Below are 224,608 nucleotides of genomic sequence, written 5' to 3' on the forward strand. Positions count from 1 at the left end.
GGCCGTCGGCGCCGACGGCCGTGCTTGCACGCAGCGTCGCGGGCGCCCTACCGTGGCCGTGACCGCCACCACATCTGGGGGCGGACCCCGCGCACAGGCACTACCGGTGCCACGCCGGGGGCGCGGACAGGACGCCTGAGGAGCGACGGCACCGGTGCACTGCCCCTTCTGCCAGTTCCCCGACTCGCGCGTGGTCGACTCGCGCACCTCCGACGACGGCCAGTCGATCCGCCGCCGCCGCCAGTGCCCCGACTGCGGGCGCCGCTTCTCCACCTCCGAGACCGCCAGCCTCACCGTGGTCAAGCGCTCCGGGGTCGCTGAGCCGTTCAGCCGCGACAAGGTCATCACCGGCGTCCGCAAGGCCTGCCAGGGGCGCCCGGTCACCGGTGACCAGCTCGCGCGCCTCGCCCAGCAGGTCGAGGAGGCGGTGCGCACCGCCGGGCGCGCGGAGGTCGACGCGCACGACGTCGGCGTCGCCGTGCTCGCGCCGCTGCGCGAGCTCGACGAGGTCGCCTACCTGCGGTACGCCTCGGTCTACCAGGCGTTCGACTCCCTCGAGGACTTCGAGGCGGCCATCGCGCTGCTGCGCGCCGAGCACGACGTGCGCGGCACGACCGACGTCACCACCGGCACCACCACCGCCGCCGCCGGTGGCGCGGGTGACGCGGCGGGCGTGGCCCTCAGGCCTCGCTGACCAGCGCCTCGACCCGGTCGGCGCCCGGGGTCACCGGGGTCACCGGGGTCACCGCGCTGCTGCTGGGGCTGCTCCTGAGGTCGCGCCCGGCGAGCCACGCGGGCACCGACGCCGCGGGTGCGGGCCGGGCGTGCAGGTACCCCTGCGTCTCGTCCGCGCCCGCGGCGACGACGGCGGCCAGCGCCACCTCGTCCTCCACGCCCTCGACCACGAGGCGCAGGCCCAGGCGGTGCGCCAGGTCGACGGTGGTGGCCACGATCGCCTCGATGGCCGGGTCGCTCGCCACCCGCAGGGTGAAGGCCCTGTCGAGCTTGAGCTCGGTCGCCGGCAGGTCGCTGAGGTACGACAGCGAGGAGTACCCGGTGCCGTAGTCGTCGATCGAGAGCTGCACGCCCCGGGCGCGCAGCCGCCGCGCGGTGGCCAGCGCCTGGTGCGGCTCGGCCATCAGCACCGTCTCGGTGACCTCGACCACCAGCAGCGACGGCTCCACGCCGCTCTCCTCGAGCGCCGCGTCGACCATCGGCAGCAGCGCGGGGCTCGTCAGGCACGAGCTCGACACGTTGACCGCGATCCGCACCCGGTGCCCGGCGTCGTGCCACTGGCGCGCGTCGAGCAGCGCCGTGCGCAGCACCCGCTCGGTCAGGCTCGTCACCAGGCCCTGCTCCTCGACGATCTCGAGGAACACCTCCGGCGAGACGAGCCCGTGCCGCGGGTGGCGCCAGCGCACCAGCGCCTCCAGCCCGCCGACCTCGCCCGTCGAGGCCTCGACCTGCGGCTGGTAGTGCACGACCAGCTGCGCCGTGGCGCTGCGGTCCAGCTCGCCCCCCTCGGACAGGGCGGCGCGCAGCTCCTCGGCCAGCAGGGCGCGCTCGCGCGCCGCCAGGTCGTGCGCCGGGTCGTACAGGCGCACCCCGCCACCGGTGGCCTTCGCGCTGTACATCGCGACCTCGACGCGGCGCAGCAGGTCCTCGGCCGGGGTCAGCTCCACCTCGCGGGCGTCCGCGGGGGCGGCGGGCACGTCGGGCAGCTCGTCGAGGCCGTCCGCGAGGTCGCCCTCCGCCGCGCCGTCGCCCGGCTGGGCCGGGTCGACCCACAGCTCCTCGTCGTCGTCCAGCGGCCCGTCGTCGAAGGCGAGCCCGATGCTCGCGGTGGTGCGCCACCCCGCGCCGTCCTCCGGGGCGGGCGCGGAGATGGCGGCGGCGAGCTCGTCGGCGACGCGGCGCGCCTGGGCGGCCTCGCTGCCCCGCAGCAGGACGGCGAACTCGTCGCCACCGAGCCGCGCGACCAGCGCCGACTCGGGAGCGCAGGCGGCGATCCGGTCGGCGGTGCGCCGCAGGAGCACGTCACCGGCGCCGTGGCCGAACCTGTCGTTCAGCTCGCGGAAGGCGTCGAGGTCGACCAGCAGCAGCGCCACGAGCGACAGGTCGTCGGCCGGGAAGGCGTCCGCGCACGGTCCTTCGCCCGGGGTCAGGGCCGCGCTGAGCGCGCAGGTGAGCGCGGCGCGGTCCGCGAGGCCGGTGAGCTCGTCACGCGTGGTCATCGGGGTGGCGCGGACGACGGGCGCGCCGTCGGGCACCGCCTCCGCCTCGACGGCGTCCCCGCCCCCTCCGCCCTCCGCGACGTGTGCGCTCCCTGCGCTCCCTGCGCCCTCTGCGACGTGTGCGGTTCGTGCGGTGCTGGCGTCGAGGGGGGCAGCGGCACCCCGCGGCGCGCGGCGCAGCAGCGCGAGCGCGGCGAGGGCCGACAGCACCGCGGCCGCGCCCACGACGAGCGGCGCTCCGAGCGGGCGCAGCGCGTCGACGAGGACGAGCAGCAGCGCAGCGGCGGTGACCCCGGCGAGGAGCCGGCGCGTCCCGTCGGTGCTGGTGGTGGGGCTGGTGGTGGGGGTGGTGCTGGTGTCGGTGGTGCGGCCCGCGCGGGCCGGGCGGCTCACCAGTCCGAGGCCGCGACGGACTCGCGCAGCCGGGGCAGGAGCCCGGTCAGCCTGTCCTCCGTGACCACGCCGTCGGACAGCTCCAGGACGTCGGAGACCGGCCCGGTGGGGTCGACGAGCCGCGAGGCCGCCTCCAGGGCGGTGGCGAGGCAGCGCGACCACGGCGTGGAGCGCTCGGGAGACTCCCCGAGGCGCGCCAGCGCGTCGCTGAACTCGCGCGGGAACTGCCACACCGACAGCGCCTCGGCGGACACGTCGGTGTGGCGAAGGCCGAACACCTCCCGCTCGGCGTCCAGGAGCGCGGCGCGGCCGCCGGTGGTGACGTCGTCGCGGTCCAGCAGCGCCTGGTAGCCGTCGGCGTCGTGCTGCACGAGGATCGCCTGGCCGAGGCCGCTGAGCAGCCCCAGGCAGAACGCGTCGGCGGCGGGCACGCGGAACAGCGGCGCGAGGGCGCTGCTGGCCACCGCGGCGGCCTTGGAGCGGGGCCAGAAGTCGGCGGGCAGCACGTCGTCGGTGTCGAGGCCCGCGGCGGCGGCCGCGGCCATCGCGCGGATCGCCTGGAAGCCGACCACCGTGACGGCGAAGGTGACGGTGCGCACGCGGCCGCCCAGGCCGTAGTAGGCGCTGTTCGCGCGGCGCATCACGCGGGTGGTCAGGGCGACGTCGGCCGACAGGGTCCCCGCCAGCTCCTTGGCGCCGACGCCGTCGTCGCCGGTCATGGAGACCACGCGGGCGGCCACGGGGCGGCGGGCCGCCAGCTCGTCGATGAGCTCCAGCAGCTCGGCCATGGTGGCGCGGGCCTGCTCCTCGGCGTCCAGCACCTCGCCGTCCACCTCGGCGGCGGTCTCGGGGTCGACGGAGGTGGGGGTGTCCGGGCTCGCGGTGGTGGTCATGGGTGGCGCTCCGAGCTCAGGGTGGTGTCCTTGCCCCTGCTGCATCGGCCGCGGCGCCGCGGGCTGGACCCGCCCGCGCGGACCAGCACCCGTTCAGCCGCCCCGCTCCGCCTCCCCGTCCGGGAGACAGCGACGGGGTCGGGGCTAGCGTGGGTGCGGTGACGTGGGACCGGCACAGCTACGGGGACCCGGCCGCACCGCTGGTCGTGGTCGAGCACGCCGACTTCGAGTGCCCCTACTGCGCGGCGGCGGCGCCGGTGCTGCGCCGGGTGGTCGACGGCTCCGACGGGCGCGTCCGCCTCGTCTTCCGGCACTTCCCGCTCTTCACCAAGCACCCCTTCGCCCTCACCGCGGCGCTGGCGTCCGAGGCCGCCGCCGAGCAGGGGGTGTTCTGGGAGCTCCACGACGAGCTGTTCACCCACCAGAGCTCGCTGACCGACGCCGACCTCGTGGCGCACGCGGCGCGCGTCGGGGTGCCCCGGCCCGAGCTCGTGGCCGGCGAGGCCGCGCAGCAGCACCGCCCGGCGGTCGAGGCCGACTACGCCGACGCGGGCGCGGCCGGTGTCAGGGGCACGCCGACGCTGTTCGTCGACGGCCGCCTGTACACCGGCCGCGTGGAGGAGTCCGCGCTGCGGCGCGAGCTGGGCCTGCCCCGCCGGTGAGCGCCGGCGAGCCCGGCGACCCCGGCGGCTGGGTGCTGGAGGACCGGACCACCGCCGAGCCCCTCGCGCCCGAGGACGACGCCGCCCACCGCCTGGCGCTGCTCGACGACGTGGGGCGGGGCCGCGCCCCCCAGGTGGTGCGCCTGCTGCGCCCGGTGGCGACGGCGGCCTTCAGCCGCCGCGACGCGCTGCTGCCCGGCTTCGCCGCGGCGCAGGAGGCAGCGCGCGGGCACGGGTTCGCCCCCGTGGTCAGGCCCGTCGGCGGCCGCATGGCGCCGTACCACCGCGGCGTCCTGGTGGTCGACGTCGTCGGTCGCAGCGACGACCCGGTGGCCGGCACGACGGCGCGCTTCGAGCTGGTGGCCGACGCCGTGGTCGCGGTGCTGGGCGACCTCGGCCTCGACGCCCGCCGCGGTGAGCTGCCGCGCGAGTACTGCCCGGGCGAGCACTCGGTGCACGTGGTGAGCCCGTCCGGCACGAGCAAGGTCGCCGGCACCGCCCAGCGCCAGACCCGGCGCGCCCACCTCGTCTCGACGCTGCTCGTGCTCGACGGCTCGGACGCGCTGCGCGCCGTCACCACCGACGTCTACCGCGCCCTCGGGCTCGACCTCGACCCGTCGACCGTCGGCTCCGTCGCCGACCACGTCGCTCGAGGCTCCGGCGCCACCGGCGCGCCCGCGGGCGGGGCAGCCGTGGTGCAGGAGGTCGGCCGGGCGCTGGCCGACCGGCTGCTCGAGGCGCTGGCTGGCAGGGTGGAGCGGTGACGACGAGCGCAGGTCCGCTGGCCCAGACCCTCCAGCAGCACGTCGGCCGCTGGCCGGACCCCGCCGCCAGCGTCGCCGTCGCCAGCCCTGCGGGTGTCATCGCCTCCACCGGCGACCTCGACGTCGAGCGCCGCTGGGCCTCCGTGACCAAGCTGCTCTCGGCCCTGACGGTGCTGGTGCTGGTGCACGACGGCGAGGCCGACCTCGACGAGCCGCTCCCGAAGGGCTCCGCCCCTCCCGGGGCGACCCTGTCGCACCTGCTCGACCACACCTCGGGCCTCGACTTCGAGGCCGGCGGGCCCGGCACCTGGCGGATCCGCTCGCAGCCGGGGGCGCGCCGGACGTACAGCAACACCGGCATCGAGGTCGCCGCCGCCCGCGTCGAGCAGCTGACCGGCGCGCCGTTCGCCGAGCTGCTCCGCGAGCTCGTGGCCGCTCCGCTGGGCATGGCCCGCACCCGCCTGGAGGGCTCGGCCGCGCACGGGCTCGTCGCCCCGACGGGCGACCTGGCCCTGCTCGCCGGTGAGCTGCTGGCGCCGCGGGTGCTCCCGGCCGCCGTCGTCGACCTGCTGCGGACGCCGAGCCGCCCGGGGCTGCTCGGCGTGCTGCCGGGGTTCGGGCGCCAGCAGCACAACGACTGGGGCCTGGGCGCCGAGGTCCGGGCCGACAAGTCCCCGCACTGGACCAGCCCCGGGAACGACCCGGCGACCTTCGGCCACTTCGGTCAGAGCGGCACGTCGCTGTGGGTCGACAGGCGGCACTCGCTGGCGCTGGTCACGGCGTCGTCGGAGCCGTTCGGGGAGTGGGCGGCCGCGGCGTGGCCGGCGCTGTCGACGGCCGTGCTGGAGGGCGTCGGCTCGCAGCGCGACTAGGTGCGGGTGGGGTCGGTCCACGCGCCGGTGGGCAGCGCGGGCAGGCCGCCGTCGTCGTCCAGGTCGGGGGAGCACAGGGGGAGCCGCTCACCCAGCACCCGCAGCACCACGGCTCCCAGGACGGCCGCCACCAGCGACCCCGCGAGCACGCCGATCTTCGCCTCGGCCTGCAGCGCCGGGTCGTCGAAGGCGAGGTCGGTGATGAACAGGGCGATGGTGAAGCCGATGCCCGCCATGAACGCGCCCCCGACGAGGTGGCCGTAGCGCACCCTGCCGGGCAGGTCGCCCAGCCCGCCGCGCAGCGCCAGCCCGGCGAACAGCGAGATGCCGAGCGCCTTGCCGACCACCAGCGCCACGAGCACGCCCCACGTCAGCGACGACGTCGCCGCCGTCAGCAGCACGTCGCCCGACAGGGCCACGCCGGCGTTGGCGAGGCCGAACACGGGCACCACGAGGTAGGCGCTCAGCGGGTGCAGCGCGTCCTGCAGGCGGTCGTTGGCGGGGACGGCGGCGCGCACCGCCGACGTCGCGAGCCGTGCTCGGGTGGGGTCGGCGCGCTCCAGCAGCGCCCGGCCGAAGGCCCGCACCCGGTCGCGCTGCTCCGGCTCGACGGCGGTGGCCGGGACCACCAGGCCGACGAGCACCCCCGCCAGCGTCGCGTGCACCCCGGACGCCAGCACCGCGCCCCACAGCGCCAGCCCCACCAGCACGTACGGGGTCAGCCGCCACTCACCGGCCAGGCGCAGCCCGACCAGCACGGCGAACAGCCCCGCCGCCACCAGTAGCGCCGGCACCGAGACGCCGTGGCTGTAGAAGACGGCCATCACCAGCACCGCGCCGATGTCGTCGACGATGGCGAGGGTCAGCAGGAACAGCCGCAGCTGGTCGGGACAGCGCGGCCCGAACAGGGCGAGCACCCCCACCAGGAACGCCGTGTCGGTGGAGATCGGCACGCCCCAGCCGGCAGCCCCCGGGGTCCCCGCGGTGAAGGCGAAGAACACCAGCGCCGGCACGACCAGGCCGCCCAGCGCCCCCAGGGCGGGGACGACGACGGCGCGCGGGCTCCTCAGGTGGCCGACCGTCACCTCGCGGGAGATCTCCAGCCCCACCGTGCAGAAGAAGACCGCCATGAGCGCGTCGTCGACCCAGTGGCCCAGGTCCATGACCAGCCCGCCACCACCGAGGACCACCCCGGCGCTCGTGCCCCAGAACGCGGCGTACGTGCCGCCGGGCAGGTTCGCCCAGACCAGCGCGGCCGCCGTCGCCACCAGCAGCAGGACGGCGCCGCCCGACTCCGTGGACAGGAACCGCACCACGGGCGGTGACAGGTGGGGGACGGGGATGATCGTCCGCGATGCGGGTCCGGGGCGTCCCGGGAGGGGGACCGTGGTCCCGGGGGGAGAGCTCACCGCGGCAGCATGCCCCCTCCTGCCCGCCGGCGGGTGGGCGCTCAGGCGGCGCGGGGCTCCCGGAACGGGACGGGGCGGGGCTGGGATGCCGGGGTCGCGACCCTCAGGCCCCGACCGGCCGGCGGCCGCTGCGCCGCCCTCTCCAGCGCCGTCGCGTCACCGAAGCGGGCGCCGCGACCGGCGACCAGCGGCGGCCCCGCCAGCGGCTCCGGCTGCGCGCGCCCCGCGGCGGCGGCCCGGACCGAGGCCGCGACCAGCAGCAGCACGAGAGCACCTGCGCAGAACAGCGACACCACCAGCACGACCACGACCACCACGTCCTCTGCGAGCCCCGGAGCCGGATCGCCCCGGCGTGCTCCCAGGCTCGCGCTCGCGGCCGGGTCCTGGCATCCGCCTGCCGGTGCGTCCGCTGGGAACCGCCCGGACACCCAGGGGGACGAACAGGACGGATCGGTCATCCCTGCGGGGGAGGAGGCTCGCCCGTCCGGGTCAGGGGCGTCGCAGCACGTGGTCGATGAGCGACCGCAGCTCAGCCGGCACCGCGGTCTCGCCCACCTGCACCCGGTGGCCGTCGACCTCGACGTCGTAGCGGAAGCGGTCGGCGCGCCCGGGGCCCGGGGCGGCCGTCAGCGCCGCGAGGTCGACCCGGCCGGCGAGGTCGAGCAGCTGCGCCGCCTGCTCGTCGTCGAGGTCGGCGGTGTCGGCCTCGCCGTGCACCACCACGCCGGCGAACCCGCCGCTGCGCTCCACCCGTACCCGCACCCGGCCATCCTGTCCCACCCGAGGGCGGTCACGCAGACAGCCAGGTCTCCCGCCCCTCGAGCGCCTCGTCGACGAGGCGCTGGCCCCTGGCGCGGGTGGAGGAGCCGAGCCTGTCGACCGCTGCCCGGAGGACCCGCTGGTCCCCGTCGACGCGCTCCACGACCGCACGTCCCAGCCGGGCGCGGTAGCCGGCCGTGAGCTGGTGCCGGCCACCCAGCACCTCGTGCAGCCAGAGGTCGGTGTCCGCGAGCCGCAGCACCCCTTCGTCCAGCACCCGGGGCAGCAGCTGGGAGACGGCGGCCCACCGGACGGCGAGCTGGTCGTTCTCGAAGGGGTCGGTGGACGGCGGGGCGCAGACGGCCAGCCTCCGTTCGAGCAGCGCCTCCTCACTGATCGGCAGAGGCAGTCCCGCGACGGCGAGGGCGTCCAACCCGACCACCAGCGTGCCCGGAGGACACACGAGCAGCCCGCTGCGCGCCCTCAGCCGCGGGTCCCACCCGAGCGCCCGAGGCACCCTCACACCGCGGTAGGGCATCCACAGGTCTGCGCTGCGGAGCCGCTTGCGCGTCAGGCCCAGCTCGAGGGCCTCGGAGACCCTGAACGGGCGGCTCAGCAGCTCATCGGGCAGCGGGGTCGCGCGGTGCACGCACCCACCGTGCACCAGGAGGGCGCGGTGGCGCCGCGGCCGTCCACAGGCTCGGCGCCTCCCGGAGTCGCAGGGGACTGCTCCGCAGATGCGCCCCTTGGGTGTGATCGAACGGTCACGCTGATGGGGCGCATCTGCGGAGCGGCGCGGTGCGCTCTCTCCGGCCCCGGGAGCTGACGGCCCCGTGGCGCGGCGCGGGCTCGGTGAGCCGCTGTCGCGGTTCGTGGTGCTCCGCAGGTGCGCCCCTTGGGTGTGATCGAACGGTCACGCTGATGGGGCGCATCTGCGGAGCGACCTGGTCCGCCAGCGCCTCGCCACGACCCGAGGTGCCCGGCCGTCGACCCGGGTCACGGGAGGACGCCGACCTCCGACCAGGCCGACTCCACGGCCCGGTGCACCTCCGAGCCGCTGGCGTGCCCCAGCCGCTCCGCCGCCCGCAGCGTGGTCTGGGCGAACACCGCGAACGAGGCGGTGGCCGGCAGCGCGGCATCGCGCAGCGCCTCGTACCAGACGCGCCCGGCGACCTCCCAGGCCCGGCCGCCGATCCTGGTCGCCACCAGGTGGAACGCCTTGTTGGGGATGCCGGAGTTGGTGTGGACGCCGCCGTCGTCGGCGGTGGTCACGAGGTAGTCGTCGAGGTGGGCGGGCTGGGTGTCGCGCCCCAGCTCGGGGGTGTCGTAGGCGGTGCCGGGCGCGGCCATCGAGCGCAGCGCCATGTCGGGGTGGCCGAGGAGCAGCCCCTGGCCGATGAGCCAGTCGGCCTCGTCGGCGGTCTGCCCGAGCGCCCACTGCTTCACCAGCGAGCCGAACACGTCGGACACCGACTCGTTCAGCGCCCCCGACTGCTGGCTGTAGACCAGCTGCGCCTCGTTGTCGGTGACCCCGTGGGCCAGCTCGTGGCCGATGATGTCGACGGCGACGGTGAAGCGGGCGAACACCTCGCCGTCGCCGTCGCCGAAGACCATCTGGCGGCCGTCCCAGAAGGCGTTGTCGTAGCCCTTCCCGTAGTGCACGAAGCCCCGCAGCGGCAGGCCCTCGTCGTCGATGGAGTCGCGCCCGTACGCCTCGCGGAACAGGTCGAAGGTGGCGCCGAGGCCGTCGTGCGCCTCGTCGGCGGCCGCGTCACCGGTCGGCGGGGCGCCCTCGGACCGCACGACGACGGCGGTGGAGAGGTCCTCGCTGCCGCGGCAGTCGTAGATCGTGCGCGACGGCTGGGCCCCCGCGCGGGCGTGCGCCGCCAGGGGCCGCGGCCTGCCCCGGCGCAGCAGCGCGTTCTGGGCGCGGGAGGAGCGCAGCGAGGCGTCGAGCGACAGCGTGCGCAGCGCCATCTCGCGCTGCGGCTCGCTGCCGCGCAGCACGAGGTGCTCGAGCATCACCGGGGGGAGGAAGCAGGCCATGGGCCATCGTGGCGCCGACCACCGACAGCCCCCACCCGAGATCCCGCCGGAACGGGCGACGAGCCGCGCGGATCGCACGACACGCCTGCGCGAGGGGCCCCCCGGGCGCCACGATGTGCCCGTGCCCACGGCCGTCCGCGCCACCGCTCGCGCCACCGCTCGCCCCGCCCCCCGCGACGCCCTGCTGCGGGTGCTCGGCGACCCCGCGCTCGCGTGGGTCCGCCACCAGGTGCTGGCCCGGCTGGACGACGACGGCGCGGGCGAGGTCTCCGGCGTCCTGCTGCTGCTCACCGCGACCCCGTCCCAGCGCGCCGCCGCCGCCGGGCTGCTCGGGCCGGGAGCGGTGCGGGGCACGCGGGTGGCGGTGCCCGTGGCCGACCTGGAGCAGCTGCTGGCGGAGGTCGTGGGGTGGGACGGCGGCCTGGCCGCGGCCGTGCGGCTGGTCGAGGGCCCGCCCGCGCCCGAGCTGTCGCCCGGAGCCGAGGTGTCACCCGAGCCGGAGGCGGAGCTGTCGCCCGAGCCCGAGCCGTGGCACCGGCCGCCAGCACCCGTCGAGGCCGTCGAGGCGCCGGTGGTGGTGCTGCCCGCGACGCGGGGCGTCCCCCTCGCGGCCCCCGCCCCTCCCGCCCCGGCCCCTACGGCCCCTGCCCCTCCCGCCCCGGCGCTCGTCGCCCCGCCGGCGGCCAGGGCGCCTGCGCCCGTCCGCAGGGCTCCCGTGCGGGAGCTCGACGCCTCCGCCGCGGACGCCGCCGGGCTGGAGCTGGTCGACGTCGTCCTGGCCCTCGGGCTCCCCGTCGACCACCCCGACCACCCAGACCACCCCGACGTCCCCGGCCCGCGGGCGCCGGGCGCCGCGGCGCGCCCGGTGGTCCTGACGCTCCACGGGCTGCGGAGCACACCACCGACCTGGCGCCCCGCCCCGGCGGGCGGCGTGGTCTGGGTGTGCGCGACGCCGTCGGTCGTGGCCGCTGCGGCGGCGGGGCCCAGCGGTCCGGTGGTGTGCCTGGACGCGCTGGCCACCAGCGGCGCCTCCGACCCCGCGTGGCCGGGCGAGGCGGTCGTGCTGGTGCTCGACGGCCTGCGCGGCGCCGGGTGGCAGCTGCGCCTCAACGGCGGGGCCGGGCCCGAGGGCGCCGTGCTCACCGAGCTGCTGGTCAGCGAGCTGGGGGCGCTGCCGTGGCGCACGCCGGACGCCGGGCCCGCCCTCGCGGCAGCCGACCCCCTGGCCGCCGCCGAGCCCGGCACCCCGCTGCTGGCCCAGCTCGTCGCCGACGTCCGGCGGGCGGGTCGCCCCGCCTGAGCCCTCAGCCGGGGGCGACGGCGCGGAAGCGGACGACGGCCCCCGGGGGCAGCGCGCCCGCGGCGTCGAGGTGGTGCTCGGCCACGCACGCGACGACCGGGTAGCCGCCGGTGACGGGGTGGTCGGGCCCGAAGAGCACCGGCTGGCCGTCGGGCGGGACCTGCAGCGCACCGCGGACCGCCCCCTCGCTGGGCAGCTCGCGCGAGCTGCCGTCGACGCGTCGCAGCGGGACCGCCCCCTCCAGGCGGGCGCCCACGCGGTCGACCCGCGGGGTGACCCGCCACTCCTGCTCGAGCAGCAGCGGCACCGACGCGGCGTCGAACCAGTCGTCGCGCGGCCCGAGCACCACGTCAAGCACCACGTCCGCCACCCCGCCGAGCACGACGTCGAGCGCCCCGGGCGTGACGGGCTCCGGCGCCGCGAGGACGGCGGCGGACCCCTCGAGCCACCGGCCCCCGGGCCCGAGGCCGAGCACCGCGCCCGCCAGCAGCGGCTCCGGACCGAGGCCGGCCAGGACGTCGCGTGAGGCGCTGCCCAGGACCAGCGGCACGTCGAGGCCTCCGCGCACCGCCAGCACGGACGGTGCTCCGCCGGGGAGCACCAGCACGTCGCCGTCGTCGAGCGGCAGCGGAGCGCCCCGGGGGGTGGTCCGCTCGCCGGTGGAGGGGGAGCGGAGCACCGGGTCGGCACTGCCACCGGTGACGGCCACCAGCACCGGGCCGTGCGCCGCCACGACGAGGCCGCTGGCCGCTTCCAGCGCGGGGGCCCCCGCGGCGTTGCCGACGGCGCGGTTGGCGCGCCGCAGCGCTGCGCGGTCGCGGGCCCCGGACGCCGAGACGCCCAGGTCGGACAGGCCCGGGCGGCCCAGGTCCTGCACCAGGGTCGACGGGCCAGGGTCGAGCACCTCCAGCCCGCACCCGACCTCCGGCGCCCGGGAGCCCGGGGGCCGGGGCGGCTGCGCGCCGCCGACCGGTGCCGGGGGGGAGCCCGTGACGTCGACGAAGCGCACCCGCGCGCCGGGCCGCAGCAGCGCGGGCGGGTCGCGCTCGACGTCCCACACCGGCAGGTCCGTCTCGCCGAGCAGCTGCCACCCACCGGGGCTCGCCCGCGGGTAGATCCCGCTCAGCTCTCCGGCCAGGCCGACCGCCCCGGCCGGCACCCGGGTGCGCGGGGTGGCGCGCCGGGGGACCCGCAGCGCCGGGTCGCCGCCGGCGAGGTAGGCGAAGCCGGGCGCGAACCCCGTGAACGCCACCGTCCAGTCCGTGCCGGTGTGGGCGCGCACGACCTCCGCGGGGCGCAGGCCCGTGAGGCGGGCGACCTCGGTGAGGTCCTCCCCGTCGTACCGGACCGGCACCTCGACGACGCCGCCGACGTCGCTCACGTCGCCGCTGGCGCCCGCCCGCTCCGGCCCGCGGGCTGCGGCACCGGCGAGCCGGCGCTCCAGCTGCTCCTGCAGCTCCTGCAGCTCCTGCAGCCCGGCGGCCCGTCGGAGGTCCCGAGCGGACGCCCAGCGCAGCAGCACCGTGCGCGCCGCGGGCACCACCTCGACGACGCCGGGCAGCGGCTCACCGGCGAGCGCCGAGCCCAGGGCCAGCACGGCGTCGAGGTCGGGGAGCTCCACGAGCACCGCCGCGGAGCCGACCGGCGCCAGCCTCACCCGGCGGCGCTCGTGAAGGGCTCCACGGCGACGCCGGCCGCCTCCAGCGCGGCGCGCACGGCCCGCGCGGTGACGACGGCGCCGGGGGAGTCGCCGTGGACGCAGACGGACTCGACGGGGCCGGCTGCCGTCTCGCCGCGGGCGAGCGCCACGGCGCGGGCCGCCACCTCGTCGGGGTCGGTGAGGACGGCGCCGGGCAGGCGGCGGTCGAGCAGGGAGCCGTCGGGGGCGAGCCCGCGGTCCGGGAAGCCCTCGGCCACGGCCCGCAGCCCGGCCGACCGGGCCAGGTCCAGGAACGGCGACCCGGCCAGGCCGACCACGGGCAGCGAGGGGTCGAGGCGCAGCACGGCCTCGACCACCGCCTCGCCGTGCTCCCCGCCCTCGGCTGCGGCGCTGTACAGCGCGCCGTGGGGCTTGACGTAGCGGACGGCGGTGCCGGCGGCGCGGGCGATGCCCGTCAGGGCGCCCAGCTGGTAGAGCACGTCGCCGACGAGCTCGTCGCGGGTGGCGTCCAGGCGGCGCCGCCCGAAGCCGGCGAGGTCGCGGTAGGCCGGATGGGCACCCACGACCACCCCGCGGCGCGCGGCCGCGCTGCAGGTGGCGAGCATCGTGGAGGGGTCGCCGGCGTGGAAGCCGCACGCCGTGTTCGCGCTGGTGACGACGTCGAGCAGCGCGTCGTCGTCGGTCAGCGACCACCGGCCGAAGCCCTCGCCGAGGTCAGCGTTGAGGTCCACGCGCACCCCGGGATCCTCCCACCCTCCAGATCGCCCCTCCAGGTGCCGATGGAGCGGGGTGGGCTGGAACGGACGTACGCTCGGCGTGCTCGGTGTGCTGGGTGCTGCGGCCTACGTCGTCCTGGCCGGACCCGTGGGCTCGGTCGCCCTCTCGGGGATCCCGTACAGCGCGGTCGGCGTCTTCTGCGTCGTCGCGACGGTCGTGGGCATCCGCCGCCACCGGCCGCAGCACGCCGCGGCGTGGTGGTGGATCGCCGCCTCCCACGGCGTCTGGACCGCCGCCGACACCACGTACTACGTCCTCGCCGCCGTCGGGGACACCACCTTCCCCACCGCGGCCGACGCGCTGTACGTGCTCGGGTACGTCCCGCTCGTCGTGGGCGTCGCGCTGCTGGTGCGGCGCCGCCAGCCGCACGGCCAGCGGGGCGCGCTGGTCGACGGCGCGGTGGTCGCCACCGGCCTCGGGCTGCTCGGCTGGGTGCTCTTCGTGGGACCCGTCGTCGCCAGCCGCGGTGACGACCCGCTCGGCCACCTCACCGGCGGGACCTACCTCGGCGCCGACGTGGTGCTCGTGGCCCTCGCCGCCCACCTGGTCGCCAGCTCCGTGCGCATGACCCCCAGCGCCTGGCTGGCCCTGGTGGCCATCGCGCTGCTGCTGGTCGGCGACTCCACCTACGTGTGGGGCTCGGTCCTGCCCGACTGGGCCTTCACGGCCCTCGGCCTGGGCTGGCTGCTGAGCAACGTCGCCTGGAGCGCCGCGGCCCTGCACCCGAGCATGGCCGACCTGTCCGACCGCGACGCGCCGGCCGCCAGCGGGATGACCCCCCGCCGCACCGGCGTGCTGCTCGTGGCCGTGCTCCTCGCGCCCGCCACCCTGGCGGTGATGCAGGTGCTCGACCTGGAGGCCGACTACGCCGTCGCCGCCGCCTCGGCCGTGATGTCGGTGCTGGTCGTCATCCGGCTCGGCATCGCCCTGCGCGCCGCCGCCGCCAGCCTCCTGGCGCGGGAGGAGATGCGGCGGGCGCTGGAGCACCAGGCCACCCACGACGCGCTCACCGGGCTCGCCAACCGCGCGGCCAGCACGGCCCACCTCGCCCGGGCCCTCGACGCGGCGCGCGACGGCCGCGCCCACGTCGCGGTGCTGTTCGTGGACCTCGACGGCTTCAAGGGCGTCAACGACGCCCACGGCCACCGCGCCGGTGATGACGTGCTCCGCGAGGTGGCCCAGCGGCTCACCTCCGCGGTGCGCGACGGCGACGTCGCGGGCCGGCTCGGCGGCGACGAGTTCGTCGTCGTCCTGACGGACGTGCGCGACGTCGACGACGTGCTCGCCGTGGCGCAGCGGGTGGTCGAGGAGGTGGCCGAGCCGATCGTCGCCGACGGGCACCTGGTGACCGTGGGAGCGAGCGTCGGTGCTGCGGTGAGCGACGGCGGCTCCGAGCCCCTCGCGGGGCCGTCCGCCCTGCTCCACGAGGCCGACACCGCCGCCTACCGCGCGAAGGCCCGCGGTCGCGGCCGCGTCGAGCTGTACGACCACGCCCTGCGCGCCGCCGAGGCCGAGCGCGTCGACCTGGAGGCGGAGCTGCGCGCGTCGTGGCCGGTCTCGGGCCTCCACCTGGACCTCTTCCCGGTGGTGCCCCCGCCTCCCGCGGCCCCGTGGCCGGCGCCGGTCGCCCTCGACGCACGGGTGCGCTGGAGGCGCACGGGTGGGCTCGACGTCGGGCCTGGCGCCCTCACCGCCGCCTCCGAGCGTGCGGGGCGCACCGGTGACCTGGGGCGGTGGGCGCTCGACGAGGCGCTGCGCCAGCGCGCCGCCGCGGGCCCGTCCGCGCCCGTCGTCTGGGTCCCGCTGCCCGCGGCGCACGTCGCCGCCCGCCACGTGGTGGGTGACGTCGCCGAGGCCGTCGGGCTGCACGGCACCGCGCCCTCGGGCCTCGCGGTGCGGTCCTGCGGGCCGTCGGCCCTGGCGACGCCGGCCGCGCGCGAGCACCTCGGCGCGCTGCGGTCGACCGGCGTCGGGGTCGTCCTGGAGGGGCTGACCGCCCAGGACACGGGTCTGGGCGACCTGCGCTCCCTGCCGGCGACCGCGCTCCTCCTCCACGCCGCCGACCTCCCCGACGAGGCGCTGCTGGCGCTCTTCGTGCGCAGCGCCCGGTCGCTCGGGCTGGAGGTCGTCCTCGACGGGGCTCCCCGGGAGGAGCTGCTCGCCACCGCGCGGGCGCTCGGCCTGCCGGTGGTGCAGCCGAGCGCCGAGCTGGCGGCGGGGCAGGCGGCCGGGCTGGCGGCCGGGCTCAGGCCGCCCGCACCGCGCTGACCGCGCTGCCCACCAGCTCCACCGAGCGCACCCGCGCCGCGGGCGTGGGCGCGCCGTGGGCGGTGATGAGCTCGTCGGCCCCGACCCGGGCGGCGAACGCGTCGAGCTGGGCGACGACGTCGTCGGGCGTGCCGACCGCCGCGAGCCGCGTCATGCGGTCGACGTGCACCCCGGCGCCCGCCTCGAGCAGCGCGTCGGCGACGGCGTCGAACGCGTCGTCGTCAGCGGTCTCGGTGCCCGCCGGCACCCGGCCGCGGCCGAACAGGCCCACCGCGCGCTGGCGGCGGGCGGCGAGCACGTGCTCGCGGGCCGTGGCCTCGTCGTCGGCGGCGAAGACGTTGACCGCCGCGATGGCGTGCGGCGCGGTCAGCGCTCCGGGCCGACCGTTCGGGGTGAAGCCGCGGCGGTAGGCGTCCATCGCCTGCTCGAGGGCGTCGGGCGCGAAGTGCGACGCGAACGCGTAGGGCAGGCCCAGCTGGGCGGCCAGCCGCGCGCCGAAGGTCGAGGAGCCGAGGACGTACAGGGGCACCGGGAGCCCGTCGTCGTCGAGCGCGTGCGGCACCGCCTGGACGCCGTCGCGGCGAGGGGTGCCCGCGAGCAGGTCCTGCAGCTCCAGCACGTCCTGGGGGAAGGTGTCGGCGGCCGACGGGTCGCGGCGCAGCGCGGCGCTCGTGGCGCCGTCGGAGCCGGGCGCGCGGCCCAGGCCCAGGTCGATGCGGCCCGGGTGCGCGGCGGCCAGCGTGCCGAACTGCTCGGCGATGGTGAGCGGCGCGTGGTTGGGCAGCATCACCCCGCCCGCACCGAGGCGGATGGTGGCGGTGTGCGCCGCGACGTGCGCCACGAGCACGGCCGGCGCCGACGAGGCGATGCTCGGCATGCTGTGGTGCTCGGCGTACCAGACCCTCCGGTACCCGTGGCGCTCCGCGGCCCGCGCCAGCTCGACGCTGGCGGCGAGGGTGTCGCGGGCACCGCGCCCGGGGGCCGCGCGCCGCTCGACGGGGGCCAGGTCGAGGACGGACAGCGGGACGTGCACGGTCATGCCTCGGGCAACCACGTGCACGCCCCGCCTGTTCCTCCGGGGCCCCTCGTCAGCGGGTGCTGAAGCGGAACCTCGTCCAGCTGGTGAACTCCTCTCCGGGGCGCAGACGGTCGAGGGGTGGTCGGGCTGGTTGGGGGAGTCGGGGAAGTGCTTGGGTCTCGAGCGTGAAGCCCGCGCCCTGCCGGTAGGTGCGCCCGCCCTGCCCGACCAGCGAGCCCGTGAGGAAGTTGCCGCTGTAGAACTGCACGCCCGGCTGGTCGGTGAAGGTCTCGACCACCCGGCCGCTGTGCGGGTCGTGGGCGACGACGACGGGGGTGCGCTCCCTGTCGACGCCGTCGTCGAAGACCCAGTTGTGGTCGTAGCCGAGGGCGTTGAGCACCTGCTCGTCGGGGGTGGTGATGCGCTCGCCGATCCGGTGCGGCTCGCGGAAGTCGAAGGGCGTGCCCGCCACGTCGCGCTGCGGGCCGAACGGGATCGAGACGGCGTCGATGGGCGTGAACCGCGACGCCGCGATCTGCCGCTCCTGGTCGTGGACGTCGCCGGAGGACTCCCCGGCGAGGTTCAGGTAGACGTGGTTGGTGAGGTTCAGCACCGTCGGCGCCGTCGTGGTGGCCCGGTAGCGGATGACCAGCTGGCTGTCGGTGGTGACGGCCTGCTCGACCACCACCGTCAGCTCGCCGGGGAACCCCTGGTCGCCGTCGGGGCTGACCAGGGTGGACCGGACCCCTGCCTCGCCGTCGCCCTCGAGCACCTCCGCGTCCCAGACGCGCGTGCCGAAGCCCTCCGGGCCGCCGTGCAGGGCGTTCTGCGGGTCCGTGCCCGGGTCGTTCACGGGCACCTGGTAGGTCCGCCCGTCGAGGGTGAAGCGCCCCTTCGCGATGCGGTTGGCGTACCGCCCGATGGTCGCCCCGAAGAACGTGGTGAGCGCCTCGTACTCGGCGAGCGTCCTCTGCCCGAGGGAGACGTCGGCCACCTCGCCGCGGGCGTCGGGCACCAGGACGCTCTGGATGGTCGCGCCGTAGGTAAGCATCGTGACGCGCAGCCCGTCGTGGCCGAAGGTCCACCGCTCGACGGCCCGCCCGCCCTTCGTGGTGCCGAACGGCTCGGACGACGTGGTCGGCGTGCCGCCACCACCCCCTCCGGCGCTGCCGTTCGCGCGAGCCGGGCCGGCCCTGCCGACGGCGGTCGCCAGCAGGCCGCCTGCCGCGGCCGCGGTCAGCGCGGCCCTCCGGGTGAGCGGGGTCGGGTCGAGGCATGCGGTGCTCCCGTGCTCGGCGCCGAGGCACCGGTGCCTCGGCGAACGACCTCACCCTGGACCCGGGCGCCGGTGCCCGACAACCCGGCCGGGAGCTCAGCAGGGGGTTCAGGCGGGGTCTCAGACGGGGGCGACCAGGTAGCGGTACTCGTGGTGCGGGGCGAATCCCGCCCGCTCGTAGAGCGCGCGCGCCGCGGCGTTCGACGCCGCCACCTGCAGGAACGCCGCGGTGGCGCCCTGCTGCGCGCCCCAGGCCAGCAGCGCCCCGGTGAGGCGGCCGGCCAGGCCCCGGCGGCGGTGCGCCGGAGCCGTCTCCACCGCGGACAGCCCGAGCCAGCCGCCGGCCGACAGCGAGCCCCTGGCGACGGCGAGCACCTCGTCGTCCTCCCTCAGGCTGGCGAAGACCTGCCGGTCGGCGGAGAGCAGCACGGCACGGCCGGCGGGGCCGACCGGTCCGCGGCCCTGGTAGGCCGTCAGCCACCGCTCGTCGGGCTCGGCGTCGAAGCGGACGGTGGGCTCGGGGGCGCTCGCACCGGGAACGGGTGCCGTCATGACGAGGGTCGGCGTCCGGACCGTCCAGCCCCGCCGCTCCAGCTCCTCGGCGAGCGCGCCGGTGGGCGCAGCCACCACCGCCTCGAGGTCGCGCGCGGCGTAGAAGGCGCGCACCCGCTCGAGGGCGGTGTCGAGGTCGCAGCCCGGGTCGCCCACGGCCAGCGCCGAGTTGGCGCGGCCGGTGAAGCCGCCCGCCGCCCTCAGCCGCCAGGCGCCGAGGTCCTCGCGCTCCTGCGGTCGCCAGTGCTCAGCGGCCTCCAGCTCCAGCGCGTCGGTGCTGATCTGCGGGCGGGTCTCGGCGCCGGGGCGGCGCTTCCGGCGCTCGGGCGCCGGAGGCACGGCCTTCGCGGCGAGCACGGCGGTGCGCTGCACCACCACCTCGCCGCGGCGCGTGGCGACGACGAGGCGCTGCTCGTCCGCGGCGACGAGGTCTCCGAGGGCGTCGGACGCGGACCCGTCGGGGAGCCGGTGGCGGACGACGACGCGCCGCCCGACCACCAGCTCCCCGAGCCGCACGACGTGGCGCGTCAGGACCGCCCGCCGTGGTGGTGGTCGTGGCCGGAGTGGTCGTGCCCGGAGTGGTCGTGGCCCGCGTGGTCGTCGTCGTCCTCGTGGAGGGCGTGGACCAGGTCGTCGGCGACGTCGAGGAGGACGCCCCTCAGGTCCGGGTCGACCGACACGGCACCACCGGCACCCCCGGTGCCGTCGTCGGTGCGCGTGAAGAGCCCCGCCGCGGTGAGCAGGCGGACGTCGCGGAGCACCTGCTCGCGCGCCGTCGACTCGCCGACGACCTCGTCGAGGTCCACCCGTCCGGTGAGGGCGAGGCGGGCGATCAGGTCGATGACGACCTCGCCGCGCTCCAGGTCGAGCAGGGCGGCCTGCGCGGCGTCGACGTCGAGGTCGTCGGGGGCGGGGCCGGTCGCGCCGGCGCCCAGCCATGCCACGGTGCTGGCGGCGGCCGCGTCGGCCTCGTCGGTGGTGGGCTCACCCTCGACGACGGCCATGAGGTGCTGGGCGAGCGCGGCCCGGGCGGCCAGCAGCTGCGCCTCACCGCCTTCGCGCCACTCGTCGGCGAGCTCGTCGGCCTCGGTGCGGTCGTGCAGCAGCAGCGCCGCGCGGTTCCACCGGGCGAGGACGGCGGTCTCGTCGTCGTCCAGCGCCTCGCCGCCCGGTCCGCCCGACGGGGGCGCCACGACGGGGGTGGCGTCGTCGTCGGCGCCGCTCAGCAGCACCTCGCCCAGGTGCGCGACCAGGGGGTTGGCGAGCAGCGCGGCGGCCACCCGCTCCTCGGGGATGGCCTCGACCTCGGCCAGCAGGGCCAGTCGCGCCTCGCGCTCCTCGGCGGTCTCCGGGTCCTCGTCGTGGTCGAGGCGGCTGCCGGGACCGAGGTAGCGCTGGGCGGCGTGGTCGTGCGCGTGGACCTCCGGGTCGACCACAGGGCCGGACCCCCGGCCCAGCGGCCGCCGCCGCGGCTTCTGAGCGTTCGCCTTCTTCGGCCGGTGCACCTTCTTCTTCGCCACGGACGACGACCGTAGAGCAGGCGTGGGACTGCTGGCGGCGCGCCCCTCAGGGCGTCGCGCTGGGGCTGATGACCAGCTCGTCGACGCGCACCCGCGCCGGGGTGGCCACCACGAAGGCGACGGCGCGCGCGACGTCGTCGGGCGTGAGCATCACCGCTCGGGCGGCCTCGTCGGGCACCACCGGGCGGGCGTCGACGAACGACGTGGCGATGTCGCCCGGGCACAGGTGCGTGGCCCGGACGCCCTCGGCGTGCAGGTCGTCGTTGAGGCTGGCGACCAGCTGTCCCGCTCCGGTCTTGCTCATCCGGTAGGCGGCGCCGGCGCCGGGGGAGCGGACCACCGCGGCGCGCGACGAGACGACGACCACCTGCCCGTCACCGCGCTGTCGCATGCCCGGCAGCACGGCGGCGACGGTGTGCGCGAGCCCGGTGAGGTTGGCGCTGATGATGCCGTCGAGGGCGGCGAGGTCGAGGTCGTCCCAGTGGCGGCGTCGCGCGTTCAGCCCGGCGGCGGCCACGAGGACGTCGACGCCGCTGTCCTCCTCCAGCTGGGCGCCCGCTGCGGCGACGGCCGCGGGGTCGGCGACGTCGAGCGGCAGCGCGCGTGCGGCTCCGCCCGTGGCCCGCACCGCGGCGACCACGGCGTCGAGCCGGTCGGCGCGGCGCCCGGAGACCACCACCTCGTGGCCCCCCGTCGCCAGGACCAGCGCGCACGCCGCCCCCACGCCGGAGCCACCGCCGGTGACCCAGGCCCTCCGCCGCACGCGCACCACGTCCTGCTCCGGGCCGTGCTCCGGCACGCGCCCCACCCCGTCGTCCACGACGCCACCGTAGGCGCGCCGCGCCCGGGACACACGGGTACTGGGTGAGACCCAGTACCCGTCGCTACTGTGCGTCGCATGGCACCGGACGACCGCAGCGACCGGCGGACGCAGCTGCTGCGGGGAGCGCTCGACACCTGCCTGCTCGCGCTGCTCGCCCGTACCCCGACGCACGCCTACGACCTCGTCGTGCAGCTCGAGCGACACGGACTGCCCGGTGTCAGCTACGGCACCGTCTACCCGCTCATGGCGCGGCTGCGCCGCCAGGGCCTGGTGGGCGAGCGCATCGAGCCCAGCGACAGCGGACCACCGCGCAAGGTCTTCGACCTGACGCTCGAGGGCCGGTCGGCGCTCAGCGCCTGGAGCGCCCAGTGGGCCGAGACGACCACCACCATCACCCAGCTCCTCGCGACCGCGGGGGCCCTGCCCGAGCCGGAGGTCACCACCCGTGTCGACGCCTGAGCACCACGACCGCGCCCACGCCGCACCGGGCGGGCGTGCCCGCTCGGCCGAGGAGGTCGTCGCCGACGTCGACCGCCGCCTGAGGCGGTACGCGGGTCGTGCCGACCGTCGCGCCATCACCGAGGACCTCCTCGGCGACCTGCGCGCCGCCCAGGCCGCCGGGTGCGACCCTGCGACGCTCATCGGCCCCGACGTCGACGAGTTCGCCCGCCGCACCGTCGAGGAGGGCGGGTGCGCGAAGGTCGCCGGTGACACCCGGCGGGTCACCGCGCTCGGTGCTCTGTGGAGCCTGCCCGCGGTCGTCCTCGGCTACCTGGTGACCCCCTACGCGGTCTCGCCGGTCCTCGAGGCCGCAGGGAGCGCCGGCATCGACGTGCCGCTCGTCCGAGCAGGGGTGGCCTGGGCGGGACTCGGGGCCGTCTGCGCGCTGTCGGTCCTCGCCGTCATGGTCGTGCTGCTGCGGGGCCGGGCGGCCGCCCGCCCGACGCTGCAGGTGGCGGCGTTCACGGTGCCGTTCGCCGCCGCGGTGGCGGTCGCCGTGAACACCACCGTCCTCGCGGTGGGCCCGATCACCCATGGGAGCATCGCCGTCCAGGTCGCCGGGGTGGTGGTGCCGCTCGTCGGGGCGCTCGCTCTCGCACGCTCCTGGGGACTGCGGCGTGCGGGCGCCTCCTCGGGAGCGCTGCTGCCCGCCTAGCGTGGGGCGATGGACGCGACGACGCCTCCCACCTCCCTGCTGCGCTGGGCCACCGGTGACCTGCACCTGGTGCTGCGCACCGGTGACGACGCCCCGGTGGCGCTCGTCGGCCTCGGCGCGGGAGCGCCGCCGGAGCCGACGGGGGCGACCCAGCCGCTCGTCGAGGTGCTCCTCACCGGTGACGGGCGCGCCCGCACGGGCCCCCGCCACACCGACACCGGCGTGGGCCGCCGCCTCCGGTACGCCACCCACACCGAGGAGGTCGAGGACGACGGCGCGCGCGTGCTCGCCGTCGTCCAGCGGGACAGCACGTCGGGGCTGACCACCACCACGACGTTCACGGGGGCGCCCGCCGGGGAGGGGGCGGCAGCGGTGCGGGTGACGACGACCGTCACCAACGACGGTGTGGAGCCCGTGGTGCTGGAGGCCGTCTCGTCGGTGGCGACCGGCGCGGTGCTCGCCACCGGGCAGGACCCCCACGACCTCCACCTGCACCGGGGCCTGAGCCAGCAGCTCGCGGAGTTCCGCTGGTCGGCCGCGCCGCTCCACGGGAACACCGGGCTCGCCGACTCCACCTCCGACCTGCAGTCGCCGCTGGGACGCGGCGCCGTGGTCGCCACGTCGACCAGCACGTGGTCGACGGCGAGGCACCTGCCGACCGCCGTCCTCGAGCTGGTGCCCGGTGCCGGGGGTCCGCCGGGCAGGGCCTTCGCCTGGCAGGTGGAGCACCCCGGCGGGTGGCGCTGGGAGGTCGCCGACGTGCGCTCCGGCGACGACGCGCTCGGCGTCGTGCTGCTCGGGCCCACCGACGTCGACCACCACTGGTCGCGCGAGCTGTCGCCGGGGGAGTCGTTCACGAGCGTTCCGGTGTCGCTGGCGGTCGTGGAGACAGGGGGCTTCGACGCCGTCGTCGCCCAGCTCACCCACCACCGCCGCTGGCTGCGGGCGCGCGCCCAGCGGGCCGTCGGCGGCGCGCCGCGAGAGCCCGTGCCGCTGCTCGTCTTCAACGACTACATGAACACGCTGAACGGCGACCCGACCACGGAGCGGCTCCTGCCGCTGGTCGCCGCAGCCGCCAAGGCCGGCGCGGAGGCGTTCTGCATCGACGCCGGCTGGTACGACGACACCGGCCGCGGCTTCGAGGCGTGGTGGCGCAGCGTCGGTGCGTGGGAGCCGAGCACCACGCGGTTCCCCGACGGCGGGTTGGGCCGCGTCGTCGACGAGATCACCTCCCGCGGGATGCGCGCGGGGCTGTGGCTCGAGCCGGAGGTGGTCGGGGTGCAGAGCCCCGTGGCCCGGCCGGAGGCGGAGGGCGGCCTGCCGGAGGGCGCCTACCTGCGGCGCCACGGCCGCCGGGTGCACGACGACGGCCGGTACTTCCTCGACCTGCGCCACCCCGCGGCAGTGGCGCACCTCGACGCCGTCGTCGACAGGCTCGTGGCGCCCCGGCCGCAGGGCTTCGGGGTGAGCTTCTTCAAGCTCGACCACAACGTGGTCCCCGGACCGGGGACCGACGCCGACGCGCTGTCGGCCGGTGACGGACTGCTGGAGCACCAGCGGGCGCACCTCGCCTGGCTGCGCGGGGTGAAGCGGCGCCACCCGCACCTGGTGCTCGAGAACTGCGCCTCGGGGGCGATGCGCGCCGACTTCGGGATGCTCGAGGTGCTCGACCTGCAGTCGACCACCGACCAGGAGGACCACCGCCTGTACCCGCCAATCGCCGCGGGCGCGCCGGTGCAGGTGCTGCCCGAGCAGTGCGGCAACTGGGCCTACCCGCACGGGCGGATGACGCTGGAGGAGGTCGCGTTCACGCAGGTCACCGGGCTCGCGGGGCGGCTCTACCAGGCGGGGCTGCTCCACGAGCTCGACGCCGAGCACCGCGAGCTGGTCCACGCCGCGACGGCCCTGTGGCGCGACGACCTGCGCCACCACCTCGTGCGCGCCGTGCCGGTGCGCGCGTTGCTGGGAGGTCCGGGTGGCGGACCCGGTGGCGGACCCGGTGGCGGCGGAGCGGTCGAGCACCCGCAGTGGGACGGCGACGCCGTCGCCCTCGTCCTCGCCACCCCCGAGCGCCGGGTGCTCGCGGTGTGGCACCGCGGGGGTGCCGAGGCCGCGATCGCCCTGCACCTGCCGGGTGCGCGGGCCGCCGACCTGAGGGAGCTGTACCCGCTGCGGCTGCAGCCGTGGGCGGTGAAGGACGGCGAGGGCGGCGCTGCGGGGTCGGGTCGCCTCGTCCTGCGGCCGGGACTCGCGGGCCCGAGCGCCCGCGTCTACGAGGTCCTGACCCCCTGAGGTCCGTCCCCACAGCCGTGGTCGGGTGACGCGGTCCTGCCGGTTCAGGCGGCGTCGGTGGCGAGCTCGGGTAGCAGCGGGGTCACCGCCCGGTGGTAGACCCGCCCGGTGGCACTGGTCCACACGAACCGTCCCGGCTCCGGCTGGGCCAGGGCCCACCCGCCGTGGGTCTTGGCGGTGTGCACCGGCTGGCACACGCACCCCAGGTTCCCCGCCTCCGTCGTCCCGCCGCGGGTGCGGCCGGGCAGGGGGGAGCCGTAGGCGACGGTGTGGTCCAGCTGGATGCCCCCGGAGCGGGCGGCGTGGTGGCAGGCGGGGCCGATGCAGGTTGCGTCGCGGGCGCGCACGAACGCGGCTAGGGCTGAGCTGGGTCGGTACTGCACCTCCGGGCTCGGGGGCGGGTCCGGTGCCAGGGCGCGCAGCCGCTGGAGCCGTTCGTCGGAGCGTTCGGCGGGACTGTTGACGGGCTCGCGGCGCGGTGGGAGCAGGCGCCAGCGCGAGCGGACGCGCAGGGTGCCGGTGGTGGGGTCGGCGACCAGGCGCCGCCACGCTGCGCGGGCCAGGACGTCGCGCATCACCACCGGAGTGATGCGTCCGATGCCGGGGACCCATCCGAAGACCCCTGCGCCGCTGCGTCGGGAGGGCGTGTTCCGGCGCGGACGGCGCCGGCCCTGTGGTGGCTCAGGTGTCGGGCCACCGGTCGGGCCATCGACGGAGTCCCCTTCGGCAACACCGCTGGGGTCCCCAGGGTCCTCGCCCGGGTCGCCAGCCGGGTCGTCGTCAGGGCCGTCGTCAGGGCCGTCGTCCGGGTCGCCAGCCGGACCCTCGTCCGGGTCATCGGTGGGGTCCTCAGCGGGGTCGTCCTCGAGGTCGTCGGCCAGGACCACCACGTGCACCTCCGCCAGGTGCGCCCGCTGCGCCGGGGTCGGGATGTGCACCGGGCCGCGGGTGTCCTCCGGCAGATCGGCAGCCTGGCTGTCCTGGCCGGCGTCCTGGCCGGGGTCCTGGTCATCGGTGGCACCGGGCACCGTGCCCGGTGCCGCCACCCGCGCCGCCTGCTGCTGGGCCGCCGTGGGAGCGAAGGCCCCCACCGTCACCGAGACCAACGCATCCGCACGCAGCTGAGCCAGGTCGCGCTCCTCCTCAGAGGCGTCCGCATCCAGCGCGTCCAGCTCCGACCCGTCCAGGAGGTCCCCGAGGTCGGCGTCACCACCGCGAGCCTTGTCACCGGCCTTCGCACCGGGCTCCTTGTCGGCGTCCTTGCCGGCGTCCTTGGCGGTGCGGGCCACCGCGTTCAGCACCTGCCACACCGCCGCGGCGTCCAACCGCTCCAGGTCCGCCACGATCCGCGCGCACCCCGGCACCGGGGACGGCACGAGCCGCACGTCCCGCTCCTGCACCCCCTGAGCGGCGCGCCGCGCGGCGTAGGCGGGGTCGGCCTCCAGCGCGGCCTGGTCCACCGCCGCGGCAAGGCGCGCCCGCGTCATCGACGCAGCCTTGCGCACCGCCAACGCCTCGAGCGAGGCGTGGTGGATCTCGGGCAGGGCCCGCAGCGCGGTGATGAGGACCTTGACCTGGGCCAGGGTCATCGCTCCGGCAGCCAGGGCCTCCTCGGCCAGGGGCAGCTCTTCGAGGCGTCGGGCCAGGCCCACCAAGGCGGCGGCGGTGCCGGGGGCGATCCTGAAGGCGGGGGCGATCTCGTCGGCGGCGACCCTGCGGGTGTCGCGTCGGGACGCGGCCAGGGGCTTGGCGGCCAGGCCTGCTCTGTCCAGGGCGGCGACGGCGGCCAGCTGCAGGGCCTGGGCGTGGCTCAGGCAGCGGTCGGTGGCGGCGGCCAGCTCCAGCCACTCCCGCTGGGACAGCACCAGGTCCTCATCAGCGTTGCAGGCGGCCAGGACGGTGGTGATCTCGGTGAGCTGGGCCGGGTCGGGGGTCCGGTCGGTGAGGTCGGCGATGACGGGGCGCAGCAGGCGGCGCTGGGCGGTGGGGTCGGTGACCGGTTCGGCGGCGGCCGCGGCGGCCAGCGCGCGCAGCAGCGGGGTGCTGCTGGGGGCGCTGGCCGCGTCGCGCCCGCTGGTCGCTCCGGTGGTCATGGAGATGACGTTAGGGGTCACCTCTGACAGTCCGGTGGATCGTGTGTTCGCAGGTCAGGGGCGTGATCAGCGGTGTGCGGAACGTGACGACCGCCCCGGAGGGTCCCCCCTTCGGAGCAGCGCCGCGCCCCGGCAGCGTCGCCGGCTCGCCCCTGACCGCTCGTACCGGGACCACCGCCTCGGGGGCGGTGGTCCCGGACGCGCGGGGGGCAGGTCAGGCGGGGCCGTAGACGAGGTGCGCGACGCCGTTCTCGTACGTCGTCCCGGACAGCAGCGCGAGCTCCAGCCTGGTGCCGTCGGCGAAGAGTCGGAGCCCCTCGCCGAGGGCCAGCGGGTACGTCAGCAGGTGCAGCTCGTCGACCAGGCGGTCGGCGAGGAGCGCCTGCACCAGCTGCACGCTGCCGCTGACGTAGACGTCGCCCTCGGCGTCGTCCTTCAGCTGCTGCACCGCGGAGGCGGAGTACTCCAGCGCCCGCGAGGGACCCCACGTGAGGTCGTCGGCGCCGCGCGAGGTGACGACGTGCTTGATGGTGTCGTTGAAGAAGGGGGCGCCCGGGTCGTCCTCGGCGGTGCGGGTCGACCAGGCCGGCGCGAACATCTCGTACGTCGACCGGCCGAGCAGGATGTCCGAGCAGCTCGCCGTGATGGCGCCGACGCCGGCCAGCATCGCGTCGGTCCACGGGTAGGCGACCGTCCACACAGGGGCGTCCACCACGCCGTCGACCGTCATGAACTGCTGCACCTTGATGTTGCCCACTGCTGCCTCCAGGTCGTCGGGCCGGGCGCCGGCCCCTCGTCGAGCAGACGGCGCGGGTGCGCCGGACTCATCGGTCAGAGGTCGAGCAGGAGCCCGTCGGCCTCGGCAGCGGCGCGCTCAGCCGCCCGGTCAGCAGCCCGGTCGGCGTCGACCCGGGCCCGGTACTCGCGCGCGATCGACGGCGCGTGCTGCGAGAGCCAGGCCGTCAGCTGCTGGCGGCAGCCGTTCTTGCGGCACCACCGGGTCCACCGCTCGGGGACCGCGTCCTCGTGCTCGTGGGTGCTCAGGCGCCGGTCGCACAGGGAGCGACCGCTGAGCCGCGGGTCGGGCCAGTGCACGCGACGCTCGGCACCGGTGCCCGCGCCCCAGGTGAGCCGCACCTTCTCGTCCATCCGAGCATCCTGGCGGGTCGACGCCGCGCGCGGGGGCAGGTTGGCCCGCGCTGTGCCCTGATGCTCATCGGCTGGTGCCGGCCTTCCTGGCGGCGCCGGCGTCATCGGCCGGCCGAGACCCGGCGCCAGACGGCGTCTCAGCTGGTCAGACGCACATGCAGGTGCCGCTGGCCGAGCGCACCGTGAAGCAGTCGGGGCAGATGGCCGGCGGCGCCGCGGGCACCGGCGCGGCCTTCTTCACGGTGGTCGCACGGGTGGTCGTGCGGGTGCTCGCACGGGGCGCCGCGTCGGCGGGGGCCCCGGGCTCGCGCGGCGCCTTCGGCTCACGGGGGGCCCGCGGTGCGCTCGACGTCCGGGACGCCCCCGCGTGGCGGGTGGCCCGCTCGACGACGTCGAGCTCGTCCTGCGTCCCGGCGTCGACGGCGCCCTGCCCGCCGAAGTGCATCCAGGCCCTGCGGCGCCCGCCCCCGGCGGTGTCGGTGCCGTCGACCAGCGCCGACTCCTTGACCACCAGCGCGCCCAGGTCGGGCTCCCCGCGGCGGGCGCAGTCGGCGGAGATGACCTCGAGCGCCTTGCCCAGGCCGCGGGCCGTCACCGCGCCGTCGGTGGCCTCGGAGGCCTCCGCGGGCGGGACGACGCGCCCCTCCTCCGCGGCGGCCACGAGGGCCTCGCGCAGCAGCGGGATCGCCTTGAACAACCGCGCGGGAAGGGCCTCGGATCCGAGCGACGTCACGGGACCACTCTCGCACCCCCGGCCGCCGGCGGGTACCCGCTCCCGGGCGCTGCGGGCCCGCGGGGTGCGCGGGGCGCTGCCGCGGCAGCACCCCGGCCCCCGGAGCGGACGGCAGAGCGGACGGGCGAGCGGGCGGCTGAGCGGGCGGCGCTGTCGCCGCCGTCGTGCCAGGGGACCAGCAGCGCGGAGCGAGGTAGCGGGCGCGGCGTCGGAGCGCGGTGCCCGAGCACGGCGCCGGAGGAGCTCGACGACGACGGATACCGTCGTCGTCGAGCCGACCCTCTCCGCCGCTCGGAGGCACCGTGTCCGACCCCAGCGCACCCCCGCCGCAGTACACGCCCCCGCCGGGGTACGAGGAGTACGCGCCGCGCTCCCAGACCCCGCAGGCACCGCAGACCCCTTACGGGCCCGCGCACCAGCCCCCGGGGCCCTACGCCGGGCAGCCGCAGCGCCCCACGTCGGTCACCGCCGTCGTCGGGTTCGTCCTGGCGTTCCTGGTGAGCCCCGTCGGCGCCGTCGTGTCGGCCTTCGGCATCGGCGACACCCGGGGCGGGCGCAAGGGCGGTCGCGGCCTGGCGGTCGCGGGCGTCGTCGGCGGCGTCCTGGGCACGCTGGCCTGGGTGGCGGTGGTCCTCGCGGCCGTCGCCTTCTACCGAAGCGTCTCGCCGCAGGTGTCCGACACCCTCCGCCAGATCGAGCAGCTGCCCGCCCCCAGCGACCTGCCCAGCGGGTTCCCGACCGACCTGCCGTCAGGTCTGCCGTCGTCCCTGCCGTCAGACCTGCCCACCGACCTGCCGGGCAGCACCGGCGCCGCTGCCGACGTGCAGGTCACCAGCTGCACCTCCGGTCTCGGAGGCCTGGCCACCGCAGACCTGGTCGTCACCAACTCCGGTGACAGCCCGAGCACCTACCTCGTCACGCTGAGCGCGCTCGACGCGTCCGGGCAGGAGGTGGGCCAGCTCGTCGGCGGCACCGAGACCGTCGCCCCGGGAGCCACCGCGCAGGCGCAGGCCGTCGGCTTCGCCAGCTCCGACGGCGACGGCTCGGGGCTCGCCTCGTGCCGGGTCGACAGCGCGCTGCGGACGGAGGGCTGAGCGCCGTGGCGGTCCCCGGCCTGCGCGTGGTCGAGCACGAGCTCGACGTCCCCCTCGACCACGCCGCCCCCGACGGCGCGGCGATCACGCTGTTCGCCCGCGAGGTCTCGGCCGTGGGCGGTGAGGGCCGCCCCCACCTGCTGTTCCTGCAGGGCGGCCCCGGCCAGGAGGCCACGCGCCCGGTGGGCGCGCCGCTGACGAGCGGGTGGATGGCGCGGGCGCTGCGCGACTTCCGCCTCGTGCTGCTCGACCAGCGCGGCACCGGGCGCTCGACGCCCGTGGGCGACCTGCCGGGGATGACCCCGCAGCAGCAGGCCGACCACCTGGCGCACCTGCGCGCCGACAGCATCGTCCGCGACGCCGAGCTGCTCCGTGAGGCCCTGGGGGTCGAGCGCTGGGCCCTGCTCGGGCAGAGCTTCGGCGGGTTCTGCGCCACGACGTACCTGTCGCTGGCGCCGCAGTCGCTGAGCGCCGTCCACATCACCGGCGGCCTCCCCGCCGTGGGCGTGCACCCCGACGAGGTCTACGCCGCCACGTGGGCGCAGATGCGCCTGCTGTCGGCGCGCCACCACGAGCGGTACCCGCAGGACCTCGAGCGGCTGCGCGACCTGCACGCCCACCTCGCCACCCACGACCTGAGGACGACGGCGGGCGACCGCGTCACCGGGCGGACCCTGCGCGCCGCCGGGCACTCCCTGGGCATGAGCGACGGGTCGGACGTCCTGCACGCGCTGCTCGAGCGGCCGGTGGGCTCCCCGGCGTTCCGCGCCGACGCCGCCGACCCGCTGGGCCTGGCCCGCAACCCGCTCTACCTGCTCGTGCACGAGGCGTGCATGGCTGACGGCGCCACCACGGCGTGGTCGGCGGAGCGCACCCGCCCGGACGACTTCCGCGACGTCGCCGACGGCGGCGACCCGGCGCTGCTCTCCGGGGAGCACCTGGGCGACTGGCTGCTGGACCCCGAGCGCGGTGGCGTGGGGGCGCTGGCGCCGGTCGCCGAGGCGGCCCGGCTGCTGGCGCAGCGGGAGTGGCCGCGCCTGTACGACCCCTCCGCGCTCGACGGCGTGGCCCGCGGCTCGGACGGCGTGCCCGTGGCCGCGGCGGTCTACGTCGACGACCCCTACGTGCTCCTCGACCACTCCCGCGCCACGGCGTCGCTGATGGGCGCGCGCACGTGGGTCACCGACGAGCTGCTCCACAACGGCCTGCGGGCCGACGGCGACCGGGTGCTGTCGCGGCTGTTCGACATGACGTCCGGCCGCCTCTGACCCCTGCGCACCGCAGCCAGGCGCTCGGTTGCGGTTCGGACCCCCTCCTGGACCGCAGTCAGGCGCTCGGTTGCGGTTCGGACCCCCTCCTGGACCGCAGTCAGGCGCTCGGTTGCGGTTCGGCCCCCTCCCGGACCGCAACCGGGCGCTCGGCTGCGGTCCGGGAGGTCGCATCAGAGGGGGGCGCCCTCGCGGGGGAGCTCGACGACCCGGTGCTCCTCGGGCAGCGTGACCGCCGGGTCGGCGGGGAGCATCTCGTCGAACACCCGGACCCTGTCGAAGCGCAGCGCGTGCTCGCGGGCCCGCTGCTCCAGCTCCAGGCGCTCGACCTCGTCCATGTCGAGCACGGCCCTGTCGATCATCGCCGTGAGCCCGGCGACGTCGCCCGGCTCGATGATGAGCGCGGTGTCCCCGACCGCCTCCCCGGTGCCGCCCACGATCGTGGTGATGACCGGGCCGCCGCCGGCCAGCATCTTCTCGGTCAGGGCGATGCCGAAGGTCTCCACGAACTCGGGCACCGGCTTGGTGGGCAGCGCGTACGCGGCGCACCCGCGCATGAGCAGCGGCTTCTCGGCGTCGGAGACGTCGGTGAGCAGCAGGATCCGCTCGTCGTCGCCCTCGACCTCCGCGATCTGCGCCCGCGCCGCCTCGACGGCGTTGCCGGCCCCCGCGATGACCAGCTTCTTGGTGGCCTGCGTCCGGGAGGCGCGGTAGGCGCTGATGAGGTCGTCCACGCCCTTGGCGCGCGTGATGCGCGACAGGAACAGCACGTACCCGTCGCGCTCCAGCCCGCGGGCCGCGAGCGCGGCGTCGACGGCGGCCGGGTCGAGGTCGAGGAAGGCGGAGGTGTCGATCGGCGGGTAGCTGATCCGCACCCGCTCGGTGAGCTCGGCGGCGAAGCGGGTGCCGCTGCGGGCGTCGACCTGCTCGGCCCAGCGCACCACCTCCTCCTTGGTGAACTCCGACACCGCGAGCAGGTCGTCGTTCTGCAGGTAGGTGCTGAGCACCACCGCCGCCGCACCCCAGTTCCCGGTGCGCAGCGCGTTGGAGACCACGTTGGTGATGTCGGAGCCGACGGCCTTCGCCATCGTGCGCACGTCGGGGTGAAGCCCGCCGCGCGGGCACCCGCCACCGCCTGGACGACGACGTCGGTGTGCGGCGTCAGGTACATCGACAGCACGACCGTGGGCACGCCCTCGGCCAGCAGCTCCACCAGGCGCCCGGCGAGCCCGGCGATGTAGCGGCCGTCGGGCACGCGGTTGTCGCCGATGGGGTCCGGCCGCTCCACGGTGATGCCGGGGGAGTACGGCAGCAGCGCGTCGAGGGGCTTCAGCGGGAGCCCCGCCGCCTGCAGCGCCTCCAGCGGCCAGGTGAGGATGCGCACGTCGTCGAAGCCGCGCAGCAGCGCCGCCTCGGCGAGGTTGCGGGCCTCGCCGGAGTGGCCGCAGATCACCGGGTCCGCGCGGACCAGGATGACGAGGCGGCGGTCGGGGGTGCTCGTGCCGGTCATGGGTCCTCCTCGGCGTGGGTCAGACGGCCGGTCCCGGCGGGACCGGCTGGCACTGCGGGTGGTGCCGTCGGCGGGTCAGCGGGTCAGCGGGTCAGCGGGTCAGCGGGGGCGGGCCGCCGGCGAGGGCGGCCGCACCGCGCGCCCGTAGCCGTTCGGCTCGTCCCCGAGGTGGAGCACCAGGCGCCCGCCGCGGTGGACCCGCGCCATCGACAGGTGCGGTCCGGCCAGCGACTCGCCGTCGAGCGTCGCCGAGAGCAGGTGCTGGGGTCTGGACGCCGACGGGCCACGGGTGGCGCCGGCCTCGAAGCCCTCGTCGGAGCTGACGGGCTGCTCGCGGTGCCCGACCGCCTCGACCACGAGCTCGCCGTCGGGCACGGAGAGCACCGCCCGCTCGAAGGCGGGCGCCGACAGCAGGAACGTGTCGAGCCCGGCCACGGGGAACAGCCCCAGGGAGGCCCAGACGTACCAGGACGAGAGGCCGCCGGAGTCGTCGTTGCCCGGCAGCCCGCCGCGTCCGGTGCCGAACTGGTGGGACAGCGCCGCGTGCACGACCTCCGCGGTCCTGTCGGGCCGGCCCGCCCAGTGGTAGGCCCAGGGGGCCTCCATGTCGGGCTCGTTGTTGAGGCCCTCGAACCGGTTGAGCGCGTACCCCGCGGCCATCTCGGCGGTGCTGGGGCGCACCCCCGGCTGGCGCACCGGCGGCGCCCCGAACCCGAAGAAGCTGTCGAGCATCCCCGTGAACGCCTCGTCGCCCCCGGCCAGCGCGATCCGGCCGGCCATGTCGTGCAGCAGCCGGAACGAGTAGTTCCACCTGCCGCCCTCGTAGTACTCCGAGTCCTTGAGCAGCCCGGTGGCCGTGTCGAAGGCGTTCGTCCACCGCAGCGACCGCTCGGTGAGGTCGTCGGCGAGGCGGTGGTCGCCCACGGCCCGCGCCACCTGCGCCGTGCAGTGGTGGGCGAAGGCTAGGTCGAGGGTGTGCGAGATCGGGTGGACCACCCCGTGGTCGATGAACATCTCGCCGTACCCGCGGCGCAGGTCGTCGTCCATGTGCACGAGCGCCCACGACCAGTCGATCGGCGCCAGGTCCACCGCGTGCGCGTCGGCCAGGGCCGTGTGCGCCAGCGCGCTGGCCTGCCGGAAGAACCTGTCGGCCCCGCGCGCCATCCGGTAGCCGATCGGGAAGTTGCCCTCCTCCTCGCTGACCCTGATCAGCGACTCCAGCAGGTCGGCCGCCCGCTGCGGGGCGATCGCCGCGAGCAGCGGCACCTGCGTCTTGTAGATGTCCCACATCGTGGAGATGTCGAAGGCGAACGGGCCGTCCGAGGGCCAGAACGGGCTCTCGTCGTCGGCGATGCAGGGCTTGATCAGCGAGTGGTACGTCGCCGTCGCCATCACCGTGCGGCGCGCGGGCGTGCCGCCCTCCACCGCCACCCGGCCCACGTGGTCGGCCCAGCTCGCCCGCGTGCGCGCGGCGACGGCGTCGAAGGCCGGGGCGCCCGGGGCCCCGGGCAGGCGCGAGGCGTGCTCCGCCTCGAGGTTGGCCCGGGCCTGCTCCACCCCGCGCAGCGAGAACCCGATCCGCACCTCGACCGTCTGCCCCGCCCGGGCGGGGCCCATGAAGAGCAGGCCGAACGGGCGCAGCGTGGTCTGGCGGATCCTGTCGAAGTCGAGCCGGGTGCCGCCCTCGATGAGGCGCCGGTCGTGCCACAGCATCGGGCGCCACGGAGCCGAGTGCCGCGGCGGCCCCGAGGGGCCGGGGACGTCGGTGTCGACCTCGAGCGCGAACGACAGCGGCACGCCCTCCACCACGATCGTGCCCTGCGCCCGGCCCTGGCCGAGGTTCTCGACCTGGGCGCGCAGGGGCACGGTGCGCCCGTGCTCGATGGCCAGGCCGCCGCAGGAGGCGTCGACGACGACGCGCGCCGAGCGGTGCGCGGGGAACGTGTACCGGTGCACGGCCGTCTTGGGGCCGACGGTCAGCTCGCAGCGGATGCCCGAGCCGAGCGTGGCGGCGTAGTAGCCGGCCTCGGCGACCTCGTCGGTCAGCTCCCAGCTCTGCCCGAGGTCGTCCAGGGGCTGCACCATCGGCGTGACGCGCAGGTAGTTGTAGTACTTGCGGATGGCGCCGGTGCCGGACTGCTGGAAGTGCGTGAACCCCGACGCCTGCAGCCTGTCGAAGACCTCCACGGGCAGCCCGTCGAGCGACTTGTCGTACTGGCCGTACCCGGTGGGGTAGGCCCCGGAGTAGGCGCAGGCGCTGACCATGCCCAGCGGGCTGGTGGCGCCGGGGTGGGTGTTGCCGACCTGCGGCTTGGGGAACCACCACGCGGCGGCGAGACCGCGCGGCTCGGGCAACCCGGTCGCTGCGGTCCCGACGAAGGGATCGATCTCGGTGACGATGGCGCGAAGGTAGCGGCGACCGGGAGGCGCGCGGGTTTCCTCCGTGTGAACTGTGGACGGCTCGGGTCGGGCCGGGCCCTCAGCCCGTGGGGCCGCCCCGCAGCGACAGGCTGATCTCGTCGGCGTCGACGACGGCGAGGGCGTGGGTGAGGGCCTCGGCGTCGAAGGAGCCGTCGTCGCGGGCGTCGAGCAGCGCGTCGCGCTGGGCCCGCAGCTGCAGCAGCCGGGTCTCCTTCGCCGAGGCGCCCTCGGGCACCTCGGCGGCGCGCACGGCGTCGAGGACCAGCTGGTGCAGGGCGGCGCGCTGGGCGGCGTCCTCGGACTCGCTGCGCTGGCGCGTTGAGCCCACCGCGAGCACCACGCGGCGCAGCGTGAGCCCCTGGAGCAGCAGCGACCCGGCCGCCACCAGGTACGCCACGAGCACCAGCAGCTCGCGCTGCGGGGCGTCCTCCGGGAGGGTCTGGGCCGCCGCCACCGTCACCGCGCCGCGCATGCCCGCCCACACCACGACCACGCCCTCCCGCCAGCCCAGGGGCTCGTCGAGGAGGTAGTCGAGGTCGGCGCGCACCCGCCGGAGCCGGGTGGTGATCCTGCCGACGGCCTCCTCGGTGACCGGGCGCCGCTGCGCCGCCCGCCACGCACCGCGCAGCCCGCCGCGGCGCAGGCCGCCCTTGACGCGGCCGGCGGTGGAGTCGACGGCGCGCCGGGCCGTGATGGCCGCGGCGACCTCGGCGGGGGAGCGGTCCTCGAAGCGCTCGGCGAAGGCGCTGAACCTCCGGCGGGCCAGCTCGCGGCGGTCGCGGCGGCGGTGGGACAGGCCCAGCAGGCCCGCGACGAACAGGGCGCGGACCGCCAGCACCGCGACCAGGGCGGCCGCTGCCACGGCGACGGCGCTGCCCAGGCCGAGGCGCCCCACGCCGCCGGCGGTCTCGGGGTCGGCGGCCACGGCCGCGAGCACGGCGGGCAGCTCCAGCCCCATGAGCAGGAAGATCCCGCCCTCGAGCAGCAGGGACGCCGAGCGCCACGTCTGGGAGTCCGACAGCCGGGCCCGCGGGCCGAGCACCCGGGGTGCGTGGTGGTTGGTGACCAGCCCGGCGACGACGGCGGCGACCAGCCCCGATCCGCCAAGGTGCTCCACGGGCAGCGACGCCGCGAACGGCACCGCGAAGGAGATGAGGGTCCCGGCGGCGGGGTCGTCGACCCGGCGGCGCACCGCGAGGTCGAGGTGGCCCACCACGAGACCGACGACGACGGCCAGCGCGACGGCCCAGGCGAAGTCGCCCAGGGCCGAGCCGACGGACGGCCCTCCGCCCGGGCCGCCCGAGGTCATCGCGGTCCCCGCGGCGGCGACGGCGACCGCCGTCCGCAGGAGCACCAGGGCCGTGGCGTCGTTCAGGAGGCCCTCGCCCTCCAGCAGCGAGACCGCCCGCGGCGAGGCCCCCAGCCCCTTCACGATGGACGTGGCCACCGCGTCCGTGGGGGAGACCACCGCTCCCAGCGCCACGCCCCACCAGAACCCGACGCCGAGCAGCCAGCTCAGCAGCGCACCCACCGAGACGGCGCTGACCAGGACGAGCACGACCGACAGGCCGCTGATGGCGGAGGCGTCGCGGCGGAAGCCCATCGCGGGCAGCTGGACGGCCGCCGAGTACAGCAGCGGCGGGAGGATGCCGGCGAGCACCAGCTCGGGCGGCACCTCGACCGCGGGCACGCCGGGCAGGGCCGCCACCCCGGCTCCGAGCGCCACGAGGAGCAGCGGCGCGGCCACCTGGAGCCGCGCCGAGAGGACGGCCGACAGGCCCACGACCAGCAGCAGGAGCAGGAGCACGAGCTCCGGTGAGACCACGAGCACAGCACCCTAGGCGCGCTGCGCCGGTCGGCCCGTCGATCAGCCCGTCGATCGACCCCGAGCCGTCAGGACACCGGCGCACGATCACCGACAGGCCCCTCACAGCCCCGGCTGGGAGGATCTCGACGTGACCCTGCTCCTCGACGACCCGCCGGTGCAGGGGACCCCTCCCTCCCGAGCCCGCTGGCGACGCCCCGCCACCTGGCTGCCGGTGCTCCTGCCCGCCCTGCTCGCGGCGGCGCTGACCGCCTACCGCTACGACGGCAAGCCCCTGTGGCGCGACGAGGTCTACACGCTCAGCACCGCTGGTCGCCCCGTGGCCGACATGATGGGCCTGCTGTCCGAGCGCGACGCGGGCCTGGTCGGCTACTACCTGCTGATGCACCCCTGGCTGCGGGTGAGCGAGTCGCAGGACTGGATCCGGCTGCCCGGGGCCGTGGCCACCGTCGTCCTGGTGGCCCTCGTGGCGGTGCTGGGCCGGCGCTTCGCCGGCGGGCCCGGCGCGCTGGTGGCCGGGACCATCGCGGCGCTGGCCCCGGCGGTGTACCTGCACGGCCAGGAGGCCCGGCCGTACCCGATGGCGCTGACCGCCGTCGTCGTCACCGTGCTGCTCCTGCTGCGCCAGAGCGACCGCCCGCGGCGGTGGCTGTGGCCGGTGCTGGGGGCCGTGGCCCTGCTCGCGGTGCTGCTCCACCCGCTGGTGACGCTGCCGTCGGTGGGGGCGGCCTTCTTCGCGACGTGGCTGCGGCCCGGCCGCGCGCGCCGGTGGACCCTCGTCGCGGCGGCGCTGCCCGCGGGCCTGGTCGGTGTGGGCCTGGTGGCGGCGGGCTCGCTGCAGGCCGTCGAGCGCCCGCCCGCCCCGGCGACGCTGCCGGAGTTCTTCACGTTCTGGAAGCTCGCCAGCGACGTCCCGTGGCTGGGCTGGCCCGTGCTCGCCCTCGCCGCGGCGGGTGCCGTGGTGCTGCTCACCCGCCACCGGCGGGGACGCGCCCGCGAGCGGCACGCCCTGGTGCTGGCCCTGTGGGCGCCGATGCCGGTCCTCGCGGTCACCGTGCTGGGTCTCATCGGTGGGTACTTCAACCAGCGCTACGCCAGCGCCGCGCTGCCCGCCATCGCCGTCCTCGCCGCCGTGGCGCTCACTTCGCTGGTGGGCCTGGCGCGCCGCCGCGGTGGGCGCTGGGCGCAGCGGGCGACGGCGCTCGGCGTCGTCGTCCTGCTGGCCTGCCTGCTGCCGGCCTCGATCACCTTCCGCGACCGCGACGCGGGCTTCGACGACCCGCGCGGCGCCGCCGCCGAGATCGCCGCCGGTGCGCAGCCCGGCGACGCCGTGGTCTACGTCGGCAACGTGGTGCGGCCGATGGTCGAGGCGTACTACCCGGCCGGGCTGGCCAGCAGCGACCGCCTCGACGACGCGCTGCTGGTCGCCGGTCCCCTGGAGAGCGACACGCTCGGCGGGCTGGAGGTGCGCGGGGTCGGCCCCAAGGTGGAGGCCCTGGCGCCGCACCAGCGGGTGTGGCTGGTCGGGTCGGTCGCCACGGCCACCGGTGACCTCGGGCGCACCACCGGCAACGCCCGCGCGGTCATGGAGGGGCGCCGGCTGGTCTCGTCCACCGACCACAGCTGGCTCCGGGTCGAGCTCTGGGAGACCGACGACGCGCCGGTGGTCGCCGCACCGCCGCCGGGGAACCCCTCGTGATCACCACCTGAGCGCCGCTTACCCTTCCGGGATGGAGCCCAGCGACCACTCGGCCGCCCGAGCGGCGCAGGACCACCGGTTCAACGCCGGCTACGACGAGCAGCCGGAGCTCTACGACGACCTGCGCGCCGGCGGCCACATGACCCGGCGCCGCGTCGGCTACTTCGACCGCGTGCTCGCCGAGGTGCCCGGACGCGTCCTCGAGCTGGGCTCCGGCACCGGGACCCTGCTGCGCACGCTGGCCGCCTCGCACCCCGACCGCACCTTCACCGGCGTCGAGCCGCTGCCCAACTACGTCGACTTCGCCAACGAGCGCTCCGCCGCCCAGGGCCTGGGCAACGTGCGCTTCGAGGTGGGCACCGGCGAGGAGGTGCCCGCGGCCGTGGCCAGCGGCTCGGTCGACCTGATCCTCAGCGTCGACGCCCTCCACCACGTCACCGACCTCGACGCCGTGGTCACCGAGGCCGCGCGGGTCGCGGCGCCGGGGGCCCGCTGGCGCGCGATGGAGCCCAACCAGCAGCACCCCTACGTGTGGCTGTGGCACACCCTCACCCCGGGCGAGCGCGTCTTCCCCGCCGGTGACTTCGTGCGCCGCGCCCGCGCCGCCGGGTGGGAGCTCGTGGGCCGCGACCGGCTCTACCTCTACCCCTCCAGCGTCAAGCAGGTCCCGGCGTGGGCCGCCCGCGCGGAGCTGGCGCTGGAGCGCCTGCCGTTCATCTCCGGGGGCGTCGCGCTCGACCTCGTCAAGCGCTGACGAGGGCTCGCAGGCGCTCCAGGCCCGAGGGGTCGGCGCCGGTCCGCTCGGCCCAGGCGGCCAGCTCGACGACGGCGGGGCGGGGGAGCTGCCACGTGACGAGCCGGTGGCTCGCGGGGTGGGCGTGGAGCCAGACCTCGACGTCGTCCAGGTCGTCGACCGCGGCCGAGGCGTCGCCCGTGGCGATGACGACCCGGGTGCCGACGTCCGTCGACGTGCGGTCGGTGACGTCGACGACGGCGGGCGGCGCGGCGGGCTCCGCGCGCTCGCTGCGCCGGCTGCCGGTCAGGTCCCACGCCAGGGTCGACGACCCGGTGCCCGGCGGCAGGCCGGTGACCACCAGGGACGGGCCCGGGAAGCTCTCGGGCGCGTGCGTGACGAAGGCGTAGGAGATCTGCTCGCCGGCGTCGACCCGGGCCTGCAGCTCCGGGGGCAGCGGGGGAGGGGGTGGTGGCCACGCCGGGGCGTCGGGGTCGCCCGGCTCCCGGTGCGTGCGGCACCCCAACCGCGCGGTGACCTCCTCGCCGGCCAGGAGCGCGGCGAGGTCGACGTCGACGGTCCCGCCCGTGGCGAGCTCGGGAGCCGGCAGCACCGGTGTGCTGGCCGGGCCGTCGAGGGCTGCCAGCACGGCCGCCGTCCCGAAGCCGGGGACCCGCCGGTCGAGCGAGCCGGCATCGCCGAGCGCCAGGCCCAGGGGCACCGGCCCGCAGGTGCCGCGCTCGGCGTCGAGGGCGAGGCGTCCGAGGGGCGAGAGGCCGACGCGGGTGTGCTCCGGGTCGGCGGGGTCGTCGTCGGGGCTGCCCCAGTTGCCGTCGCACACCAGGAGCGGCTCGCGCGTCTGCCAGGCGGCACCGAGCCTGCCGAGCAGCGCGTACCCGTCATCAGCGCTGGCGGGTGACCGGCGGGTGAGGTGCTGCAGCGCGCGCGTCGTCGGGGCGGTCGCCGGACGGCGGCTGCCCCAGGTGCAGGCGGCGTCGACGGCGTCCAGGGCCGCCAGCACGGCGGGGTCGAGTCCGGTGCGCTCCACGGCCGATCTTCGCACGACACGCCGAGATCACTATTCACCAGATGACTACTCGTGGTGCAGAGTGCTCCCGTGGCGATCGGAGAGGTGCACCTGGCCCTGCTGCTGTCCGGGCCCCGGCACGGGTACGACATCAAGCGCGCCCACGACGCGTGGTTCCCCGCGGAGCGGCCGCTGGCGTTCGGCCAGGTCTACGCGACGCTGGGGCGCCTCGTCCGCGACGGTCACGCCGAGGTGGTCGGAACCCACAGCGAGGGCGGCCCCGAGCGGACCGTGTACGCCATCACCGGCTCCGGGCGCGAGCGGCTGCTGACCTGGCTCGACGAGCCGGCCCCACCGGCGGGCACGACGGGCGAGGAGATCATCCGGAAGACCGTCGTCGCCCTGCACTCGACGACGTCGGGCGCCGACGCCGAGCGGGTCCTCTCGGCGCAGCGCGCGGCCCACCTGCGCCGGATGCGCCAGCTGCAGCGCCGCTCCACCGAGCAGCCCGGCGGTGACGTCGACCTCGCCGTCCGCCTGGCCGACCGCCACGCCCTGCTCCACCTCGACGCCGACCTCCGCTGGCTCGAGGAGGCCGCCGAGGCGCTCCGGGCCCAGCCGCCAGCCGCCTCCACCACCTCCACGACCACCACCACGACCCCGACCACGACCCCGGACGACCAGGAGCCCCAGCCGTGAGCCCCGACCGCCCCTCCTCGCCCGACGTGCTGGCCGAGCCCGCCCACCCCCTCGTCAGGCTCGCCGGCCTCACCCACGCCCACGGGCGCACCCCGGCGCTGCGCGGCGTCGACCTCGAGGTCGGGGCGGGCACCGCGGTCGCCGTCACGGGGGCCAGCGGGAGCGGCAAGTCCACCCTGCTGCACGTCGCCGCGGGCCTGCTGCAGCCCGACGCCGGCTCCGTCCAGCTGCTGGGCCACGACCTCGCCCGGCTGGACGACGCCGAGCGCGCCCAGCTGCGGCGCCGCGACGTCGGCATCGTGCTGCAGTACGGCCAGCTGGTGCCCGACCTGCCCCTGCTCGACGGGGTCGCCCTGCCGCTCCTGCTCGACGGGTCCGCCCTCGGACCCGCTCGCGACGCCTCCCGCGCCGCGCTCGCCGGTGTCGGGCTGGCCGACGCCGAGGACGCCGTGCCCGCGGAGCTCTCGGGCGGCCAGGCCCAGCTCGCCGCCGTGGCCCGGGCGCTGGTCGCGCAGCCGCACCTGGTGCTCGCCGACGAGCCCGTCGCCAGCCTCGACCCCGCGGGGGCCGCCCTCGCGCTCGACCTGCTGTGGGGCGTGGTCGCCCGCGGAGGAGCCCTGGTGCTCGTGACCCACGACAACGTGCTCGCCGCGCGGTGCGACCGCGAGGTGCGGCTGGCCCACGGCGGCGTCCAGCACGACCTGGACCTGCGGTGAGCGCGCTCGACCGCGAGGTGGTGCGGCTCCTCGCCCGCCCCCGCACGGCCGCCGACCGGCTGCGCTCCCGGGCGACCACGGCCGCCTCCGCCGGGACCGGGGTGGTGCTCCTGCTGCTCGCGGCGGTCCTCGGGCTGGGTGACGACCCGGCCACGACCGGGGTCGAGGTGGTCACGCAGGCCGACGGCTCGACGCTCTGGACCGCCGTCACACCCACCGCCGGGCTCGTCCCGTTCATCGCGGAGCCCGGGCTGCGACCGGGCGTGCAGCTCGGTGCGCTCCTGCTGGTGCTGCCGTTCGCGGCGCTCGCGGTGCAGGCGCTGCGCGTCGGCGCGGTGGCGCGCCAGCAGCGCGAGGCGACGCTCGTGGTGGTCGGGGCCTCCCAGCGCGACCTGCGGCGGGTCCGGGTGCAGAGCACCGCCGCGGACGCCGCCCGCGGTGCGCTCTGGGCGGCGCCGGCCTACCTCGTCGCCTGGCTGCTCCTGGGCGTCGCGCTGCCGGTGGGCGCCCGGCTGGTACCGGTGCCCGAGCCGTGGCTCGCCCTCGTCTGGGTGGTGCTCGTCGGGCTCCTGACGGCGGCCGGAGCCGCCGCCGGCGCGCTGCTCGGGCGGCACGGGCGGCACGGGCCCGCACCCCGCCCCGCGCGGTCCGGGCGCTGGGCGTGGGCGTGGGGCGCAGGCGCCGTGGCGTGCCTCGGTCTGCTGGCCCTGGGCTTCGAGCTGCCGTGGGCCCTTCCGGCCGACCTCTCCGTCTTCCTCGCGTTCTCCCTGCTCCTGGGAGCGCTGCTCTGCCTGGCGGTGTGCGGCGGCGTCGTCCTCGCGCGCTCGGCGGTCGGCTCCCCGACCCGGCGCGTCGAGCGCGCTGCCAGGTCGGGCGCGGGGGCTGAGGCGGTGCTCGCCGCCGCCCAGCGGCGGGCGAACCCCGTGGCAGTCGGTGCCTCCGGCGCCGTGCTCGTGCTCGTCGGCATCTGCCTCGGGGTCTGCAGCGTCTTCGTCACCGCGCTGGCAGCCACCCGGGACCTCGCCACGGGGTACGCCGGCGACATCGCCTTCTACGGCGGTGGTGCGGTGCTCGCCTGCGGCGTCGGCCTGGTCGCCGCGGCGGTGGCCCTGGTGTCGCTGGCGCTGGCCCTCACCGACCAGCTCGCCCAGGCGCGCCGGGCCGTCGCCGCCACCGTCGCGATGGGGTGCGACGTCCCGCGCCTGGTCGAGGTCCAGGCCCGTGCCCTCGCCGCGACGGCCGTGCCGTCCGCGGTGGTCGGGACGCTCGTCGGCGGGCTCGCCTACGGGACGCTCCAGGCCTCCCTCGACGGGGAGTGGCTCGGGGCTCGCGCGCTCCTGCCCATGGCTGCGGTGCCCGTCGCGGCGGTCGTCGTCGGGGCCGCGGTGCGGCTCGTCTCCTGCGCCGTCGCGGAGCTGCTCACGGGCCGGGTCCGCCGCGCGGCTGCGCTCGAGAACCTGAGGACGCCGTGAGCCCCCGTGCGGCGTCCTTCCAGCTGCCCCGGCTCCCGAGCTGACGGACCGGCGCGCCCGTGGACACCGCCGTCCTCGCCCTGCTCGGGGGCGCGCTCCTGGTGGGGCTCGTCTCGGCCACCACGGCGCTGCTGCCCGTCGAGGTGTACGTGCTCGGGGCCGCGGCCACCCAGCCGACGGGCGTCGCGCTCGCCGTGGCCGTCGCGGCGGGGATGGGCCAGACGGTCGGCAAGGTGGCGCTGCTCCTCAGCGCGCGGGGTGCGGCGTCGCCAGGGGGCCTGGGCAGGTTCGTGCACCAGCGCTCCTCCCGCACCGGCGCCCACCTCGGCGGAGGTGTCCTCGTCGTTCCCCGGGCGGGCCCTCGCGCCGCCCTCGCCCGCGCCGCCTGCGACCTGACCGCGGCGGCCACCCGGTGGCTGCGCTCCCGGTGGGCGCCGCTGGTGGTGCTGGTCAGCGCCGTCGCCGGCGTCCCGCCGCTCATGCTGCTCTCGGTGGCGGCCGGGGTGGCGCGGGTGCCGGTGCGGCGGTTCGCCCCCGCGTGCTTCGTCGGCAGGACGGCGCGCTTCGTCGTCGTCGTCCTGGTCACGGGGGCCGTGGCGACCTGACCCACCGCCGCAGCGCGTCACCGGGACGTCACCGCGCAGGGGCGTCTGCGCGGAGCAGCGACAGGCGGCTCACCAGGCGCTCGCGGTCGCGGACCCCGGCGTCGAGCGCCTCCTCCGCGGCGACGGCGCTGCGGACCACGAGCCGGACGTCGCGGTCCCAGCAGACGTCGACGAGGTCGGCGAACCGCCGCCGCGCCTGCTCGCCCACCGACGACAGCGCGGGCACGCCGGCCAGCACCAGGGTGCGGAAGCGCTCGGACAGCTCCAGGGCGTCACCCGTGGAGGTCGGCGCGCCGCAGAGGTCGTCGAAGTGCAGGTGGACCGCCTCGCCCACGACCCCCAGCGCACGCAGGGGTCGGCCGCCCACCTGCAGCACCACCCGGTCTCCGGGCGCCGGTTCCGCGAGCCCGGCGGCGGCCAGCTGCGCGGCGCTCCCCGGCCCCAGCCAGGCCCCGCTCGACCAGCCCGGCCGCGCCCCGCCGTGGCCGAGCGCGCGGTGGTCGACGGGACCGGCGACCTCGACCACCGCGCAGGTCTCGCGCAGCGCACTGATCAGAGGCAGCACGAGGTGGTGGTGCTGCGGGCCGGGCAGCAGGCCCTCGGGCGCGAAGTTCGACGTCGCGACGAGCCGCACCCCGCGGGGCGGCAGCGCCCGCAGGAAGCGCGACAGCAGCATCGCGTCGCCGGGGTCGTGGGCGTGGAGCTCGTCGAGCAGCAGCACGGTCGCCCCGCCCACGACGTCGTCGATGGCCGCCTCGAGCCCGCCCCGCCCGCCCGAGCGCCGGGCGATGCCGCGGTGCAGCTGCCGCGCCGCGTCGTAGGCGTGGAGCCGGGTGGAGGTGCCCTCCGGCAGCTGGGAGAGCAGGACGTCGGCGAGCCACGTCTTGCCGCGCCCCACCGGGCCGTGGAGGTAGACCCCGGGCGTCGAGTCGTCCAGCCCCGCGCCCAGGTCGGCGAGCCGGTCCGCGGCGGTCCGCTGCTCGGGGTCGAGGTGGGAGCCCATCGCCGCCGCGGCGGCGTCGAAGGCGCCGCGGAGCTGGTCCCGACGGTGCTGCCCACCGCGACCCGCCGTCCGCTGCGCCACGGCGCTCACCCTGCCGCAGCGCCCGCGGTGACCGGCGTCACGCACCGGGGTGCTCCGCAGGTGCGCCCCTCGGGAGGGACCGAGCCGTCACTGCGAAGGGGCGCACCTGCGGAGCACGTGGAGACCGACGACCGGTGGCCCGAGCCGAGCGGGGCTCCGGTCCTAAGGTCTGCTTCAGCAGCAGCCTCCAGGCTCGTCCCATGACCACCCCGGTGCTCCTCGACCTCGCCGTCGCCCTGCTGGTGGTGGCGGTCGTCGTCCTCGGCGCCCGCGCGGGGTGGCGCACCGGCGCCAGCCGTTCGGTCCTCTCCCTCGCCGGGATGCTGGCGGGCCTCGTGCTCGGGCTGGCGGCGTCGACGTGGCTGGTCGGGGAGCAGCTGTCGGTGCTGCTGCGCCTGGTTCTCGTCGCCGTGTGCGCCGTCGGCGGCGCCCTCGTCGGGTCGGGCCTGGGCGGCGCCGTGGGCGACCTGCTCGGGCGGGCCCTGAGCCGACTCCACCTCGGGCTGGTCGACAGGGGAGCAGGCGCGGTGGTCCGCGGCCTCGTGGCGCTGGTGGTCTGCTCGCTGGTCGCGGGGCTGTCGCTGGCGCTCGCGCCGCCGTCGAGCGCGCTCGCCCGCAGCTCCGCCCTGGCGCGGCTGGCCGACGCCGTGCCGCCCGCCCGCTCGGTGGTCGACGACGTGCGCCAGGTGCTCCCCACCTCCGCCGGGGGCGACCTGCTGGCGCTGGTCCCGGCGTCGTCGTCCGCCTCCGACGCGCCCGACGAGGCCCAGCTGCGGGCGGTGGCGGCGCAGGCCGGACCGAGCGTGGTGCGCGTCCAGGCGCCCGTGTGCGGTACGTCCAGCCGGTACTCCCAGGGGACCGGGTTCACCGCTGCCGCGCAGGACGGCGAGCGGTTCGTCATCACGAACGCGCACGTCGTCGGCCAGGCGCGCGACGTCACCGTCTCCGGGGAGCAGGGCGAGAGCCGGGCGCGGGTGGTGGTGGCCGACAGCGCCGCCGACATCGCGGTGCTGGCGGTCGACGGTGACACCGGGCCCGCGCTCCCGCTGGCGAGCGGGACCGCCAGCAACGGGACGCCCGTCGTCGTGCTCGGACACCCCGAGGACGGGCCCCTCACCGCTACCGCCGGCGTGGTGGTGCAGCGGCTGCCCGTCTCGACGGTCGACGAGTCGACGGTCGTGTCGGGGAGCCTGCCCCTCGGGTCGGCCAGCGACCTGCGCGAGGTGTACCGCCTCGCCGCCGACGTGCGGCACGGCAACAGCGGCAGCCCGCTGCTGACCACCGACGGCACGGTCGTGGGTGTGGTGAACGCCGCCGGGCTCGGCGCCTCCGACACCGGGTACGCCCTCCTCCTCGACGCGGTGCGGGCCGACCTCGCGACCGCAGCCTCCTCCTCCTCCACCACGACGACGGGAGCAACCGGTGGCTGCTGACCCCCGCGACCAGATGCGGGCCGACCGCGAGCGTCACCGCGCCGAGGCCCGCGCCGACGCGCCTGACTCCGCCGGCCAGCGCGACTGGCGCCACGACACCCTCGACCTCGACCCCGTGGTCGGCCCCGCACCGGGCGGGGTCGCGGGCGGGGTCGTGGAGGGGGAGGTGGTGCGGGAGCGCACCCGGGGCGGGGCGCTGCACGCCGGTCGCCGGGTGCTCCGCTCCGCTGGTCGCTCAGCCGGCCGCTCGGTCAGGTCGGCTCCGCGCCGCGTGCCGGCGGGGGTGGTCGTCGGGGTGCTGCTGCTCGCGGGGGCCGGGGTGGTCAGCGCCGTCGCGGACGACGTGCCCCTGGGCTGGCCGTCCGGGGTGTCCCAGGCTCCGACGACCGGCTCCGACGGGACCGGGCCGAGCGTCGTCGTGGGGGACGGCGGCGGCACCTCTGTCGGAACCGATGGAGGAGACGTCGAGGCCGGGGGAGCAGGTGCCCCCCAGCCCGCGGCTCCGGGCGGCGACGCCCCGGCCGCCCCTGCTGGTCCTGGCACCGGCCCGGCTGCTGGCCCGGCTGCTGGTCCTGCTGCTGGCCCCGCAGGTGGACCGGCCGGAGCCCACCGCGCGACGGGGGAGTCCCGTCCTCAGGAGCGCCTCCCCTGAGGACGGGACCCGCGCTCGCGGGGCTCAGCCCCTGCGCTGCAGGCGCTCGGCGGCGTCCAGGGCCGCGTCCTCCCGGGCGGCCTGCGCCGCATCAGCGCGCGACCACCGCACGCAGGCGCTGAGCAGCAGCGGCGCGGCGACCACCTCGGCGACGGCGACGGCGAGCGTCCCGCCGAGCAGCTGGTCGTCGGCCGGGCTGAGCGCCCCGGCCAGGTGGTGGTGCGCGTACCAGCCACCGGCCAGGGCCACCCCGCCCACACCGACGACCAGCCCCGGGACGGCGTCGAGGAGCCCGTCGACGGACGCCAGCAGCACCCGCAGCCCCCACGCCCCGGCCTCGCCGTCCGCGGCCGTGCCCTGCGCCGCAGCGCTGCCGAAGGCGGGGACGGCGAACAGCGCTCCCACACCGACCAGCACGACGCCGGTGAGGGAGCGCACCGCGCCGGAGCGCAGGGAGGCCGTCATCCACGGCGTCAGGTAGTAGGCGAGCTGCACGGCGACCCCTGCCAGCGCCCCGACCACCGGCGCGTCGAGCACCCGGGCTGCAGCTCGGCCCAGGTGCCTCGGTCGAGGGCCGCTGGTGCTGGACACCGGGGAGGCCAGGCGGACGAGGCGCACCGGGTCACCCAGGGCGATCCCCGCCGGCACGACCACGAGCAGCAGCGTGGCCGCCAGCGCCACCGGCCAGAAGGCGACCCGGCCGTAGACCCCGGTGAACGAGCAGCTCACCAGCGCGAGCAGCACCGGGCCCAGCACCACCGAGACGGCCACCCGCCACCACGGCCAGCGGTGCCCGCGCCGCCGGACGCGCAGCACGAGCGCCACCTGACCGACGGCCAGCACGACGGCGAGCCCGACCGCCAGCGGGTCGAGCGTCCACGTGGTCAGCGCGCTCGCCGTCGTCAGCGGCGGCAGGGCTGCCAGCAGGGTCACGGCGGGCGAGGCTAAGCGCGCTCCCTGGGCGCCAGCCGTCAGCGCGTGGGCTGGCCCTCGGGCTCGTCGAGCAGCTGGTGCAGGTGGCAGTCCTGCCAGCGGCCGTCGATCTTCAGGTACCGCGGCGCGGTGCCGATGCGGGTGAACCCGTTGCGGGCGAGCACCCGCTGCGAGGCGGTGTTGTGGAGCAGCGTGTCGGCCTGCAGCCGGTGCAGTCCCAGCTCGCCGAAGGCGATCCGGGCGGCAGCGCCGACGGCGGCCGTGGCCACTCCGCGACCGCAGTGCTCCACGTCGACCCAGTAGCCGAGGAACGCCGACTGGAGCGCCCCGCGGACGATGCCGTTCACCGTCACGCGTCCCACGAGCTGACCCCCGGCGGAGATGACCAGGGGGAGCGCGGTCCCGTCGGCGTGCTGGTCGATCGACCCCGTGATGAGCTCGCGCTGCACGTCGACGGTGAAGAACGCGTCGTCGCGGGTGGGCTCCCACGGCCGCAGGTGCTCGCGGCTGCGGAGCAGCAGCGCAGTGAGCTCCTCGGCGTCGTCCTCGGTCACGAGCCGGAGCGCGACGTCCACCCCGGCAGCCTAGGAGCGCTCCGAGCCGTCAGCCGACGCCGTTGTCGACGATGCGCCGGGGGTCGCTGTCGACGTCCCGGGGGGGGCCAGGTAGCCGCAGCCTCCAGGACCGTTCCGCCGGATCCGTCCCCACCGCGGTGCGTCTCCGGTGTGCACCGGGTCTGCCTAGCAGGAACGCTGACGCCGTGGGGGCCGCACGCCTACGGTGACGGGACACCCCCAGCCGAGGAGCAGACGTGAGCGACAGGCAGCGCCCCACCGGTGACGACGTCGTCGGCCGCACCGTCGGCGCCACCGGAGGCTTCTGGGCGGGTGTCACGGGCGGCACCGACCTGCGCAGCCCCTTCCCGGAGCAGCCGGACCTCACCAGGCCGCGGTCGGGGTGGCGCATCGCCGCCCCGCTGCTCCTCGTGCTGGCGACGGGTGTCGGCGTCGTCGTCTGGGGCTCGCTCGGCTGACCCGCCCCGGCACGAGGCGCCGCAACCCCGGCGCGACGTGTCGGAACCCCGGCGCGACGCGTCGGAAGCAGGCCCGGGTTCCGACACCTGATGACGGGGCTCCGGCGGATCGAGGCGCGGCCACCCGAACGACAGACGGCGACGCGCCGACGACCGGCCGCGGTCTGTGCGTGGCTGCTTGCCCGGAGACACCGACTGGCGGACAGTGGAGGCTCCCCGCGGCGCGGACGCCTGGCGGGTCGACCTGGAGGCCGCTGTGAGCCGCTCCGCCCCCTGCCCGGCCTGGCTGCACCTGCGGCACCGCTGCGAGCTGCCCGCCAGCCACGGCGGTGACCACCGCGCCGGGTCGCGGACCTGGCCGCGCACCCCCGCCGAGCAGCGGCTGTTCGAGCGCACCGTGCTCGGCCACGTGCCCGTGGCTCCCGCCCGTCCCGCTCGTTGACGTGGTGCTGACCTCGAGCTGACGGGCCGAACCGCGGGAGCGCACGTACGCTGCCCGCTCGTGAGCCACCGCTGGGTCGAGCTGCTGGACGCCGAGCGCCTGACGGCGGTGGTCGACATCGGCGCCAACCCCATCGACGGCGACCCGCCGTACCTGCCGATGCTCCGCGAGGGCCTGTGCACGGTCACGGGGTTCGAGCCGCAGCCCGAGGCGCTGCAGCTGCTGCTCGACGCCGCCGGCCCGCACGAGCGGTACCTCCCGCACGCCGTCGGCGACGGCGGCGAGCACGAGCTCAAGGTCACCTGGATGAACGGGATGACCAGCCTGTTCGAGCCCGACGTCGCGCGGCTGTCGCTGCTCAACGAGTTCGCCCGCTACGGCGAGGTCCTCAGCCGCACGCGCCTCGCCACCACCCGCCTCGACGACGTCACCGACCTCGGCCCGGTGGACCTGCTGAAGATCGACGTCCAGGGCTCCGAGCTCACGATCTTCCAGAACGGCAGGCAGACCCTCGCGGGGGCGGTCGCCGTCCACACCGAGATGTCGTTCGCGCCGCTCTACGAGGGCCAGCCCCTGTTCGGGGAGGTCGACGCCGAGCTGCGCGCCCAGGGCTTCGTGCTCCACACCTTCGCGACGCTCAAGAGGTGGCCCATCGCCCCCGCCGTGCTCGACGGGCAGATCTTCGAGAACCACCAGCAGGTGATCGAGGCCGACGTCGCCTACGTCAAGGACTTCGGCCGCCTCGAGGAGCTCACCACCGCCCAGGTGCAGCACCTCGCGCTGCTGGCGCACTTCGTCTACGGCTCGACCGACCTCGCCGTCCGCTGCCTGGCCCACCTCACCAGCACCGGCGCCGCCGACGAGCGGGTGCTGCCCGCCTACGCGGAGTCGCTGGGCCGGTCCGTCGCGCTGAACGGCGTCCGCAGTGACCGCTAGGCGGGTGGGCGCGACCGGGAGCCGTTGATCTTGGCGTTCCTCCCCGCTGTGAGCGCTCACACGCGGAAGGAACGCCAAGATCAGGAATGCTCGGGACCGGCACGGGGTGTCAGCGCGAGAAGCGCGGCGTCCGCTGGTGGTCCTCGTGGCCGAACGCGCGCTGCAGGTCGGAGCCCCGGGCGGGCTCGGCGCTGACCCCGTCCGCCTCCAGCGAGAACACCGCCGCGCCGTCGTCGCGGTGGTCGTCGCGGGCGCGGCGCACCGCCAGGTGCGGCCCCACCCGGACCGGGGCGACCTCGGTCAGCTCCGCGAGGGTGGCGCCCTCGAGGAGCACGGGCACCTCCAGGTGCACGCGGTAGCGGCAGCGCCCGAGGACGGCGGCCGGGACCTCGCCGGCGTGCACCCGCGGGTCGTCCAGCGCCCCGACGACCGACCCGCCCGACCCACCGGTCAGCCACACCCCGGCGTCGCTGCCCGCCAGCAGCGAGCGCGCGCAGGCCACCGCGTCGGCGTCCTCCGCTCCGTCGGCGGCGCCCGACAGGTCCAGCTCGACGACGACGTCGGGGTGCTCCCACACCAGGCCCCGTGACGCCTCACCGCGCGTGGCCGGTCCGGCGACGAACCGCGCCAGCGCCAGGCCCTCGACGTTGCGGGAGCGCCGGGCCTCGTCCTCGTCCCGAGCCCGGCCGGCGAAGTCGGGCCCGTCGTGCCAGGCCACCGCGTCGCGGGCGTGCCGGAACGCCGCCCCGCGCAGCCAGCAGCGGTGGGCCAGCTCCCAGTCCTCCCCGCCGTAGGCGCTGAACGCCTCCTCGAAGCCGCCCACGGCCTCGAAGAGCGCGCGCGTGGTGCTGAGCACCGCCGAGATGACGAAGCGGTAGGCGTCGTCGCCGGCGGAGCGGAGGTCGTCGGTGCGGTCGTAGGCCTCGCTGAGCCACGCGGGCTCCTCGAAGACCTCGGGCTCCCAGCCACCGCCCTCGGCGGAGCCGGCCAGCCAGGAGCGCAGCTGCTCCGGGGAGGTCTGCGACAGGTCGGCGTGGCGGCGGCGTCCGACCACGAGGTCGGCTCCCGCCTCCACCGCCCGCACCACCGCCGAGACGTACCCCGGCTCGGGCACGGTGTCGGCGTCGAGGAAGCACAGCACCTCGCCCGTGGTCGCCGCGGCGCCGAGGTTGCGGGCGGCACCGGCGCGGAACCCCTCGTCGGCCTGCGCCACGACGCTCACGCGGTAGGGCCGCGGGCCCGGCTCGGGCCGGGTGGCGGAGCCGTCGTCGGCGACGACCACCTCGAGGAGGTCCAGCGGGTGGTCCTGCAGCTCCAGCGCGGTGAGCACCAGCTCGAGGTCGTGGGGGAGCTCGTAGTGCGGCACCACGACCGCCACCGTCGTGCGGCTGCTCGGGATCATGCGGCGGTCTCCAGGCGGTCCAGGACGCGGCGGACCAGCGCCGCGGCGTCGTCAGCGGTCGGGCTCGGGCGCGAGCCCTCCGGGGCCCACGTCGACGCCGGGTCGGCCCACGCCGCGGCCAGTGCCGCGGGCAGGTCGTCGTAGACGACCACGCAGCCGGGTGAGCGCTCCAGCAGCTCCTCGGCGTAGTCGCTGCGGGGCACCAGCGGCCGCCGTCCGGCCGCGACCCACAGGTTGATCGAGCCCGACGCCGACAGGTGGGCGTGCGGCGCCACGGGCACGACGGCCGAGCGCAGCAGCGCGGGCAGCGCCTCGTCGGGCACCCACCCGGTGACCTCGACGGTCCGCCCGAGCGCCGCGGCCTGCGCGGCGAGCGCGTCGACCAGGTCGTCGTGGCCCGACGACGGCGTGCCCCAGGCGAGCAGGCCGACGCCCGGCGGCAGGGCGTCGAGGGCGGCGACGACGTCGTCGTGCCCCTTGCCGGGGTAGAGGTACCCCAGCACCGCGACGGCCTCCGCGGGCCGGACCGCCCGGGGGCCGGCCGGCAGCACGGGGACGGGCAGGGGGACGACGGCGACCGGCACCTCCTCGGCGCTCACGCCGCACGCCGCGAGCAGGCGGGCCTCGTGGCGGCTCGCGACCAGGACCGCCGCCGCCGCGCGGGCGACCCGCACGTACCCCGTGGTGCGCCGCGCGTGGTTGGTCGCGCCGTCGCTCGCCTGGGGCAGGTCGTGCAGCGCCACCACGAGGCGCCGCTGCGCCGCGAGGGCCTCCAGCACGTCGGCCGCCTCGAGCGCCGACCGCCCGAAGAGCTTGTCGGTGACGTGGACGAGCACCGGTCCGGGAGGTGCCTCGCGCACCGCAGCGAGCAGCGCGTCGGCGGTGGGGCGCTCCGCCAGGCGCACGAGGCGGGCGTCCACCCCCGCGCCGGCTCCGACCCGGGACAGGGCGGCGTGCTGCCGCAGCGCCTCGACGACGACGCCGTGCTCGTCGGGGCCGACCACCAGGCAGACCACGGCAGAGCCCGTGCTCATGCGGCGAGGGCCCTGGCCGCCGCGGCGTGCCGGGCGAGGCCGGCCTCGGCCGTGCCGGGGTGCTCGGCGTACCAGCGGAGGTGGGCGTCGCGGACCTCGCCGTCGTCGAGCGGGCGGCCGTGGACGAGCCAGCCGTCGCGGCTGTCGCCCGTGTCGAGCCCGAGCGCGTCGAGGACCTGCGGGAGCACCGGCGCGTGGACGCTGTCGAGGAGCGTGCGGCCCGGGTCGCGGACCTCGCCCGGCAGCCCGACCGCCTCCAGGACCCGCCGCGCCAGTCCGAGCAGCACCTCGTTGCCGGGGTGGTTGACGGTGTGCGTGGCGTGCGCGCCGGCTCCGGCGAGCAGGTCGACGACGGGCAGCGAGCCGTGGCGCCGCTCGCGGGAGCGCAGCTCGGCCACCGACAGGTCGCGCACCGCGCGGACGGCGGCGGCGGAGGGGACCCTCTGCAGGGGGGAGGCGCCGGCGGCCACGGCCAGGGTGCGCAGGTCGTGGTACGGCACGAGCGGCGGCTCCCCGGCGCCCGGGGAGCGCACGATGACCTGGAACGGGTGCAGCGCCGCCCACCGGAGCACCGGCACGACGACGAGCTGGGCGCCGCCGCCACCACTGCCGCTGGACAGGCCGGTCCTCGCGGCGCGGGAGGCCACCTCGGTCGTCCCCAGCGGCAGGCCGCGGTAGCCGCCGGCGACGGGCTGCGACACGAGCACGTCGACCTGGGCGAGCAGCGCGTCGAGGTGCGGCAGGTCGTCGGCCTCCAGCTCGTGCACCGGGGGCACGCGCACCGTCCGCACCTGCGCGTCCGGGCCGTCTCCCAGGACCACGCGCAGCGACTCGGCCTGGCAGTTGCCGTGCACGACGACCAGGGGCCGCTCGTCCTGCGGCACCTCGCGCAGCCCGTAGAACTCGCCGTAGTGCCGGCGACGCCCCTCGTCCGCGGACGCCCCGACGCCCACCCCGTCGCCCGCCACGTCGCTCACGCCTCGATCACTGCTGGAACAGTAGGCGCGCGCCGCGTTCCGGCCAGTCGAGCGAGCCGTTCGGTGATCGGACGCGGAACCGCGTCAGAGGTGGTTCGATCAGGCAGTGATCCTCCGCTCCCCGGGGTCCGCCACCGCGCGCGGTGGCTTCGCCCCCGTGCTCACCAGCCGCCGCCTGACCGTGGCGGTGCTCGGCCCGAGCCGGTACCCGGTGGCCGAGCCGTACTCGGGGGGCCTGGAGTCGTTCGTGGGCGGGCTCGTCGCCGGGCTGCGCGCCCGCGGCCACCGCGTGCTGCTCTTCGCCGCGGAGGGCTCCACCGGGGCCCAGCCCGAGGTGCTCGCCGGGGGCGGGTGGCAGCCCGACGAGCTCTCCGCCCAGGACCCGTCCATGCCCGCCGCGGCCTTCCTGCGCGAGCACCACGCGCACCTGCGCGTGCTCGACGCCCTGCGCACCACCTACGCCGACGAGGTCGACGTCGTCCACAACAACTCCCTGCACTACCTGCCGCTCTCGCTGGCCGCCACGCTGCCGGCCCCGGTGGTCACCACGCTGCACACCCCGCCCATCCCGTGGCTGACCAGCTCGCTCGACGCCGGGGGCTCCTCGCACGCCTTCACCGCGGTGAGCCGCTTCACCGCCCGCCAGTGGACCCCGTGGGTGGGCCAGGCCGACGTCGTCCACAACGGCGTCGACCCCCGGCGCTGGCCGCTCGGACCCGGCGGCGGCGGCCTGCTGTGGTTCGGCCGGCTCGTCCCCGAGAAGGCCCCGCACCTGGCGCTCGCGGCCGCCGCGGCCGCGGGGCAGCACCTGCACCTCGTGGGGCCGGCGCTCGACCCCGACTACTTCGACGCCGAGATCGCCCCCCACCTGGGCGCGCGCGCCACTTGGCACGGCCACCTCGGCGGTGGCGAGCTCGCCCGCGCCGTCGGCCGCGCCAGCGCCATGCTGGTCACCCCCGCCTGGGACGAGCCCTTCGGCCTGGTCGCCGCGGAGGCCGCCATGTGCGGCACCCCGGTGGTGGCGTTCGACCGCGGGGGCCTCGGCGAGGTGCTGCGCCCCGGCGTCGGGCAGCAGGTCGGTGCGGTGGTCCCCGCCGACGACGTCGAGGCGATGGCCGCGGCCGTCGGTCCCGCCCTCGCCCTCGACCGCCGCTCGGTCCGGGAGGCGGCGCTGTCGCACCTGTCGGCGCAGGCGATGGTCCGCCGCTACGAGCAGGTGCTGCTGGCCGCCGCCTCGTCGCCGGCGCTGTCCGGTGCGCTCCCGGCTACCGCCATCGGCGCGGCGAGCGACCAGGTGTCGGCCGCGGCGTCGTAGTCGACCAGCCCGTCCTCGCGGAACCGCTCCAGCCACCCCGTCATCGGCCACCAGCCCCAGCGCCGGTGGAACACGGCGGCGTTCCTCACGACCGCCTCCAGGTGCCGCACCGGCGGTGACTCCACCGGGTGGTGCTGGTGGTGCGCGTCCGCCCCGCCCACCCAGAACAGCGAGCCGTCCAGCGCGCGGACGGTGGCGGCGACGTCGGTGTCCTCCCCGCCGTAGCCGCGGTAGTCCTCGCAGAACCCGCCCGCGCGCTGCCAGTCGCGGGCCGTGGTCGCGAACGAGAGCGACCAGAACAGCCACCACTGGTCGGGCCCCGCCAGCACCACCTCGCCGGGCTCCGGCGCCGGGCGCGCCCGGTGGGGCTCCGCGGCTCCGGGCAGCCGGGCCAGGTCCGCGGTGGACGCGACGCGCACCTCCGGTGGCAGGTACGCCACCGGACCGCACAGCAGCACCGGCCCGGCTGCAGCCCTGACGACGTCGGACGCCGCGGCCCGCGCGTAGGTGGCCACCAGCGCGGGGGAGGGCACGCAGTCGACGTCGAGCAGCACCAGCAGCTCCGCACCCCGCTCGACCGCCGCGGCGGCTGCGGCGTTGCGCGCCGCGGCCAGCGGCAGCTCGTCCTGCTCCGGCGGCGGGAACAGGGGGACGTCGACGACGACGCGGCGCGTCCCCGCCGCTGCCGGCACCTCGTCGAGCACGGCCCGGACGCCGGGGTCTCCCATCGCCGCGACGACGTGCCACGCGGGTGCCAGCTCCTGGGCGGCCAGCCCCAGCAGCTGCCCGCGCAGGTGGTCGTGCCGCCCGGCCACGATCGTCAGGACGGCGACGACCGGGCTGTTCGTCGGCTTGCTCGTCGGGCCGCTCATCGCGCACCCCCGGCGCGCTGCGCCGCCGCCAGGCGGTCGGCGGTCTCGTCGAGGAACGCCGCAGCGCGCCGGGCCCCGTCGCCGGGGGCCCACCGCTCCCAGGGCCCGGCGCCGACGGCCCGCGCCCGCTCCAGCAGCCCCGGCCACTCCTGCGCCGCCGGCCAGGCGTCCAGCGCCACCAGGCCCTCCGCGCGCAGCAGCTCCGCGCGGCGCACCTGCTCGTCGAAGGGCCGCTCCTGCGCGACGACGACGGCCGCCCGCCGGGCCGCGGCCACCTCGGCGACGGCGTTGTGCCCGCCGTGGACCACCACGACCTCCGCCCGCTGCAGCGCGTCCCACACGTCGGGGCGCGTGCCCGCGGCGTCCAGCGACGAGCCGGGCACGAGGTGCTCCCACGTCCACCCGGGGGTGGCGCCGACGGCGGCGCGCAGGTCGGCGTCGGTGACGTCGCGGCCACCGCTGCCCCACAGCACGAGCACCCGCCCGGGCTCGGAGGCCCCCGACGACGTCGGGCGCCCGTCGAAGCGGGAGAACGCCCCCACGTGCACCACCGGCGTCCTGCCCCGGTGGTCGTCCGGCTGGTCGTCCGGCTCCTCGCCCGGCTGGTCGTCGCGGTCGTCGACGGCAGAGGGCCGGGGCGCCGGCCAGGGGGCGAGCAGCGCCTCGGCGAGGTCGCGCCCCAGCCGGTGGGGGACGTCGTCGCGGTCGCCGAGCATCGCCGCGACCACCACCGGCACCCCGCACAGCCGCACCAGGGCCGTCGCCTCCACCGAGACGTCGGTGACGACCAGCGACGGCCGGGCCTCCTCGAGCCACCGCACCACGGCGGCGCTGCGGCCCAGCAGACCCGCGTGGTGGCGCGGCACCCAGTGGAGCGCGCCGCGGGCCGTGGCCGAGGGGCGGTCGACGGGCTCGGCGTCGTCGCGCTCCAGCTGCACCCAGCCCTGCGTCCACCCGGCGGGTCGCGGGGCGGAGCTGAGCGCGGTGACCGGGGTGCGCAGGTGCTCGGTGACGGCCACCAGGCGCTGCACGTGCCCGGCGCCGTGGTGGTGGACGTACCAGCCGATCACGCGGGCACCCCGTCTGCTCCGGCCCGACCAGCCGCCCGTCCAGCCGCCTGCGCTGCAGCGCGCTCGGCGGCCCGGCGGTAGAGCTCGCGGTGCGCCAGCGCGACGTCGTGCCGCTGCGCCCGGCGCTCCTCGGCGCTCGCCGCCGCTCCGGAGCACCCCGCCAGGGCCCGCTCGAGCCCGTCGGCCAGGGCTGCGGGGTCGAGCAGGTCGACCTCCACCAGCGCCTGCTGCTCCGCCAGGTGGCCCACCCGGCCGGCGACCACCGGCACCCCGAGGTCGTGGCACAGCTCCAGCCACCCCGAGTGCGTGCCGTGCCCGTAGGCCAGCACCGAGGCGTCGAGCTCGCGCAGGTAGGCGCGCAGCTCGGCGTCGTCGAACCTGCCGTGCACCCGCAGGTCGAGGGCGCCGTCGCGGTCGGCGCCCCGCAGCCACGCCACCAGCTCGGCGTCGTGGCGGGGGAAGGCCGGGTCGAGGGCCTCGTCGTGCACGTCGACGCGCAGCAGCACCCCCGGCAGCCGGCCGACGGCCTCGGCCAGGGACCGCAGCACGGGCAGCGCCACGAGGTTGGCCCGCAGCCCCTTCAGGTGCAGCCCGACCACCCGCTCCTGTCCGGGTCCCCGCACCGGCCGGGGGAGCCCGACCTCGTCGAGGGGCGCGATGTGAGGGTGCGGCACGACGACGGCGTCGCGCCCCCAGCGCTGCGCGATCTCGGCCGCGGCGCCCGGGGTGAGGGTGACCACCTCGTCGGCGCCGGGCACGAGCACGTCGAGCAGCGCGAGGTAGCCGGTCTGGTCGGTCAGGTGGGGGTTCTGCAGGTCGTGGACGGTGAGCACCAGCGCCCGCCCGGCGTCGTGCACGGCGGCGACCAGCTCGCGGAGCTGCTCGGGCGTGCGGCCCTCGAACCCGAAGTGCAGGTGCAGCACGTCGAAGCGGTCGGCGTGCGCCGCGACCCACGCCGCGTCGAGCGCGGGCGAGGGCCGCCAGCCCCCGCCGCCGTCGCCCTCGTCAGCGGCGTCGGACCTGTCGCTGACCACCTCCACGCCGGTGACCCGCTCGTCGCCGAGGTGGGCCACGTAGTCGTGGTCGCCGGGCACGTGGAGCACGGAGACCGGTGGGGCGATCGGGACGGGCACGACGGGCAGTGTGCTGCGCGGGTCCGACACCCGCCCGCTGGACCCCTCCCCGCCCCGCCGGCCGGTCGTTCGCCGAGGGTGGACGGCGGCGGCGCGGCGCCGGGCTCCGCGCCCGGCGGCGGCCGGACAGGGACCAGGGTGGGGGTGTGGGAGCACTCGGGACGTCCGCCGCCGGCGTCGACCGCCGGTTCGCCCGGCTGTGGGGGTCCACGGCCGCCTCGTCACTCGGCACGGGGCTGGTGACGATCGCGGCGCCGCTGCTCGTGGCCACCTGGTCCACCGACCCGCTCGTGGTCGCCTCGTCGTTCGCCGTCGCGTGGCTGCCCTGGCTCCTGTTCGCCCTGCCGGGCGGGGTGCTGGTCGACAGGGTCGACCGCCGCCGGCTGCTCGTGGTGCTCGACGTGGTGCGGGCTGCGGCGCTGCTGGCGCTCGCCGCCGCCGTGGTGGGCGGTGCGGAGCAGCGGGCTGGCACCGCCGTCCTGTTCGCGGTGCTGTTCGTCGTCAACGGCGCCGAGGTGGTCAGCCGCACGGCCGGGCAGACCGTCGTGCCCGACGTCGTCGGCTCGATGTCGCTGGAGCGCGCCAACGGCTGGCTGTTCGGCACGGCCGTGCTGATGAACGGGGTGCTCGCGGCGCCCCTGGCGGGGTTCCTCTTCGCCCTCGCCGCAGGGGCGCCCTTCGGGGTGGCCGCCGCCGCGATGGTGGTCGGCGCCCTGCTGCTGGCCGCGCTGCCCGGCACCTACCGCGCCGCGCGCCCCGCGCGCGGGACCAGCGGCTCCGGGGCCGGTACCGGGCCCGTGCGCACCGTCCTCGGCGAGGTCGGCGAGGCCTTCGCCTGGCTGGTGCGCCAGCGGGTGCTCCGCACGATGGCACTGCTCATCGGCCTGCTGAACCTCACCTTCACGGCGGCCCTGGCCCTGCTCGTGCTGGTCGCGCAGCAGCGGCTGGGGCTGGGGCCCGTCGGCTACGGCGTGCTGGTGAGTTGCATGGCGGTCGGCGGCATCGCGGGCGCTGCCGCCGGCGACCGCGTCATCGCCTGGGCCACCCCCACCTGGACCGTCCGGATCGGCCTCCTGGTCGAGGCGGGGATGCACCTCGCCCTCGCGTGGTCCACCAGCACCGTCGTCGTGGCCGTCGCGCTCGTCGCCTTCGGGGTGCACGGGTCGCTGTGGGGCATCGTCGGCACCACGCTGCGCCAGCGGCTCACCCCGCCGGAGATGCTCGGACGGGTCGGCAGCGCCACGCTCTTCACCTCCGCCGGCGGCAACTGCGTCGGGGCGCTCCTCGGCGGCCTGCTCGCCCAGGCCGCCGGCCTGACCGCCCCGTACTGGGTCGGCTTCGTGCTCGCGCTCGCGGTGACCGCCGCCACCTGGCACGTGTTCTCGCAGGCCTCGATGGCGCAGGCCCACGCCCCGTCCGCAGGTCGGGCGTGACGGCCCCGCCCTCCCGTGGACCCGCGCTCCGGAGGTGCGCCCCTTGGTCGTGACCGCTCGGTCACCCCGAAGGGGCGCATCTCCTGAGCACCGCGTCAGGAGCCAGCCCCGCCGGGCGGGCACCAGCCCCAGCGGGTCGTCCCAGCGGGTCGTCTCAGCGGGTCGTCTCAGCGGGTCGTCTCAGCAGGTCGGGCGTGACAGGGGCCCGTCACAGGCCACGATGCTCGCAGCCCACACGAGGTCGTCGGGGGTGACGACGCGCACGCGCACCGGCCCGCCGTCGCCGGCGAAGGTGTGCGCCACCGTCCCGTTGCGGCAGTCGACGGGTTCCAGCGCGCCGCGCGTGCCGCCGCCGTCCCGGCTCACCGCCACGTCGACGTCGACCCGCTGCTCCGGCGGCGGCAGGCACGCCACCACCACGGCGTACGGGGCTCCCGGGCTCGTGACCACCGCGGGCAGGTCGCTGCTGCCGCGGTGGGCCTCGGAGGGGACGACGACGACGCGCGTCGCCGTGCCGTCCACCGCGGACTCGACCAGGGCCGCCGCCGAGGGCCCGTCCAGCCAGAGGCCGGAGGCGACCTCGGCGTAGCCCCGGGCGCGCAGGGGCAGGCCGTCGAGGCCGGCGGGCAGCAGCACCGCGCTGACGGTCGAGCCGCCAGCGCCCGGCGTGCCGGGGTCGTCGGCGTCGAGCGTCAGCCCCTGCGCGGCGACCTCCGCGGTCGAGGCGCACCGGCCGCTGGTGCCCCCGGTGAGGCTGAGGTCGCGCACCAGCAGGCAGACCCCGCCGGGGTCGCGGGCCACCCAGAACACCGCTGCCGGCGTGACGGCCAGCAGCCGCTCGCTGCCCTCGACCACGCCCAGCTCGGCGGGCAGGTCGTCCCCGAGGAAGCCGGTCCCGGCCGACGGGGTCTCGCCGAGCACCGGGAACAGCTGCTCGGCGCTGGATGCGGCTCCCGTCGTCCCGCTCGGTGGGGCCTGTCCGGTGGGGGCGTCGGAGCCGTCGGGCCGCGCGAGCTGCTGCGCCACCAGCCCGACCGCCAGCACGAGCACGGCTCCGGCGGCCGCGCCCAGCAGCACGCGCCGCCTGCGGGCACCCCCGCCGGGTCGGGGCGAGGCAGCGGGGTCGCCGGGGACGTCGGGCGCGGCGGTGTCCAGGTCGGCGGCGTCAGCCGCGTCATCGCCGTCGCCGTCGTCGGCCCGGTCGTCGTCGTCCTCGGCTGGTCCCGTGCGTCGTTGCACCGGACGAAGGTCTCATGCCGCGCGACGTTCAGGTGCCCGAGCGCACTGCCGATGGGGGACCACCGGCCGAACCACGGCCGGACGCACCCGCGGCCACCAACCGGCGGGACACCCCGGGGGGACACCATCACCACCGCCGACGCACTGCTGAGCCTCCTGGGCGACGGCGGGCTCACCAGCCACTTCCAGCCGATCGTCGACCTCGCCACCGGCGAGGTGGTGGCCTGCGAGGCCCTGGCCCGCGGTCCGGTCGACTCCGAGCTCCACACGCCGGCCCAGCTGTTCGGCGCCGCGCGCGAGCACGACCTCCTCGGCGAGCTCGACGCCGCCTGTCGCGCCGCCGCCTTCCGGGGCGCCGTGGAGCACGGCCTCGTGGCGCCCCTGACGCTGTTCGTGAACGTGGAGCCGGAGGTGCTCGACAGCGCCCCGCTCGACGAGCTGCTCGCCATCGCGGCCGCGACCCCGGACCAGCTGCGCGTCGTCGTCGAGCTGACCGAGCGCGCCCTCGCCCACCGGCCCGCCGAGCTGCTGCGGACCGTCGACAGGATCCGCGAGGCCGGGTGGGCCGTGGCCCTGGACGACGTCGGCGCCGACGACGTGTCGCTGGCCTTCATGCCGCTGCTGCGCCCCGACGTGGTCAAGCTCGACCTCCGCCTGGTGCAGGACGCCCCCGGACCCGACGTCGCCCAGGTCATGAACGCCGTCAACGCCTACGCCGAGGAGAGCGGCGCCGTCGTCCTCGCCGAGGGCATCGAGGACGTCCGCCACCTGCGCCTGGCCCTGGCGCTCGGCGCGAGCCTGGGGCAGGGCTGGCACTTCGGACGCCCGGCACCCGGCCGCACCGCGCTCGAGGGCCGTCCGACGGGCAGGCTGCACCTCCCGCCGCCCCCGCCGCTCGTGGCTCCCTCGACGTCTGCGCCTACCGCCACCAGCCCGTTCGCCCTGCTGCCGCCCGGCACCGCCCTGCGCCAGGCGCCGAAGAAGCTGCTCGTGGAGCTCAGCAAGCAGCTGGAGCGCGAGGCGCTGCGCCTGGGCAGCACCTGCGTGGTCGCCTCGACCTTCCAGGAGGCCAAGCACTTCACCCCCGCCACCACCGGCCGCTACCGCGACCTGGTGGAGCGCACCGCGTTCGTGTGCGCCCTGGGCGAGGACCTGCCCGCCGAGCCGCTGCCCGGCGTCCGCGGGGCGCACCTGCCCGCTGATGACCCGGTGCGGGGGGAGTGGGACGTCGTCGTCCTGGCGCCCCACTTCAGCGCCGCCCTGCTGGCGCGCGACCTCGGCGACGAGGGTCCCGACGCCCACCGGCGCTTCGAGTACGCGCTGACCTACGAGCGCGGCACGGTCGCGGCGGCGGGCCGGTCGCTGCTGGCCCGCGTCAGCGCCCAGGCGCCCACCGCGCCGCCCGCCGCCCAGCACGCAGCCGCCCGTCCTGCAGCCGCCCGGCCCGATGCCGCGCCTGCCGCCACCCCGGCGGTCGTCCGCGAGCAGGTGCTGCCCGAGCTGCTCGCCCGCGGCGGCCCGGCCGTCGAGCAGCTGCTGCGCCGCGCCCTGGCGGCCAGCACGAGCGGGGTCTGCATCGCCGACCTCGCCCTGCCCGACCAGCCGATCGTCTACGTCAACCCCGCCTTCGAGAAGCTCAGCGGGCTGCCGGCCGAGGAGGTCCTGGGCCGCAACTGCCGGTTCCTGCAGGGCCCCGACACCGACGAGCACGTGGTCGGCTCCATCCGCGCCGCCATCAGGGCCGGCCGCGACTGGAGCGGCGTCCTCCTGAACCACCGCGGCCCGCACCGCGAGCCGTGGTGGAACGAGATCCACCTGGCCCCCGTGCACGACGACGCCGGCCGGCTGGTGCAGTACGTCGGGGTGCAGACCGACGTGTCCGAGCGGGTGGCCGCCCAGCGCGACCTCGCCGCCGAGCGCGACCGCAGCGCCGCCTACCTGGCGCGCATCGAGCAGCTCGCCTTCACCGACGCCCTCACCGGCCTGGCCAACCGCCGGCGCTTCGAGGAGCGGCTGGAGACGGCGCTGTGGGAGGCGCGGGCCGGAGACGCCGCCCTGGCGGTGGTGCTGCTCGACCTCGACGGCTTCAAGGCCGTCAACGACTCCCGCGGCCACGCCGCGGGCGACGAGCTGCTGGTCGCGGTGGCCCAGCGCCTGCGCAGGCGCCTGCGCCGCAGCGACCTGGTGTGCCGGCTGGGGGGCGACGAGTTCCTCCTCGCCCTGCCCGGCCTCACCCCGGAGGCGGCGCACGAGGAGGCGGCCGCCGTCGTCGCCTCCTTGCGCGCGGAGCTGCAGCGCCCGGTCCAGCTGCTCACCGGGGGCGAGGTGTCGGTGGGGGTGAGCGCCGGCGTCGCGCTGCACCCGGTCGACGGCGACGGCTTCGCCGCCCTCGCGCACGCCGCCGACCAGCGGATGTTCGCCGACAAGCGCTCCGAGGCCGCCACCCGCTGACCCCGGGGGCACCCGGGGTCAGCCGGGCGGTCAGCCGAGCTCGGTGTACTTGGCCGCGGTCCCGCGGGCCAGGTGCACCGGGTACTTCTCGGCGTTGGCCGCGAGCTTGGCGGTGAAGGCGGCGGCGACGTCGACGCCGACCGCGTCGGCCAGCAGCAGCAGATAGGCGAGGACGTCGGAGACCTCCTCGCCCACCCGCTGCCGCAGCTGCTCGTCGGGTGCGGCGGCCTCGGCGTCGGTGAGCCACTGGAACAGCTCGGCGACCTCCCCGACCTCGCCGACCACCGCCAGTGCCAGGTTGCGCGGGGTGTTGTACCGCTGCCACTCCCGCTCGGCGGAGAAGTCGCGGAGCAGCTGGGTCATCTCGGTGACGTCCACGCGCCGACCCTGCCCGACGCGCGGCGCGCTCAGCAGACGGGGCCCTGCAACGAGCTCGAGCAGCGGACGACCCCGGCGGCCCACAGCAGCCCCTCGGGCGCGGTGACGGTGACCCGGACCGGGCCGCCGGTGCCCTCGAACCTCACGAAGGCGGCGTCCTGGCCGCAGCCCACCGGCTGCGGCGCCCCGCGGGCGACGGCCACCTCGAGCTGCGCCGCCTGCAGGCAGGCCAGGACGACGGCGTGCGTGACGTCGCGCTGGGTGAGGAACACCGGCAGCGCCGAGCTGCCCTCCCGGGCATCCGAGGCGACGACGACGGACCGGTCCGACGCGGCGTCGACGAGGTCCTCCGCGGTGCGGCGGGCCGTGTCCCCGTCGACCCACAGGGAGTCACCGACGCGCTCGTAGCCCTCCTCGACCAGCGCGTCGGCGCTGTCCGACCCGTCAGCCGCCGCCGGCGGCAGCAGCACGGAGCTGACGCCCTCGCCGGCGGGCAGCCGCAGTCCCGCCGCGGCCTCCGCCACCGAGCCGCAGGTGCCGCCGAGCCCGTCGGCGTCCCGGGTGTCGCGCGCCAGCAGGCAGATGCGCCCGTCACCGGTGCGCGCCACCCAGAAGTCCGCCGTGGAGGTGCTGGCGATGCGCCTGGGCGTCGACGGGTCGACGCCGAGGCTGCTCACGAGCGTCGTGCCGGAGTAGCCGCTGCCCGGTGACGCCTCCTGGGCGAGCACGGGGAACAGCTCCTCGGGAGAGGCGGGACCCGCGAACAGCGGCCGGTGCTGGTCGGCCGCTCGGCCCGCCAGCGAGCCCACGCCCAGGGTCGCGGCGGTGAGCACGGCGGCCACCGCGGCGACGACCCCCACCCTGCGGCGGCGCGAGCGGCCAGCGGCCCCGGCGGTCTGGGCTGCCCGGTCCGCCCGGAGCCCCGGCCGGCCGGGCCGGCCGGGCTCCTCGTCGGGCTCCTGGTCGAGGTCGACGTCGACGTCGAGGTCGTCACCGAGGTCGTCGCCGCGGTCGTCGCCGGCCCCCTCGCCGCTCATCCAGCCATCGTCGCCACGCGGTCGACCCCGCGCCAGCCCGGCTCAGCCCGGCTCAGCCCGGCTCAATCCGGGTCAGACCGAGCGCGCGAGCACCTCGGTGCGCGGCAGGACCACGGGCGACGCGGGCGCCACGAGCGACCCGTACAGCTCGGGCCGCCGGTCGCCCCACAGGTGTCCTACCGCGCCGAGCCGGCGGTCGCGGGAGGCGCGCAGGTCGACGTCGGCCCACGCCGTGCCCACCCCGGTGACCGGCGCGCTCAGCACCCACCCGTCGGCACCGACCACCGCGCTGCCCTCAGTCCAGTCGAGCCCGCGCTCGCGACCCGACCTGTCGGCGCAGGCGATGGCCAGGTGGTTCGCCCGGGCCGCGCCCATCGCGGCGAGGTGCCCGATCGGGCGCTCCCCGGGCGGGCACGGCCCGAGCGCCCAGTTGGTGGGGACGGCGAGCAGGTCCGCCCCCGCCAGCGCCGCGGTGCGCACCCACTCGGGGAAGCCCAGGTCGTAGCAGATGACCGTGCTGATGCGGCCGTGCGCGGTCTCGACCACGGGCGGGGCCGCGTCACCGGGGGTGAAGAGCAGGCGCTCGACGTCCCACAGGTGCGCCTTGCGGTACACGGCCCGCACGCCGCTGGCGTCGACCACGGCCGAGCTGTTGTGGAGCCGGCCGTCCGGCCCCAGCTCGCAGAACCCGCCGACCACCACGGCCCCCGGCCGGGTCCGGCACGCCGCGGCCCACGCCGCGAGCAGGGGCGAGCCGGCGGGGACGGCCAGCGAGCGGGCCTCGGCCTCGTCGTCCAGCAGGTACCCGCTGGTGCACAGCTCGGGCAGGACGACGACGTCGGCGCCGGCGTCCAGCGCCCCCTGGATCCCCGCGGCGGCCCGCGCCGCGTTGCCGGCGAGGTCGCCGATGACGGGCGCCAGCTGGACCGCGGCGACGCGTGCGCTCCGCTCAGCGGGCGGGGTGGCGCCGGGCGCGGGGGCAGGGGTGGCGGGGGTGGTCACGGGGCGGCTCCGGGCGTGCTCAGGTGCTGGTGGGGGAGCCCGCGTCGTCGCGGGCGAGCGCCCGTCCCTGCTGCGGAGAGCGGGAACGTAGAGCCGCGCCGCCCCCGGCGACAAGCCACCTCGCCGGAACTGCCGCCGAACCTCGCGGAGACCGCGCGAGAACGGTGGGCGAACGGCCCGCGCCGCCGCACCGCCGGGTGTCCCGGTGCTGCTCGCTCCGCAGATGCGCCCCTTGGGTGTGACCGCCTGGTCACGCGGAAGGGGCGCATCTTCGGAGCACCCGCGGACGAGGGCGCCGGGCTCTCCGCCGCCCCTCCGCCGCCCCTCCGGCGCCCCTCCTCCGCCCCCCTCACGTCCTCACCAGGAGGTGTCTGCCGCAGGGCGAGACGGGGTCGCCCACCGGTGCTCCGCAGATGCGCCCCTTGGGTGTGAACGCCTGGTCACGCTGAAGGGGCGCATCCTCGGAGCACCCGCGGCGCCTCCCGTCAGCGCGTCGGGGTCCCTCCGCCCACGGCGAGCACCTCGCGGACCCCGTGGCCGGTCAGCCACGACGACGTCGTCGCGCCCCACCCCGAGGGGTGGACGAGCAGCGTGACCGAGCCGGCGGCGCCGGAGACCAGGGCGTCGGCGAGGCGGGCGTCGTCCCCGCTGGCCACCAGCACCCGCTCGGCGGCCACACCTTCGGCGACGGCGTGGTCGGCGACGGCCGCCGCGGTGGCGTACCGGTCGGCGCCCTGGACCCGCTCGTCGACGCCGAGGGCGGACGCCACGGCGTCGGGCACGGAGGCGGTCCCGCCCACGACGACGACCCGACGGTCCTCCGTCGCCGCCACCGCTGCCGCGGACACCTCGCCCGCCGTCGGCGGCGCCAGCAGCACCGGAGCTCCGAGCGCCGCGGCGGTGCCGCCGACGGCCACGGCGTCCGCGAGCGTGCCGGTGCCGCGGGCGACGTAGGCGGTCGGGCTGCCCGCGAGCTCGGGGCGGGCGGCGACGGCGAGCGCGGTGGCGTACCGGTCGGCGCCGCCGACCCGCTCCACCTGCAGGCCCAGCCCCCGCAGCGCCACCTCGACCTCGGGGGTCACGGCCTGCTCGCCGCCGACCAGCACGACCCGCGTCACCGACGGCGTGGCCCGCAGGTGCGCGGCCACCTCCGCAGACAGCGCGCCGCCGGTCGTGAGCAGCAGCGGTGCGCCCAGCTCCCGGGCCAGGGGAGCGGCGGGCACGCTGTCGACGAGCCGCTCCCCGGAGGCGAGGACCGCCGTCGTCGGCGCGGGGGCCACCACCTGCGCGAGGGCCACGCCGGTCGCGTAGCGGTCGGCGCCGACGACGGCGCGGGTCGGGACGGCGGGACCGGCTGCGGGACTGCTCGTCGGGCTCGCTGACGGGCTCGCCGACGGGCTCGCCGAGGGGGTGCCCGCCCACGGGCCGGCGAAGTAGTCGCCGAAGACGACGGTGCCCCACATGCGGCCCGCCGCGTCGTACGAGATGCCGTACCCGGCGGAGTCGAAGGCCCCGTTGTCGATGTTGGCGCGGTGCCCGGCCGAGCCCATCCACATCTGGTGCATGGCCGCCCCGCCGCCCCCGTTGTAGGCGATGTTCTCCGCGGCACCGCGCCAGCCGGCGGGCATCTTCTTCGCGTAGTCGTACTCGGCCTCGGCGGGGGAGTGCACCAGCGCGGCGCCTCCGGCCCCGGCGTCGGCCTTCGCGGCCATCCGGTCCGACCAGGCCTGGGCCACGGCGTCGAGGCGGGGGTCTCGGTGCAGGGGGTCGAGCCGCGCCGCGGTGCGCTCGGTGTCGTGACCGGCCTGGATCTTGCTGATCGCCCGCTGCTGCGCCGCGACCTGCGCCGGGCTGACGCCCGCGGCAGCCGGCGGGGCCGTGACGACGGCCGCGGCGCCCAGCGCCGGGACCAGCAGCGCCGCCGCCACCAGACCAGACGCCAGACCTCCCGCCAGACCGGCCGTCCGGGCGCCGGGGCGGGCGGTCGCGCAGGCGGTCGCGCGGGCGGGGCGGGAGCGTCGGGGCACGGGGTGACGGTAGGGACGCGAGCGCGGCGGCGAGGGCGTTTCGCCGGGATCGTCCCGGGCGCGAGAGCATGGGCCGCAGCGCCGCGCACCCGCCGGTGCTCCGCCGTGCCGCCGGGAGGTCCGCCCGTGTCCGTCGTCGTCATCAACGCCCTCGACGTCCCCGAGGGAGGGGGCGCCGAGATCGAGCGCCGCTTCGCGGCCCGCCGGCACTCCGTCGACGGCGCACCGGGCTTCGAGGGGTTCCAGCTGCTGCGGCCGGTGGCGGGCGAGAGCCGCTACTTCGTGGTGACCACGTGGGCGAGCCGCGAGGACTTCGAGCAGTGGCAGACGAGCGGGGCGCGGGTGGCGCACAGCGACGGCGACGGCGGGACCGCCGCGCGGCGCCCGGTGGCGACGGGCTCGACGCTGCTGGAGTTCGAGGTCGTCGACCTCGGCGCCTGAGCACCCCGTGCGCGTCCGGCCCGCCCGCGGTTCGTGGGCAGGGTCCAGCCGGATCCACCGCCGGTGGTTGCCATCGCCCAGATGCCCGATATCGTCACTGACTGTGCGGACGCGTCACTTCGAGTTCACCTCGATCACGGTCGGTGGAGTCCGGTGAGCGTCATCGACCTGCGCGACGGCAAGGACCTCGACGACCTCAGCGAGTTCGAGCTGCTCGACCTCTACGTGCGGGTCCGCTCCCTCCTCGCCGAGAAGCTCTCCCGCAAGGACGGCGGGGAGTCGATCGAGATGCTGTTCGCCCGCCTCGCCGACGTCGTCGAGCCCGCGGCGCCCAGGGTGCCGAAGACGCGGATCTCCCCGCGCGAGCGCGAGGTGCTGCACTTCCTGGCGCAGGAGAAGACCAACGCGGAGATCGCCACGACGCTGTTCATCAGCGAGAACACGGTCAAGAACCACGTGAGCAACATCCTCGGCAAGTACGAGGTGGCCACCCGTCACGGTGCCGTGATGTCCGCCATCCGCGAGGGCACGCTCACCGTCGACTGACCCCCGGTGCCCCCCCTGCTGCGTCAGGGGAACGCGACCCCGGCCAGGCGCTGCGACAGGTCCCAGACCCGCGCGGCGTCGTCCTCGCTGGTCAGCGGGCGGTAGAGCGACTGCTCCTCGGGCGGCCCACCCACACGGCCCGGTCCGCCGGGCCCGAACATGCGCCCGTCCTGCGCCGCCGGGGCGGTGGGCGTCGTGGCCGCCAGCAGCGCCGGCAGCCCCGCCGACTCCGGCGTCCCCACGAGCCACCCCCGCCGCGAGAGCCACCGGATCACCCGCACCTGCGGGGTGTCGGTGCTCCGGTCCACCTCCGGGCGGGCGGCCAGCAGGCTCGTGGGGGCGACCCCGGGGTGCGACAGCACGCTGGTGACGCCCCACCCGCCGGCGCGGCTGCGCCGGTCGAGCTCGAGCCCGAACAGTCCGAGCGCGATCTTGGAGGAGCGGTAGGCGAGCATCCCGCTGTAGGTGCGCTCCCAGTCGGGGTCCTCCCAGTGCACGCCGCCGCGCGCCGCCGCCACGCTGACCTGAGACACCACCCGCGCCCGCCCCGCGCGCAGCAGCGGCAGCAGGTGCGCCACCAGCGCCACGTGCCCGAGGTGGTTGGTCCCCAGCTGCAGCTCGTGGCCGTCGGCGGTGGTCTGCCGGGTCGGCGGCGTCATCACCCCGGCGTTGTTCACGAGCAGGTGCACCGGCGCGCCCTCGGCGCGCAGCTCCTCGCCGAGGGCGGCGACCGACGCCAGCGAGCCCAGGTCGAGCTCGCGCAGCTCCACGCGGGCCCCCGGCGCCGCCCGCCGGATGCCGGCCACCGCCGCCTCGCCCTTTGCGCGCGACCGCACCGGCAGCACCACCTCGGCCCCCGCCGCGGCCAGCCGGGTCGCGATCCCCAGCCCGATGCCGTCGCTACCACCCGTCACCACCGCCCGCCTGCCCGTGAGGTCGGGGACGACGACGCCCGCCGTCGTCGCCCGTGCTGTCCGTCCGGCTGCCCGTCCTGCTGCTCGGCCTGGTCCTGGTGCTCGTCCCGTCGTCATGCCACGAGCCTGCGGCTCCGACCGGCCGGGCTCCAGGGTCGGCGCATCCAGGGACCGGCAGTCCCTGGCTGGGCCGTGGCGCCGCCCGCCCCGCCTCGCGCACGATGGCTCCGTGGTGGTCGACAGGTCGGGGCTCGCGGCGTTCCTGCGACGACGTCGTGAGTCCCTCCAGCCGGAGGACGTGGGCCTGCCCCGCGGGGTGCGCCGCCGCACCGGCGGGCTGCGCCGCGAGGAGGTCGCGGTGCTGTGCCACATGTCGGCCGACTACTACTCGCGCATCGAGCAGGAGCGGGGCCCGCAGCCGTCGGAGGCGATGGTCGCGGCGATCGCCCAGGGGCTGCACCTGTCCCTCGACGAGCGCGACCACCTGTTCCGCCTGGCCGGACACGCGCCGCCGCTGCGCGGTGCGTCCGGCGAGCACGTCAGCCCCGGGCTGCTGCGGGTGCTCGACAGGCTCGACGACACCCCCGCCGAGGTCGTCACCGAGCTCGGCGAGACCCTGCGGCAGACCCGCCTCGGGGTCGCGCTCACCGGCGACGCCTCGCAGCGCACCGGGCTGATGCGGAGCCTGGGCTACCGCTGGTTCGCCGAGCCGGCCTCGCGCGCCGTGTACGCCGAGGACGACCACGCGCACCTCTCCCGGCTGTTCGCCTCCGGGCTGCGGGAGCTGGTCGCGCTCCGAGGAGCCGGGTCGCGCGCCGCGGCCCTCGCCGACGACCTGCGCACCCGCAGCGCGGAGTTCCGCACCCTGTGGGACGCGCATGAGGTGGGACTGCGCCCCCGCGACACCAAGCGCTTCGTGCACCCGGAGGTGGGCGTGGTGGAGCTGGCCTGCCAGACGCTGCTCGACCCCGACCAGAGCCACCGCCTGCTCGTGTACACCGCCGAGCCCGGCAGCGAGAGCGCCGAGAAGCTGCAGCTGCTCGGTGTCCTCGCGCCCGCCGGTCCGTGACCGAGGCGTCGGCGGACCGCCCGCACTCGCGGGACCCGGCGCGTCGCAGTCACCCTAGGTGATCGTCTCCCTACCGTGAGGCACGACTGCGCGGAGGTGCCCTCCCGCGGACGCACTCACCCCGGGAGGCCCTGTGGCCAGACGCCCCACCACGCCCACCTCAGCCCTCGCGCTCACCGCCGTCGCCGGCCTCGCGGCGCTCGCCGTCGCCCTGCCCGCGGCGGCGGGCGCCGCTCCGCCACCGGCGGCGACCGTCAAGACGGCGACCGCCACAGCGGTGACGCCGACGGCGGCCGCCACCGCGATGGCCAGCCAGCCCGTCCCGTCGGCGCAGCCCGCCCAGACGGCGCTCGCGGCGCTGGCCAGCGTGACGGTCAAGGGGCGCGCCCCGAAGATGGGGTAGACCCGCGTGCAGTTCGGGAAGGCCTGGGCCGACGTCGACCGCAACGGCTGCGACACCCGCAACGACGTCCTCACCCGCGACCTCGCGTCGCGGACCTACGTGAAGGGCACCCGGAACTGCGTCGTGTACAGCGGCACGCTCGCGGACGCCTACTCCGGCAGGTCCATCAGCTTCGTGCGCGGTGTGCGCACCAGCTCGGCGGTGCAGGTCGACCACGTGGTGGCGCTGTCCGACGCGTGGCAGAAGGGCGCCCAGTCCTGGGACACCACCCGCCGCACCGCCTTCGCCAACGACCCGCTCAACCTCGTCGCCGCGGACGGTCCCCTGAACGCGGCGAAGGGCGACGGCGACGCCGCCACCTGGCTGCCTCCGGCCAGGGCCTCGCGGTGCGCGTACGTGGCGCGGCAGGTGGCGGTGAAGGTCCGCTACGGCCTGTGGATGACGAAGGCGGAGCACGAGGCGAGCGGCGCGGTCCTGGCGACCTGCCCCTCCGAGCCGCTGCCCACCGGGGGCACCCTGCTCCCGGCCCTGTCGTCCAAGGCCGCGAAGGCGACCGCCAAGCCCACCAGCAAGCCGACCGCCAAGCCGACCGCGACGCCGTCGACCAGGTCGATCCGCTACGAGGACTGCGACGCGGTGCGCGCCGCCGGCAAGGCACCCATCCGCCAGGCCGACCCCGGCTTCCGCCCCGCCTTCGACCGGGACGGCGACGGCGTCGGCTGCGACCGCTGACCCACCGCGGAGGGCGGTGATCACTGTGGGTGATCGGTTCGCGTCCCCCGGACGGGTGCGGGAGCGTGGGACGCAGCCGAGCAGACGAGGTGGTCCTGATGAAGGCGATGGCGTACCGAGGCCCCTACAAGGTGAGGGTCGAGGAGAAGGCCAGACCAAGGATCGAGCACCCGAACGACGCTGTGATCAGGGTGACCCTGGCCGCGATCTGCGGGTCGGACCTCCACCTGTACCACGGGCTGATGCCCGACACCCGGATCGGCCACACCTTCGGCCACGAGTTCATCGGGGTCGTCGACGAGGTCGGGTCGTCCGTCCAGAACCTCACCGTCGGTGACCGCGTGATGGTGCCGTTCAACATCTACTGCGGCACGTGCTGGTTCTGCTCGCGGGGCCTGTCCTCCAACTGCCACAACGTCAACCCCAACGCGACGGCGGTCGGCGGCATCTACGGCTACTCCCACACCACGGGCGGGTACGACGGCGGGCAGTCGCAGTTCGTCCGCGTCCCCTTCGCCGACGTGGGCCCCTCGAAGATCCCCGACTGGATGTCCGACGAGGACGCGGTGCTCCTCACCGACATGACGGCCACCGGCTACTTCGGGGCGCAGCTGGCTGACGTCGTCGAGGGCGACACCGTGGTGGTGCTCGGCGCCGGCCCCGTGGGCCTGGTGGCCGCGAGGTCGGCGTGGCTGATGGGGGCGGGCCGCGTCATCGTCGTCGACCACCTCGACGAGCGCCTCGAGCGCGCCCGCACCTGGGCGCTGGCGGAGACCCTCAACTTCACGCACGTCGACGACGTGGTCCTGGAGATGAAGAAGCAGACCGACTTCCTCGGAGCCGACTCCGTGATCGACTGCGTGGGCGCCGAAGCCGACGGCAACCTGACCCAGCACCTGACCGGCGCCAAGCTCAAGCTGCAGGGCGGCTCGCCCGTGGCGCTGAACTGGGCCATCGACGGGGTGCGCAAGGGCGGCACCGTCTCGGTGATCGGGGCCTACGGCCCCGTCCCCAACGCGGTGAAGTTCGGCGACGCCATGAACAAGGGCCTCACGCTGCGGATGAACCAGGCGCCGGTGAAGCGCCAGTGGCCGCGGCTGTTCGAGCACGTCAAGGCCGGGCACCTCAGGCCGAGCGAGCTCGTGACCCACCGCTTCCCGCTGGAGCACATCGCCGAGGCGTACCACGTGTTCTCCAGCAAGCTCGACGGCTGCATCAAGCCGCTCGTGATCCCCGACGCCGCGTGAGAAGGGCAGGACGACGACGATGAGCGCTGACCAGCGGGCCGGCGGCCCGGCGACCCCGCACGTCGCTCACAAGCGGCGGCCCGCCCCCACCGCCGAGGAGCTGCGCGCGCGCATCCCCGGCTGGGGGGCCGACCTCGACCCCGCGGACCGGCCCTCGTTCCCGAGGCTCGTCTGGCAGGACGGCCGCTCGGGAGCCCACTGGGACTACCCGGCCGAGCAGCCCGGCGGGCAGCGGCGCGAGCGGTCCGTCGAGCACGCCCAGCTGACCCCGGTGTTCGGCACGGCGCAGCCCCTCCACGGGGTGTCCGGCGCGGTGAGGCGCCTCGCCTACAGCCGCTACAGCGAGGGCCGGCTGGCGCACTGGCTGCTCCTGATGGCCGGCGACCGCGTCGACGCCTGGGGGGCGCACGCCCGCTCCGTGCTCAGCGGACGGCCGGACCAGCCCCTGACCGAGACCGGTGTCGTCGGGGAGGTGACGCACCACGGGCTCGCGTCGCGACGGCGCGGCAACCGCACCGACGCCCGTCACCACCTGCTCGACCCGCTGGTCGTGGCCGGTCCGTGGGTCGCCGCGGCGGCTGGCGCGGTCCTCGGCGTCCGGGCCCTCGTCCGCACCGCTCGGTCCTGACCCCGCACCGCTCGGTCCTGACCCCCGCACCACTCGGTCCTGACCCCCGCGACGATCATGCGCCTCCGCGCCACACCGTGCTGCGCCACCGCTGCGGTGGTGGCGCTCAGGTGCGTGATCGTCGCGAGGGAGGGGGCCCTCGCGCGGAGCACCCCGGAGACTGGGCGGTGTGACACCGCACCGCCCCAGCGCCGTCCCCGCGCGGCGCCCCTCCCTGCTGGCGCTGGCGCTGGTCACCGGGATCGGCCCCTTCGCCACCGACACCTACCTCGCGGCGCTGCCCCAGGTCCGTGACGCGCTGGCCACCAGCTCCGCGGGTGCGCAGCTCACGATCACCGGGTTCATCGTGGGGCTCGCGGTGGGGCAGCTCGTCGCAGGACCGGTCAGCGACGGTCGGGGACGGCGCGGCGTCGTCCTGCTCAGCGCGGCGGCCTTCACCGCGGTGTCGCTGCTGTGCGTGGTCGCCCCGAGCGTCGAGCTGCTGGTGCTGCTGCGCGTGCTGCAGGGGCTGGTCGCCGGTGCCGGAGTGGCCGTGGGGCGTGCGGTGATCAGCGATTCCCACACCGGCGTCGCGGCGGCGCAGGCCTTCGGCACCCTCGCGGCGATCACCCTGCTCGCGCCGGTCATCGCCCCCGCGGTCGGCGGGCTGGTCCTCGCCGTCGCCGACTGGCGGGCGGTGTTCGGGCTGATGGCGGCCCTGGGCGTGCTGATGTTGGTGGCGGCGGTGGTCGGCGTCCCCGAGACCCTGCCGCCGGAGCGGCACCAGCGCGGTGGGCTGCGAGCGCTGGGGTCGCGGGTGGGCAACCTCGTCGTCGACCGGGCGTTCATGCACCCCGTGGCGGTGCAGTGCCTGGCCACGGCCGGGTTCTTCGTCTACATCGGCGGCTCGTCGCTGGTCCTCCAGGGCGCTCTCGGCCTGAGCAGCGGCACGTACTCGCTGGTCTTCGCGACCAACGCCGCGGCGATGGCGGCCGCCAGCCTCGCCTTCCGCCTCACCGTGGCCCGCTGGGGGGCGCGCCCCCTGCGGTGGGTCGGGCTGCTGACCTCGACCGCCGGCGCGGTGGCCCTGCTGGTGGTGGCCCTGGCTGAGGGGGCCGAGGTGCCGCTGGCGGCCGTCTGGCCGCTCCTGTGCCTGGTCGTGGCGGGCATGGGGCTCGTCCTGCCCGCCAACACCGTGCTCGGTCAGGAGGCAGGACGGCGCTCGGCGGGCACGGCGTCGTCGCTGCTGGGCGGCTCGGGCTTCCTGGTGGGCGCGGCGGTGACGCCGCTGACCGGGATCGTCGGCGACGAGTCGGTGCTCGCGATGGCGGCGCTCATGGTGCCGGGCTTCGTGGCGGCCGTGCTCGTGGCTGCGGCGCCGCACCTGCGGCGTCGCTGACCCAGCCCCTCGCGCCACCCCGGACGGACCGGCTCAGCCGGTGGGGGCGAACCGCCACCGCGCGTCGTCGGCCTGGTCGAGGAGGTCGTCGGGTGCGTCCTCGGGTGGCTCGTCCCAGGGGTCGCCGAAGAGCAGCTGCTGACCTCGCCGTCGTGCCCGTTCCCTGACCGCCCGCCTCGGGTTCACCAGCCAGCGCCGGAGCGGGTCGACCGCCGCCGGCGCCCGCAGCTGCGGCACCCCGTCGACCATGCGCACCTGCCAGTGACCGAGCGTCACCTGGAGGTGGTGCCGGGGGCAGAGCAGGACGCCGTTGTCGAGGTCCGTGTCACCGCCGAGGGCCCAGTCCTGCACGTGGTGCGCCTGGAGCCACCCGAGGTGTGCGTCGCACCCCGGCACCGCGCAGCCGCCGTCGCGCGCGTACAGCGCCCGGCGCTGGGGCGGGGTGAAGCACCGCACCGAGCGGCCGAGCGCCAGCACGGAGGCGTCGGCTCCCTCGGCGGAGAGCACGACCGCCTGGATGACCGCTCGCGACAGCAGGGTCCGGAGCACCGCCCGGGGGAGCGGGCCCGTCTGCTCGCACACCGCGCGCCCGGCACCCGGCTCGTCGCGGACCTGCGCCTCGGTCGCCGTGACGACGATGCGCGGGGGCTCCCCGCCGCGCGTCGTCGTCGGGTCGGCGCCCTGCAGGGCGACCAGGCCGAGCGCGTCGGCGCGCCGCTGGGTGGCGCTGCGCTCGTCGCGCACGGTGAGGCGCGGTCCGTCGGCGCCGTGGGGCGCGGGCGCGTCGTCGTAGGTGGTCTCGTCGCGGACCACGCGGCCGTCGTCGTCGTGCTCGACGGTCCGGACCCCGGCGCGACCGCCTCCGGCGGGCAGGTCGGGGCGAGAGGGGTCGTCGGGCGCCACCTCGGCCTCGACCTGCGCCTGCGGACGGCTGTAGTGGTCGATCACCGCGACCAGCTGCGCACCCGCCACGGGGTCGAGCAGCCCGCGGACCGCGACCCACCCGTCGGCGTGGACGGTCGTGTCGAAGCGCCGCCGGGTCAGCGCGTCGGGGTCGAGGTCGCCGTCGGCCCGGCTCGGGTCGAGCACGTCGAGCAGGTCGGTGCAGAGCTGGACGGCCTGCGCGTGGGTCAGCCCGGGCAGGTCCTCGGCGAGGGTCTCATCGAGGGAGGCCGCCACCTGGCGGCGCACGTCGCGCGGCAGCGCCCGCAGGGTGCGGGCCGCCAGCTCGAAGACCTCCGTGGACAGCCGCCCCTCGGCGTGCACCGCCGTCACCGCGGGCATCGGCGGCTGCCCCGTGTCACCGGCACCGGTGGCCCGCGCCACCTGCTCGAGGCGCTTCGCGGCCGCGGCGGGCAGCCCGCCCGCGCCGCCCAGCAGCTCGACCAGCGACGCCGCCCCCACCTCGTCGAGGTCGAGCCGGCCGAAGGAGTCGACGACGCGGAGCAGCGCTGAGTCGACGAGGCGCCGCAGCACCAGCAGGTCGGTCAGAGCGCCGTGCCGCTGCGGGGCCTCGAGCGACCCCAGGAAGCACGCCGCCTCCACCACCTCGCGCAGCGGCGCCTGGGCGGCGGCGAGCGCACCGGCGAGCCGGTCCTGCCCGTCCGCACCACCCGTCGAGGTCATGTGGATCACGCTAGAGGTGGCCCCCGACAGTCGAACACCTGCGCAAACCACCTGCACAGGGGGGCAATCTGCGCACGTCGAGGTTCACCCGTCCGGAGCAGCGGACGGACCTCTCGACCACCGCTGCGAGGACGTCACCGCAGCTCCGCGTGCGGCGGGGGCGACATGCTCGTCGTCGACAGGACCCGGTCCAGGAGCAGGGGGCTCCCGGGCTGGCAGGCCCCGGTGACTGCCGAGCGGGCGTGCCCGAGGCGCACGAGCTCGGTCAGCACGTCGACGTCGGCACCCCCGACCTCCCCTCCGAGGCGCCGGAGGTAGACGCAGCTCACCGCGGCCTCGTGCGGCCCGAGGCGAGCCAGCAGCTCCTCGGCGTCGGGCCCGCTGCGCAAGCCGTACACCGCCACTCGCGTGCCGCGCACGGCGAAGCCCACGGCCGGCCACTCGTGGGTGCGACCGCCCGACGTCGTCGTCGTGGTGCCGTACCCGACGATCGACCCCCACAGCACCGCGGTCTCCCCGGTGGCCCGGGCGAAGACGTCGGCCACCGCCCGCGCCAGCGGCTGGCGCGCCGGAGGCAGCGCGTCGAGGTGACCCGCCAGGTCGGTGCCGGTCCGCTGCGTCTTCGGGGTGGCCACGCCGTCGAGGGTCGTCCTGCGCGCTCCGGCGTGGCAACCCCTGCCGATCTCCGCCCCCTGCCACGGTGCAGGCAGTCGACTGGGGGGTCAACGATGAGCACGACGACGACGGCCGGAGCGCGCACGCCGCGGAGGGTCCGAGGGGCCCTGACCGCGACCCTGACCGCGGCGCTGGTGGCAGGGGGCCTGCTCGCAGCAGCCGCCCCGGCGCAGGCGCTGAGCACCGACCGCTGGTGGGGCGCCGACCGGCACGGCACCGCGGCGTCGGTCTCGGGCGCGGCGTTCGGCGGCGGGGCGAAGGGCGCCGTCGTCGTCAACGGCGGCAGCTTCGCCGACGCGCTCGCGGCGGCGCCGCTGGCCGCGTCGCTGCGGGTGCCGCTGCTGACCACCGCCCAGGGACAGCTCCCTGACAGCGCCCGGAGCGAGCTCCGACGCCTCGCGCCCGAGAGCGTCTGGGTGGTGGGAGGGGCCGCGGCCGTCAGCGACGACGTCGTCACCGAGCTCCGCGGCCTCACCAGCGGTGACGTCACGCGGCTCCAGGGTGCGAGCCGGTACGACACCGCGGCGCAGGTCGCGCAGACGCACTTCGCCTCGAGCCCGGACCGCGAGGTCTACGTGGCCTCGGGCGAGGGCTTCGCCGACGCGCTGTCCGCGGGCGCCGCCAGCGCCTCCCGCGGGGTGCCCCTCCTCCTCACCACCCGCGACGGCCTCCCCGCGGAGACGGTCACCGCGCTGCAGGCGCTCGCCCCGTCGCGCATCACCGTGGTCGGAGGCACCTCGGTGGTCTCGCCCGGCGTCCAGGGCCAGCTCGAGGCGGAGTGGCCCGGCAAGGTCCGCCGCATCGCCGGCGACGACCGCTACGACACCGCCGCGAAGGTCGTGAAGGACCTCACCGGCTCCGCACCCCGCGTGCTGCTCGCGAGCGGCGCCGACTTCCCCGACGCGCTCGCGGGCGCCGCGCTCGGCCAGCCGCTGCTGCTGAGCCGCCCCGACTGCCTGCCCCAGGTGACGGCCGACGCCTACGCGGCCCTCGGCACCGGCGGCGTGACCGGCCTCGGCGGCCCCGGTGTGCTCAGCGACACCGCGCTCGCGGGCGCGGTCTGCGCCCCGGCGCCCGCCCCCGCGCCGTCGTCGAGCGCGTCGGCCTCGGCGAGCGGGTCGGGGAGCGCGACGGCGAAGCCCGCCTCGACGCCCCGGCCGAGCACCACGACGTCGACCCCGAAGGCCACCTCCGGCGGCTCGGCGTACTACGCCAACTGCGACGCGGTCCGTCGGGCCGGCAAGGACCCCCTGTACCGCGGTCAGCCCGGGTACAGCTCGAAGCTCGACCGCGACGGCGACGGGGTCGCCTGCGAGCGCTGACCAGCCGCCGACCAGCCGCCGACCAGCCGCTGACGTGCCGCGCCCGGGGCGGCGGATCATGCTGGAGCGCGTGCACCGCCCCGGAGCCGCCAGGCTCGCCCGCCACCTCTTCGCCCGCAGCGGCTCGGTGGTCCACCGCCCCCTCGGCCCCGGTGACGACGGCGGCGGTGGCGGCGGTGGCGTCGGCGGCACGGTCGGCGTCACCTGGCTGCGGGACACCCCGCCGCACGCCCGCCGCGGGCTCCCGGTCCTCGTCATCCCGGGCGGTCCCGGCCTCGCCTCCGCCGTCCCCTACCGCCACTGGCGCTCGCGGGCGGCGGCGCTCGGCATCGACGCGGTCATGGTCGAGCACCGCGGGGTGGGCCTGTCGCGGCTCGACGACGGCGGCCGCGGCCTCCCGCGCAGCGCCGTCACCGTGGAGGCGGTGGTCGACGACCTCGCCGCCGCGCTCGACGACGCCGGGGTCGGGCGCGCCGTCGTCGACGGCGCCTCGTACGGCACGTACCTCGCGCAGGCCTTCGCCGCCCGGCACCCCGAGCGCGTGGCGGCGCTGGTGCTCGACTCCCCGATGCTCTCGGTGGTCGACGACCTCGCCGCCGTCCGCGCCCACCGGCGGCGCCTGCTGTGGGACGGCGGGGAGCCGTCGACGGCGAGGGCTGCGGCGGCCGTGCGGGAGCTCGGTCAGCGCGCGACCACGCGCGAGCTCCAGACCGAGCTGACCGCCGTCGTCGCGCTGGTCCACGAGTTCGCCGGGCCGGAGGTGCTGCGGCGGCTCGTCGTCGCCCGCGGGCGGGGGCGCCTGCGGTGGCTGTGGTCCCAGCTCGCGGCGCTGGGGGCGTCCGAGGCGTCGGAGTCGGTGCAGCGCTTCGTCAACGAGCCCGACCTCGTGGCGGGCATCGCCTACGGCCAGCTCGGCTTCGGCCAGCCGCCCGACGGCGGTCCGCTGGACCCCCAGCTCATCCACGCCGAGGCGGCGACGAGCCAGCCGGCGTTCGCGGGGGAGCCGTTCGACCTGGTGGCGGCGCTGCGGCGCACCGACGTGCCGGTCGTCGTCATCTCCGGTGACCGCGACCTGACCACGCCGCGCCCCGTCGCCGAGCGCGTCGTGTCCCTCGCCCGGAACGGCCTGCTCGTGCCGCTGCCGGGCACCGGCCACAGCGCGCTCGAGGTCCACCCCGAGGCGTCGCTGGTCGTCGCCCGCGCGGTGGCCGACGGCGACCTCGACCGCCTCCGCGACCCGGCGACCGTCGCGCGCCTGCCCCGCCGCGGCCTCGCGCACCTCGGAGGCACCGCCCTGCGCGCCGTCGTCGTGGCCGGCACCCCGTCGCGCTGACCGTCGCGATGGGCGCTGCGCTGGCGGCGCCGCCCGCGCCCTGTTCTCCTGGCCGAGGAGACCTGACCTCGAGCACAGGGGGACACGTGGAGCAGCAGGACCGGCACGTGGCGAGGGCCGTGGACCTCGCCCTGGAGAACGTCGAGGCCGGCGGCAAGCCCTTCGCGTGCGTCGTCGTCGAGCGGGGCAGCGGTGAGGTGCTGGTCGAGGCCGCGAACCAGGTCGCGCAGACCGGCGACCTGACGGCGCACGCCGAGATCACCGCCATCCGTCGCCTCGCCGAGCGGGGCCGCAGCGGGCTGGAGGGCTGCGACGTCTACGTCACGGCCTACCCCTGCCCGATGTGCCTGGGCGCGCTCTACTACGCGCAGCCGGAGCGGGTGGTCTACGTCGCGACGCGCGAGCAGGAGGACCGCCACTACGAGGACGGCAACCGCTACACCTCGCTGGCCACCTTCTACGACGAGTACGCCAAGCCCGTCGGCGAGCGGAACCTCCCCGCCGAGCAGGGCGGGCACCCCGACCCCGAGGCACCGTTCCGGGCCTGGTCGGCCGCGCACCCCGAGGGCTGACCGCTCCCAGGGCTGAGCGCTCCGCAGATGGGCCCCTGGGGAGTGACGGGGCGGTCACTCCCCAGGGGCCCATCTGCGGAGCACCCCGTTCAGACGGGCCGGACCGCCACGGTCTCGCCGGTCCGGTACGACTCCTGCGCCGCCAGCACCACGGACAGCGTCCGCGCGCCGACCTCGAGGTCGGGCTGGGGAGCCGACCCGCTGCGCACGGCGCCGAGGAAGGTGTCGAGCATCGCCTCGTCGAGGTCGGGCCCGTAGGCCAGCTCGACCGGCAGCCCGCTGGAGCTCTCGAGCCCGCGGACCTTGGAGCCGAAGACGTAGACGGAGACGGTCCCGCCCGTGCCGGCCGCGGTCAGCGACAGCCCGCCCCAGCTGGGCGCGCTCTCCGGCTTCGACCACGAGCAGTCGATGGTGACCACCAGCCCGTCCGGGTAGGTGATGGCCACGAGCCCGGCGGTCTCCGCCGCGGCGTCCGGGTGCAGCAGCTGGTTGCCCACCGCGCTGACCGTCAGCGCCTGCGCCCCGCCGGTGAGCACGTCGAGCAGGTCGGCCAGGTGGACGACGTGGTCGACCAGCGCCCCACCGCCGGCGAGCGCCGGGTCGGTGAACCACGACCGCGACGTCGGCAGCTTGCCGTTGTTGGCGCCGCGCACCGACAGCAGCTGGCCGAGGCGGCCACCAGCGACCTGGTCGCGCAGCTGCCCGAAGGCGCTGGAGAACCGCACCGGGTAGGCGACCATGAGGAACCGCCCGGAGCGCTCGACGGCCGCGCGCATCGCGGCGGCGTCGTCGCGGGACGTCGCCAGCGGCTTCTCGCAGAGCACGTGGCAGCCGGCGTCGAGCGCCTGCTCCACCAGCTCGCGGTGGCGGGCGTTCTCGCTGGCGACGACGACGGCGTCGAGCCCCCGCGCCAGCAGCTCCGCGACCGTGGCGACGTGCTCGACGCCCCAGGCCGCAGCCGCCTCGGCGCCGCGCAGCTCGCCGGGCGCGTGTGGCCCGGGGTCGCAGGTGACCAGCTCGACGTCGGCGCGGTCGCGCAGCAGCGCCGCGTACGTCTCGGCGTGGGTGTGGGCGAAGGAGAGCAGCCCGATCTTCAGGGTGTTCATGCGCGGGCTCCCTGCTCGGTCAGGTGGACGGTGGTGCCGGTGCGGGCCGCCTCGATCGCGGCGTTCGCGACGCGCACCGCCTCCGCGCCCTCGCGGGCGGTGATGCGGGGGGTGCGAGGGGTGGCGCCGTCACCCGGTGCGGAGCGCAGCGCCTCGACGAGCTCGCGCAGCTCGAGGAAGTACGGGTCGTCGAGGGGGTCGGTGTCGGGCACGAGGGCGCCCGCCCCGTCACCGGCGGCGGCGAGGTCGGTGACGACGGCGCGCTCGGCCGCCGAGGAGTGCTCGAGCGAGCCGGCGGTGCCGGTGACGGAGAACGACGTCGTGAACTGCAGGTGCGCCGGGCCCCAGAACCCGTTGACCTGGCTGACCGCGCCGCCGGCGTGGGTGAGCAGCACGTGCGCGGCGGCGGCGGGCTCGGCAGCGCCGTCGGCGCTGTGCGTCGACACCGCCGACACGCTCACGACCGGGCCCGCGAGCCAGGTCGCGATGTCGATGTCGTGGACCATCTGGTCGAGGATGATCCCGCCCGAGGCCTCGACGTCCGCGAACCACGGGGTGCGCGTGGGGTAGGCGCCGGAGCGGGTGAAGCGCAGCACGGCGAGGTCGCCCAGGTCACCGCGGGCGACCGCGGCGTGGAGGGCGGCGTACTCGGGGAAGTACCGCACCACGTGGGCGGGGTAGAGCCGCCGGCCGAGGCGCTCGGCGAGGTCGGCCAGCGCCGCGGCGTCGTCGGCGGTGCGGGCCATGGGCTTCTCGCAGATGACGTCCTTGCCCGCCTCGAGCGCCCGGGTGACCACGGCGGTGTGCGTGGGGGTGGGCGTGATGACGTCGACGACGTCGACCGCGTCGAGCAGCTCGTCCAGCGACCCGACGACCCGGCCGGTGCCGTGGCGGGCCACCAGCTCCTCGGCGCCCGCCTCGGAGAAGACGACGACCTCGGCGCCCAGGCGCGCCAGGTGGGGGAGGTGGCACTCGGCGATGCCGCCGGCGCCGACCAGCCCGATCCTCAGCGGTCGGGCGTCGGGAGTGGTGCTCATCTGCGTCCTCCGGTCGTGGCACGGGGTGCCGCTGCGTGCTGGAGCGCGCCGGCGCCGGAGCGGGCGCGCTGGTGGAAGTCGTCGGCGGCGGGGACCCCCGCCGCGTCCAGGGCCAGGAGGGCGGCGCCCACCAGGCCCGCCCCGGGGCCGACCCGCGAGAGGTCGAGCTGCGGCGGCTGCCGCCACGGGAGCGCGGTGCCCAGCGCCGCGGCGAGCGGGTCGGCCAGCGCCGGGCCGGCCTGGGAGAGCCCGCCCCCGACCACCACGAGCTGCGGGTCGACGATCGCCACCAGCGCCGCGACGGCCTGCGCCAGGCACGTGACGGCCTCGCCCCAGACGGTGTCGGCCGCGTCGTCGTGCCCGAGGCGCGCCGCCACGTCGGCGGCGGTGGCGCCGACGGGACCGCCGCGCGCGGTGTAGCGGCGGGCGATGCTGGCCGCGGAGGCGTACGCCTCGACGCAGCCGCGCTGCCCGCAGGCGCACCGCTCCCCGCCGGGGACGACGACGACGTGCCCGAGCTCACCGGCGGCGCCGGTGCCCCCGGCGAGCACCACGCCCCCCGTCGCCACCGCGGAGGCGACGCCGGTGCCGACGGGCACGAAGGCCATGTCGCGGGGGAGGTCCCCGGTCAGCGGGTCGCGGCGCGCGGACCGCTCGGCGAGCAGGGCCGCGCGGGCGTCGTGGTCGACGCGCGCCGGGAGGCCGAACCGCTCGCCCAGCTCCGCGACCAGCGGGTAGCTGCGCCAGCCGAGGTTGGCGGCGAACTCGACGGTGCCGCTCGCGGCGTCGACGAGCCCGGGGGAGGCCACGCCGACCCCCGCCACCTCGCTGCCGGCGGAGCGCGCGTCGGCGACGAGGCCCGCGACGAGCGCGTGGAGCGACGCCGCGGGGGCGCCAGGAGACGAGGTGCCCGGGGAGGTCTCCGGGGAGCGGGTGGGGACGACGCGCAGCGCGAGCACGGCACCGGTGGCGTCGACGACCGCCCCCTTGAGGGTGGTCCCGCCGACGTCGACCGCGACGACCGCCCTCATGCGACCTGGCCGGCGGCGGCCACCCTGGCCTGGACCCGCGCGGGGGCGAGGACCTCGTCGAGGGCCAGGTAGCAGGCCCCGCGCAGGCCGGCGTCGGCGCCGTCGACGGCGGTGCGCACGTCGAGGGCGCCGCTGGTCAGCGGCAGCGCCCGCTCGAACACCTCGGCGCGCAGGGCGGCGACCAGCGGGGCCGAGCTCGACATGACGCCGCCGAGCACCACGTCGCTGGGGTTGAAGAAGTTGGCGGCGGCGGCCAGCACGCTGCCGATGGCCCGGCCCGCGGCCCGCAGCTGGGCGACGACGACGGGGTCGCCCGCGTCACCGAGGCGCACCACGGCGGTGGCGTCGGCGACGTCGTAGCCGCGCTGGCGCAGGTCGGCCACCAGGGCGCCGCCGCTGGCCACCGACTCCAGGCACGCGGGCACCCCGCAGGTGCACGGGATGACGCCGGGGCCGGTGACACCGGTGTGGCTGATCTCGCCGGCGGAGCCGCTGGCGCCGCGGTGCAGGCGGCCCGCCGAGACGATGCCGCAGCCGATGCGGGTGCCGAGCTTGACGGCCATGAGGTGCTCGGGCCCGTCGGTGCCGGGGGAGGCGCCCGCGGCCCAGCCGGAGCCGTGCAGCTCGGCGTAGGCGAGCAGGTTGGCGTCGTTCTCGATGAAGACGGGGGCGCTGGTGTGCGCGGCGAAGAGCTCGGGCACCGACACCCCGTGCCAGGCGGGCATGAAGGAGGGCTGCACCACGCGGCCGCCGGGGTGCTCGATGGGGGCGGGCACGCTCACCGCGAGGCCGAGCAGCCCGGCCGGGTCGACGCCCGCCTCGGCGGCCATGCGCTGCAGGTGCGTCCACGCCTCGGCCGCGAACGCCTCGGGCGCCTGCGTGAGGTCGGTGCGGGGCTCCTCGACCGAGGCGATGCGCCGGCCGGTGAGGTCGGTGAGCGCGAGCTGCACGTGGTGCGCGCCGAGCGCGACGGCGCCGACGTGGCCGGCCGAGGCCTCCAGGCGCAGCACGCGGGCGCGCCGGCCACCGGTGGAGCTCGCGTCACCGCCCTCGGTGACCAGGCCGAGGCGCTGCAGGGCGTCGACCCGCAGGCCGACCGTCGAGGGCGCCAGCCCGGTGTGCTTGGCCAGGTCGGCGCGGGTCTGCGCCACCCCCGTGCGGATCAGGTGGAGCACGTCTCCTGCCGACCCGGGCGCTGCTGCCGCCTCGAGGTGCCGCCCCTCGCTCACCATGGCCGGAACGTAGCACGGACGTCGAACGTCCAAGTTCGGCGTTGGTACTTGTTCACTCGAAGAACGAGCGCTAGCGTCCGGAAATCGAACGAAGTACTCCACCGGTCCGGTGACGGGTCGGAGGTGCTCGATGCAGACGTCGTCGTCGAGAGGAACGAGCAGGTGCCGCGGACCAGCGCCCGACAGCCAGTGGCTGTGCAGCGGCGGTCGATGTACGAGAAGGAGGGCCGCGCGGGCTACGCGCTGGTCGCTCCGACCACGGTGCTGCTGGCGGTGTTCTACCTGTACCCGCTCGCGCAGACGGTGGCCTACAGCTTCACCGACTGGAACCCGGGCGTGCCGGGGGCCGTCAGCTTCGTGGGGCTGCAGAACTTCGCCGACCTGGCCGGTGCCAGCGGCTTCCTGCAGGCGCTCGGCACCACGGTGCTCATCGCCGTCGTGGTGGTGCCCGGCTCCATGGCCGTCGGCCTGGTGCTGGCGGCCCTGCTGGACGGGAGCTTCCGCGGCCGCACCGTGTACCGGACGCTGATCTTCGCGCCGCACATCGCGCCCACCGTCGGCAGCGCGCTGATCTTCAGCTACCTGCTCACGCCGCTCGGCGGCCTGGTGAACGCGGCGCTCAAGGGGGTCGGGATCCCCGCGATCCCGTTCCTCACCACCACGCCGTGGGCGCTGGTCGCGGTCATCATCTTCCTGCTCTGGCAGCAGGTGGGGTACTCGATGGTCATCTACTCGGCGGCCCTGTCGACCATCCCGCCGAGCTACCACGAGGCCGCCAAGCTCGACGGCGCCGGCGCGGTGCGCCGCTTCCTCTCCATCTCCCTGCCCCTGGTCTTCCCGACGAGCGGGTTCCTGGTGATCACCGGGCTGCTCAGCAGCCTGCAGGTGTTCACGCAGGTGTTCGTGCTCACCGGCGGCGGCCCGCTCGACAGCACCAAGACGGTCGTCTTCTGGATCTACGAGCAGGGCTTCCTGTTCTTCAACGGCGGCCTCGCCACGGCCGGGTCGGTGGTCCTGCTGCTCGTCGGCGTCGTGGTGACGCTGCTGCAGCTGCGCTTCCTCTCCCGCCGCGACCAGATCAAGATGGTGTGACACCGATGGCCACCACCGTCGAGAGCCCCGCGGCGCCCCTGCCGGCACCCCCCGTCGCGACGCGCCGCCGTCGTCGTCCCCTGTCCTCCGCGGCGCCCGGCCTGGGCCGGCACCTGGTGCTGGTGGTCGCCAGCGTCCTGTTCTTCGGGCCGTTCCTGTGGATGGTGCTCGTCAGCTTCAAGAGCTCCACCGAGGCGCTGTCGAGCCCGCCGACGTTCCTGCCCACCGTCTGGCACCCCGAGAACTACCTCGACGTCTTCAAGGTCGCGCCCTTCGGGCGCTTCTACCTGAACAGCGTCATCGTGGCGGTCGCGGCGACGGCGGGCCAGGTGCTCACCAGTCTCATGGCCGGCTTCGCGTTCGCCCGGCTGCGGTTCAAGGGCCGCAACCTGCTGTTCGTGGTGCTGCTCGCGGCGCTGATGGTGCCGTTCGAGCTGGTCTTCACGCCGCTGGTCAGCCTGCTGAGCTCCCTGAACTGGCTGAACAGCTACCAGGGCCTGATCGTGCCGAACATCCCCTCGATCCTCGGGGTGTTCCTCTTCCGCCAGTTCTTCGCGGGCTTCCCCGCGGAGATCGAGGACGCGAGCCGCATCGACGGCGCCGGGGTCTGGACCAGGTTCCGGCTGATCATGGCGCCGATGGCGCTGCCGATGATCGCGAGCTTCGCGATCCTGTCGTTCGTCTACAACTGGAACAACTTCTTCTTCCAGTTCGTGGTGGTCAACCGCACCGAGTTCTTCACGGTGCAGATCGGCCTCACGCTGCTGCAGGGCCAGGAGGCCAGCGACTTCAACCTCCTCATGGCCGGGTCGACGCTCGCCGTCCTGCCCGTGCTCCTGGTGTTCCTGCTCTTCCAGAACCAGATCGTCAAGGCGATCTCCGGCGGCCTGCGCTGACGCAGGGCTCCCGCCGACAGCACCACCGCTCCACCCGCCAGGCCCGTCCCGCCCGCTCCAGCCCTTCCAACCACGGAGGACCCGATGAGCTCCACGTCCCGCTCCCTGCGCCCGACCCGGCGCACCACCCTCGCCGCGTGCCTCGCCCTGGCCACCAGCCTCGCGCTGTCCGCCTGCGGCGGCGGCTCGGTCACGGGCAACTCCTCCGACGTCGCCTCCGAGGGCGGCAAGCAGGAGGTGCTGATCTGGTCGCAGGCGACCGGTGACGCCGGCACCAAGCTGAACGAGATGGTGAAGGCCTACAACGCGTCGCAGTCCGACTACACCGTCACCAACCAGTACATCCCCGCCGAGGCGTTCACCTCGCGCCTCGTCAGCGCCGTGAGCTCCGGCCAGGCGCCCGACCTGGTGCTGGGTGACGAGAACCCCTCCGCCCTCGGCCAGGTCATCGCCGCCGACGGCGTCGCGCCCCTGACCGACCTGTTCGGCACCGGCCCGAACCCGCTGGCGAAGGAGGACATCCCCGAGGGGCTGCTCTCCTCGGGCACCTTCGACGGCACCGTCTACTCCCTGCCGACCGAGGGCGGCGACTACGCGCTCTTCTACAACAAGAAGGCCTTCGCGGACGCCGGCGTCTCGGAGGACCTCGAGACCTGGGACGACGTCGCCGCCGCGGCGAAGACCCTCACCACGGACGGCACGTACGGCATCTACCTGCCCATCGGCTCGGGCGAGTGGCCCGTGTTCACCTACCAGTCGATGCTCTGGAGCGCCGGCGGCGAGTTCCTCAACGAGGACAACACGAAGGTCGAGTTCGGCTCCGACGCCGGCGTGAAGGCGCTGCAGACCTGGACCGACATGGTCAAGGACGGCGTGGCGTACCCGTCGAGCATGGCCGACAGCAACCAGAACCAGGGCTGGCCGGGCTTCAACGCCGGCCAGTACGACATGTTCATCGGCGGCGCGTACAACATCGGCTCGGTCTCCGAGGGCATCGGCGCCGAGAACGTGGGCGTCGTGCCCTTCCCGTCGCTGGGCGAGCCGGCGATGAACACCGGCACCAACAACTCCTACGTCATCAAGGGCGACGAGTCGTCCGAGGCGGCCGCCTGGCAGTTCCTCTCCTGGTTCATGCAGCCCGACCAGCAGGCCGAGTGGGACATCACCACCGGCTACCTGCCCACCAACCAGAAGACGCTCGACTCCGACACCTGGAAGCAGCACGTCGAGGAGAACCCGCTCCTGCAGCCGTTCGTCGACCAGCTGTCCTACGCCCGCTCGCGCCCCTCGATCCCGCAGTACGCCGAGGTGAGCGCCGCGCTCTCCACGCAGATCGAGGCCGCGATGCTCCAGAAGACGAGCGCCGCCGACGCGATCGCGACCGCGGCGACCGACGCCCAGGCCGCGCTCGACAAGGAGTAAGCAGCCCCACCGCCACAGAGGGGCGGGACGCCGACCGGCGTCCCGCCCCTCCTGCGTCTCGCCGCTCCGCCCCGACGGGGCGGAGCCTCCGGACCCGGAACCCCGTGGGGTGCGCGGCCCCGGTCGCCCGCCGCTGCTCAGGGGTGGCGCAGACGTGCATGATCGTCGCGGGAGAAGGGGGGAGGTCAGCGGCGGCGGCCGCCGCTCTTCTTCGCCGGGCGGGGGCTGCTCGGGCGGCCCGCCCACGCGCTGAACGAGCGGAGCGACCCCGAGCCGGGGCGCCGCAGCCAGGGCCACGGGTGCAGGGCGACGACGTCCAGCTGCGCCGAGCGGCGCCTGAACCCCGGGACGTACCCCCACGTCGTCGCCAGGCGCCGGCCCGCCAGCTCGGTGACCGGGTCGCCGAGGTGCACCTCCAGCTCACCCGCCTCCCCGATCTCGGCCAGCGCCTCGGCGAGGAACACCAGGCGCTTGCCCGACAGCTGGAGCTTCCGCAGCAGCGGCTCGTCGAAGACGAACACCGCCGGCAGCTCGGGGTGCGCCGAGAGCGCCGGGTCGGCGTCGCCGAGGGACTCCGCGGTCAGCCACACGGCCTCGGGGGCGCCGGTGACCAGCGGGTCCTCGGGGCCGGCGTCGGTGGGGCCGCCGCCGAGGGAGTCGGGGCCGTCGACCTTCGGGCCCGACTGCGCCTCGGGCCAGTCCTGCACGGGGCAGGCGTTCCGCAGCTCGCAGCCGGCGCACAGCTCGGGGGCGCGCTTCTCGACCTGCCAGCGGCTGAAGCCGTAGACCCGACCGGTCCCGGTGCCGATGGCCCACTGCCATCCCAGGCGGTTGGCGGCCCGGGACCCGTCGAGGAGGTTGCGGTACATCTCCTGCTCGCCGTCGCGCCAGTCGGCGCCGGCGCGGACCGCCCACTGCGAGGCCAGCCACATGCGGGTCTGGTTGACCAGCCAGCCGTCGTCGTGGAGCTCGGCGGTGGTGGCGGCCATGCACGCCATCTGCGTCGGCCACGGGTCCTGCGCGCTGACGGGTGCCGCCGGCGGGGGAGAGCCCGGCGAGGGGACCGGGGCGTCGAAGCGCAGCGGCGCTCCGTTGGCCTTGCCGACCCGCGCGTAGACGTGGCGGGCGTACTCCTGCCACATCAGCTCGTCGCGGAACTTCTGCCGGTCGCGGTAGGGCGCGTCGCCCGCCGCCTCCCACACCGCTGGCAAGGTCAGCAGACCGTGGCGGATGTACGGGGAGAGGCGGCTCGCGCCGCGGCTCGACTCCGGCAGGACGTTGCTGCGCCGGTTCGCGTACCCGGTGAGGTCGAGGGTGGCCAGCGCCGTGTCGGCGGCGGTCTGCCCGCCGCGCACGGGGGAGGCGCGCACCTCGTCGCTGGACAGGTGACCCAGGTGCTCGCGCACCCAGGCGACGACCCGCGACCTGTCCTCGCTGCGGTCGACAGGGGGCGTGGGGAGGCGCACCTGATCACCCTCGCCGAACACGCGTCCGACGGCGACCCGGCGGACGCTTGGGGGTGCTCAGCGCCAGGCGCGCAGCTGCGCCGCCCTCTCCTCGACCGCCCGCAGGTCGACGACGGCGGGGCCCGCCAGCGACAGCGGCTCGACCACAGGCAGCGCCTCGACGAGGGCGGCGGCGGTCTCGAGGTCCGCGACCGGCGTCCCGAGCTGCTGCGCGCGCCGCGCCTTCGTGGTGCCCGAGCGGGGGTCGTCGGTGACGAGCAGCCTCGTCCGGCCGGAGACGGCGCTGGTCACCCGCAGTCCGCGCTCGCGGGCCCGCAGCTCGAGCAGGCTGCGGACGTCGGGGTCGCCGCCGGTGAAGACGACGGCGTCGCCAGCGCGCAGCGGGCGGTCGAGCGGCTCCCCCGACCCACCACCTGATAACGGCACCAAGCGCGGTACCTCCACCGAGCGCCGGAACTCCGAAGGCGCACCCGAGACGGCCCCGGCGGGGGAGGGCGGCGGCGAGGCGACGACCCGGCCGCCGACGACCCGTCGCTGCCGCAGCTCGGGGAACCACCGCGGAGCCGGGACGGGCGGCCACGGCGTCGTCGTCGCCCGGTGCAGGAGGGCCGCGTGGGCGCTCGGGCCACCGGTGCGGATGTAGCAGCCGAGCAGCTCGGCGGTGGCCCGTGCGTCACCGAGGGCCGAGTGCGCTCCGCTGAGCGTGACGCCCGCCGCGGAGCAGCAGTCGGCCAGCTTGCGCTTCAGCAGGTCGGGCAGGTGCAGGCGGCTCTCGCGCAGGGTGCACAGCTCGGCGACCTCGGGCATCGCCACGCCGGCGCGCTCGAACTCGGCGCGCAGGAACGGCACGTCGAAGCTCGCGTTGTGCGCCACGAGCACCCGGCCGGCCAGCTGCTCGACCAGCGCGCCGGCGATGTCGGCGAAGCGCGGTGCGCCGCGGACGTCGGCGGGGCGGATGCCGTGGACGTGGGTCGCGCCGACGGTCGACCTGTCGGGGTGGACCAGCGTCGACCAGTCCGCGCCCGCTCGGCCGTCCGGCGAGACGTGAACGACGGCCACCTCGACGATGCGCTCCGTGCGCGGTGAGAAGCCGGTGGTCTCGAGGTCGAGCACGGCGTAGCCAGCGGTGGCGGGGAAGTCCACCCGGTCACGCTACGTGGTTCCGTCGCACGGGTGGAGCACTCACCTGTGGGGGTGGGACGCGACTGCGCGGGCCCGGGGGGCGGTGCGACTGGCGGGGTCTCTCGGGGTCCCTGATGGACGAGCCCGCCGGCGGGGGAGGATGCGTCCTGCCCGCTCGGCCGAGGACCAGGTGGAGCACCACCACCTGCGCATCGCCCCACCGCACCGGCCGGAGGCCAGAGGATGTCGAGGAACCGACCGCCGTCGCTCAAGGACGTCGCACGCGAGGCCGGGGTCTCCTTCCAGACCGTCTCCCGCGTCATCAACGACGGCCCCCGCGTGTCGAGCGCCACCCGCGCGCACGTCCTGGAGGTCATCGCGCGGCTCGGCTACCGCCGCAACGACGCGGCCCGGGCGCTCAAGACGAGCCGCTCCCGCACGATCGGCGTGATCGCCGATGCCTCGCCGCGCTTCGGGCCCGTGAGCACCCTCACCGCGGTGGAGTCCGCCGCGCGCGACGCGGGGTACACCGCGCTCGTCGTCACCATGAGCGGCCCGAGCCGTGACCTCGTGGCCGACACCTTCGGCGACTTCATGGAGCGCGGCGTCGAGGGGGTGGTGGTCATCGCCCCGCGCGTCGACCTCGCGCACGTGGCCCAGGAGACGTCGGCGGAGATCCCCGTGGTGGTGCTCGCCCCGGGCGAGACCAGCCAGGTCGGCGTCACCGTCTTCTACGAGGACCAGGAGCTGGGTGCTCGGCTCGCGGTCCGTCACCTCGTGGAGCTCGGGCACCGCGACGTCGCGCACCTGGCGGGCAGCCAGGAGTGGCTCGACGGGCGGGTCCGCCTGCGAGGGTGGGAGGCCGAGCTCCGGTCGCACGGCATCACCCCCGGTGCGGTGCGGCACGGCGACTGGTCCGGTGGCAGCGGCTACGAGATCGGGCGGGACATGGTCGCCCAGGGGCTGCCGGGGTCGATCTTCATCGCCTCTGACCTGATGGCCCTGGGGTTCCTGCGCGCCCTGTACGAGGCCGGCCTGTCCGTGCCGGGCGACATCTCGGTCGTGAGCTTCGACGACAACGAGTTCGCTCCGCAGGTCCACCCCCCGCTGACGACCGTCCGCCAGTCGTTCGAGGTGGTGGGTTCGCGCTGCATGGAGATCCTCCTCGCGCTGATCGGGGACGACGACGTCGACACGACGCCCGCGGTGCCCCGCCTGGTCGTCAGGCAGTCGGCCCGCCGGGTCTGACGCCGTCCGGCGCGCCACGGACAGATTGAGGCGAACGTTCGCCTGAAATGCTTGACGGGCTGCTGGGCGAACGTTCACACTCGTGAAGACGGTCCAGCTGACCAGCTGGGCGGACGAGGTTCCCGGTCGCGCAGGTGCGACAGCGGTGCCCTCTTCCGGCCGGGCAGGTCCGTCGTCGGCGCCACGGTGCAGTGGCGTCCCACCGGGTACGCAGGAGGACGCGATGCGCATCGGGCACCACACGATCACCTGGGGAGGCGTCGTCGGTCACCCGGCCGGCGTCACCAGCATCAAGGACCTGCACTACCTGTCTGCCGGGTCGGTCGTCGAGGCCGTGCAGCAGATCGGGGCCGTCGGCTACGAGGGCACCGAGGTCTTCGACGGCAACCTCGCCGCCCTCGCCAACACCCCGGAGGTGCTGCTCGACGCGCTGGCAGCGGCCCAGGTGGAGCTCGTGAGCGTCTACGCGGGGGCCAACTTCGTCTACGCGGACGTGCTGCCCGACGAGATGGCCCGCCTGCGCCGCTCCTGCGAGCTGGCGCAGCGCTTCGGCGCGTCGCGGCTGGTGGTCGGCGGGGGCGCCCGCCGCGCGTCGGGCACCACCGAGGCCGACTACGACAGCCTGGGCGCCGCCCTCGACCGGGTCGACGACCTCGCCGCCGACTTCGGCCTCGAGGCCAGCTACCACCCCCACCTGTCGACGATCGTGGAGTCGCCGGCGGAGCTGGAGCTCCTCATGGCCCGCACCCGCATCGGCTTCTGCCCCGACACCGCCCACCTCGCCGCCGGCGGGGGAGACCCGGCGGCCCTCGTCCGCCAGTACCCCGACCGCCTCAAGCACGTGCACCTCAAGGACATCGACCTCGCCACGGGGGCCTTCCTGCCCCTGGGCCAGGGCGACCTCGACCTCGCCGACGTCCTGGCCGCGGTCACCGAGACCGGCTACGACAGCTGGATCGTGGTCGAGCTCGACTCCGCCGAGGGCTCCCCGCAGGACGCGGCCGCCGCCAGCCTCTCCCACCTGCAGGACCTGCTCGCCCGCACCGCCGCCTGAAGCTCCCGGCCAGACGCCCCTCCACCTGAGCCCCCCCCCCGCTGCACCGCCGCAGCACACCACCCCCCACCGAAGGGTCCCTCCGCCATGCCCACGTCCGTCCTGCCCGCGTCGGTCGCTCCGACCCTCCACCGCCGCCTCGGCACCGCCGTCCGCCGCGCGGCCCTGCCCGCGGCGCTGTGCCTCCTGCTCACCTCCTGCAGCGCTGCCGGTACGAGCGCCTCCGCGCCCCAGGGCGAGGTCGACCAGGCGTTCCTCGCGCAGGTGGACGCCTCGCTCGCCGACGTCGAGTCGCAGGTGCTGAGCACCGGGCCCAACGGCGAGGAGCCCGCGAGCGCCGACAGCGCCAACCTCACCGACGCCCAGGTCGAGCAGGTGAAGGCGCTCGGGGCCACGGCCGCGATCGCCATGCACTACGCCGGCGACGACTGGTCGACCTCGCAGATCAAGGGCCTGCAGGACGAGTTCGGGCGCCTGGGCATCGAGGTCGTGTCCAGCACCGACGCGGACTTCGACCCTGCCCAGCAGGTCTCCGACATCGAGAACGCGATGACGCGCAAGCCCAGCGTCATGGTGTCCCTGCCCACCGACCCCGTGGCCACCGCTGGCGCGTACCGCGCCGCGGCCCAGGCGGGCACGAAGCTCGTGTTCATGGACAACGTGCCGCAGGGCTTCGTGGCCGGTCAGGACTACGTCTCGACCGTCTCTGCCGACAACTACGGCAACGGCGTCATCTCCGCGCACCTCATGGCCCGCGCCCTGGGCGGGAAGGGGACGATCGGCCTGGTCTTCCACGAGGCCGACTTCTTCGTGACCAAGCAGCGCTACCAGGGCTTCAAGGACACCATCGCCAAGGACTACCCCGACATCGAGGTGGTCGCCGAGCAGGGCATCGCCGGCCCCGACTTCGCCGGTGACGCCCAGACCGCGTCCGCGGCCATGCTCAGCCAGAACCCCGACCTCGACGGCATCTGGGCCGTGTGGGACGTGCCCGCCGAGGGCGTGCTCGCGGCGGCGCGCGCCGCCGGTCGTGACGACCTCAAGGTCGCCACGCAGGACCTCGGGCTCAACGTCGCCATCGGTCTGGCGCAGGACCGCAACGTCGTCGGGCTCGGTGCGCAGCGCCCCTACGAGCAGGGCGTCACCGAGGCGCGCCTCGCCGCGCTCAGCCTGCTCGGTGAGCAGGTGCCGGCCTACGTCGCGCTGCCCTCGCTGGGCGTGACGCACGAGAACGTCCTGGAGGCGTGGAAGACCGTCTACTCCGAGGACGCGCCCGCCCAGCTCAGCGACTCCTACGTCGACTGATGGCGCAGACGCCCGAGGTGTCCGAGGTCGCGCCCGCCGTGCGCATGCACGGCATCCACAAGGCCTTCGACGCGGTGCGCGTCCTCACCGACGTCGACTTCGAGGTCAGCCGGGGTGAGGTCCACGCGCTGGCCGGCGGCAACGGCGCCGGCAAGTCCACCCTGATGAAGATCCTGCAGGGGGTCTACAGCAAGGACGCCGGCGAGATCTCGGTGGACGGCCGCGTGGTCGACATCCGCAGCACGCACGACGCACGGGCCGCGGGCATCGGCATGGTCTTCCAGGAGTTCAGCCTGGTCCCGACCCTGACCGTGGCCCAGAACATCTTCCTCGGCGTCGAGCCCGTCTCGGGCGGTCTCATCCGCGACCGCGAGGCCGAGGCCCGGGCGCGGGAGGTCTTCGCGCAGATGGCCGTGGACGTCGACCCCCGAGCCGTCGTCGGCAGGCTCGGCACCGCGTACTGGCAGCTCACCGAGATCGCCAAGGCGCTCGCCCAGGACGCCCGCGTGCTGATCATGGACGAGCCGACGGCCAGCCTCGCGCGGCACGAGGCCGACGCGCTGTTCGAGCTGGTCGGGCGCCTCAAGGAGCGGGGCATCTCGGTCATCTACATCTCGCACCGGATGGACGAGGTGTTCCGCATCGCCGACCGCATCACGATCCTGCGCGACGGTCGCCGGCTGATGACCGAGCGTCTGGTCGACACGACGCCGGCCGAGGTCATCGAGGGCATCGTCGGTGGGGCCGTCGAGGGGGAGATGTCCTACCGGCGTCGCGCCGGCCACCCCGGCACCGAGACCGGTGCGCCGCCGGTGCTGGAGCTGCGCGAAGTGACCGCCGGTCCCCGCGTGCAGGGGGTCTCCTTCTCCGTGGCCGCCGGTGAGATCGTCGGCATCGCGGGACTGATGGGCAGCGGCCGCACCGAGCTCGCCAGGGCGCTATTCGGCATCGACCCGATCCGGTCGGGCGAGGTGCTCGTGAGGGGGCGCGCGGTCCGCCTGGGCGACCCCCGGCGCGCCATCGCCGCGGGGATCGCCATGATCCCGGAGGACCGTCGAGCCCAGGGCCTGGTCCTGGACCACTCCGTGCGCGACAACCTGCTCCTCCCGCTCCTCGGCCGCTTCCGCGCCGGGCCGCTGGTCGACGACCGGGCCGCCCGCGCCGAGGCCCGGAAGCTCGTGCAGCGCTTCCGCGTCAAGGTCGCCGACGACTCCAAGGCGGTGCGGCGGCTCTCCGGCGGCAACCAGCAGAAGGTCGTCATCGCCAAGTGGCTCGGGACCGACCCCTCGGTGCTGGTCATGGACGAGCCGACGGCGGGCGTCGACATCGGCACCAAGACCGAGATCCTCGAGACCATCCGCGACCTGGCCGACGCCGGGATGGGCGTGGTCGTCATCTCCTCCGAGTACCCGGAGCTGCTCGCCGTGAGCGACCGCGTGGTCGTGCTGCGCGAGGGCTCGGTGCACCGCGTCCTGGACCGGGACGCCATCCCCGACGAGAACTCCCTCCAACTCTCCGTGCAAGGAGCCTGAGCATGGCCACCACGTCGTCACCGCCCACCGCCGCGGGGCAGGCGGCCCCGACCCGGGGCGGCGGCCGCCTCCAGCAGCTCGACTGGCGCCGCTACATCATCTACATCGGGTTCGTCGTCGTCTTCGCCGCCTTCGCGATCACGCTGGGCGACGACGGCTTCCTGTCGACCAACAACCTCCTGAACATCGTGAGGCAGTCGGCGATCATCGCGATCATCGCGGTGGGCATGACCTACGTCATCGCCTGCGCCCAGATCGACCTGTCCGTGGGCTCCACCGCGGGCCTGGCCAGCGTGGTCACCGCGATGGCGATCTCCTCCTACGGCCTCGTGGCCGGCATCGCCGCCGGCCTGCTCGTGGGTCTGGTGGTGGGCTGCATCAACGGGGCCCTCGTGAGCATGCTCAACATCCCCTCGTTCCTCGTGACGCTGGGCATGCTCGGCATCGCCGTCGGCGTCGCGCAGTGGATCACCGACTCCGCGCCGCAGCCGATCCTCGACCCGACGTACAACCTGGTCTTCGGCGGCGGGAACTTCGGGCCGGTCCCGGGCCTGCTCGTGTGGATGGCGATCGTCGTCGCCGTCGGCGCCGTGGGCCTGAGCAAGACCCGCTTCGGCCGTCAGGTGCTGGCCACCGGCGGCAACCGGATGGCTGCTGACTTCACCGGCGTCAACACCCGCCGGGTCACCTTCTCGGTGCTCGTCATCTCCTCCGTGCTCGCGGCCCTGGCGGGCATGCTCTACGCGGGTCGTCTGGAGTCCGGCCGCTTCCAGTGGGGCAGCGGGGACGAGCTCTCCGCGATCGCCGCCGTCATCCTGGGCGGCACGAGCCTGTTCGGCGGGTCCGGTGCTGTGATCGGCACGTTCGTCGGCGCGCTGCTCATCGGGCTCATCAACAACGGGCTCGTGCTCGCGGGGCTCGACACCAGCCAGCAGCAGGTGGTGCGCGGCGTCATGATCATCCTCGCGGTGGCCCTGGCGAGGCGGAAGTGAGCGACACGTTCTTCGACCAGCACCAGCGCGCCACCATCGCCGCGGCGATGGCGCGCATGATCCCCACCGACGACACCCCCGGGGCGACCGAGGCCGGCACCATCGACTTCCTCGACAGGTACCTGTCCGGACCGGGGTCCATCTACGCAGCCCCCGACGGCGACGGCTTCGAGGTGCTCACCGGCCGCCGGCTGGACGCGTGGACCCAGCGCCTGGAGGTGGTGCGCGCCCGCTACGTGGCCGGCGTGCTCGCCCTGGACGCTGCCGCCCAGCGGCGTGGGGGTCGCTTCGTCGACCTCGACGACGACGAGCAGGACGAGGTCCTGCGCGAGGTCGAGCGCCCGCAGGGGCGCGAGCAGGAGGCAGACGCCGCTCGCGCCAAGGTCGCCCTCTACGGCGCGCCCGTCGAGGCGGCGCTGCAGCAGACCAGCGCGGAGGTGGACCTCGGCTTCGTGCCGCTCCTGGCGCTGCACACGCGCCAGGGGTTCTACGCCGACCCCGTCTACGGCGGCAACCGCGACCACGTGGGCTGGAAGGTCATCGGCTTCCCCGGCCCCGCGAGCCTCGCCGAGGTCCACCAGGGCCGCTACACGACCATCGACTACTTCGCCGAGGACCGCACGCACCCCGGCACGGAGGGGCTGTCATGACCAGCCAGACGAGCGCCGAGACCCGCCACGACCCGACCGACGTCCTCATCATCGGCGCCGGGGCCTCCGGTGCGACCGCCGCGAAGGTGCTGACCGAGCACGGCCTGCGGGTCGTGGCGCTGGAGAAGGGCCCGTGGCGCACCAAGGAGACCTTCAGCGGCGACGAGCTGGCCAGCATCAACCGCTACGACCTCTGGCCCGACCCGCTCCTCAACCCCCGCACGCACCGCACCGGCGTCGACGAGCCCGCCACCACGCAGCTGTTCTGCCCCGTCCCGCAGATGGTGGGCGGCGGCACCGTCCACTGGCAGGGCTGGCTGCCCCGCTTCACGGAGGAGGACTTCAGGTTCCACTCCGTGGTCGGTGACGTCGCGGGGGCGTCGCTCGCCGACTGGCCGATCAGCTACGCCGAGCTCGAGCCGTACTACACCGCGGTGGAGTGGGCCTTCGGCGTCTCGGGCCAGGCGGGCGCCAACAGGTACGAGTCGTTCAGGTCGAAGGGCTACCCGTGCCCACCGATGCCGATGTCTCGGTACGCGGAGAAGTACCACCAGGGTGCTGCGGCTCTCGGGTGGAACAGCTTCCCCACCCCCCAGGCGGCGCTCTCACAGCCCTTCGACGGGCGCCCGGCGACCGTCCTGAGCGCCTTCGCCCAGCAGCACGGAGACCCGTCGGGCACGCGGTCCAGCGCGCTCAACGTCTTCGTGCCGCAGGCGGTGGCCACCGGCAGGTACGACCTGCGGCCCGACTGCGTCGTGCGGGAGATCACCGTCGACGCGCGGGGGCGTGCCACGGGGGCGGTCTACGAGGACGCCGAGGGGCGCCTGCACGAGCAGCGGGCCGACGTCGTCGTCCTGGCGTGCGGGGCCGTCGAGACCGCGCGGCTCATGCTGCTGTCGCGCTCCGCCGCCCACCCCCACGGCCTCGGCAACGAGAACGACCTGGTCGGCCGGAACGTGACGTTCCACGAGTTCAGCTCCGCCGTCGCCACCTTCGACGACCCGATTTACGCCTGGGCAGGTGGCGGGTACGTCAGCGCGAGCTCGTTCGAGTTCTACGGGCACGACGACAGCCGCGGCTTCGCCGGCGGTGGGCACATGGCGACGTCGGGGGTGGGCATCCCGCTCCCCATCAACTGGTCGCTGCCCGACCGGCCCGCGTGGGGAGCGGAGGCCAAGCGCGTCGACAGGGAGCACTTCAACCACTCGATGGCCGCGTCGATGGTGGTCCACGACCTTCCGCAGCACGACAACCGCGTCGACCTGGACGACGAGGTGGTCGACGACTGGGGCATGCCCGTCGCGCGCATCACGCTGACCCCGCACGAGAACGACCTGGCCATGGGGCGCTTCCTCATCGACCGCAGCGCGGAGATCCTCGAGGCGGCGGGCGCCACGAGCATCCAGAAGGTCTACCCCGACCGCGTCACCGGCAACTGCTCCCACCAGCACGGCACCACGCGCATGGGGAACGACCCCTCCACGTCGGTATTGGACCGCGACTGCCGGTTGTACACCGCGGACAACGTGTTCGTGGTGGACGGCGGGTCGTTCCCCACGGGGACCGGCGCGAACCCGACGTTGACGATCATGGCCAACGCCTGGCGGGTGGCCGAGCGGATCGCCGCGGGCCGCGACGCGTCGACGAGGGGCTGACGGCGTAGGGACGGCGAGGGGCGCCCCCGGTCGGCTGCGGCCGGCCGGGGGCGCCGCTGTGCAGTCGTGGTGGTCAAGCGTCGTCGGCGAGGCGCTGGTCGACGTAGCAGAACCGGGCCCAGGCCAGGGCGAACTCCTCAGGGGTCGGCATGGTGGCTCCTCCTGGCACCACGGCGGACGGGGTCCATCGATGGTGGGAGGTGCGGCGCCGGTGTGGGGGAGGCGGGCCGCACGACAACGTGTGGTGACGCAGCCGTGACGCCGGGACGGCGTCCGCCGTCTGCGACAGTCCCTGGCGCACCTGGTGGAGCGCGGCGCTCGGCGCTGGGGCGTCCGACTCCGAGAAGTGGCCCCATGGGCGTGACCGTCTGATCACGCCCATGGGGCCACTTCCTGGAGCAGCGAGCGGTCACACCGTCGGCGCCACCGCCCCGTACAGCTCCGTCCGCCGGTCGTCCATGAGGTGCGCGTGCTCGGTGAGCCGCTTGTCCCGCGACGCCATCAGGTCGAGGTCCGCCTGCGCCGTCCCGGTGCCGGCACCCACCGCCGAGACCACCCAGCCGTCGGCGCTGACGATGCTCGTCCCCTCGTTCCAGTCGACCCCGCGCTCGGTGCGCGTCCGGTCGGCGCAGGCGATCGCCACGTGGTTGACGCGCGCCGCCGCCATCGCGATGACGACCTCGGGCGCGCGCTCGCCGTCCGGTCGCGGCACGAGCGGCCAGTTCGTCGGGACGGCGATGAGGTCCGCCCCTGCGAGCGCCGCGGTGCGCGTCCACTCGGGGAACTCCAGGTCGTAGCAGACCAGTACGGCGATGCGGCCGTGTGCGGTCTCGACCACGGGCGGTGCTGCGGAGCCCGGGGTGAAGACGAGCTTCTCGCGGTCCCACAGGTGGGCCTTGCGGTAGACGGCGCGCACGCCGCTGGCGTCGACGACGGCCGCGCTGTTGTAGAGCAGTCCGTCGTCGCCGAGCTCGCAGAACCCGCCGACCACCACGGGGCTGGCCCCGCCGCCGCGCGCGGCGCAGGCTGCGGCCCAGGCTCCGAAGATCCCGTGGTCCGGCTGCACCGCCAGTGACTTCGCCTCCTCGGGCGAGGCGAAGACGTACCCCGAGGTGACCAGCTCGGGCAGGACGACGACGTCTGCGCCGTCGTCCACCGCCGCCCTCACCGCGGCGGACGACAGCTCGGCGTTCGCGGCCAGGTCGCCGATCACCGGGGCGAGCTGGCACGCCACGACGCGCGTCATGACTGCGACCGCTCCAGGCTCGCCCGCACCCGGCCCGCGAGGCCGGGGGCGAAGGAGATGGCGACGCCGATGACCAGCCATGCGAGCACCACGTACGGGAACCAGCTGTAGGGGGCGTCGAGGCCGACGGCGTTGCGGTAGATCGTGTAGATGACGAGCGCGAGGCCCAGCACCGGGACCACGACCTGCCACGCCGGCGCCTTCTTGTCTGCACCGGTGAAGAGGAAGCGGATGGCGCCCGCCGTCGCCAGCACGTAGGCGACGAGCAGGGCGATGGTGCCGATGGTCAGCGCGTAGAAGGTGGCGTTGAGCGCGCCGGAGGTGACGGTCAGCCGCTCGATGACGACGACGAGCAGGGCGAGCCCGCCGGCGACGGCGAGCGCCGTCGTGGGAGCGCCAGCGGGGGAGAGGCGGGCGATGCCGCGCGAGCCGCCGGAGTCGCGGCCGAGGGCGTAGAGGATGCGGCCGGCTGCGGAGACGGTGCCGAGGAAGATGGCGAAGAGGCTGACGATCGCGGCGACGGTGAGCAGGTCGCCGAGCCACGCCCCGACGTAGGCGGTCCCGAGGTCGTTGTACGGCGCGGCGGCGCCGGTGAAGGTGGCGACGCTGGCCTCGTCCGTCCCGTAGCCGAGCGACTGCGCGACGATCGACAGCAGGTAGAACGCGCCGACGACGGCGATGGCGATCTTCAGGGCGCGGGGGATGTCGCGCTTGGGGTGCTGGGTCTCCTCACCCAGGGCGGCGGCGCCCTCGAAGCCGGCGAAGGCGAGGAAGCCGAAGACGGCGGCCGCGGCGATCACGGTGATGTCGGTGCCCTGCGGCAGGGCGAGGAAGTCCCAGCTGAGGGTGCGGCCCTCCGGGGCGGTGCCAGTGCCGAGGCGCACGAGGATGACGACGCTGAGCAGGGTCACCAGCGCCACACCGACCAGCTCGGCGATGAGCAGCGACCGGGTGATGACGTGCACCTCGCGCGTCGAGAGCAGCGCGACGACGGCGAGCACGGCGACGAAGACGATGGCGTAGTCGATGCTGAACCCGATGCCGAGGCTGGCCAGCAGCTGGTCGAGGAAGAAGCCGATCTCGATGCCCGAGCCAGCGCCGATGGTGACGTAGGCGAAGAACAGGGCCCACCCGGCGACGAAGCCTGCGCGCGGGCCGAGCGTCACACCGACGAGCGCGTACACCGAGCCGGTGTGGGAGATGTGGCGTGACAGCTTGACGAAGCCGTAGGCGACCAGCGACACCGCGATGAGCGCGAAGACGAACGCCCAGGTCGCACCCGGGCCGAGGATGTTCGCCGCGCCGGCGCCCAGGAGGGCCATCACGCCGACGGGTCCCATGAGGCCGATGGAGAAGGCCGCGGCGTCGGCGACCTTGAGCTCGCGCTTGAGGTTCGCGGACGACGCCGTGGGTGGGGTGCCCGTCGACGGGGTGCTGGTGCTCATGGCGCTCCTGGTGGTCCGAGTCGTGGTCTGTGTCGTGGTCTGGGGCGTGCGGTGCTGTGGCGGTGTCGCGTGCTGGGACCCCCGCCGTCGAGCTGTCGGTTCAACCGACGGCGGGGGCGTTCAGAGGTGGCTCCGAGGCTCAGGCGCCCCAGCGGGCCGAGCGCAGGGTGGCGGTGGCGCTGTGCGCGGCCATGCCCTCGGAGTCGGAGATGACCTGGACGGCCTTCGCCAGCAGCGTCGTCGCCTCCTTGGTCACGCGCTGGTAGGTCAGCGGCTTGAGGAAGCGCGACACCGACAGGCCCGCGCTGTGCTTCGCGCCGCCGGCGGTGGGGAGCACGTGGTTGGTGCCCGCCATGCCCTTGTCGGAGTAGGCGACCGTGGAGGCCTCCCCGATGAAGAGGGAGCCGTAGTTGCGCAGGCGGTCGTGGTACCAGCCGTCGTCGGCGGTGAGGACCTCGAGGTGCTCGGGGGCGAGGTCGTCCATGAGGGTGGCGGCGGTCTCGCGGTCGTCGGCGACGAGCACCGAGCCGAAGTCGCGCCAGGCCGGTCCGGCGATGTCGCGGGTGGCCAAGGTGGCGAGCTGGCGGTCGATCTCCGCGACGACGGCTCTGCCCACCGCCTCTGAGGTGGTGACCAGCGCGGCGGGGGAGGTGGGGCCGTGCTCGGCCTGGCCGAGCAGGTCGGCGGCCACGAGAACCGGGTCGGCGGTCTCGTCGGCGATGACGGCGACCTCGCTCGGGCCGGCGGGCAGGTCGATGGCGACGCGGCCGAACAGCTGGCGCTTCGCCTCGGCGACGTAGGCGTTGCCGGCGCCCACCAGCATGTCGACCGGGCCGTCGCCGACCAGTCCGAACGCCATCGCAGCGAGTGCCTGCACGCCACCGAGCACGAAGACCCTGTCGACGCCCGAGACGTGCGCGGCGTAGACGACCGCCGGGTTCGCGCGTCCGTCTGGCTGCGGCGGGGTGCACGCGACGACGTCGCCCACCCCGGCGACCTTGGAGACGCCGACGGTCATGAAGGCGCTGGCGGTCAGGGGGAAGCGACCGGCGGGCAGGTAGGCGCCGACGCGGCCGACGGGGATGTAGCGGTGGCCGACGACGAGGCCCGGCTCGAGCTCGGTCTCGACGTCGACGAGGTGGCTGCGCTGGACCTTGGCGAAGGCCTGGGTGCGGCGGGCGCCGAGCTCGATGGCCTCGCGGAGGTCATCAGGGAGCTGGTCGCCGCTGGCGGCGACCTCGGCGGGGGAGAGCTCGACGTCGCGGCCGTCCCAGCGGTCCAGCTCAGCGGCGTGCTTGAGCACGGCGTCCATGCCGCCGGCCTCGATGTCGAGCAGCATCTGGCGGACGCGGCTGGCGACGGCGGGGTCGTGCTGGGCGGGCGGAGCGTCGACCGCGGGGGCCTTCAGGGTGGTGAAGCGGCCGGCGAGGGAGGCGAGGACGGCGGGCGTGGAGAGCACGCCCTTGACGCTAGGGAGACGCGCATCACCAGGACAAGAGGGTGACGTCTTGTGCGAAGCACAGGGCCGCCCTGTGAATACTGGCTGACGTGACGTTGGTGCAGCTGCGGGCGTTCCTGGCTTCGCTGAGGACGGGGAGCTTCACTGGGGCGGCCCGGGAGCTCGGCATGACGCAGGCGTCGGTGTCGGAGCTGGTGCGCCGGCTGGAGGAGGAGTCGGGCGGGGAGCTCTTCGTCCGTGGGGCTCGCCGGCTGGTGGTGACGGCGGCGGGGCGCGAGCTGGCGCCGTACGCGGAGCAGGCAGTGACAGCTGCGGACGCCGGCGCACGGGCGGTGGCGGCGCTCGGTGCGCTGGGCGGGGGGACGGCGTCGTTCGGGCTGCTGCGCAACGCCGACCACTACGCCCTGGCCGGTCTGGTGGAGCAGTTTCACACCCGGTACCCGGCGGTGCGGGCGCGGTTCATCGGGCAGAACTCGGTGGAGGTGGCTGCCTCTGTCGTGTCGGGCGAGCTTGAGGCGGGGCTCGCGGTGCTGCCTGTCGACGACGACGGGCTCGACGTGGTGCCTCTGCTGCGCGACGAGGTGCTGTGGGTGTCGGCTTCTCCGGCGCGCGGCGCGGCGCCGGTGTCGATCGCCGATGTGGCCGCGGCGCGGCTGGTGCTCTACGACGCGCACTACGGATGGCGCGACCCCACTCGCCGCCAGCTGGCCGAGAGGGCGCAGCTGGCGGGGCTGTCGCTGGAGGCGAGCATCGAGGTGGAGCACGTGGAAACGGCGCTGCGGCTGGTGGAGCGGGGGCTGGGGGACACGTTCGTGGCGAAGGCGGTGACGCAGTCGGCGGTGTTCCCCAAGGGGCTGCACGTGGTGCCGTTCGCAGAGCCGCTGTACGACACGGTGGCGCTGGTCAGCCGGAGGGGCGCGGTGCTGTCCCCGGCGACGAGGGAGATCGCCCGCATGGCTAACGTAATGCTGGGTGCTTGACCACTGGTGTGTTAATGCGCTGGACTCATCTTCGCTCGAGGCTGTCGCGATAGGCCTGGGCAGTCCTTGCGATTGCGGGGGAAGTGTGTGCCATGGGGGCACTGCCAAGTAGCTATGCAGAATATCGATTATTCAAACCACGGTTGGGATCGCCCAATCTACAACACGCAGCGTTTCATCTTGTTGCACAATTAGCTCAAAGGGCACCTTTTCTGCGCAGGCCGCGGCCATCAAGGCAGAGATATCCCCATCCTTTCGCACTCGCTTTGCAATGTCCTTGCCCTCTCGGTATTCCGCGACATCTTTCTTGCGTTGACGAATGAATCGAATTGATATCTTTGAACTCTCGATCCACTTCTCATCTGAAAGAAAATCTGCATCTGCGACGTGAATCTGGTGGATCGCAATTGAGGCAAAAGCCTCGAAACAGATGGCGTGGCGGAGCAGTCTTTCAGGAGCGGCTCGGAGCCAGAGACTTGTTACATTGGACGAGGCATCGTGAGCGCACCGATGCCTCTCCTGTGCTAACTCATGAAGGTCTTCTTTCGGGTCGTATGTAGCACCCGACGGCAGTGAGGGTAAAAGATTCAAGCGCCTCAATAAGTCTCGTATATGCTGCGCTAGAGGGCTGACGTGGAATAACCTGAGTGTTGTCATGTAATCGTCGGCGGACATGTTGCTTCCAGTCCAGAGCCAAGTGAACGGCGATATGTGAAGGGCGTGGTCAACGGCTTGAAGGCTACGTCCGAGGCTGCGCGACAAGTCTCTTAGGTCGGCGCTCTGTGGATTGCCGAAAGACATGCGGGCCTTTGCGACGCTTACAGTTTGAGTGATGGCACGCCGCTGCAGCTTGATTGGCAAGTCTAAGAATTGTGTGCTTCCCTTATTGGCGTATGCAGCAAGTTCCTCGATTCGCCCAATAATGAACGCTTCGAGCAGATTGAAGCCAGACACGGTTAGCCCGCGTCGCAGAAACTTCCCAACGTCATTGGGGGCTCGCACGGCAAGCTCGTCGACTGCCTTCTGCATCGCAGCGAGGCCCAATAAGAAATCCTCATGCGCGGTCATTGCCTACGAACCTGCTTCCCGTAGAACCCTGAGCAGGCGCCCCACTCGATACTTAACGCGGTTTGGTGTATTGGTTGCCCGCCGAACCGCCTCCTCGAATTCTTCATCCTCGAATAAGTGCACAGAGAGACTGCGAACAGCAACGCGTTCCTTGATGAGTTTCCGCCTCGCAGATGCTGTAACGCCTGCGAGAGCGACCATCTGGGCATCAAACATTCCCGCGAGTGCTTGGTCACGCCCAGGACGCTTGAAGCTGTCAGAGCCCCAGATCGCCTCGGCGGCCTCAATGCAGTCATTGAAAGTGGTCCGGAGTTTCCTCAGTTCTGGCTCATCGGCGAACCGGTTTCTCGCCATGTACGAATCTAGCTCGTCGCGTAGGTCTCCTCGGAAGGTCTGCCAATGAGCATGAAGCATAAAAAAACGTAAGACAAATTCGGCATCGGTCATCTGCCTGAAAGCCGGCGAATTGGGTGGAATAACCTTGAACTGCTCGCGCAAGAAGGGACTCTCGGACAGTTCGAAAATCAGATCGTTCAAAGGGCCTCGGTATGCCACATTCCTAATTTCCTGCGCATTGAGGATCTCTCCTCCGGTATTGAGTCGTAAGAAAACCTCATGCTTGAGGTCCTCACTTGACTGGCGGAGAAGAGTAGTGGTCCTTAGGTTCTTCATGGAAAGGGAATTGCGGATGCTCAGAGGAAGGGAAGAGTATCGTCGCCCATTGAGGCGATCGAGTCGATCCAGGCCTCGCAGGACGAGATTGTCGGCAAAGAATGTGGAAACGGCCGTCAGTCGCTGCTTGCCGTCAATGACTGCATAACTTCCAAGGCGGGCAACATCTTCGGCGAGGTACACAGGCGGCACCGGGATATTCGTAAGAAAAGATTCGATCAGCAGAGATTGCTTCTCCGCGTTCCAGCGATCCCGGCGCTGGAACTTTGGTGAGACGTCGATCGCCCCGCTCTCGACCAAGTTGGAGAGGGAGATGAGACCTTGATCAGCAATCTCGAGTACCGCACCCTTTTGCGCATCAAGGTAGTCCTGCATAAGGAGGTCGTCCTCCTCCGGCGTCCAACCTTCTGACATCTCGTCCTCCCGATTGGTCGTCAACGAAGTATATCCTTGTTGCGTAAAGACGCGGCTGCCCAGTGGAATGGAATTGACCCTTGAAGGTTGTCACTCTCAAGTCTTCTAGAAAGTGGCGCGTCTCGACACCCTCTGTGTGCTCGGCCTAGATCGTTGGGTGCGTGAGCATCCTGGCGTCCTGGGGTTGTCGAATGTCTCCGCGCAAGAAACGCATACTGCGCTCTATTGGCGCTCCATGACCAATTTCTCTAGGGCGTCACGGGTTTGAGTATCGCTGGAGTAGATGACTGCGCCGACCATGCCGCGGGTCAGTAGGACCTTATAGGTGTTACGAATCAGGCGGTCGAACGCCGCGTCGTCCACGGACTTGGCACTCCGGAACATGGGGTCTTTGTTGGCTGACCGCACCGTGGTCAAATGCCCTTCGCGCCAGACCAAGTCAGGGCCGAGGATCACTCCTGACCAGTCGTACTCGAAGCCCTGCGCCGTGTAGACGCAGCCGACTTGTCCGAAGCCGCCGTCCTCCGTCGCCCACAGCGCCGACGGTGGTGCGTCGCCGACACGGCGTTCACCCTTCGCGTTCCACGGTCGCGCCCACGAGTCGATCTGCACGTCGGGCACCAGCTGACCGTCGACAGGGTCGGACCACGGCCAGCAGTACCCCGCCGCCATGCGCGCGCTGTAACCCGGCTTGCCGTCCCGCTCCTGACGCTTCTCGGCGAGGAACGCTTCCATCTCCTCCGGGCTGTCAGCGACCCGCACCTCGAACGGTGACTGGGCGTCTCCGGTCCATGGAACCGGACCGCCCTCGCGCAGACCCAGCAGCCGCAGCACCCAGTCGAGGTAGACCTCAGAGCCACCGCACCGGAACTGCCCGTCGAGGTTGACGTGCACCACCTCGAAGCCAGCCGCCTCGGCGTGCGACGTGATCTCGTGAAGCGACCCCATCTCCCCAGGGCGCACCACCTGGTGCTCGTCGAGGAGGAAGACGGGCACGCGAGCGGCGTCGAGCAGCTCGTCGACCTGGGCCCGTCCCGTCCGGTCCTGCGCCTTGGTCCACCGATTCGCTGACGTCAGCCGGATGCGGTGCGCCTCGTCGAGGACCAGGACGTCGAGCCCGTTCTTCTCCGCTGACATGAAGCTGTTGAAGTACTGGAAGAGGTTCTTGGTCCGGGTCGAGCCCTTGCCGACCACTCGCCGCATCGTCTGCGTGAACGACTGCGAGCCCGTAGCGTGCAGCACCGTCCGCTGCTCGCGGGCGAGCTCGCCGAGCAGGGACAGCGCGATGACGCTCTTGCCGCTGCCCGGTCCACCGCTCACCACGACGACGCGCTTGTGGTCCGACGCGCGGCTGGCGCGCACCTCGTGGTGGACGAGGCGGACGGCCAGCGCCTGCTCGTCCAGCAGGCGGAACTGCTCGCGCTCGCGCACCTCGTCGGCGGCCACGGCGAGCAGCTGCTTGCTCGGAGCCACCCGAGATGTCATCAGGTGGTCGGCACTGGCGACGCCGCTCACGCTGGGGTCCAGCCGGGATCGCAGGAAGTCCAACCAGGAGCCACGGTCGGCGCCGGTGAAGAGCCGACCGCGCGCATCCATGGGGTAGGTCTCGAGGTCTCGCACCGCGAGGGGGTCGAGGGCGTTGTGGAGGTAAGCGGCTCCGACGAGGGCGTCGGGCTGGTCAGCGATCGCCACGAGGAAGTCAGTCATGTACTCCCAGTAGCCGCGCACCTGGGCCACCGGGTGCAGCTTTGGCCCGCCCGGCATCCCGGCGACGTCGACGAGGTGGGGGTCTCCCTCGAACGTGCTCGCCCGAGACCACTGCTTGAGCTCGACGACGACGTACGACGGCTGGCGCGTCTGCGGGTGCACGCCGGCCAGGACGACGTCAGCGCGCTTGCTCGTCAGCGGCAGCGTGTGCTCGATGAGCACCTCGACCTGCCCCAGCCCCGCGTCAGCGAGGTCTCGAGCCAGGACCGGCAGGCTGGAACGCCACGACGCCTGCTCGGCAGGCGAGGCTCGACCGAGGCGCGCGTGGATGCCCGCCTGCAGCATCTTCTCGATGAACGAGTCTGTACCAGCGTCGATCAGCAGTGACGACGCCGACGTCCGAACCAGCGGCACGTGGACTTCCCCCAGGGCAGCACGAAGCGAGTCGTGCGGGTGGAAGCGTGTCCAGGCACCGGCACAGCCGGTGAGGAAGCCTGTCGGGCCGCGTCAGGCACGGTAGCCCGGTCAGCGGATGCTGAAGAGCCGGACGGAAACTCCCGTTCGACTGACGTCGCCGTGTGAAGCTGCGGAGCGTGACCGCCGCGACGCCGCCCGGTGCCTACGAGGCCCTCCTCACCCAGCGGCTCGCGCACGCGCTCGAAGCCTCAGACCTCGTCGCCGAGCACGGCGTTGTCCCCGATGCGGCTGCGCCCGACGTCCTCGCCCGGCACGTCGCCCTCGCCGTCCAGCGCGCGCTGGTCGCTACCAAGCCGGAGCAGCGCGCCGCCGTCGTCAACCGCGTCCTCGACCTCGTCGGCGCCCCCGCGGACGACCACGTCAGCCAGATCGAGCAGCTCCTGGCCCTCCGGCTCACCGGCCTGGGGGAGGGCTGGCCGCGGCAGCGTCCGGTGACGCCGCTGTCCGACGTCGCCCTGCTGACCAACAGCCACGGCGAGCCCAACCTCGGGGCCGAGCTGCGTGCCGAGATGGCGAGCGCGGACCACGTCGACCTGCTGTGCGCCTTCGTCCGCTGGCACGGCATCCGCGTCCTCGAAGACTCCCTGACCGAGCTCGCCGAGCGCGGGCGCCCGCTGCGCGTCATCACCACCACCTACTGCGGCGCCACCGAGCGCAAGGCGCTCGACGCGCTGGTCCGCCGGTACGGCGCGCAGGTCAAGGTCCGCTACGAGACGCAGAGCACCAAGCTGCACGCGAAGGCGTGGCTTTTCCGCCGCGGGTCGGGCTTCGACACCGGGTACGTCGGCAGCTCGAACCTGTCGAAGTCGGCGCTGGTCGACGGCCTGGAGTGGAACGTCCGCATCGCGTCGGTGGCGACGCCGACGCTGGTCCGCAAGTTCGAGGCGACGTTCGACACGTACTGGAACGACGCCGCGTTCCTCGACTACGACCCGGATCGCGACGCCGAGCTGCTCGACCGCGCGCTGGCCGAGCAGGGCGGCGGTCCGCGCACCACGCTCGTCGTGCCCGTCTCCGGACTCGACGTGCAGGCGCGTCCTCACCAGGTGGAGATCCTGGAGGCGCTGGACCTCGAGCGGACCGTCCACGACCGGCACCGCAACCTCGTCGTCGCCGCCACCGGGACGGGCAAGACAGTCGTCGCCGCGCTGGACTTCCGGCGGATCCGCGAGCAGTGGGCCCTGGAGCGGAGGGGAGAGCCGCGGCTGCTGTTCGTCGCCCACCGCAAGGAGATCCTCGAGCAGTCGCTGCGCACCTACCGCGAGGTGCTGAAGGACGGCGCGTTCGGGGAGCTGCACGTCGGCGAGCACCGGGCGACGGCGTGGCGGCACGTCTTCGCCAGCATCCAGTCGCTCGGTGCGACGCAGCTGGAGGCGCTCGCCCCCGAGCGGTTCGACGTCGTGGTCGTCGACGAGTTCCACCACGCCGACGCCTCCAGCTACCGGCGGCTCATGGACCACCTGCAGCCGGTGGAGCTGCTGGGGCTGACGGCGACGCCGGAGCGCGGCGACGGCAAGGACGTCCGCGAGTTCTTCGACGGACGCACCGCCTTCGAGCTGCGCCTGTGGACAGCGCTCGAGGCCGACCTGCTGTGCCCGTTCCACTACTTCGGCGTCCACGACGGCACGGACCTGACGCGGGTCGCCTACGAGCGCGGCGCCTACGACGTCAACGCGCTCTCCGACGCCTACACGGGCAACGACGCCCGCACCCGGATCGTGCTCAGGACGCTGCGCGATCGCGTCACCGACGTCGACTCGATGCGAGCGCTCGGCTTCTGCGTCTCGGTGGCGCACGCCCAGTACATGGCTCGGCGCTTCAGCGCGGACGGCATTCCCGCGCTCGCCGTCCACGGCGGCACGCCGGCGCACGAGCGGGAGCAGGCGTTCCGCGCGCTGAAGGACGGCGTGGTGCGGTGCCTCTTCGCCGTCGACCTGTTCAACGAGGGACTCGACGTCCCCGACGTCGACACGCTCCTGCTCCTGCGGCCGACGCAGTCGTCGACGGTCTTCCTCCAGCAGCTGGGTCGTGGCCTGCGGCGTGCGCCGAACAAGGCGGTGCTGACGGTGCTCGACTTCATCGGGCAGCACCGCGCCGAGTACCGCTTCGACGTCCGCTACCGCGCTCTCACCGGGACGACGCGCTCGCAGCTCGAGAGCCAGCTCGAGCAGGGCTTCCCCTACCTGCCGCCCGGGTCGCAGCTGGTGCTCGACGCCGTGAGCCAGCAGATCGTGCTCTCCAACGTGCGCACGTCACTGCTGATGGCCAAGAAGGACCTCCTGGCTGACGTCCGCTCGTACGTCAGCGGCGGGGAAGCGCCGACGCTGCAGGAGTACCTCGAGGGGAGTGGGCGCGAGGTCGCTGACGTCTACCGCGACCGCGGCACCTACGGCGGGTGGACGGCGCTGCTGCGGGCCGCCGGCGTCGAGACGCCGACGGGCGGGCCGGGGGAGGCCGCGCTGCTCAAGCGGGTGGCGACCCTGGTGCACGTGGACGACGCCGAGCGAGCTTCCGCCTACGCGCGGCTCGTGGCGCCGGGAGCGACTCCGTACGAGGCACTGAGCGACCGCGAGCGGCGGCTCGCGCGGATGCTGTTCTTCACGCTGTGGCCGAACCGCGGCGGTTTCGCCTTCTACGAGGCGGGCTTCGAGCACCTGCGGCAGCACCCCGCCGTCGTCGCGGAGGTGCAGCAGCTGATGGCCGGGGCGGTGGAACGGGCACGGCACGTGCCGAAGCCGCTCAGCGCTGCCCTGGCACACCTGCCGGTGCTGAGCCACGCGACGTACCGACGCGACGAGCTGCTCGCGGGCTTCGACTACGCGAACGAGACGCGTTCGACGGCCGGGCACGTCAGCGGTGTCGCCTGGTGCGAGCCGACCGCCGTCGACGCGCTGCTCATCAACCTCCGCAAGGACGAGCGCGCCTTCACCCCGACGACGATGTACCGCGACTACGCGCTCTCGCCGAGGCTCTTCCACTGGGAGAGCCAGAACGCGACGTCGCCGGAGTCACCGACGGGGCGGCGGTACGTGGAGCACGAGGCGACTGGATCTCACGTCGTGCTGTTCACGCGCGAGGCGCCGAAGGGGGAGATGGGGACGCCGCCGTTCATGTGCCTCGGGCCGGCGGCGTATGTCGAGCACCGCGGGGAGCGGCCGATGGCGATCACGTGGAAGCTGCAGCGCGCCATGCCGGCCGACGTCGTCCAGACGGCTTCAGCCGCGAGCGCCTGATGACGGATCTCGGCGGCCTGCCGCTACGTCGCCGTGGACAGCTGAAGGCCTCATGAAGACCGGTCCGCTCTTGCCGGGCGAGCACATCTTGTATCGCGGAGCCGCTAACGCGATCATCGACCCTGCTGACTACAAGCTGCCCGACTTCCCCATCATGAGCACCTGGTCGCCTTGCTCATGGGCACTATCAAGGAGTCGGTCGGAGGCAAGCTGTACGTGACGACGTGTCGCGTCATCTTCTCTTCGCACCGCTTCAACAGGGTCACGGGGCGCATCTCGATTCCTCTGAGTGCGGTCGACCGGTCCACAGCGTTTCGAGAAGGACTGACCTTCGGAGTGCGCGTCGACACCCCTGTTGCGACGGCGAGATACGTCTCCTGGTCTGCGCGCTCCTTCACGCGAGCACTGTCTGACGCCAAGCGCGAGGCCGCCCTCGACCCTCAACGAGCTCTCCACCACGAGGAGGAGCTCCAGCGGCTGCTGAGTGGCCTCTCAGCTGTGCGGGGAGCTCTTCCCCTGAGCGTCCTGTTGAGCCTCGGCGAAGCGGCGATGGAGCCGCCGGGTGTGCTGGAACTAGCGAGCGTGTTGTACGTCGAGTGGCTGCGGACGAGGCGACGGAGCCGCGGAGTGCCGGAGGGGCCGTGACCTGACTTAACCCCCAGCTCTGCACGCCCGATCCCCTCGCCTCAACGCAACTGAGTCAGCCCGAGGGCCGCGGTCCTCAGTCCTGGCGCTTCGAGGTGACCCGGGGTGGGCCTCGGTGCTGCGCCTCGCAGGCGAACCGCTGCACCACCGCGAGCTCGCAGACCGCATGTCGGCCTGTCGCGGCATTTGAGACGCCTCGGGGGACGTCATCGGCAGCCGGGTGACCTGTCACCCGCGGCACCTTGACGGGACCGTGCCAGCGGCGGACGCTCCCTGAGCGGTCAGGCCGAGGCGGCGAAGAAGACGCTCCAGGGGCTGGTCCGCGCTTCCACTCCTCCCCGTCGTCCCGGTCACCGCGCCGGTCATGGCGGAGAGCCCGTGCGCGCTCGCGCACGTCCACTGGGAGCTGCTCGGGCGCACGGGGGGATCTCGAGCAGCGCGCAGCGCCCTCGTCAGAGATCGAGGACCCCATGTCGCAGCCCACCCAGAGCTACCCGCCGCCGTACGCCGGTGGCCCGCCGCCGCCCGCGGGGCAGAACAAGGGCGTCCTGCCCCTGGTCCTCGGGATCGCGGGCTTCGTCATCGGGTGGGTGCCGGTGGTCGGGCTCGTCGTCGGCGGCCTGGCCGTCTGGCTCGGGCTGCGGGCCCGCGGCCTCGTCGCCCGCGGACAGGGGGTGGGTGGCGGCGCCGCGATCGCCGGCGTCGTCCTGGGCGCTGTGGCGGCGCTGACGTCGCTGGTCGTCACCATCGCGCTCATCGCCGGGGCGGCGGGAGGCAGCAGCGACACCGCCTCCAGCGCACGGCCGGTGTCGACCGCCGTCGAGGCGCCGTCGCAGACCCCGTCGGCCGAGCCGGTCGAGGAGACCGTCGACCCGGCGGTCGCCGAGGCGCAGCGCCAGAAGGAGGAGGCCGACGCGGCCGCCAAGGCCGAGGCCGACCGCGTGAAGGCCGAGCAGGACGCCGCGGCGGCGGAGGCGGCGGCTGCCGCTGAGGCGGCCAGGGGCACCGTCTCCCAGCAGAACGCGCGCCGGAAGGCCGAGAGCTACCTCGAGTACACGGCGTTCTCGCGGTCCGGTCTCATCGACCAGCTCGAGTTCGAGGGCTTCTCGACCGACGACGCGACGTGGGCCGTCGACGGGCTCGCGATCGACTACAACGCCCAGGCCGCGAAGAAGGCGGAGAGCTACCTCGAGTACACGGGCTTCTCCCGATCGGGTCTGATCGACCAGCTGCAGTTCGAGGGCTACACGCGCGAGCAGGCCGAGTTCGGCGTCAGCCAGGTCGGTCTCTGAGCGTCCCGCCGGCTGACGGGCGCCTCACCGGCCGCTGCTGCGGTCCGGTGGGGCGCCCGTCCGTACGGGTGGTGGCCCCAACAGACACTAGGGCGTGTCTGACGGATCTCGCCGAGTGAGGTCCCGCAGCCAGATCCGCAGCGCCGCCACCGCCACCGTCCCGGCGAAGATGTACCCCCGCTTGTCGGTACGCATCGCGAACGCCCGGTTGTCCTTGAGCTTGGCGAACGTCCGCTCCACGACGTTGCGGCCCTTGTAGGCCTCCGCGTCGAAGGCGTACGGACGACCCCCGCGCGACCCGCGCTTGCGCCGGTGACCGGCCTGGTCATCTGGCACCGGGATCGTCGCGGTGATGTGACGACGGCGCAGGTCAGCGCGCACTGGACGACTGGAGTAGGCCTTGTCACCCATCACCCGGTCCGGTCGGGTGCGCGGGCGCCCGCACCCGCTTCGAGGGATGCGAAGCCGGCCCATCAGGACCGGGTAGGCCAACGTGTCCCCGCGCTGGCCGGGGCTGACCGCGCACACCAGGGGACGGCAGCGGGCGTCGGCGAGCAGGTGCACCTTGCTGCTCAGGCCACCGCGGGACCGCCCCAGGCCCTCTCGCTCACGGCTGGCCTGGCGCCTGGCGGCTTCCGGGTCGAGGTGTCCGGTGTTGACCCCCCGAACGCCCCCGTTCCCGGGGGCTGGGTGGGACCTGCGCGGCCAGGCGCTCGGGCGGCACGTCGCGTGGTGGTTCACCTCTGGCGCCGGCGGCGTCGTGGTGAGCGCGCATGATCGAGGAGTCGATGGACACCACCCACTCACCCTCCTGCGCAGTGAGGTCCAGGTCGCACTCGGTGCGCAGCGCGTCCAGGACCTTCTCCCATGTGCCGTCAGCTGACCAGCGTCGATGGCGGTCGTAGACGGAGTCGACAACGCTGCCAGGGACCGTAGGCCGCCGGTAGGTCTCGCCATGGTGAGCCGGTGCGGACCCGCCAGATGACCCCGTCGATGACGGGCCGGTGGTCGGCCCAGCGGCCGCCGCGGCGTGGGGTGCGGTCGGGTAGCAGCGGTTCGAGCAGGTGCCACTGGGCGTCGGGGAGGTCGTGGCGGTCAGCTGCCATGTGGGGGTAGTACCCCGAACGCAGCGTGATCGCTCAGACACGCCCTAGTTGCCCTAGGTGATCACTGTCACGGTGAGTGCATGCATGACACCACGGGGGTCACTCACAGTCCGCAGGGCGGCGACCGCGTCGCCGGTGCGGGCGCCGCGCAGCGGGTCGACGTCCTGGAGCGGCGGCTGGCGCAGAAGCGCGAGGAGCTCGCCGGCCTCCAGCACCAGATCTTCGGGCTGGAGCAGAACCTCCACCGCTGGCGCACGGGCCTGACGGGGAGCGCCTGGTCGGTGCTCTCCTCGACGGACTGGGCGACGCCGGATGGGTCGCGCTGCACGACCTCCACTGGCCCGGTCGCAAGAGGGCGAACCTCGACCACGTCCTCGTCGGGCCCGGTGGCGTCGTGGTCGTCGACACCAAGAACTGGTCCGCGCCCGTGGCCGTGCGGCTCGACGGGGTGCTGCAGGTGAGCGGCACGCCACGCTCGTCCGCCAGCCGCGACGCGGCGATGATGACCGCAGCCGTCGCGGCCGTGCTCCCGCCCCAGCACCGGACCACCGTGGCGGGTGTCCTCTGCTTCACCGGTCAGCAGCTGGTCCCCGCGACGACGCGCGAGGGCGTCGTCGTCCTGGGTGACGCGAGCCTGACCGACTGGCTCCGCGGCCTCCAGCCGTGGCTCGCTGACGACGAGGTGCGCGACATCGCCGACCACCTGCGCCGTGAGCTCGGCGGGGCGGAGTCGCCGGAGCTCCTCACGACGGCCGCCGCGTCGCCGCGGGCGAAGGCACCCCGTGCCGGGCAGCGTCCTGGACGGCGCCCAGCGCGCACACGCCCCAAGGGGCGGCGAGCTGCGCCGAAGCCGGCGTCGAAGGCGCCGCGCCGTCTCGTGCTGCTGGCCGGCGCTGTCGCGGCGCTGGTCGGTGCGTCGTCGTGGATGAACGCCGTCGGACCTCTCGTCGCCCCCTGACCGCGCTCGCGGGGCACCATGGAGCGATGGCTGCGCCGCTCACCTGCCCGGGGTGCGGCCGCCGGGAGGGCGTCAGGCTCGTCATGGGGCACCCTCCGCCGTCGTCCCGGCGCGACCGCGCCCGCCGCGAGCGCGCTCGCCGTGAGGACGCACCGCGAGCCGTGACCGACGCCGCGTGCCGCGCCTGCGGAGCCCGGTGGGCGAGCGGTGCCCTGCCGTCACGGTGACGCACGAGCACCGGCAACAGCGCTGACACGCCGGTGCTGACCTGCCAGGCTGGCGGCGTGGTCGACGCCGTCCCCGAGCCGGAGCTGGGTGCAGCGCTGGTCGCGCTCGAGCTCGTCGACCCGCGCGTCAGGCCGGTGTGGGCGGCGCACTGGGTCGCCGGCGGGCTGGGTGGTGCGTGCACGGACGAGCTTGCCGGCCTGCGCGGTGACGAGCCCGAGGTGAGCGACCTGTGGCCCGAGGTCCTGGCCGAGCTCGGAGCCGCGCACGTCGTCGCCAGGCCCCGCCGCTCCGCTGCCGCGTGGTGCGCGCAGCAGGTGGTGGCCGGGCGGCGCGACGCGCGCTGGCTGGTCCGGGTGCTCTGGCCGGACGACGGCTGGGGTGGCGGAGATGGTGACGTCGAGGCAGATGACGTCGTCCACGTCCTCGACGACCTGGTCGCGAGCATCCCCTGGCGGCTGAGCACCCACCCCGCTGGCGTCGTGCTCGCCAGCGCGCCGACGAGCAGTCGCGCGAGTGGCAGCGCCAGCTCGACGCCGCGGTGACCGCCATGGCTGCGGGTGGCGTCCCGGCGGCCGCGGCCGTCCTGGAGGACGACGGCGCGGGGGGCCGCTCGCTCGGGCGATGACGGCGGTCGCCGGCGTGCGACCGCGTTGTCGGTGGTGGGTGCTTCGATCTGTACATGCGTTCGAGCCCGGGTTCCGTCGTCGAGGAGCGCCTCGCTGCGCTCATCGACGAGTGGTGCGCGGACCACCTCGACGCGGTCGAGCTGGAGGACGGCGGCCCGGTGCTCGACGGAGCCGCTGCGCTGGGCGTCGTGCCACATCGGGATCTGCCGCCCGAGGCGTGCCTGGAGGGCGTCACCGACGAGGTGGCGCTCGCGTGGGCGGCGCTGGTGCCCGGGGTCGACCTCGTCCGTGCTGTCAGCGACCTCTGGCGCGAGATCCGGCGCGACGTCGAGGCGGCGTGCCGTCCTGTCGTCGACGACGCTGACGGGCCTGTCGCCGACAGCGGACCGCCGCTCATCGACTCGCCCCTCGGGCTCATCTCCGACGCGGAGCTCCTCGAGGCCGTTGCCGCGTGCGAGCGGCAGCTCTCCGCCCTGACCGCTCAGCGCGATGCGCTCGCGGGGGTCTTCGCCAGGCGCCGTCAGGCCGAGGCCGAGCAGGACGTCGCCGACGCCCGTGCTGCCACCGCCGCTGACGGCAAGGGGCGGCCGTGGGCCACGCGGGTCCGGTCCACCGGACCCTCGGAGCTCGCCGCGCGGCTCGGCATCGGGAGTGCTGCGGCTGACGCGCTGGTCGAGCGGGGGCTCGCCGCCGTCGGAGCCCAGCGCGAGGTCGCGGCGGCGATGGCAGCGGGGAGCGCTGCCGGCCGGGGCGGGGACGTGGCTGCTCGAGGAGTTGACCGCTGTGCGCGGCACCGCCTACCTGGGGGCGTTGGAGCGTGAGGTCGCTGCGCGGGAGGCGGCGCTCGAGGTCGAGCGTGCCGAGCAGGACGCCGCCGCCATCGCCTCGGGGGCTGCTGCGCCGACGAGGGCGGAGCTGAAGGCACGCGCCATCGCCGACCGCGAGCAGGTGGAGGCGGAGGCCACGACCGCCGCTGACCAGCACGCTGACGAGGTGGTCGCCCGGGTCCGGGAGGAGCTGTTGGAGCGCGCCACCGGGTTCGCCACCTGGCCGACCGGTCCCAGCCCTGAGCCCACCTCTGAGTCCGCCTCTGAGCTCGCCGGGGGCAGCGACGGTGGTGAGGATGACGGTGAGGACCGAGACGGTGAAGACCACGACGGCGAGGACCAGAACGGCGCGGACCGAGGGGACGCCGCGCCCGATCCGGCTACCGGTCCGACGACCCGCCCCACTGCGGGCGCGGGCCTCGGCCCGACCAAGCGGGCGTGGAAGCGACGCCTGACCCGGGCGGTGCACCGCGCCGACGCGGCAGCCGCCCAGGTGCGCGCGGCCAAGGCCCGTGCGGCGTGCTCCACGCAGCGCTGGAACGAGGACGACGACCAGGCCGCCCTGCTGCTCCGCGGTCCCGTGGAGACCATCGCGCTGATCACTCGGCGATGGACGCCCGTGCCCGCCGTCGTCAGGCGGACGCCCGTGCCGCGGAGCGCGCCGCAGCCGCCGAGGAGGGCCGTCCGTTCGACGGGGGCGCCGTGGGCACCCTCGACCAGCACCGCATCGCCGCGCTCGCCGAGTGGGCCACCGCGGCGCTGGAGATCTCGGAGACCTCGGGCGTCTCGGACACCTGGCACCCGATCGCTCGGACGGCGGCGTCCAAGCCGAGCGTCCACCTGGTGCTGCCGTGGACCGTGCTCGCCGGTGTCAGCTCGGTCGGTGCCGAGCTCGCCGGGTACGGCCCGGTGGGTGCTGCGGCAGCGCTGCGGATCGCCGCTGATGGGCTGTGGCGGCGCGTCTTCGCCGACCCCTCCACCGGTGCGGCGGTCGGTGTCGAGGAGGGGGCGTGGAGACCGAGCACGTCGTTGGCACGGCTGGTGTCGCTGCGGTGGGCCGGCTCGACGCTGCCGGGGTCGACCCGGCCGGTGGGCCTGGGAGGACGCGGGTCGCGCGGTGAGGGGCAGCTCGACCACGTCGAGCCGTGGGGTGTCGACGAGCGGGGGCCGTCCGTGCGGCGGTCCGACCGAGGCGACCAACCTGCAGCTGCTGGCGCAGGTGGAGCACCTGCTGAAGCAGGCGGGGGAGCACGCTCGACCCGGACACGGGTGGAGCGTCGCGGTCGACAGGACCGGTCCGCCGCCGGACGACGGGTCGCCGCCGCAGCCGTCACCCGGCGACGGCGTCCGGTGGACCTCCCCGACCGGCCACACCTACCGGGTCTCACCGCAGCGACTCCTCGACACCGACCTGCACCTCGCCGACGGCAACGGCGACGGCGGGGACGGGGACGGCGGCGGGGGCTCGACGACCGTCCGCGGGCTGCCGCTGTGGGTGCACTCGCTGCTGGCTGACGTGCTGCCGGCCTGGGTCGGCTGGCCGACGGACGGACTCGGAAATACCGGTGGTCCGGGGGCCGCTCGGGCTGCTCCAGCGGCATGGCCCGTCGACTGGGCTCGGGACTGGGCTCGCGACCGGGCTCCGGACCGGGCTCGGGACTGCGCGACCGACGGCGCCGCTGACGAGCCACCGGGTAGCGCCTGCGGAGACTCGTCCGACCGGCCACCTGACGAGCCGTTCGACGTCCCGTCCGACGGACCGACTGACGAGCCGTTCCTCTTCGACGACCTCCCGGCGGCCTGAGGTGGGGGCACCGCTCCGCCCACAGGCACTGGCGGTCGGCGCACTGTCCACAGGTGAGCGCGAGGTCGTTCCCACACCGCACCACCGGCGGGAAGGTCGCGCCATGAGCTCGCAACCCCACCGCCGCCCACGTCAGCAGCCCACTCGCCGGCCGGCCGGTCGCGTCGCTGCTGCCCGCATCCCGCAGCAGCGCACCGCCGGTGACGGTGCGTCGGTCACGAGGCTGCCCACGGCGTTCGTCGCTGACGACGCAGCGAAGCTCGTGCTCCACCGCGAGACGGAGGACCCCGCGTTCCAGCGGGCCGTCGACGAGCTCCCGCTGGTGCGGATGGTGGGTGAGTACCTCGACTGGGTCGGTGAGGGCGTCTCGCCTCCCGCCGACGAGGACGACCAGGAAGACCTGGTGGTCCAGCTCGAAGGTCGGTTGGGCGTCCACTTCCTGTCGAGCAGCGGTGTCGGGCGCCGGCGCGCCCAGGTGGTCCCCATCGCCTGCGCCCAGCTGCGGCTGATCACCACGGTGGGTGAGCGGCTCGAGCTGGGCCCTGACCGTGCGGGGTGGACCGACCCGGACCCGGTGCTGAGGACCTGGCTCCGCAGCCAGGTGGCAGTAGCGGCTCTGGACTGCAGCGTCCGCCTCGTGGCCGCCGAGCACCTGCTCGGTGACGACGTGCGCCACGCGCTCGCGACCATGGTGGTCGCCGCCGGGGAGGGACAGCCGTGCGTGCTGGGGCTTCGGAGCGCGACGCGCCCTGGCGACCTCCTGGCGGAGCACGTCGACAGGGTCGTCCACGAGCACGTCGCCGAGCTCCAGGCGCTCGGGCTGTGCTCGCCAGGTGGGTTCCTCGCTGCGGCTCCCGGGGTGGAAGCGGTCCTGCGGTCCGTCGCCGTCGGACTCCGCCACGATCCCGTCCCGGGCCCCGTCTGCTGAGGGTCCGCCCGAGCGCCCCGCCCGGTCTCGTGTCAGGGGTGCTGACTCTCCGCCCCCTCCGCCCGCTCTGCCCAGCACGGCCCAGCACGGCCCAGCACGGCCCAGGGCGGGGTGCCCGGTGACACCGCTCGGTCGGTCGGGGCGGGCGGTGAGGCCGTCTGCTCAGTCGGTCGGGCGGTGACGCCGGTCCCTCGGTCGGTCGGGCGGTGACGCCGGTCCCTCGGTCGGTCGGTCCCTCGGTGTCGACGCGTGCCCCGCCGGGTGAGCCGGGGTGACACCGTTCGCTCGGTCGGGCCGCTCGGTCGGGCCGGTCGGTCGGGCCGCGCGGTGGCACCCCCCCGGCGTCTGGTGCCACAGCGGCGATCACCGCTTCGAGGACGCCCTCCCGAGCCGCGCCACCAGGGCCGGGTAGTGCGCCGGCAGCAGCCTGACCACCACGTCGACGAGCTGCGCGTCGCGCCCCACGAGGATCCGCGGACGTCCCGCCTCCACCCCGTCGACGACGATCCGCGCCGCCTGCTCCGGCGGCATCCGCAGCAGCTTCTCGTCGTACCGCTTCTGCTGCGCCTCCTCCTCGGCGGTCACGCGGTGCCCGGACGCCTTGGCGTGCTCCATCGCCGAGCTCGCGATGCTCGTCCTCACCCCACCCGGGTGCACCACGCTCACCCGCACCGGCTGCCCCGCCGCGAGCACCTCTGCCCGCAGCGCCTCGGTGAACCCCCGGACACCGAACTTGCTCGCGCTGTACGCCGACAGACCGCCCTGCGCCATGAACCCGTTGAGGCTCGACACGTTGACCACGTGCCCGTCACCCGAGGCGACGAGGTGCGGCAGGAAGGCCTGCGTCCCGTGGATCACGCCGAAGAGGTTGATCGACAGCACGCGCTGGTACTCCGACCAGTCACTGGTCAGCACGGTCCCGCTGCTGGCCACGCCGGCGTTGTTGTACAGCTGGTGGACGACGCCGAGCTCGTCGACGACGGACTCCGCGTACGCGAAGAACGCCTCCCGGTCGCTCACGTCGAGGCGCGCGGTGTGCACGCCCCGACCGGGAGACCCGGCCCCCAGCGCCCGGGCGCGCTCCGCGGTCTCGGCGAGCCCGCCGTCCGACACGTCCGACAGCGCCAGGCGCGCCCCGCGCTTGGCCAGCTCCAGCGCGAGCGCCCGACCGATGCCGGAGCCCGCCCCCGTCACCACGCACACCTTGCCGCTGACGCTGTTCGCTGCCGTGCCCGGCCAGCGCCCGGTCTTCGCCATCACTGCTGCGCTCCTTCGAGGTCGGTCTGAGGGGTCTGAGGGGTCTGGGGGCTCGGGGCAGCGGCCGCCGCCACGTGGTCACCGACCAGCTCCACGAGCCGGTCCACCAGGCCGGTCGCCAGGTGGTGGCCCATCCCGGGGACGACGACGTGCCGCGCCCCGGCGATCGCTGCCACCGTCGCGAGCCCACCGCTCGGGTCGACCATGACGTCGCGGTCGCCGTTCACCACCAGCGTCGGCGCGGTGATGCGCCCCAGCTCGGCGGTGCGGTCACCGCTGGCGGCGATCGCCTGGATCTGGCGCGCGGGTCCCACCCGCGACGCCGGACCGCCACCGCGCTCCCACGCCCCGCGAGCGCGGGCCTCCTCGGCGGCGACGCCGGCGTCGTCGAGGGGGAACCCGAGGCCGGACAGGTGGCGCATCATCCCGACGTGGCGGACCACCGCCTCCTCGACGGTCTGCGCCGGGGCGTGCCGCAGGCGCAGGAGCGTCGAGCGAGCGGTGCCACCGACTCCGGCGGCGCCCGTCGTCGAGTAGACCGACGTCAGCGACGCCACCCGGTCAGGACGGCGCGCTGCGACCACCTGGGCGACCATCCCGCCGAGCGACTGCCCCAGCACGTGGGCGCGCTCCACCCCGAGGTGGTCGAGCAGACCGACGGCGTCGGCGGCCATGTCGGCGAGGTCGTACGCGTCGGAGCGGGGTCGGCGCAGCAGCTGCCGCAGGCGACCCGGTGGGGGAGCGGCGATGCGGTCGGAGCGGCCGACGTCGCGGTTGTCGAACCGCACCACCCGCAGACCCCGAGCGACGAGCCCGTCGACGAGGGCGTCGGGCCACGCCGTCAGGTCCTGGCCCAGCCCGGCGACGAGCAGCACCACCTCGCCGCTGCGCCCGACGTCGTCCTGCGCGCCCGACGAGCGGGTGTCCGACGAGCCGGTGCCGGCTGAGTCGCGGTAGCAGAGCCGCGGACCAGCGGGCAGGTCCACGAAGCGGTCGGGGTCGGGCCGGGTGCTGGACGTCAGCTGCAGCTCGGGGTCGGTGACGCTGCCGGAGCGGAGCAGGGCGACGTCGGAGTGGTAGTCCATCGACGTCGTCCACGGCGGCCGGCTCCCCTGCCGCGGCAGGTGGTCGACGGCGCGCTGGATGTACCCGGCGCCGAAGTCGAGGAAGGGCCGCGTCGGCATCGACGGGTCAGCGGGCACGGGCCGCGCGGTGTCGTACCCGTGCTCCGCCATGTGCCGCAGCAGCTTCACGAAGTGCTCGCAGAGCAGCCCGACCTTGAGCGTCCAGGAGGAGTTCGTGTACCCGATGGCGAACGCCAGGTTGGGCACCCCGCTCAGCATCATGCCCTTGTAGGCGAGGTGGTCGGTGAGGACGACCGGCTCGCCGTCGACGGTGATGTCGGTGGCGCCGAACACCTGCACCTGCAGCCCGGTGGCGGTGACGACGACGTCGGCCTCGAGGCGCTCACCACTGACCAGCCGCACCCCGGTGGCGTCGAAGCTGGCGATCCTGTCGGTCACCACCGACGCGCGGCCGCTGCGGAGGGCGGCGAAGAAGTCGCCGTCCGGGGTGGCGCACAGGCGCTGGTCCCACGGGTCGTACGGCGGGGTCGAAGTGCTTCGCGACGTCGTACCCCTCCGGCAGCTGCCTGGTCACCACCCGCCGGTAGAGCGCCCGCGCCGCTGTCGGGTGCTGCCGGCAGAAGCGCCACACCGCGCGCTGCTTGGCGATGTTCTTGCGCCGGGTCAGGGCCGCCCCGCGCTCGTCACCGAAGACGCGCCGCAGCCGTGCCGCCAGGGCGTCTCCGCGCGAGACGGGCATGACGTACGTCGGGGTGCGCTGGAGCATCGTCACGTGGGCGGCCTGCTCGGCGATCGCCGGCACGATCGTGATCGCCGTCGCCCCGCTCCCGACGACCACCACCCGCCGCCCCGTGACGTCGAGGTCGGCCGGCCAGTGCTGCGGGTGGACGACGGCGTTCCCCGGGGTGCGCGCGAAGCTGTCGAGGCCGGGCAGCTCGGGGGTGTACCCGGCGTCGTAGCGGTAGTAGCCGGTGCCGGCGAAGACCCACCCGGCGGTGAGCTGGAAGCGCTCGCGCTCCTGCCCGGGGGAGTGGTCGGTGTCGTGCTGGTCGTCGGTGCGCTCCACCGTGAGCGTCCAGCGGGCGGTCTCGCTCGACCACGCCATCGCGACCACGCGCTGGTGGTAGCGGATCTTCTCGTCGAGGCCGTTCTCGGTGGCCGCCTCGCGGACGTACCGCAGGATCCGCGCGGCGTCGGCGATGGCCTGGTCGTCGAGCCAGGGCTTGAAGTCGTACCCGAAGGTCGACAGGTCGGAGTCGGAGCGCACCCCGGGGTAGCGGAACAGGTCCCACGTGCCGCCGGAAGCGCCGCGCGCCTCGAGGATCGCGAACGAGGTACCGGGCAGGTCGGTGGCGAGGTAGCGCCCCGCGCCGATGCCGGAGATGCCGGCACCGATGACGACGACGTCGAGGTGCTCGAGCGCGTGCTGCGGTGCGGACGGTCGTGCGGTGGCTCCCACTCGGCCCATCGTGCGCGCCCGACCTGGGCGCCGCCCCTCAGGGGGTGGCGAGGTCCTCGACGCAGGGACCGGCACCCGTCGCCGCCAGACCGGCCAGGTCACCGGCGGCGGGCTCGGTGACCTCGGGGTTGTCCTCGGCGAACATCAGCTGGGTCGGGTCGTCGACGTGGTCGAGCCCCACGAGGTGGCCGAGCTCGTGCAGGACGACGGCGCGCACCTGCGCCTCGCCGTCAGGTCCCTCGAGGATGTCGCTGAGGTCCGGGCCGTCGAGCATCACGTCTCCGCTGACGTAGGAGCTGCGCCCCTCGGAGCCGGTGTACGCCTGGCTCCCCGCCAGCCCGACGGTGTCGCCGGCGAGGTCGGGGATCGCGGCGTCGTCGGTCCACGCGATGAGCACCGGCGCCCACGCGTCGTCGCCGTACGCGGCGAGCTGCGCCTCGCGCTCGGGGTCGGGGACCTCGTCGGTGGGGCCCTCGTCGGTGAAGGTGAGGCCGGTGTCCGCGGCGATGACGTTGACCGCCTGCTGGACCAGCTCCTCGACGCCGTCGGGTGCGCCGGTGAGGTGGGTGACGTACCGGACGGGCCGGCACGGGCTGTAGGTGATCGGTGCGCCGGTCGTCTCGTCCGTCTCAAGCACGGCGTAGCCGGCCGGGTCGGTGCTCGTCGCCGACCCGGGTGCCGCGTCGCCCGTGGTGCCGCCCGGCGCGTCAGCGGCCGGCGCCGAGGTGGTGAGGGTGGTGGCGGGCCCGGCCTCGACGGAGCCCGTGGTGGCGAAGCACCCGCCGAGCACCAGCGAGGAGGTCAGCGCGAGGACGGCGGCAGCGGCGCCGCAAGCGGGGCTCACGCCCGGAGCCTCCCACGGCGCCGCTGACCGCCGGACCGTCACTCGCAGCCGACCCCGTCACCGTCGCGGTCGAGCTTGCGGCTGTAGCCGGGGTCACCGGCGTGGACGGGGGCGGCTCCCGCGGCGCGGGCGGCGCTGCAGTTGGCGAAGTACGTCGACGAGCTGGCGGGGGCCTCGCGGGTGGAGGCAGCGCTCTCGCCGGAGGTCCCGCTGCTGCGCGACGTCGACGTCGACGTCGATCCGGACCCCGAACCCGACCCCGACGCCTTGGCGGCGCCCTTCGCCGCTGCCTGCGCCGCGGTCAGCTGCTGCTGCAGCTCCGCCACCTGTGCTGCGGCGTCGGTGGCGGCGGTCTGGGCGCCGTCGAGGGCTGACTCGGCCCGCTCCTGGGCGCGCACCGCGTCCTGAGCGGCCTGCTGGGCAGCTGTCAGCTGGGTCTGGGCGTCCGCAGCGGCTGCCTCCGACCGCTCGGCGCGCTGCGTCGCGGCGTCCGCGCGCTGCTCAGCAGCCGCGGTACCGGCCGACCCACCGACCGCTCCGACGCCGATGCCCAGCACCACCGCCGCCAGCCCCGAGGCGGCGGCCACCGCCAGGTACTTGCGCTTGCGCCACCTGCGCGGGGCCTGCTGGTCGCCACGCGGGGGCTGCCCGCTGCTGCCCGGGGTGGTGAAGACGGAGGGGGCGGCGTCCACGGCGGTCCGGCGCGGCACCGGCACCGTCCGGGCGGTGGGGTCGGCCAGCCGCGCGGCGCCGCGGCCCGCGCTGTACGGAGCTCGGGGCGCTGTCCCCAGATCGGTGGTGTGCTCGTCCACGTCGTCCCCCTGCAGCTCCGTCGCCGTCACCGGCGACGCTAGGCGGGCCGTGACGAGGGCCGGGCCAGGCGCGCCGGGTGTCCTCCGGGTGGGAGGGGAACGCGTCTGCGTCGCCGGCTGTTGCCTCCGGCATGAGCACTGCGCCCACCAGCCCCAGCCCGACCGCCAGCACCGCCAGCCCCGTCGGGATCATCGGCGCAGGTCGCATCGGTTCGGCCGTCGCCCAGCTCGCCGTCGACGCGGGCCTCGACGTCGTCATCGCCAACTCCCGCGGTCCCGAGACGCTGGCCGACCTCGTCGCCGAGCTGGGCCCGAAGGCCCGTGCCGCGACGGCGACCGAGGCGGCGCAGGCCGGTCATGTCATCGTCCTGACCATCCCGCTGAAGGCGACGACCGACGTCGACCCGGCGCCGCTGGCCGGCAAGGTCGTCCTCGACACCGGCAACTACTACCCGCAGCGCGACGGGCAGGTCGCCGCCCTCGACGACGGGTCCACCACCTCGAGCGCGCTCACCCAGCAGCACCTCGCCGGCTCGGCCGTGGTGAAGGCGTTCAACAACATCTACTCCGAGTCGCTGCGGTCGCTGGCCCGCCCCACCGGTGACGCCGAGCGCACCGCGCTGCCGGTCTTCGGGGACGACGACGCCGCCAAGGCCACGGCCGCGCGCTTCCTCGACACCCTCGGCTACGACGTCGTCGACGGTGGCGACCTGGCCGAGAGCTGGCGCTCCGAGCCCGGTCGCCCGGCGTACGGCTGGCCGTACGCCGACGGTGAGGACTTCACCACCGCGAAGCCGGGCCCCGCCGACGCGGTCCGCGAGGCGCTGGCCCGCGCCCAGCGCTGACGGGGCCCAGAGCGCTGACCGGACCCAGAGCGCTGACCGCGCCGGGCGCCGACGATCGTGCCGTGAGCACGCCTCCGCCGCCGTGGACCTGCCGGCTCCGCGCTGTCGTCGTCCCCGCGCTGCTGCGCACGCCAGGGCGGGGCGCCTCGGGCCTGCGGGCGGGGGGCTTCGCCGTCGTCGACTACGCCGACACCCCGGTGGGTCCCTACCGCGAAGCGCTGACGGCGGTCGCGCTCAGCGCCCGTGCCGGGTGGGTGCCGTGGATGGTCGTCGACAGCGCCACCTCCCGGGAGGGTGGCCGGGAGCACTGGGGGCTGCCGAAGGAGCTGGCGACGATCGACGCCGCCTGGTCCGCCGCAGGTGACCTCGTCGCGGGCCGGGTGCTCGTCGACGGGACCGACGTCCGGGTGCGGTCCCGCACCGCCGGGCAGGTCCACGGGGGCCTGCCCGTCCGCCTGGGCGCGCAGCTCCGCCAGCCGGGGCGCGGCCCGGCGCCGGTGCGCTTCACCGGTCGGGTGCGGCCCGCCGTCGTCGTCCTGGTCGGCGAGCCGCCCGAGGCCGTGCGCCCCGGCCGTCGCGTCGGCGTCGCCCTCGAGGGCGAGATGTGGATCGGTGCGCCGCTGGTCAGCGACGGGCGTCAGTGACGGGCAGCCGCGACCAGCTGCTCGCTGACGTCCCACAGGCGGCGGGCTGCCACCGGGTCGAGAGCGTGCGGCACGACGCCGTGGATGCCCTGGACGCGCTCGACCACCTCCGCCTCCCGGCAGTCCTCGAAGTAGCGCCCGCCCACACCCGCCACCAGGGCAGAGGTGGCCAGGAACACCGACGTCGCCGCCCCCTGCTCGGTGGTCTTCATGTGGAACGCGCCGGACGCCTCCGCCTGCTGCAGCTGCGCCTCCGCCGCTGCCCGCTGCTGCGCCGACCAGTGGCGCTGCAGCGGCGTCCAGATGCCACCGGGCATCAGGGAGTTGGCGGTGACGCCCTCGCCCGACCATCGGCGCGTCAGCTCGACGGCGAACAGCGCGTTGGCCGTCTTCGACTGCCCGTACGCCAGGCCCGGGTCGTAGGGGCGGCGCTCGAACATCAGGTCGTCGAAGACCACCGGCGACGCGGCGTGCCCGCTGGAGGACACGACCACCACCCGCGCCTCGCTCCGCCCCTCGGCCCCCGCCGCCTCGGCAGCCCCCGCGGCGAGCGCCGCGTGGAGCCCCGTGGTGAGCGCGAAGTGCCCGAGGTGGTTGGTGCCGAGCTGCAGCTCCCACCCCTGGGCGGTGGTGGTGTGTGGTGCGTCCATCACCCCCGCGTTGGCGACCAGCACGTGCAGGGGCCGCGCACCCCAGCGGGCGGTGAAGGCGTCGATGGAGGCCAGATCGGCCAGGTCGAGCACCTCGACGGCGGGAGCGGGGACGCCCCTGCGTCCGGCCTGCTCGAGCGAGGCGGCGATGTCGGCGGCGGTCCGCTCGCCGGCAGCGGCGTCGCGGACCGCGAGCACCACCTCGGCGCCCGCGTGCGCCAGCGCCCGCGCCGTCTCGACCCCGATGCCCGAGGCGGCGCCGGTGACGACGGCGCGGCGGCCGGAGAGGTCGACGCCGTCGACCACCTCCAGGGCGGTGCTGCGGCTGGAGAAGGGGCTCGTGATGCGTCCTGGGGTGCTCATGGCCACGACCGTAACCAACTAGTTGGTTACTCGCTAGTGTGGCCGGCGTGAGAGACGGGGACGCCAGCAGGCGCCGGCTGCTCGACGCGGCCGCCGCGGAGTTCGGCGAGCACGGGTTCGCCGGTGCGCGGGTCGACCGCATCGCCGCGGCGTCGGGCGTGAACAAGCAGCAGATGTACTCGTGGCACGGCTCCAAGGACGGGCTGTTCGACGCCGTCTTCGACGACCAGCTGGAGCGCATCGTCGACGTCGTCCCCTTCGACGCGCTCGACCTGCCCGGCTACGCCGTGCGCCTGTACGACGAGTACGTCCGCGAGCCCGCGCTGATCCGCCTCACCAGCTGGAACCGCCTCGAGCGCGTGCCGCGCGGCGACCTCCTGCGCGGGCACGCCCACCTCGCGCAGCCCAAGCTCGACGCGATCGCCGCAGCGCAGGAGCGGGGGCTCGTCGTCGCCGACCTGCTCCCGGCGGAGGTCTACTCGATGGTCATCGCGCTGGCCGGCACCTGGTCGCCCGTGAGCGGCACCTTCACCGCCTCGTCGCAGGACGACGACGCCGACCACGAGCGGCGTCGCGCGGCGCTCCGCCTGGCGGTGCGGCGGACGCTCGTCCCCTGACGCCCCTCCTGCCCGGGCACCAGGAGGGCTCGGCCCGCTCCGGCGCGGCTCAGCGCAGGGCGTCGGCGGCGCTGGCGTAGACCGCGGCCATGCGGCGCAGACGGCTCGCCCGGTGCTGGGCGAGCGCGGCGTCCTCGGTGGAGAAGGTCCCCTCGACCCGGATGCCGGGCGGCAGCGCCGTCCCGGCGGCGGCGAGCGCGTCCCACACCGGCTCGACCTCCCGGCCGTGCAGCACCACCACGCGCAGCCGCGGCAAGAGGTCGACGACGCGCGCCAGCACCAGCCGCCCGGCCTTCGCGTCGGCGGCGCTGAGCGGCTGCTCCGGGTCGACGGCCCACGGCACGGCGTTCCAGGGCAGCACCAGTGCCGGGTCGATGCCCGCGGCGGTGAGCAGGCCGTGGAGCCGCTCCGAGCCGCCGTCGTCGCCCTCGACCGACAGCAGCGGCTCCCCGTCCGTCGTCCCGGCCGGGCCTGCGGGGGCGGGGGCGGGCGCGGGGGACCGGTGCACCACCAGCAGCCGCGCCTCGACGCCCAGCGACGTCGGCGCGACGTGCGGGACGGTGCGGCCCGGGTGCTGGGCGCGCAGCTCGTCGACCAGGTCAGCGAACGGGGCGACGTGCGGGTCGCGCACGCGGGCCGCCAGGTCGGCGCGGACGCCGGGGTCGCTCATCGCTCGGGGCACGGACCACCACGCTAGCGGCCCGTTTACCGGCACCGCAGCACCGGAGCAGGCGGTGGAGCAGGCGGTGGGGCAGGGAGTGGAGCAGGGGCTGGGGCAAGAGGCGGAGTCGTCGTGCACCCACCCCGAACGGGGGTCCGTGGAGTGCGCCGATCAAGCCCGACCGAGCGGGCGCCGATGGTTGGGTGTGCTGGTGATCACCGTCCTCGCCGCGCTCGTGCCCGCGCTGGCGGCCGGCGTCGCGGTGCGGGCGAGCCGGCGCGGGGGAGCGCTGCGCCGGCGGCTCCGGCTGGCGGCAGCCGGCTTCGGCCTCCTGTCGCTCGGGTTCGGTGGCTTCCACCTGCAGTGGTGGCTGGAGGGCTCGCCCCAGGTCCCGGCGGTCAGCGACCCCGTCCTCGCCCTGGGGTACCTGGTGCTGGTCGCCGCCTGGTGGCCCCACCTCCGCGGTGGCGGGCCGCTGAACGGTGCTCGTCGACGTGCGGCCCTCCTCGACGCGGCGCTGGTGGTGGTCGGCCCCGCGACCGTCGTCGCGGCCGTCGTCGTCGACCCGATGCTCCGGGGGCACGCGCTGCCGCACCTGGCGGTGCTGGTCCTGTACCCGCTGCTCGACCTCGCCCTGCTCACGTGCGTGGTCCACGCCGCCCTCACCGGGCTGCTGGGGCGGGTGCAGGCGGTGCTGTGGGCTGCCGGCGCCCTGGGGATGCTGCTCGGCGACTGCCTCTTCTTCCTGACCCTGCGCGCCACCGAGAGCCCTGCGCCGCTGGTGGCGTGTCTGCCCTACGGCCTCGCCCTGGCGAGCTCCGCCGCAGCCGCGGCGCTGCGCGGACCGGGCGAGGACGACGTCGCGCCGCTCCCCTGGGCGGTGCGCCCCGCGCCGGCCCCGCGCCGGCGGCTGGTGCTCGTCTCGGTCTCGTCGTGCCTGCCCGCGCTCGCGCTGGTGGTCGAGGGCGCGGCTGGCCTCGAGGTCGACTGGGCCGTGCTCGGTGGCGGCGCGCTGCTCACCGCCGTCCTCGCGGCCCTGCGCCTGCACTGGGCGCTCACCGCCAGCCAGGCCCAGGCCGAGGCGCTGGACCAGCTGGTGCGCATCGACGAGCTCACCGGGCTGCCCAACCGCCGGGAGCTGCTGCTCACCCTCCACACCGCTGTGGCCGACCCCGCGGCCGAGGTGGTGGTCGCGGTGCTCGACCTCGACCACTTCAAGCGCGTGAACGACACCGGGGGCCACGCCGCCGGAGACCGGCTGCTGCGCCAGGCGGCCCGGGCCTGGCAGGCGCACCTGCCGGCGACCGCCCGGCTGCACCGGTGGGGCGGTGAGGAGTTCGTGGTGGTCTTCCTCGACAGCTCACCGGTGGCGGCCGGCCTCGCCCTCGAGGCCGCCCGGGCGGCCACCCCGGCACCGCACACGGTGTCGGTGGGGGTGGCCACCCGGCGCCCCGGCGAGCCGGCGGCCGAGCTGCTCGTGCGCGCCGACGACAACCTCTACCGCGCCAAGGCCGCCGGCCGCGACCGGCTCGTCAGCGAGGTGGGCTGACCCGCCGCTGGGTCAGCTGCCCGCGGGCTCGTCGCGGCCGTGCACCTGCGCCGGCGGGTGCGTCGCCTCGACGGCGGTGAACGCCTCAGTGATCTTGTAGGTGTGCACCGCCCCGCGGGGCACCACCCAGGAGTCGCCGGCGCTGAGCACCACGACCTGCCCCTCGCTGTGCAGCTCGGCGCTGCCCGAGACGACGTAGCCGACGGTCTCGTAGTCGCGGGCCACCTCCGGGTCGGGGTCGCTCGGCGGCTGCTCCTGCCACAGCCGCATGCTCACGCTCGTGCCGCTGGCGAGGTAGTGCTGGCCCAGCGCCCCCGTGGGGGAGCGGTCGCCGTCCACCTTGATGATCGTGCTGTCACCCATGGCGACGACGCTAGGTGCGCAGGCCGCCGCGCGCCTGCGGAGCGGGACGCGGAACACGCGGCGCCGCCGACCGGTTGCCCGAGGCATGAGCGAGACCACCTCCAGCACGACCACCGGCTCCAGCAGGACCCTCGGCATCATCGGCGCCGGCAACATCGGCTCGACCCTCGCGAAGCTGGCGGTCGACGCCGGCTACGACGTCGTCATCGCCAACTCCCGCGGCCCGGAGACCCTGGCCGACCTCGTCGCCCAGCTCGGCCCGAAGGTCCGCGCCGCCACCGCCGTCGAGGCCGCTGAGGCGGGTGACCTCGTCGTCGTCACCGTGCCGCTGAAGGCCTACCGCGAGCTGCCCGCGGCCCAGCTCGCCGGCAAGGTCGTGCTCGACACCGGCAACTACTACCCCGACCGCGACGGCCGGATCGCCCCGCTCGACGAGCGCACCGCCACCACCAGCGGGCTCGTGCAGGAGCACCTCGCCGACGCGCAGGTGGTCAAGGCCTTCAACAACATCTTCTTCGTGGCGCTGGCCCAGCTCGGCCGACCCGCCGGCTCCGCCGACCGCAGCGCGCTGCCGGTCTTCGGGGACGACGACGCCGCGAAGGCCACCGCCGAGCGCTTCCTCGACGACCTCGGCTACGACGCCGTCGACGGCGGCACCCTCGCGGAGAGCTGGCGCTCGGAGAACGGCCGCCCCGTCTACGTCATGCCCTACGCCGCCGACGGTGACGTGAGCACCCCGGCGCCGGGCAGCGCCACCACCGTCCGCGAGCTGCTCGGCCGCGCCGTCCGCGACGCCGCCGACCAGCAGGTGGGGGCCATGCCCAGCTGATGTCGGGCTGACGTCAGGTTGACCTCAGGTGGGCGTGCAGGCGGTGTCGGCTCCGGTGGTCACCGGGGCCGGCGCCGCCGTCGCCCCGGACGCCGAGCTGGGCGAGGCGCTCGCCGACGGGCTGGCGCCGGCGCTGGGGGCCGGCTCAACGGGATCGGCCGACGAGGTCGTCGGGTCGACGTCGCGCTCCAGGTCGCTGAACAGGGCCCCCGCCGCGGGCTGGCTCCACAGCACGTTGGCGCGGTCGCTCTTCACGACGTCGCTGCGCGGGTGGTTCGGCACGGTGAAGAACTGCAGCTGCGCCGGGTCCAGCGACGACACCGACTGCGCCAGCGACCCCAGCGCGGTGAGGCTGCCCAGGCCGGAGTCGGTGGTGATGGAGCTGGTCGCGGCGTCGAGGAAGCCGTAGAGCGCCGCCGGGTCGGTCAGCTTCGACTCGGCCGTCCGCGCCATCGACGCGAGGAACTGCTGCTGGCGGCCGATCCGGCCGAGGTCGCTGCCGTCGCCGATGGCGTGCCGGGTCCGCACGAAGCCGAGGGCCTGCTCGCCCTCCAGCAGGTGCTCACCGGCGGGCAGGTCGAGGTCGGCCAACGGGTCGACGACGGGCTCCGTGGTGCAGATGGGCACCCCGCCGAGCGCCGTCGTCATCGTCTTGAAGCCGGTGAAGTCGACGACGACGAAGTGGTCGACGCGCACCCCGCTGACGGCCTCGACGGTCTTGATGGCGCACGCCGCGCCGCTCGCGGTGCCGCCGTGCGCCGACCCCAGGGCGAACGCCTCGTTGACCTTCGCGGTCCGCGGCGCGGTGGTGGTGCCGTCGCTGCCGGTGCAGCTGGGGATGGACACCCACGAGTCGCGGGGGATGCTCACCGCTGCCGCCCACTGCCGGTCGGCCGAGACGTGGACCAGCAGCATCGTGTCCGACTGCGCGGTGGTCAGGCCCGAGCCGTACTGCGAGCCGAGGCCGTCGCGGCTGTCCGAGCCGATGACGAGGATGTTCTCCGCACCGCCGGCCTCCTCGGCGGGACGGTCGATGCCGAGCTGGCCGCTGATGTCGGCGCTGGCGATGTTGCCGTCGAGGTGCCGGTACAGCCCGTACGCGACGGCACCCCCACCCACCACCGCGACGGCGACGCCCGCGGCGAGCAGGCGCACGGAGCGGCGGCGGCGGCGCAGCATCCGCGCCCGGGACGGCGTGGGGGTCGGGGTCGGCACCGGGCGACGCTAGGTGCTCCCCGCGGGCCCGGACCGCCGATCCAGGACCGTCGCACGAACCCCCCAGGCACTTCGGAGGGTCTCCCGGAGGGGCGCCGGTGGCCCGTCGCCCGCGTGCTCCGTCAGTCGGCGAGCCGGCGCAGCATGCGGGTCAGGTCGGCGCGCTCGGTCTCGTCGAGGCGCCCGAACAGCTCGGCGGCCGCCTCAGCTCGCGCCCGGTCGGCGTGGGCGAGGGTGGCCGTGCCGGCGTCGGTCAGCCGGACGACGACGGCGCGCCGGTCGGCCAGATCGGGACCGCGCTCCGCGAGGCCCTTCTCGGCGAGCCCGTCGACCACCTCGGTGGCCGAGCGCGGCGCGATCCTCAGGGCGGCGGCCAGCTCGGAGATCCGCATCCCGTCAGCCGCGTCACCGGAGCGGGCGGAGTGGCGCCCGCGCCCGCCACCGAGCACGTGCAGGGCCCGGGCCTGGTGCGGGGACAGCCCTGACGGCTCCAGCCCGGCGTGCCAGCCGCGCCGCAGCCCGCGGGCGGCGCGCATCAGGGCGTCAGCGAGCTCCGTGCTGCCCATCGAGCTGCCCGTCGGGCTGCCGGTCGTTCTGCCCGAGGCGTCGGAGGGGGTCACCGGGGAATCGTACGGGAAGGTCTGGTGCTCACCTCTTCGTGAGGTAACCTCAGCATTGTCATCCACCCCGACCGGAAGGACGTGGTCACCACGTCGAGCACCCTCCTCGCCCCTCCCGCTCCCACCTCCGCCCCCTCACCCGCCTCAGGCCCGGGCGGCCGCCCCCACGGCCCGCGCCGCCGCGACCCCGCCGACCGCGAGCAGCTGCTCCGCTCCCCGGTGAGCCTGCGGCGCATCGCCGCCCTCTTCGCCCCCCACCGCTGGCGGGTCGGGCTCGTCGTCGTCCTCATCGTGACCTCCTCGCTGGTGGCCCTGGCCTCGCCGTTCCTGGTCCGCACCGTCATCGACGACGCGCTGCCCCACGCCGACGTCCGCCTCCTCGTGCTCGCCGTGGCCGGCATGGTGGCCGTCGCCGCGGTCACCTCCCTGCTGGGCGTCGTGCAGACGTGGGTCTCCACCGGCGTCGGCCAGCGCGTCATGCACGGCCTGCGCACGTCGGTCTTCACGCACGTGCAGCGGCAGTCGATGGGCTTCTTCACCCGCACCCGCGGCGGCGAGATCACCTCGCGGCTCACCAACGACATCGGCGGCATGCAGTCGGTGGTCACCTCCACCGCGACGTCGCTCGCGTCCAACGCCACCACCGTGGTCGGCACCGCCGCCGCCATGGCGGCGCTCTCGTGGCGGCTGTCGCTGCTCACCCTCGTGGTGCTGCCGCCCGCGGTGTGGCTGACCCGCCGCGTCGCGCTGCTGCGCCGCTCCATCACCACGGCGCAGCAGCAGCGCCTCGCCGACCTGCAGCACCAGGTGGAGGAGTCGCTCAGCGTCTCCGGCGCCCTGCTCACCAAGACGCTGGGGACGGCGGACGCGCAGTCGCAGCGGTTCGCGCAGACCTCCGCCGAGCTGGTCGACCTCGAGGTCCGCGCCTCCCTCGCCGGCCGCTGGCGCATGGCGACGATGAACATCGTCTTCGCCGCCATCCCCGCGCTCATCTACCTGGCGGCCGGGCTCCCGGTGACCTCCGGCGGCATGACCGTCGGCACCCTGGTCGCGTTCACCGCGCTGCAGGCGGCGATCTTCAGGCCGCTGATGGGCCTGCTCGACGTGGGCGTCCAGCTCACCGCCTCGATGGCGCTGTTCAGCCGCGTCTTCGAGTACCTCGACCTCACCGTCGACATCGCCGACCCCGCCCACCCCGTGCCGCTCGACCCCGCCACCACCCGCGGTGAGGTCCGGTTCGAGCACGTCGGGTTCACCTACCCCGGTGGGGGCGCGTCGACGAGGCCGGCGCTGGACGACGTCGACCTCGTCGTCCCCGCGGGGACCTCCCTCGCGCTGGTCGGACGCACCGGATCCGGCAAGACCACTCTCGCCTCGCTGGTGGCGCGCCTGCACGACCCGGGCACCGGTCGCGTCACCCTCGACGGCACCGACCTGCGCGACCTGGCCCTGGCAGACCTCGCCCGCGTGGTGGGCGTCGTCTCGCAGGAGACCTACCTGCTGCACGCCACCGTGCGGGAGAACCTGCGGCAGGCGGAGCCGGAGGCGACCGACGCCGAGGTGGAGGACGCCGCCCGCCGGGCCCAGGTGCACGACGTCATCGCCGCGCTGCCCGACGGGTACGACACCCTCGTCGGCGCTCGCGGACACCGCTTCTCCGGCGGGGAGCAGCAGCGCCTCGCCATCGCCCGGACGCTGCTGCGCGACCCGCGCGTGCTGGTCCTCGACGAGGCGACCTCGGCCCTCGACACCACCACCGAGCGCGCCGTGCAGGCCGCGCTCGACGAGGTCCGCCGCGGCCGGACGACGATCATGATCGCCCACCGGCTCTCGACGGTCAGCGGCGCCGACCAGGTCGCGGTGCTCGACGCCGGCCGCGTGGTCGAGCGGGGTCGCCCCGCCGAGCTGCTGGCCGCCGGCGGAGCCTTCGCAGCGCTCAGCTCATCGGGGACGGGCGCAGCCGTCAGCCTCGAGGGAGCGACACCACGGTGAGGCGCAGCAGGTGCTCGCGGGTCTCGCCCGGGGCGAGCAGCGGAGCGCCGGCGTGCTCACCGGCGCGGTCCGGGCCGAACAGCGGGGCGCTCGCCGGCTCGATGCCCAGGGCCCAGCGACCCCGCGAGGGCAGCACCCACTGGTAGAGCCGCGGGAGCGTCGCCGCCGACCAGGACACCTCGATCCCGAGGCCGTCGGGCGAGGTCACCCGGGCGCGGGCCAGGCCGTCGGCGTCGACGCCCACCCCCACGTGCTCGAACACCGCCTCGGTGACCTCCTCGCACGCCTCGGGCAGCACCGCGTGCGAGGGCACCTGGGGGCAGGGCTCCCGCAGGGGGCTCTCGCGGGCGTCGACGTCGACGGTGGTGCCCGGCAGCACCAGGGGCGCCCCGAGGTTGACGTGGTAGAGCGCCGCGACCGGAGCGGGCAGCGAGGAGGTGTTGACGATCCGGTCGGCGACCTCGAGCTGCGGGCGCCCCTGCGCGTCGAGGCCGTTGGTGATGCGCCGCTCGATCCGCACCGACGGCCCGAAGACGGTCGAGCGCTCGACGTCACCCTCCACCACCACCTCGGGCAATCCGCGGGAGGGCGTGGCCCGGACGTTGCGCGCGGGGAGGTGGTGGACGTCGCCGTGGACGCCCAGCCCCGTCGCAGACGCGTCGCGGGCCGGGCCGAAGTTCGCCAGGCCGCACGTGGCCAGCAGACCGCCGGTGAACCTGTCGATCCACGCCTCGCCGACGGCGCGGTCGAGGGTGCGGGCGTCGGCCACGGGCGAGGTCCAGGCCAGCGGGTGCCCGGCGACGCTGGCAGCACCGATGTCGAGGCCCCGGGCGGGCAGGACGTCGACCGCGAAGCCCCCCGTCACCTGGGCGTGCAGCACCCGGGCGTGGTCGGACGAGCCAGGCTGGGCCAGCCGGTCGGTGACGGAGGCGACGGACTCGTCGCGGGGGAGGTAGCCCTGCCGGCGGAGGTCGGCGATGCGCTGGGCCGGGGACGTCATGGTCGACATCTCACCAGGCGGGCCCGACAGCCGCCGCAGGCAGCCTGCGCGGCTGCCTCCACGGCAGCCCGTGCGGCCGCCCCGTGGTGGGGCTGGGCCGCTCGGGTGGAGCCACGACGGGCCACGCATCGTCACCGCCGGTGACGGGCATCCCCGAGGCATGAGGGTCGACGGGGTCAGAGCAGGGGCGGGGGCCGGCGGTCCCACCGTCGCCGCCCAGGACGAGTACCGCTACGAGCTGCTCCAGCGGCTGCGGCGCCGGAGCCTCGAGCGGCGGCGCAGCGCCACCGGAGCCCGTGACCGCTCGGCCACGGGCTCCGGGTTCGACGGCGTCGCCGCCGACCTCGGCCTCTACGAGGCGAGCGACGGCGTCAGGCCGCGACCGGGCGGTGACCGGCCCTAGCGGTCCGCGCCTCCGTGCGGGCGGCCTCGTCGACGAGGTCGTCGGCGAGGGCCTGGCGCAGGTCGGGGCGCAGCGGCTCGCCCATCGACCACAGCAGCCGGGCGGCGGTGCCCGCGGAGACGGGTGTCGTCGCGCCGCGGCGCATCAGGTCGCGGACGGTCGCCAGCGGGACGTGCGCCACGGTGGCGAGGCCCTCGACGGTGCGGGGGGCGTCGTCCTCGGCGTCGTCCAGCCACTCGCTGATCGTCGCGCGCAGCGCGGCGGCCGTGACGGTGGCCCGCCGGCGGTCCGTGGTGGGCACGACCGGCAGGTTCAGCTGGGCGGGCGTGGGCAGCCGGTGCAGCGCCGTCGGCGTGCCGGTGGTGCTGGTCGTGCGGCTGCGGGGGTCCTTGCGCGGAGTCGCTGTCCTCACCCTCTCGGTCTGATCGGTCCTGCTGGGTACAACACGCAGTTCGTCCCTGGAAGTCCTGCGGGTGGGCGTGGGTGACGAGCGCCACTGCCCGGGTGGTGGGCGGGCGCGCCCCGACGGAGGGCGCCTGCGAGGGTGGGCCGATGGAGCACAGAGCACTCGGACGTTCGGGGCTGAAGGTCTCGACGATGACGATGGGGACGGCGTCCTTCGGCGGCGGCCTGGCGGCGTTCGGCGACACCCAGCTGGAGGGCGCCAAGCGCCAGCTGGCGATGGCGAAGGAGGCCGGTGTCACCCTCGTCGACACCTCCGACGCCTACTCGAACGGGCTGAGCGAGGAGATCGTCGGCGAGGCGCTCGCCGACCAGCGCGACGACTGGCTGATCGCCACCAAGGTCCGCTTCCCCATGGGGGAGGGCCCGAACGACAGGGGCCTGTCGCGCCACCACGTCATCCGCGCCTGCGAGGCGAGCCTGCGCCGCCTGCGCACCGACCACATCGACCTGTACCAGCTGCACGAGTGGGACGGCCAGACCCCGGTCGAGGAGACGCTGGCGGCGCTGCAGCACCTGGTCGACTCCGGCAAGGTCCGCTACACCGGCGTCTCCAACTTCTCCGGCTGGCACCTCATGAAGACGCTCGGCGCCGCCGAGCGCGAGCACCTCGTGCGGCCCGTCGCGCAGCAGATCTACTACACGCTCGAGAGCCGCGAGGCGGAGAACGAGCTGCTGCCCGTCGCCGCCGACCAGGGCCTCGGCGTCCTGGTGTGGAGCCCGCTCGCGGGAGGCCTGCTGTCGGGCAAGTACACCCGCGGCGCTGACGGCTCGGTGCAGGGACCGAAGGGCTCGCGCCACCTCGGCGACTGGAGCGAGCCGCCGATCAACACCCCCGACCGGCTGTTCGCCACCATCGACGTGCTGCGGGAGATCGCCGACGGCCGGGGCGTCTCCGGCGCGCAGGTGGCGCTCGCGTGGCTGCTCACCCGGTCGACCGTCACCTCGGTGATCGTGGGCGCCCGCACCGACGAGCAGCTGGCCGACAACCTGGCCGCCGCCTCCCTGGAGCTCACCGCCGACGAGGTCTCCGCGCTCGAGCAGGTCAGCCGCCAGCCGCTGCAGTACCCGTACTGGCACCAGTCGATGACGGCGTCCGACCGCCTCGGCCCCTCCGACCAGGTGCTGCACAGCCACCTCGGCTGACCGTCGGGGGTCTCGACTCACCCGAGCGGGTGACTCCGGCCGGTCCTCCGCCAGCAGCGGCGGGGGACCGGTCAGGTCAGCGCACTCGGGTGTCGATGCAGCGAGCACTCGTCTGAGGAGGGTGCTGCGTGCTGCAGTGGGTGGTTCTTCTGGTGGTCGTCGCGGCCGCGGTCCTGGTGCTGGTCGACAGCGCCCGCCTCGGCGCGCGCCGCGGAGCCCTGGGCGGTGGGCTGCTCGACATCGGCCCCGTCGGCTGGTTCGTCTGCGTCCTGCTCGTGTGGTTCGTGGCGCTGCCCGCCTACCTCGTGGCGCGCCGCCGCCTGGTGGCCCTCAGCGGTGCGGGCTCCGACGCTGCGCCTGCGGTGGCTCCTGCGTCTGCGGTGGCACCTGGGTCTGCGCCGGCTCCCGCGACTGCGGTGGCACCCGCCGCATCGGCTGCAGCGCCCGCTCCTGTGCCGGCTCCCGTGCCGGCTCCTGCGCGCGAGCACGGCAGGCACCGCGCCGAGCCCGCCGGCCGGACCCGCCGCCCGGCCCGCGCCGGCCGCTCGCGGGCTGAGAACGTCCCGACCGCCGTCGTGGCCGCTCCGGCGGCTGCCCCCGTGGCCAGCTCGGTGGCTGCTCCCGTGGCTGTCCCCGTGGCTGCTGCTGTGGATGCTGATGTCGTCGCCCCCGTGGCCGCCGTGGCCGCCGTGGCCGCCGTGGCCGCCGGCTCAGCAGCTGCGCCCGTCGCCGAGCCGGAGCGGCTGGTCCCCCCGTTCGCCGCGGCGACGTCGTGGGCCTCGACCGCTGACGAGCCCTCGCTCCTCGAGGACCACAGCATCGGGGCCTTCGCCCCCGGCGAGCCCGCCCCCGGCCCGTTCGCGGCGCAGCCGTGGAGCACCGAGCCGTTCGTCGAGGCGTACGAGCCCGCCCACGAGCAGCCTGCTGAGCCGACCGCGCACGACCTGCCGGCCGAGCCGGAGCCGTTCGTCTCCGGTCCTGGAGACTCGCCCTACCTCAGCCGGTTCGCCGAGCTCTGCGCCGAGGGGCTCATGAGCCAGGCCGAGCTCGACCGCGTCCGCGCCCGCCTGTCGGGCACGCCCGCCTCCTGACGCCTCCGAGTGGCCGAGCGCCCCTGATCACGGCCGTCATGTCGTGAGCAGGGGCGCTCGGTCAGCTGCCTCACTGCCGCTCAGCCGCCCCCGCACCGGGTGTCGGTGGTCGGCGGCAGGGTGCTGCTGTGGCGATGCCTGCGGCTGCACCGACGACCAGCGTGACCCGGCCGATCGTCGTCCCCCCGGCACCACCGCCGTCGTCACCTGCGGCAGCGCGCACGATGCGCGCCAACCGCCGTCGTGACACCGCTCCCGAGCTGGCGGTCCGCAGGGAGCTCTGGCGCCGCGGCCACCGCTACCTCGTCGACGCCACACCGGAGGGCACCAACAGGCGCCGCCGCGCCGACGTCGTCCTGCGCGGAGCGCGCGTGGCCGTGTACGTCGACGGCTGCTTCTGGCACTCCTGCCCCCGGCACCTCCACGTGCCGAAGGCGAACCGCGCCTGGTGGGAGGTGAAGCTGGCGAGCATCGTCGAGCGCGACCGCCGCAACGACTCCGAGCTCCTGGCCGCGGGGTGGCTCCCGGTGAGGATCTGGGAGCACGAGGACCCGGCCGCAGCGGTCGACGCCCTCGAGCTGGTGATCGGTCAGCGACGGTGAGTCACTGCCCCGCCCGACCGGCGCGCCGGCCACTGCTCCGTCCGGAGCGCCGAGACGCCGCAGGGTGAGCACCGGCGAGCAGCCAGCGGCACCCTGCGGTGGTGAGACGCACCGTCATGACCGCCATCGCCGTGGCGCCGCTGGTCGGCTTCGACCTGGCGATGTGCTGCGACGTCGCCCCCGCGCTGCTGCGCGGGGTGCTGGGGCTCTAGCCGTCAGGTCGGGGTCAGGCGCGGCGGACGGCGTCTTCCAGCGCCACCCACGCGAGCATCGCGCACTTCACGCGCGCGGTGAACTTCGAGACGCCGGACAGCGCGGCGGCGTCGCCGTACTCCTCCTCGTCGAGCGCGAGGGCCCCGCGCGAGCGCATCGCCTCCCGGAAGCCCGCCACGAGGCGGTCGGTCTGCTCGACGGGCACCCCGCGGACGAGCTCGGTGAGCATCGACGCCGACGACTGCGAGATCGAGCACCCCGCGCCCTCCCACACGACGTCCTCCACCACGGGGCCCTCGGGCCCGTCGGCGACGACGGCGCGCAGGGTGATCTCGTCACCGCAGACGGGGTTGCGCTGGTGCGACGTCGCTGCGCCGTCCTGCTCGGGGTGGTCGGCGAGGGACGTGAAGCCGACCCGGCGCTTGGCGTGGTCGAGCACGATCTCCTGGTAGAGCGCGTCGAGGCCCCGGGACCCCGGCGACGCCGACATCAGCGACCCACCCCGAAGTACGCGCGGACGCCCGAGAGGGCGTCGAGGAAGGTGTCGACGTCGTCCTCGGTCGTGTAGAGCGCGGCGCTCGCGCGCACGCTGGCGGTGACGCCGAAGCGGCGGTGCAGCGGCTGGGCGCAGTGGTGGCCCACCCGCACGGCCACACCGCGGGCGTCGAGCAGCTGGCCGACGTCGTGGGCGTGCACCCCCTCGACGTCGAAGGCCTGCAGCGCCACGCGCTGCACCGTCCCGTCGTCGACGCCGTCGGCGTCGCCGAGCAGGCGCACCCCGGGAACCTCGCGCAGCCCGTGGCGCAGGCGCCGCTCCAGGCGGCGCTCGTGCTCGGCGACGGCGCCCTCGCCGAAGCGCTCCTCGACCCCGCGGAGGAAGTCGACGGCGGCCGCGAGCCCCACCGCCTGCGACACCGCCTGGGTGCCGGCCTCGAAGCGCTGCGGCGGCGGCAGGAACGCGGTGGCCTCCAGCGTCACCGTGGTGACCATGGACCCGCCGAGCAGGAAGGGCGGCAGCGCCTCCAGCACCTCGGTGCGGCCGTAGAGGCAGCCGACGCCGTTCGGTCCGAGCACCTTGTGCCCGGAGAAGACGGCGACGTCGACGCCGAGCGCCGGGAGGTCGAGCGCCAGGTGCGGCGCCGACTGGCAGGCGTCGAGCACCGTGAGCGCCCGTCCGCCCGTCGCCTCGCGGGTCATCGCCACGAGCTGCTCGACGGGGTTCACGACGCCGAGCACGTTCGAGACGTGCGAGAACGCGACGACCCTGGTGCGCTCACCGATGACCGCGGCGGCCGCCTCGAGGTCGAGCACGCCGTCGTCGTGCACGGGGACCGCGCGCAGCCGGGCGCCCGTCCTCGCCGCGAGCTCCTGCCACGGCACGAGGTTGGCGTGGTGCTCGGCCTCGGTGACGACGATCTCGTCACCCGGACCCGGCGCCCACTGGCGGACGGCGTCCTCGTGGCCGGGCACCGTGCGCCCGGCGGCGGCGTTGCCGAGGGAGTACGCCACGAGGTTCAGGCCCGCGGTGGCCCCGGACGTCCACACCAGCTGCTCGGGTTGCGCACCCACGAAGGCGGCGACGGTCTCGCGGGCGCCCTCGAACAGCTCGGTGGCCTCGGCGGCCAGCGAGTGCGCCCCGCGGTGGACGGCGGAGTTGGTGGTCTCCAGGAAGCTCCGCTCGGCGTCCAGCACGGCGCGGGGGCGCTGGCTGGTGGCGGCGGAGTCGAGGTAGACCAGCGGCGCGCCGTCGGGCAGCTGCGCACCGCCGGACAGCAGCGGGAACTCGGCGCGGACGGCGGCGGCGTCGTAGGCGGCACCAGCCGGGGCGGTGGTGGTGGGGGCGCTCACCGGGTCAAGGCTATGCCGACCGCTGGAGGCATGCTGAAGGCGTGACCGACCCCGCCGCTGACAGCACCGCCAGCCCCGCCCGCACCCCGCTCTTCCTCGACTGCGACACCGGCGTCGACGACGCCCTGACCCTCGGCTACCTCGCGGCGTCGCCGGGCGTCGAGCTGGTGGGCGTCGGCAGCGTGAGCGGCAACTGCTCGGCCGAGACCGGCGCCCGCAACACCCTCGACCTGCTGGCGCTGCTCGGTCTGCCCGACGTCCCCGTGCACGTGGGGGCCCACGACCCGCTCGCCGGCTCCTTCGCCGGCGGAGCGCCGCACGTCCACGGAGCCGACGGCGTCGGCGGCACCTCCGGTCGCGAGCTGCCCCGCTCCGCCGGTGAGCCGAGCGGCACCAGCGCGGCCCGCGCCCTGGTCGACGCGGCCCGCGAGCGCCCGGGGCAGCTGGTGGTGCTCGCCGTGGGGCCGTTCACCAACCTCGCGCTCGCCCTGGACCTCGAGCCGGAGCTGCCCCGCCTGGTGCGGTCCCTCACGGTGATGGGCGGTGCGGCGCTGGCGCCGGGCAACGTCACGCCCGTCGCCGAGGCGAACGTCCACAACGACCCCGAGGCCGCGCGCCGCGTGGTCGAGGCGGGCTTCGACCTGACGGTGGTGGGCCTCGACGTCACGATGCGCCACCTGTTCGAGGAGGAGCACCGTCGCGCGCTCCTCGACGCCGGGACCCCCGTCGGTGCCGCGCTCGGCGCGATGCTCGGGCACTACTTCGCCTTCTACACCGACGTCTTCGGGCGTCCGTGCTGCTCCCTGCACGACCCGCTCGCCGCCGCCATCGCCCTCGGCGACGTGGCGCTGGCGTCGGCGCCGCGTGTGAAGCTCACCGTCGACGACACCGACGGACCGGGCCGCGGCCAGACGATCGCCGACCTGCGCGCCCTCTACCGGGGGCTGCCCGACCGCTCCCCGGAGGACCCCCGCGTGGTGCTCGAGGTGGCGGAGGAGTTCGCGCCGCTGCTGCTGGAGCGGCTGCTCCCGCTCTGAGGGGCGGGAGCGACCTCAGCGGCGTGGGCCTGGCGCCGGGCGAGGACCACCACCCCGGTGACCAGGGCCGCCAGGCCCACGAGCTGACCGGCCCGCCAGCCGGGCCCGGCGGCCAGGTGCTCCCCGAGCACCGGCCCGGCCAGGGACACCGCCACCACGGCTCGACGGCGGCGATCGTGGGCAGCGCCGTCGTCACCGCCCCGGCCTGGAACGCCCGCTGCGCCGTCACCACCGAGAAGGGGACGACGACGGCGAGCGCCACCAGCGGTAGCGAGACGAACGTCCCCTGCGCAAGCCGGTCACCGGTCGCGGCGAGCAGCAGCGCCCCGGTGCCGAAGCCGAGCGCGGCGGTGAGGGCGAACAGCAGGCTCCGCCAGCGCGGGGCGAGGCGCGAGGACGCCAGCGCGGCGCAGGCCTGCACCACCAGGGCGGTGCCGGCGGCGGTGAGCAGCCAGGTGTCGTCGCGGGCGCTGGGCGCGCCGTCGAGACCGCTGCCGAGACCGCTGACGGGGCCGCTGACGGGGCTGCCGTCGAGGTGGGGGCGGGCGGTGAGGAGGAACACCACCAGACCCCCGACGACGAGCGCCGCCGCTCCCCAGAGCCCGGCGTCCAGCCCGCTGCGGCCGGTGCGGCGGCGCGCGAGCAGCCCGCTGAGGAGGAGGGAGAACACCAGCTGCGTGGCGATGAGCGGCTGCACGACGACCACCTGCCCCAGGTGCAGCGCCACCGCGAGCAGCGCCAGGCCGGCGCCACCGGTGAGCTGGCCGGCGAGCCAGCGCGGGCGGGCCAGCAGGCTCGCGAACAGGCGGGCACCGGCGCCGAAGCCGGTGTGGCGCGGTGCGCGCGAGGCGGCGTCCTGCTGGAGCACCGCCGCGACGGCCAGCAGCAGCGCCGCGGTCAGCGCGAGCGCGACGGGGACCAGCACCGCCCCAGGCTCGCGCACGAGGGGTCCGCGTGGGGCCGATCGGGTCCGTCCGCGAGGCCCGCGTGACGCCCGGGTGCTGTGCCGTGACCGGCCGCGGCATCCGTTCACCCGACCTTCATCCCGAGGTCGCCGCGGGCACCCGCGGGGCGGTGCACGAGCGGGCAGGGTCGTCACCGACGGCTCACCGCGGCAGCGCGGAGGCGCCGTCCTCGGCCGCTGCGCGTGCGGCACGAGCCGCCCCGCGTCGTGAGGACCTCGATGACCGCTCTGCTCGGCCGCCCGCCCGCGCCCGTGACGCAGCCCCCGGCCGCGCACCCCGGGTGCTGGTGGTCTCCGGGAGCGTGGGCGCTGGTCACGACGGTGCCGCGGCCGAGCTGGCGCTCCGCCTGGGGGCGGCGGGGGCCGACGTCGTCGTCCGCGACCTCCTGGACGCCCTGCCGCGCCCGGCGCGAGCGCTGCTGCGCGACGGGTACGAGGTGGCCGTCGCCCGGGCGCCGCTGTTCTTCGAGTGGCTGTTCCGCGGCATGGAGCGGCACGGCGCGCTCTGGCGGGTGGAGCAGGAGGTCTGCGGCCTGGGGCTCGACGGCCTGGCGCGCTGGGTGCGCGCGGCCGCCCCCGACGTGGTGGTGTCGACCTACCCCCTGGCCAGCCAGGCCCTGGGGCAGCTGTCCGACGACGGCCGCCTGCGCGTGCCCTTCGTGACCTACCTGACCGACCCCGCCGTGCACACCAGCTGGCTGCACCCGGCGGCCGCGGCCCACCTGACCGTCACCGAGGCGACCGCCGCCCAGGGGCGCGCGGACTACGGCGGCGCGTTCGAGGTCGCGGGACCGCTGGTGCCGCGCCGCTTCGAGGACCGCCCCGCCCTGGCCGAGCTGGTGGCGCTGCGCGAGCAGCTGGGGCTGCACGGTGGTCTGCACGGTGGCCGGCCGGTGGCGCTGCTCGCCGCGGGCTCGCTCGGCATGGGGGCTGTGGTGCCCTCGGCGCGCGACGTCGTCGCGGCCGGGTGGACGCCGCTGGTGCTGTGCGGCCGCAACGACGCCCTGTGCCGCGACGTCGCCGCGGTGCCGGGGGCCGTGGCGCTGGGGTGGCGCTCCGACGTCCACGCGCTGATGCAGGTCGCCGACGTGCTGGTGCACAACGCGGGCGGTCTCGCGGTGACCGAGGCGCTGGTCGCGGGCCTGCCGGCGGTCACCTACCGCAGCATCCCCGGGCACGGCCGCGCGAACGCCGCGGTGCTCGCCGAGCGCGGCGGGGTCCCGTGGCCGACGACGCCGCTCGAGCTCGCCTCGGCGCTCGACGCGCAGCTGGCGCGGGGCCGCACCCGCGAGGCCCACCCGGACGCGGCGGCCGCGGTCCTGGCGCACGTGCCCGCGTCGCGGCTGCGGGTGCCCGCTTCGCGCTGACGCCCCAGCCGGGGCGGCCCGCGCGTCAGCCGAGCAGGTCGATCAGCCGATCAGGTCGAGCAGGGCGACGACGACGCCGGACGACGCCGCCACCGCTGCCAGCACCTGCCAGGCGCGGCGGACGCGGTCGGCCGTGCGGACCCGGGCGTGGAGGCCGTCGAACTGCTGCTCGGGGGTCTGGCCGGGGTCTGGCTGGGGGTCTGGCTGGAGGTCTGGACGTGGGTCTGGCCCGGGGTGTCGTGGGGGGAAGGGGGCTGCGAGGTGGCGAGGAGCCGCAGGTGCGCCGCCACGGCGTCGACGGCGTCGGGGGTGAGCGCTCGGGGACGGCGCTGCAGCCAGCGGACGAGCCGCGCCGCGGACAGCACCGCGACCGCACTCGGGCGGCCGGCGCTGAGGCGCTCGGCGCCGACGACGGCGACAGCCCCCACGACCGGGACGTCGAGGTGCTGGCCGGGCTGACCGCTCAGCTGCAGGGTGAGGTGCTGGTTGAGCAGGCGGGCGTCGTCGGCGGCGCGGGTCAGGGCGGGTCGCCGCTGGCCGTCGGCGACCAGCGCACCACGGCTGACGCGGACGCGAGCGCCCGGTAGGTGCTGGGCGCTCACGACCACCACCCCACCCGGCCCGACGACGACGTGGTCGAGCACCCTCGGCGGCTCGCCGGGACTGCCGGACGGGTCGGGGAGCGGGAGCGAGTGCAGCACGTGCCAGCGGTCGTGCCCGGCACCGACGTGCAGCCCGGTGGAGAGCCGAGCGAGGTGGCGCCCCACCGCGCGCGCACCCAGCGCCGCTGAGTAGGCGGAGCGGGCGCCGGGATCGAGGGGGTCGCTGCCGGTGAGCCGGCTGACCCGTTCGGCGAGGGGTGAGCGCGCCGGGGCGCTCGCCTGGTGGCGCAGGGCCTCAGCCATCGCCTCGTGCCCCGCGCGGCGGCGGACGGTGGCGGCGGCGGTCACCCTCCAGCGATCGGCACGCCCACCGCCCGTCTGGAGCGGTGGAGGCCCGTCAGCTGGCCGGGGCCAGCTGGCTGGGGTCGCGTTGGTGGGGTCAGCGGGGGGCGCTGGTGCGGGCGAGGCCGGTGGCCTCGGCCGCCGGACCGCCCCAGTGGCGCCAGCAGCGGCGGCGCTCCTCGTCGCACGACCCCGCGGAGCCCTCGAGCTCATCGGCGCCGCCGGCCCCGTCGGTGCTGTCCGCGCTGTCGACGTCGTCGTGGGGGAGCACCAACGAGGCGAGGTCGGGCTCCCCGCGCTCGGCGCACATGCGCTGCAGCGCCTCGAGCACCTCGGGAGCGCTGGGGCCGCCGTCCAGGGGCGCCTCGCGGCGGGGGTGCGGCAGGCCGAGGAAGGCGCTCGCCTCGGCGAGGGTCACGGTGCGGCCGCGGGTCGCGGCGTCGGCGAGCTCGACGCGCAGTGCGGGGACGGCACGGCGCAGCAGCGGGGTGTCGACGGACATGACCCCAGGACAGCCGCAGCGGGGTGCGGCTGTCGACGCGGTGGGTGAGCGCGTCACCCGAGCAGCGGGACGACGTCTCCCCGCCCGGGGACAGGTGTCACGCTGAGCCACGGCAGACCCCCCGAGCGTGACGTGGATCGTCCACAGGTGCACCCTGGTGGGGTGATCGGTCACCTGAGGTCACCACTCGTCCGTCGCGCCGGGGTCGCGGGTGCGCTGGCCGTCGGGGTCGCCGTCCTGACCGCCGGGTGCGGCACCGCGCCGGGAGCTGTCGGCGCCGGTGGTGTCGGCGGCACCGGGGGCGCTGGGGGTGCTGCGTCGTCGGCGGAGGCAGCCGAGCCGGACGCCCCGGCCGCGCCGATGACCGACGACCCGTCGCTGCGCACCGTCGACGCCCCGCAGCAGAGCACCCTGGACACCGCCCAGGCCGCCGGCGTCGCCGGCGCTCCGACCGCCGCGGGGCTGACGGCCTCGAGCTGGAGGTGCTCAGCGCCGACTGCGGCGTGCCCGGGGTGCGCTCCGACGGCTACTCGGTGCGCGCCGCCGGCCAGTTCTGCGTGGTGGGGGTCGAGGTGGTGAACCGCGGTGCGGCGGCGACCTCCTTCGACCCGGGGCGCACCGCCCTGGTGGACGGCGAGGGCGGGCGGACCGCACCGTCGCCCGACGCCCTCGCGCTGCCCGCCCTGGCCGCCGCCGCGGCGCAGGTGCCGGCGGCCACCGCGCTGACGGCGACGCTGGTCTTCGACGTCCCCACCGGCGCCGACCCGCGCGAGCTGGAGCTCGACGGGAGCGCCCGGGCGCCCCTGCCCGCCCTGGGCTGATGTCTGGGTCGAGGTCGGGCCGGAGCCCTACAGCTCGCTGGTGCCGGTGACCCCGGCACGCAGGCGCGCTAGGTGCGTGTACCGCTGCGACACCGTCCACGGGGTGCGCCGGCCGGTGGGGGTGGTGGCGTCGTCCTGCACCCGCCGGTCGAGCTGCACGGTCTCGGCCGCGGTGGGATCGCTCAGCAGCAGGACGGCGTAGGTGCCGCCCTCGGTGCGGGTGCGGTGCGCCAGTGAGGCGTCGATGACGGAGGCCAGGGCCGTGTCACCGCGGCGGCGGTGCTGGTCGGCGGAGGCCGGCGTGAAGGTCACCGACCGGTAGGACCCGCGGATGGCGGGGACCACCTCGGAGATCGCGTCGTCGACGAAGAAGCCGACGTGCGTCGTGCCGCCCCGCAGCTCGCGCCCCGCGGGGGAGATCACCGCGCCGGTGCGCAGGTACTCCGGCCACGCGGACCGGCCGGCGACCACCACGGTGTCGTGCAGCGAGCGCAGCCCCTGCGCCTCCCAGTACTCCAGCAGCTCTCCCAGCAGGGTGCGCGACTGCTCCCCGAGGCGCTGCGCACCGGTGCGGGTGAGCGCGGCGTCGACCGCGGTGGCGAGGTCGGCCGAGGAGCACCAGGAGACCCGCGAGCCGGCAGGAGCACCGGGGGCACCGGGGGCACCGGGGAGGGCTCGAGGGCGTCGACCCACGGGGGACGGGTCTGGTCCGCCGTGACGACGAGCAGGTGCGCGTCGGTGGTGTCGAGGAGGTGGCGTGCGGTGCCGCTGACGCGCTGCCCGTCGCGACCCTCGGCGAGCAGCGCCATCCGCTCCACCGCGGTGAGCGCGGCGCTCAGTGGGTCGACGTCCGGGTCGGCGTGCGGGGCGACCAGCAGCTCGGTGAGCAGGTCGGTCAGCACGGCGGCGTCGAGGTGGCGCAGCACCGACGTCGTGGTCGAGGTCAGGGCCGTCGCACCCGACGGCGCCGGGAGCAGGGTGAGCAGCGGCATGATCATCGGGTCGGGACGGCGGTGGCGCGTCTGAAACCACCCGCCGCGGGCGTGACCCGGACGGCCCTCAGCCGGCACCCGCCTGGCGGAGCACCCCGACGAACGCTCCGAGGGCCACCAGACCCTCCGTCGTCGTCGGGGTGATGGAGCGCAGCTCGGGGGAGTGCACCAGGTGCGCCGCCCACATCGCCCGGCTCACCGCCACGTTGAGGCGGTTGCGGGAGAGCAGGAACTCCACCCCGCGGGGCAGGTCCTCGCCGCTGGAGGTGGCCATCGAGACGATGACGACGGCGGCCTCGCGGCCCTGGAACCTGTCGACGGTGCCGACCTGCACGCCCTCGTGGCCGGCGTCGGCCAGCGCGGCGCGGATGAGCGCCACCTGCCGGTTGAAGGGGGCGACGACGAGCACGTCCTCATCGGTCACCGGCCGCGGACCGCCGGTCGGGCCGGGGCCCTCGTCCCAGAGCCGCCCCACGACGTCGCGGACGAGCGCGACGACGTGCGCCGCCTCCTCGGTCGACGACGTGCGGTTGTCGCGGTGGTCGACGGCAGCGAGGTGCACGCCCGGCACCACGCCCTCCAGCGAGCGCAGCGCCGTGCGCGGGTGCGCCTCCAGCACCCCCTCGTACTGCAGCCGCGACACGGGCTCGCAGACGTCGGCGTGCATCCGCCAGGTGACGTCGAGCAGGTAGCCGGCCTCCGGGGGCACCAGGGCCGCCTCGCCGAGCAGGTGGCGCAGCGCGGAGACGTCGACGGGCTCGGGGTGGGTGCCCTGGCAGACCTGCGGCAGCTGCTGGGGGTCACCCAGCAGCAGCACGCGATCGGCCGCCGACCCCGCCACCAGGGCGTCGACGAGGGCGAACTGCCCGGCCTCGTCGACGACGAGCAGGTCGAGGTGCTGCGACCGGATGCCGGACTGCGCGAAGGTCCACGACGTGCCGCCGAGCACGCACCCGCCGGTCTGGGAGGCCAGCCACGCGTCGGGCTTCGCGGGGCGCTCCCACGGGGTGGTGTCGCGCTCGTCACCGTCCTGCTTCGGCTTGGCCACCGGGAGCGCCGCACCTCCACGGGCGGCGTCGACGGCGACGACGCGCTCCAGCAGGTTCTCCACCACCTGGTGGCTCTGCGCGACGACGCCGATCCGCCACCCCTGGGCCGCCAGCTGCGCGATGACGCGGGAGCCGACGTGGGTCTTGCCGGTGCCGGGCGGGCCCTGGAGGGCGAGCACGTCGTTCCCCATCGCCTCCAGCGCGGCCACGACGTCGGCGGCGGTGTCGTCGGTGCGGGGCAGGGAGCCCGGGCTCACCGCGAGCGAGGGGCGCCGGCGCAGCAGGAGCCTCCACCACGCGGTGTCGAGCAGGTCGGGCTGGTCGAGACCGCGGCCGTCGTCCAGGGCGTCGAGCAGTGCCCGGGCGAGGTCGACGACGACGGCCTCCTTGCCCTTGGTGGCCGGGGGAGCGCTCGGCAGCAGCGCCACCGGCAGCTCGGGCCACCCGGGGGCGCCCTGCGCCGCGCGCTCGTCGACGACGACCCGGCCCCTGCCGCCGGCCCCGTCCAGCGGCTCCCACGAGGCGGGCCCGCAGCGGGGGTGCGTGCCGCGGCCACCGTCTGCGGTGGGCTGGGTGCCCTCCGGGCCCGGGGCCGCGTAGACGGCGAAGGGGCTGCGGCCGAGCCGCGCGACGTCGCCGGCGGTGGAGCTGGTCAGGGCCGTCACCGTGCGCCGCAGCGAACGCCCGCGCGGGGGCTTGGCCCACTCGTCGGCGCTGGCGCGCTCCAGCACCACGACGCCGTCGTCGTGCTCCAGCTCGTCCAGCGGCGTGCGGAGCCGCTCGAAGTGCTCCCACCAGAACGGCTTGTGCTCGCGGGAGTAGTAGCCGAGCGCCGCCGCGAGCAGGGCCCTCGCCTGGTCGAGCTCCGTGCGGTCGTGGTCGGGGACGCCCGCGAGCAGCCGCGCCACCAGGCCCCTCACCTCGGCGCCGGGCTCTTCGACCTCGTCAGGACCTCCCGCCGCCGTCAGCGCGCCGTCCGCCGGGGTGCCGGCGCCGTCGTCGTCCAGCGGCGGAGCGAGGACCGCCGGGGCGCGCCCCACCAGGGAGAGCAGCCAGTGGTGGAGGCGGCGGGTGCTCTCGCAGTCGTAGGCGTTGTAGTCGCGGATGGCCTCCAGCACCACGGCGGCGTCGTCGACCAGGCCGCGCGCCGTCAGGGCCGCGTACCGCTCGTACTGGACGATCGAGTCGCCGGCGTTGGTGACGTCGCCCTCGCGCAGGTCGGCGCCCATGTAGATCGGCTCGAGCTTCTTGATGGAGTACGAGGTCGCCGAGACCCGCACCGAGGCGCGGACCACGGCGAACAGGTCGACGAGGCGCCCGTCGCGCAGCAGCTGGTCGACCTCCGCCTCGCGGGTCTGGTGGCGCACCGCGAGCGCGAGCAGCGCGGTCCGCTCGTAGGCGGCGTAGTGGTAGACGTGCATGCCCGGGTTCCGCGCGGCGGCCGAGGTGAAGGTGTCGACCACCGCCTCGAACGCGGTCCTCTCCTCCGCGCGGCGGTGCGCCCAGTGCGCGGTGAAGGCGCCGGAGGCGTCGGTGATCCCGTGCAGGTACTCCAGGCCCTCGCCCGCGGCGGCGAAGGGGTCTCCCTCGATGTCGTAGTACAGGTCGCCGGCGTCGGGCTCGGGCAGGTGGTCGAGCGGCGCGGCGTCGTGGACGACGTGCAGCGGCGGGGCTGCCCTCCGGCTGCCGCTCACCGCGCACCTGCAGCGCGGCCTGCGCCCGCAGGCGCTCGAAGGTGCCGCGTCCCATGCCCTGCGGGCGCTGCGCGTCGGTGGCGGTGGCGAGCGCGTCGACGGTGCCCGCCCCCGCCTCGCGGAGGCGGTGCACCTGGTCGCGGCGGATGCCCGCCACCAGGCTGAGGTCGCGCGCGTCCTCGCGGCCGGTGGCGCAGTGCGGGGACCAGACGCAGGTGTCGCAGGCGGGCCGGGCGTCGGCCCACGCCGGCTCCGGCACCGCGGCCTCGCCGGCCTGCTGCGCGAGCACGCGCTCGCGGTACTCGGCGACCAGGGGGAGCAGGTCGGCGGCGGAGACGGACTCGATGACGCCCGTGCCCAGCCACAGGTGGACCTTCCTGGGCGGGGGCTGCCCCAGGCCGACGAGCGCGTCGGCGTAGGCCGCCGCCTGCAGCACCGCGGAGGGCCGGGCGGTGCGGGCGAGCTTGGCGTCGACGGGCTCGTAGCGGCGCCGTCCGGTGGCCTCGTCGAGCAGCGGCTCGCCGGTGACGAGGTCGATGCTGGTGAGGAAGTCGGCGTAGCCGAGGAACCCGCCGGGTCCGCCGCCGGCGGGCGGGACGACGAGCGCGGCCTGGTAGACCACGTCGACCTGGGCCTCCAGCGCGGCGCGCGTCAGCCCGCCGGCGGTGCGGACGGCGTCGTCGCCCAGACCCGGCGCGGCGATCTCGACCAGCTCGCCGCCGCGGCGCGTCACGAGGGCGCGCAGGGCCTCCAGCGCCTCGCGCTCGTGGACCAGCCCGTGCTGCGCCACGAGGTCGAGCGAGCCGTCGGCGGGCACGGCCGGGCGGGGCAGGACGCCGGAGGTCGCGGCGTGCTCCAGGCGCAGGCGGTGGTCGCACTCCAGGACCGCGAGCAGGTCGCGCGGGGAGTGCCACCAGGCGCCACCGGCAGAGCTGGCCCCGCCGTCGTCGTCGTGCCCGGCTGCTCGCCGCATGCGCTGCCTCCCGTGCCGTGGTGCTGCTGTCGTGCCGACGGTCGTCCCGTGGGTCCTGGGCAGTGTGGAGGACGGGTCTGACACGTCGTGCGCACGCGGGCGTGTCCTGCTGGCCTTCCGGCGTCCGGTGCCGTACCTGTGGAGGACCCACCCGTCAGAGAGGACGCCGTCCCGTGTTCGACTCGCAGTCACGACCCCGTGAGCTGCTCAGCCGCCGCGCGGCCTCGGCCGCCTGCGGTGAGGTGCTGTGGGCGGCCCTGGCCGACCCCGCCGCCCGCACCGCGCCGCCCGCCCCGGGCCCCGACGCGCCGCGCGCCGACCACACCGACCACTGGTCTCCGCTGCTCGCGCTGACCCTCGCGGTGCTCGGCTGGAGCCGGCCCGACGTCGGCGTGGCCCGGTGGCTGGCCGAGGGGATGCGGCGCGACGACATCCCGCTGGACCTGCTCGCCTCCTGGTACGGCCCGCGCGCCGAGGCGCTGGTCGCCTGGAGCCGCGCCTCCAGCGCGCTGGCCGACCACGCGACCCGCCTCAGCGACGAGCTGCGCCTGCCCGTCCCGGTGGGGCGCGTGCCGATCGCCGTCCACGACGAGCACTACCCGGGCATCTCGGGCGCCGGGTACGACGACCTCCACCTCGGGCGCGTGCCCGACCAGCTCTCCGGCCCCACGCTGGACGACGGCGAGCTGACCGTCACCCGGGTGCCCGGGGGCGAGGAGGCGGTGCTGCAGCTGGAGGACTACCCCGGCTGGTACCGCCTGCTCCACGAGAAGGCCGGTGAGCTGCGGATGCCCCCGCCGGGGCAGGAGCGGCGCATCGAGGTGGTCGTGGCACCGCTGGGCTCCCTCGGGGTGTTCCGGCGCTCGCCGCTGACGGGCCGCTGGCACGCGACCAGCGAGGCGGCGCACCGCCTCGGCTGGCCCACGCTGCGCTGAGCCCCTGCGCTGACCCCGGGGGGTCAGATGGCGCAGCCGTCGGGGCCGCAGGCCTCGCCGTCGGCCGAGGTCGTCCCCGCGCCCGTCATCACCAGCTGCGGGGTGCGCTCGGACCAGGCGCGCTGCAGCGCGCCCAGCAGCACGTCGGGCGACTGCGCGCCGGAGACGCCGTACTTCCTGTCGATGACGAAGAACGGCACCCCGGTGATGCCCAGCGCCGAGGCCTCGGCCTCCTCGGACCGGACGTCGTCGACGTAGCGGCCCTCGGCGAGCACCGCGGCGACCTCGTCGGCGTCCAGCCCGGCCTCGACGGCGAGGCGCTGCAGCACGGCGCGGTCACCGACGGCCTCGCCCTCGGTGAAGTAGGCGCGCAGCAGCCGCTCCTTCACGGCGCCCTGCAGCTCGGGGCCACCGCGCTCCAGCGCGAGGTGGATGACCTGGTGGGCGTCGACGGTGTTGGCCTTCACCGCCCTGTCGAAGCGCAGCTCGACCCCTTCAGCGGCGGCCGTCTCGGTCATCGACGAGACCATCTCGCGCCCGCGCTCGACGCCGGTGCCGTACTTGGCCGACAGGCGCTGGGCGTAGTCGTCGGGGCCGACCTGCGTGCCCTCGGGGTGCGACGAGGCGTTCTGGTCGAGCTCGAAGGCCTTCCAGGTGACCTCGACGTCACCGGCGTGCTCGAAGCGGCCGAGCGCCGCCTCGAAGCGGCGCTTGCCGACGTAGCACCACGGGCACACGACGTCGGACCAGATCTCGACCTGGAGGGGGCTGTTCTTCGGGGGCGTCTTCGGGGGCGTCGTCGGGGCGTCGTCTGGGGCACGGCCAGGGCAACGCCCGGGGGAGCCGCGCCTCTTCCCGGGCCGTCCGGCGGGCAGGGCAGGATCGGGGGGTGCTCACCGACCTGCCGCTCGAGCAGCTCCAGACCCGCACCCCCGACCACCGCGACCCCGAGGGGCTGCACGAGTTCTGGGACTCCACCCTCGCGCAGGCGCGCGACGCCGGGGGCGACGTCGTCGTCGAGCCCGTGGCGACGCCGCTGCGCACCGTCGACGTGTACGACGTGACCTTCCCCGGCTTCGCCGGCCAGCCCGTCAAGGCGTGGCTGCGGGTGCCCGCGGGGGCCCTGGAGCGGGCCGAGCGCGGGGAGCGGCTGCCGGCGGTCGTGCAGTACGTCGGGTACGGGGGCGGCCGCGGCGAGGCCGCCGAGAACCTGCTGGTCGCCAGCAGCGGCTTCGCCCACCTGCACATGGACACCCGCGGCCAGGGGTCGGTGTGGAGCTCCGGGAGCACCCCCGACCCGGGCACCGGTGACCCGGCGAGCCTCGGCGCCCAGCACCCGGGCTTCATGACCCGCGGCATCACCTCGCCCGAGACCCACTACTACCGCCGCATGTTCACCGACGCCGCCCGCGCCGTCGACGCCGCGCGCACCCTGGCCGTGGTCGACCCGGCCCGGGTCGCGGTCATGGGCGGCAGCCAGGGCGGGGCGTGCGCCATCGCCGTCGCCGGGCTCGTGCCCGACGTCGCCGCCGTCGTCGCGCACGTGCCCTTCCTGTGCGAGATCCGACGGGCGCTGGTCATCACCGACGCCGACCCGTTCGCCGAGGTGCGGCGCTACCTCGCGGTGCACCGCGACCAGGTCGACGCCGTGCACCGGACCCTCGACTTCATCGACGGCGTGGGCTTCGCGCGCCGCGCCACGGCCCCGGCGAGGTTCACCGCGGCGCTGATGGACGCCGTGGTCCCGCCGTCCGGCCCGTTCGCGGCGCACGCGGCGTGGGGCGAGAGCGCCGGCGAGCGCGAGGTGACCAAGGAGATCCAGGTGTGGCCGTACAACGGCCACGAGGGCGGCGGCCCCGTCGACGAGGTGGCCGCGGTGGAGTTCATCGCCCGCCACCTGGGCTGAGGCGGCTGACGGGCTGACGGAGCCGTGAGCGCCGGCTCCTGAGATGGGCCCCTTCGGAGTGACGGAGCCGTCACGGCGAAGGGGCGCATCTCAGGAGCACCGGGTGGAGCGGCCGCCGCCGGGTACAGCCGACCTGAGGAGCGTTGACGACGGGAGCAGCGGTGGCAGAGCAGACGGTCCACGAGGCGGTCCGGCGGACGGCGCGGAAGACGGCGGTGGTCACGGGTGCCGGGTCGGAGCGGGGGATCGGCCGGGCGGTGGCGCACCGGCTCGCCCGCGACGGGTGGAGCCTGCTGCTCCTCGACGTCGACGGCGAGGGGGTCCGACGGCGGGCCGAGGAGCTGGCCGGCGAGCTGGCCGAGGGCGCCTCGGCGCTGGGGCTCGCGTGCGACGTCACCTCGCCCGACGCCCTGGCGGCGGCCTTCACCGCTGCGTTCGAGGGCGAGAGCCCGCCGCTCCCGCCGGTGGCGGGGCTGGCGAACCTCGCCGGCATCCCGAGCCCGACGCCGCTGCTGGACGTCACCGTCGCCGAGTGGGACCGGGTCATGGCGGTCAACGCCACCGGCTCGCTGCTGCTGGTGCAGGCGGCCGGACGGCGCATGGTCGCTGCGGGCCACGGGCGCATCGTGCTCACGTCGTCGGTGACGGCGCTCGACGGCGGTGGCACGTTCTCGAAGTCCGCCTACGCCGCCGCCAAGGCAGCGGTGCTCGGCCTCGCCCGCGGTGCCGCCCGCGAGCTCGGGCCGCACGGCGTGACGGTGAACGCGCTGGTCCCGGGGCCGGTGGACACCGACATCATGGGCGGCGCCCTCGACGACGAGCGCAAGGCCCGCATGTCGGCCGGCATCCCCGTGGGGCGCGTCGGTCAGCCCGCCGACATGGCCGAGGCGGTGGCGTTCCTGCTCTCCGATGGTGCCGGCTTCGTCAACGGGACGACGTTCAGCGTCGACGGCGGCATGCACATGCACTGACCCGGGACGCCCTCCGAGCCGACGGGGAGGTGTCGACCCCGTCGAGAGGGCTGTGGAGGTCCGTCGAAGGGTCCGACACCTCCCCGCCGGCACGTGCGTCCCTGGTCCGGCGCCGTCTGGCGAGGTCAGGCGAGCACGTCGCCCCAGTGCACGTCGGCCACCGCCATCAGCACGACGGAGCCGTCGTCCGACACCCAGGCCGAGAGGTGCGAGACGCGGTCCTTGCGCCGTCGCGGCTCAGGGGCCCCCGCGGCCACCAGGCGAGCCACCTGGGAGGCGTCCAGCCAGTCCAGGCCGCAGTACCCGTCGCAGCCGCAGGCGTCCCAGACCACCTGCGCCCCCTCGACGACCGCAGCGAGCGCGCGGGCGGGGCTGACGTCGTGGGCGATGCGCACGAACTCCCGGCCGGCGGGGTCGACCAGGCGGTCGTGGCCGACGAGCTGGCCGCGCGGGGGCTCGGACGGTGGTGCCGCGGGAGCGGCGCGCACGGCCCGCACCACCTCGGCGAAGGTCGGCTGCCGGCGCTTCCTGCCCACGCCGTCCATCGTGCTCAGCGGGGTCGACCCTGTCGAAGGGGTTCTCCGCCGCAGGACGTCACCGCTGCGCGGTCAGGTGGTGTGAGCCGTCGCGTCGAGCTCGACGACCTGTCCCGGGACGTCGAGGCGCTCGACGGCGAGCACGGTGATCATCGGGGTCGCGCCCCCCGTGCGCAGCCGCTGCGCCAGCGCGGCGATGCTCGCCCCCCACCGCGTGGGCGTCGGTGGTCCGGACCCGCAGGCGCTCGAGGCCCGACACCGGCACCTGCTGCTCGGCGAGCTGCACCTCGACGTCCTCGACGGGGAGCGACAGGTCGACCAGCACGCCCTCGCGGGTCGTCACCGACACCCTGCGGACGGTGGTCGAGGCGTTGAGGGCCGTCCACCACCCGGCCCAGCGCACGGAGGCGCGGTCGACGCAGGCGACGTCCAGGGTGAACGCCGGGTGCCGCCAGACCCGCAGCCCCCAGCGGAACACGCTGAGCTCGACGGCCCCCTGGCGGACGACGGGGCGCGAGCCGGGTGCGCCCCAGAAGCGGGTGCTGACCGACCGGCAGCCTCGCTCCGCACTCCAGCGACAGCTCCCGACCGTGCTCGGGCGCCTCCGTCTCGCGGAGGCGTCCGAGCCGCCGGGCGACCTCCAGCCCGACGAGGCTGGCGATGACCGCGCCGACCCCGTGGACGAGGAGGGAGACGAGGTCTGGCACGGGGGTCCCTCCACGCAGTGACCCGGTGTCCACGCCGCCAGCGCCGCCCGGGGGGTCAGGTCCAGGCGGACCAGTCGCGCTTGGCGATGGTGCAGTGCACGCCCTTGACCGCGTCGACGACCTGGCTGACCTCGAAGTCGCCTGCCGCCGACAGGTACGCCAGGGCGACGGCGCGGGGCACCCCGAGGCGCCCGTGCAGGAAGGCGACGGCGTTGCGCACGGCCTTGCGCATCGCCTCGTCGAGGTCGGGGTCCATGCCGGTCGGGATCCAGTGCGTGGCCGTCTCCACCACCGGGGTGGTCAGCGGCCCGACGACGGCGCCGCGCTGGGCCGCCGGCACCACGGTGAGGCGCAGCGTGGCGCGCAGCGAGGCCTCCAGCGCCGTGAGCGCCACCTCGCCGTTGCCCTGCGCGAAGTGCGGGTCGCCGACGAAGAACAGGGCGCCTTCGACCCCCACCGGCAGGTACAGCGTCGACCCGACGCCGGCGTGCTTGACGTCGATGTTGCCGCCCTGCTCGTTCGGGGGCACCGAGGGGACGGGGTCCGACGTCGCCAGCGCCGTGCCCATCAGGCCCAGGAACGGGGCGAGGTCGAACTGCGCCCAGCGCCCCGGTCCGGCGGCGAGGCGGGCGACGTCGCGCCCGCCGTCCCGACCGACGGCGCAGAAGTGGCTGACGGTGCCGTCGGTGACCATCCGGTCGAGGTCGCGGGTGGGCGCGGAGTCGTGGTCCTCGGGGAACTCCCCGGCGAGCGCTCCGAAGCCGTGGCGGTTGCTGATCATCCCGTAGGGCACGCGGCGCTCCAGGCCGAGCACGTCGACCTTGAGCAGGTCGCCGGGCCGGGCGCCGGGGACGCGGACCGGGCCCGTGACCACGTGCGGACCGTCGAGCGGACCGTTGGCCAGGCCGCTGGCCGCGACGTCGACGGCGTCGCGGAGCACCTCGGCCACCCCGAACTGCGCGAAGTACGCCCGCGGGTCGCGGCCCTGGTCGCCCATGAGGCCCTCGTGGCTGAGGGCGTCGACGGTGACCGTCTCGCCGTCGGGCACCTCGAGGACGGCCTCGGCGTCCTGGTTCGGCAGCCACCCCCACCGGACCTCCTCGGCGCGGGTGGGCAGGTAGTGCTGGCCGTCGACGCGGCCCTCGCCCGGCTGCAGCGCCGCGCCGACCGGGGCAGCGGCGACGTGCGCGGGGACGTGCGCGGGGACGACGGCGGTCATGCGGCGCTCCCGGCGGAGAGGCCGACGACGAGGTCGACCTCGACGGCAGCGCCGACCGCGAGGCCGGTGACGCCCACGCACGTGCGGCTCGGCAGCGGCGCGGTGAACCACCGCTCGTACTCGGCGTTGACGGCGTCGAAGTCCGAGAAGTCCGTCAGGTACACGCGGACCATCAGCGCGTCGTCGAGGGTGGCACCGACCTGGGCGAGCACCGCCGTGAGGTTGGCGAGCACCTGCCGGGTCTGCGCGACCACCCCGCCCTCGACCAGCTGGCCGGTCGCGGGGTCGGTGGGCATCTGCCCGGTGACGAAGAGCAGGTCGCCCCACCGGACGGCGTGGGAGAACGGGGCGACCTGCGGCGGGACGCCGGGGGCGCCGACGAAGCTCATCGGCTCGCGGACCCTCTGCCCCGTGGCTGACGAGGTGGTCGGCGGTGTGGTCGGCAGGGTGGCCGACGGTGTGGGCGACGTGGTGGTGCTCATGCGTGCTCCTCGACGGTGGTGGCGCCCACGAAGCGGCGGGTGGCCTCGTGGTGGGGGGCGGTGATGACCTGCTCCGGGGGGCCCTGCTCCACCACGACGCCGCCGGCCATGAAGACGACGGTGTCGGCGACGTCGCGGGCGAAGTCCAGCTGGTGGGTAGCGATGATCATGGTCAGGCCCTCGTCGCGGGCGAGGTCGCGGATCACGGCGAGCACCTCACCCACGAGCTCGGGGTCGAGCGCGCTGGTCGGCTCGTCGAGCAGCAGCACCCGGGGGCGCGGGGCGAGGGCCCTGGCGATGCCGACCCGCTGCTGCTGGCCGCCGGACAGGTGGCGGGGCAGCGCGTCGGCGCGGTCGGCGAGCCCGACCTGCTCCAGCAGCTCGTCGGCGCGGGCGCGGGCCGCCTCCCGCGACATCCCCTGCACCCAGCGCAGCGGGCCGGCGACGTTCTCGCGGACGGTGAGGTGGTGGAACAGGTTGAACTGCTGGAAGACCATGCCGACGCCGGCGGCCACGCGCTGCTGGGCGATCCGCCGCTCGCGCAGCTCACCGCCGCGCTCGTCGTAGCCGATGGCGGTGCCGCTGACGAGCACGGAGCCGTCGTCGAGGCCCTCGAGGTGGTTGATGGTGCGCAGCAGCGTGCTCTTGCCGGAGCCGCTGGGTCCGAGCAGGGCCACGACCTCGCCCTGGCGGACCGCCAGGTCGACACCGCGGAGCACCTGGGTGTCGCCGAACGACTTGCGCAGGGCGTGGCCCTCGATGAGCGCCGCCCCGAAGCTGCGCGGCGGCGGCTCGGCGCGGACCGGCGCGGTGGGCCGGACCAGCGCCGGGTCCGCGGGGAGGGCACAGGGGCGGAGCCGGGGGTGGTGACAGCGCCGCCCCGGGGCCGTCGGAGCAGGGCTGCCAGGTCCCACCACGGGCGGGGGCCGGTCGCGGCCCGGCGGGAGCGGTCCTGGTCGAGGGCGCGCTCCACCAGCAGCTGGACCCCGGTCAGCAGGCCCGTCAGCAGCAGGTAGAGCACGGCCGTGGCGAAGTAGATGGAGAAGTAGTCGAAGGTGGCCGAGGCCAGCTGCTGGGTGCGCAGGGTCAGCTCGGGCACGGCGATGATCGAGGCCAGCGCCGAGTTCTTCATGGTGGAGACCGCCTCGTTGCCGAGGGCGGGCACCACCGAGCGGAACGCCTGCGGGGCGACCACCCGCCGCATCAGCAGGCTCGGCACCATGCCCAGGGCCCGCCCCGCCGCCGTCTGGCCGGCGTCGACCCCGCGGATGCCCGAGCGGAAGATCTCCGCGAAGAAGACCGCCTCGTTGAGGGCGAGCGCCACCCCGCCGGCCACGAGCGGGGGGAAGGTGACCCCCGCCCGCGGCAGGACGCTGAACACGAAGACCAGCTGCAGGATCAGCGGGTCCCGCGGTAGAGGGTGACGTAGGCCCGGGACAGGGCGGTCAGCGGCGCCGAGCGGGTCAGCTGCATGGCCGCGAGCACGGCCCCGAGCAGCGCGCCCCCGGCGAAGCCCATCGCCGTCAGCTGCAGGGTGATCCAGATGCCCTCCAGCAGGTAGGGCATCGTCAGGTACTGGAAGAACTCGCTCATCGCCGTGGCCGCCGTCGTCCGCTCTGCTCGCCGGCCTCAGCCGACGCTGAGGACGGTCGGCTCGGCGACGGCGTTCTCGCTGAGCTCCCACTTCTTCGCGAGCTCGTCCTGGAGCCCGCTGCCCTGGATCTCCGTGAGGGCGCCGACCACCGCGTCGCGGAAGGGCACCTGGCCCTGCGGGACGCCGATGCCGATCTCGTAGTCGAGCAGCACGGTCTCGGCCTGGTCGAGCTCGTCGGGGTGCTCGGCGATGAACCGGACCACGGTGTTGCTGTCGTTGACGTAGGCGTCGGCGCGGCCGGCGAGGATCGCCTGCACGCAGTCGGCGCTGCTGTCGAAGAGGCTGACCACCGGGGCCGCCTCGCCGGCGGCCTCGCAGCCGGGGGCGAGGTCCTCGACGAGGGGCACCTCGACGTAGCCCTTGTTGAGGGCCACGGTGGCGCCGCACATCGAGGCGTCGATGCCGGTGAGGCCCTTCGGGTTGCCCTTGGCGACCAGGATGCCGTCGTAGACCTTGGAGTAGCTGACGAAGTCGACGCCGCCGGCGGCGCGCTCCTGGGTGGCGTAGAGGTTGGAGACGATCCAGTCGGCGCGGCCGCTGGCCACCGTCGGGATCAGCTCGGCGAAGCCGACGGGCACGTAGTCGACGGTGAAGCCCAGGCAGGCGCCGATGGCGTTGCCGAGGTCGATGTCGAAGCCGACGTACTGGTCGGGGTTCGTCGGGTCGATGGTCTCGTAGCCCGGGGTGTAGGGGTTCAGCGCGTTGGTCTTCGTGGTGCCGACGAGGTCGGGGTGCTCCTCGCGCAGCTGCTGGCAGGCGGCCGAGTCGGCGACGGCCTGGTACTCCGCGGTGGCCGAGCCGGCGCTGCCGGGGGCGGCCGCGTCGGCGCTCGAGCCGCAGGCGCTCAGGGCGAGCAGCGCCGCGAGGGAGCCCGCGGCGGCGAGGGTGCGCTGGGTGGTGGTCATGGGGTCCTCCCGCTCGGGCGCCGGGGGCGGGGGTGCTCGGCGCCGCAGTCGTGCGGTCAGATGGTCTGACCGGTGACGAGGACGCTAGGCAGGTCAGAGCGCCGCGGGTGGCGGGGAAACGCGCTCGTTACGCGATGCGCACGACCGTTACAACGGTCTGACCAAGAGACCGGTCTGGGTCGGCCGGGACCCGGGTACGGTCATCTCGTGCCCACCTCCGCGCCGTCCCCGGTGCCACCCCTGCTGCGTCGCTCGACCAACATCTCCGCGGCCCTGGCCGCGCACTTCGAGCGCCTCATCGCCACCGGCGAGCTCGCCCCGGGCGCGCGGCTGCCGGGGGAGCGGGAGCTGTCGACGTCGATGGCGGTCTCGCGGGCGTCCCTGCGCGAGGCGATGCACGAGCTGGAGCAGAAGCACCTCATCGAGCGGACCCCCGGGCGGGGCACGGTGGTGACCGAGCCGTCCGCGCAGGCCCAGGCGCTGCGGCAGCTGGCCGTCCCGGCGGTCGAGCAGGACGACGCCGCCGAGCTGCGGGTGCTGGTGGAGCCCTCGATCGCGGCCCTGGCGGCGCGGCGCGCCACCGACGCCGACCTCCTGCAGCTCGCGCGGGTCCTCGACGCCTCCAGCGAGGACCTGCGCCCCTCCCAGTCGGTGGAGCTGGACGTCGAGTTCCACGCGCTGCTCTCCCGCGCAGCCCGCAACCCGCTGCTCGCGGCCCTGCACGAGCTGGTCAGCGACTGGACCCTGCCGGTGCGCCAGGTGTCGCACCGCCGCCGCACCGGCCGGCGCGACTCCGTGGCGGGGCACCGCGCGATCTACGACGCCGTCGCCGCGCACGACGCCGACGCGGCCCGCGCCGCCATGGAGGACCACCTCGGCGACGTCCGGGCCCTCGTGGCCGACCAGGACCAGCGGTGAGCGCCGCGACCCGGGCGGGGACGGCCTGGTACGTCGCCGGGCTGCTGCTGCTCACGGCGGCGACCGGCGCGATCGACGCGGTCAGCTACCTCGCCCTCGACCGCGTCTTCACCGGCAACATGACCGGCAACGTGCTCTTCATCGGCTTCGCCGTCGCCGGCGTGGCCACCATCCCGCTGCTCAACAACGCCGTCGCGCTCGGCGGATTCGTGGTCGGGTCGATCATCGGCGGCCGCGCGGTCGGGCGCGGCCACCCGCCGCGCCTCACCCGGGCCGGTGCCTGGGTGCTGGGGGTGTCGGTGCTGGTGACCCTCGGCCTGACGCTGGCGTGGTCGGCGCTGGGAGAGCTCGCGTCCTGGCACCTGCTGACCATCACCGGCGTCCTGGCGGCGGTCATGGGCGCCCAGGTCTCGGCGGTCAAGCCGCTGGGCAACGCCGACATCACCACCGTCGTCGTCACCAACACCCTCGCCAACCTCGCGCGCGACAGCCGCCTGGGCGGAGGGCGCCAGGGGTGGCGGGTCGCCTCCGACAGGTTCCTGGCGATCGTCGCCATGGGGCTCGGGGCGCTGCTGGGGGCCGCCGTCGTCAAGGGCGCCGGGGGCGACGCGGCGCTCGGCACGTCCACGGGCGTCCTCGCCCTGGCCTGGGTGTCGCTGCTGGTGGGCCGCTCCCGCCAGCGCCGCGCCGAGCGGGCCGGGGCGGAGCGCGCGGGCTGAGACGGCTCCGCCCCCACCGGTCGTACCGGCGGGGGCGGAGCCGAGGTGCTGCTCGGAGCTCAGGACGTCACTGGACGCGGGGGGCCTTCGCGGGCTCGTCGTCGCCGTCGTCCTCGGACGGGATGTAGACGTCAGCCACGTCGATGTTGACCTCGGTGACGTCGAGGCCGGTCATGCGCTCGACCGAGGTGATGACGTTGCGGCGCACGCCCGCGGCGAGGTCGGCGATGGCGACGCCGTACTCGGCGATCAGGGTGATGTCGACGGCGGCCTGCGTCGAGCCGACCTCGACGGAGATGCCCTGGGAGTGGTTGGTCGTGGCACCCGGGATGCGCTCGCGCAGCGCGCCGACGGCGCGGGCGGCGCCGCCACCGAGGGCGTGGACCCCGGCGACCTCGCGGGTGGCGATGCCGGCGATCTTCGACACGACGGTGTCGGCGATCGTCGTGCCGCCCTGGGTGGTGGCCAGGCCGGTACCGGTCGAGGTGGCCGAGGCGCCGTTCGAGGTGGTGGAGGTGCTCTTGGCGACCGGGGCGGTGGTGGTCTGCGACATGGTTTCTCCTCCTGCGGTGAGGTGACCGCACCGGGCTGGTGCGGTTGATGTGAGGTGAGAGTCAGGTCGGCCGGAAACGTCACGGTCGATCTCCTGTGACCTGGCTCACACCCGTGGGGCGGCTCGGGACGAGGGCGGCGTCGACGGTCCCCGCGGTGACGAGCGCGAGCGCCACCGGCGTGCTCGGCACCCCCACCACGAGGGGTTCCAGCACCGCACCGGCGGGCACCGTGAGGCGCGCCAGGAGGCCCCGCCGGTCCGGCCGGTGGGCGGCCGCCCCGAGCAGGCCCAGCGGACCGCCCGCGAGCGCCGCCGCCGCGAACCACCAGCGGTCGTCCACCCACGCGCTCGCGCCGAAGGCCCCGACGAGCTGGCCCGCGCCGTCGTGCACCGCCACCGCGGTCAGCCCGACGACGACGCCGGCGGCTGCCGCGCGTCCCGGCCGGCGCAGGAGCCACCCCGCGAGCACCAGCAGTCCCGCCCACGCCGTCCCCGAGCCGAGCACCGCGCTGGTGGAGGCGTCGGGGGTCAGCGACGCCAGTCCCAGCGCGACGGCTGCCCTCAGCGCCGCGCCCCACCCCCGACGGGCGGTGGCCGGACGGCTCACCTGCGGTCGGGGTGCGGCGCGGTCGGGTCGGCGGCGGACTGCCGGAGGGCGAGCTCCGCGAGCAGGTGGACGTGCGCGGCGAACCGGAAGGTCCCGACGACGAGGAGGGCGACGCCGACAGCGAAGACCCCGAAGAACAGGACCACGAACGCGGTCTGCGAGGCGTCGTCGGCGGGGTCGGCCCCGAAGAACAGCCAGGCGTTGGCGATCGGCCCAAGCACCTGCTGGCAGGCGAGCAGCACCACCCCCACCGCCACGAGGCCCGCCGCGCGGCGCAGGCGGGGCACCTCCTGCGTCGTCGTCAGCTGCTCGACGGGGGCGTCGAGGTCGACCTCGTCCACCGGTTCCTCCTCGGGTGCGGGCCGGCCCGGAGCACGGCCCCACCGCACGCTAGGAGCGAGGCGACCACCGGACGCCGGGACTCCATGGAGCCTCCGCGAGACGCACGCAGCTCCTGCACACCGGGCCCCGCGGGCAGCCGCGGAGCTCCGTGACGGCGGCGTCCACGGTCACGTGCGACCTCGGTCTGACCCCGGACTCCGCCGCGGCGGGGCGCTCAAGCCCATGCGAGATGCGATCCGCCGACGACGTCGAGCGGTGCGACGCTCGTGGCCAGCGCCCAGCCGGAGACCCGGAGGGGCACGTACCGGAACCGGATGGCCCCCGTCTGCACCGTGTGACCCGGACTGCTCGAAGGTGGGCACGTGGGCACGTGGGCACGTGGGCACGTGGGCACGTCGGCCAGCTCACAACCCTCAGGTCTCATGTCGAGCCCTCCAGCCGTGCAGGTCGGTGTCAGGTGCGCCGGACCCCGCGGAGGCCCGGGGCCGGTGGGCGGCACGAGCAGCCCGACCACCGAGGTGGCCGGGCTGCTGCGAGTGCTTCAGCAGGCGCAGGTGCTGCGCGGTGAGGGGATGTCGGGGACCGCCCCGTCGTCGGGGTCGAGGTGGTGGTCGGGCAGCGCGAGCTGCCTGGCTCTCCGCGCGGTGGAGTGCGCCACCGCTCTTCGGGGGTTCAGCAGCCATCGCTGCTGGGGGTCGACAGTCGCTGGAGGTCGTACCTGCGGGACTCCGTCGACCATCTGCACGGCCCAGATCCCGAGGGTCACCAGCAGGTGGTGCCTCCCGCAGAGGAGCACGCCGAGGTCGACGTCGGTGGGACCGCCCTCGGCCCAGTCGTGGACGTGGTGCGCCTCCAGCCACCCCGGCGGGGCGGTGCAGCCCGGGATGACGCACCCGCCGTCCCGCGCGAGCATCGCCCGGCGCTGTGCGGGGGAGAACAGGCGGACCGTGCGTCCCAGGGCCAGCGCTGCTGCCTGGGGGCCCTGGCAGGACAGGGTCACCGTGTGCAGCAGCGCGGTGCACGCGAGGTGCTGGAGCGGCGTCGTCGTCAGCGGCCGGCGGGTGGTCTCGCAGGTGGCGAGCCCGGCACCCGGGACGCCGGTGAGCTGGTCCGAGGTGGCGGTGACGATGATGCGCGGGGGCTCGCCGCCGCGGGTCTCGTCGCTGGTGCGACCCAGCCGGGTGAGCTGCGCCAGGGCGTCGGCACGGCGCTGCCCGGCGGTGCGCTCGTCGCGCACGCGGACACCGGAGCCCCCGCCGCCCGTGCCAGGCTCGCCGAGGCCGGGAAGGGGCTCGTCGTCGCGGCCCGGAGCGCCGTCGGTGTCAGCGAGGGGGGCGCGAGCGGTCGGGTCGGGCTTCGCGAGGTGGTCGATGGCGGCCTTGAACTCGGCACCCGTGATCGCGTCGAGGTGGCCGCGCACGTCGACGGACCCGTCCTCGTGGACCGTGACCGTGAGGTAGCGCTTGTCGACGTCGTCGGGGTCGAAGCCCCGGTCGGCGCGGTCGGGGTCCAGCGCGTGCGCGAGGACGGTGCAGGCGATGACCGCCTCGGCGTGGGTCAGACCGGGGAGCCTCTCCGCGAGCACGGCGTCGGCCTCCGCGCCGAAGGCGCGCTGGATGCGGCGCGGCAGCGACTCCACGGTGCGCCGTGCCAGCGAGGCGATGTCGGTGGAGATGGCTCCGCTGGCGTGCTGCTCCCCGACCCGGCCGAGCCCCTCGCCGCCGAGGGGCACCCCCGGTCCGGCCGGTGCACCACCGGCGGCCCGGTCGGCCGGGTCGGCCGGGTCAGCGGGCTCGGTCTGGTCCCCGCGGGGCTCGGAGAGCGGGGCGACGGGAGCGGTGAGGGCCTTGGCCAGGTGGACCTCGCCCGCCGCGCGGCGCGGGTCGGCACCGGTGTGGGTGAGCAGCAGGTCGGTCGGTGACGTCGCACCGGCGGCGGTGAGGTCCTCGGGGGTGAAGCTGGCGGTGAGGGCCAGCAGCACGGAGTCGGCGACGTGCCGCAGGCGGGCCGTCGCCTGCAGGGCCTGCACGCGCTGGTGCGGGCCCGTCGACGCGAGGTGCTGGGCGGCCCGGACGGCGTCGTCGGCGGCCTCGCGCGCGGCGGACAGCGCGTCGGCGAGGGGCCCGGTGAGGGGGACCGGAGGCAGGTCGGGGAGGAGCGACCCCGCCCCGGAGGGGCCGGGCGTGGGGTCGGCACCCAGGGCACCGGACGCCAGCGGCTCGGCCTGCCAGGACGAGCCGCCCCCCTCAGCGCCCTCGTGGGGCGTCTCGGTGCCGGTCCAGGTCATGCAGTTGACGCTAGAGATCACCACTGACAGTCGAACACCCGTCTAGAAGGCCTGTACAGGGCCGTGATCAGCGCAAGTCGAGGTTCACCCGTTCGGACCAGCCCGCCAGCCCAGTGCGCGCACGACAGCGGCGACGACCTCGCCCGTCGACGCGGTCGACGTGTCGAAGACCTGCGCCGCCGGCGAGCCGTCGGCCACCAGCCGGCGGTACCGCTCGTGGCGCTCGCGGTGGAACGCCTCCTCGCGCGAGATGCCGCGGGTGGCATCGGCCTGGGCCCGCTCCAGCGTGGTCTCGACGGGGGTGTCGAGCAGCACCCAGTGCGCAGCGGTCCCGGGAGGCAGCGCGTCGACGAGCGCGGCGCGCTCGGTGGGGGAGTGGAAGGGGCCGACGGCGACGACGACGTCGAGCGGGGTGCGCAGCCACCGCGCCACGAGCGACCCGTGGGCGTGGTGCGCCGAGAGCCACAGCCCGCTGGCACCCGCGCCGGGCGCGGTGACGGCCTCGGCGACGTCGTCGACGTCGACCACCGCGGCGGTGCGCCCACAGGTGGCGGCCGCTGCGGCGAGCGCGGCCGCAGTGGTCGATTTCCCCGAGGCGATGGGGCCGTTGACCACCACCAGCTGCGCCACCGGCGGTTCGGCGAGCTCCTCGGCGTGCGACGCGAGCCACGCGGCCTCGGTGCGGTAGTGCTCGGCGTGACCCTCCAGGTGGGCAGCCCCGCCGGCGTGCCGAGCAGCGGCGTCGTCGGCCAGCGCCTCGAGCCGCGGCTCGAGGGCCGCCAGCACGTCGGCAGGGGTGATGACCACCTCGTCACCGGCCGTGGCGTACGCCTGGCACAGCGCGGCCAGCCGTCGCCGCTGCCTGGCGAGGTCGGGGGCCCCCGAGCCGTGGCCGTCGACCCCCGACAGCGGGACGAAGCGGTGCGCGGCGTGCGCGAGGTCCCGCGCCCGCGGCCCCGGGGCTGCCGTGTCGACGTCGATCCAGCCGGTGAGGCCGCCGTCGTCGTCGAACACCGCGTTGTACGGGGCGACGTCGTTGAGGCAGACGACCTCCACCGGCTCGCGGGCGGGCTGCTGCCACACCAGCTCCTCACCCGCCCCGGCAGGACGGGCCAGGAAGTCGCGGGAGGCGGCGTGGACCTCGGCGAGCCACCGCCCGACGGTCGCGAGCACCGCCGGCGCCCACACGTGGGCGGGCACCGGGTAGCTCGGCACGGTGCCCGGCAGGTGCGTCAGCACCTCGCGGCCCTGCTCGTCGAACCCCAGCGGGCGGGGCAGGAAGGTGGTCCCGCGGGAGTGCAGGTGCTCCAGCAGCCGGTGGACGGTCGGCGTCCACGGCCCGGCCCTGCGGTGCACCGCGCACCCGCGGCGGCTCACCGCCGAGCTGTTCCCGCCGGTGAGGACCTCGTCGTCAGGCATCGACACAGCACCCTGCCGGTCGGCGTCGTCTCTGTCGACGCGTTTCCGGCGTCGCGCTACGCGGCCAGGACGTCGCGCACCGTCGACGGCCGGCGGCCCAGCAGCTCACCCAGCACGGGTGACGTCTCGGCGAAGAACCCCTGCGCCGCGGCCTCGTACATCCCGAGCGTGAAGCGCGCGACGGGCTCGGGCCGCCCGGCGCTCACCTGCGCGGCGAGCCACTCCTGCGGGTCGACGACGACCAGCTCCACCTCGCGACCGGCCGCGGTCGACGCCAGCGACGCGACGTCGGCGAAGGTCGGGGCCTCGTCGGCGGTGAGCACCAGGGGACCGTCGAGACCGGTCTCGCCGGCGGCCAGGCGCGTGATGACGACGGCGGCCGCTTCGGCGGCGTCCTCCCGTGCGGTCCAGGAGACCGGACCGTCGGCGGGCACCGTGATCCGCCCGGTGGCGCGCCAGTCACCGGTCATCCAGCCCAGGCTGTGGGCGTAGAAGCCGTTCCGCAGCGACGTCCAGGCGAGCCCCGACCTCTCCAGCGCCACCTCCGTGGCGGCGTGGTCGCGGCCCGGACGGAACGGCGTCGCGGGCGAGGCCCCCTGGTGGCTGGTGTAGAGCACGTGCCCGACCCCCGCCCGCACCGCGGCGTCGACGGCGGCGGTGTGGAGCGCCACCGCGTCGGCGGTCGGGTCGCTCGACGAGACAAGCAGCAGCTGGTCGGCGCCCCGGAAGGCCGGCTCGAGCGTCTCGGGTCGGGCGTAGTCGCCGAGGCGGACGGTGACGCCGCGCTCGGCGAAGCCGCGCGCCCGCTCCGGGTCGCGGGCGACCACCACCAGCTCATCAGCGGGGAAGCGCGCGAGCAGGTGCTCGGTGGTCGCGCCGTTGAGGGCTCCGGTGGCACCGGTGATGACGATCATGGCGGCCTCGCTCTGCGTCGTATCGTTGGCAACAACACCGCCGGATCGGCGGTAGCGCAGTGGTACCACTGGTTTGTTATCGTCGGCAACATGACGCTCGAGACCGGTGCCCCGACGGGGCGGGACGCCGTGCGCGCACGGCTCGTCGACGTGGCGGCCCAGCTGCTGCACGAGCGCGGACCGGCGGCCGTCACCACCCGCGCCGTCGCCGCGGCGGCCGGGGTCCAGGCGCCGACGATCTACCGGGTCTTCGGCGACAAGGACGGCCTGCTCGACGCCGTCGCCGAGCGGGCCGCCGACGACTTCGTCGCCGCCAAGGCCGGCGCCGCCCGTGACGAGGCGGGCCGCGGCACCGACCCCGTCGACGACCTGCGCACCGCCTTCTCCGACCAGGTCGACTTCGGCGTGGCCAACCCCGAGGTCTTCCGGCTCCTCGGCGACCCGGCCCGGGTGCTGCGCTCCGGCGCGGCCCGGGCGGGGCGCGAGGTGCTCCGCGCCCGGGTGCACCGGGTGGCGCTCGCCGGGCGGCTGCGCGTGCCGGAGGAGCGGTGCGTGGACGTGGTCCAGTCCGCCGGCACCGGCGTCATCCAGACCCTCCTCGCGACTCCGGCCCCCGAGCGCGACCCGCAGCTGGCCGCCGCGGTGTGGGACGCCGTGGCCACCGCCATCCTCGTCCCCGCAGCGGACGGCGGCCAGCGCGGGACGACGACGGCGGAGCACTCCTCGGCGGCGACGACCCTCATCGCCTTCCGCGCCCTGGCGCCGCAGCTCCCCGCTCTGAGCGACGCCGAGCGGGCGCTGCTCGTCGAGTGGCTCGACCGGCCGGAGGTCAGCGGCCCGCGCTGAGGACCCTGCGGCAGCTGCTCACACCGCAGCAGGCGCGGTGAGATCGAGCCGGTCGCCCGTCCAGCGCTCCCGCAGCCACCGGTCGTGGCTGGCGAGCACCACCGCCCCCGGGAACTCGACCAGGGCCGCCTCCAGCTCCTCGGCCAGGCCGAGCGAGAGGTGGTTGGTGGGCTCGTCGAGCACCAGCAGGTCCGGCGGGTCGGCCGTCAGGACGGCGAGCGCCACCCGCCGCTGCTGCCCGACGGAGAGCGCGCCGACGGGCCTGTCGGCGTCGTGGGCGCTCACGAGCCCGGTGCTGACCAGCGGCGGCGCGTGCTCGCCGACGGCCCGCAGGTAGACCTGCTGCGGGGTCTGCGAGGCGTCGGGCCACGTGACGTCCTGCGCGAGCAGGCCCACCCGGACCCCGGGCGCTGACGTCCTCACCCCGCGGTCGGGGGCCAGGGCCCCCACCAGCACCGCGATGAGCGTCGACTTGCCGCTCCCGTTGGGGCCGTCGAGCAGCAGGTGCTCGCCGGGCCGCACGGCCAGGCTCGTGCGGCCGAGGCGGCCGGCGACCTCGACGTCGTCCACCTCGACCAGCACCTCGGGTGCCTCCGCACGCGGGGTGCTCCGCGGGCGGAAGCCGGCGAAGCGCAGCAGCGGAGGCGGCGCGGCGACCTGCGTGCGCTCGAGCTCCTCCAGCCGGCTGCGCGCCGAGCGGACCCGGCGGGCGATCGTGGTGGCGGCGCGGTCGGCGTAGAACTTCTTCGCGGCGCGCGCCTCGCTCTTGGGGTCGGTGGTGTGCATGACGTCGCGCGCGCCGACGGCGACCTCGTGGCGCAGCACCTCCAGCTGCTCCTGCTCGGCGGCGTGCTGCTCCTCCCAGCGGCGGCGGGCGGCGGCCTTGGCGCGCAGGTGGTCGCTGTAGGCGCCCGCGCCCGAGGTCGAGCGGCTGGTCAGCGGGTCCTCGGTGGAGCTGGGGTCGAGGTCGGCGACGCGCGTGGCGACGTCCTCGATGAAGCGCCGGTCGTGGCTCGCGAGCAGCACCGGCCCGGTCCACGAGCGCAGCTCGGCGGCCAGGAAGTCGGCGCCGGCGGCGTCGAGGTGGTTGGTCGGCTCGTCGAGGAGCAGCGCGGTCGGTCGGGCCACCAGCGCCGACGCGAGCGCCAGGCGCGTGCGCTGTCCGCCCGACAGTGCCCCGACGGGGCGGTCGCGCGGCACCCCGGCCAGACCCAGGCCGGCGACGACGCGCTCGACCTCGACGTCCAGCGACCAGACGCCGGCGGCGGTCGCCTCGGCGAGGGCCACGTCGTAGCGGCGCGCCGCTGCACCCTGGTCCGCCGCGGGTGCGTCGGCCAGCGCGTCCGCCGCGGCGGCGAGCTCGTGCTCGACGTCCCGGGCGCTGGCGACGGCGTCGTCGAGCACGTCGTCGACGGTGGCCGCGTCGTCGAAGGGGAGCACCTGGTGCACCAGGCGCGTGCGCTCCGGGCGGGTGACGGTCCCGGCGTCGGGGTCGTCGACGCCGGCGGCCACCCGCAGCAGGGTGGTCTTGCCGGCGCCGTTCTCGCCGACGAGGGCGACGCGGGCGCCGGGCCCGACGGCGAGGGAGACGTCGCGCAGCACCACCCGGTCCGGGTAGCGGCGGTCGACGTGGCGCAGGGCGAGGTGGGCCGAAACGGCCTGGGTGGGGGCTGGGGCTGGCACGCGAGGTCCTCGGGGCGAGGCGGACTCCCGCCGGGTCCCTGGTCGGGTCCGCGGGCGCGGGACGGTCGCGGTCTCAGCTGAGCACGCCCCGACGGTAGGCCCGCCCCCGCGCTCCGTCATCCCCTTTTCCGCACCGGACGGCCTTGGGGCGCCCCGCAGCGGCGTCGCCGTCGCTCCGGGTCGCCGCTGCCTGGGGCTTCGCGCTCCAGCGCACCACCGGCGACGGGATGCTGGAGCACGAACGCCTCCTGGTGGGACGTCGCTCCCTCCCGCCCGGCGGTTCGCGCCTCGGCGGCCAGGAGTCGCTGTGACGGCCGACATGCAGAGGTCATCAGCTCCCGCGGAGGCGATCCACCTGGGCCCACTTCTACCCGTCCGGCGTCACCGGACCCGGCCTTCCCTGGGACCCGCAGACGTGCTCGGTCGCGTGCGACGGCGACGGCGACGGCGACGCTGCGCCTCGACGGCGGTGCATTCGGACCAGGAAGACGTCGCCAGCTCCCACGGTCACCGGGCGCCGCCCATCGACAGCACCAGGACCCGGTCCGCACCGCGCTGGCCCGGGGCGCCAGGCCCGACGCCTCAGCGGTGGCGCACCCACGCGCCGGGCTCGAGGAGCTCGGCCGTCCCGCTGGCCAGGTCGACGCGGAGCGGCGCCAGCGCCCCCGGGACCACGTGCTCGCCGCTGGTCTCGAGCGCTAGACCGGTCCAGGCGCGCCACTGCTCGACGGTCCCCTCGAAGTGCTGCGACGCCGGGGTCGTCGCCACGACGCGGGCGCCCATCCGCTCGTGGGTGCGGAGCCAGGGGTCGTGCGCCTCGCCGTCGGGCCGGCGCCAGCGGACGTACTCCTCGACGGGCACGCGCGGGTGGAGGTGCTTCGCGGTGAGCCGCAGCGGAGCGACGACCCGGTGCAGCCCGGCGTCCAGGGAGACGGCGATGAGGTGGCCCAGCAGCTGCGACGCCACGCCGGAGCGTGCGTGCCCGGGGTGGACCTGAGCGGCGCAGGCCACCAGCGCGTCACAGCTCGACGCGGCGTCGCGGTCGGCCAGGGAGCGCACCAGCGCGTCGCTGTACCCGCGCGGGAGGGCGGTGGGGTCACCGTCCCAGGCGACGGGCACGCCCCACGCCGCTCCGACGAGCTGGTCCTCCCGGTCCTCGTCGCCGGGTCGCGTCAGGGCCACCTGCAGGTGGGCGAACGCCTCGTGGACGGCGGGCAGGGCTGCCGCGGCGGTGCGGTCGGCGTCGACGTACGGCGGCCAGCTCCCGGCGAAGAGCGCCTCCCACTGGGCCTGGGAGCGCGGTCGGTCGCTGACCAGCTCTGCGACCAGGTCGTCCGCCACCCTGCCGGTGTACCGCAGCGAGGACGGCGGGGCGAGCGAGTTCCCGGCCGAAGACGGTGTCAGGCGCCGTACCAGTCGCGCTCCTGGGCCGGGGCCCTCGTCGACTCGGCGGGCGCGAGCACCAGGCGCAGCACGTGCCCGGCGATGCAGATGAGACCGACCCACCACGCGGCGGACTGCAGCCACACGACGGCGCCCGGGCCGCCACCGGAGGTGTCGACCAGGACGGTGAGCAGGAAGCTCAGCCCCAGCAGGAAGAGGCCGTGGGGCAGCAGCGGCGCGCGGCGCGGCTTCTCGGTGACGCTCACCCGGCGACCGTAGCGACGATGATCGCTGCCGGAGGCTGCAACAGCGCCACACGACGCCGCGTCCTGGGCGCAGGACCCGTCGAGCGGAGGCGCAGCATGAGCAGAGCACCACGTCGGGCACGTACCGTCCTGGCGGGTCTGCTGGCCGGTCCGGTCGCCGTCTCGCTCGCCGGGTGCGGCGCGGCGGCTGCGGAGAGCCCGCCGCCCGAGGTGCTGCGCCTCGCCGACGGGACGACCGTCCTCGTCGGTGCCGGAGCCAGCGGCAGCAGCACCGCAGGGGAGGTCCGCGGACGTGTCCTGACCTCGAGCACGGGGTGCCTCCTGCTGGACGACGGCGCGGACGCGGCCCTCCACCTCCTGGTGCTCGAGCACGGCACCAGGACGACCGACGACGGCGCGGGGATCGTCACGCCGGACGGGGTCGAGATCCGCGACGGCGACGGCATCACCGCTGCGGGCGGCTTCGAGGAGAACGACGACGCCCAGCTGCAGCAGGACTGGCCCACCGCGCCCGAGGAGTGCCGCGGCCCCGACCGCATGGCCCGCGTCACCGACGACCTGCGCCTCGACCCGGCGGTGGTCGCCGAGCAGGTCGCCGCCTTCGGCCACCACGAGCAGCACGACGACGGGACGGTGCTCCTGGTACCCGCGGATCCTCCGACCAGCGCTGCGGACGCGCTGACCGGCGGGGTGCTGACCCGCCTGGAGGGCGGGTGCCTCGGCCTCCTCGGTCCCGGTGGTCGGAGGACCCTCGTGAGGTGGCCCTACGGCACGGCGTGGGACCCGGACCGGCAGGTGCTCGATCTGCCGGAGCAGGGAGCCGTGGCCCTCGGTCAGGAGGTCATCCTCGGCGGCGGGCAGGGCGTTGCTGACGGGGTGCGACCGGGACTGCCGCAGGGCTGCGCGTACGACGACGTCTGGGTGGCGTCCTGACGGCTACTCGGCGGGGGCGCTCGTCACCGACGTGGCGCTCCCGACGGTCCCCGGGCCGAGCGTGCCCACCTCCTCGACCGAGAGGAGCAGCGCAGCAGCCAGGGCCATGAGCAGGAGCGTCGCCGAGGCCACCGCGACGGCCGCCCAGCAACGCCCCTTCCGCGCACCCGGCCTGCGCAGGTGCACGGCGGCTGTCACGAGCGAGGCCACGGCCAGCGGGATGCTGACGAAGGGGATGAAGAACACCGCCGACGCCACGATCGCCGTGATGAGGGCGACCAGCGAGGTGGTGTCGCTGGCCGGCGCCACCGCCGCCGGGGACGCCACCGATGACGACGTCGGTGGCGCCGGCAGCTCTGCGCGCGTCGCCTGGGCGGCGATGGCCTCCACCGGACCCAGGTCTGCGAGTACCCGCCGCACGTCGGCGGTCTCCACCGGGGCGCCGTCGCCGAGCGCCTCGTCCAGGTGCTCGCGCACGCCGTCGAGCACGTCGGCGCGCTCGCGGGGGTCGGCACCGGCCAGGGCGCGCCCGAGGTCCGAGAGGTAGGCGTGCACCAGCGGGTGGATGACGACGGCGGGGCGCGGGCTCATCGGGTCTCCTCCAGGACTGCGCGGACGTCTCGCTGGAACGGCTCCCAGGTGGCCTCGAACGTGGCGAGCGCCTGGCGCCCCTGCTCGCTGAGGCGGTAGTAGCGCCGGGGCGGTCCGCTGTCGGACTCCCGCCACTCCGTCTCGACCAGCTCTGCCCGCCGCAGCCGCGCGAGGAGCGGGTAGAGCGTCCCCTCGCTGTCGAGCAGGGTCTTGTGCCGGCTGAGGCGCGCCGCGAGGTCGAGCCCGTAGGTGGGCTCGGCCCGGAGGTGGGCCATGACGCAGTGCTCCAGCACCCCCTTGCGGAGCTGCGTGAGCACGCTGTCGGCGGCGGTGGTCACGGCGCCGAGGCTAGGGCGACACGAGGTTGCAGTGCAAGGTACCGATCGGTGCAACGCCCGAGCGAACGGCTGCCGTGGACCCCCGCAGCGCGCACGATGGGGCGGTGAGCACCGCCGCCGTCGCCCTCAGCCTCCTGCTGGCCGTCGTCATGGTCGGGTCGGGGATCGCCAAGCTGGCGCGGGTGCCCGCCGTGGTGGGCTCGGTGACCGGTGTCGGGTGGCCGGGGGAGCGGCTCTGGGTGCTGGCGGCCATCGAGTTCCTCGGCGCAGCCGGCCTGCTCGTGGGCCTGGCGGTGCCCTGGGTGGGGGTCGCGGCGGCGGTCGGGGCGGTCCTGTACTTCCTCGGCGCCGTGGTCTCGCACGTGCGGCTCCGCCAGTCACCGGCGCAGGCGGCCGTGCCGCTGCTCCTGGCGGTCGGGACCCTCGTGGTGCTGCTGCTGGCGTGAGCCCAGCCGTCCCGACCTGCCGCACCCGGGCGGGCGGGGCTACGCGTCGCGCGGGGGAGCGGTGGCCCTGCTGCGACGGCGGGGTGCGGCGGAGCGCGGCGGGACCGAGCGCATGTGGTCGCGCACCCGCCCGAGCACGTCGGCCAGCTGCGCCACGTCGCTGCCGTCCAGCGGGGTGAAGAGCAGGTCGCCCAGCACGGCCACGTGACCCGGGAAGACGTCGTCGAGCACCGAGCGCCCCTCGGCGGTGATGGTCACCGTGGTGCCGCGCTCGTCCTCCACAGACGGGGCGCGGGTGGCCAGGCCGCGCTTCTCCAGGAGCTGCGCCTGGTACGTCAGCCCGCTGCGGCTGTAGACGACGCCGTCGGCCAGGTCCGTCATGCGGGCGCTGCCCCCCGGAGAGTCTCCGAGGGTGGCCAGCAGCTGGAACTGCACGTAGCTCAGCCCGCCCGCCTCCTGCAGCTGCTGCTCGACGGAGTGCCGCAGCAGGCTGCTCACCTCGATCAGGGCGAAGTAGGCGCCGAGCTGCGCTCCGTCGAGCCCGCGCGACGGCGACGACGACGGCGATGACGGCGACGACGGCGATGACGGTGGCGGCGGAGGTGTCGAGCTCACGGGGCCACCCTAGCCAGAACTGCGAACTCGAAGCACTTGCTTCATTTTCGAAGTACCCCTATGGTCGTCCCAATGCTTCGAATCCGAAGCACCAATGACGCAGGGAAGGTCGAGACCACCGTGGTGCACCAGGAGCAGCAGACGATGACGGCAGTGCGGTTCCACCAGACCGGGGGCGCTGACGTGCTGCGCCTCGAGCAGGTCGAGGTGCCGGTCCCCGGCCCCGGGCAGGTGCGCCTGCGCGTGGCCGCCTCGGCCTTCAACCCGGCCGACGGCGGCATGCGGGGCGGCTTCCTCCCGATCCCGGTGGCGCTGCCGCACGTCCCCGGCTACGACGCCTCGGGCACGGTGGACGCCCTCGGTGACGGCGTCGCGGCCGCGACGGGTCTCGCGGTGGGAGACGCGGTGGTGGCGTTCCTGCCGATGACCGCCGACGGTGCGGCGGCGCAGTACGTCGTCGCTCCCGCAGACGCGCTGGTCGCCGCGCCGACGAGCATCCCGCTGGCTGACGCGGCGGGGCTGCCCTCGGTCGCCCTCACCGCTCACCAGGCGCTCTTCGAGCTGGGCCGCCTCACCTCCGGCCAGCGCGTCGCGGTCAACGGCGCGGGCGGGCCGGTGGGCCTCCACGCCGTGCGCCTCGCCCGGCGGGCCGGCGCCCGCGTCGTCGCCACAGCCAGCCCGCGCAGCCGCGCGGCGGTCCTGGCGGCGGGGGCGGACGAGGTGGTCGACCACACCACCACTCCGCTGCTGCAGGCGCTCACCGAGCCGGTCGACGTCCTGCTCAACCTCGCCCCGGTCACCGAGGCCGACTTCGCCGCCCTCGCCACGCGGGTCCGCGACGGCGGGGTGGTCGTCTCCACCACGCCGGTGGTGGCCACCCCGGACGACCCGGCGCGCGGCGTCCGCGGCGCCACCGTCTACGTCCACCCCGACGCCGAGGTGCTCGCCGAGCTGGTGGGTCTGGTCGACAGCGGGGAGCTCCGCGTCGACGTCGCCGAGCGCGTGCCGCTGGCGGAGCTGGCCGACCTGCACGCCCGCTCCGACGCCGGGCGGGTCCACGGCAAGGTCGTGGTCGTCCTCCCGGCGCTCTGAGGGGTCAGCCCTGCGGCAGCGGGCGTGACCACACCCGCAGGTCGGAGCCCTCGACGGGCTGGGCGTCCGCGGAGGCGCCCGCCGCGTCCGTGGACGCGTCGTCGCCGGGCGCGACGACGCCGACCTGCCACCCGGTGCCGTCGGCGAGCTGCACCTCGCTGACGACGCCGGTGGGGGTGTCCGCGGCCAGCGAGCTGGTGCCTCCCTCGGTGTCGAGCACGCACACCGAGCCGTCGGCCCCCGCGTACGCGCTGCCGTGGTCGGCGAGCTGCGTCGTGGCGAGCGTCGGCGGCTCCGCGCACGCGTCCACCAGGGGTGCGGGGGCGGGGGTGGTGGCCGTGGAGACCAGCGCCCCCGCCACCAGCACCCCTGCCAGGGCGCCGGGCACGAGGCGCCGCACCGGCAGCCGGCGCGACCCGCCGCGCCGGCGGCGCTGCCACAGGAGCGCCGCTCCCGTGAGCCCCAGGCCCAGCAGGGCCCCGACGGTGTTGTTGAGCAGGTCGTCCACGTCGAACGACCGCCACGCCCACCCCGCGGCCAACGAGCCGAGCAGCTGCCCGGTCTCGATGACGAGCGTGACGCCGACGCACGCGAGCAGCAGCCACTCGTAGCGCCAGCGCACCACCAGGGGCAGGAGGACGCCGAACGGGACGGTCATCAGCACGTTGCGCTGCGCCTCCCACCCACCCAGCAGGTCCGGTCGCGACAGCGAGAGGTCCAGCGGGACGACGCCCACCGTGCCGGGCCTCGGGTCACCGGGCAGCGGGAGGAAGGCGACGCCGACCAGCACCACGAGGTACAGCGCGAAGGCGACCGCCGCGACCCTGCGCACAGCCGGGGAGCGCAGGTCTGGCACGCCGTCCACCCTCACACGCACCTCCGGCCGAGCCCGTCACCGGGGCGGGTGTGTCGGGCAACAGCAGCGCCCGGGCCGGGGTCAGCTCGCGAAGGGCTCGGGCAGGCGGTTCGGGCCGGCCTCGGCCGGGCGCGGCGCGTCCTCGGGGTGGGCGCGCACCGCCAGCACCGCGACGTCGTCGGCGCCGCCGCCGGCGGGCACCCGCTCCAGCAGCGCGTCGCACAGCTCGTCGAGCGGGAGGTGGCCCAGCTCGCCGAGCGCCCGCTGCAGCCGCGCGGTGCTGATGGCGAGGTCCTCCCCGCGCCGCTCCACGAGGCCGTCGGTGTGCAGCAGCAGCGTCGAGCCGGTGGGCAGGTCGACGACGTGCTCGGTGCGACCGGTCTCGGGGTCGACGCCCAGCAGCAGGTCGGAGGGCCGCTCGAGCACCTCGACCACCCCGTCGGGGTGGCGCAGCAGCGGCGGCGGGTGTCCCGCGTTGGACCAGCGCAGCCGGCGCGCACCGGTGACGGGCGCGTCGGGGATGCGCTCGATCCGCCCGAGGACGGCGGTCGCCACCGCGTCGAGAGCGAGCCCCCGGGCGGCGTGGTCGACGCGCGTCAGCGTCGCCGCCGGACCCTCGTCGACGGCCCACGCCAGGGCCCGCACCAGCCCGCGCAGCTGTCCCATGCGGGTGGCGGCGGCGACGTCGTGCCCGACCACGTCGCCGATGACCAGCACGGTCGCGCCGTCGGGCTGGAGGAAGGCGTCGTACCAGTCACCCCCGACGTGGGCCTGCTCCGCGGCGGCCCGGTAGCGCACCACGAGGTGCAGGTGGTCGGGCTCCGGCGGGTCGGTGAGGAGGGCGCGCTGCAGCTGGTCGGCGAGCTGGCGCTGCGTCGCCGCGTGCTGGCGGGCCTCCTCCAGCGCCCGCGCCTGGGCGGCGGCCGCGCGCAGGTCGGTCAGGTCGCGGAAGGAGACCACCACGCCGGTGCAGGTGCCGTCGTCCTCCACCGCGGGCACCGCGACGAGGTCGATGACGACGGGGGTCCCGTCGGCCCGCCAGAAGACCTCCTCGGGTGACCTGACCACCTCACCCGTGGTCAGCGCCTGCCACACCGGACAGCTCTCGTAGTCGCGCGGGGCGCCGTCGAGGTGGCTGTGGTGGATGAGGGAGTGCTGGTCGCAGCCGACCTGCTCGGCCGCGGAGTAGCCGGTGATCCTGACGGCGGCGGGGTTGACGAACTCCACGCGCCCCGACGCGTCGAGGCCGTAGATCCCGTCGTCGACGGTGTCGAGGACCTTCTGCGCCAGCGCGAGGGTCCGCTGCTCCGGACTCAGGCGAGTGAGGCCTTCCACTGCTCCACGACGGCACCGGGGATGCGGCCGCGGGCCGGGACCGCGACGTCGTTCTCCCCGGCCCACGCGCGGATGGCCTTGGCGTCGCTCGCCGCTCCCGCGGAGGGAACGCCCGCCGCGCGCCGCGAGGATCCTCCCGTGGTCTTCGTGGCGTGCCCGATGTAGAGGCTCAGCGCGTCGGCCAGCTTGGCCTTGTTCTCGGGAGAGAGGTCGATGACGTACTCGGTGCCGTCGAAGGAGAAGGTGACGTGCTCGGCGTCGGCGGAGCCGTCGATGTCGTCGGTGACCTGCTCGATCGTCCTGACCGCCACGGTGGCTCCTCGGGTGGGGAGGGATGGGAGGCGGCTGGGTGCCGCTCGGTCACCCTAGGGGAGCGGTGATCTCGCGCGACCCGCTCAGGTGGTGCGCAGGGTGAGCTCGGGCGTCGACAGGTGCCGCGAGGCGCCCGGCCCGAGGGCGACGGCCGGGGTGACGACTCCCGCCAGCACGGACCCCCGCTCCGACTCGGCCATCTCCAGTCCAAGCGCCACGAGCAGCGCGGCCGTCGCGGTGTAGCCGGGGTGCCCCGTCCCGTGCAGGCTCGCCGCGCCACGCTGACCGCCGGGTCCCACCGCTGTCGCCGTCACGGTCCACCGCCACCCGTGCAGGGCCGCCGGGCGGGGACCGGTCCCCGCTGCCGGGAGCCGGCGCCGCACCACCCGCGCGAGCCGGGTCCTGACCGGCAGGGGCAGGTGGACGACGACGGCGAGCGCGCGCTGGGCCCCCGCCAGCAGCGCCTGCGGCACCGAGCGCAGCAGGGCTCCCGGACCGCCGGCGGAGCCGTGGTCGATGCCCTCGCGGACGCGGGCCGGGGCGTGCGGCACGCCCTCCTCCCGGGCGAGCAGCGCCGCGGTGCGGTGGAGCACCGGCGGGTCCAGGAAGGCCACGGGCACTGCCGGGCCGAACAGGCGCCCGCCCCCGCGGAAGGGCCGGAGCCGCAGGGGGCTCACCCGCCGCACCGCGGCGGCAGCGGTGCCGTCGTCCGGGCCACCGGTGGGGAGGAGGCCGGCGGGGTCTCCCACCACCGTCGCGCCCGGGTCCCCGAGGATCTCGACGACGCTGGCCAGGGTGCCCGCGGAGACCGCGTCGGACAGGGAGCGCAGGCCCGCGGGGACCTCCTCGAACCGCACGCTCACGTCCACCCGCTGCACGGGGGCACCGGCTCCCGGGCCCCACTCCCGGGTGCCGCTCCGGTGGCCGCGCGGCAGGCGTGCAGCGCCACGAGGTCGGGCGGCAGCGCCTCCCAGCCCGCCAGCTGCACCACCTGGCAGCCTGCGGCGCGCGCCCGCTCGTGGAACCCGTCGACGACCCGGCGCAGCAGCGGCAGCTCGCCCGAGAGGTCCGCGTAGTGGGCGCCGGCGCGGACGCACGCACCGATGACCGCCGGGGCCGTCTCGGTGTAGGGGCCGACCGCGTTGAGAAGCACGCGCGTGCGCACCGCGAGGCGGGTCAGCGACTCGTCGTCGTGCACGTCCACCCCGGCGAGCACTTCCGGCGCGGGGTCGCACGGGGGCAGCGAGGCCACGACGTCCTCGAGCCGGCCGCGGTCGCGCCCCGCCACGGCCCACACCGGGAAGGTGCGGCCGTCGGCGCTGGCCCGCTGCTGCAGCACCGCCAGGCGCTCCGCTGCCAGTCGCCCGGTGAAGCCGGTGGCGCCCAGGAGGACGACGTCGACGTCGGGCTCCGCGGCGCGCGGTGCGTGCTCGTCCACCTCTCGACGCTACGTGCGCCCGGGCCGGCGGGCGCGGCGTGGACTCGCTCAGTCCGTGCGACCGCCATGATCGCGGGGTGCAGCAGCCGGCCGCGTCTCGCTCGCCCCGCCCCGCTCCGGCCCGGCGGTGGCGGTGGGTCGCGGCGGCCGTCGTCGTCCTGCTCGTGCTGGGGGTCGTGGCCGCGTGGTTCCTGCTCGCGCGTCCGGGACTGCGCGACGGCGAGGTGCACGGCGTCGACGTCAGCAGGCACCAGGGCGCGATCGACTGGCCCGCCGTCGCCGCCGACGGCATCTCGTTCGCCTACATCAAGTCCAGCGAGGGCAGTGACCTGACCGACGTGCGCTTCGCCGAGAACTGGGACGCCGCGGGCCGGGCCGGAGTCGAGCGCGGCGCGTACCACTTCTTCACGCTGTGCCGCCCGGGCGCCGAGCAGGCGGAGCACTTCCTGCGCACCGTCCCGCCGGACGCCGCGGCACTGCCGCCCGCCGTCGACCTGGAGATCGCCGGCAACTGCAGCCAGCGCCCCGACCCCGAGGCGGTCCGCGCCGAGCTCGACGCGTTCCTCGCGCCGGTCGAGGCGGCGTGGGGGCGCCAGGTGGTGCTCTACGTCGGCGAGGACTGGGAGGGCGAGTACCCGGTGCTCGACGGCTCGACGCGGCCGGCGTGGCTGGTCAGCTTCGTCGGCCGTCCCGACCGCCCGTGGACGGTGTGGCAGCACAGCTGGTGGGGCCGTGTCGACGGCGTGGAAGGGCGCGTCGACCTCGACGTCGCGCGGCTGGACGAGCTGGACCGGCCCGCCTGACGCGGTTCGGGGTGCTCCGCAGATGCGCCCCTTGGGAGTGGTCGGACGGTCACTCTGAAGGGGCTACTTCTCGGAGCGCGCCGTTCTGAGGTCCGCCGCCACGGCGGGCCCCCGTAGCGGCCACCGCCCCTGGAAGGGGCGCCGGTCGCGGTTCGGGGTGCTCCGCAGATGCGCCCCATGGGAGTGGTCGGACGGTCACTCCGAAGGGGCCACTTCTCGGAGCCGCGCGGTCAGCCCAGCTCGCAGCGCTCGATGACCGCCTCCCACCACTGCTCGACGTGGGCCCCGCCGTCGTCGTCACCGCTGTCGTTGCCGACCTCGGGCCACAGCAGGTGGACGCCGTACGACTCCAGCCGGCGCCGGCTCTCCTGCGCCACCGGGTGCGCGAGCAGCGCGGTGTTGAACGACGGGGCGACCACCACGCGGCTCCCGAGCCCGACGGCCTCGGCGGCCACCGCCGTCACCAGGGTGTCCGCGATGCCGGCTGCCAGCTTGTTCACGGTGTTGAAGGTCGCCGGGGCGACGCAGACGGTCGGCCGGCCCTCGGGCAGCGGGCCGCCGGCGTTCAGCAGGGGGTGTCCGGTCGCCTCGACGACGGCGACCTCGTCGAGCCAGGGCAGGGCGTCGGGGGAGGCGCCGACCCAGACCTCGGCGCCTCGGCGGCGGGCAGCAGCCAGGCCGTGGTGCAGCGAGCGCAGCGGGCTCGACGCGGTGACGAGCAGCAGCAGCCGGGGAGACGACGACCCGCTCACCGGTAGAAGGTCATCTGCTCGACGTCGGGCAGCTCGTCGAAGGTCCGGTCGTCGACGGGGGCCAGCTCCAGCTCGCTGAGCCGGTCGTCGTGGACGAACAGGAGCAGGAGCGCCCCGTCAGCGCCGGCCTCGAGGACCACCTGCGACTCCCACGGGTCGGTCTCGGAAGTGCCCGTCGGCCGGAACCGGATCGAGGGGCAGGTGCCGCACCCGCACCCTCCGACCACCCGCACCTCGGGCACCTGGGTCAGCCAGCGCCGGCGGTCCTCGTCCGAGGGCGGGTCGTCGTCGACCCCGCGCTCGACCATCGCGACGAGGACGGCCCGCTCGCGCTCGGTGAGGGGCCGGCCTCGTCCAGAGGTGCTCACCGGACGTCGACGACGATGCGCTGCGGGTCGCTCAGCGGCAGCACCCGGTACTCGGTCGCGTCGTCGTCGAGCCCGAGCAGCACCTGCGCCTGGCCCTCCCAGGCGCCGCCGACGTAGACCTCCTCGACCAGGCCACCGCTGCCGGCGACGGTGCCCGTGAACGCCGGCCGCCCCGCCGAGTCGGTCTGGCCGTCGCTGCCGTTGGCGATGCCGGTCACGTTGAGGTTCAGGTACCTGTCGCCGTCGACGTCCAGCACCTCGCCCGAGGCGTCCTGCAGCGGCTGGTCGACGGCGGTGGCGAACCACCCCGCCTGGTCGCCCGCGTCGCCCTGGACGTCGATGACCACGCGCTCGTAGCCGTCGTGCTCGCCGGTGCGGACCCCCGTGACGGTCGCCTCGCCCGATCCCGGGGACTGCCCGTCCTGGCCCAGCAGCACGAAGTCCGCCTCACCCTCGCCGGTGGACGCTGACGCCGAAGACGCTGTGCCGGTCGGGGAGGCGCTGGACGACGTCGGCGCGCTGGCGCTCTCCGTGGCGGTGCTCAGCGGCGGACCGGCCGTGGTGGCGGTGTCGTCGGCGGACGAGCCGCAGCCGGCCAGGGCGACGGCGCCCAGCAGGGCCACCGCGGCGGCGGTCGAGGGGTGGCGCACAGGGGTCTCCGTCGTCCGGGCCCGCGACCGGTCGCCGCGAGGTCGTGCACCCATCGTCGTCCCCCGGGGACGCGCTGGCACCACGATCGCCGGTCCGGCCGAGGGGAGCGGCGGACGAGCTCGACGACTACGCGCCGTCGGTCGGCCTGGTCTTCTCGCCGCCGCTCCCCGCGCCGGGCGACGCGCCGGCCCCCTGAGCCGGGTGGGTGCCGAGCACCAGGGCAGAGCGGCTGTCCCTCGCGGCGTCGTCCGCCTCGACCGCTGCGACCAGCTGGTCGCTCGACGCCGTGTGCAGCCCCTGGAGCGCCGCGTCGACGCGCGCGCGGTGGCCTGCCCGCAAGGGACGCGCCGCGGCGGCGACCGGGACTCGTACCGGTCGGCACGCCGTGGCTACGGTCGGCAGGTGCCTTCCTTCCTGACCCGACTGCAGACGGCCCTGGCGGGGCAGGCGTCCGCGGGGACGCCCGGCGCCGTTGTGCCGGCGCCCGTCGACGAGCCCGCGCCCGTCGTCCCCGCCGACCTGGCGGACCTGCTGCGGAGGGTCCCGACGGCCGGAGAGCCCCGTGCCGTCATCCTCGGCGCCGACGGCGAGACCGTCGCGAGCTGGGAGCTGGCGGTCGAGCCCGGGGCGGCGGCGCCGCAGCTGTGCGAGGCGCTGGTCCGTGAGCCGTCCGGCTGGCTGCCCGTCGTCGTCGACGACGAGTGGGTGGACGCGCTCACGGAGGTGCCGCAGCCGCCCGACGAGCTCGCTGATCTCGACGTCGAGGACGGACCGCTGCTGCTCGACCGGCGCTGGCAGACGGCCCACGACCGCGCGCTGCGCGAGGAGCGCTCAGGCATGCACCGCGGGACGACGCCCGCCGCGACCGTCGACGCCGTCACCCGGGCCGTGGTCGAACGGCCGGACGCCCTCGACGAGGGCGCCGTCGCCGTCGTCCGCGCCGACGGCGCGTGGCAGCTCCCCGCCGTGCTCGGGTGGGCACCGGTGGACGCAGGGCTCAGCGCCCGCGACCTGTCGGTGGTGCTGCAGTACTGGGAGGAGCAGTGGGGCGCGCGGGTGGCGGCCCTCGGAGCCCGCTCCCTCGTGCTGCGCCTCGACGACCCGCCGGCGACGGACGACGACGCGCTCGCGGCGGCGCAGGAGGTCCTGGCCGTGGCGCCGGCGCTCCTCAGCGAGGACCTGGTCGAGCCGCTCCCGCGGGCCGCCGAGCTGCTGGCGCCCGTCCTCCTCGGCGCCGGCTGGTGGCACGTCCACCTCGGCTGACCCCGTCACCAGCTGAGCCGGTCGAGGTGGCTGCGGCCCGACAGCGCGTCGGTCATGCGCCTGCGCGCCTGCTCGCGCTGACCGGGCTGCGTGCAGCGTCTGGCCCGGCAGCCGCCCCGAGACGCACCACGGTCCGTCGGGTCCCTCGCCGAGGGCGAGGACCCGCGCGTGCGGCACCTCGCTGCCGGTGAGCAGCTGCAGGACCCTCGCCTCGTGGCGGTAGGCGTCGCGGAAGCGCCCCTCGCTGGTGCGGACGACGAGCTCGTCACCGACCCACACCCGGCTGACCCACCCGGCCCCCGCGGTGTAGCGGCCCGTCGTCGGCAGACCCGCCGCGGCCAGCACCCTGCGGAGGGCGGGGTCGGGCGCAGGCGTCACCGCGCCTCGGCGACGACGTCGGAGCGCTCCGGCGGAGCGAGCGAGGGGCTGCGGAGCGCGGCGCACACCGCGAGCACCGCGGCCCCGAGCACCAGACCCCCACCGACGATCGGCAGCCCGTCGTAGTTGATGTACGCCCCAGCAGGTGCGGTCACCACCATCCCGAGCCCACCGCCCACGAGGACGGGGATCGCCAGCAGCTGGGGGACCAGCGCCAGCAGCGCTCCGGAGCCGAGCAGCACGGCGACGGCGGCAGCGGTCCGCCGCGGCGAGCCGTCGCGCTCCCGTGCGGCGGCGAGCACGAGCGGTGCCGCGGCGACGACCAGCGCCACCGCCGCGGCCCTCGGGGAGTCGCCGACCTGCCAGGAGGAGCCCTGCGGCTCGAGGAGGAGTGCGAGCGCCGCCACCGGGAGCAGCAGTGACGAGGCAGCTCCCACCGCGCTGCGGGCGAGCAGGACGCCGACGACGGCCGCCACCCCGGCCAGTGCCAGCGCTGACACGAGGTTCGACGCCGCGAGACCCGCCGGCACCCATGCCGCGTACCGCTCGGAGGCGAGGCCCTGGGCGGAGAGCACCGGCAGCGTGCCGGCTGCTGCCGCGCCGGCCGCGAGCAGGGAGAGCCGGCCCCTCGCGCTCGACGGCGTCGAGGCCCGAGGCAGCAGCCCCAGGAGGCTGGCGACGACCGCGGCGGCGCCCGTCACGAGCAGCAGCTCGGTGGCGACCAGCACCACCGAGCCGTCGTCGACGGTGCGGCCGAGGGTGGCGTTGGCGACCACGAGCGCCGCGGCACCGCCCAGCCACGCGGCGGTCGCGACCCGCCGGGGCAGGGCGCACAGCGCGACCGCCAGCCCGCACGCCACCACGACGAGTCCCGCCAGCCGGGCGTCGTGCGCCACCAGGGCCAGCTCGTCCTCACCGGGCATCTCCGCGGTGTGCCTGGGGCCGAGCGCCCTCGCCTCGGCGGCCTGCACCGCCGCCATCGAGGTGGACGCGAGGGCCCAGGCGGCAGAACCGGCGGCCGCGACCACCGCACCCGCAGCGGCAGCGGCCCGACCCCGGAGGTGATCCACGGCCTGAGTGTCCTGACGAGCCGCCGGCCGCGTCAACGGGTGGTGCGTCCGCGGCGGAAGGGGCCGTCGAGGTCGTCGTCCGGCGCGGGCTCGGGCAGCGGCGTCACTGCGCCGCCGGGCGCCGGTGTCGGCCTGGGCGGCGAGGTCACCTCGAGCATCGCGCTGGCGACCTCGGTGGGGAGCCCGACGAGCGCGAGGCGCTCGCCGGAGGCCAGACGCGCCACGGGGTGCTCGTCGTACCGCCCGGGCGGGCCGACCTCCACGACCTCCGTCCACGGCACCGAGCGCGTCCGCCACGGCGCCGACCTGACCACCAGGGCGTCAGGGGTGACGCGGGTCTGCGGTGGCCAGCGCGTCCACGCCGCGAGGAGCAGCAGGATGACCGTCCCCGGGGAGGTCAGGGTGTCGAGGAGCTCCAGGAGGTCCCAGCGGACCAGGGCCACGACCGCCGAGACGCCGGTGCCGACCAGCACGACCACCACGACCCCCGCGAGCACCGCGATCCACACCCGGCGCGCACGGCTGCGGCGGCCGGTCCCGCGCACCTGGTCGCCGAGGGTGGTGCCGTACACGCCCCGCCAGGCGGCGTACCCGTCCTCGGGGCCGCGGTCTCCGGTCACGGCCGTCCTGTCGGTCACCGCCCGATCCTCTCGCCCCCGAGCTCGGGGGCCGTCCACACCGCCACGTAGCGCCAGAAGAGCGCGCGGTGGATGCGCACCCCCGGCAGTTCCTGGCGCATGACCGACGCGACCTCGTCGAAGGTCTCGGCGGGCGCCTTCGTGGGAGCGGTCATGTGCTGCGGAGGTGCGCTCGCGGTCCGCGGGTGCCGGAGGAACCCGATGAGCGGGTTGAGGACGAGCGAGAGCAGAGACAGGGGGCGGTCGGCGGCGACCTCGCGGTAGGCGCCCACCACCACGAGTCGCCCCCGCGGACGCAGAGCCGACCGCACGGCCTGCAGCGCGGTGTCCAGCGGGAGGTGGTGGAGCACCGCGACGAGGGTCACGAGGTCCGCCGAGCGCTCGGGAAGGGTGGTGAAGGGCGCGTGCTCGACGACGACGTGCGGCAGGTCCGTCAAGGCTGCCGCAGCGGTCGCCGCCGTGGGGGCGTCGGCCTCGATGCCGTGGACCGCGGGCATCACGGGAGCGAGGGACCGCAGCAGGTGCCCGGTGCCGCACCCGACGTCCACGGCGAGGGTGCCCCCGGCCCGCCGCACGCGCCGAGCGTGGAGCAGGACCAGCGGGGTGTACAGGTCGTTGTGCGACCACGGGTGGCGGGCGTTGAAGCGGTCGAGCGCAGCGAGCACCCGGTGAGTGTGCTCGTCGGGGTGCGACGCCGTCGTCCCTCCCTAGGCTCGCCCGATGGCGGTGCTGCACACGACCCTCGGCCCCCGCACCGCGGACGAGGTGGGCCTGGTGCTGCCGCACGAGCACGTCCTGGTCGACTTCCGGCTACCGGACGCGCAGCCTCCTGCGGCCGTCGACCCCGGAGCCGTCGTCGCTGTCATGGCGCCCGCTCTGCGGGCCGCGGGTGACGTCGGGGTGACCGCGGTGGTGGAGTGCACGCCCCACGGCCTCGGACGCCGGGCCGAGGTCCTCGCCGCCGTCAGCCGAGCCGCAGGGGTGCCCCTGGTGCTGGCGACGGGCATCTACCGAGAGCCCTGGGTCCCGCGCTGGGTCTAAGACGCCAGCGACGCCGAGGTCGAGGCCTTCGTGGTCGGCGAGCTCGTCGACGGCGTCGACGGCACCGGGGTCCCCGCCGGGTTCGTCAAGGTCTCCGCGGGCGACGACGGCCTCCGCCCGGTGGAGGAGCGCATCCTGCGCGCTGCGGCACGAGCGGCTGTCCGCACCGGCGCCCTCATCGGCTCGCACACGGTCGACGGGCGCGTCGTGCTGGAGCAGCTCGACGTCGTCGCCGAGGAGGGCCTGGCTCCCGACCGCTTCCTGTCCATCCACACCCAGGCGGTCGCCGACGCCGGTCTGCGGCAGGCGATCGTCGACAGGGGGGCGTGGATCGAGTACGACCACGTCGGCCAGGGCGACGACGCCGACGCGCTCGCGCTCGTGCTGACCTCGTTCGCCGCGGGCCACGAGGCGCAGCTGCTCCTCTCGCACGACGCCGGGTGGTACGACCCCGCGCTGCCGGGCGGAGGCACCCAGCGGCCCTTCACCACCCTGACCGCGTCGTTCCTCCCGGCGCTGCGCGCAGCCGGGGTGGGGGAGGACGTGGTCGTCCGGATCACCCAGCGGAACCCGTTCGCCGCGTTCGCCCGCTGAGGTCCGGTGTGCGCCGTCGTGCTGCGCGGCGCACCAGCCAGCCGTGCAGCACGACGTTGAGCAGCGCCGGCACGTACAGCAGGGCGAACTGCACCCCGTCGGACCACCAGGGCGTCGGGTGCTCGTAGGCGCTCTCCGGCAGCACCGGCCCGACGAACTCGTCGTACGCGTTGAGCAGCGACCACGGCAGCTCGAGCGGGACCAGCGGCAGCGCGAGGATGCCGGCGCCGATGTTCGCGCCGCCGTCCGGGTCGCTGACCAGGAGCATCGTCAGCGTCACCGCGGTCAGCCCGACCACGACGACGGCGTGGACGACCAGCAGCGGCGACAGGTACCAGCGCCGAGCGACCACGGTCAGTCCCACCCCTGAGCGGGGGCCCTGCGGCGCTGGCGGCGGTCCCAGGCGAACAGCGCGCCGACGACGGCGGTGATGCCGACGGCCGAGCCCCACACGCGCGGGTCGGCGAGGGCGAGCGACGGCCCCGCGGTGCCCCCACCCGTGCCGCCGGAGCCGCCGCCGGAGCACCCCTTGCGGCCCTCGCACGCCCCCTCGGACGCAGCGCGTGCGGTGAGGAGGTCCTGCTGCACCTGGGCGAGGCTCCGCGCCCCCAGACCCTGGTCCCACTGCGAGACGACGACCGGGGTCACGGTCCCGTCGACGAGGGTGAAGAACGCGCCGTCCTGCGGGACGCCGACGAACGCGCTCTCGGTGGAGGCGAGCATCGCCGCACCCTGCTGCGGGTCGGCCAGCCACCCGGTGGGCACCGGCGGCGCGCCGGGGTCGGGCCGGTACACCCGGAGCCACCCGGCAGGGGCCCCGTCGCCCTCGACGCCGGCCACCCAGGAGTCGTACGGCTCGACGGGGGTGTCCGTCGCCTCGCCGTCGTAGAAGTCGGAGGTGAAGCCGAACTCCTGGTGGATGGTCCCGGCACGCAGCTCGGTCATCGCGTCGGTCTCCGCCGTCCGGACGCCCTTGCGGAGCTCCTCGCCGGCGAAGGCCGCGCGCACGTCGTCGGGGACCTCACCCACGGCCGTGTACCCGGCGCTCGCGGCCAGCGCGGGGGAGGCGGGAGCCAGGACGACGAGGCCGAGCGCCACCGCCAGCCAGGCGGCCGCCGCAGCGGCGGTCAGCGGTCGACGGTCCGGCACGGTGCGCTCCTCGGGGGTGGGCCTCCCCGGTGAGGCCGTCGCCAGCATGACGCGAGCGGGCCCCGATCCGTGGCACGTCGGGGAGATCAGCTCGCGCCGTGGAGCAGGAGCAGCGCGCCGAGCAGGAAGCAGACGGCCCCAGGTAGGACCACCTGCGCCCGTTGCCGCCAGGAGGACCGGCCGTCGAGTCGGTGACGGGTGAAGCCCCAGACGTTGAAGGCCGCGCCGACCACCATCAGCAGAGCTGCGATCCCTGTCATGGGGGGTGATCGTGGCCGTTACCGACACACCCGGCGACATCTGCCGGTCCTCCATCGCAGAGGAGCTGGAGGGACCGCATGGATGCGGGCGAGCCCCGACGCACCTCCGCGTGCCTGGCGGTGCGGGCTCGGTGGGCCCTAGCGTCCGGGGATGGTCCTGCGCGCACGTCGACGGGGTCGGTCGCGCTGGGCACTGGCGGCCGCTGCGGCGGTCCTCGTCGCCGTCGTGGTGGACGGGAGCTCAGGGCGGGGGCGGTGCGCGTCGGTCGCCGAGGGCGTGTCGGGGTGGGACGGGTGCACGACGGGGCTGCAGCCGGGCGTGGCCGGTGTCCTCGTGCTGCTCGTCGTCGCGGCCTCTGTCGTCCACGCCTCCAGACGGGTGCGGCGGACCCGACAGGGGCGGTGACGGCCAGCGCCACGCGGCCTCGCCCGCCCGAGTCCGGGTCTTGAGCCTCCGCCAGTGCCGGGGACGCGTCGTCGGGGCTAGATGACGTCGTCGTAGGGGTCTGGCCCCGTCCACGTCGCTGCTGCGGCGCCCACCAGCCGCGGGGGGAAGGGCAGCACGCAGCCCTCGCGGACCACGTCGACGACGACGGCCGTGACGTTGTCCGTGGCCCCGGCGCGCAGGGCGAGCTCGACGAGGCGCGCCGCGCACGGCCAGGACGCCGGCTCCTCGTCCATGACCCACTGCATCGTCTCGGTGGACAGCACCCCCGACAGCCCGTCCGAGCACAGCAGCCACCGGTCGCCGGCACGGGCCGGGTGCCGGGTCAGGGCGGGAGCGGTGTCCCCGTCGTCGGCGTCCCTCGCGCCCAGGCAGCCGGTGATGACGTGCCTCATCGGGTGCGTCTCGGCCTGGGCGTCGGTGATCTGCCCCGCGTCGACGAGCAGCTGCACATAGGTGTCGTCGCGCGTGACCTGGCGCAGCTCTCCGCCGGCGGGGCGCAGGTAGGCGCGGGAGTCGCCGACGTGCGCCAGCACCAGGTCGTGGTCGGTGACGAGCAGTGCCGTGAGCGTCGTCGCCATGCCGGCGGTCGCCGGGTGGCCGGTGGCGTGGTCGGACAGCGCGCGCTGCGCGTGCGACGGCGCTGCCCAGGACCGCTTCGGGGCTGCCCTGGACGGGCTGGTCGTCGAGCGGCTGGAGCGTCTGGATGACCAGCCCCGAGGCGACCTCCCCGGCTGCGTTGCCCCCGACGCCGTCGGCGACGAGGGCGAGGCGGCGCCCGGAGTAGCCGGAGTCCTCGTTGTTCTCGCGGACGGTGCCGCGGTCCGAGCGAGCTCCGGTGACAACAGCCACGGACATCGGTGTCTCCTGTGGTCGTCAGGTGTCGCAGTCCCAGCAGGTTGGCACAGGCGTCGGGTGGGAGCCTCTCCTGGTGCTCACCCACGACGACGTGGTCCGGCTCTACGGGCCCTGGCAGGACCGCACCCCGCGCGACGCCGCCCGCCTCCTCGACGGCTACGGGGGTGCGTGGTGGGTCGCCGGGGGCTGGGCGGTCGAGGCCTTCACCGGTGTGCACCGCGACCACGGCGACGTGGACGTCAGCATCCCGGCCGTCGACGTCCCGCTCCTGCGCGAGCACCTCGGCGAGAGGTGGCACGTCTGGGCGGCCTTCGACGGCGCGGTGCGACCCCTGGTCACACCCCAGGAGGAGCTGCCCGGGGGGTGCGAGAACCTCTGGCTCCGCCCCGACGCCACCTCCCCGTGGGAGTACGACGTCATCCTCATGACGACGCGGGGGGCGGAGTGGGTCTACGAGCGCGACGCCCGCGTCAGCCGGCCGTTGGCCGACGTCGTCTGGGAGCGCGACGGCGTCACCCACCTGCGGCCGGAGGTGCAGCTGCTGCACAAGGCGCCCGGGCGCCGCGCCGAGGACCAGCGCGACTTCGAGGTGGCAGCTCCGCTCCTCGACGACGCCGCCTCGACCTGGCTGCGCTCCGCGCTCGAGCTCGCCCACCCCGGACACCCGTGGCTGGAGCAGCTGTGACCCGAGGTCCCGAGCCAGTGCCGACTCAGACCTCGCCGCGTTGCAGCGGGCTGAGGTCGCCGTCAGAGCGCACCTGCCGCTCACCGCGCGCGTCGACCACGTCCAGCTCCTGGCGGGGTCCGACGCCCCCGGTTCGTGGTCCGTCGTGCAGGAACTGCCTCTGGCGCCGCCGTCCAGCCGCTCGTGACACGACGCGCGCGGATGTGCTTGTCGGCGGCAACTGCTGCTGCGACGATGGCGGTCACTTCACCGGGGAGGTCGGGTGCACATGAGGCACGCGGTGGCGAGGGCGTGGCGGCGGGTGCGGGGTCTCCGGGCGTGGCTGCTCAGGGACGACCTCGGTGACACCTACCCGCGCAAGAGCACCGAGGACGCTGCCCAGGGGCCGACGCCGGACCGGCACGTCAACCTCAACGCACCCCCTGGCGGCGGGGTCTTCTGAGCCTCGCCGCACGCGACGCCGCAAACCACCGGGGCAGTGCCACGCTGGACCCGTGGTCACCCCCGCGACGCTGAGCCGCCGTCCGGTGGCGCGACCCCGCGACCCCGGACGGCCGTGGCTCCTCCGCGTGGAGCTCGCCGAGGGCGGGGTGCTCGTCGTCGAGTGGACGACGACGCAGGAGACGACACCGCGGGCCGACCAGGTCGACGACGCGCTGGACGGGTCCGGCTGGGTCCTCGCCGGCCCGCTGCTCGAGGTCTCGCCCGGCACGTGGTCGATCGACCTCGTACCGGAGTGACGCCCCAGCGCGCCGCGGCGCCGCCTCCGCACGTGCTGGCGGCCTTCGGCGTCGCAGGAGTGACCGCCACCGCCCTCCCCGGTGGTCAGGGGGCCAGCTGGCTGGCGCCGCCCCTCGTGCTCAAGCCGGTGGGCAGCGACCTCGAGGCCGAGGAGGTCACCTGGCTCGCCGAGGCGCTGCCCCGGCTGAGCGGCGCGCTCGCGGAGGAGGCCGGCGTCCGCCTGCCCGCTGACGTGCCCTCTGACGTGCCCGGCCCCGGGGGCCGCTGGGTCGTGGACGGCTGGCGCGCCCTGGCGTGGGTCGCCGGCGACCCCGGTCCCGCGGGTCGGTGGAGCGAGCTGTTCGCCGCCGCCCGGGCCTTCACGGATGCCGTCGCCCACCTGCCCAGGCCCCCGTTCCTGGAACGGCGGACCAACCCGTGGGCAGCGGCCGACCGCGCCGCCTGGGACGAGGCGACGCTGGTGGTCCACCCCGCACAGGAGCCGCTGGTGGAGCAGCTCCGGGCGCTCGCGCGGCGCGGCCCGTCGCGCGCCCGTCCGTCCCAGCTCGTCCACGGAGACCTGACCGGCAACGTGCTCTTCAGCGCCGGCCTGCCTCCGGCCGTGATCGACGTGTCCCCGTACTGGCGGCCGGCGGCGTACGCGGGCGCCGTGGTCGTCGCGGACGGCCTGCTCTGGTGGGACCAGGGCGCGACTCTCATCGGCACGGCCGGTGAGAGCGGACACGTCGACCTCGTGGCGCGGGCGCTGCTGTTCCGGCTGCTGACCGACGTCGAGCGGCTGCGGAGCGCCGAGGGAGCGGTGGCGCTGCCGGCCCACGAGGCCGCCCGGTACCGGCGAGCAGCGGACGTGCTCGCGACCCGCGGCGCTGGGTGACGAGGTGACCGACCTGTGGGCGACGCTGCTCCCGCTCGCCGTCGTGGGCATCGCACCCCGCCTGCGGAGGCCGGCCCGCCTGTGATGCCTGCGTGAGCGACCGCCGCTGGCGCACCGCGAGCGCAGCGGTGACCTCGCTGTCGACCGGCAGTGCAGTGCTGACGGCGTGCGCTCAGGCGCGGTCGTGCAGGGTGATCTGGTAGCCGTCGGGGTCGGCGAAGGTGAAGGTGCGCCCGAAGGGACCGTCGAAGGGGGCGACCACCACGGTGTGCCCGTCGGCGGCGAGGGCGTCGTGGATGTCCTGCACGTCGGTGGCGTGCAGCCAGACCGCCGCACCGATGCCGGGCTGGGCGGCGGCGGACAGGTCCGTCCCCGGGGCGAGGTCGCGCACCGCGAAGGCGATGGGCGTCGTCTGGAAGACGACGGCGTGCGGGGGGCCGGCCGGTGATCGGACCAGGCCGAGGTACCGCTCGTAGAAGGCCTGGGAGGCCTGGAGGTCGCGGACCTGCAGGGAGATGAAGTCGGGGCCGGTGACCGCCACGGGTGCTCCTCGGTGTCGTCTGTGTCAACTTCCTGACACGCTGACGCTATGTCAGGATGCTGACATGAGTCAAGGCGGCGCGATCGACCTGGACACCTCGGTGGCCTACCCGCTCAAGCAGGCCTCGGCGGCGCTGCGGTCGGCGATGGAGGAGGCGCTGCGTCCCCTGGGGATGAACGTCACCCGCTACTCCTGCCTGGAGCTGCTCTCCCAGCGGCCGGGGTCCTCGAACTCCGACCTCGCCCGCGGGGCCTTCGTCACGCGGCAGTCGATGAACGTGCTGCTGCAGGCGCTGGAGCAGGAGGGGCTCGTCCACCGGCCCGCGCACGCGCCGGTGGGCAAGGTCCTGCCCGCGCAGTTGACCGACCTGGGGCGCGAGCACCTGGCGCGGGCGAGCGCCGCGGTGCGGGCGGTCGAGGTCAGGATGCTGGCCGACCTGTCCCCGGCCGAGCAGGCGGCAGCGCTCCGCGCCCTGCAGGCGATGACCCGCGCGCTGCAGGACGGCGGCGAGCCGGCCGGTGGCTCAGCCGCGGAGCAGGACGGCGGTCTCGGGGAACGCCTCGGGTGAGCCGAAGCCGTGCTCGGCGAGCCAGGGGATGGCCGTGAGCGCCCGGTAGGACCACCACGCGCGGACGACGTCGAGGTCCACCGCCCCGTACCCGGCCACGACGCGGGGCAGGTGCTCCGGGTGGCCGAGGGTCAGGACGGCGACGTCGAGGGCGGGGTCGCCCGGTCCGGCGGCGGACCAGTCGATGACGCCGGTGACCCGGTCGCCGTCGACGAAGACGTGGTCGGGCTGCAGGTCGCCGTGGGTGAAGCGGGGCGCGGACGGTCGGAGGGCCAGCTCCGCGCGCCGGCGGTTGCGCTCGACGACGTCGGCGGCGATGACGCCGTGAGCCAGGAGCCACGCGCAGGAGTCGTCGAGGCGCCGGCGGAGCGGCCCGGTCACCACCGGCGCGGTCGTGTCCGGCAGCGGGGTCCGGTGGATCGCGCGCAGGGCCGAGCCCGCAGCGGACCAGGCGGCGGGGCCGACGGGGGAGGGGTGGCCGAACGTCCCCAGGGCGGTGCCCGGCACGAGCTCGAGGGCGAGCACCGGGTGCTCGCGCCACAGGACGCGGGGGGTCGGGACGGTCACCGCGGCCATCGCCGCGACCTCGGCGTCGATGCCGGCGCGGTCGGAGTCGACCTTGAGGAAGACGTCACCGACCCGCAGCGTCGCCCGCGCCTGGTGGGCCACGAGGACCTCCACCTCCGGCAGCGCCCCGCCGCCGGTGCCGTCCTGCGCGCCGTCCTGCGCGCCGTCGTCCTGCACGCGCACAGCACACCACTGCTCAGCGCGGGCGCTGCTCCGGGGCGCGGACGTCGAGGGCGTCGCTGAGGTGCTGGTGGACGGCGAAGAGCCGGTCCACCGCGGTCGTGGCCAGCACGTGGCCGGGCTGCTCCTGCACGCAGCACAGCGCCATCGAGCGGCCATCGCGCTGCAGGCGGCGGTGCAGCGCGACCAGGGTGCCGACGCCGCTGGAGTCGATGAAGTCCACGCCCGCGAGGTCGACGACCACGAGGCGGGGGAGCTCCGCCCCCGGGTCGGGGGCGCGGTCGCTGCTGCTCGAGGTGCCGGCGTGCCAGGTGCCCACGGGTCCGTCGTCGGGGGTGAGCACCGCGGCCAGGTCGGCGGGCAGCTGGCCGCGCAGCTCCTGGACGCCGGCCCAGTCGAGGTCGCCGCTGATGCTGAGGACCTGGATGCCGCCGTGGGCCCCTCGGTGCGACTCGACCCGCACCCTCACCTCGTCGGCCGCCTCGGTCCCGCTCACCGGTACCCCCTGTGTGGTCAGCGAGGAGGTGGTGCACCGCTCCGCTGCGGCACCCTCGGCTCTTACAGCGTAAGCCAGCCTGTCGGCGGCCGGTGACGACGGGGTGCGCACAGGCCGGGGCGGCCGCAGGGTCACCCGCCCCGGGCGGGTCCCGGACCGGGGCCCGTGAGCGGTCGCGTCGGCCACCTCGCCAGGTCGGCCTCCCACAGCGCCGGGTCGCGCGCCGGGGCGACCTCCCCCAGAACCTCCAGCGCCGTGATGCGCTCGATGCGGAAGCCGCGGACGGCCTCCCGCAGGCGGCACCACCCCGCCAGGAGCCATGCGTCACCGGCCCGCAGCAGCCCCGTCGTCTCGACGTCGCGCACGGTGGTGGAGCCGTCCTCGCCGAGGTAGGTGAGCCGGACCACGCGCCGGGAGGCGACGACGGCGGAGAGCGCCGCGGGCGGCACGGCGCCCTCCGCCGTCGGGACGGCGTCGATGACGCGCAGGCGCCCGAGCAGCTCCTGCACGGGAGCGCGGTGCGCCTCGTCCAGCACCGCGGCGATCTTGGCGTGCGCCCGGCGGGCGGCTCCCCGGTAGGGCGAGGAGTCCAGCAGCGCCAGGCCGGCGAGGACCGCCATCGACTCGGCGGCGGTCAGGTTGAGCGGCGGCAGGGAGTGCTGCCGCAGGACCGAGTACCCGCCGGCGGCGCCGCGGTCGGCGTAGAGGGGCACCCCCGCCTGCTGCAGCGAGGCGATGTCGCGCTCGACGGTCCGGGTGGAGACCTCGAAGTGGGCGGCGAGCCGCGCGGCCGACCAGGGCCGCTGCGCAGCGCGCAGGAGGTCCACGAGGGCGTAGTGGCGCTCGGCCCGCTTCACGCCGCGCCCCCTCAGCTCCGCACGCTGCGCTGGCCGCCCACCGACCAGACCCGCGAGACCCGGCCCGCGTCGTCGAAGTCGAACACGTCCACGCCCCCGGCGACCAGGCCGTCCGCCGCGACGTCCCACAGCAGCCGCCCGTGCCGACCGTCCAGGGCGTCGGCGACCCGGGTGAAGGTGGTGGTGGGGTTCTGCCCGCGCCACCAGCGCAGGTACGCGGCGAAGTCGTCAGCGGTGCGGATCTCGTCGGCGGGGGTCGAGCCGTCGGGTTCGGTCACGGCGAAGCGGATGCGGAAGTCCGCGGCGCAGAGCTGGCGGGCGAGCTCGCCGTCGGAGTTCCACATGGTCAGCCACAGGTCGAGCGCACGGCGGGCGCTGCCGGTCGAGTCCTCGGTCATGCCTCCACCCTCGGGGCGCCCGGCGACAACGGGGTGTCGGAGTTCCTGTCACTACAGGTGTAGTGTCGACTCGTGATCAACCACCGAGGAGCCGGCCACCCGCTCGTCCCCGCAGCTCGCCTGGGCGCTGCCTCGAGCCTGGCCGCCCTCGGCCTGCTCCACGCCGCCTGGGCCCTCGGCAGCAGCTGGCCCGCGCCCTCCCAGCAGGCCCTGGCCGATGCCGTCGTCGGGGCCCAGGCAGCACCGGCACGGCTGCCGACGGCGGTGGTCGCGGTGGGGCTGCTCACCTCGGCGGCCGTGGTCTCCGGCGCGGTGGGCGGCACCCGCCTGGGGCGCGGGGCCGCCGCCGCGCTCAGCGCCGCCTTCGTGGCCCGCGCCGCTCTCGGGGGGCAGGGGGCGGCCCGGATGATCACCTCGGCCGCCCCGTCACCCCGCTTCCAGGCCCTGGACCGCCGCCTCTACCGCCCGCTGTGCGCGGCGATCGGCGCCGCGCTGCTCGTCTCGACCGCCGGGGAGGGGTGACGGCGCCCTCGTACCCTCACGGGGTGCCGGACCGCGCGACGCAGCTCACCGACGCCGCCGTCCGCGTGCTGGCGGACGGGGGCTCCCGCGCCCTGACGCACCGCGCCGTCGACGCGGCCGCCGACCTGCCCGCCGGCTCCACCTCGAACGTGTTCCGCACGCGCCGTGCGCTGGTGACGGCCGTGGTCGACGCCGTCCTGCAGCGCGACCTCCAGCGCCTGCGCGCCCTGGACGCCCAGGGCCCGCGCACCCCAGGAGCGGTCGCGGCCGCCTTCGTGACGGCGACCCTGGAGGAGGCGCGCCTCGACGTCCTCGCCCGTGCGGCCCTCGCGCTCGACCCCGACGGCGAGGAGCTGCGGAGGGCGCGCGACCGCTTCCTCCTCGGCGGCGACGACGCCGCGGGTGGCGTCGACCCGGCGGTCCGCCGCCTGGTGGTCGTGCTGGTCGACGGGCTGCTCCTCGACTCCGCCCTGCACGGGGCCCACCACGACCCCGCCGTCGTCGCGCTCGCCGTCGACGGCGTGCTCGCCGGCGCGGCGCCGCGCTGACCCGCGGGGCGCCGATCCTCTCCGGCAGGTCGGCGGAACGGTCTCGTCCTCGATGCGCTGGGCGGTCGCGGCGTCGTCGTCGCCAGTGCCGCCACGGCTCGCCGCCACGACCGTGAGGCGCACCCACCGCTGCTCCCGCTGCAGCTCCGCCACGGGCGGGAGCTCGTCAGCCCCGTGCTCCGCCGTGACGGCGTCAGCCCCACCGCGGGCCGGCGACCCGGTCGAGGTCGAGCTCTCCCTCGAGCACGGTGCGGGCCACCTCGTGGATGGTGGAGCCGGCCGAGAACGCGAAGGCGCGCAGCCGGGCCAGGGCCTCGTCCGCGCGCGTCCCGAGGCGCTCGGCCAGCATCCCCAGGACCACCGACACCTCGTCACCGGAGGTGGCGCCCACGTCCCCGGCCTCGCGGAACAGGTCACCGCTGGCCGAGCGGTGGACGACCACCGCCGCCAGGAGGTCGGCGAGCGCCGTCAGCAGACCCACCTGGGGCTCGGTGAAGGGCACCACGGCGTCGCGGGCGACGGCGAGGACGCCCACCACCCCACCGGCTCTGCGTCCGACGAGCGGGAGGACCGCGAGGCTGTGCACCGGGAAGGCCTCCGGGGTGGCCGCCCGCAGCACCGGCCACAGCCACGACGCGGCGCGCAGGTCGTCGAGCAGCACCGCCGCCCCCGTGGTGAGGACGTCGGCGCCGGGACCCTCCGCCAGGCTCTGCTGGAGGTCTCCCCAGTGCGCCAGCACCGGGTCGGAGCCCGTCAGCGGCAGGCGGTGGTCCAACCCGTCGGTGGCGATGACGGCGACCCGGTCCCACCCCACCGCACCGCGCACCGCTGAGCACACCAGCAGCTCGGGTCCGGGCGGCGCCGCGCGCCCGCCGGCCGGCGCGGTCACCGCGGGCCCGGCGGTGGCGCCTCGCTCTGGTGCCGGCGAGCTGCTGACCGCCGCGCGGGCAGCTCACCGGTGTCCGCGAGGTCGGCGGCGATGTCGACGACCTTGCGGTTGAGGTCCTGGCTGAGCTGGGAGAGCGCCGCGAAGGCCTGGTCGGCGGACAGCTTGTGCCGCTCCATGAGGATGCCCTTGGCCTGGCCGATGAGGTCGCGGTGGAGCAGGCCGCGCTGCGTGTGCTCCAGCTGGCGGGCGTCCGCGAGCGCGACGGCGGTGTGGGCGGCCAGCAGCAGCCCCACGTGCTCGGAGGCGTCGGTGAACGCCGCCGGCTCGGTGCCGAGGAGGTTCAGCGCCCCCAGGTCGTCGCCCTCGACGAAGAGCTGCAGGCACAGCACCGACGCCATCCCGACCTCGTCGGCGCGCGCCGCGAGGAGCGGCCAGCGCGTCTCGGCGGCGAGGTCGTCCACGCGGGTGCTGCGGTGGACGAACGCCGCGTCCAGGCAGGGACCCTGTCCGAGCTCGGTCTGCAGGTCGTCCAGGTGCCGGGCGGCGGGGGAGGTGGCGGCCGCGCAGGTGATCGTGCGGCGCCTGCGGACCAGCGAGATGGCGCCGGCCTGTGCGCCGGGCACCAGAGCCACGGCCATCGTCACCGCCCGGTCGAGCACGGCCTCGGGCGAGGTGGAGGTCTGCAGGGTGCGGGCCAGGTGGGCCAGCTCCCACGCCAGCGCGGCGGGGTCACCACCGGCGCCGGTGTGCGGGGTGCCGAGGGCTTCGACATCCATGGGGACGTCCTTCGGTCAGCGGCCACCGCAGCTGCGACGTCGACAGCGAGCCCGTGGCCGTGCGTGGCCGGTTCATCGACCTCCGTCGACGGTAGTCCGCGGACGCGCGACGCGCTCGCACCGCGGTGTCGGGTGGCGGCCCCGCCCCTCTGCTCCTCGCGCGCCCCGCTCGGTGCAGGGCGATCGACTGGCCGATCGGCCGCCGCTCGGTAGGTTTCAACAGCCCTCGAGTCCAGCGCCACGAGCTGCGCGCCCTGGTCATCACCGAGCGGTGGCGTCGACAGGGAGGTGGGCGTGGACGAGGTGGAGCGCGTCCTCGGCGGTCGCTACGAGGTCGGCGAGCTGCTCGGCCGCGGCGGCATGGCGGAGGTCCGCGCCGGCCTCGACCAGCGGCTCGGACGCCGCGTCGCCATCAAGCAGCTGCGCCCCGAGCTGGCTGCCGACCCCGTGCTCCAGGCCCGCTTCCGCCGCGAGGCCCGGTCGGTGGCCGGGCTGAACCACCCCGCGGTCGTCGCCGTCCACGACTCGGGCGAGGACGTGAGCACCGACGCCGACGGCGCCGCGGTCCGCACCCCCTACATCGTCATGGAGCTCGTGCCCGGCCGGACGGTGCGCGACCTGCTCGACGACGCCGGCGGAGCGGGCCTGGGCACCCGGCGCGCGGTGGAGGTCGCGGCCGGGGTCCTCACCGCGCTGCAGGTCGCCCACGACGCCGGCATCGTCCACCGCGACGTCAAGCCCGCCAACGTCATGGTCACGCCCGACGGCGGCGTCAAGGTGATGGACTTCGGCATCGCCCGCTCCGTCGTGGACTCCTCCGCGACGGTGACGCAGACCGACTCCGTCATGGGCACCGCGCTGTACCTCTCCCCGGAGCAGGCCCGTGGAGAGGTGGTCGACGCCCGCACCGACCAGTACTCCTGCGCCTGCCTGCTCTACGAGGCGCTGACGGGCCGTCCGCCGTTCACCGGCGACTACCCCGTGGCCGTCGCCTACCAGCACGTGAGCGAGCCCCCGCGTCCGCCGAGCGCCGTCGACCGGGCCGTCAGCCCCGAGCTCGACCGCGTCGTCCTCAAGGCGCTGTCCAAGCACCGCGACGACCGCTACGACGACGCGCACCAGTTCCGCGACGACCTGCTCGCCGCCGCAGCCGGCCGCGCCGTCCTGGCACCGCCCGCACTGCCCGCACTGCGTGCGCTGCCCGCGCTGCCGCCCGCCCCGCGCCGGGGCAAGCGCGCGCTGGTGGCGCTCGCGGCGACGCTCCTCCTGGCCGTGGTGTCCCTGAGCGGGTGGCAGCCCCGGTCGTCGGACGACCAGCGCGAGCAGACGAGCTCCGCGGTGGCCGGTACCGCGCCGTCCACCGGGCAGTCCACTGCGCCCTCCGCCGCTGCTTCCACGGGGGTCCAGGTGGTCAGCCGCACCTCCGCGGTGCTGGGGACCGTGTCGCCAGCGGCCGTGACGAGCACTCCTCCGGGCGCGGTCGCCAGCAGCGACCCCAGCACGGGCACCGCCCCCGCCCCGGACGGCGCTGTCGACCCCACCCCGGCCTCCGGCCGAGCGACGGCCGCGGACCAGGACGCCGGGCCCACCGCCGACACCACCACTCCGACGACCGGGGGCAGCGGCCAGTCCTCTGGCCAGTCGTCTAGGCAATCGGCCCGCCAGGTGCCCGGGGGAGGGCAGAGCCCGCCTGCTGGTCCTTCGACGCCGTCCACTGGGGCGAGCACGTCACCGGCGAGGAGCGGCGCCACCCCCGCGCCGTCGACCAGCGCTGCCGCTGCCGGAGGAACTGTCCAGCAGCCGCCGTCCGAGGACGTGGGCCAGGGGCAGGGGCAGGGGCAGAGCCAGGGCCGTGGACAGGGACAGGGACAGGGACAGGGGCAGGGCCAGGGCCAGGGCGCAGGAGGCGCTGCAGCCGCGGTCCGCGAGGGCGCGCAGCAGCAGGGCCCGGGCAACAACCCGGGGCAGGGGCAAGGCCGGGGGAGCGACAAGAAGGGCTGATCGGGTGGTGCGCGCCGCTGCCGCTCCGGTCCCGGCGGCGTGCGGCAGGGTGTCGCCGTGCTGAGGCGAGAGCATGACCCGGCGCTGGACGCCTTCGACCGCGGGTGCCGTCGATCTCGGTCAGGTCTCGAGGCGGGCAGCGTGCCAGGGACGCAGCACGGGGGCGACGGCTGGTCATCTGCTCCAGCGGCTCACATCGGGTAGGGCTCGTAGCGGTCGGCGCCCGTGGACGGCCGGAACACCTCGCGGTGCCCGAGCTCGTCCTCGAAGACGACCCGGTCGCCGGTGAAGGCCGCCCAGCCGCGCTGGTAGGGCGCGCCCCATCCCGGGGGAGGCCCGCCCGCGCCGTCGTCCAGCGCGCCGGCCTCGCGCACCCACGGGCCGAAGGTACCGGTGGGGTCGTCGAGCCACTGCACGCCGCACTCGGTGTACAGGCTGATCGCGAGCCGACCCCGATCGTCGGTGACCCGCCCGTACGGGTCCAGGGGCACGAGCTCGCCGCCGTCGGTGGCCTGCAGGGTGAGCCAGTGGTTGTCGGGGTCGCAGCGCGGTCCGTTCGGCTGCACCAGCACCGGCGTGTGCGTCCCGGAGCCGCGGTACACGACCGCACCGTCCGGGCCGCGGGCCTCGACGGCGACGGCCACCGGCTCGTCGTCGAGGTCGACGTCGCCGTGGACCTCCAGGGGACCGTCGGAGTTCGTCGTGAGCGTCGTGGTGGTCGTGAGGCCGACGTCGGGCAGCGCCAGGACGACGTCGTAGTCACCGCCCTCGAAGGGCAGGACGCGGGTGAGGTCGACGCTCATGACCTCGAACACGCCGACGTCGGTGCAGGAGTGCCCGCCGAGGTGGTCGTCGAGATCCCTGACGGCGGAGCAGCCCGCCAGCGCCAGCGCGCAGGCGGCCGTCGCGGCGGCTGTGGCAGTCCGTCGCACGGTGCGCTCCTCGGTCCCGTCGTGGTGGGTGCCGTCCTCAGGACGGACGGCACCCACCTCCACGACGCTCTCGACCGGATCTCCGTTGCACCGGCCCTCAGGCCCCGTCGGCGACGATCCGGCGCAGGTGACGGCGCTGCAGCCACGCCACCACGACGACCGCCGCGAAGAAGACCACCTTGAGCCACCACCACGGGCTGCGCGTCACGGCGAACCACCCCGCGACCACGGACAGCGCGACGCACAGGGTCGTGCCCCACACCCGCTGCCCTTCCAGCACCTCCAGGCGGTGCTGGGCCAGCTGGACCCGGGCGAGCCGCGCGCCCTCGTCATCAGGTCGGCCACCGCGCCACCGCAGGCTCCGCTGAGCGGACCTGAGCGCTTCGCCCCCGCCGTCGCCGGCGGCCCGTGCCCTCCGCCGGGACCGAGCGGCGTAGGGGCCCATGACCGCGCCGAAGAGGACGCCGGCCACGGCAGCACCCGGGGCAGCTGCGGGCCAGGGCTGCCCCTGCGCCGTGGAGAAGAGGCCCATCCCGAGCGCGAAGAGGGCGCCCATGACGACGCTCAGGACCCAGCCCGGTGCGTCGTTCCACCGCGTCAGCACGGGCAGAGCGTGATCCACGCGTCATTGACGACGTCAGCGAGGGCGCCCCGTGGTCCACCCGCGCCGGAAAGGGCCTTCCCAGCCGTCGTCACCGCTCCTCGGCAGCGGCGGTGTGGAGGACGACGCAGCTCCACCACCGCGCGGCCCGGGCCGGGCCTGGAGGAGGCGGCCAGCAGCGGCTGCGGGGACACCGGGGAGCCCCAGTCGTCCGCCGCCACGCAGGAGCAGGGCGGGGTCGCCCGTCCACCGGTCCGCGACCTCCACATCGGTGACCTCCTCCCAGGCGACCGAGCGTCGGCCGCCGGTCAGGCCGGTCCTGACGTGCACCCCTGCACCGTCCAGGAGCGTCTGAGGCCCCCACCGCCACATCGTGAGCCTGACCAGCACGTTGACCACCACGGTCATGGCCGCGTAGACGGCGACCTGCACGGCACCTTCGGTGCTGCCGCTGCGGTAGCGGACCGCGACCCAGCCTCCCAGGAGCAGGACCCCCACGACGGCGAGCCACAGCACGATGCGTCGTTCTCGCGGTGTCTCCGCCCGAGCCGCGCGGTAGGTGCCGAACAGCTCCTCGACCTCGGCCGCGTCCACGGTCGCAGCATGGCTGGCCCTGTCCGCGCCGTCCACGCAGCCTCCCGCGCCGACGGAGGTCCTGCGCCACCTAGCCTGTGCCGGGGAGGCACCATGACCACGCAGGTCCCGCGCGATGCACCGCCGCGGTCGCGAGCGGCCGCCGGGCTGTGGACGGCGCTGGTGGCCGGTCTCAGTGCTGCCGCGTGGTGGGTCTGGCTGTCCTGGGCCGAAGACCGACTGGAGCTGGCCACGTGGCAGGTCGCCGGGGTGGTCCTCACCCTGCTCGGGGCCGTCGTGGTCGGTGTCCTGCGCCTGGGGCCGGCGCGCGCGTGGCTGCTGACCACCGTTCCCTTCGCCGCCCTCGGCGCCTGGTCCCTCGTCGGCAGCGACCCCCTCGGGGCGATCGGCGCCGTGGTCTGGGTCGGCCTGGTGGTGACGGGGGTCAGCGCCCTGGTGGCGCTCGTCCTCGGGATCCGGTCGCTGGTCGCGGCTCGCCAGTCGGGCCGGCGCCCGGCCTGATCTCCACCGCACCGGGGGAGTCGGCAGGCACCTGGGCAGGAGACGGGTGAGCTGCCGGGCCCAGGCGAGCAGCCGGCGACGGCTCCAGTGCGCTTGGGTGGGGCTGTTGTGCTCTCTCCGCTGCCCGTCACCAAGGCGGCGTGCGCTCTCATGGCGCCGGCGGCAGCGCTGGTGGCCGGCATGCTGGTCCTCGACCCGCCGGTCCCCGTGGTCAGCCAGGCTGCGGCCGTCCCCCTGGCGGTGCTGGCGGTGGTGGTGCTCGTGCGCTCGCCACGGCTGCAGGTCCGGTGCGACTCGCGCGGGGTCACGGTCCGCGGCGTCCTGTGGTCGCGGACGATCCCGCGCCGCGCCGTCGTGGCCGTCACCGACTGGCCGGCGGTCGTCTGGCACGACACCCGTGGTCGGCGCCGGTGGACGCCCATCAGCTTCCTCCCGGTCAGCGGGCGCGTGGCGGGCTTCGTCCTCCGCCACGACCAGAGGGAGATCGCTCGCCTCCGCAGGTGGACGCGCTGACCGTCACCTCGCCCGGGGAGGGGCGGGATGACGTGCGGGCCCTGCGCACCATCCACGCCCGCACGACCTGGCTGGCGTCGAAGGTCCCGAGCCCGTCCGTGCCCACGTGCAGCACGGAGAGCCGCTCGGGGCGCTCGTCCAGCACGACCTGGGGGCGGTGTCGGCGTCCACGGCCGCGGGCAGGCAGGTCGAACGCCGGCGGACCAGGACGGTCAGTGCGTCACCAGCTCCGGGGCGATCTCCGCCAGGTGGGTGCGCACGGCCTGTTCCAGACGGGTGGTGGGGGCGACCTCGAAGAAGTCCGCGTCGAGCTGCTCCCACAGCAGTGCGTCCGCGGGGCTGATCTCCTCTTGACCCGTCGGGCGGAACCGCAGGTACTCCTCGCGGGCGCGCGTGATGAGGGCGGCGACGTCGGGCAGGTCGAGCCACAGGAGGCCTGCGACGGCGTCGTCGACGGCTCGCAGGTCGTCGGTGGAGAACAGGTTCTCGACGGCTCCGCCGACCAGACCACCGTTCTCAGCGATGCCGTGGAGAGCCAGCACAGCCCCCAGGGCGCGCAGACCGGGAAGGGCGCGGAGGTCCGCGCGCTGGTAGGCGCAGACGGCCCTCTCGTGGAGCGCGTCGATCAGGGGGTCGGACATCGGCGTCCTCTCGCGTGGCCGGGCCCGACGGGACGGCCTGCCTGATCATGACGGAACCGGCACCGGTCGAGCGATACCGGTCGGTCTTCCTGGTCTCTGACCATGAGCGCGGCGTTCGGCATCGGCCTGACGGGAGCGGTGCTGACCCTGGTGGGTCTGGCCCTCCCGCCGCTCCTGGGCGCCCTGCTGGGCTGACGTCCGCTGACCAGCTCCCCGCTGACCAGCTCCCGGCGTGGGTCACTGCCGGCCGTCGTCGACCTCCGCAGCCTGCTGGGCCAGGGCAGACCGGCTGCGCAGCTGCTCGAGCGCCAGCGCGTCACCGTCGAGGACCGCGGCGACCTCCGCGAGGAGCCTGGGCGCCAGCCGGGGGTTGACGTCCAGCACGGCGCTCATTTGGTGCCACGCCGGCAGCACGTCCTCGACGTCCTCGACGCCACGACCGTGCGCTCGACGCCGGTACAGCTCGGCGACGCCCTCGACCACGTCGTCACCGGTCCCCGCGGGGTCGGTCAGGCGCCTGACAGCCTCCACCCGCAGCCTGTCGACGTCGTCCCACCCGTCCAGGTGGCGCAGGACCAGCTCGTGCAGGCTCGGGTCTGACAGCGCCCCGGCTGCCTCCAGCTCGAGCCAGCGGAGGCCGCCGTCGGCGCGCGACAGCGCCTCGCGCACTGCCGGCAGCGCGCGGGCGTCCTGGCGGTGGGCCAGCCCCACGAGGGCTTCGCAGCGGGTGTCGGTGTGCTCGTCGTGGAGGCGCTCGGCCAGCGCCTGGCGCACCTCGGGGGTGTCCACCTCCCGCCACTGCACGCCGAGGGCGAAGCACGCCCAGTCCCGGACGTCGGGGTCCGGGTCGCGCGTCAGGCCGGTCACCGCATCGACCGCAGCCGGGGCAGGCGGCTCCCCGCCGAGCATCAGTGGCAGCTCGCGGGCCGTCGCGGCACGCACCCGGGGGTCGGGGTGCGAGGCCAGGGCGCAGACCGCGGCGACGTCCTCCGCGTCGGCGCGGTCGACGGCTCCGCTCAGCGCCGGGCCGTCGAAGATCCCGGCGGACAGCAGGTCGGCGACGTCCACGCCGTCCAGTGTGCTCAGCCGCGGGCTCGGGGTGCGGTGGGGACCGTCGTCCTTCCGGCGCGGTCCATGCTGGCCCCGTGGTCAGGGGTCTGCACGGAGCTCCGGCGAGCGAGGTGACGTGGTACGAGCGCGAGCGCGACATGGGGGTCGTGACGGACCGCTGGCTGCGTGCGGCCCGCTCGGAGCTGCCCGAGGCGGTGCCGCAGCGGTTCGGAGGCTCGGAGCCGCTGCGCCACCGGTTCGACGCCGAGGGCGAGGCGGGTCTGCGCCGGGCGTGGGACGCGGCCGACGGGCTCCTGTTCCTCGCGGCGCGGCCGGTGGTGCCCCACGCCGCTCTCGCTGCGGGGCCGCGGTCGGGACGCGCACGGCTCGGTGACATGGGGGCGCACGTGCTGCGCGTCGCCCTGCCTCCCGACGACCCGCGGCTGCGGGCCTTCGTGGTGGCGCTGACGACCCCGGCGACGGTGTTCGTGTCGGTCAACGAGCCGCTCCCTCAGCAGTCCGGCAGCGGTCGTGGCGGTCACCGGTACCTCGCCGGACTGGGGCGGTGGCTCGGCCTGCCCGAGGAGCCGCCGCGCTGGTGCTGGTTCGGCGAGGCCTACACCGGCGCACTGGCGGACCCCGGTAGGAGGCCGCGTCCGTGGCGGTGGCGCGGGCCGAGAGGTGGTGGGGGTGACGAGCTGCCGCAGCTGGAGCCGGTCTCCGGTGGCGGGCTGTGGACCGGGGGGACGTGGGTCCCGCAGGCGATGCGCGTGGTGGAGGCCGGCCTGGAGCCGCACGACCAGCAGGCCGACGTCATCCCGTCCGCGGTCGCCCCGGGGCGACCCGTCTGGGCCGGGACGCGACGGCTGCGGGACAGGTGACCGCAGGACCCGGCTCCCTGGGCGTGGTCGACCTCGACCTCCCGCAGTGATGAGGTCGCTCGTCGCGGGCTACCCCGTGATGCCCTCCTGAGCGCCCCGCGTCGCCAGGCGGCGCTCCACCTCTTCCGCGCTGGTGTCTCCACCCGGGTCATCACCGCCCACCGCTGCCCGAACGGGTCGCCGACCGATCCGAGGCGCAGCTCGAGGTCCGTGGTCGGACCGCCGGTCCCAGGTGGGCGTGTCAGCATCACGGGGTGGCCGAGAGCAAGAAGATCGACCGCACGGAGCGCGCAGCACGAGCGGCAGCAGCCCGCCAGGAGCAGGAGCGGCGCGAGAAGCGCCGCCGCAACCTCGTCATCGGCCTGACCACCGGTGCCGTCGCGGTGGTGGTGGGCGTGGTCGCGACTGTGATCACCGTCTCCACCGCTGATGACCGCCGGATCGGCGAGCTCGCCTCCCAGCCCGTCCAGGGCGTGCAGGAGTACGGCGGCCAGTACGGCAGGGACCTCGGGCGCGACCACGTCACGACGCCCGTCACGTACGAGCAGACGCCCCCGGTGGGCGGTGACCACGACCAGGTCTGGCAGAACTGCGGCGTCTACACCGACCAGTCGCAGGTGGCCGACCGCAACGGGGTGCACTCCCTCGAGCACGGTGCGGTGTGGGTCACCTACGACCCGTCGCTGCCCGCCGACCAGGTCGAGACCCTGCGCGAGGCCGTCTCCGTCAGCGACTACACCCTGCTCAGCCCCTACGAGGGCCTCCCGAGCCCCGTCGTGGCCAGTGCCTGGGGCGAGCAGCTCCAGCTCGACAGCCCCGACGACGAGCGGCTCAGGGTGTTCCTCCGCAAGTACGTGCAGGGCCCGCAGACCCCCGAGCCGGGCGCGGCCTGCAGCGGCGGGGTCGGCATCCCCGCCTGACATGAGCCCCGACACGAGCTCCCCGACGAGCCCCCAGACGAGCTCCCCGACGGGCCCCGCCGGACGCGACCCGCTCGTCACCGCCCTCGCCGCCTTCGCGGCGGTGGCTCTCGCTGCGGCGGTCGTGATGTGCGTGCTCTACGTGCGGTCGGCCACGTCGTCGAGCGCGGCGTCGTCGTCGCCGTCGGACACCTCCGTCGAGGCGGGGTTCGCCCGCGACATGCAGGCCCACCACCGCCAGGCCGTGACGATGTCGCTGCTCGTGCTGGAGCGCACCGACGACGCGTCCGTCCGCACCCTGGCCAGCGACATCATGCTCACGCAGCAGGCGCAGGCCGGGCAGATGGCGGGCTGGCTCGACCTGTGGGGGCTGCCCCAGACCGGGTCGCAGCCCGTCATGGCGTGGATGGAGCACGACGACGCCGGCACCCGCTCCGGGCACGACGGCCACTCAGCCGGTGACACGGCCGGTACGGAGGGGATGGACGACGACGGCGCGTCCGACGTCGTCACCGGCGTCGCGGCGATGCCCGGCATGGCCAGCGCCGAGGACCTCGCCCGGCTGCAGGCCGCCAGCGGCACCGACGCCGAGCGGCTCTACCTGCAGCTGATGATCCCCCACCACGAGGCGGGGGTGGAGATGGCCGAGGCGGCGCTCACGGAGACCGACGACCCCACCGTCGACAGGCTCGCCGCCTCGATCGAGGCGTCGCAGACCAGTGAGCTGGCGGTGCTGCGCACGCTGCTGGCGGAGCGCCAGGGGTAGGCGACCACCCAGAGGGCCCGTCATCTGCCTCGATGCCGGTCAGACCCGCTGCAGCCCGTCTGGGGCCGCTCCTCCAGCCGCCCAGCGCGACAGCTCGGCGATGGCTCCGCGCAGCGCCAGGCCGCGCTCGGTCAGCGCGTAGGCCCGGGTGTTGTGCCGCAGCGGCAGGCGTCGCAGGACGCCGGCCGTCTCCAGCTCGCGCAGCCGCGTGGCGAGCACGTTGGTCCCGATGTCGAGGTCGCGCTGCAGGTCGCCGTACCGCTGCGGCCCCTCCAGCAGGCGCTCCACGATGAGCAGGGCCCAGCGCGGCCCGAGGACGTCGAGAGCTGCTGCCAGATCGCTCACGCGGTCGGGTCGGCGTCCGGCTTCATCCAGAACGGCGAGTAGTGGTAGCCGTCGGGGTCGTCGAACTGGCGCTGGTACATGAAGGGGTAGTCGTCGGTGTCACCGACGCGCCCGCCGGCCGCGCCGGCCCGCTCCACGATCTCGTCGACCGCAGCGCGGCTCGGCAGGTCGAAGGAGACCGTGACCTTGGACGGGGTGTGAGGCCCCCCGACCAGGTCCTCGGTGCCGCCGACGCTGGCGTACACCTCGCGGCTGCCGAGCATGACGTACTGCTCGGGGGCGATGGCGAAGCAGGAGACGCCGTGGTCGGACATCTCGGCGTCGAGGGTCCAGCCCAGGGCGGTGTAGAAGGCGGTCGCGCGCTGCACGTCAGCGACGGGGCACGTGATGAACAGGCTCATGACGTCGATGCTTCCAAAAGTGAAGTGTGCGGTCAAGGGCCGCTCCACGGTGCTCGTACCGCTCCAGCGCGGCGCCGATCGCCCGGGGGACCCCGACGGCAGCCTCTGCCCAGCACCAGGTCTCACGGGCGCCTCGGTGACGACCGCTCACCGAGGTGCGGAGGCGGAGGAGCGCCCTCGGCGGTCGCGACGGCCCTCCTCACCCCTCGGTCGTCGCTCCCGGAGTCTCCGAGTGCCGAGAGCGACGTCGGCTGCGCAGGTGGTGGGTGGTGCCACCCGCTGCGGCGGCCAGACCCACCACGAACCACTGCACCGGGGGGAGGAACACGAAGACCAGCGCGGTGGTCGAGGACTCGCTGGTCTTGAGGTCGGCGAAGGACCAGACGGTGAGGGCGGCCAGTGCTGCGACGCCCACGGCGGCCGCGACCTGCCCGCGGGGCCACGACCTGTGGGCGATGACCACCACCGCTGCCGCCCCGGCCATCGGCGCCAGGCTCCAGGCGGTGAAGGCGAGGCTGACGGGAACCCCGACGTTGGCGAAGCTCCGCTGCCAGCCCCCGGAGGCCCACAGGCTCAGGTGCAGGACGTAACCGGCCGTCGCCGCCATCGCGACCAGGGCCGCGGCGAGCAGCCACCGGTGTCGAGGTGCGGTGGTCTCATCGAGCGGAGGGCCGCTCGCAGTCGTGGGCGGGGTCATGGCGCCATGGTGGCGCTGCTGACGGGTCGCGACGGGTCGAGCCGCGAGGAGCCCTGCGTGTCGTCCCGGGGGCCAGGCGGGACGGGTCCGACGCAGGTCGGTCCGCTCTCCGACGGCGTCCACCTGCTGGTCGGTGTCCGGCACGAGACCCCCTGCCGCTCGGGTCGCCCCGTGCGCACAGGCGCCGCGCGACGCTAAGACCTACCGTGGTGCCCTTCTCGGCGAGAGCGCCGATGCGCCCCGTTCGAGGAGGTCCAGCACGTGGACGGCCAGATGATGCCCACGGGCAGCCTGCCGGCGGTGCGCAACGCACTCGGGCTGCAGACGTTCCCCCCCGAGGTCTCCGCCGTGCGCCAGGCCCGCCGGTTCGTGGAGTCGGCCGTCGCTGCCAGCACCGTCGCCGGTGTGGAGTCGCTGGCCGATGACGCCGGCCTGCTCGTCTCGGAGCTGGCGGCCAACGCGGTGCTGCACGCCCGCAGCGACTTCGACATCGCCGTCTACGAGGTCCACGACGGAGTGCGGATCAGCGTGCGCGACCGCTCCCAGGCGCTCCCGGTGCTCGTCGCGCCCAGCAGCACCGCGATGAGCGGTCGGGGGCTCGCCCTGGTGCAGACGCTGGCCGCGGCGTGGGGTGCGGGTGCCTCCACCGCCGACGGAGCGGTCAAGAGCGTGTGGTTCGAGCTGGTCGTGGACCGCCGTGCCGCGGAGTCCACCGCTGCTGGGGGCCCGGGTCGCGACGCCGGACCAGCAGGGCCCGAGCTCAGCGTGGACGAGCTGCTCGCCGCGTGGGAGGAGGACGCCGGGTCTGAGCCGCAGCCGATGTCGGTGCCTCCAGCCGGTGGTGCCGAGCGGGCCCCTTCGGTGCTGGAGGTGGTGCTGCCGCCGCTGGACGCGGCTCGCCTCGCGGCGGCCAAGGAGGCGATGGACGACGTGCTGCGCGAGCTGCAGATGGTCCTGCTCGACGAGGACCACCTGGCGTCGGCGACCCCTGCGGAGCTCGACGTCGCTCGCAGCCTGGACGGGGCGGCCCGGGAGTTCGACGACGTCCGCCGGCAGGTGCGCCTGCAGGTCAGCCGCGCCGCAGCGACCGGACAGGTGGAGGTGGCCCTGGAGCTGGCCCTGTCAGCGGGCACCGCGGCACGGGCGCTGGCCTACCGCAGCGCGGTGCGAGCCGCGGAGGAGCTGGCCACCGGGGGGATGCTGCTGAGCACGGGCGAGGCGCTGCGGGCCCACCGCGCCGTGCGCGAGGCCTACCTCGGAGAGGTCATCGCCGCCGCGCAGCAGTGACCGCGCCGGCGGCGACGACGTCGGGGCGCTCGCTGGGCGGTGGCGTCAGGGCGGGCCGTCAGAGCGGGCCGTCAGAGCGGGCCGTCAGAGCGGGCCGTCGGAGGGAGCGGCCGCGCGGGCCGCGTCCAACCCCTCGGGGACGCGGACGGGACCGGCCTCAGCGGGACGCGGCTCGTCCTCGGGGTGGGCGCGCAGCGCCAGGAGGGCCACGTCGTCGTCGAGGTGGCCACCCACCAGCGCCAGCAGCCCGTCGCACAGGTCGTCCAGGGTGCTGCCCGGTGCGACGACCAGGTCCGCGGCCGCCTGGGCCAGCCACGCCAGCCCGACGTCGACCCCCACGCCGCGGCGCTCGACGAGGCCGTCGGTGTACAGCAGGACCGTCGAGCCGGGGGCCAGCACCGCCTCGTGGTCGCGGCGGTCGGTGGCCGGGTCCCAGCCCAGCACGAGGTCCGCCTCGTCCGGCTGCAGGTAGGACGCGGCGCCCTCGGCGGTGATGAGCAGCGGGGGCAGGTGCCCGGCGTTGGACCAGCGCAGCAGCCGCGTCCCCGCGGCCCGGTGGGCCGCGTCGACCTCGATCTGGGCGACGACGGCGGTGGCCACGGTGTCGATGCCCAGCCCGGCCGCGGCGCGGTCCAGGGCCGCCAGCACCTTCGCGGGCGGCTCGCCCAGGGTGAAGGCGATGCCGCGCAGCAGGTTGCGCAGCTGTCCCATGACCGCCGCGGCGCCCATGTCGTGGCCGGTGACGTCACCGATGACCAGGCTGGTCAGCCCGTCAGAGGTGATGAAGGCGTCGTACCAGTCCCCGCCGACCTCAGCGGCCTTGGCCGCGGCGGTGTACCGCACGACGATCTGCAGGTGGTCCGGCTCGGGCGGGGCGGTCAGCATGGAGCGCTGGAGGGTCTCGGCGATGCTGGCCGTCTCAGCGAGGGCCGCCTGCTCGGCGTCGTGGGCGGCCAGGCGGTCCAGCGCCTGGGCCGTCAGCGCTGCGAAGGCGCGCAGCAGCTCCCGCTCCTGCTCCGTCCAGGTGCGCGCCCGGGCGAAGCCGACGGACAGGCACCCCCACAGCTGGGTGCGTCCGTGCAGCGGCACCGCCGCTGAGGCCTGCACGCCGGCGCCGGCGTAGACGGCCGCGGAGCCCGGGAAGGCGGCCTCGGTCTGCTCGCGGTCGGGCAGGTAGATGGCCTGACCGGTCGCGGCGCTGCGGATGGCGGGCAGGGGGAAGTCGGCCGGGACGCGCTGCACGGCGTGGCGCACCTCGGCGTAGGAGTCGGTGATGAAGGTGGTCACGTGGGCGCCGTCGGGCTCGCGCAGGCACAGCCCGCACCCGTTGGCCTCCAGCAGGGCCACGCCCTTCGCGCCGAGGACGTCGAGGAGGGCCTCCTGGGTGTCGGCGTCGGCGAGCGCCTGGGCGATGGCGACCAGCGTCGCCTGGCGCTGGGCGCTGACCCGTTCGGCCTGAGCCGCCGCGAGGGCCTGCAGCGCGGCGTCGCGCTCGGCGTCGCGCGCGGAGATCCGGTCCAGCGCCTGCGCGGTCAGCGCCGCGAACGCCACCAGCAGGTCCTGCTCCTCCTCGGTCCAGGTGTGCGGTTCGGCGAAGCCCAGGGAGAAGGACCCCAGCAGCACCCCGCGGGCGCGCAGCGGCACCGCCGCCGACGACTGGATGCCCCCGGCGGCGTAGATGTCCTCACAGCCCGGGAACTGCGCCGTGAGCGCCGCCAGGTCCGGCAGGTGGTGGGGGACGCCGGTCACCGCGGTGCGCACCGCGGGCAGGGGGTGGTCAGCCGGAAGGGAGTCGAAGGTGGCCAGCACCTGGTCCGTGTAGCTGGCCGACAGGCTGCGGACGCTGGCACCACCGGCGTCGGGCAGGCTCAGCGCCGAGCCGTGGATGCCCCAGATCTTCACCGCGGCGTGGGTGACCACGCCCAGCACGTCGGTCTCGGTGCTCGCCTCGCCCAGGGCGCGGGCCACCTGGACCAGCTCGGACTGGGCCTGCGCGCTCTCGCGCTGGCGCACCGCGGCGGCGTCCAGGGCCTGCTCGGCGTCGTGGCGGGCGGTGATGTCCAGGAAGTACAGCGCGAGCCCGTCACCCTCGGGGACGGCGCGCACCTCCACCCACACGTCCAGCGGCTCGGGGTAGAAGGCGTCGAAGCTGACCGTCGTCCCGGTGGCCACCGCACGGCGGTAGCTGCGCTCGAACTCCGTGCCCGCGGTGGCGGGGAAGGCCTCCCAGAAGCTGCGCCCCACCAGGTCGGACCGAGGCGCCTGCGCGACCTGCTCGGCGGCGGCGTTGACGTAGGTGATCACCCAGTGCGCGTCCACGGACAGGTACCCGATGGCCATCGTCTCCAGGACCGTGGCGGTGCGGGCGTGGGCCTCGTGCAGCTCGGTGACGTCGAACGCCGCGCCCACGAGTGCGGTGGTCGTCCCGTGCCCGTCGGTGAGGGTCTGCCCGCGGGCGGCGACCCAGCGGACCCCGCCCTCGGGCAGCGAGATCCGGTACTGCGCGCGGTAGGTGCCGGCGGTGGCCAGGGCGTGCTGGACGCGGGCGACGACGTCGGCGACGTCGTCGGGGTGGACGTTGGCGTAGACGTCCTCCGGGCGACCGGTGAAGGTGTCGCGGGTGAGGGCCGAGAGCTCCAGGAGCCGGTCGTCGACGTCGAGGTCCTGGCCGGGCAGGTGCAGCACGTAGGTACCGACCCCGGCCGCTGACAGGGACAGGTCCCACAGCGCCTGGCGTGTCTGCTGGCCCGTGGCTGCCTCACTGCTCACCAGTCCCATCATGCGCCCGCAGCGCAGACGGCGCAGGGATGTCGGTGACGGGCACCGCCAGTCCGCCCTCCGGGAGACGACCTCGGGGGTGGCCGTCTGGTCGAACGGCGGGTCGACGCGTGGTCACCGGTCGCCCCTGGTACGTCGCGGACCTGGGAGCGGACACCGCGACTCGTCTCAGGACCGATCGTCGACCGGACCCCGACCCCGGGAGCGCCACGGAAGGGGCGTGGGTCTCTCGTGGAAGGGGCCTGCCCGGTCACGCTGGGGGTGAGGCTCGCTGAGGCCCGAGCACGTCTCGCTCGACCTCCGGGCCGCCAGCCGTGCCGGACCCGTCCGCGGGGGGAGAGCCGAGTCGGCGACCCACGGCCGCCACCACGGCCACGAGCACCCCGACCACGCCGGCGACCAGCACCACCGCGGGCCACTGCGCCAACGGCCCGCGGTCCCACACCACCGGGGACGGCGGCCGCGCGCCGAAGGACCCGCTCAGTGCTGCCGCGGGAACCTGCACGTCACCGACGTGGTAGTTGCCCGAGCCCGTCGGGATCCCCGTCAGCTCCGTGCACGAGCCGTCGTCGATGTCGACGGCGATCAGCGCCTGCTGTTCCGCGCCGGTCCGGCTGTCGGTGGCCGTGCTCAGGACGAGCACTCGAGGAGCTGCCCAGCCGACCAGCTGGTTGCCCACGCCGACCGGGATGCAGGTGGAGGCTGCGCCGTCGGTGGAGCCCGGCGCGTCGACGGGGATGACCGCGACGTCGTACGTGGACAGGCCGACCTGTCCCTCCGGCGAGCAGGCGCCGCTGACGGCCACCAGCGCGCCGTCCGGCGACCACGGCTGGATGCCCGCCAGGTCTGCCCGCACCCCGAGGGGGCGAGAGGCGCCCGTCGCGGCGTCGACGACGACCAGCTCCCGCTCAGCGCCCTGCACGACCAGGCGGCGACCGTCGGGGGCCCACGCCACCTGACCCGCTTCCGCCGAGACCCCCGCAGGTAGGGGCAGCAGGTCACCGTCCAGCCCGACCAGCACCAGGCGGGCGGGAGGTACCTGGACCGGCTGGTCCTCGGGCGCGAGCCAGGGCAGGGCGCCCAGCGACGCGATCACCGCGGTGCCATCGGGGGACCACGCCACCGGGGTGACGGAGGGGTAGCCGAGGGAGGCGGTGGTGCTGACCTCCCCGGTGCTCAGGTCCTGGATGGCGATGTCCGCCTGCCCGCCCAGGTCGTAGCGTCCGCTGGCCACGTGGGAACCGTCGGGGGAGAGCAGGAAGGAGCCCGGGGAGCCCTGCATCGCCTCGTCGCGGTCCTCGGCCAGGTCCAGGCGGCGCACCGAGCCGCCAGCGCCGACCACGACCGCCTGGGGGAAGTCCGCGAGCTCCACGCCGTTGCCGTGGCGGTAGACGGCGACCGCGGGGCCTGGGGGCGAGGCGGAGACCGACTGGGTCACGTAGGAGTAAGCCGGCAGCTGCGGGGGTATCGAGGCGGGCTGGGTCTGCAGGGGGGCGCCCGCCGCGGCCAGCAGGTAGGCCGTGCCCCCGACGAGGGTCGCTAGGGCAGCTGTCCGGCCGGGGGCGGTGCGCGCGGCGCGCTGGCCAGCGCGCCCGTGCTCGCGCCCGGCAGCCAGCAGCAGGTCACGGCGTGGCGGAGGTCGCTGCGCTCTGGTCAGGGGCCGCGGTCTGCAGCAGGACGGCGAGCACCTCCTCTTCGCGGTGGCGGCGCCAGCGGGAGGGGTAGAGCCGCAGCAGACGCCGGTAGGAGCGCTCCAGCTCGCCCACCGCGGCAGTGTCACCGGTGGTCGGCTTGGAGGGGCGCCGGAAGAAGGCGCTCATGACTCCCACCCCAGGCGGGGGGAGCGTGCGAGCCGGCTCATGGCCGCTGCGCTCTGCTCGTGGCGGCGCTGGGCCTCTGCGGCCAGCAGCGCTGCGCCGTCGGGGGTGAGGCGGTAGGTCCGTCGCAGCCGGGAGTCCACGACCTCCTCGGCGGCGACTTCCACCAGGTGGCGCTCGGCGAGCCGTTCGAGGGCTCCGTACAACGTGCCGACGCCGAGGCGGACGGCGCCGCCGGAGGTGGCTTCGACGTCCTTGAGGATGGCGTAGCCGTGCATGGGGCCCTGGGCGAGCGCGGTCAGGACGAGGAAGGACGGTTCCTGGAGACCTGGCCGACTCATGTGACGAACATACTCCGTTGAAAGGAGTACGCGCGAGAGGCGGGCAGCTGGACGGCGTGCTGCGGTCAGGGAGAGGTCGTGAGAGGAGACGCGCTGAGGGCTCCTCCGCACGACGTGGGTCTGCGGCAAGCACAGGTGAGAACGGGGCTGGTCGAACGAGTCCGGCAGGACGGGCAACCTCTGGGGTGCCTCAGGCGTCTTAGGAGGGAAGCCATCACCGTGGTGGCGCTCGAGGAGACCCGGTGATGTCAGCGGTGGCCAACACGCAGGACGACGAACACCCCCCGCCCGTCCCCGCATCCGCGGTGCCGGCAGAGCCGGCGGGGCCGGCGTTCGACGAGCTGTTCGTCCAGCGGTGGGGAGCGACCGTCCAGCTCGCGCTGCTCCTCGTCGACGACGAGCCCAGCGCCGAGGACGTCGCGCAGGAGGCGTTCACCGGGCTGCTGCGGCACTGGCACCAGCTCGGCGACCTGAGCCGCGCGCAGTCCTACCTCAACAGGGCGGTGGTCAACGGCGCCCGCTCGGCGCTGCGTCGCCGTCGCACCGCCCGCGCGTGGACCCCGCCGCACGCCACCCCCGACCCCTCGGCCGAGGAGCTCGCCCTCCTCGGCGACGAGCGCCGCGAGGTGTTCGCCGCGGTCGCCGCGCTCCCGCTGCGCCAGCGCGAGGTGGTGGTGCTGCGCTACTGGTCCCAGCTCGACGAGGCCGCCACCGCGGAGGCCATGGGCATCACCCGCGGCACCGTGAAGTCCACCGCCCACAAGGCCATGGCTGCGCTGCACCGCCGGCTCGGTGGCCCCTCGACGTCCGCAGGAGGTCTGCGATGAGCTCGCCCCACGACCCGACCGACCGCCCGGCTGACGACCCGACCGACGAGGCGCTGCAGCGCCGGGTCGCAGACGCGCTGGGCGCCCGCGCCGCACTGACGACCACCACCCTGGAACCCGGAGCGCTGGGGGAGCGCCTCGCTCGCGTGCACGCCGGCGCGGCGGACGGCACGGGCGGCAGCGGTCCCGCCGCCGCGACCGCCGTCGTCGAGCTGGCGGGGGCTGAGGACGACGACGCGTCACCGAGGCGCTGGCGCCCGCGCCTGGTGGTCGCGGCGGTGGCGTCGGTGGCGGCTGCCGCGGTCATCGTGGCGGCTGTGCTGAGCACCCTGCACGACGGCAGCAGTGCACCGGCCCCGGCGGCCACCGCCCAGCCGTCGCCGTCGCCCTCGTACCCGGGGGAGGAGTGGTCGGGGTTCTACGGACTGGCGCACGCGCAGTGGCCGTCCGACCTCGAGGGGGTCGCCCCGCTCGGGGACGACGTGGTGGAGGGGTCGGTGCGGATGATCGCCCAGCTCGGCCGGGTGAAGTACTGGGCGGGCCTCACCAGCGACGGCGGGGTGTGCTGGAAGGTCCTCGGGCCGGGCGCTGACGAGGGCGGCTGCGCTCCGGAGGCCGCGCTGGCGGAGCCGGTGGAGATCTCCGACGGGTCCGTCGCGCCCCGGGTGTGGCTCGTGCCGGCCGACGCGCCCGACGCCGAGACCGAGCCCCTGACGGCAGCGGGCGTCGTCCCCTACGTCCACGGCGTGTGGGTGGAGGCGAGCGCGTCGACACCCCCGCTGGACAGGTACGCGCAGCTGCGGGCTGCCCCGACCGCCGCGGACGAGAGGGCGGCGGGCTTCGAGTACGCGGGGATCAACGCGATCGTGCCGGGCTCCCTGCGGCTCCTCCACGAAGGAGAGGAGGGCGCCTTCGTCGTCGGGGCCCTGCCGCTGGGGGAGTTCTGCTTCTTCCACCTCGTGCCGGGGGTCAGCGGGAGCACCTGCCAGTCGCCGCAGCAGCTGGCTGGCGAAGGGACCACGGTCTCGATCGAGGACCAGGAGTCGAACGACCTCGCGACCGCGTGGCTGGTCCCGGACGACCTCGACACCTCCGGCTGGCCGGCTCTGGGGCGCAGGCAGCTGGCGCAGAACCTCTGGTACGAGAGGAAGCCCATCCCCGCGTACACGCCGGAGCCCGTGAGGTCGCTGACCCCCGAGGAGGAGCAGGCGCTGCGCGAGCAGCAGGACGAGCTCGTCCAGCAGGCGAGCGCGAGCGGCCGCCCCGCTCCGGAGGTCACCGGGCTCTCGGAGGCGGAGGCGACCTGGGTCCTGGACCGCTACCACATCCCGGTCACCGAGGTCACGGTCCGGGACGCGGGCTCGGCCTCCTCGGGGATGGTCGTCAAGGCCACGCCCGGCACCGACCAGGTGGTGCCGGAGGGCGCCGGCGTCCACCTCTTCATCGCGAGGTAGGTGCAACAGCTCCGGCGGCATCGGTGTCGTGGTGGTGTCCGGGCGCGTCGCCGGGCGCCCGGACGCTGATGACGACGGACGAGCGGAGGACGTCGACGGTCCTGCTGGCCCTGCGCGGCACCGCGGAGCTCCCTCGGCGCAGCCGCTGCACCCGTGGCGGTGGAAGACCACCGACCGAGCGGCACGCTGGCCAGCCAGGCGCCGGCAGTCACCGGCTTTCCGCCGAAGACGACGGCGAGGTGGGCCAGCGCTGCGAGGGAGACAGCCAGCAGAACCACGCCCAGCCGCACCGACCTGGGACCGGTCCTCGACGTCGTCCCCCGTCGTGGGTGCTGGCTGCCGCGTCCTGCGCCCCGGTCCCAGCACTGCTGCGCTCCCGCTGGCACGAGCGGTGGTGTCAGGGGTGCAGGCGCGCACCCTTCGTGATGCGGTCCACCGCGTTGCGGGGCCCGCGCACCGCCAGTCCCACGAGGTCGAGGTCGGCGGCCGCCACGGCGGCCACGGCCGCCCGGTTGGCGGCGTCGTGCCCGGTGGAGAAGAGGTCGCGCGTGTAGACCGCCGTCGGGACCTCCCGCTGCGCCGCCTTCGCGCGAGCGGTGGCGAGCTGCTCACCGGTGGCCGTCATCACCAGCACCGGCTGGCGCAGCATCGGCAGGTAGGTGCCGCCGTCCGCGTCGCGGTACGGCTCACCCACCAGGCCCGGCGCGCTGGCCGCGATGCCGCTGGCGAGGAAGGCGGTGACGTTGAGCTCCTGCCAGGGCAGCAGCCCTTCGCGCAGGACGACGACCACCTTGGTGTCGAACACCTCGGGCTCGACGACGACGGGCGCGGGTGCTCCTGGTGCTGTGTCCACCCCGTCAGCGTGCAGCCGGGCCGGCGGCGGGGTCTTGTACGTTCCTGACGTGGCCGAGCAGGTCCAGGTGTGGCGCCCGCCGGTGCCCCTCGTCCGCGAGGTGCTGCACGCCCGCTTCGAGACCCACGCCTACCCCGCGCACACGCACGCCGAGTGGACGGTGCTGCTCGTGGACCACGGCGCCGTCACCTACGCCCTGGGGCGCGAGTCGCATCTGGCCGCCCCCGCCTCAGTGACGCTGCTGCCTCCGGGGGTGCCGCACGACGGGCGCTCGGCGGTGCGTGGACGCGCCTTTCTCAAGCGGGTCCTGTACGTCGAGGAGAGCTGGCTGCCGTCGTGGGCCGTGGGTGCGGCGGCAGCGCTGCCCACCGCCGCTGGGGAGGCCGCGCTGGCGGCCGCTGCTGAGTTCCACGCGTCCGTGCTCGATCCCCGCGAGGCGCTGAGCGCGGAGGGAGCGCTGCTGCACCTGCGCCAGAGCCTTCTCGGGCACCTCGGCCAGGCACCCAGCCAGGTCAGCGACGCGCCGCTCGCGCGGCGGCTGCGCGAGCTGCTCGAAGACCGGCTGACCGAGACCTTCACGCTGGTCGAGGCGGGTCGGGTGCTGGGGGCCCACCCGAGCCACCTGGTGCGGGTGTTCTCCCGGGCCTACGGCATCCCGCCCCACCGCTACGTGGTCGGACGCAGGGTCGACCTGGCCCGGCGGATGCTGCTGGGCGGTCACACGCCCACCGAGGCCGCTGCGCTGGCCGGCTTCCACGACCAGGCCCACCTGACCCGGCACTTCCGCCGGACCCTCGGGACGACGCCCGGCACCTTCACCGGGGCCACCCGCCCCTCACCCGGGCCGGCCAGACTCGACCCGGACTGGCTCGCCGTGGGCCGAGCTGGTGGATGCCGCCGGGAAAGACGTGCAGGCCGGCAGAGCCGCGCTCCGGTAGAACGGGCGCTCGGACCGTGAGGTGCTTCCGTGCAGGCTCACCGAGCGCCATGCTGCGCTCATGTGGCAGTGGCGCCGCTCGTGGTTCCAGCGTCCCCGGTGGTGGGTGACCTACCTGCTGACCGCAGCCGCTGCCTTCGCTGTGTTCTCAGCACTGGCCCGGCTGGGCGCACCGACTGTCACCACCACCCAGGCCGTCTTCCTCGCAGGGGTGGTGTCGGTTGCACCTGCGTGGCGCACCCAGCGCGACCACCGCGCCTGGGAGCAGCTGGAGATGTCTGCCAGCGCGCCTCGAGCGCAGCTGGAGGCGGCTGAGGCCGTGGTGCGCTACCGGCGGCCCTCCACCTCGGCAGCGGTGCTCGCCGACGCGATCCGCATCGGCGAGTTGGCGCTGGAGGAGCGCGGCTCACCCCGTGGCGGGTACATCTTGGCCGCTGTGCTGGCCAGTGCTGCAGTGGTGCTCGCGGTGGTGACGTCTTGGTGGTGGGCGGTGGTGCTCGCGGGCGTCACCGCGCTGGTGGTGGTGGGTGCTGTGCAGGCTGGCGCGCTGGCGCGGCGCGTGGGTGAGGTGCGCGCGCAGCTGGCTGCGGCCGAGGGCGCCGACGTCGTCATCGACTCTGGCGGCGCGCCAGATGGGCGCGGGTGAGTACGAGTCCTGCATCCCCCCGGGATGGCGCGGGGGTTGGAGTGGCGGAGCGCAGGGGAGGCATCTCGCTGACCACCGCTCAGCGGAGGATCGGCAGCGCTCTTGGTGACGGCGGCACGTCGACCAGCCCGTGGATTCTGAGCAGCGCACCGGTGCTGCCGGCCGTGGGCGGGCCAGCGCTCATCAGGATCCGCAGAGGCCGCCACCGGAACCCGCACATGGTGGTGTCGACATCGACGAGCCAGCACCACCCCCGGTGGGAAGGGACAGCCAGCGCCAGGACAGCGCTGCTCAACTCCACCGCACCCCGCCAGTGGTGCAGTGCCGCCTGCTGCTGCGAGAACGGCCGCGGCTAGGCGCGGATGGATCACCGCTGAGGCGTCACGGTGAAGCGCACTAGCCGAGGGTGGCTGCTTCAGGAGGCGTCTACCAGCACGATCGCGTGACGACTACTCGCCGAAGGCGACGTGGCCTATCGGAGGGCCTGGGGGCGTGGCGACTCCTGGACCGAGATCCTCACGATGGTCGCTGGGTACCTGCAGCTCGGCGCGCGAGGGCGATGCGTTCGCGCAGGGCCGGGTCAATCTCGACGTCATGCCTCAGGCCCGCCAAGGCTTCGGCGCTCACCGCCACGCCAGCACCCTCAGCCACCAGGCTCAGGGCGCTCCAGTGCCACCTCGCCTCTTGCTCCTGGGAACCTTCGGGTGGCGGCTCATCGGGTCCGACGACGGCTCGAGCCTGCTCGGTGAGGTTCTCGAGTGAGGTCGCTGCCCAGAGGTCAGTGAGGCCCATCAAGGTGGCTGACCACCCGCGGTCGTCGAGCAGCGTGATGCGGTGCCCCCCCTGGAGCTCGAGCTGGTGCAGAGCGCGGACTGACATCGTTCGCTCGGTGTTGGACTCGGGGCCGGCTTCGGTGTCCATCCTGATGGAGGTCACCAGTCGCTGGGGGATGTGCACGGCTCCAGGATGGTTGGCCGGCGGTGCAGACGAGGCGCCGCCAGTCACTGTCTCACCGGCGGCCGCTGCCCGGTCAGCGTCTTGCTGACCACCCTCCTTCGGAGCGTCGTCACATTCGGGCTGCATCGGTGGTCACACGACGCAGCAGTCGCAGGCCAGCCAGCGTTCTGGCCAGCTGCCACAGGCCCACACCTGTGATCAGCCCACCGAAGAAGACCCACACCGGCTCTGGCGCGTCCACATCCGCGCGGCTGCCGAAGGCGAACGACTGCGGGTCATCAGGGTCGTACACCACCGGCAACGTCTTGCCGATCGCGTACTGGCCACCGGGGCGCTGGTCATCAGCAATCACCACTTGCCCGCCGGCAGCGGTGAACTGGATGCTCACCCGCG

At 75.5% G+C, this 224,608-nt stretch carries 227 protein-coding genes and 6 pseudogenes (1 of these 233 cut by a window edge); 102 read left to right on the top strand and 131 right to left on the bottom strand.

What is annotated here, in order from left to right:
* Positions 1–154: 154 nt before the first annotated feature.
* Positions 155–694, top strand: coding sequence for a transcriptional regulator NrdR (gene nrdR, locus F1641_RS12405; RefSeq protein WP_194906038.1), 540 nt, complete (start codon positions 155–157; stop codon positions 692–694).
* Here nrdR and F1641_RS12410 read toward each other — a convergent pair.
* Positions 681–2,627, bottom strand: a complete 1,947-nt coding sequence (locus tag F1641_RS12410) for a bifunctional diguanylate cyclase/phosphodiesterase (RefSeq protein ID WP_194906041.1) — start codon at positions 2,625–2,627, stop codon at positions 681–683. The genes nrdR and F1641_RS12410 overlap by 14 nt on opposite strands.
* A complete protein-coding gene (locus F1641_RS12415) occupies positions 2,624–3,520 on the bottom strand; it encodes an HDOD domain-containing protein (RefSeq protein ID WP_194906044.1) in 897 nt (298 codons plus the stop codon). The genes F1641_RS12410 and F1641_RS12415 overlap by 4 nt, the downstream gene beginning before the upstream one ends.
* 158 nt (positions 3,521–3,678) lie before the next feature.
* On the opposite strand from F1641_RS12415, the gene F1641_RS12420 reads away from it, so the two are divergent.
* The 3 genes from F1641_RS12420 to F1641_RS12430 are packed head-to-tail and all read left to right on the top strand — an operon-like array spanning position 3,679 to position 5,818.
* On the top strand, positions 3,679–4,182 hold the full coding sequence (locus F1641_RS12420; RefSeq protein ID WP_206691143.1) for a thioredoxin domain-containing protein: 504 nt from the start codon (positions 3,679–3,681) through the stop codon (positions 4,180–4,182).
* Positions 4,179–4,946: a lipoate--protein ligase family protein gene (locus tag F1641_RS12425; RefSeq protein WP_194906049.1), complete on the top strand. Its 768-nt coding sequence runs from the start codon at positions 4,179–4,181 to the stop codon at positions 4,944–4,946. The genes F1641_RS12420 and F1641_RS12425 overlap by 4 nt, the downstream gene beginning before the upstream one ends.
* A complete protein-coding gene (locus tag F1641_RS12430) occupies positions 4,943–5,818 on the top strand; it encodes a serine hydrolase (protein ID WP_206691144.1) in 876 nt (291 codons plus the stop codon). The genes F1641_RS12425 and F1641_RS12430 overlap by 4 nt, the downstream gene beginning before the upstream one ends.
* On the opposite strand, the gene nhaA is transcribed toward F1641_RS12430, so the two are convergent.
* From nhaA to F1641_RS12455, 5 genes are all read right to left on the bottom strand, one after another.
* The gene (gene nhaA / locus F1641_RS12435; RefSeq protein ID WP_194906051.1) at positions 5,815–7,227 is read right to left on the bottom strand and encodes a Na+/H+ antiporter NhaA; all 1,413 of its coding nucleotides are present in this window, start codon (positions 7,225–7,227) and stop codon (positions 5,815–5,817) included. The genes F1641_RS12430 and nhaA overlap by 4 nt on opposite strands.
* 41 nt (positions 7,228–7,268) lie before the next feature.
* Positions 7,269–7,544 carry a hypothetical protein gene (locus F1641_RS12440; protein WP_194906054.1) on the bottom strand — a complete coding sequence of 92 codons (276 nt, stop codon included), beginning with the start codon at positions 7,542–7,544 and terminating at the stop codon, positions 7,269–7,271.
* A 172-nt stretch (positions 7,545–7,716) separates the two neighbouring features.
* A complete protein-coding gene (locus F1641_RS12445) occupies positions 7,717–7,989 on the bottom strand; it encodes a protealysin inhibitor emfourin (RefSeq protein ID WP_206691145.1) in 273 nt (90 codons plus the stop codon).
* Positions 7,990–8,017: 28 nt separating this feature from the next.
* A complete protein-coding gene (locus tag F1641_RS12450; RefSeq protein ID WP_194906056.1) occupies positions 8,018–8,635 on the bottom strand; it encodes a hypothetical protein in 618 nt (205 codons plus the stop codon).
* Positions 8,636–8,982: 347 nt separating this feature from the next.
* Positions 8,983–10,032, bottom strand: coding sequence for a M4 family metallopeptidase (locus tag F1641_RS12455; RefSeq protein WP_194906058.1), 1,050 nt, complete (start codon positions 10,030–10,032; stop codon positions 8,983–8,985).
* Positions 10,033–10,153: 121 nt separating this feature from the next.
* Between F1641_RS12455 and F1641_RS12460 the strand changes: the two genes are divergently transcribed.
* Complete coding sequence (locus F1641_RS12460; protein ID WP_194906060.1) at positions 10,154–11,332, top strand: DUF2399 domain-containing protein; 1,179 nt, start codon at positions 10,154–10,156, stop codon at positions 11,330–11,332.
* 4 nt (positions 11,333–11,336) lie between these two features.
* On the opposite strand, the gene F1641_RS12465 is transcribed toward F1641_RS12460, so the two are convergent.
* Positions 11,337–12,989: a carboxyltransferase domain-containing protein gene (locus F1641_RS12465; RefSeq protein ID WP_194906063.1), complete on the bottom strand. Its 1,653-nt coding sequence runs from the start codon at positions 12,987–12,989 to the stop codon at positions 11,337–11,339.
* Positions 12,986–13,729, bottom strand: coding sequence for a LamB/YcsF family protein (locus F1641_RS12470; RefSeq protein ID WP_194906065.1), 744 nt, complete (start codon positions 13,727–13,729; stop codon positions 12,986–12,988). Before F1641_RS12470 ends, F1641_RS12465 begins: the two co-directional genes overlap by 4 nt.
* A gap of 79 nt (positions 13,730–13,808) precedes the next feature.
* On the opposite strand from F1641_RS12470, the gene F1641_RS23275 reads away from it, so the two are divergent.
* Positions 13,809–16,037: a sensor domain-containing diguanylate cyclase gene (locus F1641_RS23275; RefSeq protein ID WP_194906071.1), complete on the top strand. Its 2,229-nt coding sequence runs from the start codon at positions 13,809–13,811 to the stop codon at positions 16,035–16,037.
* Here F1641_RS23275 and F1641_RS12480 read toward each other — a convergent pair.
* From F1641_RS12480 to F1641_RS12500, 5 genes are all read right to left on the bottom strand, one after another.
* The gene (locus F1641_RS12480) at positions 16,015–17,070 is read right to left on the bottom strand and encodes an LLM class flavin-dependent oxidoreductase (RefSeq protein WP_194906847.1); all 1,056 of its coding nucleotides are present in this window, start codon (positions 17,068–17,070) and stop codon (positions 16,015–16,017) included. The genes F1641_RS23275 and F1641_RS12480 overlap by 23 nt on opposite strands.
* 55 nt (positions 17,071–17,125) lie before the next feature.
* Positions 17,126–18,106, bottom strand: a complete 981-nt coding sequence (locus F1641_RS12485; protein ID WP_194906072.1) for an aldose epimerase family protein — start codon at positions 18,104–18,106, stop codon at positions 17,126–17,128.
* A gap of 345 nt (positions 18,107–18,451) precedes the next feature.
* The gene (locus F1641_RS23280) at positions 18,452–19,399 is read right to left on the bottom strand and encodes a GNAT family N-acetyltransferase (RefSeq protein WP_206691147.1); all 948 of its coding nucleotides are present in this window, start codon (positions 19,397–19,399) and stop codon (positions 18,452–18,454) included.
* A gap of 11 nt (positions 19,400–19,410) precedes the next feature.
* Entirely contained in the window at positions 19,411–20,403 is a 993-nt protein-coding gene (locus F1641_RS12495; protein WP_194906974.1) for a hypothetical protein, read from the bottom strand.
* Positions 20,404–20,449: 46 nt separating this feature from the next.
* Complete coding sequence (locus F1641_RS12500; RefSeq protein ID WP_309225593.1) at positions 20,450–21,223, bottom strand: SDR family NAD(P)-dependent oxidoreductase; 774 nt, start codon at positions 21,221–21,223, stop codon at positions 20,450–20,452.
* 78 nt (positions 21,224–21,301) lie between these two features.
* Here F1641_RS12500 and F1641_RS12505 point away from each other — a divergent pair, with 78 nt between their 5' ends.
* Genes F1641_RS12505 through F1641_RS12515 form a run of 3 tightly spaced genes read left to right on the top strand, consistent with a single transcriptional unit; the run spans position 21,302 to position 24,674 of the window.
* Positions 21,302–21,685, top strand: a complete 384-nt coding sequence (locus tag F1641_RS12505) for a PadR family transcriptional regulator (protein WP_194906073.1) — start codon at positions 21,302–21,304, stop codon at positions 21,683–21,685.
* Positions 21,672–22,382: a hypothetical protein gene (locus F1641_RS12510; protein ID WP_194906077.1), complete on the top strand. Its 711-nt coding sequence runs from the start codon at positions 21,672–21,674 to the stop codon at positions 22,380–22,382. The genes F1641_RS12505 and F1641_RS12510 overlap by 14 nt, the downstream gene beginning before the upstream one ends.
* A gap of 9 nt (positions 22,383–22,391) precedes the next feature.
* Positions 22,392–24,674 carry a glycoside hydrolase family 36 protein gene (locus tag F1641_RS12515; RefSeq protein ID WP_194906079.1) on the top strand — a complete coding sequence of 761 codons (2,283 nt, stop codon included), beginning with the start codon at positions 22,392–22,394 and terminating at the stop codon, positions 24,672–24,674.
* Between the two features lie 44 nt (positions 24,675–24,718).
* Here the strand turns inward: F1641_RS12515 and F1641_RS12520 are convergent, their stop codons facing one another.
* The 4 genes from F1641_RS12520 to F1641_RS12535 all read right to left on the bottom strand — a co-directional run bounded on the left by F1641_RS12520 (position 24,719) and on the right by F1641_RS12535 (position 28,649).
* Positions 24,719–26,767 (bottom strand): HNH endonuclease signature motif containing protein, encoded by a 2,049-nt coding sequence (locus tag F1641_RS12520; protein ID WP_194906081.1) that lies wholly within the window; start codon positions 26,765–26,767, stop codon positions 24,719–24,721.
* A gap of 214 nt (positions 26,768–26,981) precedes the next feature.
* On the bottom strand, positions 26,982–27,524 hold the full coding sequence (locus F1641_RS12525) for a dihydrofolate reductase family protein (RefSeq protein WP_194906082.1): 543 nt from the start codon (positions 27,522–27,524) through the stop codon (positions 26,982–26,984).
* 74 nt (positions 27,525–27,598) lie between these two features.
* Positions 27,599–27,916: a hypothetical protein gene (locus F1641_RS12530; protein WP_194906084.1), complete on the bottom strand. Its 318-nt coding sequence runs from the start codon at positions 27,914–27,916 to the stop codon at positions 27,599–27,601.
* 145 nt (positions 27,917–28,061) lie between these two features.
* Positions 28,062–28,649, bottom strand: coding sequence for a hypothetical protein (locus F1641_RS12535; protein ID WP_194906086.1), 588 nt, complete (start codon positions 28,647–28,649; stop codon positions 28,062–28,064).
* Positions 28,650–28,951: 302 nt separating this feature from the next.
* Here F1641_RS12535 and F1641_RS12540 point away from each other — a divergent pair, with 302 nt between their 5' ends.
* Positions 28,952–29,743 carry a hypothetical protein gene (locus F1641_RS12540; protein ID WP_194906087.1) on the top strand — a complete coding sequence of 264 codons (792 nt, stop codon included), beginning with the start codon at positions 28,952–28,954 and terminating at the stop codon, positions 29,741–29,743.
* Positions 29,744–29,748: 5 nt separating this feature from the next.
* A complete protein-coding gene (locus F1641_RS12545) occupies positions 29,749–31,011 on the top strand; it encodes an alpha/beta fold hydrolase (RefSeq protein WP_219729556.1) in 1,263 nt (420 codons plus the stop codon).
* Between the two features lie 173 nt (positions 31,012–31,184).
* Here the strand turns inward: F1641_RS12545 and F1641_RS12550 are convergent, their stop codons facing one another.
* The 3 genes from F1641_RS12550 to F1641_RS12560 form a co-directional block, all read right to left on the bottom strand.
* Positions 31,185–32,099: a glycosyltransferase gene (locus F1641_RS12550; RefSeq protein ID WP_206691148.1), complete on the bottom strand. Its 915-nt coding sequence runs from the start codon at positions 32,097–32,099 to the stop codon at positions 31,185–31,187.
* Between the two features lie 521 nt (positions 32,100–32,620).
* The gene (locus tag F1641_RS12555; protein WP_194906870.1) at positions 32,621–34,921 is read right to left on the bottom strand and encodes a glycoside hydrolase domain-containing protein; all 2,301 of its coding nucleotides are present in this window, start codon (positions 34,919–34,921) and stop codon (positions 32,621–32,623) included.
* Positions 34,922–35,000: 79 nt separating this feature from the next.
* Entirely contained in the window at positions 35,001–36,767 is a 1,767-nt protein-coding gene (locus F1641_RS12560) for a cation:proton antiporter (protein WP_194906089.1), read from the bottom strand.
* A gap of 130 nt (positions 36,768–36,897) precedes the next feature.
* On the opposite strand from F1641_RS12560, the gene F1641_RS12565 reads away from it, so the two are divergent.
* The gene (locus F1641_RS12565) at positions 36,898–38,466 is read left to right on the top strand and encodes a glycosyltransferase family 39 protein (RefSeq protein ID WP_194906091.1); all 1,569 of its coding nucleotides are present in this window, start codon (positions 36,898–36,900) and stop codon (positions 38,464–38,466) included.
* 31 nt (positions 38,467–38,497) lie between these two features.
* Complete coding sequence (locus F1641_RS12570) at positions 38,498–39,220, top strand: class I SAM-dependent methyltransferase (protein ID WP_194906093.1); 723 nt, start codon at positions 38,498–38,500, stop codon at positions 39,218–39,220.
* Here the strand turns inward: F1641_RS12570 and F1641_RS12575 are convergent.
* Positions 39,210–40,247 (bottom strand): hypothetical protein, encoded by a 1,038-nt coding sequence (locus F1641_RS12575; protein ID WP_194906095.1) that lies wholly within the window; start codon positions 40,245–40,247, stop codon positions 39,210–39,212. The two genes, F1641_RS12570 and F1641_RS12575, sit on opposite strands and share 11 nt — an antisense overlap.
* A gap of 69 nt (positions 40,248–40,316) precedes the next feature.
* Between F1641_RS12575 and F1641_RS12580 the strand changes: the two genes are divergently transcribed.
* From F1641_RS12580 to F1641_RS12595, 4 genes are read left to right on the top strand one after another with little or no spacing between them, the layout of a single operon-like run.
* On the top strand, positions 40,317–40,925 hold the full coding sequence (locus F1641_RS12580) for a PadR family transcriptional regulator (protein ID WP_194906096.1): 609 nt from the start codon (positions 40,317–40,319) through the stop codon (positions 40,923–40,925).
* Positions 40,922–41,641 (top strand): ABC transporter ATP-binding protein, encoded by a 720-nt coding sequence (locus F1641_RS12585; RefSeq protein ID WP_206691150.1) that lies wholly within the window; start codon positions 40,922–40,924, stop codon positions 41,639–41,641. Before F1641_RS12580 ends, F1641_RS12585 begins: the two co-directional genes overlap by 4 nt.
* Positions 41,638–43,113 (top strand): hypothetical protein, encoded by a 1,476-nt coding sequence (locus F1641_RS12590; protein ID WP_194906097.1) that lies wholly within the window; start codon positions 41,638–41,640, stop codon positions 43,111–43,113. Before F1641_RS12585 ends, F1641_RS12590 begins: the two co-directional genes overlap by 4 nt.
* A 59-nt stretch (positions 43,114–43,172) precedes the next feature.
* On the top strand, positions 43,173–43,718 hold the full coding sequence (locus F1641_RS12595) for a hypothetical protein (protein ID WP_194906098.1): 546 nt from the start codon (positions 43,173–43,175) through the stop codon (positions 43,716–43,718).
* Between the two features lie 28 nt (positions 43,719–43,746).
* Here F1641_RS12595 and zapE read toward each other — a convergent pair whose 3' ends face one another.
* The gene (gene zapE, locus F1641_RS12600; protein WP_194906099.1) at positions 43,747–44,802 is read right to left on the bottom strand and encodes a cell division protein ZapE; all 1,056 of its coding nucleotides are present in this window, start codon (positions 44,800–44,802) and stop codon (positions 43,747–43,749) included.
* A 200-nt stretch (positions 44,803–45,002) separates the two neighbouring features.
* Between zapE and F1641_RS12605 the strand changes: the two genes are divergently transcribed.
* Entirely contained in the window at positions 45,003–46,235 is a 1,233-nt protein-coding gene (locus F1641_RS12605) for a CvpA family protein (RefSeq protein ID WP_194906100.1), read from the top strand.
* Positions 46,225–46,887, top strand: a complete 663-nt coding sequence (locus tag F1641_RS12610) for a hypothetical protein (protein WP_194906103.1) — start codon at positions 46,225–46,227, stop codon at positions 46,885–46,887. The genes F1641_RS12605 and F1641_RS12610 overlap by 11 nt, the downstream gene beginning before the upstream one ends.
* A 24-nt stretch (positions 46,888–46,911) precedes the next feature.
* Here F1641_RS12610 and F1641_RS12615 read toward each other — a convergent pair whose 3' ends face one another.
* Positions 46,912–47,820: a cytochrome c oxidase assembly protein gene (locus F1641_RS12615; protein WP_194906105.1), complete on the bottom strand. Its 909-nt coding sequence runs from the start codon at positions 47,818–47,820 to the stop codon at positions 46,912–46,914.
* Positions 47,821–47,858: 38 nt separating this feature from the next.
* A complete protein-coding gene (locus F1641_RS12620; RefSeq protein WP_194906107.1) occupies positions 47,859–48,395 on the bottom strand; it encodes a GNAT family N-acetyltransferase in 537 nt (178 codons plus the stop codon).
* Between the two features lie 236 nt (positions 48,396–48,631).
* Here F1641_RS12620 and F1641_RS12625 point away from each other — a divergent pair, with 236 nt between their 5' ends.
* The 3 genes from F1641_RS12625 to F1641_RS12635 all read left to right on the top strand — a co-directional run bounded on the left by F1641_RS12625 (position 48,632) and on the right by F1641_RS12635 (position 50,231).
* Positions 48,632–48,853 carry a hypothetical protein gene (locus tag F1641_RS12625; RefSeq protein ID WP_194906109.1) on the top strand — a complete coding sequence of 74 codons (222 nt, stop codon included), beginning with the start codon at positions 48,632–48,634 and terminating at the stop codon, positions 48,851–48,853.
* A gap of 256 nt (positions 48,854–49,109) precedes the next feature.
* Positions 49,110–49,295, top strand: a complete 186-nt coding sequence (locus F1641_RS12630; RefSeq protein ID WP_194906111.1) for a hypothetical protein — start codon at positions 49,110–49,112, stop codon at positions 49,293–49,295.
* A 60-nt stretch (positions 49,296–49,355) separates the two neighbouring features.
* On the top strand, positions 49,356–50,231 hold the full coding sequence (locus F1641_RS12635) for an FkbM family methyltransferase (RefSeq protein WP_194906114.1): 876 nt from the start codon (positions 49,356–49,358) through the stop codon (positions 50,229–50,231).
* 109 nt (positions 50,232–50,340) lie between these two features.
* On the opposite strand, the gene F1641_RS12640 is transcribed toward F1641_RS12635, so the two are convergent.
* From F1641_RS12640 to F1641_RS12650, 3 genes are read right to left on the bottom strand one after another with little or no spacing between them, the layout of a single operon-like run.
* The gene (locus tag F1641_RS12640) at positions 50,341–51,633 is read right to left on the bottom strand and encodes a glycosyltransferase (protein ID WP_194906116.1); all 1,293 of its coding nucleotides are present in this window, start codon (positions 51,631–51,633) and stop codon (positions 50,341–50,343) included.
* Positions 51,630–52,667 (bottom strand): glycosyltransferase, encoded by a 1,038-nt coding sequence (locus F1641_RS12645; protein WP_194906118.1) that lies wholly within the window; start codon positions 52,665–52,667, stop codon positions 51,630–51,632. The genes F1641_RS12640 and F1641_RS12645 overlap by 4 nt, the downstream gene beginning before the upstream one ends.
* Positions 52,664–53,644, bottom strand: a complete 981-nt coding sequence (locus tag F1641_RS12650) for a WcbI family polysaccharide biosynthesis putative acetyltransferase (RefSeq protein ID WP_206691151.1) — start codon at positions 53,642–53,644, stop codon at positions 52,664–52,666. The genes F1641_RS12645 and F1641_RS12650 overlap by 4 nt, the downstream gene beginning before the upstream one ends.
* Before the next feature lie 106 nt (positions 53,645–53,750).
* Between F1641_RS12650 and F1641_RS12655 the strand changes: the two genes are divergently transcribed.
* On the top strand, positions 53,751–54,959 hold the full coding sequence (locus tag F1641_RS12655; RefSeq protein WP_206691152.1) for a glycosyltransferase: 1,209 nt from the start codon (positions 53,751–53,753) through the stop codon (positions 54,957–54,959).
* Here the strand turns inward: F1641_RS12655 and F1641_RS12660 are convergent.
* The 3 genes from F1641_RS12660 to F1641_RS12670 are packed head-to-tail and all read right to left on the bottom strand — an operon-like array spanning position 54,851 to position 58,034.
* Positions 54,851–55,831: a glycosyltransferase family 2 protein gene (locus tag F1641_RS12660; protein WP_194906120.1), complete on the bottom strand. Its 981-nt coding sequence runs from the start codon at positions 55,829–55,831 to the stop codon at positions 54,851–54,853. The genes F1641_RS12655 and F1641_RS12660 overlap by 109 nt on opposite strands.
* On the bottom strand, positions 55,828–56,901 hold the full coding sequence (locus F1641_RS12665) for a hypothetical protein (protein ID WP_194906123.1): 1,074 nt from the start codon (positions 56,899–56,901) through the stop codon (positions 55,828–55,830). The genes F1641_RS12660 and F1641_RS12665 overlap by 4 nt, the downstream gene beginning before the upstream one ends.
* Positions 56,898–58,034, bottom strand: a complete 1,137-nt coding sequence (locus F1641_RS12670; protein WP_194906125.1) for a glycosyltransferase family 1 protein — start codon at positions 58,032–58,034, stop codon at positions 56,898–56,900. The genes F1641_RS12665 and F1641_RS12670 overlap by 4 nt, the downstream gene beginning before the upstream one ends.
* 146 nt (positions 58,035–58,180) lie before the next feature.
* Here F1641_RS12670 and F1641_RS12675 point away from each other — a divergent pair, with 146 nt between their 5' ends.
* Positions 58,181–59,467, top strand: a complete 1,287-nt coding sequence (locus tag F1641_RS12675) for an MFS transporter (protein ID WP_194906127.1) — start codon at positions 58,181–58,183, stop codon at positions 59,465–59,467.
* 180 nt (positions 59,468–59,647) lie between these two features.
* Here the strand turns inward: F1641_RS12675 and F1641_RS12680 are convergent, their stop codons facing one another.
* On the bottom strand, positions 59,648–60,706 hold the full coding sequence (locus tag F1641_RS12680; protein ID WP_194906129.1) for a hypothetical protein: 1,059 nt from the start codon (positions 60,704–60,706) through the stop codon (positions 59,648–59,650).
* Between the two features lie 51 nt (positions 60,707–60,757).
* Here F1641_RS12680 and F1641_RS12685 point away from each other — a divergent pair, with 51 nt between their 5' ends.
* Positions 60,758–63,157: a diguanylate cyclase domain-containing protein gene (locus F1641_RS12685; protein WP_194906139.1), complete on the top strand. Its 2,400-nt coding sequence runs from the start codon at positions 60,758–60,760 to the stop codon at positions 63,155–63,157.
* Between the two features lie 30 nt (positions 63,158–63,187).
* Here the strand turns inward: F1641_RS12685 and F1641_RS12690 are convergent, their stop codons facing one another.
* The 4 genes from F1641_RS12690 to F1641_RS12705 form a co-directional block, all read right to left on the bottom strand.
* Positions 63,188–63,535 carry a MazG-like family protein gene (locus F1641_RS12690; RefSeq protein ID WP_206691153.1) on the bottom strand — a complete coding sequence of 116 codons (348 nt, stop codon included), beginning with the start codon at positions 63,533–63,535 and terminating at the stop codon, positions 63,188–63,190.
* Positions 63,536–63,564: 29 nt separating this feature from the next.
* Positions 63,565–64,572 (bottom strand): hypothetical protein, encoded by a 1,008-nt coding sequence (locus tag F1641_RS12695; protein ID WP_194906141.1) that lies wholly within the window; start codon positions 64,570–64,572, stop codon positions 63,565–63,567.
* 72 nt (positions 64,573–64,644) lie between these two features.
* Positions 64,645–65,574 (bottom strand): nitrilase-related carbon-nitrogen hydrolase, encoded by a 930-nt coding sequence (locus F1641_RS12700; RefSeq protein ID WP_194906143.1) that lies wholly within the window; start codon positions 65,572–65,574, stop codon positions 64,645–64,647.
* Positions 65,575–66,059: 485 nt separating this feature from the next.
* The gene (locus F1641_RS12705; protein ID WP_194906151.1) at positions 66,060–67,601 is read right to left on the bottom strand and encodes a cell wall-binding repeat-containing protein; all 1,542 of its coding nucleotides are present in this window, start codon (positions 67,599–67,601) and stop codon (positions 66,060–66,062) included.
* Positions 67,602–67,727: 126 nt separating this feature from the next.
* On the opposite strand from F1641_RS12705, the gene F1641_RS23285 reads away from it, so the two are divergent.
* Positions 67,728–68,042 carry an antibiotic biosynthesis monooxygenase gene (locus F1641_RS23285; protein ID WP_194906154.1) on the top strand — a complete coding sequence of 105 codons (315 nt, stop codon included), beginning with the start codon at positions 67,728–67,730 and terminating at the stop codon, positions 68,040–68,042.
* A 153-nt stretch (positions 68,043–68,195) separates the two neighbouring features.
* Positions 68,196–68,588 (top strand): LuxR C-terminal-related transcriptional regulator, encoded by a 393-nt coding sequence (locus F1641_RS12715; protein WP_194906156.1) that lies wholly within the window; start codon positions 68,196–68,198, stop codon positions 68,586–68,588.
* Positions 68,589–68,611: 23 nt separating this feature from the next.
* Here the strand turns inward: F1641_RS12715 and F1641_RS12720 are convergent.
* Positions 68,612–69,538 (bottom strand): annotated as a pseudogene (locus F1641_RS12720) (SDR family oxidoreductase); the annotation flags it as partial.
* 193 nt (positions 69,539–69,731) lie between these two features.
* Here F1641_RS12720 and F1641_RS12725 point away from each other — a divergent pair.
* The 6 genes from F1641_RS12725 to F1641_RS12745 all read left to right on the top strand — a co-directional run bounded on the left by F1641_RS12725 (position 69,732) and on the right by F1641_RS12745 (position 74,959).
* Entirely contained in the window at positions 69,732–70,571 is an 840-nt protein-coding gene (locus F1641_RS12725; protein WP_194906159.1) for a helix-turn-helix domain-containing protein, read from the top strand.
* 133 nt (positions 70,572–70,704) lie between these two features.
* Positions 70,705–70,974, top strand: a complete 270-nt coding sequence (locus tag F1641_RS19965; protein ID WP_206691157.1) for a hypothetical protein — start codon at positions 70,705–70,707, stop codon at positions 70,972–70,974.
* 6 nt (positions 70,975–70,980) lie between these two features.
* Positions 70,981–71,706 (top strand): DUF1524 domain-containing protein, encoded by a 726-nt coding sequence (locus tag F1641_RS23290; protein WP_206691158.1) that lies wholly within the window; start codon positions 70,981–70,983, stop codon positions 71,704–71,706.
* Between the two features lie 98 nt (positions 71,707–71,804).
* Entirely contained in the window at positions 71,805–72,953 is a 1,149-nt protein-coding gene (locus F1641_RS12735; RefSeq protein ID WP_194906161.1) for a zinc-dependent alcohol dehydrogenase, read from the top strand.
* 19 nt (positions 72,954–72,972) lie between these two features.
* Positions 72,973–73,581 carry a hypothetical protein gene (locus tag F1641_RS12740; protein WP_206691159.1) on the top strand — a complete coding sequence of 203 codons (609 nt, stop codon included), beginning with the start codon at positions 72,973–72,975 and terminating at the stop codon, positions 73,579–73,581.
* A gap of 169 nt (positions 73,582–73,750) precedes the next feature.
* Positions 73,751–74,959, top strand: coding sequence for a Bcr/CflA family efflux MFS transporter (locus F1641_RS12745; RefSeq protein ID WP_194906163.1), 1,209 nt, complete (start codon positions 73,751–73,753; stop codon positions 74,957–74,959).
* A 33-nt stretch (positions 74,960–74,992) separates the two neighbouring features.
* On the opposite strand, the gene F1641_RS12750 is transcribed toward F1641_RS12745, so the two are convergent.
* Positions 74,993–76,585, bottom strand: coding sequence for an HNH endonuclease signature motif containing protein (locus F1641_RS12750; protein WP_194906165.1), 1,593 nt, complete (start codon positions 76,583–76,585; stop codon positions 74,993–74,995).
* Positions 76,586–76,719: 134 nt separating this feature from the next.
* Positions 76,720–77,220 carry a DUF1801 domain-containing protein gene (locus F1641_RS12755; protein ID WP_194906168.1) on the bottom strand — a complete coding sequence of 167 codons (501 nt, stop codon included), beginning with the start codon at positions 77,218–77,220 and terminating at the stop codon, positions 76,720–76,722.
* Between the two features lie 93 nt (positions 77,221–77,313).
* Here F1641_RS12755 and F1641_RS12760 point away from each other — a divergent pair, with 93 nt between their 5' ends.
* The 3 genes from F1641_RS12760 to F1641_RS12770 all read left to right on the top strand — a co-directional run bounded on the left by F1641_RS12760 (position 77,314) and on the right by F1641_RS12770 (position 80,487).
* Complete coding sequence (locus tag F1641_RS12760) at positions 77,314–78,582, top strand: cell wall-binding repeat-containing protein (protein WP_194906169.1); 1,269 nt, start codon at positions 77,314–77,316, stop codon at positions 78,580–78,582.
* A 70-nt stretch (positions 78,583–78,652) separates the two neighbouring features.
* On the top strand, positions 78,653–79,915 hold the full coding sequence (locus F1641_RS12765; RefSeq protein ID WP_194906171.1) for an alpha/beta fold hydrolase: 1,263 nt from the start codon (positions 78,653–78,655) through the stop codon (positions 79,913–79,915).
* A gap of 8 nt (positions 79,916–79,923) precedes the next feature.
* Positions 79,924–80,487, top strand: coding sequence for a nucleoside deaminase (locus F1641_RS12770; protein WP_194906173.1), 564 nt, complete (start codon positions 79,924–79,926; stop codon positions 80,485–80,487).
* A gap of 89 nt (positions 80,488–80,576) precedes the next feature.
* On the opposite strand, the gene F1641_RS12775 is transcribed toward F1641_RS12770, so the two are convergent.
* From F1641_RS12775 to F1641_RS12790, 4 genes are read right to left on the bottom strand one after another with little or no spacing between them, the layout of a single operon-like run.
* Complete coding sequence (locus F1641_RS12775; protein WP_194906175.1) at positions 80,577–81,593, bottom strand: Gfo/Idh/MocA family protein; 1,017 nt, start codon at positions 81,591–81,593, stop codon at positions 80,577–80,579.
* Positions 81,590–82,630, bottom strand: coding sequence for a Gfo/Idh/MocA family protein (locus tag F1641_RS12780; protein WP_194906177.1), 1,041 nt, complete (start codon positions 82,628–82,630; stop codon positions 81,590–81,592). Before F1641_RS12780 ends, F1641_RS12775 begins: the two co-directional genes overlap by 4 nt.
* Complete coding sequence (locus tag F1641_RS12785) at positions 82,627–83,661, bottom strand: ROK family protein (RefSeq protein ID WP_194906179.1); 1,035 nt, start codon at positions 83,659–83,661, stop codon at positions 82,627–82,629. Before F1641_RS12785 ends, F1641_RS12780 begins: the two co-directional genes overlap by 4 nt.
* The gene (locus tag F1641_RS12790) at positions 83,658–84,893 is read right to left on the bottom strand and encodes an ROK family transcriptional regulator (RefSeq protein ID WP_194906181.1); all 1,236 of its coding nucleotides are present in this window, start codon (positions 84,891–84,893) and stop codon (positions 83,658–83,660) included. The genes F1641_RS12785 and F1641_RS12790 overlap by 4 nt, the downstream gene beginning before the upstream one ends.
* Positions 84,894–85,103: 210 nt before the next feature.
* Between F1641_RS12790 and F1641_RS12795 the strand changes: the two genes are divergently transcribed.
* From F1641_RS12795 to F1641_RS12805, 3 genes are all read left to right on the top strand, one after another.
* Positions 85,104–85,985 carry a carbohydrate ABC transporter permease gene (locus tag F1641_RS12795; RefSeq protein ID WP_194906183.1) on the top strand — a complete coding sequence of 294 codons (882 nt, stop codon included), beginning with the start codon at positions 85,104–85,106 and terminating at the stop codon, positions 85,983–85,985.
* A gap of 5 nt (positions 85,986–85,990) precedes the next feature.
* A complete protein-coding gene (locus tag F1641_RS12800) occupies positions 85,991–86,881 on the top strand; it encodes a carbohydrate ABC transporter permease (protein ID WP_194906186.1) in 891 nt (296 codons plus the stop codon).
* 84 nt (positions 86,882–86,965) lie between these two features.
* Positions 86,966–88,303, top strand: coding sequence for an ABC transporter substrate-binding protein (locus tag F1641_RS12805; protein WP_194906187.1), 1,338 nt, complete (start codon positions 86,966–86,968; stop codon positions 88,301–88,303).
* Positions 88,304–88,488: 185 nt separating this feature from the next.
* Here F1641_RS12805 and F1641_RS12810 read toward each other — a convergent pair whose 3' ends face one another.
* Positions 88,489–89,769 (bottom strand): FAD-binding domain-containing protein, encoded by a 1,281-nt coding sequence (locus F1641_RS12810; RefSeq protein ID WP_309225594.1) that lies wholly within the window; start codon positions 89,767–89,769, stop codon positions 88,489–88,491.
* Positions 89,770–89,826: 57 nt separating this feature from the next.
* Positions 89,827–90,912 carry an exonuclease domain-containing protein gene (locus tag F1641_RS12815; protein WP_194906189.1) on the bottom strand — a complete coding sequence of 362 codons (1,086 nt, stop codon included), beginning with the start codon at positions 90,910–90,912 and terminating at the stop codon, positions 89,827–89,829.
* A 222-nt stretch (positions 90,913–91,134) separates the two neighbouring features.
* On the opposite strand from F1641_RS12815, the gene F1641_RS12820 reads away from it, so the two are divergent.
* The 7 genes from F1641_RS12820 to F1641_RS12850 all read left to right on the top strand — a co-directional run bounded on the left by F1641_RS12820 (position 91,135) and on the right by F1641_RS12850 (position 99,327).
* The gene (locus F1641_RS12820; RefSeq protein WP_194906192.1) at positions 91,135–92,139 is read left to right on the top strand and encodes a LacI family DNA-binding transcriptional regulator; all 1,005 of its coding nucleotides are present in this window, start codon (positions 91,135–91,137) and stop codon (positions 92,137–92,139) included.
* A gap of 223 nt (positions 92,140–92,362) precedes the next feature.
* Positions 92,363–93,193: a sugar phosphate isomerase/epimerase gene (locus F1641_RS12825; RefSeq protein WP_194906194.1), complete on the top strand. Its 831-nt coding sequence runs from the start codon at positions 92,363–92,365 to the stop codon at positions 93,191–93,193.
* An 87-nt stretch (positions 93,194–93,280) separates the two neighbouring features.
* Positions 93,281–94,498 carry a substrate-binding domain-containing protein gene (locus F1641_RS12830; RefSeq protein WP_194906196.1) on the top strand — a complete coding sequence of 406 codons (1,218 nt, stop codon included), beginning with the start codon at positions 93,281–93,283 and terminating at the stop codon, positions 94,496–94,498.
* A complete protein-coding gene (locus F1641_RS12835) occupies positions 94,498–96,030 on the top strand; it encodes a sugar ABC transporter ATP-binding protein (protein ID WP_206691161.1) in 1,533 nt (510 codons plus the stop codon). The genes F1641_RS12830 and F1641_RS12835 overlap by 1 nt, the downstream gene beginning before the upstream one ends.
* Before the next feature lie 2 nt (positions 96,031–96,032).
* Entirely contained in the window at positions 96,033–97,022 is a 990-nt protein-coding gene (locus tag F1641_RS12840) for an ABC transporter permease (RefSeq protein ID WP_194906197.1), read from the top strand.
* Entirely contained in the window at positions 97,019–97,672 is a 654-nt protein-coding gene (locus tag F1641_RS12845; protein ID WP_194906199.1) for a gluconate 2-dehydrogenase subunit 3 family protein, read from the top strand. The genes F1641_RS12840 and F1641_RS12845 overlap by 4 nt, the downstream gene beginning before the upstream one ends.
* Entirely contained in the window at positions 97,669–99,327 is a 1,659-nt protein-coding gene (locus tag F1641_RS12850; RefSeq protein WP_194906201.1) for a GMC family oxidoreductase, read from the top strand. The genes F1641_RS12845 and F1641_RS12850 overlap by 4 nt, the downstream gene beginning before the upstream one ends.
* A gap of 409 nt (positions 99,328–99,736) precedes the next feature.
* Here F1641_RS12850 and F1641_RS12855 read toward each other — a convergent pair whose 3' ends face one another.
* The 3 genes from F1641_RS12855 to hisD all read right to left on the bottom strand — a co-directional run bounded on the left by F1641_RS12855 (position 99,737) and on the right by hisD (position 103,477).
* A complete protein-coding gene (locus F1641_RS12855) occupies positions 99,737–100,573 on the bottom strand; it encodes a nitrilase-related carbon-nitrogen hydrolase (protein WP_194906203.1) in 837 nt (278 codons plus the stop codon).
* Positions 100,570–102,018 carry an APC family permease gene (locus F1641_RS12860; RefSeq protein WP_194906205.1) on the bottom strand — a complete coding sequence of 483 codons (1,449 nt, stop codon included), beginning with the start codon at positions 102,016–102,018 and terminating at the stop codon, positions 100,570–100,572. The genes F1641_RS12855 and F1641_RS12860 overlap by 4 nt, the downstream gene beginning before the upstream one ends.
* A gap of 139 nt (positions 102,019–102,157) precedes the next feature.
* Positions 102,158–103,477: a histidinol dehydrogenase gene (gene hisD, locus F1641_RS12865; RefSeq protein ID WP_194906207.1), complete on the bottom strand. Its 1,320-nt coding sequence runs from the start codon at positions 103,475–103,477 to the stop codon at positions 102,158–102,160.
* 98 nt (positions 103,478–103,575) lie between these two features.
* Between hisD and F1641_RS12870 the strand changes: the two genes are divergently transcribed.
* Positions 103,576–104,457, top strand: a complete 882-nt coding sequence (locus tag F1641_RS12870; protein WP_309225630.1) for a LysR family transcriptional regulator — start codon at positions 103,576–103,578, stop codon at positions 104,455–104,457.
* A gap of 132 nt (positions 104,458–104,589) precedes the next feature.
* On the opposite strand, the gene F1641_RS12875 is transcribed toward F1641_RS12870, so the two are convergent.
* From F1641_RS12875 to F1641_RS12885, 3 genes are all read right to left on the bottom strand, one after another.
* Positions 104,590–105,525: a hypothetical protein gene (locus tag F1641_RS12875; RefSeq protein ID WP_194906211.1), complete on the bottom strand. Its 936-nt coding sequence runs from the start codon at positions 105,523–105,525 to the stop codon at positions 104,590–104,592.
* 3 nt (positions 105,526–105,528) lie between these two features.
* Entirely contained in the window at positions 105,529–106,611 is a 1,083-nt protein-coding gene (locus tag F1641_RS12880) for a DUF262 domain-containing protein (RefSeq protein ID WP_206691162.1), read from the bottom strand.
* 222 nt (positions 106,612–106,833) lie between these two features.
* A complete protein-coding gene (locus F1641_RS12885; protein WP_206691163.1) occupies positions 106,834–108,348 on the bottom strand; it encodes a DUF2075 domain-containing protein in 1,515 nt (504 codons plus the stop codon).
* 3 nt (positions 108,349–108,351) lie between these two features.
* Here F1641_RS12885 and F1641_RS19970 point away from each other — a divergent pair, with 3 nt between their 5' ends.
* The 4 genes from F1641_RS19970 (at position 108,352) to F1641_RS12900 (ending at position 113,965) form a co-directional block, all read left to right on the top strand.
* Positions 108,352–108,705, top strand: a complete 354-nt coding sequence (locus F1641_RS19970; RefSeq protein ID WP_206691164.1) for a hypothetical protein — start codon at positions 108,352–108,354, stop codon at positions 108,703–108,705.
* A 206-nt stretch (positions 108,706–108,911) separates the two neighbouring features.
* Positions 108,912–112,028, top strand: coding sequence for a DUF3427 domain-containing protein (locus tag F1641_RS12890; protein WP_194906213.1), 3,117 nt, complete (start codon positions 108,912–108,914; stop codon positions 112,026–112,028).
* A 177-nt stretch (positions 112,029–112,205) separates the two neighbouring features.
* On the top strand, positions 112,206–112,673 hold the full coding sequence (locus F1641_RS12895; protein WP_194906214.1) for a hypothetical protein: 468 nt from the start codon (positions 112,206–112,208) through the stop codon (positions 112,671–112,673).
* A gap of 470 nt (positions 112,674–113,143) precedes the next feature.
* Positions 113,144–113,965 carry an Ltp family lipoprotein gene (locus tag F1641_RS12900; RefSeq protein ID WP_194906215.1) on the top strand — a complete coding sequence of 274 codons (822 nt, stop codon included), beginning with the start codon at positions 113,144–113,146 and terminating at the stop codon, positions 113,963–113,965.
* Between the two features lie 87 nt (positions 113,966–114,052).
* On the opposite strand, the pseudogene F1641_RS12905 reads toward F1641_RS12900, so the two are convergent.
* Both F1641_RS12905 and F1641_RS12910 read right to left on the bottom strand, forming a co-directional pair.
* Positions 114,053–115,071: pseudogene (locus F1641_RS12905) on the bottom strand (IS5 family transposase).
* 53 nt (positions 115,072–115,124) lie between these two features.
* The gene (locus F1641_RS12910; RefSeq protein ID WP_194906216.1) at positions 115,125–115,316 is read right to left on the bottom strand and encodes a hypothetical protein; all 192 of its coding nucleotides are present in this window, start codon (positions 115,314–115,316) and stop codon (positions 115,125–115,127) included.
* Positions 115,317–115,318: 2 nt separating this feature from the next.
* Here F1641_RS12910 and F1641_RS12915 point away from each other — a divergent pair, with 2 nt between their 5' ends.
* From F1641_RS12915 to F1641_RS12925, 3 genes are all read left to right on the top strand, one after another.
* The gene (locus tag F1641_RS12915) at positions 115,319–116,029 is read left to right on the top strand and encodes an NERD domain-containing protein (protein WP_194906897.1); all 711 of its coding nucleotides are present in this window, start codon (positions 115,319–115,321) and stop codon (positions 116,027–116,029) included.
* Positions 116,030–116,313: 284 nt separating this feature from the next.
* Positions 116,314–116,799, top strand: a complete 486-nt coding sequence (locus F1641_RS12920; RefSeq protein WP_194906217.1) for a hypothetical protein — start codon at positions 116,314–116,316, stop codon at positions 116,797–116,799.
* A gap of 137 nt (positions 116,800–116,936) precedes the next feature.
* Positions 116,937–117,704 (top strand): hypothetical protein, encoded by a 768-nt coding sequence (locus F1641_RS12925; protein WP_194906218.1) that lies wholly within the window; start codon positions 116,937–116,939, stop codon positions 117,702–117,704.
* Between the two features lie 638 nt (positions 117,705–118,342).
* Here the strand turns inward: F1641_RS12925 and F1641_RS12930 are convergent.
* A complete protein-coding gene (locus tag F1641_RS12930) occupies positions 118,343–118,504 on the bottom strand; it encodes a hypothetical protein (RefSeq protein ID WP_194906219.1) in 162 nt (53 codons plus the stop codon).
* Positions 118,505–118,860: 356 nt separating this feature from the next.
* On the opposite strand from F1641_RS12930, the gene F1641_RS12935 reads away from it, so the two are divergent.
* On the top strand, positions 118,861–119,514 hold the full coding sequence (locus tag F1641_RS12935; RefSeq protein ID WP_194906220.1) for a hypothetical protein: 654 nt from the start codon (positions 118,861–118,863) through the stop codon (positions 119,512–119,514).
* 103 nt (positions 119,515–119,617) lie between these two features.
* Positions 119,618–120,442: a hypothetical protein gene (locus F1641_RS12940; RefSeq protein WP_194906222.1), complete on the top strand. Its 825-nt coding sequence runs from the start codon at positions 119,618–119,620 to the stop codon at positions 120,440–120,442.
* 363 nt (positions 120,443–120,805) lie between these two features.
* On the opposite strand, the gene F1641_RS12945 is transcribed toward F1641_RS12940, so the two are convergent.
* The 5 genes and pseudogenes from F1641_RS12945 to F1641_RS21640 all read right to left on the bottom strand — a co-directional run bounded on the left by F1641_RS12945 (position 120,806) and on the right by F1641_RS21640 (position 125,929).
* Positions 120,806–121,699, bottom strand: coding sequence for an SDR family oxidoreductase (locus F1641_RS12945; RefSeq protein ID WP_194906898.1), 894 nt, complete (start codon positions 121,697–121,699; stop codon positions 120,806–120,808).
* Entirely contained in the window at positions 121,699–122,721 is a 1,023-nt protein-coding gene (locus F1641_RS19975) for an alpha/beta fold hydrolase (protein WP_375541492.1), read from the bottom strand. The genes F1641_RS12945 and F1641_RS19975 overlap by 1 nt, the downstream gene beginning before the upstream one ends.
* Positions 122,716–124,252: pseudogene (locus F1641_RS19980) on the bottom strand (flavin-containing monooxygenase); the annotation flags it as partial. The gene F1641_RS19975 and the pseudogene F1641_RS19980, both read right to left, overlap by 6 nt.
* Positions 124,253–124,280: 28 nt before the next feature.
* A complete protein-coding gene (locus tag F1641_RS23295) occupies positions 124,281–125,087 on the bottom strand; it encodes a matrixin family metalloprotease (protein ID WP_194906223.1) in 807 nt (268 codons plus the stop codon).
* A 38-nt stretch (positions 125,088–125,125) separates the two neighbouring features.
* A complete protein-coding gene (locus tag F1641_RS21640; RefSeq protein WP_309225595.1) occupies positions 125,126–125,929 on the bottom strand; it encodes an excalibur calcium-binding domain-containing protein in 804 nt (267 codons plus the stop codon).
* 101 nt (positions 125,930–126,030) lie between these two features.
* Between F1641_RS21640 and F1641_RS12965 the strand changes: the two genes are divergently transcribed.
* Together F1641_RS12965 and F1641_RS12970 are read left to right on the top strand one after the other, a co-directional pair.
* Positions 126,031–126,744, top strand: a complete 714-nt coding sequence (locus F1641_RS12965) for an NADPH-dependent F420 reductase (protein ID WP_194906224.1) — start codon at positions 126,031–126,033, stop codon at positions 126,742–126,744.
* A gap of 62 nt (positions 126,745–126,806) precedes the next feature.
* Positions 126,807–127,388 carry an acetoacetate decarboxylase family protein gene (locus F1641_RS12970; RefSeq protein ID WP_194906225.1) on the top strand — a complete coding sequence of 194 codons (582 nt, stop codon included), beginning with the start codon at positions 126,807–126,809 and terminating at the stop codon, positions 127,386–127,388.
* Here F1641_RS12970 and F1641_RS12975 read toward each other — a convergent pair.
* A complete protein-coding gene (locus F1641_RS12975) occupies positions 127,382–128,401 on the bottom strand; it encodes an SDR family NAD(P)-dependent oxidoreductase (RefSeq protein ID WP_194906226.1) in 1,020 nt (339 codons plus the stop codon). The two genes, F1641_RS12970 and F1641_RS12975, sit on opposite strands and share 7 nt — an antisense overlap.
* A gap of 47 nt (positions 128,402–128,448) precedes the next feature.
* On the opposite strand from F1641_RS12975, the gene F1641_RS12980 reads away from it, so the two are divergent.
* Positions 128,449–129,018, top strand: a complete 570-nt coding sequence (locus tag F1641_RS12980; protein WP_194906227.1) for a TetR family transcriptional regulator — start codon at positions 128,449–128,451, stop codon at positions 129,016–129,018.
* A 49-nt stretch (positions 129,019–129,067) separates the two neighbouring features.
* Here F1641_RS12980 and F1641_RS12985 read toward each other — a convergent pair whose 3' ends face one another.
* Positions 129,068–129,700: a hypothetical protein gene (locus F1641_RS12985; RefSeq protein ID WP_194906228.1), complete on the bottom strand. Its 633-nt coding sequence runs from the start codon at positions 129,698–129,700 to the stop codon at positions 129,068–129,070.
* A 190-nt stretch (positions 129,701–129,890) separates the two neighbouring features.
* Here F1641_RS12985 and F1641_RS23300 point away from each other — a divergent pair, with 190 nt between their 5' ends.
* Complete coding sequence (locus F1641_RS23300) at positions 129,891–131,228, top strand: diguanylate cyclase (protein ID WP_194906229.1); 1,338 nt, start codon at positions 129,891–129,893, stop codon at positions 131,226–131,228.
* Positions 131,229–131,240: 12 nt separating this feature from the next.
* Here F1641_RS23300 and F1641_RS12995 read toward each other — a convergent pair whose 3' ends face one another.
* Positions 131,241–131,591, bottom strand: coding sequence for a cupin domain-containing protein (locus tag F1641_RS12995; RefSeq protein WP_194906230.1), 351 nt, complete (start codon positions 131,589–131,591; stop codon positions 131,241–131,243).
* Here F1641_RS12995 and F1641_RS13000 point away from each other — a divergent pair.
* Positions 131,590–132,420, top strand: coding sequence for an NADPH-dependent F420 reductase (locus F1641_RS13000; RefSeq protein ID WP_194906231.1), 831 nt, complete (start codon positions 131,590–131,592; stop codon positions 132,418–132,420). The two genes, F1641_RS12995 and F1641_RS13000, sit on opposite strands and share 2 nt — an antisense overlap.
* A gap of 24 nt (positions 132,421–132,444) precedes the next feature.
* On the opposite strand, the gene F1641_RS13005 is transcribed toward F1641_RS13000, so the two are convergent.
* Positions 132,445–133,635, bottom strand: coding sequence for an LCP family protein (locus tag F1641_RS13005; protein ID WP_194906232.1), 1,191 nt, complete (start codon positions 133,633–133,635; stop codon positions 132,445–132,447).
* 122 nt (positions 133,636–133,757) lie between these two features.
* Positions 133,758–134,201 (bottom strand): MarR family winged helix-turn-helix transcriptional regulator, encoded by a 444-nt coding sequence (locus F1641_RS13010; protein ID WP_194906900.1) that lies wholly within the window; start codon positions 134,199–134,201, stop codon positions 133,758–133,760.
* Positions 134,202–134,336: 135 nt separating this feature from the next.
* Here F1641_RS13010 and F1641_RS13015 point away from each other — a divergent pair, with 135 nt between their 5' ends.
* Positions 134,337–136,247, top strand: a complete 1,911-nt coding sequence (locus tag F1641_RS13015; protein WP_194906234.1) for an ABC transporter ATP-binding protein — start codon at positions 134,337–134,339, stop codon at positions 136,245–136,247.
* Here the strand turns inward: F1641_RS13015 and F1641_RS13020 are convergent.
* Complete coding sequence (locus F1641_RS13020; RefSeq protein ID WP_194906235.1) at positions 136,219–137,247, bottom strand: DUF4432 family protein; 1,029 nt, start codon at positions 137,245–137,247, stop codon at positions 136,219–136,221. The genes F1641_RS13015 and F1641_RS13020 overlap by 29 nt on opposite strands.
* Positions 137,248–137,407: 160 nt before the next feature.
* Here F1641_RS13020 and F1641_RS13025 point away from each other — a divergent pair, with 160 nt between their 5' ends.
* On the top strand, positions 137,408–137,650 hold the full coding sequence (locus F1641_RS13025; protein ID WP_194906237.1) for a hypothetical protein: 243 nt from the start codon (positions 137,408–137,410) through the stop codon (positions 137,648–137,650).
* Here the strand turns inward: F1641_RS13025 and F1641_RS13030 are convergent.
* The gene (locus tag F1641_RS13030) at positions 137,619–138,062 is read right to left on the bottom strand and encodes a hypothetical protein (protein ID WP_194906239.1); all 444 of its coding nucleotides are present in this window, start codon (positions 138,060–138,062) and stop codon (positions 137,619–137,621) included. The two genes, F1641_RS13025 and F1641_RS13030, sit on opposite strands and share 32 nt — an antisense overlap.
* A gap of 140 nt (positions 138,063–138,202) precedes the next feature.
* On the opposite strand from F1641_RS13030, the gene F1641_RS13035 reads away from it, so the two are divergent.
* From F1641_RS13035 to F1641_RS13045, 3 genes are all read left to right on the top strand, one after another.
* Positions 138,203–139,258 (top strand): aldo/keto reductase, encoded by a 1,056-nt coding sequence (locus tag F1641_RS13035; RefSeq protein WP_194906241.1) that lies wholly within the window; start codon positions 138,203–138,205, stop codon positions 139,256–139,258.
* A gap of 128 nt (positions 139,259–139,386) precedes the next feature.
* Positions 139,387–140,349, top strand: a complete 963-nt coding sequence (locus F1641_RS13040) for a hypothetical protein (RefSeq protein ID WP_194906243.1) — start codon at positions 139,387–139,389, stop codon at positions 140,347–140,349.
* A 224-nt stretch (positions 140,350–140,573) separates the two neighbouring features.
* Positions 140,574–140,951 (top strand): very short patch repair endonuclease, encoded by a 378-nt coding sequence (locus tag F1641_RS13045; protein ID WP_194906901.1) that lies wholly within the window; start codon positions 140,574–140,576, stop codon positions 140,949–140,951.
* A gap of 226 nt (positions 140,952–141,177) precedes the next feature.
* Here F1641_RS13045 and sufU read toward each other — a convergent pair whose 3' ends face one another.
* Positions 141,178–141,654 (bottom strand): Fe-S cluster assembly sulfur transfer protein SufU, encoded by a 477-nt coding sequence (gene sufU / locus F1641_RS13050; protein ID WP_194906245.1) that lies wholly within the window; start codon positions 141,652–141,654, stop codon positions 141,178–141,180.
* A complete protein-coding gene (locus tag F1641_RS13055) occupies positions 141,654–143,012 on the bottom strand; it encodes a SufS family cysteine desulfurase (protein WP_194906247.1) in 1,359 nt (452 codons plus the stop codon). The genes sufU and F1641_RS13055 overlap by 1 nt, the downstream gene beginning before the upstream one ends.
* A gap of 41 nt (positions 143,013–143,053) precedes the next feature.
* Here F1641_RS13055 and F1641_RS13060 point away from each other — a divergent pair, with 41 nt between their 5' ends.
* Positions 143,054–144,049 carry a nucleoside hydrolase gene (locus F1641_RS13060; RefSeq protein WP_194906249.1) on the top strand — a complete coding sequence of 332 codons (996 nt, stop codon included), beginning with the start codon at positions 143,054–143,056 and terminating at the stop codon, positions 144,047–144,049.
* A gap of 169 nt (positions 144,050–144,218) precedes the next feature.
* Here the strand turns inward: F1641_RS13060 and F1641_RS21650 are convergent.
* A pseudogene (locus tag F1641_RS21650) lies at positions 144,219–145,289 on the bottom strand (DMT family transporter); the annotation flags it as partial.
* 11 nt (positions 145,290–145,300) lie between these two features.
* Between F1641_RS21650 and F1641_RS13065 the strand changes: the two are divergent.
* Positions 145,301–146,380: a hypothetical protein gene (locus F1641_RS13065; protein ID WP_194906251.1), complete on the top strand. Its 1,080-nt coding sequence runs from the start codon at positions 145,301–145,303 to the stop codon at positions 146,378–146,380.
* A gap of 50 nt (positions 146,381–146,430) precedes the next feature.
* Here the strand turns inward: F1641_RS13065 and F1641_RS13070 are convergent, their stop codons facing one another.
* Both F1641_RS13070 and F1641_RS13075 read right to left on the bottom strand, forming a co-directional pair.
* Positions 146,431–147,330, bottom strand: a complete 900-nt coding sequence (locus tag F1641_RS13070; RefSeq protein ID WP_194906254.1) for an NERD domain-containing protein — start codon at positions 147,328–147,330, stop codon at positions 146,431–146,433.
* Positions 147,331–147,421: 91 nt separating this feature from the next.
* Complete coding sequence (locus F1641_RS13075; protein ID WP_194906256.1) at positions 147,422–147,826, bottom strand: hypothetical protein; 405 nt, start codon at positions 147,824–147,826, stop codon at positions 147,422–147,424.
* 482 nt (positions 147,827–148,308) lie between these two features.
* On the opposite strand from F1641_RS13075, the gene F1641_RS13080 reads away from it, so the two are divergent.
* Positions 148,309–148,647, top strand: a complete 339-nt coding sequence (locus F1641_RS13080; protein WP_194906258.1) for a DUF4352 domain-containing protein — start codon at positions 148,309–148,311, stop codon at positions 148,645–148,647.
* A 27-nt stretch (positions 148,648–148,674) separates the two neighbouring features.
* On the opposite strand, the gene F1641_RS13085 is transcribed toward F1641_RS13080, so the two are convergent.
* Complete coding sequence (locus F1641_RS13085) at positions 148,675–149,340, bottom strand: hypothetical protein (protein WP_194906259.1); 666 nt, start codon at positions 149,338–149,340, stop codon at positions 148,675–148,677.
* 189 nt (positions 149,341–149,529) lie between these two features.
* On the opposite strand from F1641_RS13085, the gene F1641_RS13090 reads away from it, so the two are divergent.
* On the top strand, positions 149,530–149,673 hold the full coding sequence (locus tag F1641_RS13090; protein WP_194906261.1) for a hypothetical protein: 144 nt from the start codon (positions 149,530–149,532) through the stop codon (positions 149,671–149,673).
* A 33-nt stretch (positions 149,674–149,706) separates the two neighbouring features.
* On the opposite strand, the gene F1641_RS13095 is transcribed toward F1641_RS13090, so the two are convergent.
* On the bottom strand, positions 149,707–152,382 hold the full coding sequence (locus tag F1641_RS13095; protein WP_194906263.1) for a TM0106 family RecB-like putative nuclease: 2,676 nt from the start codon (positions 152,380–152,382) through the stop codon (positions 149,707–149,709).
* Positions 152,383–152,749: 367 nt separating this feature from the next.
* On the opposite strand from F1641_RS13095, the gene F1641_RS13100 reads away from it, so the two are divergent.
* The gene (locus F1641_RS13100; RefSeq protein WP_194906265.1) at positions 152,750–153,436 is read left to right on the top strand and encodes a hypothetical protein; all 687 of its coding nucleotides are present in this window, start codon (positions 152,750–152,752) and stop codon (positions 153,434–153,436) included.
* Positions 153,437–153,528: 92 nt separating this feature from the next.
* A complete protein-coding gene (locus F1641_RS13105) occupies positions 153,529–154,290 on the top strand; it encodes a hypothetical protein (RefSeq protein WP_194906267.1) in 762 nt (253 codons plus the stop codon).
* Positions 154,291–154,313: 23 nt separating this feature from the next.
* On the opposite strand, the gene F1641_RS13110 is transcribed toward F1641_RS13105, so the two are convergent.
* Positions 154,314–155,042, bottom strand: coding sequence for a DsbA family oxidoreductase (locus tag F1641_RS13110; protein WP_309225631.1), 729 nt, complete (start codon positions 155,040–155,042; stop codon positions 154,314–154,316).
* Between the two features lie 137 nt (positions 155,043–155,179).
* On the opposite strand from F1641_RS13110, the gene F1641_RS13115 reads away from it, so the two are divergent.
* Both F1641_RS13115 and F1641_RS13120 read left to right on the top strand, forming a co-directional pair.
* The gene (locus tag F1641_RS13115) at positions 155,180–156,196 is read left to right on the top strand and encodes an acetylxylan esterase (RefSeq protein WP_194906269.1); all 1,017 of its coding nucleotides are present in this window, start codon (positions 155,180–155,182) and stop codon (positions 156,194–156,196) included.
* Between the two features lie 161 nt (positions 156,197–156,357).
* Positions 156,358–157,167 (top strand): SDR family oxidoreductase, encoded by an 810-nt coding sequence (locus tag F1641_RS13120; RefSeq protein WP_194906271.1) that lies wholly within the window; start codon positions 156,358–156,360, stop codon positions 157,165–157,167.
* Between the two features lie 125 nt (positions 157,168–157,292).
* Here the strand turns inward: F1641_RS13120 and F1641_RS13125 are convergent, their stop codons facing one another.
* The 8 genes and pseudogenes from F1641_RS13125 to F1641_RS13160 all read right to left on the bottom strand — a co-directional run bounded on the left by F1641_RS13125 (position 157,293) and on the right by F1641_RS13160 (position 162,670).
* Complete coding sequence (locus F1641_RS13125) at positions 157,293–157,703, bottom strand: hypothetical protein (protein WP_194906273.1); 411 nt, start codon at positions 157,701–157,703, stop codon at positions 157,293–157,295.
* 58 nt (positions 157,704–157,761) lie between these two features.
* Positions 157,762–158,181, bottom strand: coding sequence for a hypothetical protein (locus F1641_RS13130; RefSeq protein WP_194906275.1), 420 nt, complete (start codon positions 158,179–158,181; stop codon positions 157,762–157,764).
* 284 nt (positions 158,182–158,465) lie between these two features.
* On the bottom strand, positions 158,466–159,629 hold the full coding sequence (locus tag F1641_RS13135) for an acetamidase/formamidase family protein (RefSeq protein ID WP_194906276.1): 1,164 nt from the start codon (positions 159,627–159,629) through the stop codon (positions 158,466–158,468).
* Positions 159,626–160,018, bottom strand: a complete 393-nt coding sequence (locus tag F1641_RS13140) for a Rid family detoxifying hydrolase (RefSeq protein ID WP_194906903.1) — start codon at positions 160,016–160,018, stop codon at positions 159,626–159,628. Before F1641_RS13140 ends, F1641_RS13135 begins: the two co-directional genes overlap by 4 nt.
* Before the next feature lie 89 nt (positions 160,019–160,107).
* Positions 160,108–161,028, bottom strand: a complete 921-nt coding sequence (locus tag F1641_RS13145; protein ID WP_375541490.1) for an amino acid ABC transporter ATP-binding protein — start codon at positions 161,026–161,028, stop codon at positions 160,108–160,110.
* Positions 161,029–161,129: 101 nt separating this feature from the next.
* Positions 161,130–161,492: pseudogene (locus F1641_RS23885) on the bottom strand (amino acid ABC transporter permease); the annotation flags it as partial.
* Positions 161,493–161,509: 17 nt separating this feature from the next.
* The gene (locus F1641_RS21660) at positions 161,510–161,704 is read right to left on the bottom strand and encodes a hypothetical protein (protein WP_194906978.1); all 195 of its coding nucleotides are present in this window, start codon (positions 161,702–161,704) and stop codon (positions 161,510–161,512) included.
* A 36-nt stretch (positions 161,705–161,740) separates the two neighbouring features.
* The gene (locus F1641_RS13160) at positions 161,741–162,670 is read right to left on the bottom strand and encodes an ABC transporter substrate-binding protein (protein ID WP_194906278.1); all 930 of its coding nucleotides are present in this window, start codon (positions 162,668–162,670) and stop codon (positions 161,741–161,743) included.
* Between the two features lie 207 nt (positions 162,671–162,877).
* Here F1641_RS13160 and F1641_RS13165 point away from each other — a divergent pair, with 207 nt between their 5' ends.
* Entirely contained in the window at positions 162,878–163,588 is a 711-nt protein-coding gene (locus F1641_RS13165; RefSeq protein ID WP_194906280.1) for a FadR/GntR family transcriptional regulator, read from the top strand.
* Complete coding sequence (locus F1641_RS13170) at positions 163,585–164,307, top strand: YoaK family protein (protein WP_194906282.1); 723 nt, start codon at positions 163,585–163,587, stop codon at positions 164,305–164,307. Before F1641_RS13165 ends, F1641_RS13170 begins: the two co-directional genes overlap by 4 nt.
* A gap of 67 nt (positions 164,308–164,374) precedes the next feature.
* On the opposite strand, the gene F1641_RS13175 is transcribed toward F1641_RS13170, so the two are convergent.
* The 6 genes from F1641_RS13175 to F1641_RS13200 all read right to left on the bottom strand — a co-directional run bounded on the left by F1641_RS13175 (position 164,375) and on the right by F1641_RS13200 (position 170,429).
* Positions 164,375–164,860, bottom strand: a complete 486-nt coding sequence (locus F1641_RS13175) for an Asp23/Gls24 family envelope stress response protein (RefSeq protein WP_194906284.1) — start codon at positions 164,858–164,860, stop codon at positions 164,375–164,377.
* Between the two features lie 79 nt (positions 164,861–164,939).
* The gene (locus F1641_RS13180) at positions 164,940–165,467 is read right to left on the bottom strand and encodes a hypothetical protein (protein ID WP_194906297.1); all 528 of its coding nucleotides are present in this window, start codon (positions 165,465–165,467) and stop codon (positions 164,940–164,942) included.
* Complete coding sequence (locus F1641_RS13185; RefSeq protein WP_194906299.1) at positions 165,464–165,808, bottom strand: hypothetical protein; 345 nt, start codon at positions 165,806–165,808, stop codon at positions 165,464–165,466. Before F1641_RS13185 ends, F1641_RS13180 begins: the two co-directional genes overlap by 4 nt.
* Before the next feature lie 542 nt (positions 165,809–166,350).
* A complete protein-coding gene (locus tag F1641_RS13190; RefSeq protein ID WP_194906301.1) occupies positions 166,351–168,096 on the bottom strand; it encodes an HNH endonuclease signature motif containing protein in 1,746 nt (581 codons plus the stop codon).
* 84 nt (positions 168,097–168,180) lie between these two features.
* Entirely contained in the window at positions 168,181–169,515 is a 1,335-nt protein-coding gene (locus tag F1641_RS13195) for an AAA family ATPase (RefSeq protein ID WP_194906302.1), read from the bottom strand.
* 56 nt (positions 169,516–169,571) lie between these two features.
* A complete protein-coding gene (locus F1641_RS13200) occupies positions 169,572–170,429 on the bottom strand; it encodes an NAD(P)H-binding protein (RefSeq protein ID WP_194906304.1) in 858 nt (285 codons plus the stop codon).
* Between the two features lie 90 nt (positions 170,430–170,519).
* Here F1641_RS13200 and F1641_RS13205 point away from each other — a divergent pair, with 90 nt between their 5' ends.
* Positions 170,520–171,275: a TetR/AcrR family transcriptional regulator gene (locus tag F1641_RS13205; protein ID WP_194906306.1), complete on the top strand. Its 756-nt coding sequence runs from the start codon at positions 170,520–170,522 to the stop codon at positions 171,273–171,275.
* A gap of 18 nt (positions 171,276–171,293) precedes the next feature.
* Here the strand turns inward: F1641_RS13205 and F1641_RS13210 are convergent, their stop codons facing one another.
* Positions 171,294–172,958 carry an ABC-F family ATP-binding cassette domain-containing protein gene (locus F1641_RS13210; protein ID WP_206691169.1) on the bottom strand — a complete coding sequence of 555 codons (1,665 nt, stop codon included), beginning with the start codon at positions 172,956–172,958 and terminating at the stop codon, positions 171,294–171,296.
* Between the two features lie 143 nt (positions 172,959–173,101).
* Here F1641_RS13210 and F1641_RS13215 point away from each other — a divergent pair, with 143 nt between their 5' ends.
* Entirely contained in the window at positions 173,102–173,269 is a 168-nt protein-coding gene (locus tag F1641_RS13215) for a hypothetical protein (RefSeq protein ID WP_194906309.1), read from the top strand.
* A 271-nt stretch (positions 173,270–173,540) separates the two neighbouring features.
* Here F1641_RS13215 and F1641_RS13220 read toward each other — a convergent pair whose 3' ends face one another.
* The gene (locus F1641_RS13220) at positions 173,541–174,299 is read right to left on the bottom strand and encodes a hypothetical protein (protein WP_194906311.1); all 759 of its coding nucleotides are present in this window, start codon (positions 174,297–174,299) and stop codon (positions 173,541–173,543) included.
* A 59-nt stretch (positions 174,300–174,358) separates the two neighbouring features.
* A complete protein-coding gene (locus tag F1641_RS13225; RefSeq protein WP_194906313.1) occupies positions 174,359–174,607 on the bottom strand; it encodes a hypothetical protein in 249 nt (82 codons plus the stop codon).
* A gap of 96 nt (positions 174,608–174,703) precedes the next feature.
* Here F1641_RS13225 and F1641_RS13230 point away from each other — a divergent pair, with 96 nt between their 5' ends.
* The gene (locus F1641_RS13230) at positions 174,704–175,540 is read left to right on the top strand and encodes a hypothetical protein (protein WP_194906315.1); all 837 of its coding nucleotides are present in this window, start codon (positions 174,704–174,706) and stop codon (positions 175,538–175,540) included.
* A gap of 3 nt (positions 175,541–175,543) precedes the next feature.
* On the opposite strand, the gene F1641_RS13235 is transcribed toward F1641_RS13230, so the two are convergent.
* Both F1641_RS13235 and F1641_RS13240 read right to left on the bottom strand, forming a co-directional pair.
* A complete protein-coding gene (locus tag F1641_RS13235; protein ID WP_194906318.1) occupies positions 175,544–176,131 on the bottom strand; it encodes a hypothetical protein in 588 nt (195 codons plus the stop codon).
* Positions 176,128–176,469 (bottom strand): PadR family transcriptional regulator, encoded by a 342-nt coding sequence (locus tag F1641_RS13240; RefSeq protein ID WP_309225597.1) that lies wholly within the window; start codon positions 176,467–176,469, stop codon positions 176,128–176,130. Before F1641_RS13240 ends, F1641_RS13235 begins: the two co-directional genes overlap by 4 nt.
* A gap of 104 nt (positions 176,470–176,573) precedes the next feature.
* On the opposite strand from F1641_RS13240, the gene F1641_RS13245 reads away from it, so the two are divergent.
* Positions 176,574–176,915, top strand: coding sequence for a DoxX family protein (locus F1641_RS13245; RefSeq protein WP_206691170.1), 342 nt, complete (start codon positions 176,574–176,576; stop codon positions 176,913–176,915).
* Positions 176,916–176,954: 39 nt separating this feature from the next.
* On the opposite strand, the gene F1641_RS13250 is transcribed toward F1641_RS13245, so the two are convergent.
* The gene (locus F1641_RS13250) at positions 176,955–177,530 is read right to left on the bottom strand and encodes a MarR family transcriptional regulator (RefSeq protein ID WP_194906328.1); all 576 of its coding nucleotides are present in this window, start codon (positions 177,528–177,530) and stop codon (positions 176,955–176,957) included.
* A gap of 144 nt (positions 177,531–177,674) precedes the next feature.
* Here F1641_RS13250 and F1641_RS13255 point away from each other — a divergent pair, with 144 nt between their 5' ends.
* Positions 177,675–178,622 (top strand): NADP-dependent oxidoreductase, encoded by a 948-nt coding sequence (locus tag F1641_RS13255; RefSeq protein WP_194906330.1) that lies wholly within the window; start codon positions 177,675–177,677, stop codon positions 178,620–178,622.
* Between the two features lie 4 nt (positions 178,623–178,626).
* Here the strand turns inward: F1641_RS13255 and F1641_RS13260 are convergent, their stop codons facing one another.
* The 5 genes from F1641_RS13260 to F1641_RS13280 form a co-directional block, all read right to left on the bottom strand.
* Positions 178,627–179,478, bottom strand: coding sequence for a VanZ family protein (locus F1641_RS13260; protein ID WP_194906332.1), 852 nt, complete (start codon positions 179,476–179,478; stop codon positions 178,627–178,629).
* Between the two features lie 81 nt (positions 179,479–179,559).
* Entirely contained in the window at positions 179,560–180,813 is a 1,254-nt protein-coding gene (locus tag F1641_RS13265) for a SpoIIE family protein phosphatase (RefSeq protein ID WP_194906334.1), read from the bottom strand.
* Positions 180,792–181,124: an Lsr2 family protein gene (locus tag F1641_RS13270; protein WP_194906336.1), complete on the bottom strand. Its 333-nt coding sequence runs from the start codon at positions 181,122–181,124 to the stop codon at positions 180,792–180,794. The genes F1641_RS13265 and F1641_RS13270 overlap by 22 nt, the downstream gene beginning before the upstream one ends.
* 84 nt (positions 181,125–181,208) lie before the next feature.
* Complete coding sequence (locus F1641_RS13275) at positions 181,209–181,988, bottom strand: hypothetical protein (protein WP_194906338.1); 780 nt, start codon at positions 181,986–181,988, stop codon at positions 181,209–181,211.
* Complete coding sequence (locus F1641_RS13280) at positions 181,985–182,563, bottom strand: saccharopine dehydrogenase NADP-binding domain-containing protein (protein WP_194906340.1); 579 nt, start codon at positions 182,561–182,563, stop codon at positions 181,985–181,987. The genes F1641_RS13275 and F1641_RS13280 overlap by 4 nt, the downstream gene beginning before the upstream one ends.
* 77 nt (positions 182,564–182,640) lie before the next feature.
* On the opposite strand from F1641_RS13280, the gene F1641_RS13285 reads away from it, so the two are divergent.
* The gene (locus F1641_RS13285) at positions 182,641–183,366 is read left to right on the top strand and encodes a GH25 family lysozyme (protein WP_194906342.1); all 726 of its coding nucleotides are present in this window, start codon (positions 182,641–182,643) and stop codon (positions 183,364–183,366) included.
* Between the two features lie 230 nt (positions 183,367–183,596).
* Here F1641_RS13285 and F1641_RS13290 read toward each other — a convergent pair whose 3' ends face one another.
* From F1641_RS13290 to F1641_RS13300, 3 genes are read right to left on the bottom strand one after another with little or no spacing between them, the layout of a single operon-like run.
* Positions 183,597–184,118, bottom strand: a complete 522-nt coding sequence (locus tag F1641_RS13290; RefSeq protein WP_194906345.1) for a flavoprotein — start codon at positions 184,116–184,118, stop codon at positions 183,597–183,599.
* Positions 184,115–184,486: a hypothetical protein gene (locus tag F1641_RS13295; RefSeq protein ID WP_194906347.1), complete on the bottom strand. Its 372-nt coding sequence runs from the start codon at positions 184,484–184,486 to the stop codon at positions 184,115–184,117. The genes F1641_RS13290 and F1641_RS13295 overlap by 4 nt, the downstream gene beginning before the upstream one ends.
* On the bottom strand, positions 184,483–185,136 hold the full coding sequence (locus F1641_RS13300) for a hypothetical protein (RefSeq protein WP_194906349.1): 654 nt from the start codon (positions 185,134–185,136) through the stop codon (positions 184,483–184,485). The genes F1641_RS13295 and F1641_RS13300 overlap by 4 nt, the downstream gene beginning before the upstream one ends.
* 403 nt (positions 185,137–185,539) lie before the next feature.
* On the opposite strand from F1641_RS13300, the gene F1641_RS23305 reads away from it, so the two are divergent.
* Positions 185,540–186,400 carry a DUF4253 domain-containing protein gene (locus tag F1641_RS23305; protein WP_194906351.1) on the top strand — a complete coding sequence of 287 codons (861 nt, stop codon included), beginning with the start codon at positions 185,540–185,542 and terminating at the stop codon, positions 186,398–186,400.
* A 374-nt stretch (positions 186,401–186,774) separates the two neighbouring features.
* Here F1641_RS23305 and F1641_RS13310 read toward each other — a convergent pair whose 3' ends face one another.
* The 3 genes from F1641_RS13310 to F1641_RS13320 are packed head-to-tail and all read right to left on the bottom strand — an operon-like array spanning position 186,775 to position 189,151.
* Complete coding sequence (locus F1641_RS13310; protein ID WP_194906352.1) at positions 186,775–187,848, bottom strand: hypothetical protein; 1,074 nt, start codon at positions 187,846–187,848, stop codon at positions 186,775–186,777.
* A 32-nt stretch (positions 187,849–187,880) separates the two neighbouring features.
* Positions 187,881–188,486, bottom strand: a complete 606-nt coding sequence (locus tag F1641_RS13315) for a hypothetical protein (RefSeq protein WP_194906353.1) — start codon at positions 188,484–188,486, stop codon at positions 187,881–187,883.
* Entirely contained in the window at positions 188,483–189,151 is a 669-nt protein-coding gene (locus tag F1641_RS13320) for a bifunctional 2-polyprenyl-6-hydroxyphenol methylase/3-demethylubiquinol 3-O-methyltransferase UbiG (RefSeq protein WP_194906354.1), read from the bottom strand. The genes F1641_RS13315 and F1641_RS13320 overlap by 4 nt, the downstream gene beginning before the upstream one ends.
* A gap of 55 nt (positions 189,152–189,206) precedes the next feature.
* On the opposite strand from F1641_RS13320, the pseudogene F1641_RS21670 reads away from it, so the two are divergent.
* Positions 189,207–190,121 (top strand): annotated as a pseudogene (locus tag F1641_RS21670) (phosphotriesterase).
* Here F1641_RS21670 and F1641_RS13330 read toward each other — a convergent pair.
* The 4 genes from F1641_RS13330 to F1641_RS13345 form a co-directional block, all read right to left on the bottom strand.
* On the bottom strand, positions 190,084–190,485 hold the full coding sequence (locus F1641_RS13330; protein WP_194906355.1) for a hypothetical protein: 402 nt from the start codon (positions 190,483–190,485) through the stop codon (positions 190,084–190,086). The pseudogene F1641_RS21670 and the gene F1641_RS13330 overlap by 38 nt on opposite strands.
* The gene (locus tag F1641_RS13335; RefSeq protein WP_194906356.1) at positions 190,476–191,270 is read right to left on the bottom strand and encodes a hypothetical protein; all 795 of its coding nucleotides are present in this window, start codon (positions 191,268–191,270) and stop codon (positions 190,476–190,478) included. The genes F1641_RS13330 and F1641_RS13335 overlap by 10 nt, the downstream gene beginning before the upstream one ends.
* A gap of 86 nt (positions 191,271–191,356) precedes the next feature.
* Positions 191,357–191,530 carry a hypothetical protein gene (locus F1641_RS13340; protein WP_194906357.1) on the bottom strand — a complete coding sequence of 58 codons (174 nt, stop codon included), beginning with the start codon at positions 191,528–191,530 and terminating at the stop codon, positions 191,357–191,359.
* Positions 191,531–192,013: 483 nt separating this feature from the next.
* Entirely contained in the window at positions 192,014–192,820 is an 807-nt protein-coding gene (locus F1641_RS13345; RefSeq protein WP_255514711.1) for a PP2C family serine/threonine-protein phosphatase, read from the bottom strand.
* 86 nt (positions 192,821–192,906) lie between these two features.
* Between F1641_RS13345 and F1641_RS13350 the strand changes: the two genes are divergently transcribed.
* From F1641_RS13350 to F1641_RS13365, 4 genes are all read left to right on the top strand, one after another.
* Entirely contained in the window at positions 192,907–193,518 is a 612-nt protein-coding gene (locus tag F1641_RS13350; protein ID WP_206691172.1) for a nucleotidyltransferase domain-containing protein, read from the top strand.
* A gap of 268 nt (positions 193,519–193,786) precedes the next feature.
* Positions 193,787–193,960: a hypothetical protein gene (locus tag F1641_RS13355; RefSeq protein WP_194906360.1), complete on the top strand. Its 174-nt coding sequence runs from the start codon at positions 193,787–193,789 to the stop codon at positions 193,958–193,960.
* A gap of 52 nt (positions 193,961–194,012) precedes the next feature.
* A complete protein-coding gene (locus F1641_RS13360) occupies positions 194,013–194,258 on the top strand; it encodes a hypothetical protein (protein ID WP_194906362.1) in 246 nt (81 codons plus the stop codon).
* A complete protein-coding gene (locus F1641_RS13365; protein ID WP_194906364.1) occupies positions 194,255–195,133 on the top strand; it encodes a phosphotransferase in 879 nt (292 codons plus the stop codon). Before F1641_RS13360 ends, F1641_RS13365 begins: the two co-directional genes overlap by 4 nt.
* A gap of 172 nt (positions 195,134–195,305) precedes the next feature.
* Here the strand turns inward: F1641_RS13365 and F1641_RS13370 are convergent, their stop codons facing one another.
* Entirely contained in the window at positions 195,306–195,674 is a 369-nt protein-coding gene (locus tag F1641_RS13370; protein WP_194906366.1) for a VOC family protein, read from the bottom strand.
* Positions 195,675–195,738: 64 nt separating this feature from the next.
* On the opposite strand from F1641_RS13370, the gene F1641_RS13375 reads away from it, so the two are divergent.
* A complete protein-coding gene (locus F1641_RS13375) occupies positions 195,739–196,242 on the top strand; it encodes a MarR family winged helix-turn-helix transcriptional regulator (RefSeq protein WP_194906367.1) in 504 nt (167 codons plus the stop codon).
* Here F1641_RS13375 and F1641_RS13380 read toward each other — a convergent pair.
* The 4 genes from F1641_RS13380 to F1641_RS13395 all read right to left on the bottom strand — a co-directional run bounded on the left by F1641_RS13380 (position 196,198) and on the right by F1641_RS13395 (position 198,740).
* The gene (locus F1641_RS13380; RefSeq protein ID WP_194906913.1) at positions 196,198–196,932 is read right to left on the bottom strand and encodes an aminoglycoside phosphotransferase family protein; all 735 of its coding nucleotides are present in this window, start codon (positions 196,930–196,932) and stop codon (positions 196,198–196,200) included. The two genes, F1641_RS13375 and F1641_RS13380, sit on opposite strands and share 45 nt — an antisense overlap.
* A gap of 73 nt (positions 196,933–197,005) precedes the next feature.
* Positions 197,006–197,485: an STAS domain-containing protein gene (locus F1641_RS13385; RefSeq protein ID WP_194906368.1), complete on the bottom strand. Its 480-nt coding sequence runs from the start codon at positions 197,483–197,485 to the stop codon at positions 197,006–197,008.
* 131 nt (positions 197,486–197,616) lie between these two features.
* On the bottom strand, positions 197,617–198,342 hold the full coding sequence (locus F1641_RS13390; RefSeq protein ID WP_194906369.1) for an HTH domain-containing protein: 726 nt from the start codon (positions 198,340–198,342) through the stop codon (positions 197,617–197,619).
* A gap of 11 nt (positions 198,343–198,353) precedes the next feature.
* On the bottom strand, positions 198,354–198,740 hold the full coding sequence (locus tag F1641_RS13395) for a nuclear transport factor 2 family protein (RefSeq protein ID WP_194906370.1): 387 nt from the start codon (positions 198,738–198,740) through the stop codon (positions 198,354–198,356).
* 72 nt (positions 198,741–198,812) lie between these two features.
* Between F1641_RS13395 and F1641_RS13400 the strand changes: the two genes are divergently transcribed.
* Together F1641_RS13400 and F1641_RS13405 are read left to right on the top strand one after the other, a co-directional pair.
* Positions 198,813–199,262 (top strand): DUF3995 domain-containing protein, encoded by a 450-nt coding sequence (locus F1641_RS13400; RefSeq protein ID WP_194906371.1) that lies wholly within the window; start codon positions 198,813–198,815, stop codon positions 199,260–199,262.
* Between the two features lie 23 nt (positions 199,263–199,285).
* Positions 199,286–199,810: a TetR/AcrR family transcriptional regulator gene (locus F1641_RS13405; RefSeq protein ID WP_194906372.1), complete on the top strand. Its 525-nt coding sequence runs from the start codon at positions 199,286–199,288 to the stop codon at positions 199,808–199,810.
* 193 nt (positions 199,811–200,003) lie between these two features.
* Here F1641_RS13405 and F1641_RS13410 read toward each other — a convergent pair whose 3' ends face one another.
* Together F1641_RS13410 and F1641_RS13415 are read right to left on the bottom strand one after the other, a co-directional pair.
* A complete protein-coding gene (locus F1641_RS13410; protein WP_194906373.1) occupies positions 200,004–200,699 on the bottom strand; it encodes a GAF and ANTAR domain-containing protein in 696 nt (231 codons plus the stop codon).
* Complete coding sequence (locus F1641_RS13415) at positions 200,696–201,475, bottom strand: GAF and ANTAR domain-containing protein (RefSeq protein WP_194906375.1); 780 nt, start codon at positions 201,473–201,475, stop codon at positions 200,696–200,698. Before F1641_RS13415 ends, F1641_RS13410 begins: the two co-directional genes overlap by 4 nt.
* Before the next feature lie 294 nt (positions 201,476–201,769).
* Here F1641_RS13415 and F1641_RS20005 point away from each other — a divergent pair, with 294 nt between their 5' ends.
* Complete coding sequence (locus F1641_RS20005) at positions 201,770–203,476, top strand: protein kinase (protein ID WP_206691174.1); 1,707 nt, start codon at positions 201,770–201,772, stop codon at positions 203,474–203,476.
* Between the two features lie 191 nt (positions 203,477–203,667).
* Here the strand turns inward: F1641_RS20005 and F1641_RS13425 are convergent, their stop codons facing one another.
* The 3 genes from F1641_RS13425 to F1641_RS13435 form a co-directional block, all read right to left on the bottom strand.
* The gene (locus F1641_RS13425) at positions 203,668–204,408 is read right to left on the bottom strand and encodes a hypothetical protein (RefSeq protein WP_194906377.1); all 741 of its coding nucleotides are present in this window, start codon (positions 204,406–204,408) and stop codon (positions 203,668–203,670) included.
* 97 nt (positions 204,409–204,505) lie between these two features.
* Positions 204,506–205,012 (bottom strand): hypothetical protein, encoded by a 507-nt coding sequence (locus tag F1641_RS13430; RefSeq protein ID WP_194906379.1) that lies wholly within the window; start codon positions 205,010–205,012, stop codon positions 204,506–204,508.
* A 33-nt stretch (positions 205,013–205,045) separates the two neighbouring features.
* Positions 205,046–205,603: a hypothetical protein gene (locus F1641_RS13435; protein ID WP_194906382.1), complete on the bottom strand. Its 558-nt coding sequence runs from the start codon at positions 205,601–205,603 to the stop codon at positions 205,046–205,048.
* Between the two features lie 93 nt (positions 205,604–205,696).
* Between F1641_RS13435 and F1641_RS13440 the strand changes: the two genes are divergently transcribed.
* Both F1641_RS13440 and F1641_RS13445 read left to right on the top strand, forming a co-directional pair.
* The gene (locus F1641_RS13440) at positions 205,697–206,104 is read left to right on the top strand and encodes a hypothetical protein (protein ID WP_194906384.1); all 408 of its coding nucleotides are present in this window, start codon (positions 205,697–205,699) and stop codon (positions 206,102–206,104) included.
* Between the two features lie 108 nt (positions 206,105–206,212).
* Positions 206,213–206,617: a hypothetical protein gene (locus tag F1641_RS13445; protein WP_194906386.1), complete on the top strand. Its 405-nt coding sequence runs from the start codon at positions 206,213–206,215 to the stop codon at positions 206,615–206,617.
* Between the two features lie 212 nt (positions 206,618–206,829).
* On the opposite strand, the gene F1641_RS13450 is transcribed toward F1641_RS13445, so the two are convergent.
* Both F1641_RS13450 and F1641_RS13455 read right to left on the bottom strand, forming a co-directional pair.
* Positions 206,830–207,258: a hypothetical protein gene (locus tag F1641_RS13450; protein WP_194906388.1), complete on the bottom strand. Its 429-nt coding sequence runs from the start codon at positions 207,256–207,258 to the stop codon at positions 206,830–206,832.
* A gap of 237 nt (positions 207,259–207,495) precedes the next feature.
* Complete coding sequence (locus F1641_RS13455; protein ID WP_194906390.1) at positions 207,496–208,326, bottom strand: HEAT repeat domain-containing protein; 831 nt, start codon at positions 208,324–208,326, stop codon at positions 207,496–207,498.
* Positions 208,327–208,439: 113 nt separating this feature from the next.
* Between F1641_RS13455 and F1641_RS13460 the strand changes: the two genes are divergently transcribed.
* From F1641_RS13460 to F1641_RS13470, 3 genes are all read left to right on the top strand, one after another.
* Entirely contained in the window at positions 208,440–209,189 is a 750-nt protein-coding gene (locus tag F1641_RS13460; protein ID WP_194906392.1) for a hypothetical protein, read from the top strand.
* A 254-nt stretch (positions 209,190–209,443) separates the two neighbouring features.
* Positions 209,444–210,109, top strand: a complete 666-nt coding sequence (locus F1641_RS13465) for a DUF3105 domain-containing protein (protein WP_194906394.1) — start codon at positions 209,444–209,446, stop codon at positions 210,107–210,109.
* A gap of 1 nt (position 210,110) precedes the next feature.
* Positions 210,111–210,875, top strand: a complete 765-nt coding sequence (locus F1641_RS13470) for a DUF305 domain-containing protein (protein ID WP_194906397.1) — start codon at positions 210,111–210,113, stop codon at positions 210,873–210,875.
* Between the two features lie 39 nt (positions 210,876–210,914).
* Here F1641_RS13470 and F1641_RS13475 read toward each other — a convergent pair whose 3' ends face one another.
* The 3 genes from F1641_RS13475 to F1641_RS13485 form a co-directional block, all read right to left on the bottom strand.
* The gene (locus F1641_RS13475) at positions 210,915–211,220 is read right to left on the bottom strand and encodes a helix-turn-helix domain-containing protein (RefSeq protein ID WP_194906399.1); all 306 of its coding nucleotides are present in this window, start codon (positions 211,218–211,220) and stop codon (positions 210,915–210,917) included.
* Positions 211,217–211,621, bottom strand: coding sequence for a VOC family protein (locus F1641_RS13480; RefSeq protein WP_194906916.1), 405 nt, complete (start codon positions 211,619–211,621; stop codon positions 211,217–211,219). The genes F1641_RS13475 and F1641_RS13480 overlap by 4 nt, the downstream gene beginning before the upstream one ends.
* Positions 211,622–211,820: 199 nt before the next feature.
* A complete protein-coding gene (locus F1641_RS13485; RefSeq protein ID WP_194906401.1) occupies positions 211,821–212,318 on the bottom strand; it encodes a hypothetical protein in 498 nt (165 codons plus the stop codon).
* A 261-nt stretch (positions 212,319–212,579) separates the two neighbouring features.
* On the opposite strand from F1641_RS13485, the gene F1641_RS13490 reads away from it, so the two are divergent.
* Entirely contained in the window at positions 212,580–213,605 is a 1,026-nt protein-coding gene (locus tag F1641_RS13490) for an ATP-binding protein (protein WP_194906403.1), read from the top strand.
* 84 nt (positions 213,606–213,689) lie between these two features.
* On the opposite strand, the gene F1641_RS13495 is transcribed toward F1641_RS13490, so the two are convergent.
* The 4 genes from F1641_RS13495 to F1641_RS13510 all read right to left on the bottom strand — a co-directional run bounded on the left by F1641_RS13495 (position 213,690) and on the right by F1641_RS13510 (position 218,541).
* Positions 213,690–216,374 (bottom strand): SpoIIE family protein phosphatase, encoded by a 2,685-nt coding sequence (locus F1641_RS13495; RefSeq protein ID WP_194906405.1) that lies wholly within the window; start codon positions 216,372–216,374, stop codon positions 213,690–213,692.
* 259 nt (positions 216,375–216,633) lie between these two features.
* Positions 216,634–217,821 carry a WD40 repeat domain-containing protein gene (locus F1641_RS13500; protein ID WP_194906406.1) on the bottom strand — a complete coding sequence of 396 codons (1,188 nt, stop codon included), beginning with the start codon at positions 217,819–217,821 and terminating at the stop codon, positions 216,634–216,636.
* Between the two features lie 184 nt (positions 217,822–218,005).
* Positions 218,006–218,203 carry a hypothetical protein gene (locus tag F1641_RS13505; protein ID WP_194906408.1) on the bottom strand — a complete coding sequence of 66 codons (198 nt, stop codon included), beginning with the start codon at positions 218,201–218,203 and terminating at the stop codon, positions 218,006–218,008.
* Positions 218,200–218,541, bottom strand: coding sequence for a PadR family transcriptional regulator (locus tag F1641_RS13510; RefSeq protein ID WP_194906410.1), 342 nt, complete (start codon positions 218,539–218,541; stop codon positions 218,200–218,202). Before F1641_RS13510 ends, F1641_RS13505 begins: the two co-directional genes overlap by 4 nt.
* A gap of 245 nt (positions 218,542–218,786) precedes the next feature.
* Here F1641_RS13510 and F1641_RS13515 point away from each other — a divergent pair, with 245 nt between their 5' ends.
* Both F1641_RS13515 and F1641_RS13520 read left to right on the top strand, forming a co-directional pair.
* Entirely contained in the window at positions 218,787–219,368 is a 582-nt protein-coding gene (locus tag F1641_RS13515) for a sigma-70 family RNA polymerase sigma factor (RefSeq protein ID WP_194906412.1), read from the top strand.
* Positions 219,365–220,822, top strand: a complete 1,458-nt coding sequence (locus F1641_RS13520; protein ID WP_194906414.1) for a PASTA domain-containing protein — start codon at positions 219,365–219,367, stop codon at positions 220,820–220,822. The genes F1641_RS13515 and F1641_RS13520 overlap by 4 nt, the downstream gene beginning before the upstream one ends.
* 397 nt (positions 220,823–221,219) lie before the next feature.
* Here F1641_RS13520 and F1641_RS13525 read toward each other — a convergent pair whose 3' ends face one another.
* Positions 221,220–221,675 carry a DUF2000 domain-containing protein gene (locus F1641_RS13525; RefSeq protein ID WP_194906416.1) on the bottom strand — a complete coding sequence of 152 codons (456 nt, stop codon included), beginning with the start codon at positions 221,673–221,675 and terminating at the stop codon, positions 221,220–221,222.
* A 49-nt stretch (positions 221,676–221,724) separates the two neighbouring features.
* On the opposite strand from F1641_RS13525, the gene F1641_RS13530 reads away from it, so the two are divergent.
* On the top strand, positions 221,725–222,633 hold the full coding sequence (locus F1641_RS13530) for an AraC family transcriptional regulator (RefSeq protein ID WP_194906418.1): 909 nt from the start codon (positions 221,725–221,727) through the stop codon (positions 222,631–222,633).
* A gap of 40 nt (positions 222,634–222,673) precedes the next feature.
* Entirely contained in the window at positions 222,674–223,258 is a 585-nt protein-coding gene (locus tag F1641_RS13535) for a hypothetical protein (RefSeq protein ID WP_194906420.1), read from the top strand.
* A 516-nt stretch (positions 223,259–223,774) separates the two neighbouring features.
* On the opposite strand, the gene F1641_RS13540 is transcribed toward F1641_RS13535, so the two are convergent.
* Together F1641_RS13540 and F1641_RS13545 are read right to left on the bottom strand one after the other, a co-directional pair.
* Positions 223,775–224,215, bottom strand: a complete 441-nt coding sequence (locus tag F1641_RS13540) for a hypothetical protein (protein ID WP_194906422.1) — start codon at positions 224,213–224,215, stop codon at positions 223,775–223,777.
* 109 nt (positions 224,216–224,324) lie between these two features.
* A protein-coding gene (locus tag F1641_RS13545) for a DUF3592 domain-containing protein (protein WP_194906424.1) crosses the window boundary here: on the bottom strand, positions 224,325–224,608 show its 3' portion. The gene runs 232 nt beyond the window's last position; 284 of the gene's 516 nt are visible here — the last part of the coding sequence; its start codon lies beyond the right edge, outside the window; it ends in the stop codon at positions 224,325–224,327.

This window comes from Quadrisphaera sp. INWT6, assembly GCF_015390235.1.
In the GTDB taxonomy this organism is placed as follows: domain Bacteria; phylum Actinomycetota; class Actinomycetes; order Actinomycetales; family Quadrisphaeraceae; genus Quadrisphaera.

Coding starts and splice junctions, on each gene's coding strand:
- F1641_RS13480 (WP_194906916.1), bottom strand. CDS start 211,621: ATGAGCCTGTTCATCACGTGCCCCGTCGCTGACGTGCAGCGCGCGACC.
- F1641_RS13160 (WP_194906278.1), bottom strand. CDS start 162,670: ATGACCACCACCCAGCGCACCCTCGCCGCCGCGGGCTCCCTCGCGGCG.
- F1641_RS13010 (WP_194906900.1), bottom strand. CDS start 134,201: ATGGGCAGCACGGAGCTCGCTGACGCCCTGATGCGCGCCGCCCGCGGG.
- sufU (WP_194906245.1), bottom strand. CDS start 141,654: ATGTCGGCGTCGCCGGGGTCCCGGGGCCTCGACGCGCTCTACCAGGAG.
- F1641_RS12645 (WP_194906118.1), bottom strand. CDS start 52,667: ATGAGCACGGGCTCTGCCGTGGTCTGCCTGGTGGTCGGCCCCGACGAG.
- F1641_RS12875 (WP_194906211.1), bottom strand. CDS start 105,525: ATGACCGCGCATGAGGATTTCTTATTGGGCCTCGCTGCGATGCAGAAG.
- F1641_RS12790 (WP_194906181.1), bottom strand. CDS start 84,893: ATGGTGAGCGAGGGGCGGCACCTCGAGGCGGCAGCAGCGCCCGGGTCG.
- F1641_RS12485 (WP_194906072.1), bottom strand. CDS start 18,106: ATGCTTACCTACGGCGCGACCATCCAGAGCGTCCTGGTGCCCGACGCC.
- F1641_RS12685 (WP_194906139.1), top strand. CDS start 60,758: ATGGGGGACCACCGGCCGAACCACGGCCGGACGCACCCGCGGCCACCA.
- F1641_RS12505 (WP_194906073.1), top strand. CDS start 21,302: ATGGCACCGGACGACCGCAGCGACCGGCGGACGCAGCTGCTGCGGGGA.
- F1641_RS13520 (WP_194906414.1), top strand. CDS start 219,365: ATGAGCTCGCCCCACGACCCGACCGACCGCCCGGCTGACGACCCGACC.
- F1641_RS13235 (WP_194906318.1), bottom strand. CDS start 176,131: ATGAGCCCGCGCCCCGCCGTCGTCATCCACCCGCTGGTGCACGCCTAC.
- F1641_RS12830 (WP_194906196.1), top strand. CDS start 93,281: ATGCCCACGTCCGTCCTGCCCGCGTCGGTCGCTCCGACCCTCCACCGC.
- F1641_RS12760 (WP_194906169.1), top strand. CDS start 77,314: ATGAGCACGACGACGACGGCCGGAGCGCGCACGCCGCGGAGGGTCCGA.
- F1641_RS12940 (WP_194906222.1), top strand. CDS start 119,618: ATGAGCTCGCAACCCCACCGCCGCCCACGTCAGCAGCCCACTCGCCGG.
- F1641_RS12455 (WP_194906058.1), bottom strand. CDS start 10,032: ATGGCCTGCTTCCTCCCCCCGGTGATGCTCGAGCACCTCGTGCTGCGC.
- F1641_RS12570 (WP_194906093.1), top strand. CDS start 38,498: ATGGAGCCCAGCGACCACTCGGCCGCCCGAGCGGCGCAGGACCACCGG.
- F1641_RS12820 (WP_194906192.1), top strand. CDS start 91,135: ATGTCGAGGAACCGACCGCCGTCGCTCAAGGACGTCGCACGCGAGGCC.
- F1641_RS12530 (WP_194906084.1), bottom strand. CDS start 27,916: ATGGACGAGAAGGTGCGGCTCACCTGGGGCGCGGGCACCGGTGCCGAG.
- F1641_RS12800 (WP_194906186.1), top strand. CDS start 85,991: ATGGCCACCACCGTCGAGAGCCCCGCGGCGCCCCTGCCGGCACCCCCC.
- F1641_RS13450 (WP_194906388.1), bottom strand. CDS start 207,258: ATGTCCGACCCCCTGATCGACGCGCTCCACGAGAGGGCCGTCTGCGCC.
- F1641_RS12895 (WP_194906214.1), top strand. CDS start 112,206: ATGGGCACTATCAAGGAGTCGGTCGGAGGCAAGCTGTACGTGACGACG.
- F1641_RS12995 (WP_194906230.1), bottom strand. CDS start 131,591: ATGGGTGACAGCACGATCATCAAGGTGGACGGCGACCGCTCCCCCACG.
- F1641_RS13515 (WP_194906412.1), top strand. CDS start 218,787: ATGTCAGCGGTGGCCAACACGCAGGACGACGAACACCCCCCGCCCGTC.
- F1641_RS21660 (WP_194906978.1), bottom strand. CDS start 161,704: ATGAGCGAGTTCTTCCAGTACCTGACGATGCCCTACCTGCTGGAGGGC.
- F1641_RS12805 (WP_194906187.1), top strand. CDS start 86,966: ATGAGCTCCACGTCCCGCTCCCTGCGCCCGACCCGGCGCACCACCCTC.
- F1641_RS13190 (WP_194906301.1), bottom strand. CDS start 168,096: ATGACCTGGACCGGCACCGAGACGCCCCACGAGGGCGCTGAGGGGGGC.
- F1641_RS12840 (WP_194906197.1), top strand. CDS start 96,033: ATGGCCACCACGTCGTCACCGCCCACCGCCGCGGGGCAGGCGGCCCCG.
- F1641_RS12900 (WP_194906215.1), top strand. CDS start 113,144: ATGTCGCAGCCCACCCAGAGCTACCCGCCGCCGTACGCCGGTGGCCCG.
- F1641_RS13000 (WP_194906231.1), top strand. CDS start 131,590: ATGGCGACGACGCTAGGTGCGCAGGCCGCCGCGCGCCTGCGGAGCGGG.
- F1641_RS12855 (WP_194906203.1), bottom strand. CDS start 100,573: ATGACGCGCGTCGTGGCGTGCCAGCTCGCCCCGGTGATCGGCGACCTG.
- F1641_RS13355 (WP_194906360.1), top strand. CDS start 193,787: ATGAGGCACGCGGTGGCGAGGGCGTGGCGGCGGGTGCGGGGTCTCCGG.
- F1641_RS12795 (WP_194906183.1), top strand. CDS start 85,104: ATGTACGAGAAGGAGGGCCGCGCGGGCTACGCGCTGGTCGCTCCGACC.
- F1641_RS13485 (WP_194906401.1), bottom strand. CDS start 212,318: ATGACCCCGCCCACGACTGCGAGCGGCCCTCCGCTCGATGAGACCACC.
- F1641_RS13255 (WP_194906330.1), top strand. CDS start 177,675: ATGACGGCAGTGCGGTTCCACCAGACCGGGGGCGCTGACGTGCTGCGC.
- F1641_RS13020 (WP_194906235.1), bottom strand. CDS start 137,247: ATGACGTCCCCGGCCCAGCGCATCGCCGACCTCCGCCGGCAGGGCTAC.
- F1641_RS13510 (WP_194906410.1), bottom strand. CDS start 218,541: ATGAGTCGGCCAGGTCTCCAGGAACCGTCCTTCCTCGTCCTGACCGCG.
- F1641_RS12740 (WP_206691159.1), top strand. CDS start 72,973: ATGAGCGCTGACCAGCGGGCCGGCGGCCCGGCGACCCCGCACGTCGCT.
- F1641_RS12965 (WP_194906224.1), top strand. CDS start 126,031: ATGAGCACTGCGCCCACCAGCCCCAGCCCGACCGCCAGCACCGCCAGC.
- F1641_RS12640 (WP_194906116.1), bottom strand. CDS start 51,633: ATGATCCCGAGCAGCCGCACGACGGTGGCGGTCGTGGTGCCGCACTAC.
- F1641_RS13195 (WP_194906302.1), bottom strand. CDS start 169,515: ATGCCTGACGACGAGGTCCTCACCGGCGGGAACAGCTCGGCGGTGAGC.
- F1641_RS13045 (WP_194906901.1), top strand. CDS start 140,574: ATGCGCGCCAACCGCCGTCGTGACACCGCTCCCGAGCTGGCGGTCCGC.
- F1641_RS12415 (WP_194906044.1), bottom strand. CDS start 3,520: ATGACCACCACCGCGAGCCCGGACACCCCCACCTCCGTCGACCCCGAG.
- F1641_RS12860 (WP_194906205.1), bottom strand. CDS start 102,018: ATGAGCACCAGCACCCCGTCGACGGGCACCCCACCCACGGCGTCGTCC.
- F1641_RS13025 (WP_194906237.1), top strand. CDS start 137,408: ATGAGGGTCGACGGGGTCAGAGCAGGGGCGGGGGCCGGCGGTCCCACC.
- F1641_RS12750 (WP_194906165.1), bottom strand. CDS start 76,585: ATGACCTCGACGGGTGGTGCGGACGGGCAGGACCGGCTCGCCGGTGCG.
- F1641_RS12605 (WP_194906100.1), top strand. CDS start 45,003: ATGACCACCCCGGTGCTCCTCGACCTCGCCGTCGCCCTGCTGGTGGTG.
- F1641_RS13505 (WP_194906408.1), bottom strand. CDS start 218,203: ATGAGCGCCTTCTTCCGGCGCCCCTCCAAGCCGACCACCGGTGACACT.
- F1641_RS12825 (WP_194906194.1), top strand. CDS start 92,363: ATGCGCATCGGGCACCACACGATCACCTGGGGAGGCGTCGTCGGTCAC.
- F1641_RS13205 (WP_194906306.1), top strand. CDS start 170,520: ATGACGCTCGAGACCGGTGCCCCGACGGGGCGGGACGCCGTGCGCGCA.
- F1641_RS13440 (WP_194906384.1), top strand. CDS start 205,697: ATGACCACGCAGGTCCCGCGCGATGCACCGCCGCGGTCGCGAGCGGCC.
- F1641_RS12780 (WP_194906177.1), bottom strand. CDS start 82,630: ATGAGCACCACTCCCGACGCCCGACCGCTGAGGATCGGGCTGGTCGGC.
- F1641_RS12945 (WP_194906898.1), bottom strand. CDS start 121,699: ATGGCGAAGACCGGGCGCTGGCCGGGCACGGCAGCGAACAGCGTCAGC.
- F1641_RS13200 (WP_194906304.1), bottom strand. CDS start 170,429: ATGATCGTCATCACCGGTGCCACCGGAGCCCTCAACGGCGCGACCACC.
- F1641_RS13075 (WP_194906256.1), bottom strand. CDS start 147,826: ATGTCCGTCGACACCCCGCTGCTGCGCCGTGCCGTCCCCGCACTGCGC.
- F1641_RS12515 (WP_194906079.1), top strand. CDS start 22,392: ATGGACGCGACGACGCCTCCCACCTCCCTGCTGCGCTGGGCCACCGGT.
- F1641_RS13140 (WP_194906903.1), bottom strand. CDS start 160,018: ATGAGCTTCGTCGGCGCCCCCGGCGTCCCGCCGCAGGTCGCCCCGTTC.
- F1641_RS13175 (WP_194906284.1), bottom strand. CDS start 164,860: ATGTCGCAGACCACCACCGCCCCGGTCGCCAAGAGCACCTCCACCACC.
- F1641_RS12835 (WP_206691161.1), top strand. CDS start 94,498: ATGGCGCAGACGCCCGAGGTGTCCGAGGTCGCGCCCGCCGTGCGCATG.
- F1641_RS12925 (WP_194906218.1), top strand. CDS start 116,937: ATGCGTTCGAGCCCGGGTTCCGTCGTCGAGGAGCGCCTCGCTGCGCTC.
- F1641_RS12695 (WP_194906141.1), bottom strand. CDS start 64,572: ATGAGCGGCGAGGGGGCCGGCGACGACCGCGGCGACGACCTCGGTGAC.
- F1641_RS12660 (WP_194906120.1), bottom strand. CDS start 55,831: ATGAGCGGCCCGACGAGCAAGCCGACGAACAGCCCGGTCGTCGCCGTC.
- F1641_RS12785 (WP_194906179.1), bottom strand. CDS start 83,661: ATGAGGGCGGTCGTCGCGGTCGACGTCGGCGGGACCACCCTCAAGGGG.
- F1641_RS13395 (WP_194906370.1), bottom strand. CDS start 198,740: ATGACCGAGGACTCGACCGGCAGCGCCCGCCGTGCGCTCGACCTGTGG.
- F1641_RS13535 (WP_194906420.1), top strand. CDS start 222,674: ATGTGGCAGTGGCGCCGCTCGTGGTTCCAGCGTCCCCGGTGGTGGGTG.
- F1641_RS13035 (WP_194906241.1), top strand. CDS start 138,203: ATGGAGCACAGAGCACTCGGACGTTCGGGGCTGAAGGTCTCGACGATG.
- F1641_RS13230 (WP_194906315.1), top strand. CDS start 174,704: ATGAGCAGAGCACCACGTCGGGCACGTACCGTCCTGGCGGGTCTGCTG.
- F1641_RS12520 (WP_194906081.1), bottom strand. CDS start 26,767: ATGACCACCGGAGCGACCAGCGGGCGCGACGCGGCCAGCGCCCCCAGC.
- F1641_RS12770 (WP_194906173.1), top strand. CDS start 79,924: ATGGGCGCTGCGCTGGCGGCGCCGCCCGCGCCCTGTTCTCCTGGCCGA.
- F1641_RS12880 (WP_206691162.1), bottom strand. CDS start 106,611: ATGTCAGAAGGTTGGACGCCGGAGGAGGACGACCTCCTTATGCAGGAC.
- F1641_RS12775 (WP_194906175.1), bottom strand. CDS start 81,593: ATGAACACCCTGAAGATCGGGCTGCTCTCCTTCGCCCACACCCACGCC.
- F1641_RS13415 (WP_194906375.1), bottom strand. CDS start 201,475: ATGGATGTCGAAGCCCTCGGCACCCCGCACACCGGCGCCGGTGGTGAC.
- F1641_RS13375 (WP_194906367.1), top strand. CDS start 195,739: ATGAGTCAAGGCGGCGCGATCGACCTGGACACCTCGGTGGCCTACCCG.
- F1641_RS12975 (WP_194906226.1), bottom strand. CDS start 128,401: ATGAGCACCCCAGGACGCATCACGAGCCCCTTCTCCAGCCGCAGCACC.
- F1641_RS13135 (WP_194906276.1), bottom strand. CDS start 159,629: ATGACCGCCGTCGTCCCCGCGCACGTCCCCGCGCACGTCGCCGCTGCC.
- F1641_RS13340 (WP_194906357.1), bottom strand. CDS start 191,530: ATGACAGGGATCGCAGCTCTGCTGATGGTGGTCGGCGCGGCCTTCAAC.
- F1641_RS12735 (WP_194906161.1), top strand. CDS start 71,805: ATGAAGGCGATGGCGTACCGAGGCCCCTACAAGGTGAGGGTCGAGGAG.
- F1641_RS12550 (WP_206691148.1), bottom strand. CDS start 32,099: ATGGCGAAGGCCGTCGGCTCCGACATCACCAACGTGGTCTCCAACGCG.
- F1641_RS13470 (WP_194906397.1), top strand. CDS start 210,111: ATGAGCCCCGACACGAGCTCCCCGACGAGCCCCCAGACGAGCTCCCCG.
- F1641_RS12850 (WP_194906201.1), top strand. CDS start 97,669: ATGACCAGCCAGACGAGCGCCGAGACCCGCCACGACCCGACCGACGTC.